At 71.1% G+C, this 225,006-nt stretch carries 204 protein-coding genes, 7 tRNA genes, 4 pseudogenes and 2 riboswitches (1 of these 217 cut by a window edge); of the genes and pseudogenes, 86 read left to right on the top strand and 129 right to left on the bottom strand.

Going from position 1 to position 225,006, the window contains the following annotated elements:
- Positions 1 to 12 precede the first annotated feature (12 nt).
- The 4 genes from ACIBG6_RS10520 to ACIBG6_RS10505 all read right to left on the bottom strand — a co-directional run bounded on the left by ACIBG6_RS10520 (position 13) and on the right by ACIBG6_RS10505 (position 6,399).
- Positions 13 to 1,461, bottom strand: a complete 1,449-nt coding sequence (locus tag ACIBG6_RS10520; protein ID WP_399222182.1) for an aminopeptidase — start codon at positions 1,459 to 1,461, stop codon at positions 13 to 15.
- A 141-nt stretch (positions 1,462 to 1,602) separates the two neighbouring features.
- The gene (locus tag ACIBG6_RS10515) at positions 1,603 to 2,022 is read right to left on the bottom strand and encodes a hypothetical protein (protein ID WP_399222181.1); all 420 of its coding nucleotides are present in this window, start codon (positions 2,020 to 2,022) and stop codon (positions 1,603 to 1,605) included.
- Between the two features lie 126 nt (positions 2,023 to 2,148).
- Positions 2,149 to 2,502 carry a hypothetical protein gene (locus ACIBG6_RS10510; protein ID WP_399222180.1) on the bottom strand — a complete coding sequence of 118 codons (354 nt, stop codon included), beginning with the start codon at positions 2,500 to 2,502 and terminating at the stop codon, positions 2,149 to 2,151.
- 156 nt (positions 2,503 to 2,658) lie between these two features.
- Positions 2,659 to 6,399, bottom strand: coding sequence for an ABC transporter ATP-binding protein (locus ACIBG6_RS10505; RefSeq protein ID WP_399222179.1), 3,741 nt, complete (start codon positions 6,397 to 6,399; stop codon positions 2,659 to 2,661).
- Between the two features lie 178 nt (positions 6,400 to 6,577).
- On the opposite strand from ACIBG6_RS10505, the gene ACIBG6_RS10500 reads away from it, so the two are divergent.
- Positions 6,578 to 6,949, top strand: coding sequence for a hypothetical protein (locus tag ACIBG6_RS10500; protein ID WP_399222178.1), 372 nt, complete (start codon positions 6,578 to 6,580; stop codon positions 6,947 to 6,949).
- Between the two features lie 55 nt (positions 6,950 to 7,004).
- On the opposite strand, the gene ACIBG6_RS10495 is transcribed toward ACIBG6_RS10500, so the two are convergent.
- The 3 genes from ACIBG6_RS10495 to ACIBG6_RS10485 form a co-directional block, all read right to left on the bottom strand.
- Positions 7,005 to 8,687, bottom strand: coding sequence for a thiamine pyrophosphate-binding protein (locus ACIBG6_RS10495; RefSeq protein ID WP_399222177.1), 1,683 nt, complete (start codon positions 8,685 to 8,687; stop codon positions 7,005 to 7,007).
- 100 nt (positions 8,688 to 8,787) lie between these two features.
- The gene (gene speB, locus ACIBG6_RS10490; protein ID WP_329623325.1) at positions 8,788 to 9,765 is read right to left on the bottom strand and encodes an agmatinase; all 978 of its coding nucleotides are present in this window, start codon (positions 9,763 to 9,765) and stop codon (positions 8,788 to 8,790) included.
- A gap of 65 nt (positions 9,766 to 9,830) precedes the next feature.
- Positions 9,831 to 11,324, bottom strand: a complete 1,494-nt coding sequence (locus ACIBG6_RS10485; RefSeq protein ID WP_399222176.1) for a sodium:solute symporter — start codon at positions 11,322 to 11,324, stop codon at positions 9,831 to 9,833.
- Positions 11,325 to 11,500: 176 nt separating this feature from the next.
- On the opposite strand from ACIBG6_RS10485, the gene ACIBG6_RS10480 reads away from it, so the two are divergent.
- On the top strand, positions 11,501 to 13,000 hold the full coding sequence (locus tag ACIBG6_RS10480; RefSeq protein WP_399222175.1) for a PucR family transcriptional regulator: 1,500 nt from the start codon (positions 11,501 to 11,503) through the stop codon (positions 12,998 to 13,000).
- Between the two features lie 86 nt (positions 13,001 to 13,086).
- Here the strand turns inward: ACIBG6_RS10480 and ACIBG6_RS10475 are convergent, their stop codons facing one another.
- Positions 13,087 to 14,127 (bottom strand): hypothetical protein, encoded by a 1,041-nt coding sequence (locus ACIBG6_RS10475; RefSeq protein WP_399222174.1) that lies wholly within the window; start codon positions 14,125 to 14,127, stop codon positions 13,087 to 13,089.
- A gap of 193 nt (positions 14,128 to 14,320) precedes the next feature.
- Positions 14,321 to 14,929 carry a hypothetical protein gene (locus ACIBG6_RS10470; protein WP_399222173.1) on the bottom strand — a complete coding sequence of 203 codons (609 nt, stop codon included), beginning with the start codon at positions 14,927 to 14,929 and terminating at the stop codon, positions 14,321 to 14,323.
- 163 nt (positions 14,930 to 15,092) lie between these two features.
- Between ACIBG6_RS10470 and ACIBG6_RS10465 the strand changes: the two genes are divergently transcribed.
- From ACIBG6_RS10465 to ACIBG6_RS10450, 4 genes are all read left to right on the top strand, one after another.
- Positions 15,093 to 16,331, top strand: coding sequence for a helix-turn-helix domain-containing protein (locus ACIBG6_RS10465; RefSeq protein ID WP_399222172.1), 1,239 nt, complete (start codon positions 15,093 to 15,095; stop codon positions 16,329 to 16,331).
- Positions 16,332 to 16,411: 80 nt separating this feature from the next.
- Positions 16,412 to 17,569, top strand: coding sequence for an acyl-CoA dehydrogenase family protein (locus tag ACIBG6_RS10460; protein ID WP_399222171.1), 1,158 nt, complete (start codon positions 16,412 to 16,414; stop codon positions 17,567 to 17,569).
- Positions 17,570 to 18,478: an acyl-CoA thioesterase gene (locus tag ACIBG6_RS10455; RefSeq protein ID WP_399222170.1), complete on the top strand. Its 909-nt coding sequence runs from the start codon at positions 17,570 to 17,572 to the stop codon at positions 18,476 to 18,478.
- Between the two features lie 22 nt (positions 18,479 to 18,500).
- Positions 18,501 to 19,505 (top strand): cation diffusion facilitator family transporter, encoded by a 1,005-nt coding sequence (locus tag ACIBG6_RS10450; RefSeq protein ID WP_399222169.1) that lies wholly within the window; start codon positions 18,501 to 18,503, stop codon positions 19,503 to 19,505.
- On the opposite strand, the gene ACIBG6_RS10445 is transcribed toward ACIBG6_RS10450, so the two are convergent.
- Entirely contained in the window at positions 19,491 to 20,264 is a 774-nt protein-coding gene (locus ACIBG6_RS10445) for a phosphatase (protein WP_399222168.1), read from the bottom strand. The genes ACIBG6_RS10450 and ACIBG6_RS10445 overlap by 15 nt on opposite strands.
- Positions 20,265 to 20,381: 117 nt before the next feature.
- On the bottom strand, positions 20,382 to 20,969 hold the full coding sequence (locus ACIBG6_RS10440; RefSeq protein ID WP_317595390.1) for a TetR/AcrR family transcriptional regulator: 588 nt from the start codon (positions 20,967 to 20,969) through the stop codon (positions 20,382 to 20,384).
- Between the two features lie 87 nt (positions 20,970 to 21,056).
- Between ACIBG6_RS10440 and ACIBG6_RS10435 the strand changes: the two genes are divergently transcribed.
- Genes ACIBG6_RS10435 through ACIBG6_RS10420 form a run of 4 tightly spaced genes read left to right on the top strand, consistent with a single transcriptional unit; the run spans position 21,057 to position 26,711 of the window.
- Entirely contained in the window at positions 21,057 to 22,664 is a 1,608-nt protein-coding gene (locus tag ACIBG6_RS10435; RefSeq protein ID WP_329623315.1) for a carboxyl transferase domain-containing protein, read from the top strand.
- A gap of 14 nt (positions 22,665 to 22,678) precedes the next feature.
- Positions 22,679 to 24,607: a biotin carboxylase N-terminal domain-containing protein gene (locus ACIBG6_RS10430; RefSeq protein ID WP_399222167.1), complete on the top strand. Its 1,929-nt coding sequence runs from the start codon at positions 22,679 to 22,681 to the stop codon at positions 24,605 to 24,607.
- A 17-nt stretch (positions 24,608 to 24,624) separates the two neighbouring features.
- Positions 24,625 to 25,542 (top strand): hydroxymethylglutaryl-CoA lyase, encoded by a 918-nt coding sequence (locus tag ACIBG6_RS10425; RefSeq protein WP_399222678.1) that lies wholly within the window; start codon positions 24,625 to 24,627, stop codon positions 25,540 to 25,542.
- A gap of 8 nt (positions 25,543 to 25,550) precedes the next feature.
- Positions 25,551 to 26,711 carry an acyl-CoA dehydrogenase family protein gene (locus ACIBG6_RS10420; RefSeq protein WP_399222166.1) on the top strand — a complete coding sequence of 387 codons (1,161 nt, stop codon included), beginning with the start codon at positions 25,551 to 25,553 and terminating at the stop codon, positions 26,709 to 26,711.
- 104 nt (positions 26,712 to 26,815) lie between these two features.
- Here ACIBG6_RS10420 and ACIBG6_RS10415 read toward each other — a convergent pair whose 3' ends face one another.
- Positions 26,816 to 28,372, bottom strand: coding sequence for a hypothetical protein (locus ACIBG6_RS10415; RefSeq protein ID WP_399222165.1), 1,557 nt, complete (start codon positions 28,370 to 28,372; stop codon positions 26,816 to 26,818).
- A 214-nt stretch (positions 28,373 to 28,586) separates the two neighbouring features.
- Here ACIBG6_RS10415 and ACIBG6_RS10410 point away from each other — a divergent pair, with 214 nt between their 5' ends.
- From ACIBG6_RS10410 to ACIBG6_RS10375, 8 genes are all read left to right on the top strand, one after another.
- A complete protein-coding gene (locus tag ACIBG6_RS10410) occupies positions 28,587 to 29,642 on the top strand; it encodes an ABC transporter substrate-binding protein (RefSeq protein ID WP_399222164.1) in 1,056 nt (351 codons plus the stop codon).
- A 3-nt stretch (positions 29,643 to 29,645) separates the two neighbouring features.
- Positions 29,646 to 30,518, top strand: coding sequence for a siderophore-interacting protein (locus tag ACIBG6_RS10405; protein ID WP_399222163.1), 873 nt, complete (start codon positions 29,646 to 29,648; stop codon positions 30,516 to 30,518).
- A 158-nt stretch (positions 30,519 to 30,676) separates the two neighbouring features.
- Complete coding sequence (locus ACIBG6_RS10400; RefSeq protein WP_399222162.1) at positions 30,677 to 32,116, top strand: pyridoxal phosphate-dependent decarboxylase family protein; 1,440 nt, start codon at positions 30,677 to 30,679, stop codon at positions 32,114 to 32,116.
- Positions 32,103 to 33,386, top strand: coding sequence for a lysine N(6)-hydroxylase/L-ornithine N(5)-oxygenase family protein (locus tag ACIBG6_RS10395; protein ID WP_399222161.1), 1,284 nt, complete (start codon positions 32,103 to 32,105; stop codon positions 33,384 to 33,386). Before ACIBG6_RS10400 ends, ACIBG6_RS10395 begins: the two co-directional genes overlap by 14 nt.
- Positions 33,383 to 33,913, top strand: a complete 531-nt coding sequence (locus ACIBG6_RS10390; RefSeq protein WP_399222160.1) for a GNAT family N-acetyltransferase — start codon at positions 33,383 to 33,385, stop codon at positions 33,911 to 33,913. Before ACIBG6_RS10395 ends, ACIBG6_RS10390 begins: the two co-directional genes overlap by 4 nt.
- On the top strand, positions 33,910 to 35,697 hold the full coding sequence (locus ACIBG6_RS10385; RefSeq protein WP_399222159.1) for an IucA/IucC family protein: 1,788 nt from the start codon (positions 33,910 to 33,912) through the stop codon (positions 35,695 to 35,697). The genes ACIBG6_RS10390 and ACIBG6_RS10385 overlap by 4 nt, the downstream gene beginning before the upstream one ends.
- Before the next feature lie 137 nt (positions 35,698 to 35,834).
- Positions 35,835 to 37,052 (top strand): FG-GAP-like repeat-containing protein, encoded by a 1,218-nt coding sequence (locus ACIBG6_RS10380; protein WP_399222158.1) that lies wholly within the window; start codon positions 35,835 to 35,837, stop codon positions 37,050 to 37,052.
- A 170-nt stretch (positions 37,053 to 37,222) separates the two neighbouring features.
- Positions 37,223 to 37,636, top strand: coding sequence for a cupin domain-containing protein (locus ACIBG6_RS10375; protein ID WP_399222157.1), 414 nt, complete (start codon positions 37,223 to 37,225; stop codon positions 37,634 to 37,636).
- Between the two features lie 161 nt (positions 37,637 to 37,797).
- Here the strand turns inward: ACIBG6_RS10375 and ACIBG6_RS10370 are convergent, their stop codons facing one another.
- From ACIBG6_RS10370 to ACIBG6_RS10350, 5 genes are all read right to left on the bottom strand, one after another.
- Positions 37,798 to 38,181 (bottom strand): hypothetical protein, encoded by a 384-nt coding sequence (locus ACIBG6_RS10370; protein ID WP_399222156.1) that lies wholly within the window; start codon positions 38,179 to 38,181, stop codon positions 37,798 to 37,800.
- A gap of 28 nt (positions 38,182 to 38,209) precedes the next feature.
- A complete protein-coding gene (locus ACIBG6_RS10365; protein ID WP_399222155.1) occupies positions 38,210 to 39,103 on the bottom strand; it encodes a JmjC domain-containing protein in 894 nt (297 codons plus the stop codon).
- 67 nt (positions 39,104 to 39,170) lie between these two features.
- The gene (locus ACIBG6_RS10360; protein ID WP_399222154.1) at positions 39,171 to 39,404 is read right to left on the bottom strand and encodes a DUF397 domain-containing protein; all 234 of its coding nucleotides are present in this window, start codon (positions 39,402 to 39,404) and stop codon (positions 39,171 to 39,173) included.
- Between the two features lie 159 nt (positions 39,405 to 39,563).
- The gene (locus ACIBG6_RS10355; RefSeq protein WP_399222153.1) at positions 39,564 to 39,794 is read right to left on the bottom strand and encodes a hypothetical protein; all 231 of its coding nucleotides are present in this window, start codon (positions 39,792 to 39,794) and stop codon (positions 39,564 to 39,566) included.
- The gene (locus tag ACIBG6_RS10350) at positions 39,791 to 40,204 is read right to left on the bottom strand and encodes a hypothetical protein (RefSeq protein ID WP_399222152.1); all 414 of its coding nucleotides are present in this window, start codon (positions 40,202 to 40,204) and stop codon (positions 39,791 to 39,793) included. The genes ACIBG6_RS10355 and ACIBG6_RS10350 overlap by 4 nt, the downstream gene beginning before the upstream one ends.
- A 100-nt stretch (positions 40,205 to 40,304) precedes the next feature.
- On the opposite strand from ACIBG6_RS10350, the gene ACIBG6_RS10345 reads away from it, so the two are divergent.
- Positions 40,305 to 41,144: a helix-turn-helix domain-containing protein gene (locus tag ACIBG6_RS10345; RefSeq protein WP_399222151.1), complete on the top strand. Its 840-nt coding sequence runs from the start codon at positions 40,305 to 40,307 to the stop codon at positions 41,142 to 41,144.
- Positions 41,141 to 41,350 (top strand): DUF397 domain-containing protein, encoded by a 210-nt coding sequence (locus ACIBG6_RS10340; RefSeq protein ID WP_399222150.1) that lies wholly within the window; start codon positions 41,141 to 41,143, stop codon positions 41,348 to 41,350. The genes ACIBG6_RS10345 and ACIBG6_RS10340 overlap by 4 nt, the downstream gene beginning before the upstream one ends.
- A 19-nt stretch (positions 41,351 to 41,369) precedes the next feature.
- Here ACIBG6_RS10340 and ACIBG6_RS10335 read toward each other — a convergent pair whose 3' ends face one another.
- Complete coding sequence (locus tag ACIBG6_RS10335) at positions 41,370 to 43,007, bottom strand: beta-N-acetylhexosaminidase (RefSeq protein ID WP_399222149.1); 1,638 nt, start codon at positions 43,005 to 43,007, stop codon at positions 41,370 to 41,372.
- 232 nt (positions 43,008 to 43,239) lie between these two features.
- Here ACIBG6_RS10335 and ACIBG6_RS10330 point away from each other — a divergent pair, with 232 nt between their 5' ends.
- Positions 43,240 to 43,515 (top strand): hypothetical protein, encoded by a 276-nt coding sequence (locus ACIBG6_RS10330; RefSeq protein ID WP_399222148.1) that lies wholly within the window; start codon positions 43,240 to 43,242, stop codon positions 43,513 to 43,515.
- Positions 43,516 to 43,571: 56 nt separating this feature from the next.
- Complete coding sequence (glmS, locus tag ACIBG6_RS10325) at positions 43,572 to 45,389, top strand: glutamine--fructose-6-phosphate transaminase (isomerizing) (RefSeq protein ID WP_399222147.1); 1,818 nt, start codon at positions 43,572 to 43,574, stop codon at positions 45,387 to 45,389.
- Positions 45,390 to 45,519: 130 nt separating this feature from the next.
- Here the strand turns inward: glmS and ACIBG6_RS10320 are convergent, their stop codons facing one another.
- Together ACIBG6_RS10320 and ACIBG6_RS10315 are read right to left on the bottom strand one after the other, a co-directional pair.
- Positions 45,520 to 46,086: a GPR1/FUN34/YaaH family transporter gene (locus ACIBG6_RS10320; RefSeq protein WP_329623300.1), complete on the bottom strand. Its 567-nt coding sequence runs from the start codon at positions 46,084 to 46,086 to the stop codon at positions 45,520 to 45,522.
- 164 nt (positions 46,087 to 46,250) lie between these two features.
- Positions 46,251 to 46,772 (bottom strand): universal stress protein, encoded by a 522-nt coding sequence (locus ACIBG6_RS10315; RefSeq protein ID WP_024758120.1) that lies wholly within the window; start codon positions 46,770 to 46,772, stop codon positions 46,251 to 46,253.
- 343 nt (positions 46,773 to 47,115) lie between these two features.
- Between ACIBG6_RS10315 and ACIBG6_RS10310 the strand changes: the two genes are divergently transcribed.
- From ACIBG6_RS10310 to ACIBG6_RS10295, 4 genes are all read left to right on the top strand, one after another.
- Positions 47,116 to 47,562 (top strand): hypothetical protein, encoded by a 447-nt coding sequence (locus ACIBG6_RS10310; RefSeq protein WP_399222146.1) that lies wholly within the window; start codon positions 47,116 to 47,118, stop codon positions 47,560 to 47,562.
- A 409-nt stretch (positions 47,563 to 47,971) separates the two neighbouring features.
- Entirely contained in the window at positions 47,972 to 49,141 is a 1,170-nt protein-coding gene (locus ACIBG6_RS10305) for a helix-turn-helix domain-containing protein (RefSeq protein ID WP_399222145.1), read from the top strand.
- A 124-nt stretch (positions 49,142 to 49,265) separates the two neighbouring features.
- Positions 49,266 to 49,868 (top strand): oligoribonuclease, encoded by a 603-nt coding sequence (orn, locus tag ACIBG6_RS10300; RefSeq protein ID WP_399222144.1) that lies wholly within the window; start codon positions 49,266 to 49,268, stop codon positions 49,866 to 49,868.
- Positions 49,869 to 49,984: 116 nt separating this feature from the next.
- Positions 49,985 to 50,057 (top strand) — tRNA-His (locus ACIBG6_RS10295).
- 69 nt (positions 50,058 to 50,126) lie between these two features.
- Here the strand turns inward: ACIBG6_RS10295 and ACIBG6_RS10290 are convergent.
- Both ACIBG6_RS10290 and ACIBG6_RS10285 read right to left on the bottom strand, forming a co-directional pair.
- Positions 50,127 to 51,467, bottom strand: a complete 1,341-nt coding sequence (locus ACIBG6_RS10290) for an endo-1,4-beta-xylanase (protein WP_399222143.1) — start codon at positions 51,465 to 51,467, stop codon at positions 50,127 to 50,129.
- Positions 51,452 to 54,100: a cellulose binding domain-containing protein gene (locus ACIBG6_RS10285; protein WP_399222142.1), complete on the bottom strand. Its 2,649-nt coding sequence runs from the start codon at positions 54,098 to 54,100 to the stop codon at positions 51,452 to 51,454. Before ACIBG6_RS10285 ends, ACIBG6_RS10290 begins: the two co-directional genes overlap by 16 nt.
- 190 nt (positions 54,101 to 54,290) lie before the next feature.
- Between ACIBG6_RS10285 and ACIBG6_RS10280 the strand changes: the two genes are divergently transcribed.
- Complete coding sequence (locus tag ACIBG6_RS10280) at positions 54,291 to 54,506, top strand: hypothetical protein (protein ID WP_399222141.1); 216 nt, start codon at positions 54,291 to 54,293, stop codon at positions 54,504 to 54,506.
- A gap of 74 nt (positions 54,507 to 54,580) precedes the next feature.
- Positions 54,581 to 55,057: a nuclear transport factor 2 family protein gene (locus tag ACIBG6_RS10275; protein WP_399222140.1), complete on the top strand. Its 477-nt coding sequence runs from the start codon at positions 54,581 to 54,583 to the stop codon at positions 55,055 to 55,057.
- Between the two features lie 71 nt (positions 55,058 to 55,128).
- Here ACIBG6_RS10275 and ACIBG6_RS10270 read toward each other — a convergent pair whose 3' ends face one another.
- The 3 genes from ACIBG6_RS10270 to ACIBG6_RS10260 all read right to left on the bottom strand — a co-directional run bounded on the left by ACIBG6_RS10270 (position 55,129) and on the right by ACIBG6_RS10260 (position 58,971).
- Positions 55,129 to 56,682, bottom strand: coding sequence for a cellulose binding domain-containing protein (locus tag ACIBG6_RS10270; protein ID WP_399222139.1), 1,554 nt, complete (start codon positions 56,680 to 56,682; stop codon positions 55,129 to 55,131).
- A 178-nt stretch (positions 56,683 to 56,860) separates the two neighbouring features.
- Positions 56,861 to 58,273 (bottom strand): ATP-binding protein, encoded by a 1,413-nt coding sequence (locus ACIBG6_RS10265; protein ID WP_399222138.1) that lies wholly within the window; start codon positions 58,271 to 58,273, stop codon positions 56,861 to 56,863.
- Entirely contained in the window at positions 58,270 to 58,971 is a 702-nt protein-coding gene (locus ACIBG6_RS10260) for a response regulator transcription factor (RefSeq protein WP_055643319.1), read from the bottom strand. The genes ACIBG6_RS10265 and ACIBG6_RS10260 overlap by 4 nt, the downstream gene beginning before the upstream one ends.
- An 87-nt stretch (positions 58,972 to 59,058) precedes the next feature.
- Here ACIBG6_RS10260 and ACIBG6_RS10255 point away from each other — a divergent pair, with 87 nt between their 5' ends.
- Positions 59,059 to 59,664 carry a hypothetical protein gene (locus tag ACIBG6_RS10255; RefSeq protein WP_399222137.1) on the top strand — a complete coding sequence of 202 codons (606 nt, stop codon included), beginning with the start codon at positions 59,059 to 59,061 and terminating at the stop codon, positions 59,662 to 59,664.
- A 15-nt stretch (positions 59,665 to 59,679) separates the two neighbouring features.
- On the opposite strand, the gene ACIBG6_RS10250 is transcribed toward ACIBG6_RS10255, so the two are convergent.
- Positions 59,680 to 60,555 carry a spermidine synthase gene (locus tag ACIBG6_RS10250; RefSeq protein WP_399222136.1) on the bottom strand — a complete coding sequence of 292 codons (876 nt, stop codon included), beginning with the start codon at positions 60,553 to 60,555 and terminating at the stop codon, positions 59,680 to 59,682.
- Between the two features lie 36 nt (positions 60,556 to 60,591).
- On the bottom strand, positions 60,592 to 61,038 hold the full coding sequence (locus tag ACIBG6_RS10245; protein ID WP_399222135.1) for a hypothetical protein: 447 nt from the start codon (positions 61,036 to 61,038) through the stop codon (positions 60,592 to 60,594).
- A 224-nt stretch (positions 61,039 to 61,262) separates the two neighbouring features.
- On the opposite strand from ACIBG6_RS10245, the gene ACIBG6_RS10240 reads away from it, so the two are divergent.
- Entirely contained in the window at positions 61,263 to 62,549 is a 1,287-nt protein-coding gene (locus ACIBG6_RS10240; protein WP_399222134.1) for a tetratricopeptide repeat protein, read from the top strand.
- A 13-nt stretch (positions 62,550 to 62,562) separates the two neighbouring features.
- On the opposite strand, the gene ACIBG6_RS10235 is transcribed toward ACIBG6_RS10240, so the two are convergent.
- Positions 62,563 to 63,156: a histidine phosphatase family protein gene (locus ACIBG6_RS10235; RefSeq protein ID WP_399222133.1), complete on the bottom strand. Its 594-nt coding sequence runs from the start codon at positions 63,154 to 63,156 to the stop codon at positions 62,563 to 62,565.
- Between the two features lie 124 nt (positions 63,157 to 63,280).
- Between ACIBG6_RS10235 and ACIBG6_RS10230 the strand changes: the two genes are divergently transcribed.
- Genes ACIBG6_RS10230 through ACIBG6_RS10220 form a run of 3 tightly spaced genes read left to right on the top strand, consistent with a single transcriptional unit; the run spans position 63,281 to position 67,367 of the window.
- Entirely contained in the window at positions 63,281 to 64,444 is a 1,164-nt protein-coding gene (locus ACIBG6_RS10230) for a hypothetical protein (protein WP_399222132.1), read from the top strand.
- Positions 64,435 to 66,027: a hypothetical protein gene (locus ACIBG6_RS10225; RefSeq protein ID WP_399222131.1), complete on the top strand. Its 1,593-nt coding sequence runs from the start codon at positions 64,435 to 64,437 to the stop codon at positions 66,025 to 66,027. The genes ACIBG6_RS10230 and ACIBG6_RS10225 overlap by 10 nt, the downstream gene beginning before the upstream one ends.
- Positions 66,024 to 67,367 (top strand): AAA family ATPase, encoded by a 1,344-nt coding sequence (locus ACIBG6_RS10220; RefSeq protein ID WP_399222130.1) that lies wholly within the window; start codon positions 66,024 to 66,026, stop codon positions 67,365 to 67,367. The genes ACIBG6_RS10225 and ACIBG6_RS10220 overlap by 4 nt, the downstream gene beginning before the upstream one ends.
- Before the next feature lie 21 nt (positions 67,368 to 67,388).
- Here ACIBG6_RS10220 and ACIBG6_RS10215 read toward each other — a convergent pair whose 3' ends face one another.
- Together ACIBG6_RS10215 and ACIBG6_RS10210 are read right to left on the bottom strand one after the other, a co-directional pair.
- Complete coding sequence (locus ACIBG6_RS10215; RefSeq protein WP_399222129.1) at positions 67,389 to 69,038, bottom strand: recombinase family protein; 1,650 nt, start codon at positions 69,036 to 69,038, stop codon at positions 67,389 to 67,391.
- On the bottom strand, positions 69,038 to 69,580 hold the full coding sequence (locus ACIBG6_RS10210; protein ID WP_399222128.1) for a peroxiredoxin-like family protein: 543 nt from the start codon (positions 69,578 to 69,580) through the stop codon (positions 69,038 to 69,040). The genes ACIBG6_RS10215 and ACIBG6_RS10210 overlap by 1 nt, the downstream gene beginning before the upstream one ends.
- 124 nt (positions 69,581 to 69,704) lie before the next feature.
- Here ACIBG6_RS10210 and ACIBG6_RS10205 point away from each other — a divergent pair, with 124 nt between their 5' ends.
- From ACIBG6_RS10205 to ACIBG6_RS10190, 4 genes are all read left to right on the top strand, one after another.
- The gene (locus tag ACIBG6_RS10205) at positions 69,705 to 70,319 is read left to right on the top strand and encodes a TetR/AcrR family transcriptional regulator (protein WP_399222127.1); all 615 of its coding nucleotides are present in this window, start codon (positions 69,705 to 69,707) and stop codon (positions 70,317 to 70,319) included.
- Positions 70,320 to 70,429: 110 nt separating this feature from the next.
- Positions 70,430 to 70,786 (top strand): hypothetical protein, encoded by a 357-nt coding sequence (locus ACIBG6_RS10200; RefSeq protein ID WP_399222126.1) that lies wholly within the window; start codon positions 70,430 to 70,432, stop codon positions 70,784 to 70,786.
- 181 nt (positions 70,787 to 70,967) lie between these two features.
- Positions 70,968 to 71,597: a hypothetical protein gene (locus ACIBG6_RS10195; RefSeq protein ID WP_399222125.1), complete on the top strand. Its 630-nt coding sequence runs from the start codon at positions 70,968 to 70,970 to the stop codon at positions 71,595 to 71,597.
- Positions 71,588 to 71,661: transfer RNA gene (locus tag ACIBG6_RS10190), tRNA-Lys, on the top strand. Before ACIBG6_RS10195 ends, ACIBG6_RS10190 begins: the two co-directional genes overlap by 10 nt.
- 60 nt (positions 71,662 to 71,721) lie before the next feature.
- On the opposite strand, the gene ACIBG6_RS10185 is transcribed toward ACIBG6_RS10190, so the two are convergent.
- Entirely contained in the window at positions 71,722 to 73,002 is a 1,281-nt protein-coding gene (locus ACIBG6_RS10185) for a M6 family metalloprotease domain-containing protein (protein ID WP_399222123.1), read from the bottom strand.
- A 326-nt stretch (positions 73,003 to 73,328) separates the two neighbouring features.
- Between ACIBG6_RS10185 and ACIBG6_RS10180 the strand changes: the two genes are divergently transcribed.
- On the top strand, positions 73,329 to 75,248 hold the full coding sequence (locus ACIBG6_RS10180) for a putative bifunctional diguanylate cyclase/phosphodiesterase (protein ID WP_399222122.1): 1,920 nt from the start codon (positions 73,329 to 73,331) through the stop codon (positions 75,246 to 75,248).
- A gap of 124 nt (positions 75,249 to 75,372) precedes the next feature.
- Here ACIBG6_RS10180 and ACIBG6_RS10175 read toward each other — a convergent pair whose 3' ends face one another.
- Together ACIBG6_RS10175 and ACIBG6_RS10170 are read right to left on the bottom strand one after the other, a co-directional pair.
- The gene (locus tag ACIBG6_RS10175) at positions 75,373 to 77,070 is read right to left on the bottom strand and encodes a glycosyl hydrolase family 18 protein (RefSeq protein WP_399222121.1); all 1,698 of its coding nucleotides are present in this window, start codon (positions 77,068 to 77,070) and stop codon (positions 75,373 to 75,375) included.
- A 257-nt stretch (positions 77,071 to 77,327) separates the two neighbouring features.
- On the bottom strand, positions 77,328 to 78,485 hold the full coding sequence (locus tag ACIBG6_RS10170; protein WP_399222120.1) for an LLM class flavin-dependent oxidoreductase: 1,158 nt from the start codon (positions 78,483 to 78,485) through the stop codon (positions 77,328 to 77,330).
- A 359-nt stretch (positions 78,486 to 78,844) separates the two neighbouring features.
- On the opposite strand from ACIBG6_RS10170, the gene ACIBG6_RS10165 reads away from it, so the two are divergent.
- Positions 78,845 to 79,603 (top strand): IclR family transcriptional regulator, encoded by a 759-nt coding sequence (locus ACIBG6_RS10165; RefSeq protein ID WP_024758909.1) that lies wholly within the window; start codon positions 78,845 to 78,847, stop codon positions 79,601 to 79,603.
- On the opposite strand, the gene ACIBG6_RS10160 is transcribed toward ACIBG6_RS10165, so the two are convergent.
- Positions 79,600 to 80,382, bottom strand: a complete 783-nt coding sequence (locus ACIBG6_RS10160; protein WP_399222119.1) for a hypothetical protein — start codon at positions 80,380 to 80,382, stop codon at positions 79,600 to 79,602. The genes ACIBG6_RS10165 and ACIBG6_RS10160 overlap by 4 nt on opposite strands.
- 54 nt (positions 80,383 to 80,436) lie before the next feature.
- Positions 80,437 to 81,630 carry a hypothetical protein gene (locus ACIBG6_RS10155; RefSeq protein ID WP_399222118.1) on the bottom strand — a complete coding sequence of 398 codons (1,194 nt, stop codon included), beginning with the start codon at positions 81,628 to 81,630 and terminating at the stop codon, positions 80,437 to 80,439.
- Positions 81,631 to 81,946: 316 nt separating this feature from the next.
- Here ACIBG6_RS10155 and ACIBG6_RS10150 point away from each other — a divergent pair.
- Positions 81,947 to 82,020: transfer RNA gene (locus ACIBG6_RS10150), tRNA-Lys, on the top strand.
- Positions 82,021 to 82,061: 41 nt separating this feature from the next.
- Here the strand turns inward: ACIBG6_RS10150 and ACIBG6_RS10145 are convergent.
- The 6 genes from ACIBG6_RS10145 to ACIBG6_RS10120 form a co-directional block, all read right to left on the bottom strand.
- The gene (locus ACIBG6_RS10145) at positions 82,062 to 82,733 is read right to left on the bottom strand and encodes a LuxR C-terminal-related transcriptional regulator (RefSeq protein ID WP_399222117.1); all 672 of its coding nucleotides are present in this window, start codon (positions 82,731 to 82,733) and stop codon (positions 82,062 to 82,064) included.
- Complete coding sequence (locus ACIBG6_RS10140) at positions 82,655 to 83,968, bottom strand: sensor histidine kinase (RefSeq protein WP_399222116.1); 1,314 nt, start codon at positions 83,966 to 83,968, stop codon at positions 82,655 to 82,657. Before ACIBG6_RS10140 ends, ACIBG6_RS10145 begins: the two co-directional genes overlap by 79 nt.
- A gap of 73 nt (positions 83,969 to 84,041) precedes the next feature.
- Entirely contained in the window at positions 84,042 to 85,724 is a 1,683-nt protein-coding gene (locus ACIBG6_RS10135; protein WP_399222115.1) for an AMP-binding protein, read from the bottom strand.
- Between the two features lie 40 nt (positions 85,725 to 85,764).
- A complete protein-coding gene (locus ACIBG6_RS10130) occupies positions 85,765 to 86,361 on the bottom strand; it encodes a lytic polysaccharide monooxygenase (protein ID WP_399222677.1) in 597 nt (198 codons plus the stop codon).
- A 153-nt stretch (positions 86,362 to 86,514) separates the two neighbouring features.
- Positions 86,515 to 88,476: an SPFH domain-containing protein gene (locus ACIBG6_RS10125; RefSeq protein WP_399222114.1), complete on the bottom strand. Its 1,962-nt coding sequence runs from the start codon at positions 88,474 to 88,476 to the stop codon at positions 86,515 to 86,517.
- A 25-nt stretch (positions 88,477 to 88,501) separates the two neighbouring features.
- A complete protein-coding gene (locus tag ACIBG6_RS10120) occupies positions 88,502 to 90,037 on the bottom strand; it encodes a peptidoglycan-binding protein (RefSeq protein ID WP_399222112.1) in 1,536 nt (511 codons plus the stop codon).
- 183 nt (positions 90,038 to 90,220) lie between these two features.
- Between ACIBG6_RS10120 and ACIBG6_RS10115 the strand changes: the two genes are divergently transcribed.
- Positions 90,221 to 90,294: transfer RNA gene (locus tag ACIBG6_RS10115), tRNA-Lys, on the top strand.
- An 82-nt stretch (positions 90,295 to 90,376) separates the two neighbouring features.
- On the opposite strand, the pseudogene ACIBG6_RS10110 reads toward ACIBG6_RS10115, so the two are convergent.
- From ACIBG6_RS10110 to ACIBG6_RS10045, 14 genes and pseudogenes are all read right to left on the bottom strand, one after another.
- Positions 90,377 to 91,244, bottom strand: a pseudogene (locus ACIBG6_RS10110) (glycoside hydrolase family 6 protein).
- A 216-nt stretch (positions 91,245 to 91,460) separates the two neighbouring features.
- Complete coding sequence (locus ACIBG6_RS10105; protein ID WP_399222111.1) at positions 91,461 to 92,135, bottom strand: class F sortase; 675 nt, start codon at positions 92,133 to 92,135, stop codon at positions 91,461 to 91,463.
- 2 nt (positions 92,136 to 92,137) lie between these two features.
- Positions 92,138 to 92,824 (bottom strand): PT domain-containing protein, encoded by a 687-nt coding sequence (locus ACIBG6_RS10100; protein ID WP_399222110.1) that lies wholly within the window; start codon positions 92,822 to 92,824, stop codon positions 92,138 to 92,140.
- Positions 92,825 to 92,896: 72 nt separating this feature from the next.
- Positions 92,897 to 93,676 carry an HAD-IIA family hydrolase gene (locus tag ACIBG6_RS10095; protein WP_317595635.1) on the bottom strand — a complete coding sequence of 260 codons (780 nt, stop codon included), beginning with the start codon at positions 93,674 to 93,676 and terminating at the stop codon, positions 92,897 to 92,899.
- A gap of 125 nt (positions 93,677 to 93,801) precedes the next feature.
- Complete coding sequence (locus ACIBG6_RS10090) at positions 93,802 to 95,346, bottom strand: alkaline phosphatase family protein (protein WP_399222109.1); 1,545 nt, start codon at positions 95,344 to 95,346, stop codon at positions 93,802 to 93,804.
- A gap of 131 nt (positions 95,347 to 95,477) precedes the next feature.
- Entirely contained in the window at positions 95,478 to 96,536 is a 1,059-nt protein-coding gene (locus ACIBG6_RS10085; RefSeq protein WP_399222108.1) for a 2-aminoethylphosphonate ABC transporter substrate-binding protein, read from the bottom strand.
- Between the two features lie 67 nt (positions 96,537 to 96,603).
- Entirely contained in the window at positions 96,604 to 97,401 is a 798-nt protein-coding gene (locus ACIBG6_RS10080; protein WP_399222107.1) for an ABC transporter permease, read from the bottom strand.
- Entirely contained in the window at positions 97,388 to 98,260 is an 873-nt protein-coding gene (locus ACIBG6_RS10075) for a 2-aminoethylphosphonate ABC transporter permease subunit (protein WP_399222106.1), read from the bottom strand. Before ACIBG6_RS10075 ends, ACIBG6_RS10080 begins: the two co-directional genes overlap by 14 nt.
- A complete protein-coding gene (locus ACIBG6_RS10070; RefSeq protein WP_399222105.1) occupies positions 98,253 to 99,305 on the bottom strand; it encodes an ABC transporter ATP-binding protein in 1,053 nt (350 codons plus the stop codon). Before ACIBG6_RS10070 ends, ACIBG6_RS10075 begins: the two co-directional genes overlap by 8 nt.
- Entirely contained in the window at positions 99,302 to 99,988 is a 687-nt protein-coding gene (locus ACIBG6_RS10065; RefSeq protein ID WP_399222104.1) for a phosphonatase-like hydrolase, read from the bottom strand. Before ACIBG6_RS10065 ends, ACIBG6_RS10070 begins: the two co-directional genes overlap by 4 nt.
- Before the next feature lie 5 nt (positions 99,989 to 99,993).
- Positions 99,994 to 101,115 carry a TIGR03364 family FAD-dependent oxidoreductase gene (locus tag ACIBG6_RS10060; RefSeq protein ID WP_399222103.1) on the bottom strand — a complete coding sequence of 374 codons (1,122 nt, stop codon included), beginning with the start codon at positions 101,113 to 101,115 and terminating at the stop codon, positions 99,994 to 99,996.
- Positions 101,116 to 101,250: 135 nt separating this feature from the next.
- Entirely contained in the window at positions 101,251 to 102,018 is a 768-nt protein-coding gene (locus tag ACIBG6_RS10055) for a GntR family transcriptional regulator (protein ID WP_399222102.1), read from the bottom strand.
- 94 nt (positions 102,019 to 102,112) lie between these two features.
- Entirely contained in the window at positions 102,113 to 103,330 is a 1,218-nt protein-coding gene (locus tag ACIBG6_RS10050; protein WP_399222101.1) for a hypothetical protein, read from the bottom strand.
- 125 nt (positions 103,331 to 103,455) lie between these two features.
- On the bottom strand, positions 103,456 to 104,574 hold the full coding sequence (locus tag ACIBG6_RS10045) for an ROK family protein (protein ID WP_399222100.1): 1,119 nt from the start codon (positions 104,572 to 104,574) through the stop codon (positions 103,456 to 103,458).
- A gap of 56 nt (positions 104,575 to 104,630) precedes the next feature.
- On the opposite strand from ACIBG6_RS10045, the gene ACIBG6_RS10040 reads away from it, so the two are divergent.
- Positions 104,631 to 105,731 (top strand): Gfo/Idh/MocA family oxidoreductase, encoded by a 1,101-nt coding sequence (locus ACIBG6_RS10040; protein WP_399222099.1) that lies wholly within the window; start codon positions 104,631 to 104,633, stop codon positions 105,729 to 105,731.
- Positions 105,728 to 106,204: a heme-degrading domain-containing protein gene (locus tag ACIBG6_RS10035; protein ID WP_399222098.1), complete on the top strand. Its 477-nt coding sequence runs from the start codon at positions 105,728 to 105,730 to the stop codon at positions 106,202 to 106,204. The genes ACIBG6_RS10040 and ACIBG6_RS10035 overlap by 4 nt, the downstream gene beginning before the upstream one ends.
- Here the strand turns inward: ACIBG6_RS10035 and ACIBG6_RS10030 are convergent.
- The 5 genes from ACIBG6_RS10030 to ACIBG6_RS10010 all read right to left on the bottom strand — a co-directional run bounded on the left by ACIBG6_RS10030 (position 106,176) and on the right by ACIBG6_RS10010 (position 110,638).
- Complete coding sequence (locus ACIBG6_RS10030) at positions 106,176 to 107,684, bottom strand: choice-of-anchor A family protein (protein WP_399222097.1); 1,509 nt, start codon at positions 107,682 to 107,684, stop codon at positions 106,176 to 106,178. The two genes, ACIBG6_RS10035 and ACIBG6_RS10030, sit on opposite strands and share 29 nt — an antisense overlap.
- A 184-nt stretch (positions 107,685 to 107,868) precedes the next feature.
- Positions 107,869 to 108,726: a fumarylacetoacetate hydrolase family protein gene (locus tag ACIBG6_RS10025; RefSeq protein ID WP_399222096.1), complete on the bottom strand. Its 858-nt coding sequence runs from the start codon at positions 108,724 to 108,726 to the stop codon at positions 107,869 to 107,871.
- A gap of 138 nt (positions 108,727 to 108,864) precedes the next feature.
- Positions 108,865 to 109,605: a YidC/Oxa1 family membrane protein insertase gene (locus ACIBG6_RS10020; protein ID WP_399222095.1), complete on the bottom strand. Its 741-nt coding sequence runs from the start codon at positions 109,603 to 109,605 to the stop codon at positions 108,865 to 108,867.
- A 119-nt stretch (positions 109,606 to 109,724) separates the two neighbouring features.
- Positions 109,725 to 110,018: a DUF6412 domain-containing protein gene (locus tag ACIBG6_RS10015; RefSeq protein WP_329623252.1), complete on the bottom strand. Its 294-nt coding sequence runs from the start codon at positions 110,016 to 110,018 to the stop codon at positions 109,725 to 109,727.
- Between the two features lie 71 nt (positions 110,019 to 110,089).
- Entirely contained in the window at positions 110,090 to 110,638 is a 549-nt protein-coding gene (locus ACIBG6_RS10010; RefSeq protein WP_399222094.1) for a winged helix-turn-helix transcriptional regulator, read from the bottom strand.
- Positions 110,639 to 110,761: 123 nt separating this feature from the next.
- Here ACIBG6_RS10010 and ACIBG6_RS10005 point away from each other — a divergent pair, with 123 nt between their 5' ends.
- Positions 110,762 to 112,141, top strand: coding sequence for an MFS transporter (locus tag ACIBG6_RS10005; protein WP_399222093.1), 1,380 nt, complete (start codon positions 110,762 to 110,764; stop codon positions 112,139 to 112,141).
- On the opposite strand, the gene ACIBG6_RS10000 is transcribed toward ACIBG6_RS10005, so the two are convergent.
- The 3 genes from ACIBG6_RS10000 to ACIBG6_RS09990 are packed head-to-tail and all read right to left on the bottom strand — an operon-like array spanning position 112,098 to position 114,645.
- Entirely contained in the window at positions 112,098 to 113,588 is a 1,491-nt protein-coding gene (locus ACIBG6_RS10000; protein WP_399222676.1) for a sodium:solute symporter, read from the bottom strand. The two genes, ACIBG6_RS10005 and ACIBG6_RS10000, sit on opposite strands and share 44 nt — an antisense overlap.
- A gap of 38 nt (positions 113,589 to 113,626) precedes the next feature.
- The gene (locus ACIBG6_RS09995) at positions 113,627 to 113,794 is read right to left on the bottom strand and encodes a hypothetical protein (protein ID WP_399222092.1); all 168 of its coding nucleotides are present in this window, start codon (positions 113,792 to 113,794) and stop codon (positions 113,627 to 113,629) included.
- A 14-nt stretch (positions 113,795 to 113,808) separates the two neighbouring features.
- Positions 113,809 to 114,645, bottom strand: a complete 837-nt coding sequence (locus tag ACIBG6_RS09990) for a class E sortase (RefSeq protein WP_399222091.1) — start codon at positions 114,643 to 114,645, stop codon at positions 113,809 to 113,811.
- Between the two features lie 62 nt (positions 114,646 to 114,707).
- On the opposite strand from ACIBG6_RS09990, the gene ACIBG6_RS09985 reads away from it, so the two are divergent.
- The 6 genes from ACIBG6_RS09985 to ACIBG6_RS09960 all read left to right on the top strand — a co-directional run bounded on the left by ACIBG6_RS09985 (position 114,708) and on the right by ACIBG6_RS09960 (position 122,180).
- Positions 114,708 to 115,706, top strand: a complete 999-nt coding sequence (locus ACIBG6_RS09985) for an SEC-C metal-binding domain-containing protein (RefSeq protein ID WP_399222090.1) — start codon at positions 114,708 to 114,710, stop codon at positions 115,704 to 115,706.
- A gap of 122 nt (positions 115,707 to 115,828) precedes the next feature.
- Complete coding sequence (locus ACIBG6_RS09980) at positions 115,829 to 117,370, top strand: ATP-binding protein (RefSeq protein WP_399222089.1); 1,542 nt, start codon at positions 115,829 to 115,831, stop codon at positions 117,368 to 117,370.
- Positions 117,367 to 120,315 carry a Z1 domain-containing protein gene (locus ACIBG6_RS09975; RefSeq protein ID WP_399222088.1) on the top strand — a complete coding sequence of 983 codons (2,949 nt, stop codon included), beginning with the start codon at positions 117,367 to 117,369 and terminating at the stop codon, positions 120,313 to 120,315. Before ACIBG6_RS09980 ends, ACIBG6_RS09975 begins: the two co-directional genes overlap by 4 nt.
- A 49-nt stretch (positions 120,316 to 120,364) precedes the next feature.
- Positions 120,365 to 120,553 (top strand): NaeI family type II restriction endonuclease, encoded by a 189-nt coding sequence (locus tag ACIBG6_RS09970; protein WP_399222087.1) that lies wholly within the window; start codon positions 120,365 to 120,367, stop codon positions 120,551 to 120,553.
- 37 nt (positions 120,554 to 120,590) lie between these two features.
- Positions 120,591 to 121,556 carry a NaeI family type II restriction endonuclease gene (locus ACIBG6_RS09965; protein WP_399222086.1) on the top strand — a complete coding sequence of 322 codons (966 nt, stop codon included), beginning with the start codon at positions 120,591 to 120,593 and terminating at the stop codon, positions 121,554 to 121,556.
- Positions 121,557 to 121,700: 144 nt separating this feature from the next.
- Positions 121,701 to 122,180, top strand: coding sequence for a very short patch repair endonuclease (locus ACIBG6_RS09960; protein ID WP_399222085.1), 480 nt, complete (start codon positions 121,701 to 121,703; stop codon positions 122,178 to 122,180).
- Here the strand turns inward: ACIBG6_RS09960 and ACIBG6_RS09955 are convergent, their stop codons facing one another.
- Positions 122,181 to 123,371, bottom strand: a complete 1,191-nt coding sequence (locus ACIBG6_RS09955) for a DNA cytosine methyltransferase (RefSeq protein WP_399222084.1) — start codon at positions 123,369 to 123,371, stop codon at positions 122,181 to 122,183. It abuts the gene before it with no gap.
- A gap of 154 nt (positions 123,372 to 123,525) precedes the next feature.
- Between ACIBG6_RS09955 and ACIBG6_RS09950 the strand changes: the two genes are divergently transcribed.
- Positions 123,526 to 124,284 carry an HNH endonuclease gene (locus ACIBG6_RS09950; RefSeq protein WP_399222083.1) on the top strand — a complete coding sequence of 253 codons (759 nt, stop codon included), beginning with the start codon at positions 123,526 to 123,528 and terminating at the stop codon, positions 124,282 to 124,284.
- On the opposite strand, the gene ACIBG6_RS09945 is transcribed toward ACIBG6_RS09950, so the two are convergent.
- On the bottom strand, positions 124,260 to 124,916 hold the full coding sequence (locus ACIBG6_RS09945) for an ATP-binding protein (RefSeq protein WP_399222082.1): 657 nt from the start codon (positions 124,914 to 124,916) through the stop codon (positions 124,260 to 124,262). The two genes, ACIBG6_RS09950 and ACIBG6_RS09945, sit on opposite strands and share 25 nt — an antisense overlap.
- 193 nt (positions 124,917 to 125,109) lie before the next feature.
- Between ACIBG6_RS09945 and ACIBG6_RS09940 the strand changes: the two genes are divergently transcribed.
- The 3 genes from ACIBG6_RS09940 to ACIBG6_RS09930 all read left to right on the top strand — a co-directional run bounded on the left by ACIBG6_RS09940 (position 125,110) and on the right by ACIBG6_RS09930 (position 126,995).
- Entirely contained in the window at positions 125,110 to 125,955 is an 846-nt protein-coding gene (locus ACIBG6_RS09940; RefSeq protein ID WP_399222081.1) for a helix-turn-helix domain-containing protein, read from the top strand.
- Positions 125,956 to 126,180, top strand: a complete 225-nt coding sequence (locus tag ACIBG6_RS09935; protein WP_399222080.1) for a DUF397 domain-containing protein — start codon at positions 125,956 to 125,958, stop codon at positions 126,178 to 126,180.
- Between the two features lie 155 nt (positions 126,181 to 126,335).
- The gene (locus ACIBG6_RS09930; protein ID WP_399222079.1) at positions 126,336 to 126,995 is read left to right on the top strand and encodes an HAD family hydrolase; all 660 of its coding nucleotides are present in this window, start codon (positions 126,336 to 126,338) and stop codon (positions 126,993 to 126,995) included.
- Here ACIBG6_RS09930 and ACIBG6_RS09925 read toward each other — a convergent pair.
- A complete protein-coding gene (locus tag ACIBG6_RS09925) occupies positions 126,976 to 128,250 on the bottom strand; it encodes a transcriptional regulator (RefSeq protein ID WP_399222078.1) in 1,275 nt (424 codons plus the stop codon). The two genes, ACIBG6_RS09930 and ACIBG6_RS09925, sit on opposite strands and share 20 nt — an antisense overlap.
- A gap of 215 nt (positions 128,251 to 128,465) precedes the next feature.
- Between ACIBG6_RS09925 and ACIBG6_RS09920 the strand changes: the two genes are divergently transcribed.
- The 7 genes from ACIBG6_RS09920 (at position 128,466) to ACIBG6_RS09890 (ending at position 136,015) form a co-directional block, all read left to right on the top strand.
- Complete coding sequence (locus ACIBG6_RS09920; protein ID WP_399222077.1) at positions 128,466 to 129,716, top strand: methionine adenosyltransferase; 1,251 nt, start codon at positions 128,466 to 128,468, stop codon at positions 129,714 to 129,716.
- Positions 129,716 to 130,642 (top strand): phosphotransferase, encoded by a 927-nt coding sequence (locus tag ACIBG6_RS09915; protein WP_399222076.1) that lies wholly within the window; start codon positions 129,716 to 129,718, stop codon positions 130,640 to 130,642. The genes ACIBG6_RS09920 and ACIBG6_RS09915 overlap by 1 nt, the downstream gene beginning before the upstream one ends.
- Positions 130,639 to 131,355, top strand: coding sequence for a histidine phosphatase family protein (locus ACIBG6_RS09910; RefSeq protein ID WP_399222075.1), 717 nt, complete (start codon positions 130,639 to 130,641; stop codon positions 131,353 to 131,355). The genes ACIBG6_RS09915 and ACIBG6_RS09910 overlap by 4 nt, the downstream gene beginning before the upstream one ends.
- Entirely contained in the window at positions 131,348 to 132,640 is a 1,293-nt protein-coding gene (serS, locus tag ACIBG6_RS09905) for a serine--tRNA ligase (RefSeq protein WP_399222074.1), read from the top strand. The genes ACIBG6_RS09910 and serS overlap by 8 nt, the downstream gene beginning before the upstream one ends.
- 1 nt (position 132,641) lies before the next feature.
- Positions 132,642 to 133,664: a glycosyltransferase gene (locus ACIBG6_RS09900; RefSeq protein WP_399222073.1), complete on the top strand. Its 1,023-nt coding sequence runs from the start codon at positions 132,642 to 132,644 to the stop codon at positions 133,662 to 133,664.
- On the top strand, positions 133,658 to 134,722 hold the full coding sequence (locus ACIBG6_RS09895) for a hypothetical protein (protein WP_399222072.1): 1,065 nt from the start codon (positions 133,658 to 133,660) through the stop codon (positions 134,720 to 134,722). The genes ACIBG6_RS09900 and ACIBG6_RS09895 overlap by 7 nt, the downstream gene beginning before the upstream one ends.
- A gap of 990 nt (positions 134,723 to 135,712) precedes the next feature.
- A complete protein-coding gene (locus tag ACIBG6_RS09890) occupies positions 135,713 to 136,015 on the top strand; it encodes a hypothetical protein (protein WP_399222071.1) in 303 nt (100 codons plus the stop codon).
- Between the two features lie 24 nt (positions 136,016 to 136,039).
- On the opposite strand, the pseudogene ACIBG6_RS09885 reads toward ACIBG6_RS09890, so the two are convergent.
- From ACIBG6_RS09885 to ACIBG6_RS09870, 4 genes and pseudogenes are all read right to left on the bottom strand, one after another.
- Positions 136,040 to 137,327: pseudogene (locus ACIBG6_RS09885) on the bottom strand (DUF445 domain-containing protein).
- 2 nt (positions 137,328 to 137,329) lie between these two features.
- On the bottom strand, positions 137,330 to 138,319 hold the full coding sequence (locus ACIBG6_RS09880; RefSeq protein WP_399222070.1) for an ATP-binding cassette domain-containing protein: 990 nt from the start codon (positions 138,317 to 138,319) through the stop codon (positions 137,330 to 137,332).
- A 9-nt stretch (positions 138,320 to 138,328) separates the two neighbouring features.
- Positions 138,329 to 139,105, bottom strand: a complete 777-nt coding sequence (locus ACIBG6_RS09875) for an ABC transporter permease (RefSeq protein ID WP_399222675.1) — start codon at positions 139,103 to 139,105, stop codon at positions 138,329 to 138,331.
- Between the two features lie 181 nt (positions 139,106 to 139,286).
- Positions 139,287 to 140,090, bottom strand: a complete 804-nt coding sequence (locus tag ACIBG6_RS09870; protein ID WP_399222674.1) for an ABC transporter permease — start codon at positions 140,088 to 140,090, stop codon at positions 139,287 to 139,289.
- Positions 140,091 to 140,255: 165 nt separating this feature from the next.
- On the opposite strand from ACIBG6_RS09870, the gene ACIBG6_RS09865 reads away from it, so the two are divergent.
- The gene (locus tag ACIBG6_RS09865; protein WP_399222069.1) at positions 140,256 to 142,412 is read left to right on the top strand and encodes a transglycosylase domain-containing protein; all 2,157 of its coding nucleotides are present in this window, start codon (positions 140,256 to 140,258) and stop codon (positions 142,410 to 142,412) included.
- Here the strand turns inward: ACIBG6_RS09865 and ACIBG6_RS09860 are convergent.
- From ACIBG6_RS09860 to ACIBG6_RS09850, 3 genes are all read right to left on the bottom strand, one after another.
- Positions 142,406 to 142,726, bottom strand: a complete 321-nt coding sequence (locus ACIBG6_RS09860) for a multidrug efflux SMR transporter (RefSeq protein WP_329623237.1) — start codon at positions 142,724 to 142,726, stop codon at positions 142,406 to 142,408. The genes ACIBG6_RS09865 and ACIBG6_RS09860 overlap by 7 nt on opposite strands.
- A gap of 32 nt (positions 142,727 to 142,758) precedes the next feature.
- Positions 142,759 to 142,827: riboswitch (guanidine-III (ykkC-III) riboswitch) on the bottom strand.
- Positions 142,828 to 142,877: 50 nt separating this feature from the next.
- Entirely contained in the window at positions 142,878 to 143,216 is a 339-nt protein-coding gene (locus ACIBG6_RS09855) for a co-chaperone GroES (protein WP_317595701.1), read from the bottom strand.
- A gap of 46 nt (positions 143,217 to 143,262) precedes the next feature.
- Entirely contained in the window at positions 143,263 to 143,583 is a 321-nt protein-coding gene (locus ACIBG6_RS09850; protein ID WP_399222068.1) for a DUF3618 domain-containing protein, read from the bottom strand.
- Positions 143,584 to 143,720: 137 nt separating this feature from the next.
- Between ACIBG6_RS09850 and bcp the strand changes: the two genes are divergently transcribed.
- From bcp to ACIBG6_RS09830, 4 genes are all read left to right on the top strand, one after another.
- Positions 143,721 to 144,188, top strand: a complete 468-nt coding sequence (gene bcp, locus ACIBG6_RS09845) for a thioredoxin-dependent thiol peroxidase (protein ID WP_399222067.1) — start codon at positions 143,721 to 143,723, stop codon at positions 144,186 to 144,188.
- Positions 144,189 to 144,329: 141 nt separating this feature from the next.
- Entirely contained in the window at positions 144,330 to 144,971 is a 642-nt protein-coding gene (locus ACIBG6_RS09840; protein WP_399222066.1) for an HNH endonuclease signature motif containing protein, read from the top strand.
- Positions 144,968 to 145,480: an HNH endonuclease gene (locus ACIBG6_RS09835; protein WP_399222065.1), complete on the top strand. Its 513-nt coding sequence runs from the start codon at positions 144,968 to 144,970 to the stop codon at positions 145,478 to 145,480. Before ACIBG6_RS09840 ends, ACIBG6_RS09835 begins: the two co-directional genes overlap by 4 nt.
- Before the next feature lie 20 nt (positions 145,481 to 145,500).
- Positions 145,501 to 145,585 (top strand) — tRNA-Leu (locus ACIBG6_RS09830).
- A gap of 57 nt (positions 145,586 to 145,642) precedes the next feature.
- Here the strand turns inward: ACIBG6_RS09830 and rdgB are convergent.
- From rdgB to ACIBG6_RS09810, 4 genes are all read right to left on the bottom strand, one after another.
- The gene (rdgB, locus tag ACIBG6_RS09825) at positions 145,643 to 146,245 is read right to left on the bottom strand and encodes an RdgB/HAM1 family non-canonical purine NTP pyrophosphatase (RefSeq protein ID WP_399222063.1); all 603 of its coding nucleotides are present in this window, start codon (positions 146,243 to 146,245) and stop codon (positions 145,643 to 145,645) included.
- A gap of 31 nt (positions 146,246 to 146,276) precedes the next feature.
- Positions 146,277 to 146,657: a hypothetical protein gene (locus tag ACIBG6_RS09820; protein WP_399222062.1), complete on the bottom strand. Its 381-nt coding sequence runs from the start codon at positions 146,655 to 146,657 to the stop codon at positions 146,277 to 146,279.
- 82 nt (positions 146,658 to 146,739) lie between these two features.
- A complete protein-coding gene (gene rph, locus ACIBG6_RS09815; RefSeq protein WP_267043843.1) occupies positions 146,740 to 147,471 on the bottom strand; it encodes a ribonuclease PH in 732 nt (243 codons plus the stop codon).
- Between the two features lie 173 nt (positions 147,472 to 147,644).
- A complete protein-coding gene (locus ACIBG6_RS09810; protein WP_267047988.1) occupies positions 147,645 to 147,917 on the bottom strand; it encodes a PTS glucose/sucrose transporter subunit IIB in 273 nt (90 codons plus the stop codon).
- A 196-nt stretch (positions 147,918 to 148,113) separates the two neighbouring features.
- On the opposite strand from ACIBG6_RS09810, the gene ACIBG6_RS09805 reads away from it, so the two are divergent.
- Positions 148,114 to 149,412 (top strand): PTS transporter subunit EIIC, encoded by a 1,299-nt coding sequence (locus ACIBG6_RS09805; protein ID WP_399222061.1) that lies wholly within the window; start codon positions 148,114 to 148,116, stop codon positions 149,410 to 149,412.
- A 288-nt stretch (positions 149,413 to 149,700) separates the two neighbouring features.
- Positions 149,701 to 150,966 carry a PTS transporter subunit EIIC gene (locus tag ACIBG6_RS09800; RefSeq protein WP_125752204.1) on the top strand — a complete coding sequence of 422 codons (1,266 nt, stop codon included), beginning with the start codon at positions 149,701 to 149,703 and terminating at the stop codon, positions 150,964 to 150,966.
- A gap of 92 nt (positions 150,967 to 151,058) precedes the next feature.
- Here ACIBG6_RS09800 and ACIBG6_RS09795 read toward each other — a convergent pair whose 3' ends face one another.
- Positions 151,059 to 151,811 (bottom strand): MBL fold metallo-hydrolase, encoded by a 753-nt coding sequence (locus tag ACIBG6_RS09795; protein WP_399222060.1) that lies wholly within the window; start codon positions 151,809 to 151,811, stop codon positions 151,059 to 151,061.
- A 203-nt stretch (positions 151,812 to 152,014) separates the two neighbouring features.
- Between ACIBG6_RS09795 and ACIBG6_RS09790 the strand changes: the two genes are divergently transcribed.
- Positions 152,015 to 152,506 (top strand): type II toxin-antitoxin system PemK/MazF family toxin, encoded by a 492-nt coding sequence (locus tag ACIBG6_RS09790; RefSeq protein WP_399222059.1) that lies wholly within the window; start codon positions 152,015 to 152,017, stop codon positions 152,504 to 152,506.
- Positions 152,507 to 152,516: 10 nt separating this feature from the next.
- On the opposite strand, the gene ACIBG6_RS09785 is transcribed toward ACIBG6_RS09790, so the two are convergent.
- From ACIBG6_RS09785 to ACIBG6_RS09755, 7 genes and pseudogenes are all read right to left on the bottom strand, one after another.
- Positions 152,517 to 153,467: a PLP-dependent cysteine synthase family protein gene (locus ACIBG6_RS09785; RefSeq protein ID WP_024756378.1), complete on the bottom strand. Its 951-nt coding sequence runs from the start codon at positions 153,465 to 153,467 to the stop codon at positions 152,517 to 152,519.
- A 5-nt stretch (positions 153,468 to 153,472) separates the two neighbouring features.
- Positions 153,473 to 153,751: a MoaD/ThiS family protein gene (locus tag ACIBG6_RS09780; RefSeq protein WP_329623225.1), complete on the bottom strand. Its 279-nt coding sequence runs from the start codon at positions 153,749 to 153,751 to the stop codon at positions 153,473 to 153,475.
- 99 nt (positions 153,752 to 153,850) lie between these two features.
- Positions 153,851 to 153,967: a putative leader peptide gene (locus tag ACIBG6_RS09775; protein WP_329623224.1), complete on the bottom strand. Its 117-nt coding sequence runs from the start codon at positions 153,965 to 153,967 to the stop codon at positions 153,851 to 153,853.
- Between the two features lie 44 nt (positions 153,968 to 154,011).
- Positions 154,012 to 154,797, bottom strand: coding sequence for an ABC transporter ATP-binding protein (locus ACIBG6_RS09770; protein ID WP_399222058.1), 786 nt, complete (start codon positions 154,795 to 154,797; stop codon positions 154,012 to 154,014).
- On the bottom strand, positions 154,794 to 155,867 hold the full coding sequence (locus ACIBG6_RS09765; protein WP_399222057.1) for a FecCD family ABC transporter permease: 1,074 nt from the start codon (positions 155,865 to 155,867) through the stop codon (positions 154,794 to 154,796). The genes ACIBG6_RS09770 and ACIBG6_RS09765 overlap by 4 nt, the downstream gene beginning before the upstream one ends.
- The gene (locus tag ACIBG6_RS09760) at positions 155,864 to 156,832 is read right to left on the bottom strand and encodes an ABC transporter substrate-binding protein (RefSeq protein ID WP_399222056.1); all 969 of its coding nucleotides are present in this window, start codon (positions 156,830 to 156,832) and stop codon (positions 155,864 to 155,866) included. Before ACIBG6_RS09760 ends, ACIBG6_RS09765 begins: the two co-directional genes overlap by 4 nt.
- A 231-nt stretch (positions 156,833 to 157,063) precedes the next feature.
- Positions 157,064 to 157,128: riboswitch (cobalamin riboswitch) on the bottom strand.
- 83 nt (positions 157,129 to 157,211) lie between these two features.
- A pseudogene (locus ACIBG6_RS09755) lies at positions 157,212 to 157,582 on the bottom strand (diguanylate cyclase); the annotation flags it as partial.
- A 121-nt stretch (positions 157,583 to 157,703) separates the two neighbouring features.
- Here ACIBG6_RS09755 and ACIBG6_RS09750 point away from each other — a divergent pair.
- Positions 157,704 to 158,009 carry a helix-turn-helix domain-containing protein gene (locus ACIBG6_RS09750; RefSeq protein WP_399222055.1) on the top strand — a complete coding sequence of 102 codons (306 nt, stop codon included), beginning with the start codon at positions 157,704 to 157,706 and terminating at the stop codon, positions 158,007 to 158,009.
- Between the two features lie 121 nt (positions 158,010 to 158,130).
- Here ACIBG6_RS09750 and ACIBG6_RS09745 read toward each other — a convergent pair whose 3' ends face one another.
- From ACIBG6_RS09745 to clpS, 4 genes are all read right to left on the bottom strand, one after another.
- Positions 158,131 to 158,559 (bottom strand): Mov34/MPN/PAD-1 family protein, encoded by a 429-nt coding sequence (locus tag ACIBG6_RS09745; RefSeq protein WP_399222054.1) that lies wholly within the window; start codon positions 158,557 to 158,559, stop codon positions 158,131 to 158,133.
- A 76-nt stretch (positions 158,560 to 158,635) separates the two neighbouring features.
- On the bottom strand, positions 158,636 to 160,072 hold the full coding sequence (locus ACIBG6_RS09740; RefSeq protein WP_399222053.1) for an amino acid permease: 1,437 nt from the start codon (positions 160,070 to 160,072) through the stop codon (positions 158,636 to 158,638).
- A 323-nt stretch (positions 160,073 to 160,395) separates the two neighbouring features.
- Positions 160,396 to 160,977 (bottom strand): DUF2017 domain-containing protein, encoded by a 582-nt coding sequence (locus ACIBG6_RS09735; RefSeq protein ID WP_329623218.1) that lies wholly within the window; start codon positions 160,975 to 160,977, stop codon positions 160,396 to 160,398.
- On the bottom strand, positions 160,977 to 161,282 hold the full coding sequence (gene clpS / locus ACIBG6_RS09730) for an ATP-dependent Clp protease adapter ClpS (RefSeq protein ID WP_024756388.1): 306 nt from the start codon (positions 161,280 to 161,282) through the stop codon (positions 160,977 to 160,979). The genes ACIBG6_RS09735 and clpS overlap by 1 nt, the downstream gene beginning before the upstream one ends.
- A gap of 100 nt (positions 161,283 to 161,382) precedes the next feature.
- Here clpS and ACIBG6_RS09725 point away from each other — a divergent pair, with 100 nt between their 5' ends.
- Both ACIBG6_RS09725 and ACIBG6_RS09720 read left to right on the top strand, forming a co-directional pair.
- Positions 161,383 to 162,711 carry a nicotinate phosphoribosyltransferase gene (locus tag ACIBG6_RS09725; protein WP_399222052.1) on the top strand — a complete coding sequence of 443 codons (1,329 nt, stop codon included), beginning with the start codon at positions 161,383 to 161,385 and terminating at the stop codon, positions 162,709 to 162,711.
- 89 nt (positions 162,712 to 162,800) lie between these two features.
- A complete protein-coding gene (locus tag ACIBG6_RS09720; protein ID WP_399222051.1) occupies positions 162,801 to 163,397 on the top strand; it encodes an isochorismatase family protein in 597 nt (198 codons plus the stop codon).
- Between the two features lie 83 nt (positions 163,398 to 163,480).
- Here the strand turns inward: ACIBG6_RS09720 and ACIBG6_RS09715 are convergent, their stop codons facing one another.
- Together ACIBG6_RS09715 and ACIBG6_RS09710 are read right to left on the bottom strand one after the other, a co-directional pair.
- Positions 163,481 to 163,792, bottom strand: coding sequence for a hypothetical protein (locus ACIBG6_RS09715; protein WP_024756391.1), 312 nt, complete (start codon positions 163,790 to 163,792; stop codon positions 163,481 to 163,483).
- A gap of 122 nt (positions 163,793 to 163,914) precedes the next feature.
- Entirely contained in the window at positions 163,915 to 166,350 is a 2,436-nt protein-coding gene (locus tag ACIBG6_RS09710) for an immune inhibitor A domain-containing protein (protein WP_399222050.1), read from the bottom strand.
- 327 nt (positions 166,351 to 166,677) lie between these two features.
- Here ACIBG6_RS09710 and ACIBG6_RS09705 point away from each other — a divergent pair, with 327 nt between their 5' ends.
- Entirely contained in the window at positions 166,678 to 167,028 is a 351-nt protein-coding gene (locus ACIBG6_RS09705) for a hypothetical protein (RefSeq protein ID WP_399222049.1), read from the top strand.
- A gap of 4 nt (positions 167,029 to 167,032) precedes the next feature.
- Here the strand turns inward: ACIBG6_RS09705 and ACIBG6_RS09700 are convergent, their stop codons facing one another.
- Positions 167,033 to 167,770 carry an RDD family protein gene (locus tag ACIBG6_RS09700; RefSeq protein WP_399222048.1) on the bottom strand — a complete coding sequence of 246 codons (738 nt, stop codon included), beginning with the start codon at positions 167,768 to 167,770 and terminating at the stop codon, positions 167,033 to 167,035.
- 116 nt (positions 167,771 to 167,886) lie between these two features.
- Positions 167,887 to 169,419, bottom strand: coding sequence for an RDD family protein (locus ACIBG6_RS09695; protein WP_399222047.1), 1,533 nt, complete (start codon positions 169,417 to 169,419; stop codon positions 167,887 to 167,889).
- A gap of 348 nt (positions 169,420 to 169,767) precedes the next feature.
- Here ACIBG6_RS09695 and ACIBG6_RS09690 point away from each other — a divergent pair, with 348 nt between their 5' ends.
- Positions 169,768 to 170,259: an SsgA family sporulation/cell division regulator gene (locus tag ACIBG6_RS09690; protein ID WP_399222046.1), complete on the top strand. Its 492-nt coding sequence runs from the start codon at positions 169,768 to 169,770 to the stop codon at positions 170,257 to 170,259.
- Between the two features lie 29 nt (positions 170,260 to 170,288).
- On the opposite strand, the gene ACIBG6_RS09685 is transcribed toward ACIBG6_RS09690, so the two are convergent.
- Complete coding sequence (locus ACIBG6_RS09685; protein ID WP_399222045.1) at positions 170,289 to 171,656, bottom strand: FAD-binding oxidoreductase; 1,368 nt, start codon at positions 171,654 to 171,656, stop codon at positions 170,289 to 170,291.
- Between the two features lie 98 nt (positions 171,657 to 171,754).
- Between ACIBG6_RS09685 and ACIBG6_RS09680 the strand changes: the two genes are divergently transcribed.
- Positions 171,755 to 173,302, top strand: coding sequence for a hypothetical protein (locus ACIBG6_RS09680; protein WP_399222044.1), 1,548 nt, complete (start codon positions 171,755 to 171,757; stop codon positions 173,300 to 173,302).
- A 115-nt stretch (positions 173,303 to 173,417) separates the two neighbouring features.
- On the opposite strand, the gene hppD is transcribed toward ACIBG6_RS09680, so the two are convergent.
- Complete coding sequence (hppD, locus tag ACIBG6_RS09675) at positions 173,418 to 174,563, bottom strand: 4-hydroxyphenylpyruvate dioxygenase (protein ID WP_399222043.1); 1,146 nt, start codon at positions 174,561 to 174,563, stop codon at positions 173,418 to 173,420.
- A gap of 121 nt (positions 174,564 to 174,684) precedes the next feature.
- On the opposite strand from hppD, the gene ACIBG6_RS09670 reads away from it, so the two are divergent.
- The 3 genes from ACIBG6_RS09670 to ACIBG6_RS09660 all read left to right on the top strand — a co-directional run bounded on the left by ACIBG6_RS09670 (position 174,685) and on the right by ACIBG6_RS09660 (position 177,529).
- Positions 174,685 to 175,152, top strand: a complete 468-nt coding sequence (locus tag ACIBG6_RS09670) for an Lrp/AsnC family transcriptional regulator (protein WP_399222042.1) — start codon at positions 174,685 to 174,687, stop codon at positions 175,150 to 175,152.
- A gap of 118 nt (positions 175,153 to 175,270) precedes the next feature.
- On the top strand, positions 175,271 to 175,846 hold the full coding sequence (locus ACIBG6_RS09665; protein ID WP_399222041.1) for an ArsR/SmtB family transcription factor: 576 nt from the start codon (positions 175,271 to 175,273) through the stop codon (positions 175,844 to 175,846).
- Positions 175,847 to 176,062: 216 nt separating this feature from the next.
- Entirely contained in the window at positions 176,063 to 177,529 is a 1,467-nt protein-coding gene (locus ACIBG6_RS09660) for an MFS transporter (RefSeq protein WP_399222040.1), read from the top strand.
- Here ACIBG6_RS09660 and ACIBG6_RS09655 read toward each other — a convergent pair.
- Complete coding sequence (locus ACIBG6_RS09655) at positions 177,462 to 178,256, bottom strand: S16 family serine protease (protein WP_399222039.1); 795 nt, start codon at positions 178,254 to 178,256, stop codon at positions 177,462 to 177,464. The two genes, ACIBG6_RS09660 and ACIBG6_RS09655, sit on opposite strands and share 68 nt — an antisense overlap.
- A 9-nt stretch (positions 178,257 to 178,265) precedes the next feature.
- Positions 178,266 to 179,420: an acetylhydrolase gene (locus tag ACIBG6_RS09650; protein WP_399222038.1), complete on the bottom strand. Its 1,155-nt coding sequence runs from the start codon at positions 179,418 to 179,420 to the stop codon at positions 178,266 to 178,268.
- A gap of 86 nt (positions 179,421 to 179,506) precedes the next feature.
- On the opposite strand from ACIBG6_RS09650, the gene ACIBG6_RS09645 reads away from it, so the two are divergent.
- Positions 179,507 to 180,670, top strand: coding sequence for an ArsR/SmtB family transcription factor (locus ACIBG6_RS09645; protein ID WP_399222037.1), 1,164 nt, complete (start codon positions 179,507 to 179,509; stop codon positions 180,668 to 180,670).
- Here ACIBG6_RS09645 and ACIBG6_RS09640 read toward each other — a convergent pair.
- The 8 genes from ACIBG6_RS09640 to ACIBG6_RS09605 all read right to left on the bottom strand — a co-directional run bounded on the left by ACIBG6_RS09640 (position 180,667) and on the right by ACIBG6_RS09605 (position 188,377).
- On the bottom strand, positions 180,667 to 181,308 hold the full coding sequence (locus ACIBG6_RS09640) for an IclR family transcriptional regulator (RefSeq protein ID WP_017237054.1): 642 nt from the start codon (positions 181,306 to 181,308) through the stop codon (positions 180,667 to 180,669). The two genes, ACIBG6_RS09645 and ACIBG6_RS09640, sit on opposite strands and share 4 nt — an antisense overlap.
- 426 nt (positions 181,309 to 181,734) lie before the next feature.
- Positions 181,735 to 183,528, bottom strand: a complete 1,794-nt coding sequence (locus ACIBG6_RS09635) for a DEAD/DEAH box helicase (protein ID WP_399222673.1) — start codon at positions 183,526 to 183,528, stop codon at positions 181,735 to 181,737.
- A gap of 101 nt (positions 183,529 to 183,629) precedes the next feature.
- Positions 183,630 to 184,019, bottom strand: coding sequence for a type II toxin-antitoxin system death-on-curing family toxin (locus tag ACIBG6_RS09630; protein ID WP_399222036.1), 390 nt, complete (start codon positions 184,017 to 184,019; stop codon positions 183,630 to 183,632).
- Complete coding sequence (locus ACIBG6_RS09625) at positions 184,016 to 184,216, bottom strand: CopG family transcriptional regulator (protein ID WP_399222035.1); 201 nt, start codon at positions 184,214 to 184,216, stop codon at positions 184,016 to 184,018. The genes ACIBG6_RS09630 and ACIBG6_RS09625 overlap by 4 nt, the downstream gene beginning before the upstream one ends.
- A 43-nt stretch (positions 184,217 to 184,259) precedes the next feature.
- Positions 184,260 to 185,747: an MFS transporter gene (locus ACIBG6_RS09620; RefSeq protein WP_399222034.1), complete on the bottom strand. Its 1,488-nt coding sequence runs from the start codon at positions 185,745 to 185,747 to the stop codon at positions 184,260 to 184,262.
- Between the two features lie 172 nt (positions 185,748 to 185,919).
- On the bottom strand, positions 185,920 to 186,705 hold the full coding sequence (locus ACIBG6_RS09615; protein ID WP_399222033.1) for an ABC transporter permease: 786 nt from the start codon (positions 186,703 to 186,705) through the stop codon (positions 185,920 to 185,922).
- Complete coding sequence (locus ACIBG6_RS09610; RefSeq protein ID WP_399222032.1) at positions 186,702 to 187,664, bottom strand: ATP-binding cassette domain-containing protein; 963 nt, start codon at positions 187,662 to 187,664, stop codon at positions 186,702 to 186,704. The genes ACIBG6_RS09615 and ACIBG6_RS09610 overlap by 4 nt, the downstream gene beginning before the upstream one ends.
- A gap of 35 nt (positions 187,665 to 187,699) precedes the next feature.
- A complete protein-coding gene (locus tag ACIBG6_RS09605) occupies positions 187,700 to 188,377 on the bottom strand; it encodes a DUF4097 family beta strand repeat-containing protein (RefSeq protein ID WP_399222031.1) in 678 nt (225 codons plus the stop codon).
- Between the two features lie 247 nt (positions 188,378 to 188,624).
- Here ACIBG6_RS09605 and ACIBG6_RS09600 point away from each other — a divergent pair, with 247 nt between their 5' ends.
- Positions 188,625 to 189,434, top strand: coding sequence for a helix-turn-helix domain-containing protein (locus tag ACIBG6_RS09600; protein WP_399222029.1), 810 nt, complete (start codon positions 188,625 to 188,627; stop codon positions 189,432 to 189,434).
- A 130-nt stretch (positions 189,435 to 189,564) separates the two neighbouring features.
- Positions 189,565 to 189,636 (top strand) — tRNA-Cys (locus ACIBG6_RS09595).
- 224 nt (positions 189,637 to 189,860) lie between these two features.
- Here ACIBG6_RS09595 and ACIBG6_RS09590 read toward each other — a convergent pair.
- The 3 genes and pseudogenes from ACIBG6_RS09590 to ACIBG6_RS09580 all read right to left on the bottom strand — a co-directional run bounded on the left by ACIBG6_RS09590 (position 189,861) and on the right by ACIBG6_RS09580 (position 192,978).
- A pseudogene (locus ACIBG6_RS09590) lies at positions 189,861 to 190,659 on the bottom strand (IS5 family transposase).
- 18 nt (positions 190,660 to 190,677) lie between these two features.
- Positions 190,678 to 191,145: a hypothetical protein gene (locus ACIBG6_RS09585; protein ID WP_399222028.1), complete on the bottom strand. Its 468-nt coding sequence runs from the start codon at positions 191,143 to 191,145 to the stop codon at positions 190,678 to 190,680.
- Between the two features lie 285 nt (positions 191,146 to 191,430).
- Positions 191,431 to 192,978 (bottom strand): hypothetical protein, encoded by a 1,548-nt coding sequence (locus tag ACIBG6_RS09580; RefSeq protein ID WP_399222027.1) that lies wholly within the window; start codon positions 192,976 to 192,978, stop codon positions 191,431 to 191,433.
- Between the two features lie 233 nt (positions 192,979 to 193,211).
- Here ACIBG6_RS09580 and ACIBG6_RS09575 point away from each other — a divergent pair.
- Positions 193,212 to 193,300: transfer RNA gene (locus ACIBG6_RS09575), tRNA-Cys, on the top strand.
- Between the two features lie 9 nt (positions 193,301 to 193,309).
- On the opposite strand, the gene ACIBG6_RS09570 is transcribed toward ACIBG6_RS09575, so the two are convergent.
- The 3 genes from ACIBG6_RS09570 to ACIBG6_RS09560 all read right to left on the bottom strand — a co-directional run bounded on the left by ACIBG6_RS09570 (position 193,310) and on the right by ACIBG6_RS09560 (position 196,834).
- Positions 193,310 to 193,987, bottom strand: coding sequence for a hypothetical protein (locus ACIBG6_RS09570; protein ID WP_399222026.1), 678 nt, complete (start codon positions 193,985 to 193,987; stop codon positions 193,310 to 193,312).
- 70 nt (positions 193,988 to 194,057) lie between these two features.
- Positions 194,058 to 196,391: a hypothetical protein gene (locus tag ACIBG6_RS09565; RefSeq protein ID WP_399222025.1), complete on the bottom strand. Its 2,334-nt coding sequence runs from the start codon at positions 196,389 to 196,391 to the stop codon at positions 194,058 to 194,060.
- 14 nt (positions 196,392 to 196,405) lie between these two features.
- A complete protein-coding gene (locus tag ACIBG6_RS09560) occupies positions 196,406 to 196,834 on the bottom strand; it encodes a hypothetical protein (RefSeq protein ID WP_399222024.1) in 429 nt (142 codons plus the stop codon).
- A 622-nt stretch (positions 196,835 to 197,456) separates the two neighbouring features.
- On the opposite strand from ACIBG6_RS09560, the gene ACIBG6_RS09555 reads away from it, so the two are divergent.
- The 3 genes from ACIBG6_RS09555 (at position 197,457) to ACIBG6_RS09545 (ending at position 202,828) form a co-directional block, all read left to right on the top strand.
- Entirely contained in the window at positions 197,457 to 198,386 is a 930-nt protein-coding gene (locus tag ACIBG6_RS09555) for a serine/threonine protein kinase (protein ID WP_399222672.1), read from the top strand.
- A 75-nt stretch (positions 198,387 to 198,461) separates the two neighbouring features.
- Positions 198,462 to 200,663 carry a protein kinase gene (locus tag ACIBG6_RS09550; protein ID WP_399222023.1) on the top strand — a complete coding sequence of 734 codons (2,202 nt, stop codon included), beginning with the start codon at positions 198,462 to 198,464 and terminating at the stop codon, positions 200,661 to 200,663.
- A gap of 62 nt (positions 200,664 to 200,725) precedes the next feature.
- Entirely contained in the window at positions 200,726 to 202,828 is a 2,103-nt protein-coding gene (locus tag ACIBG6_RS09545; protein ID WP_399222022.1) for a protein kinase, read from the top strand.
- A 27-nt stretch (positions 202,829 to 202,855) separates the two neighbouring features.
- Here ACIBG6_RS09545 and ACIBG6_RS09540 read toward each other — a convergent pair whose 3' ends face one another.
- From ACIBG6_RS09540 to ACIBG6_RS09470, 15 genes are all read right to left on the bottom strand, one after another.
- The gene (locus tag ACIBG6_RS09540; RefSeq protein ID WP_399222021.1) at positions 202,856 to 203,518 is read right to left on the bottom strand and encodes a hypothetical protein; all 663 of its coding nucleotides are present in this window, start codon (positions 203,516 to 203,518) and stop codon (positions 202,856 to 202,858) included.
- 5 nt (positions 203,519 to 203,523) lie between these two features.
- Entirely contained in the window at positions 203,524 to 205,845 is a 2,322-nt protein-coding gene (locus ACIBG6_RS09535) for a hypothetical protein (protein WP_399222020.1), read from the bottom strand.
- A 56-nt stretch (positions 205,846 to 205,901) separates the two neighbouring features.
- Complete coding sequence (locus ACIBG6_RS09530) at positions 205,902 to 206,321, bottom strand: hypothetical protein (protein WP_399222019.1); 420 nt, start codon at positions 206,319 to 206,321, stop codon at positions 205,902 to 205,904.
- 45 nt (positions 206,322 to 206,366) lie between these two features.
- Entirely contained in the window at positions 206,367 to 207,545 is a 1,179-nt protein-coding gene (gene mycP, locus ACIBG6_RS09525) for a type VII secretion-associated serine protease mycosin (protein WP_399222671.1), read from the bottom strand.
- A 77-nt stretch (positions 207,546 to 207,622) separates the two neighbouring features.
- Positions 207,623 to 209,185 carry a hypothetical protein gene (locus tag ACIBG6_RS09520; RefSeq protein ID WP_399222018.1) on the bottom strand — a complete coding sequence of 521 codons (1,563 nt, stop codon included), beginning with the start codon at positions 209,183 to 209,185 and terminating at the stop codon, positions 207,623 to 207,625.
- Between the two features lie 44 nt (positions 209,186 to 209,229).
- A complete protein-coding gene (locus ACIBG6_RS09515; RefSeq protein WP_399222017.1) occupies positions 209,230 to 209,700 on the bottom strand; it encodes a hypothetical protein in 471 nt (156 codons plus the stop codon).
- Positions 209,701 to 209,819: 119 nt separating this feature from the next.
- A complete protein-coding gene (locus tag ACIBG6_RS09510) occupies positions 209,820 to 212,147 on the bottom strand; it encodes a xanthine dehydrogenase family protein molybdopterin-binding subunit (protein ID WP_399222016.1) in 2,328 nt (775 codons plus the stop codon).
- On the bottom strand, positions 212,144 to 213,511 hold the full coding sequence (locus ACIBG6_RS09505; RefSeq protein ID WP_399222015.1) for a 2Fe-2S iron-sulfur cluster-binding protein: 1,368 nt from the start codon (positions 213,509 to 213,511) through the stop codon (positions 212,144 to 212,146). The genes ACIBG6_RS09510 and ACIBG6_RS09505 overlap by 4 nt, the downstream gene beginning before the upstream one ends.
- A complete protein-coding gene (locus tag ACIBG6_RS09500; protein WP_399222014.1) occupies positions 213,508 to 214,383 on the bottom strand; it encodes an FAD binding domain-containing protein in 876 nt (291 codons plus the stop codon). Before ACIBG6_RS09500 ends, ACIBG6_RS09505 begins: the two co-directional genes overlap by 4 nt.
- A gap of 225 nt (positions 214,384 to 214,608) precedes the next feature.
- Complete coding sequence (locus tag ACIBG6_RS09495) at positions 214,609 to 216,279, bottom strand: beta-N-acetylhexosaminidase (RefSeq protein ID WP_399222013.1); 1,671 nt, start codon at positions 216,277 to 216,279, stop codon at positions 214,609 to 214,611.
- A gap of 4 nt (positions 216,280 to 216,283) precedes the next feature.
- Complete coding sequence (locus ACIBG6_RS09490) at positions 216,284 to 217,144, bottom strand: carbohydrate ABC transporter permease (protein ID WP_399222012.1); 861 nt, start codon at positions 217,142 to 217,144, stop codon at positions 216,284 to 216,286.
- The gene (locus ACIBG6_RS09485) at positions 217,141 to 218,109 is read right to left on the bottom strand and encodes a carbohydrate ABC transporter permease (protein WP_399222011.1); all 969 of its coding nucleotides are present in this window, start codon (positions 218,107 to 218,109) and stop codon (positions 217,141 to 217,143) included. Before ACIBG6_RS09485 ends, ACIBG6_RS09490 begins: the two co-directional genes overlap by 4 nt.
- Before the next feature lie 5 nt (positions 218,110 to 218,114).
- Positions 218,115 to 219,458 carry an extracellular solute-binding protein gene (locus ACIBG6_RS09480; RefSeq protein ID WP_399222010.1) on the bottom strand — a complete coding sequence of 448 codons (1,344 nt, stop codon included), beginning with the start codon at positions 219,456 to 219,458 and terminating at the stop codon, positions 218,115 to 218,117.
- A 270-nt stretch (positions 219,459 to 219,728) separates the two neighbouring features.
- Positions 219,729 to 220,016, bottom strand: coding sequence for a DUF3039 domain-containing protein (locus tag ACIBG6_RS09475; protein WP_024761666.1), 288 nt, complete (start codon positions 220,014 to 220,016; stop codon positions 219,729 to 219,731).
- A 30-nt stretch (positions 220,017 to 220,046) separates the two neighbouring features.
- Positions 220,047 to 220,607, bottom strand: a complete 561-nt coding sequence (locus ACIBG6_RS09470) for a YqgE/AlgH family protein (protein WP_329623175.1) — start codon at positions 220,605 to 220,607, stop codon at positions 220,047 to 220,049.
- A 286-nt stretch (positions 220,608 to 220,893) separates the two neighbouring features.
- Here ACIBG6_RS09470 and murA point away from each other — a divergent pair, with 286 nt between their 5' ends.
- On the top strand, positions 220,894 to 222,234 hold the full coding sequence (gene murA, locus ACIBG6_RS09465) for a UDP-N-acetylglucosamine 1-carboxyvinyltransferase (RefSeq protein WP_056641222.1): 1,341 nt from the start codon (positions 220,894 to 220,896) through the stop codon (positions 222,232 to 222,234).
- Between the two features lie 127 nt (positions 222,235 to 222,361).
- On the opposite strand, the gene ACIBG6_RS09460 is transcribed toward murA, so the two are convergent.
- The 3 genes from ACIBG6_RS09460 to ACIBG6_RS09450 all read right to left on the bottom strand — a co-directional run.
- Positions 222,362 to 222,643, bottom strand: a complete 282-nt coding sequence (locus tag ACIBG6_RS09460) for an HU family DNA-binding protein (protein ID WP_017237029.1) — start codon at positions 222,641 to 222,643, stop codon at positions 222,362 to 222,364.
- Between the two features lie 360 nt (positions 222,644 to 223,003).
- Positions 223,004 to 224,428 carry an NAD-dependent malic enzyme gene (locus tag ACIBG6_RS09455; protein WP_399222009.1) on the bottom strand — a complete coding sequence of 475 codons (1,425 nt, stop codon included), beginning with the start codon at positions 224,426 to 224,428 and terminating at the stop codon, positions 223,004 to 223,006.
- 389 nt (positions 224,429 to 224,817) lie between these two features.
- On the bottom strand, positions 224,818 to 225,006 hold the 3' portion of the coding sequence (locus tag ACIBG6_RS09450) for a HelD family protein (protein WP_399222008.1). 2,160 nt of this gene lie beyond the right edge of the window; 189 of the gene's 2,349 nt are visible here — the last part of the coding sequence; the start codon falls outside the window, past its right edge — the gene reads right to left on this strand; it ends in the stop codon at positions 224,818 to 224,820.

Raw genomic sequence — 225,006 nt, 5'->3', positions numbered from 1 at the left:
CGTACGGGAGGGTTACGGGCGCAGCCCGTGCTCCCGCGTCACGTCCTCGTCGACCGTCTTGTCGAGGCGGGCGTCGAAGCGCGCCAGCGGCTGCGCCGCGTCGACGGCCGGGGCGGGGACGCCGGCCCAGGCCAGGATGCGGGCGGTGGCGTTCTCCCGCTCGGCGTCGACGAGCCCGGCGACGTTCGCGCCGTGGTTCGCGCCCGGCGCGGTGTAGACGTAGCTGTCGCGCGCGCCCTTGCCGAGGTGGAACGGCTCGGCGCCCCACGGGTCGTTGCCGCCGTAGACGAAGAGCATCCGGTTCGCGTTCTTGCGGACCCAGTTGTCGACGTCCCGCATGGCCTGCGGCTGGAACTTCATCGGGATCGACTTCGGCACGAAGCTGCTGGCCGGCTGGTAGCCGTAGCGGCTGAGGCCCGCGAGGTGCGGCTGCTTGATGCTGGGCGAGCCGAGCTGGGTGGCCGCCTGGTAGTAGTACGGCGTGTAGTAGTCCAGGCCCTGGTCGGCGTAGGCGGCCCAGCCGGAGTAGGCGTCGATCGTCTCGTAGACGGTGTCGTCGCTCGCGGTCGCCGCGTCCGGGATCTGGTCGCAGACGTCCTGGCCGTAGTACTGCCAGAAGCCCCAGACGAAGTCGAGGACGACGGCTTCCCAGGCCTTGTCGAGGCTGCCGACCGTGTTGAAGGTGGCGCCCTCGGCCTCGGCCCACTCCTTGTACTTCTTCTGCAGCGGCTCGCGGCGGACGAGGGCCTCGCGCTGCATGTTGTTCAGGCGGTCGCGGCAGTCCTTCGTACCGACGTTCTCGAAGAACCGGTCGTAGGCCGAGTCCTCCTTGTTCACCACGTCGTTCGGGGCGACGTACGCGACGACGCCGTCCATGTCACGCGGGTAGAAGCGCTCGTAGTAGGTGGCGGTCATGCCGCCCTTCGAGCCGCCGGTGGAGAGCCAGTTCTCCTCGTAGATCTTCTTCAGCGCGGTGTAGATCCGGTGCTGGTCCGTGGCGGCCTGCCAGATGTCCAGCTTGGACCAGTCGGCCGGCTGCGGGCGGGACGGCGTGAAGAAGCGGTACTCCATCGAGATCTGGTTGCCGTCGATGATCCGGGTCGGCTCCGCCCGGCTGGGGGTGGTGCTCAGCCCGTAGCCGCTGGTGCGGAAGACGGTGGGGCGGCTCGTGTCCTTGTGGAGGACCGAGAGCCGCTGCTTGAACGTGCCCGCCCACGGGCGCTTGTGGTCGATCGGCTGGACGTAGTCCAGGACGAAGTAGCGGTAGCCGGCGTAGGGCTTCTCCTCGATCAGGCTCATCCCGGGGATCGCCAGGATGCGGTCCTTGATGTCCGTGCTCTGCGAGTCGGCGACGGCGGTGGGGCTGTTGGCCTCCGTGTCCGCCGCGGTGGCCACGCCCGCGGTGCCGACGGTGCCTATGAGCACCGCGAGCGACACCAGCCCTCTGAGCGACTTGCGCATTCGTCCTCCCCTTGGTTCACAACGGTGTCGCGAACCTAGCGGGGGCAACGTGTGGACCGCCAGACCCAGTTGGTCCTTACCCTTGGACTTTCCTGTGCATCAGCAGAGGAACCGGGACGACGTCGGCACGGAAACCGGGCGTCAGCACAGGATCCAGCCCGTGGACCTGCCCTGCCCGGACACCGATCCGTAGGCGCGGACGCAGCGGTTGAGGGCGTGGACGGTGACCGGGCCGGTCTGCCGGCCGAACCGGCCGGCCTTGACGGCGGGGCGGCCGCCGCGCGGCTGGAGGGAGACGGTCATCGGGCGGGCGGCGCCGGGGCGCTTGGCGACGGTGACGGCGCAGGCGTAGTGGCGGGTGCGGTAGAGGCGCAGCTCGCCGGTGGCGAAGTGGTAGGTCTTGGTCGGGCGGCCCTGGCAGACGGAGGCGGCGTCGGCGGTGGAGCCGCCGGGGCCGGGCCCGGGAAGCACGAGCAGCGTGAGGGCGGCGAGGAGCGGGACGAGGACGCGGGCGAGCAGCCGCCGGCGGCAGCGTGGTCCGTGCGTCGTGTCCGTGGGCATGCGGTCCCCTCCCGAGCGAGTCAGCGAGTCTCCGTACGGACGTACGGAGACTCGGACGTACGGGCGTACGACGCACCAACCACCGGAATGGTTGCCTCCGGGTGCCGGGGGGCGACCTCGGCCGCCCTACGCGAACGTCGTGGCGACGAACAGCAGGAACACGGCCTCCGCGCCGAGCTGGGTCCACAGCGCCGCCCGGCGGACGTCGGCACGGGAGGTGCTCTGCACGGCCACGAAGGCCGCGCCGGCGATCACCAGGCTCGCGACGTACAGGAAACCGGGGGCGCCGCCGCAGCCGGTCCCCTTGGCGATGCAGCCGGAGGCGGCCTCGGTGGTGAGAGCGAGGAAGCCGACGAGCAGGGTCGCGGGCAGCAGCAGCCCGGCCCAGATCAGCGACCGCTTCCGCAGCCGCGCGCCTTCGACGTCCGGCGGGGTGATCGGGACGGGCGAGGCGGCGCGGCGGCGGAGGTCGGGGCTCATGCCCTCATCCAATCCCGCGGGGGTGGTGGCCGGGAATCCGCTCGGATACTCATCCGGACGGATCGCCCGTACTCACCCGCGTGAACACCCCGGGAAACCCGCCCGTGCTCACCCGCGTGAACACCCCGGGAAACCCGCCCGTGCTCACCCGCGTCCTCACACCCGCTCGGGCTCCGCCTCCTCCTCGGCCTCGCCGATGAACGTGCTCCACAGCGACGCGTACCGGCCGCCCAGGGCGAGCAGTTCGTCGTGGGTGCCGTCCTCCGCGACCCGTCCGCGGTCCATCACGACCACCCGGTCGGCGCGCGCCGCCGTGGTCAGGCGGTGGGCGACGACGAGCGTGGTCCGGCGGCCCGCGAGCCGGTCGGTGGCCTGGTTGACCTGGGCCTCGGTGGCGAGGTCGAGGGCCGCCGTGGCCTCGTCGAGGAGCAGGACGTCCGGGTCGACGAGCTCGGCGCGGGCCAGGGCGATGAGCTGGCGCTGACCCGCCGACAGGTTCCGGCCGCGCTCGGCGACCTCGTGGAGGTAGCCGCCGTCGAGCGTAGCGATCATGTCGTGCGCGCCGACCGCGCGGGCCGCCGCCTCGACCTCGGCGTCGGTCGCCTCGGGGCGGCCGTAGGCGATGGCGTCACGGACCGTCCCGGCGAAGAGGTACGCCTCCTGGGGGACGACCCCGAGCCGGTGGCGGTACGCGGTGAGGTCGAGGTCCCGCAGGTCGGTGCCGTCGGCGGTGACCCGGCCTTCCGTCGGGTCGTAGAACCGCGCGACCAGCTTGACCAGGGTCGACTTGCCCGCGCCGGTCTCGCCGACGAAGGCGACGGTCTGCCCGGCGGGGATGCGCAGGTCGATGCCGGTGAGAGCCGCCTCCTTGGTGTCGTACGCGAACGACACGTCCTCGAAGGCGATGTCGCCGCGCAGCGTCTTCACGTCCCGGGGCGCGTCGGCGGCGGCCGTCGACGTCGGCTCCTGGAGCAGCTCCTGCATCCGCTTCAGGGAGACCGCGGCCTGCTGGTAGCCGTCGAAGACCTGCGAGAGCTGCTGCACGGGGGCGAAGAAGAGGTCGATGTAGAGGAGGTAGGCGACGAGCGCGCCGGTGGTGAGGGTGCCGCCGTCGATGCGGTTCGCGCCGACGATCATGACGGCCGCGGCGGCCACCGAGGACAGCAGGGTCACGAAGGGGAAGTAGATCGAGATCAGCCACTGACCGCGGACGCGCGCCTCGCGGTAGTCGTCGCTGCGGGCGGCGAACCGGTCGGCGCTCGCGCGCTCACGCCCGAAGGCCTGGACGATCCGCAGCCCGGTGACGGACTCCTGGAGGTCGGCGTTGACCCCGCTGATCCGCTCGCGCGCCAGCTCGTACGCCTTCACGCTCGACCGGCGGAAGAAGTACGTGGCGACGGCGAGGACCGGCAGGGTCGCGAAGACGACCAGGGCGAGCTGGAGGTCGAGCACGAGCAGCGCGACCATGATTCCGAAGAACGTCACGACCGAGACGAAGGCGGTGACCAGGCCCGTCTGGAGGAACGTGGACAGGGCGTCCACGTCCGTGGTCATGCGGGTCATGATCCGGCCGGTGAGCTCGCGCTCGTAGTAGTCCAGGCCGAGCCGCTGGAGCTGGGCGAAGATCTTCAGGCGCAGACCGTAGAGAACCCGCTCGCCGGTGCGGCCCGTCATCCGGATCTCGGCGGTCTGCGCGACCCACTGCACGAGCACGGTGACCAGGGCGAGCGCGGAGGCCGCCCAGACGGCGCCGACCGCGAGCCGGTTCACGCCCTCGTCGATGCCGTGTCGGATCAGGACGGGAAGCAGGAGGCCGGCGCCCGCGTCGAGGGCGACCAGGCCGAGGCTGATGAGGAGCGGGACGCCGAAGCCGCGGAGCAGGCGGCGCAGGCCGTAGCTGGCCTCGGGTGAGACGGCGCGGGACTCGTCGATCCCGGGAGTGTCGTCCGCGGGCGGCAGGGCCTCGACGGCGGCGAGCAGCTCGGGGGTGGCCCCGGGCGCGGGGCTCTCCTCGGCGGCGCCCGCGTCCCGTACCCACAGGGTGGGGGTGATGCCCCGCTCGGCGTCGAACTCGGCGTCGAGTTCGGCCCGCAGCGTGGCGTCCTCGGGGACCTCGGCCGGGGTGACGTGGCCGGGCGAGACGGCGCCGAGCTCGTCGGGGTCGGTGAGGAGGCGGCGGTAGAGCGCGGAGCGCTCCTCCAGCTCCTCGTGGGTGCCGATGTCGGAGAGCCGCCCGTCGTCGAGGACGGCGATGCGGTCGGCGAGGCCGAGGGTGGAGCGGCGGTGGGCGATGAGGAGGGTCGTACGGCCCGCCATGACCGACTTCAGGGCTTCGTGGATCTCGTGCTCGACCTTGGCGTCGACGGCGGAGGTGGCGTCGTCGAGGAGGAGGAGCCGGGGGTCGGTGAGGATCGCGCGGGCGAGTGCGACGCGCTGGCGCTGACCGCCGGAGAGGGTGAGGCCGTGCTCGCCGACCTTGGTGTCGTACCCCTCGGGCAGCTCGGCGATGAACCGGTCGGCCTGGGCGGCGCGGGCGGCGGTCTCGATCTGCTCCTGGGTGGCGTCGGGGGCGCCGTACGCGATGTTGGCGCGGACCGTGTCGGAGAAGAGGAACGAGTCCTCGGGGACGAGCCCGATCGCGGCGCGCAGGGAGTCGAGGGTGAGCTCGCGGACGTCGTGGCCGCCGACGAGGACGGCGCCGTGGGTGACGTCGTAGAAGCGGGGCAGGAGGAGCGAGACGGTGGACTTGCCGGAGCCGGAGGCGCCGACGACGGCGACGGTCTCGCCGGAGCGGATGTCCAGGGAGAAGCCGTCGAGGACGGGCCGCCCGTCCTGGTACGCGAAGGAGACGTCGTCGAACTCGACCGTCGCGGGGGCGTCGGCCGGGAGGTCCTTCGTCCCGTCCTGGATCACCGGCTCGGTGTCGACGAGGTCGAGGACCCGATCGACGCCCGCGCGGGCCTGCTGTCCGACGGTGAGGACCATGGCGAGCATCCGGACCGGGCCGACGAGGGAGGCCAGGTAGGCGGAGAAGGCAACGAAGGTGCCGAGGGTGATCTCGCCCTTGTAGGCGAGCCAGCCGCCGAGGGCGAGGATGGCGACCTGCCCGAGGGCGGGCACGGCCTGGAGCGCGGGGGTGTACTTCGAGTTCAGCCGGATCGTCCGCAGCCGGCCGGCGAAGAGCTTGCGTCCGGCCTCCCGGATCTTGCCGGTCTCCTGGTCCTCCTGGCCGAAGCCCTTGACGACCCGGACGCCGGTCACGGCCCCGTCGACGACCCCGGCGACCACCGCGGCCTGCTGCTGCGCGTGCCAGGTGGCCGGGTGGAGGCGGGTGCGGCTGCGCTTGGCGATGAACCAGAGGGCGGGGGCGACGGCGAGCGCGACGAGCGTGAGGGGGAGGGAGAGCCAGGCCATGACGGCCAGCGAGATGACGAAGAGCAGGATGTTCCCGATCGTCATCGGGAGCATGAAGAGAAGGCCCTGGATGAGCTGGAGGTCGCTGGTGGCACGCCCGACGACCTGCCCGGTGGACAGCTCGTCCTGCCGCCGCCCGTCGAGCCGGGTGATGGTGCCGTACATGTCGGTACGGAGGTCGTGCTGCACGTCGAGGGCGAGGCGGCCGCCGTAGTAGCGGCGTACGTAGGTGAGGACGTACACGAGGACGGCGGCGCCGATGAGGAGGCCGGTCCAGGTGGAGAGGTCCCGGGTCTTCGTCCCGATGACGTCGTCGATGATCACCTTGGTGACGAGCGGTACGAGGGCGAGGACGGCCATGCCGACGAGCGACGACCCGAGCGCGAGCACCACGTTGGCCTTGTAGTGCCACGCGTACCCGGCGAGCCTGCGCGCCCACCCCTGCTGCCGCTCGCCCGTCTGTTTCTGCCCGACCGCCGCCACGAGTGGCCTCCCGTCCGTCCTGCTCTACCGGAAGGCCCAACGCACCTGGGCTGCGATTTCATCCCGCCGCAACAAACCGAGCGACCACTCGGCCACAGGGTCGCCGGGCGCCGGGCGGGGTAGGGAGCTTGGGGGCCGCCGTGCGGGCGGCGCCGGGGTCGGACCGGAAGGGGAGATCATGGCGCGGGTCGAGGAAGGGAAGCCGTACGGGTGGGGGCGGCTGTACGCGGCGTTCCAGGTCCTTGAGGGGCTCGCCGAGGGGAGATCGGAGCTGGGACGGCCGGCGAGGCTGAAAGTGACGGTCGGCAAGCCCCGGACCACGTTCGAGGAGCTCCTGGGCAAGGCGGGGCCGCAGCTGCTCGCCGCCCGGGAGAAGGGCGGCGACCGGGCCAAGGCCGTCGAGGTGGTCTTCGCGGACGTGGCGAAGCTGATACCTCCGGGACCGATGAGCAGGGCCGGGCTGACCCAGGCGGAGGGGGAGGCGTTCCGTCAGGGGTACGAGCACCAGATGGCCCTGTACCGCAAGGAGTGGGAGGCACTCGTCGTCTGAGTCCGGCGCCCCGCCGCCCGCCGGGATCGACGGGCGGCGGTCCGGGGAGCGTGGCTCAGAGGTGGGTCGGTTCGAACATCCTCAGGAGGGCCGGGAGGACGACCACCGACGGGCCGGGCGTCGCCAGGGCCTTCGCCAGGTCGGCCGCGAGCGTCTCCGGGGTCGTCGTCACCGCCGGCACGCCGAAGGACTCGGCGAGCGCGACGAAGTCCGGGCGGGTGAGCTCGGTGCCCGTGGCCTCGCCGAACGCGCCCGTCATGTACTCGCGCAGGATGCCGTAGCCGCCGTCGTCGACGATCAGCCAGGTCACGTCGAGGTCGTACTGCCTCGCCGTGGCCAGCTCCGCGATCGAGTACATCGCGCCGCCGTCGCCGGAGACCGCGAGGACCGGCTGCGACGGGTCCGCGGCGGCCGCGCCGAGGGCGGCGGGGAAGCCGTAGCCGAGGCCGCCGGCGCCCTGGGCGGAGTGCATGGTGTTCGGGTGCCGGGCGTCGAAGGCGGACCAGGCCCAGTACGCGAGGATCGTCATGTCCCAGAAGCTCGGGGCCCGGTCCGGGAGCGCCTCGCGCACCGCGGCGACGATCCGCTGCTCCGGGCCGAGGTCCTGGGCGGCGATCCGCTCCCGCACCTTGGCCAGGACGGCCGAGACCCGCTCGGGGGCGGTCGGGTCCGTGCGCTCGCCGGCCGTCTCCAGGAGGGCCTGGAGGGCGAGCCGGGCGTCCGCGTGGATGCCGAGCGCCGGGTGGTTGGACTCCAGCTTGCCCGCGTCGGCCTCGATCTGGATCACCCGGCCGCGCGGGGCGAACGTGTGGTAGTTCGAGGACAGCTCGCCGATGCCCGAGCCGACGACGAGGAGGACGTCGGCGTCCTCCAGGAAGTCGGTGGTGTGCCGGTCCTCCAGCCACGACTGGAGCGAGAGCGGGTGCTCCCAGGGGAAGGCGCCCTTGCCGCCGAAGGTGGTGACGACGGGCGCGTCGATCCGCTCCGCGAGCGCGAGGAGCTTGCCGGAGGCGTCGGAGCGTACGACTCCGCCGCCCGCGATGATCACGGGCCGGGCGGCCTTCGACAGCAGGTCGGCCGCGACGGCCGTGAGCTCGGGGCGCGGGACGACGTCCTCGGGCGTCGCGTCCATGGCGGTGACCACCGGCAGGGTCGTCTCGGCGAGGAGCACGTCCTGCGGGATCTCGACCCAGACGGGCCCGTGCGGGGCGGTGAGCGCCGACTCCCAGGCCGCCGCGATCGCGGACGGGATCTGGGACTGCGTACGGACCGTGTGGACGGACTTCACGACGTCCCGGAAGGAGGCCTGCTGGTCGCGCAGCTCGTGGAGGTAGCCGTGCCTGCCGCCGCCGAGCCCGGCGACGGGGATCTGGCTGCCGATCGCGAGGACGGGCGCGGACGCGGCGGCCGCCTCCTGGAGCGCGGCGAGCGACATGAGCGCGCCGGGCCCGGTGGAGAGCAGCAGCGGGGCGGCCTCGCCGGTGATCCGGCCGTACGCGTCGGCGGCGAAGCCCGCGTTGTTCTCGACGCGGAGACCGACGTACCGCAGGGCGGAGCGGCGCAGGGCGTCGAACATGCCGAGCGCGTGCTGGCCGGGCAGGCCGAAGACGGTGGTCGCGCCGAGGCCGGTGAGGGTCTCGACGACGAGGTCGCCGCCGTTGCGCCCGGGGGGCGGGTTCAGTGCGGCCTCGGTCTGCGCCGGCGTGGGGCGCAGCACCAGGTCGTGGTCGTGGGTCATGAACGGTCCCCTCGGGGCGTGGCGTGGTCGGTACGGTGCGGCCCGGCGGCCGGGTGCGGCGCGCTGCTCGCGGCGAGCGTGCCACACCCGGCGGGAACGCCTACTGCGCGGTGCGGCTCGCGGCGATCTGGCGGGACATGATCGTCGTCAGCTCGTACGCCGTGTGGGAGGCGGCGACCGCGGTGATCTCGGCGTGGTCGTACGCCGGGGCGACCTCGACGACGTCGGCGGAGACCAGGTTGCAGGAGGAGAGGCCGCGGAGGATCTCCAGGAGCTCGCGGGACGTCATGCCGCCGGCCTCGGGGGTGCCGGTGCCGGGCGCGTGGGCCGGGTCGAGGCAGTCGATGTCGATGGAGATGTACAGCGGGCGGTCGCCGATGCGCTGGCGGAGCTGGTCGGCGACCTCGTCGGCGCCGCGGCGGTAGATGTCGGCCGAGGTGACGATGCCGAAGCCCATCTTCTCGTCGTCGGTGAGGTCCTGCTTGCCGTAGAGCGGGCCGCGGGTGCCGACGTGGGAGAGCGCCTCGGTGTCGAGGATGCCCTCCTCGACGGCCCGGCGGAACGGGGTGCCGTGGGTGTACTCGGCGCCGAAGTACGTGTCCCAGGTGTCGAGGTGCGCGTCGAAGTGGAGCAGGGCGACGGGGCCGTGCTTCTTGGCGACGGAGCGCAGCAGCGGCAGCGCGATGGTGTGGTCGCCGCCGAGGGTCATCATGCGGGCGCCGGAGCCGAGGAGCTCGTCCGCGGCGGCCTCGATGGTCTCGACGGCCTCGTTGATGTTGAACGGGTTGGCGGCGATGTCACCGGCGTCCGCGACCTGGGCGAGGGCGAACGGGGAGGCGTCCTGCGCCGGGTTGTAGGGGCGCAGGAGGCGCGACGCCTCGCGGATGGCGTTGCCGCCGAAGCGGGCGCCGGGGCGGTACGAGACGCCGCTGTCGAAGGGGACGCCGACCACGGCGATGTCGGTGGTGCCGACCTCGTCGAGTCGCGGCAGCCGGGCGAACGTCGCGGGACCGGCGTACCGCGGGGTGCGGGACGAGTCGATCGGGCCGCGCGGGGTGTTCTGGTCGCTGCTGCTCATGGTCGGGTCCTCCTGGGTGTGGCGGGGTGTCGTCCGGACTGGTCTGGTCCGGTGGTGCGGGTGGGTCAGCCGGTCGCGGCGACCGGGACGGCCCCGGCCTCCGGCTCCGGTGCTCCGGTGGTGTCCTGGCCGGTGGTGTCCTGGCCCGCGAGCCGGGCCCGCCAGTGCGCGAGCACGGCGGCGTCCGTCGGGCGGGTCGCCAGGGAAACGATCACATACGCGGCGAGCGAGGCCAACAAACCATAGTAAACAGGCTCATTTGCAAGGATTCCGTAAGTCCACATCAGGCCGATCACGGCGAGACCGCCGACGGTGACCGCGGCGAGCGCGCCCTGGACGGTGCCGCGGCGCCAGAGCAGGCCGCCGAGGATCGGCACGAGGAGCCCGGCCACCAGCAGGTTGTAGGCGACGGTGAGGGCCTGCACGACGTCGTTGAGGGCGATGGCGATGACGATGACCGCGACGCCCATGATCAGGATGAAGAGGCGGTTGCCCTTCACCTCGTCGTGGTCGTCCTCGGCCTCCGACGCGGTTCCGCGCAGCCGCGACCAGATGTCGTTGTTGGCGACGGTGGCGCAGGCGATGAGCGCGCCGGAGGAGGTGGACATGACGGCGGCGAGCGCGGCGGCGAGGACCAGGCCCCGGACGCCCATCGGCAGCTCGTCCTTGACGATGGTGGCGAAGGCGTCGTCGGCGCTCGGCAGGTTCGGGTAGAGCACCTTGGCGGCGGTGCCGATGACGGCTCCGGCCAGCGCGTACGCCAGACAGTAGGTGCCGGCGACGGTGCCGCCCCACTTCGCGACCTTGTCGGTGCGGGCGGTGAAGACCCGCTGCCAGATGTCCTGGCCGATGAGCATCCCGAAGGTGTAGATCAGCACGTAGGTGAAGATCGTCTCGCCGCCGATGCCGAGGGGCTCGAAGTACGAGGTGGGCAGCGCGGCCTTCATCTCGGCGAAGCCGCCGGCCTTGACGACGGCGATCGGCAGGAGCAGGAGCAGCACGCCGATGGTCTTCACCACGAACTGGACCATGTCGGTGATGGTGATCGACCACATGCCGCCGAGGGTCGAGTAGGCGACGACGATGGTGCCGCCGAGGACGATCGCGACGGTCCGGGGCAGGTCGAAGAGGACGTCGAAGATCGTGGCGTAGGCGATGGTCGAGGTGACCGCGAGCATCAGCGTGTACGCCCACATGACGACGCCCGAGATGACGCCGGCCCGGCCGCCGTAGCGCAGGTCGAGCATCTCGGAGACGGTGTAGACCTTCAGCCGCGCGATCCGGGCGGAGAAGAAGACGGAGAGGGCGAGCAGGCCGAGGCCGATGGCGAAGACCATCCAGGCGCCGGAGAGGCCGTACTTGTAGCCGAGGCCGACACCGCCGATGGTGGAGGCGCCGCCGAGGACGATGGCGGCCATGGTCCCGGAGTACATCCAGGGCCCGAGGCGGCGGCCGGCGACCAGGAACTCGCTCTTGGACTTGGCACGGCGCATGCCCCACCAGCCCATCGCCAGCATGCCGGCCAGATACAGGGCGATCACTGCGTAGTCGACGGCCATGGGGCCTCCTTCGCGAACCTCGGTGGCGTGTCGTGCGGGGGAATGACCCAGGTGTCGATCGCGGGGACATCCGCCCGTACCCGCGGTTCTGGGATGTCACGACAGTAGGTGGCCGGAAAGCGGCGAAGAAGTGTACGTTTCCTCCATCGTCCGGGCGGGGGATGTACGAAAGGCCCATGACCTCCGTGACCCCCATGACGCCCGCACCCCCCTGGGAGCCGGCCTCCACTCCCCCGGCGCCACCGGTCCCGCTCTCCGCGCTGCTCGCCCGCCGGGACCTCGGACTCCGGCTGCTCGCCGGGTCCGGGGACGTCCCGCTCCACTGGGTGCACACCTCGGAGATGGCCGACCCGTATCCGTACCTCCTCGGCGGCGAGCTGCTCATGACGGCGGGCGTCCTGCTCACCGACCCGGCGCACTACGTCGCGCGGGTGGTGGAGGCGGGGGCGGCGGCGCTCGGCTTCGGGGTGACGCCCGTCTACGACACGGTCCCGGCGGAGCTCGTCGAGGCCTGCGCCCGGCACGGTCTCCCTCTGGTCGAGGTGCCGCCGAAGACCCCCTTCACGGCGGTGGCGCGGGCGCTGTGGCGGCTGATGGCGGAGGCCCGGCTGCACGAGCTGCGCCGGGTGACGGAGGCGCAGCAGTCCCTGGCGACGGCCGCGGCCCGGCCCGCCCCGGTCCCTGCGGTGCTCGGCGCGCTGGCGTCCCGGCTGGGCGGGCGGGCGGTGCTGTTCGGGGCGGACGGTACGGAGTCGGCGGCGGCCGGCCGCGAGATCCCGGCGGAGGCGGCGGGGGCCCTGCGCGAGCTGGTGGGGGTGCTCCCCCCTAGAGGCCCGGCGTCGGCGAGCGGGGACGGGGGCGGGCGGCGGCTCGCGGCGTACGCGCTGGGCGGCGGGGACGGTCTGACGCTCGGCGTGGCGACGGAGCGGCGCGATCCCGGCGACCACACGATCGCGGGCGTCGCGGTGGTGCTGCTCTCGCTCCTGACGGCCCCGCACCGGGGCGCGGACGCGACGGTACGGGACGGGGCCCTGGTCCGGCTGCTCCTGGGCGCGGCCCCGGCGGAGATCGCGGACACGCTGGGCCCGGGCCCGTGGACGGTGGTCCACGCCTCGGGCGGCGACGGCACCCCGTTCGCGGCGGCCTCGCTGGCTGCGGCGCTGGGGACGCCACTGGTGGACGCGGGCGGTACGGCTCCGGGGGCGGCAGGCCCGGGCGGTACGGCTCCGGAGGCCGCGCTCGGAGCCGTACGCCTACTCCTGCCGGCCTCCTCCCCCGTCACCGCCCAGACCGGCTGGACGCTGGGGGTGAGCGCCCCCGTCGAGGCGTGCGAGCTCGCGGCGGCCGACGCGCAGGCGGCGCGAGCCCTGAGGCGGGCGGAGGCGACCGGGGCGGATCTGGTCCGGCACCGCCCGGGCGGGATCGCCGCCCTGGTGGACCCTGACGAGGCCACCGCCCACGCGCGCGCCCTCCTCTCCCCGCTGACCGAACCACTCGCCGAGACCCTGCGCGTGTGGCTCTCGCTGCACGGCGGCTGGGACCGGACGGCCGTCGCGATGGACATCCACCGCAACACCGTCCGCCAGCGGATCACCCGCTGCGCCGCACTCCTGGGCCGGGACCTGGACGACCCGGACGTCCGTATGGAGCTGTGGTTCGCGCTCAAGTCCCGGTGAGAGGCGGGGCCCAGGACGCCCTCACCGGAATCACCGCTCCGGTGTCGCGGCGGCCGTTCGGGCGTCGCCCCTGTTTCGGAGAAGTGTCAGTGGACGCCCGCGGCATGGGCGGCGGCCAGCTCCGCGACCCGGCTGCGGTACGCCTCGGCCAGGTCGCCGCCGTTCGCACCGGGAACCCCCTCAGGACCGGCCCCGAGCGACTCCAGGACCGCGTCGACACGGGCCTGACGGTCCGCCAGCGCGCCCATGGTGTGCGGGTACAGCAGGTCGAGCCCGCGCTTGTCGCCGTCGGACAGGTTCTGCCCGTTACCGGCCGGCGCGCAGCTGCTGGGGGTGGACTTGTAGAAGAACTCCGGGAACCGGTACAGCATCACGGACTTCGCGTCGAAGGGCCCGGCGACGAGATCCGGGGCGTCCACGGTGCGCAGGTTGTGATCCACCTTCGCGCGCGGCCATCGGTTCGGCGCACCCGCGAGGAACGTGTAGATGCCGGGCTGCCGACCCTGGGCGTCCGCCACGAAGGCACCGGTCGGGTCCTGCGTGGGGACGTACCCGGCCGGGTCCTCCCAGCGGAACTCGCCCTCGCAGGTGCCGCGCATGTTCTGGTGGGAGTGGTGGAACCCCAGTGCGTGCAGGAACTCGTGCCGCACGGTGCCCTCCCACTGGGCCGGCCTGTTCGACGCGAACCGCCCGAGGTTCAGGCTGCGCTGGCCGGGGTTGCCCCCGACCGGGCCTCCTCCCGCACCGATGGCACTGTCCGTGCTGTCGGTGCCCACCAGGGAGAAGAAGCCCGGCTGGTCGAAGCTGACCCGGATCTCGGCGGCCAGGACGGTATCGGACGTGGTCCATCGCCGGAACGTTCCGGCCCCGCCGTTCTGTCCGAAGTCGAGTGTCAGGTTGCAGGCGTCGGTGATCTGCTTCGTCGCACCCGCGATGTCCGCGTGCAACTGGTCGTCCCCGTCGAGGAACGCGACCCGCACCGTCTTGCCCAGTGGCCACCGCCCGATGTCGGTGACGAGGAATTCCATGCCGTCGGCGGCCGTTGCGCGCCTCCAGCGGTCCCGTACCTCGATCTCCGCGACGACCTCGTCAGGGAGGGATTCGAGAGGGAGGGATTCGAGTTCCATGACGCGTCCTTTCGCATCACATTCGAAAAACGGTCCCCCCGACCGGTACCGGTCTGATGACGGATGGGCTGCTCGGCTCGTCGCGCGAGCGTGCCGACGTCGGAAACACCCGTCCCAGTATCCCCCGAATGGCGGTACTCTGCGACTCCACTGTCACTCTGAGTAGTTCAGCACGCGTCAGGATGACACCGCGTCAGGACCAGAGCTTGTTCACGGCAGTACGGGTCGTCGCCTTGAAGGCGGTCAGCGGGGCGTCCTTGAAGTCGCCCATCTGGCCCCAGCGGACGAGGGTGACGGTCCGGCCGTCGCGGCCGACGGAGAAGAGGTGGATGTCGGTGTTGCCGATCTGCGGGTCGGCGGTGTCCAGGCTGTAGACCCAGGCGCCCTCCTCGACGGCGAGCTTGCCGTGGGAGGCGCTGACGGCGTGCAGGCCCGGGTTCTGCCGCTCCAACAGGGGCCCGCAGCCGGCGAGGGCCTTGCGGAGGGTGTCGACCAGCTTCACGGCGTCGGCCTCGGTGCGGGCGACGGTGGTGATCTGGACGCCGTTGGTGTCGAGCTCGGTGCTGAACTCGCGGTAACGGGTGTTCTGCGCCGGGATCTTGTACGGGGCGCAGAGGGCGCCGCCGTTCTCCGGGATGCCGGTGAAGACCTGGGTGGCGGTCCACGGCGTCGACGACGGCGGCATCTGGGAGGCGGCGAGGAAGGCGGGCTGGGCAGCGGCCTGCGCCGGGGCCGTGGCGAGGGCCGCGAGGCCCAGGGCGGCAGCGGCGGCGGTGGCGAGTGCGGTACGGAGCTTGTTCATGGTGGTGGATCCCCCGTCGGGTCGTTCGGTCAGTGCTCCACCAGCGTCGGGCCGGCGCCCGCCGCCTGCAACGGTGACGCGCCCACCATCCGTCCCGGAACCATTCCACCCCCGCTGACGTGCAAGGACGTGAAGGGTGGGACGCAGGGTCGAGGGGGATGGAATGCCGAAGGACGCCGCCGTCGAGGAGTTCGCGTGGCTCGTACGCGCGCTGAAGGCGCGGGACGGGCGCAGTTACGCGGCGCTGGGCCGGCGCCTGAGCGTCAGCGCGTCCACCCTCCACCGCTACTGCTCGGGCGCGACCGTCCCGGAGGAGTTCGCCGTGGTCGACCGCCTCGCCCTGCTGTGCGGGGCGGACGAGGAGGAGCGGCGGGCCCTGGAGGTGGCCTGGAACCGCGCGGACCGCACCCGTCGCCCTCCGGTGCCGGAGCCCGACGCGGAGCCCGACGCGGAGCCCGACGCGGAGCCCGAGCCCGGCCCGGAACCGAAGCCCGCTCCGGAGCCCGCGCCGACCCCGGAGCCAGCGTCCGAGCCCGAGCCGGCCCCGGAGCCTGCGTCCGAGCCCGAGCCGGTCCCGGAGCCAGCGTCCGAGCCCGAGCTGGCACCCGTGCACGCGCGCGTGCCGGGCCTCCCGTCCGAGCGGCGGAGGCGCCGGTGGGGGTGGGCGGGCGTGGTCGGCGGGGCGCTGGCGGTCGTGGGGACGGTGACGCTCGGAGCCGTACTCCTGCCCGGGAAGGCCCGGGAGCGGGCCGCCGAACCACCGGCGCCGCTGACGTGGACGGCCGCCTCGCACATCTGGAAGAACGGGTGCGGGCACACCTACCTCGTGGAGCGGACGCCCCCTCCCCCGCCGGAGTCGGCCGACGCGCGGAGTTGGGCGACGGCGCAGGGGGCCGTGCACGGCGGGGAGACGCTGGTGCGGGTGTCGGTGCAGGGGAAGGGCGCGGCAGCGGTGGTGCTCCAGGCGCTGCACGTGCGGGTGGTGCAGCGGGGCGCGCCGCTGCCGTGGGCGGCGTACCGGATGGACGACGGGTGCGGCGGGGCGGTGACGCCGCGCCGTTTCGAGGTGGACCTGGACCGGCCGCGGCCGGTGGCGCGGGCGCTGGACGGGTACGACGCCTCCGGGGAGGAGGGCCGGACGCTGCCGGCGGTCTCCTTCCCGTACACGGTCAGCGCCGCCGAGCCGGAGGAGCTGCTGGTCTCGGCGGGGGCGGCGGGGTGCGACTGCCGCTGGTACCTGGAGCTGGAGTGGAGCTCGGAGGGGCGCCGGGGCACGGTCCGGATCGGGGACGAGGACGGCACGCCCTTCCGGACGAGCGGGGCGAAGGGGCGGCCCGTGTACGGGTACGACTCCGTGGGGCGGGCCTGGATCACAGGCGAGGAGTCTGGACAGGGTGGGTGACCGATGGGTAACTTCGTTGACGACAGACTGAGCAAGCGCTTAGACAACTGGGCCCGCCCGCACACCGGAGGAGACGCACCGTGCGCCGTACCGTATTCAACGAGGACCACGAGGCGTTCCGGGAGACCATCCGCGCCTTCATCGAGGCCGAGGTCGTCCCCGTCTACGACGACTGGTTCGCGGCGGGCCAGGCGCCCCGCGAGTTCTACGACAAGCTCGGCGAGCTGGGCATCTTCGGCATCAACGTGCCCGAGGAGTTCGGCGGCGCGGGCCTGGACACCCACAAGTTCGAGGCCGTCCTGTACGAGGAGACCTCGCGCGCGGGCGTCCAGTTCGGCGGCTCCGGCGTGCACGTGCTGCTCGCCCTCCCCTACATCAAGATGCTCTCCACCGACGAGCAGAAGAAGCGCTACCTGCCGAAGTTCGTCACCGGCGAGGAGATGTGGGCGCTGGCGATGACCGAGCCGGGCACCGGCTCCGACGTCGCGGGCATGAAGACCACCGCCAAGCTCTCCGAGGACGGCACGCACTACGTCCTCAACGGCTCGAAGACCTTCATCACCGGCGGCGTCCACGCCGACCGCGTGATCGTCTGCGCCCGGACGTCCGCCCCGTCGGCCGACGACCGCCGCTTCGGCATCTCGCTCTTCGCCGTGGACACCAAGTCCGAGGGCTACTCCATCGGCCGCAAGCTGGACAAGCTGGGCCTGCGCACCTCCGACACGGCCGAGCTGGCCTTCGTCGACGTCAAGGTCCCGGTCGAGGACCTGATGGGCGAGGAGGGCAAGGGCTTCTCCTACCTCGGCCACAACCTGGCCTCCGAGCGCTGGGGCATCGCCTTCGGCGCCTACGCCCAGGCCAAGGCCGCCGTCCGCTTCGCCCAGCAGTACGTCACGGACCGCACGGTCTTCGGCAAGCCGGTCGCCTCCTTCCAGAACACCAAGTTCGAGCTGGCCGCCTGCCAGGCCGAGGTGGACGCGGCCGAGGCCGTCGCCGACCGCGCCCTGGAGGCCCTGGACGCCGGCGAGCTGTCCCCGGCCGAGGCCGCGAGCGCCAAGCTCTTCTGCACCGAGGTCGCGCACCGCGTCATCGACCGCTGCCTCCAGCTGCACGGCGGCTACGGCTACATGAACGAGTACCCGATCGCCCGCCTCTACGCCGACAACCGCGTCAACCGCATCTACGGCGGCACCAGCGAGATCATGAAGTCGATCATCGCGAAGTCGATGGGCCTGTAAGTGCCCCACCCGCACGACGCACTGGATGCCCTGCTCGATCTGCTCGACCTGGAGCGGATCGAGCGGGACATCTTCCGGGGGCAGTCCCGCTCCGCCGTCGTCCCCCGCGTCTTCGGCGGCCAGGTGGCCGCCCAGGCGCTGGTGGCGGCGGGCAGGACGTTGCCCGAGGTTCCCCAAGCTCTCGGCTCCGCTCGAGCAGGGGAGGCCCCAAGTCTCGCGCACTCCCTGCACGCGTACTTCCTTCGCCCCGGGGACCCGGGCGCGCCGATCGTCTACACGGTCGACCGCATCCGCGACGGCCGTTCCTTCACCACCCGCCGGGTCGTCGCCGTCCAGCACGGGCAGCCGATCTTCCACCTCTCCGCCTCCTTCCAGGCGTACGAGGAGGGGCTCGACCACCAGTCGGAGATGCCGGCCGCGCCGGACCCGGAGTCGCTGCCGACGGCCGCCGAGATGCTGCCCCGGCACCTGCCGGCGGACGTCGCGAACCGGCTGGTCGAGGCGCGGGCCGCGGTGGACCTGCGGTACGCCGACACCCCGCCCTGGGGTTCCGTCGGGGAGCCGCGCGAACCGCGCTCGCAGGTGTGGTTCCGTACGAACGGCAAGCTGGCGGACGACCACCTGCTGCACGTCTGCCTGGCGACGTACGTCTCCGACATGACGCTGCTCGACTCCGTCCTGCTCGCGCACGGGCGGGGCGGCTGGGCCGTCGGGGACGTCGTCGGGGCCTCCCTCGACCACGCGATGTGGTTCCACCGGCCCTTCCGGGCCGACGAATGGCTCCTCTACGACCAGGAGTCCCCCTCCGCCTCCGGCGGGCGCGGACTCGGCCAGGCCCGGATCTGGACCCAGGACGGGAAGCTGGCGATCTCCGTGATCCAGGAGGGTGTCGTTCGCGTTCCGCGCTGATGATCGGACATACCGTCCGGTCATGGCGGATAACGGCGAAAACCCGGGAACCGGCGCGAGCGCGGGGAACAGCGCAGGCACCGGGAACGGCGAGAGCACCTTCACCGTGATCGTGGCGGCGGCGGCGAACCTCGGGATCGCCGTCGCCAAGGCCGTCGCGGGTGTCATCAGCGGGTCGAGCGCGATGCTGTCGGAGGCCGCGCACTCGGTCGCCGACACCGTCACCGAGGGCATGCTGCTCACCGCGCTCAAGCGGAGCGAGAAGCCCGCCGACGAGGACCATCCCGTCGGGTACGCGGGCGAGCGGTACGTGTGGGCGATGCTGGCGGCCGTCGCGACCTTCGTCGGCGGCGCGGTCTTCTCGGTCTACGACGGCATCCACACCCTCGTCCACGGCGAGGAGCTCGGCGATCCGCTCGTCTCGTACATCGTCCTCGGCGTCGCGTTCGTCCTGGAGGGCTTCTCCCTGCGGACCGGGATCAAGCAGGTCCAGGCCGAGGCGGAGCGGATGAAAGCCCCGCTCAGCCGCTATCTGCGGTTCACCGCCGACACCACCGTCAAGGCGGTGGTCATGGAGGACTCGGCCGCCCTGGCCGGCCTCATGCTGGCGGCGGGCGGCCTGCTCGGCGGCCAGATCACCGGCTCCGGCGTCTGGGACGGCGTCGCCTCGATCCTCATCGGCCTCCTGCTCGTGTACGTGGCCTGGGTCCTCGGCCGCTCCAACGCCGAACTGCTCATCGGCCGGCCGCTGCCCCGGTACATGCGGGACGCGGTCCGCGAGGAGCTGCTCACCGTCCCGCACATCGTGGACGTCGTCGAGCTGACGACTCTCATCCAGGGGCCCTCCGAGGTCCTGGTCGCCGCGAAGATCGACTTCCGGGACGTCGCCTCGGCGGAGCAGATCGAATGGGCCTGCGAGGACGCCGAGGCCCAGCTCCACGAGCGGTTCCCGGCGATCATCCGCGTGTACCTGGACCCGACGCCGGGCCTGGGCCGGCGCCGGGCCAGGCCCTCAGAGGAGGCCTGAGGCATCCAGCGTGTACGCCGTCATCGGCTCGTAGGAGCGGGGGTCGATCACGTGGTCGTCGAGCGGGATCGTCACCTGCATCGTGCCCTCGGCCTCCCCGATGAACAGGGCGGGGTCGTTGCAGTCCGCGTAACCGACGGAGTCGATGCCGCGCTGGCCCGCGCGCCCGGCCCAGCCGTGGTCCGCGACGACCAGGTCGGGGCGGCCCTCCTCGCCGAGCGCGTCGAGGATCGCGTTCATCGGCTCCGGGGAGTGGGTGTGCCAGAGCGTGGCGCCGCGCTCGAAGACGGCGACGTCGGCGAACTGCACGACGTACCCCTCGTCGGCGATCAGCCCGCCGGGGATGCGGACGATGTCGCAGCCCTGGGCGCGCAGCGCGGCGGCGACCCGGCTGTGGACGTCGATGAGCGCGCCCGGGTGGCCGGTCGCGAAGAGGACCCGCTCCTTGCCGGCGGCGGCCTTGCGGAGCCGGGCGGCCATCCGGTCGAGGCCGTCGACGGTCAGCTCGGGGTCGATGGTGTCCTGGCCGGTCCGGTGGGCCGGATCGTCGACGACACCGCACCGCTCGGCCATCACGGCGAGCACGTCCTGCTCGTCGGTCCAGCGGTCACCCAGCTCCAGACCGAGCCAGTAGTGCCGGTCGCCGTTGGCGAGCTTTCTGTAGTGGGAGAGGTTGTTGTCGCGCGGCGTGGCGACGTCTCCGGCGATCCGAGTACGGACGAGGTGCTCGACAAGGGCGGGGCGGCTGAGTATCGGCATGGGGTTCATTCTGTCCGAGTGCGCTGCGTGACGAGCAGCCCGTCCCGGTTCCCGGACCCGGGACGCTGCGTGACGAGCGGCCCGTCCCGGTTCCCGGACCCGGGCCCCTCCCGCCCCCTACTCGGCCGCCAGCGCTCCGAACGCCCCGTGCGCCAGCCGGCGCAGCAGCGCCTCCATGGGTTCGCGCCCCAGCGCGGCCAGGTGCGGGGTCGAGTTCAGGAGGCCGAAGACGGCGTGGACGGTGGTCCGGACCTCGGCCTCGCCCACGGCCGGGTACAGCTCCCGCACCACCGGCACCCACAGCTCCACGTACTGCCGCTGGAGCTGCCGCACCCGCTTGCGGTCCTCGTCCTTGAGCCGGTCGAGCTCCCGGTCGTGCAGCGTGATCAGCGGCCGGTCGTCGAGGGCGAAGTCGATGTGGCCGTCGACGAGGGAGGCGAGCACGGCCTCGGGGTCGCCGGTGGTCTCGCCGACCCGGATGCGGCCGCCCGTGAGGAGCCGCTCGCTGATGCCGACGAGCAGCTCGGCGAGCATCGCGTCCTTGCCCGGGAAGTGGCGGTAGAGCCCGGGTCCGCTGATGCCGACGGCCGCCCCTATCTCGTCCACGCCCACCCCGTGGAAGCCGCGCTCGGCGAACAGGCGGGCGGCCTCTTTGAGGATCTGCTCGCGTCGCGTCGGTGCGGTGGTCCTGGCGGTCGTGGTCATGCGATCGATTCTAGACAACCCGGTTAGCGGTCGTTAACCTGAGCGACATACGTTAACGCTCATTAACCGAGCAAGGGAGCTCGAGGGATGCAGCAGGCACCTGTGCTGACGAGCGCGGCGGACCCCGCGTCCGCGGCCTGGCAGGCCAACGAGGCAGCGCACCACGAGCTGGCCGCGACCCTGCGCGCCAAGCTCGCCGCCGCCGCGCTGGGGGGCGGTGAGAAGTCCCGCGCCCGGCACACGGCGCGCGGGAAGCTGCTGCCGCGGGACCGCGTGGACACCCTCCTGGACCCGGGCTCGCCCTTCCTGGAGCTGGCCCCGCTGGCGGCGAACGGGATGTACGGCGACCAGGCGCCCGCCGCCGGGGTCATCGCCGGCATCGGCCGGGTCTCGGGCCGCGAGTGCGTGATCGTCGCCAACGACGCCACGGTCAAGGGCGGCACGTACTACCCGATGACGGTGAAGAAGCACCTGCGCGCCCAGGAGGTGGCGCTGGAGAATCGTCTCCCCTGCCTCTACCTGGTCGACTCGGGCGGCGCGTTCCTGCCGATGCAGGACGAGGTCTTCCCGGACCGGGAGCACTTCGGCCGGATCTTCTACAACCAGGCCCGGATGTCCGGCGCGGGCATCCCGCAGATCGCGGCCGTCCTCGGCTCGTGCACGGCGGGCGGCGCGTACGTCCCGGCGATGAGCGACGAGGCCGTGATCGTCCGGAACCAGGGCACGATCTTCCTGGGCGGTCCGCCGCTCGTGAAGGCGGCGACCGGCGAGGTCGTCACCGCGGAGGAGCTGGGCGGCGGCGAGGTCCACTCCCGGATCTCCGGCGTCACCGACCACCTCGCGGAGGACGACGCCCACGCCCTGCGGATCGTGCGGAACATCGTCGCCACGCTCCCCGAGCGCGGCCCGCTCCCCTGGTCGGTCGAGCAGGCCGAGGAGCCGAAGGTGGACCCGGCCGGGCTCTACGGCGCGGTGCCGGTGGACTCCCGTACCCCGTACGACGTGCGCGAGGTGATCGCCCGGGTCGTGGACGGCTCCCGCTTCCAGGAGTTCAAGTCCGAGTACGGGCAGACGCTGATCACCGGCTTCGCCCGCATCCACGGCCACCCGGTCGGGATCGTCGCCAACAACGGCATCCTGTTCGCCGAGTCGGCCCAGAAGGGCGCGCACTTCATCGAGCTGTGCGACCAGCGCGGGATCCCGCTCGTCTTCCTCCAGAACATCACCGGCTTCATGGTCGGCAAGGCGTACGAGCACGGCGGCATCGCCAAGCACGGCGCCAAGATGGTCACGGCCGTGGCCACCACGCGGGTCCCGAAGCTGACGGTCGTCGTCGGCGGTTCGTACGGCGCGGGCAACTACTCGATGTGCGGCCGGGCGTACTCCCCCCGCTTCCTGTGGATGTGGCCCAACGCCAAGATCTCCGTCATGGGCGGCGAGCAGGCCGCGTCCGTCCTCGCGACGGTGAAGCGGGACCAGCTCGGCGACGAGTGGAGCGCGGACGACGAGGAGGCCTTCAAGGCGCCGATCCGCGAGCAGTACGAGACCCAGGGCAGCGCCTACTACGCGAGCGCCCGGCTGTGGGACGACGGGGTCATCGACCCGATGGAGACCCGGCAGGTCCTCGGCCTCGCCCTGACCGCCTGTGCCAACGCGCCCCTGGGTGACCCCCAGTTCGGCGTCTTCCGGATGTGAAGGGCCCCCAGGAGATGCACAGCATGTTCGACACCGTCCTCGTGGCCAACCGAGGCGAGATCGCCGTCCGCGTCATCCGCACCCTGCGGGAGATGGGCGTGCGCTCGGTGGCCGTGTACAGCGACGCGGACGCCGACGCCCGGCACGTACGGGAGGCGGACACGGCGGTACGGATCGGTCCGCCGCCGGCCGCCGAGTCGTACCTGTCCGTCCCGGCGCTCCTCGACGCGGCCGCCCGCACCGGGGCGCAGGCCGTGCACCCGGGGTACGGGTTCCTCGCGGAGAACGCCGCGTTCGCGCGGGCGTGCGCGGACGCGGGTCTGGTCTTCATCGGCCCGACCGCCGAGGCGATCTCCCTCATGGGCGACAAGATCCGGGCGAAGGAGACCGTGAAGGCGGCGGGCGTGCCCGTCGTGCCCGGTGCCGCCGACCCCGATCTGGTCGAGGCGGCCCGCGAGCTGGGCGCGCCCGTCCTGCTCAAGCCGTCCGCCGGCGGCGGCGGAAAGGGCATGCGGCTCGTCCGGGACCTGGCGGTCCTGGAGGACGAGATCGCGGCGGCGCGGCGGGAGGCGCGCTCCTCCTTCGGCGACGACACGCTGCTCGTGGAGCGGTGGATCGACCGGCCCCGGCACATCGAGATCCAGGTCCTGGCGGACACCCACGGGAACGTGATCCACCTGGGCGAGCGCGAGTGCTCGCTCCAGCGCCGCCACCAGAAGATCATCGAGGAGGCGCCCTCCGTCCTCCTCACGCCGGAGATCCGGGCGTCGATGGGCGCGGCGGCGGTGGAGGCGGCGCGCTCCTGCGGCTATGTGGGCGCGGGCACGGTCGAGTTCATCGTGCCGGGCGTCGACCCGTCGGCGTACTACTTCATGGAGATGAACACCCGCCTCCAGGTCGAGCACCCGGTGACGGAGCTGGTCACGGGCATCGACCTGGTGGAGTGGCAGCTGCGGGTCGCCTCCGGCGAAGCGCTCCCCTTCACCCAGGACGACATCCACCTGACCGGCTGGGCGATCGAGGCCCGCATCTGCGCGGAGGACCCCGCGCGGGGCTTCCTCCCCTCGGGCGGCACGGTCCTCTCGCTGAACGAGCCGCAGGGCGCGGGGGTCCGTACGGACTCGGGCCTGTCGCAGGGCACGGAGGTGTCCTCGCTCTACGACCCGATGCTGTCGAAGGTCATCGTCCACGCGAAGGACCGCCCCACGGCCCTCCGCAAGCTGCGCGCGGCCCTCGCCGACACGGTCACCCTCGGCGTCCCCACGAACGCGGGCTTCCTGCGGAGGCTGCTGGCCCACGAGGACGTCGTCGCGGGCGACCTGGACACGGGCCTGGTGGAACGGGACGCGGAGAGCCTGATCCCGGAGGGCGTCCCGACCGAGGTGTACGCGGCCGCGGCGGCCGTACGGCTCGCCGGGCTGGCCCCGGCGCCCCGGGAGGGCTGGACGGACCCGTTCTCGGTGCCGAACGGCTTCCGGCTCGGCGGTCGCCCGGCGCCGCTGCCCTTCCCCGTACGCGTACCGGGAAGCGAACCGGTGGTGGTCGAGGCATCGGGCGGTGCCCGGGTCACGGACTCCTCGGTGATGGTCACGGTGGACGGGGTCACCCATCACTTCCACCGCAGCGGCAACTGGCTGGGCCGGGACGGCGATTCCTGGCACGTGCTCGACCACGATCCCGTCGAGGCCGCGCTCAGCGGGGCCAAGCACGGCGGGGCCGACACGCTCGCCGCGCCGATGCCCGGCACCGTCACCGTCGTCAAGGTGGCCGTCGGGGACGAGGTCGAGGCCGGGCAGAGTCTGCTCGTCGTCGAGGCGATGAAGATGGAGCACGTCATCTCCGCCCCGCACGCCGGCACCGTCACCGAGCTCGACGTCACGCCCGGCTCCACCGTCGCCATGGACCAGATCCTGGCCGTCGTCGCCCCCCGGGAGGAATCGTGACCGCCACCGGACTGCCCATGACCGTCCCCGATCCCGGGCTCCCGGCCCGGGTCCGGATCCACGAGGTCGGCGCGCGCGACGGGCTGCAGAACGAGAAGTCGGCCGTCCCGACGGACGTGAAGGCCGAGTTCATCCGGCGGCTCGCCGCCGCCGGTCTGGACACGGTCGAGGCGACCAGCTTCGTGCACCCGAAGTGGGTGCCCCAGCTGGCCGACGCCGAGGAGCTGTTCCCGCTCGTCCGCGACCTGCCCGTCCGCCTCCCGGTCCTCGTGCCGAACGAGCGCGGCCTCGACCGGGCGCTCGCGCTCGGGGCGCGGGAGATCGCGGTCTTCGCCTCCGCGACCGAGTCCTTCGCGAAGGCCAACCTCAACCGGACCGTCGACGAGGCGCTCGCGCTCTTCGCGCCGACGGTCACCCGCGCCATAGAGGCGGGGCTGAAGGTCCGCGGCTATCTGTCGATGTGCTTCGGCGACCCCTGGGAGGGCGCCGTCCCCGTCGAGCAGGTCGTCCGCGTCACGAAGGCGCTCGCCGAGATGGGCTGCGACGAGCTGAGCCTCGGCGACACGATCGGCGTCGCCACCCCGGGCCACGTCCAGGCGCTCCTGACGGCGCTGAACGAGGCCGGGGTCCCCACGTCCCGTATCGCCGTGCACTTCCACGACACCTACGGGCAGGCCCTGTCCAACACCCTCGCCGCGCTGCGGCACGGGGTGACGACGGTCGACGCCTCCGCCGGCGGCCTCGGCGGCTGCCCGTACGCGAAGAGCGCGACCGGCAATCTCGCCACCGAGGATCTCGTGTGGATGCTCGACGGTCTCGGCATCGAGACCGGGGTCGATCTGGCCGCCCTCACCGCCACGAGCGGGTGGATGGCCGAGCAGTTGGGCCGGCCCAGCCCTTCCCGTACCGTCCGCGCCCTCTCCCACAAGGAGTGACCACCGCCATGTCCCTCGACCACCGGCTCTCCGAAGAGCACCAGGAACTCCGCCGCACCGTCGAGGCCTTCGCGCACGACGTCGTCGCCCCGAAGATCGGCGACTACTACGAGCGGCACGAGTTCCCGTACGAGATCGTCGCCGAGATGGGCCGCATGGGCCTGTTCGGTCTGCCGTTCCCCGAGGAGTACGGCGGTATGGGCGGTGACTACCTCGCGCTCGGCATCGCCCTGGAGGAGCTCGCCCGCGTCGACTCCTCCGTCGCCATCACCCTGGAGGCGGGCGTCTCCCTCGGCGCCATGCCGGTCTTCCGTTTCGGCACGGAGGAGCAGAAGCGGGAGTGGCTGCCGAAGCTGACCAGCGGCGAGATGCTCGGCGCGTTCGGTCTGACGGAGCCGGGCGCGGGCAGCGACGCCGGCGGCACCCGCACCACCGCCGTCCGCGACGGCGACGAGTGGGTCATCAACGGCTCGAAGTGCTTCATCACCAACTCCGGTACGGACATCACGGGTCTGGTGACGGTCACGGCGGTCACCGGCCGCAAGCCCGACGGCCGCCCGCTGATCTCCTCGATCATCGTCCCGTCCGGCACGCCGGGCTTCACGGTCGCCGCCCCGTACTCCAAGGTCGGCTGGAACGCCTCGGACACCCGCGAGCTCTCCTTCTCCGACGTCCGCGTCCCGGTGGAGAACCTCCTGGGCGAGGAGGGCCGCGGCTACGCGCAGTTCCTGCGGATCCTGGACGAGGGCCGGGTCGCGATCGCGGCGCTGGGGACCGGGCTCGCGCAGGGCTGTGTGGACGAGTCGGTGAAGTACGCGCACGAGCGCCACGCCTTCGGCCGTCCGATCGCCGACAACCAGGCCATCCAGTTCATGATCGCCGACATGGAGACGAAGGCGCACATGTCCCGGATCGGCTGGCGGGACGCGGCCTCGCGGCTGGTCATGGGCGAGCCGTTCAAGAAGGAGGCGGCGATCGCGAAGCTGTACTCCTCCACGGTGGCGGTGGACAACGCCCGTGACGCGACCCAGATCCACGGCGGCTACGGCTTCATGAACGAGTATCCGGTGGCCCGCATGTGGCGCGACTCGAAGATCCTGGAGATCGGCGAGGGCACGAGCGAGGTCCAGCGGATGCTGATCGCCCGGGAGTTGGGCCTCCCGGCCTGATCCTCGACGCGTGTACGGAACCGTGCCCGCCGCTCCTCCCCGGGGCGGCGGGCACGGCCGTGTCGGCAGCCCCGTACGGAGCGGCGGCAACGCCACCGTGTCGGTCACCGCCGCGTACGGGGCGAGACGTACGCGTCGTAGTCCTCCCAGCCATCGGCCGACGGGAGCCGCACGGAGCGCCAGGCGTGGGCGTAGCCGGGCGGTGCGGCGCCGGCGGGCACGATGACCGCCACCGGCATCCGACGGGCGGCCGCGGCGATACCGGCCGGGGTGATGCTCTCGTCGTGCCCGCGCGGCTGACGGGAGGAACAGCCCGCGTAGTAGCCGATCAGCACGTACTCGCGGCCGGTGACCAGGCAGGGCGGCCGGACGCCGAGACCGTGCAGCGCGGTCGCGACGGTGGTGAATCGGGCCCGTACGGCACGGCTGTTGCTGACGGCCCGGTCGAGCACGGCGTACTGCACCGCGAGGTGTCCGAGCAGGGCGACGGCGAGCAGAGCGGCGGCCGTCCGGCGCCGCGCGGGGCGCACCCCGGCGAGCAGGGACACGGCGCACTCGCCGACGGGCACGGCCAGCAGGGCGTACGCGGGGAGCAGGAAGCGGGGGGCCGCGTAGCCGACGGTGAAGAGGTACGGAGCGGCCAGCGCGGCCGCGGTCAGGGCGGCGAGCAGGGCCGGGGCTCCCCGGCCGGCGCGGAAGGCGGCGACCGTTCCGGCGGCGACGGCCGCCGGCAGCAGGAACCACCACACCGCGGTGAACGGGTGCTCCCAGGGCACGTCGCAGGGCCGGCACAGGGTGCGGCCGGCGAGAGCGCGCGCGTGGTCGTCCACGGACAGGTACCAGCCCAGCGAGCCCTGGATCTCCCCGGCGCGCCGCAGTCGCGCGGCGAGGCCGCCGTAGTGCGCGTACGCCTCGGCGATCCACGGCAGCGCTCCGAGCGCTAGCCCTCCCGCGAGCACGGCGGTGAGCACGGCGGCGCGGCGCCGCCAGGCGGGCACCAGCAGCGCCGCGGCGCCGAGCGGCAGAACGAGCCAGAGTCCGTCGCCGGGCCGGAACAGGGTGACCCCGGCCACGGTGAGCCCGAGCCCCCCGAGCGCCGCACGACCGGCCACACCCCCGCGGCCGCCGTCGGCGAACCGCAGGAAGAAGCCCACCGCGGCCAGCGCGCCGAACGCGCACCAGAGGTTGGGCATGACCCGCGGGCCGTAGAACAGCGTGACCCACAGCCCGGCGAACAGCGCGCCTCCCGCCGTCAGCACCGACGAGGGCAGGATTCCGCGCCAGGCCCGAAGTGCTCCCCAGAGGGCGGCCCCGGACAGCACGGCGAGGTAGACACGGATCGCGGCCGTGGAGTCGGTGACCGCGGCCACCGGGGCGACGAGGTACGAGACGCCCCGGGCGCGGGGGGCGCTGAAGAAGGCGGCCGGGGCGTTGCCGCCGACCTGGCTGACGTACACCGCCTCGTCCCAGCCGAGGCCCGACCCCGGGACGACCAGGGCCAGTTGGGCGAGGGTGAAGAGCACCGCGAGCCCGGCCGGCCAGAGCGGCGATCCGGGTGGTGGCCCGGCGGAGGTGGACGTGGACGGAGACGTCGTCGTAGTCGTGGACGTGCGGGGGTCCGGCGGATCCGAGGCGTTCGCGGTCGTGTCGACGTTGGCCATCCCGCCCATGGTCCGGCTGGCGCCCCGCCCGCCCCTTGCGGCGCGCCGCGCGGGGCGCGTCCTTCGCCTCGTCAGGAGTAGTGAGCGTCACAGCCGTCGGGGGAAGTTCCACCCTGTCGACGAAACGTGAGGTTAGGCTAACCTATCTTCGACTTGCCCCGGCCGACACTGGCTCGCACCTCGTCTCGTACCTCGTACCGAAAGCGACTCCGCCATGCCCAGCACCGCCCGCGCCACCCATCTCACCCGTCGCGGCCTGCTGGCCGCGGGCGGCGCTCTCGGGCTCGGCGCCGCGCTCGCCGCCTGCGGCGGCGAGACGAAGAAGGACGGCGGCTCCACCGCCCCCTCCGCCTCGGCGAAGTCCGGCCCCTGGGAGTTCAAGGACGACCGCGGCCTGACCGTGAAGGCGAAGTCCACCCCGAAGCGGATCGTCGCCTTCACCGGTACGGCCGCCGCCCTGCACGACTTCGGCATCGAGACCGTCGGCGTCTTCGGCCCGACCTACGTCGAGGACCCGAAGACCAAGGAGCGGAAGCCGGACGTCCAGGCGGGCGACCTCGACATCAACAAGGTCGCGGTCATCGGCAACGTCTGGGGCGAGTTCAAGATCGAGGAGTACCTCAAGCTCAACCCCGAGGTCCTCATCACGGACATGTGGGAGAAGAACGACCTCTGGTACGTCCCGGCGGAGCAGAAGGACAAGATCCTCAAGATCGCCCCGAGCGTCGCCCTGTGGGCCTCGGACCTGTCGATGCCGGCCGTCCTCCAGCGCCACGCCGACCTGGCCGCCTCGCTCGGCGCCGACGTGCAGACCGCGCAGATCAAGGCCGACAAGGCCCGCTTCGAGGCCGCCGCCGAGCGCGTCCGCAAGGCCGCCAAGGCCAAGAAGGACATCAAGGTCCTCATCGGCTCCGGCTCCCCCGACCTGTTCTACGTCTCCACCCCGGTCCGCCCGACCGACACGCTCTTCTTCAAGGAGCTGGGCGTCAACCTGGTCGTCCCGACCAAGCTGGACCAGGGCGGCTGGTTCGAGGGCCTCAGCTGGGAGAACGTCGACAAGTACCAGGCCGACGTCATCATGCTCGACAACCGCACCGGCACCCTCCAGCCGGAGCAGCTGAAGGCCAAGCCGACCTGGGGCGCGCTGGCCGCCGTCAAGGCCGGCCAGGTCATCCCGCGCGTGACCGAGCCCGTCTACTCCTACGCCAAGTGCGCCCCGCTCCTCGAGGACCTGGCGAAGGCCCTGGAGAACGCGAAGAAGGTGTCCTGACCCGTGACGACCGCCGAGACCGCCCCGTTCCAGTTCTTCTCCCTCCAGGTCGACCGGACCCGGCGGCTCGGCCCGTCGCTGGTCCGCGTCACCTTCACCGGCGAGGACCTGAAGAGGTTCGCCGCCGGGGGCCGCGACCAGTCGCTCTCGCTCTTCCTGCCGCACCCCGGCCAGGAGGCGCCCGTCCTGCCGCCGCTGGACGACCCGGACATGTACGCGATCCTGGGCGCCTGGCGGGCCATGCCGGACGACGAGCGGGCCGTGATGCGCTCGTACACCGTCCGCGAGCAGCGCACGGATCCGAACGAGATCGACATCGACTTCGCCATCCACGCTGAGACATCGGCCGCCGGCGCGGCGGGCGTCGGACCCGCCTGCCGCTGGGCCGGCCGTGCCACACCGGGCGACCGCGTGGTCGTCCTCGGTCCGGCGGTCGCCGCGAACACGGGTGTCCGCTTCCAGCTCCCCGCGGACGCCGACTCCGTGCTGATCTGGGCGGACGAGACGGCCCTGCCGGCCGCCTCGGCGATCCTGGAGTGGCTGCCGGCCGAGACCCGGGCGCAGGTGTTCCTCGAAGTGCCGTACTCCGGCGACCGCATGGACCTCGCGACCGAGGCGGACGCCACGGTCACCTGGCTCGTACGGGAGGAGGGGGCGCCCTCCGCCGTGGACGCGGTCCGCGGCGCCGAGCTGCCCGGCGAGGCTCCGTACGTCTGGATCGCGGGCGAGTCCGGCGCGGTGAAGGCGCTGCGCCGCCACTTCGTGCGCGAGCGCGAACTCGACCGCAGGCGGGTGACGTTCGTCGGCTACTGGCGCAAGGGGCTGTCCGAGGACGCCCTGCGCGAGGTGCCGGACGAGACGCAGGAAGACGCGTAGCCGACCAAGGGCCCTCCTCTTCCCTCCCTTCCCCAATGACCCCCCGACCCTGACGGGTTGGGGGGTCATTGCGTTCTAAAATTAGGTTAGGCTAACCTTACTTTCACACCGCTTCCCTCGGCGGCATCCCTCAGCGTTTCTCCCGAAAGGGCCCCCACATGCGCTCCCACCTGCTCAACGACGCCACGGCGGAGAGCTACCGGCGCTCCGTCACCGAAGGAGTCGAGCGGGTGGCGAACAAACTCGCCACGACGCGCCGCCCGTTCAGCGGCGTGACGCCCGCCGAACTGGCCCCCGTCATCGACGCCGTCGACCTCGACCGGCCGCTCGGCGACTCCTCCGCCGCCCTCGACGAGCTGGAGAGCGTCTACCTCCGCGACGCCGTCTACTTCCACCACCCGCGCTACCTGGGCCACCTCAACTGCCCGGTGGTCATCCCCGCCGTCCTCGGCGAGGCCGTCCTCTCGGCCGTCAACTCCTCGCTCGACACCTGGGACCAGAGCGCCGGCGGCACCCTCATCGAGCGGAAGCTGATCGACTGGACGACCGGCCGGGTCGGCTTCGGCCCCGCCGCGGACGGCGTGTTCACCAGCGGCGGCACGCAGTCCAACCTCCAGGCCATGCTGCTGGCCCGCGAGGAGGCCAAGACGGACGACCTGTCCAGGCTCCGCGTCTTCTCCTCCGAGTGCAGCCACTTCAGCGTCCAGAAGTCGGCCACCCTCCTCGGCCTCGGCGCCGACGCCGTCATCTCCATCCCGGTCGACCGCGACAAGCGCATGCAGTCCGTCGTCCTCGCCGCCGAGCTGGAGGCCTGCCGCGCCGAGGGCCTGACCCCGATGGCGATCGTCGCCACCGCCGGCACCACCGACTTCGGCTCCATCGACCCGCTGCCCGAGGTCGCCGCCCTCGCCGACGAGTACGGCGCCTGGATGCACGTCGACGCGGCCTACGGCTGCGGACTGCTCGCCTCGCTCACCCGCCGCCACCTCCTGGACGGCATCGAGCGGGCCGACTCGGTCACGGTCGACTACCACAAGTCCTTCTTCCAGCCGGTCAGTTCCTCCGCGCTGCTGGTCCGCGACGGCGCCACCCTGCGCCACGCGACGTACCACGCGGACTACCTCAACCCGCGCCGCACGATCGCCGAGCAAATCCCGAACCAGGTCGACAAGTCGCTCCAGACGACCCGCCGGTTCGACGCGCTCAAGCTCTGGATGACGCTGCGCGTGATGGGCGCCGACGGCGTCGGCGAGCTCTTCGACGAGGTCTGCGACCTGGCCCGGGAGGGCTTCGCGCTGCTCGCCGCCGACCCGCGCTACGACGTCGTCGTCGAGCCGCAGCTCTCCACCCTCGTCTACCGCTACATCCCCGAGGCCGTCACCTCGCCCGCCGAGATCGACCGGGCCAACCTCTACGCCCGCAAGGCGCTCTTCGCCTCCGGCGAGGCCGTCGTCGCCGGCACCAAGGTCGACGGCCGCCAGTACCTCAAGTTCACCCTGCTCAACCCCGAGACGACCGCGGCCGACATCGCCGCCGTCCTCGACCTGATCGCCGGCCACGCCGAGCAGTACCTGGGAGAGACCCTTGTCCACGCCTGAGACGACCGAGACGCACGACTTCATCGGCATCGGGCTCGGCCCGTTCAACCTCGGACTCGCCTGCCTGGCGGAGCCCATCGACCACCTGAACGGTCTCTTCCTGGAGTCCAAGCCGGACTTCGAGTGGCACTCGGGGATGTTCCTCGAAGGCGCCCACCTCCAGACGCCGTTCATGTCGGACCTGGTCACCATGGCCGACCCGACGTCCCCGTACTCCTTCCTCAACTACCTGAAGGAGAAGGGCCGGCTGTACTCGTTCTACATCCGGGAGAACTTCTACCCGCTGCGGACCGAGTACAACGACTACTGCCGCTGGGCCGCCGGAAAGCTGACCTCGGTCCGCTGGAGGACGACCGTCGCCTCCGTCGCCTTCGACGAGACCGCGCAGGTGTACGTCGTCACCACCGAGGCCGGGGAGACCTTCCGCGCCCGCCGGATCGTCCTCGGCACCGGCACCCCGCCGTACGTCCCCGAGACCTGCGCGAACCTCGGCGGCGACCTGATCCACAACTCGCGCTACCTCCCGAACAAGGAGGCGCTCCAGAAGAAGAAGTCGATCACCCTGGTCGGCAGCGGCCAGAGCGCGGCGGAGATCTACTACGACCTCCTGTCGGAGATCGACGTCCACGGCTACAAGCTCAACTGGGTGACCCGCTCCGCCCGCTTCTTCCCCCTCGAATACACCAAGCTCACCCTGGAGATGACCTCCCCGGAGTACGTGGACTACTTCCACGCGCTCCCCGAGCAGACCCGCTACCGCCTGGAGACCCAGCAGAAGGGCCTTTTCAAGGGCATCGACGGCGAGCTCATCGACGCCATCTTCGACCTGCTCTACCAGAAGAACCTCGACGGGCCCGTCCCCACCCGCCTCCTGACCAACTCCGCGCTGCACGCAGCCGCGTACGACGACACCAGCGGCACGTACACGCTCGGCTTCCGCCAGGAGGAGCAGGAGAAGGACTTCACCCTGGACACCGAGGGCCTGATCCTCGCCACCGGGTACAAGTACGCCGCCCCCGCCTTCCTGGAGCCGGTCCACGACCGCATCCGCTGGGACGGCCAGGGCCGCTTCGACGTGGCCCGTAACTACTCGATCGACACGACCGGCCGCGGCATCTTCCTCCAGAACGCCGCCGTGCACACCCACTCGATCACCGCGCCCGACCTGGGCATGGGGGCGTATCGCAACGCGTACATCATCGGGGAGATGCTGGGCTCCGAGTACTACCCCGTCGAGAAGACCATCGCTTTCCAGGAGTTCGCCGCATGACCATCCGCTTCCGCCCGCTCGATCCCCTCAAGGACGCGGAGCTGATCCACGCCTGGGTGACCCACCCCAAGGCCGCCTTCTGGATGATGCAGGACGCGAGACTGGAGGACGTCGAGCGCGAGTACATGGCGTTCGCCGCCCACCCGCACCACCAGGCCTTCATCGGTCTGGTCGACGAGGTCCCCGCCATCCTCATGGAGCGCTACGACCCCACCCATCTGGAGCTGGTCGGCCTCTACGACCCGCTCCCCGGCGACGTCGGCATGCACTTCCTCGTGGCCCCCACCGACACCCCGGTGCACGGCTTCACCCGCAGGGTGATCACCGCCGTGATGGCGGAGCTGTTCGCCGACCCGGCGACCGCCCGTGTGGTCGTCGAGCCGGACGTGTCCAACAAGGCGGTCCACGCGCTCAACGAGGCCGTGGGCTTCGTCCCCGAGCGCGAGATCCAGAAGCCCGAGAAGAAGGCACTCCTCAGCTTCTGCACCCGAGAGCAGTTCGAGGCGGCCGTGGCGGTGTCGATATGAGCACGACCAACCGGCTCGACCCCGTGGCCCACCTCACCCCCGACCGCTGGGCGACCGCCAACCGCGCGCTGATCCGCAAGGGCATCGCCGAGTTCGCCCACGAGCGCCTCCTCGACCCGCAGGAGCTGGGCGAGAGCCGCTACAAGGTCCTCAGCGACGACGGCGCGACCGAGTACCGCTTCACCGCCGACCGGTTTGCGCTCGACCACTGGCAGGTCTATCCCGACTCGATCAGCCGCCACCGCGGCGACGAGCAGCTCCCCCTGGACGCGCTCCAGTTCATCACCGAGCTGCGCGGCGCCCTCGGCCTCAGCGACGAGATCCTGCCGGTCTACCTGGAGGAGATCTCCTCCACCCTGGCCGGCACGGCCTACAAGTCGACGAAGCCCCCGGTCACCTCCGCCGAGCTGGCGCACGCCGGCTTCCAGGCGATCGAGACCGGGATGACCGAGGGCCACCCCTGCTTCGTCGCCAACAACGGCCGGCTCGGCTTCGGCGTCGACGAGTTCCGGGCGTACGCCCCGGAGGCCGCGAGCGACATCCACCTGATCTGGCTGGCGGCACGGCGCGACCGCACCACCTTCACCGCCGGCGCGGGCATCGACTACGAGACGTTCGTACGCACCGAACTCGGCGACGCGACGGTGGACGCCTTCGCCGCGACCCTCGCGGCCCGCGGCCTGGACCTGGCGGACTACCTCCTGATGCCGGTCCACCCCTGGCAGTGGTGGAACAAGCTGTCCGTCACCTTCGCGGCCGAGGTCGCGCAGCAGCGCCTCGTCTACCTGGGCGAGGGCGACGACACCTACCTGGCGCAGCAGTCGATCCGTACGTTCTTCAACGCCTCGGACCCGGCCAAGCACTACGTCAAGACGGCGCTCTCGGTCCTCAACATGGGCTTCATGCGAGGCCTGTCGGCCGCGTACATGGAGGCCACGCCGGCGATCAACGACTGGCTGCACACCCTGATCGAGTCGGACGCGACCTTCCGGTCGGCCCGCTTCTCGATCATCCGCGAGCGGGCGGCCGTCGGCTACCGGCACATGGAGTACGAGGCCGCGACCGACCGCTACTCCCCGTACCGCAAGATGCTGGCCGCGCTGTGGCGCGAGTCCCCGGTGCCGTCGCTCGCCGAGGGCGAGCGCCTGGCGACGATGGCCTCCCTCCTCCACGTGGACCACACGGGCGCGTCCTTCGCGGGCGCGCTGATCAAGGATTCGGGCGTCGCGCCGACGGACTGGCTCCGCCAGTACCTGGACGCCTACCTCCTCCCGATCCTGCACAGCTTCTACGCCTACGACCTGGCGTTCATGCCGCACGGCGAGAACGTGATCCTCGTCCTCGACGAGCAGGGCGCGGTCTCCCGCGCGATCTTCAAGGACATCGCCGAGGAGATCGTCGTCATGGACCCGACGGCGGTCCTGCCGCCGGCGGTGGAGCGCGTCCGCGCCGAGATCCCGGAGGACATGAAGCTCCTCTCGGTCTTCACGGACGTCTTCGACTGCTTCTTCCGCTTCCTGGCGGCGACGCTGGCGACGGAGGGCGTCCTCGCGGAGGAGGACTTCTGGCGGACGGTGGCGGAGTGCGTACGCGGCTACGAGCACGCGAAGCCGGAGCTGGCGGACAAGTTCGCCCAGTACGACATGTTCGAGGAGACCTTCGCCCTGTCGGCCCTCAACCGCCTCCAGCTGCGCAACAACAAGCAGATGGTCGACCTCTCGGACCCGTCGGCGGCCCTCCAGCTCGTCGGCGACCTGGTCAACCCGATCGCCCGCTTCGCCTGACCCTGACCCGCCCCCCAGACCGATGCGAGCCCCGCCGGAGTACGGTCCTCCGGCGGGGCTCGCATCTGTTCGGCACAAGGCCTGACCCGTACAACCATTCGGGCGGTCGCTGGTCTCACCCGGCGAAAGGAGAACACATGCGCATGATCATGAAGCGGGGGCTGGCGTCTCTGCTGGGCCTCGCGACGCTGGGCACCGTCGCCGTCACCACGGCCGCGCCCGCCCAGGCGGCCGTGAGCGACTGCCCGGCGGGCTACTTCTGTGCCTGGACGCAGGAGGACGCGAAGGGGTCGATGCTCAAGACGAAGACGAACATGGCCACGATGGGTTCGTGGGGCACCCGGTTCGGCTCGTACATCAACCGGACGTCCGTGTACGCCTGCATGTACGAGTCCCCGGACTACAAGGCGTACGACGGTTACTGGTCGGAAGCTCCGTCCAACGGCTCCTGGACCACCGGTCCGATGACCACCATCGCCTCCGTGAAGTTCGTCCGGACGCAGCGTGAGTGCTCCCAGCCCGCGTACCCCTGGTGGTACACGGAGACGTCCCCCAAGGCGGCCGGCTTCGGTGACCTGAACGGCGACCGCAAGGCCGACGCCCTCGTACGGGACCTGGTGGGGCGGCTGTGGTTCCTGCCCGGCGACAGTTCGGGCCGACTGGTCGGCGCCGGCGGCTGGAACGCGATGGACGCCCTCGTGCGCCACGGGGACTTCACCGGTGACGCCCGCGAGGACGTCGTCGCCCGCGAGCGTTCGACCGGCAGGCTGTGGCTGTACCCCGGTACGGGGACGGGCGGGTTCGGGACGCGCGAGCTCATCGGGTCGGGCGGCTGGAACGGTATGGACCGGATCGCCGGTGTCGGCGACCTGTCCCGGGACGGCCGCGCCGACCTGCTGACCGTCGAGAAGTCCACGGGCAAGCTCTGGCTCTACCCCGGCACGGCTTCCGGCGCCCTCGGGGCCCGCAAGCTGATCGGCTCCGGCGGCTGGAGCGCCATGAACGCCCTCGTCGGCCCCGGCGACACGAACGGCGACGGCCGCGTCGACGTGATCGCCCGGGAGAAGTCCACGGGCAAGCTCTGGTTCTACCCGGGGAACGCCACCGGTGGCCTCGGGGCCCGCAAGCTGATCGGCTCCGGCGGCTGGAACGCGATGGACACCTTCCTCGCGGTCGGCGACACCACCGGCGACGGCCGCCCCGATCTCGCGACCGTCACCAACAGCGACTACGTCATCGACGGTCAGCGGGGGAACCCGGGATGGCTGGTCGGCTACCGCGGTCTCGGCACCGGCGGCTTCGCGGCCGGCGAGCGGACCAACGGCGACTGGTGGCGCCTCAACGGCGCCTTCTGACCCACCGGCGCGTGCGACGCCGCGAGCCCCGCCGGAGTACGTTCCTCCGGCGGGGCTCGCGGCCGTGAGGTGGGGACGGGCCTTGCCAGAACGGCAAGAACAATTGCCCCCGCCAGTACGGCAGTCGCAGCCTGGTTCCGGTCAGGACGATCGAACCGAGAGGCTGCGCAATGACTGTCAACAACCGCGTCCACCACGTCCGTTCCGGCGAGCTGGACGGTTACGCCGCCCTCAGTGGAGGCACGGTCGGCTCGAAGAAGCTCTGGATGGGCCGGGTGGAGAACCCGCCGCTGAGCTCGACGGACAACCATCATCACGGCGACTCGGAGGCCGGGATCTACGTGGTCAGCGGTCACCCCGTGTTCGTCTTCCACGACGGCACACAGGAGGTACGCATCGCCGCCGACCCGGGAGACTTCTTCCTCGTCCCCCCGTTCGTCCCGCACCGGGAAGAGAACCCCGACCCGAACGAGCCCGCGGTCGTCGTGATCGCCCGGACCACCCAGGAGCCGATCAAGGTCTCCGTGCCCGAGCTGTACCGGCTTGAGGAGACGGACACGCGGTCGAGCGGTTCGATGCCGTAGGGCTCGAACCGCGAACCCACTCGCCGGTCGCCGGCGAAGCCCACCGCCGGCACATAGAGGAGCGGGACGTTCACCGCCATTCTCGATGGTCCCGTAATCGACGGGACCATCGCCACCGCCGCGTCCACGGTGCTCAGGCACGCGCTCACCACACGCCCTTGTTACGTCACTCCATAAGGGCAGTGCTGCCCTCTCTCACGCGGGCAGGCGATGAGCGCTCGCGAAACATACTGCTGCGCTTTGGAGTAGTAGCCGAGGACGACATCGTTCCCCGCCACCAGCCCCAGCGTCTCGCGGGTGCGTTGCAGCCGGTCCCAGACCGGGAAGTGCTCCTGGTCCACAGGAGGGTTCTGCGTCAGCTCCCCCTCGATCCAGGCGACCGCCGCGTCCACATCGGAGTACGTGGCCACCACCTGCTCGCCGGCGCGCCTCAGCCAGTCCTTGATCTCGATCGGCGGATGGTCCGCCGGTACCTCCCTTCGCCGGATCGCCGAATCCGGATACGACCGACCGGTGTACGCGTACGCGTGCCAGTGCTGTGTCACGGGCGCAACGTAGCCGCGCCCGAGGTCTTCACCGCGTGACACGGACGGCAGCCCTCCGTGCGAGTTCGGCCACTTCCGCGGACTCCAGGAGCAGGAGTGCACCGATCAGGTACTCACGCGTCCACCGGATCACCGTGTCGGGCGCGTCCAGCAGGGCAGCGGGTGCGATCTCGGCCCGCAACGCGGGGTCCACCAGCGCCTGGGAAAGGACCTCGCGCGTCATCTCCGAGGCCAGCCAATGGAACGTACGCTCCTTGAGCGCGAACGTCAGGTGCAACGAGGGCTCGTCCCCCACCGTGTACGGCGAATGGACATAGCCACGTGGCAGCCAGAACACGTCACCGGGTTCCAGCGTGAAGGACTGAGCCGGAGGCGTGTTGGCCAGATAGTGCCGCTCCTCCGGAGTGAATCCCCTCTCCAGGAAGTTGCCGTGGTCCGTCGTCGGGTTCGCGACGAAGGGCGGGTGCAGCGGCCACGCCTTCCGCCCGGAGAGCTGGACGATCAGTGTCACGTACGGGTCGTAGTGGTACTTGAGCCCTTGCGCTCCCGGCGGAGTCAGGTACGCGTTCACGTGCACCAGGCAACCCGTCTCGTCCTGGATCTCGCGTCGCAGAACGCTCAGGGCCGGCTTGACCGTCTGGAGCTGCCGGACCGAGACCGTGCCTCCGTCGTCGAGGTGGTCGCGGATCGCGCCGGGCCGGGGCATGTCGCCGTCGATGTACGCGTACCGCTCCAGGACCCTGCCGTCCTTGACCAGGACGACGTTACGGGCGGGAACACATTCGGCGTCCACGAGAGCGTTGAGTTCGTCGATAGACCACAGGTGCGCCAGGGCGCCGGGGTCGCGGCGGAAGAGCCTCGGCAGGGTGGGCCAGTTCTTGAGGATCTCCGGGACGCTGTCCGCGAGTTCAGCGAGCGGCAATGCTCACTCCTTGGGGTGTTGAGAGCCGAACGGGGCCCATCGCCTGTGGCGTGGGCCCCGTCATGTGTCACTTGGCGGCGTCGACCCTGGTGATCCATCCCCGCGCGAACGCGGTGATCTCGTCCGCGCTCATCCGCAGCTCGCGACCGGCCCCCTCGGGCTTGTTGTCACCGAGCGCGTACCCGCCACCGTGCAGCTCCGCGAGGGTGATGCAGCTCTCCATGTTCCCGGTGTTGTCCGTTCCGCCCCCGCAGAGTGCGGCGAAGGGACCGGCCACCTCCCGCTCGTACAGATCGCTCATTACTGTTGATCTCCTGTTCTCAGTCTTCGATGGGGACTGGATCCCGCCCTCGGACGGTCTTGCCGGACATCACCGAGGGCGGGGCCTGCCCGGTCCCCCGCGTGGAGGGACCGGAGTCTTTGCTCGCGGACTACCGCGTAACGGCCACCGCGTGGAGCCTCACCGGGTGCCGTCCGTCACCAGGGCGACGTACTCGACCGTCACAGCGAAGGTGTCGTGCCCGGTCGTGATGGTGTGCGCCAGGCATTCGGCGTTCACGCCGGGAGGCTCGGCGGTGAGCTGCGTCTCCCAGATGCACTCGCCGTCCATGCGGTACGCCGTGGCGACGGTCTCTCCCTGCGGGCGCGGGCCGATCCGGTGCGTGACGAGCACGTCCACCGGCGCCGTCACGGCGCCTCGATCCGCATCTTCGGCGGGTCGTGCGGGTGGTTTCGGATCTCCACCACGCAGTCCACGGCGGCGGATTCGTCATGCTGCGGCCCCCCGCGCATGTGCTGGTCGAACCGTCGCGCCAGATACGCGCACGGGGTGCAGTCCGGAACCGGCTCGGGCCGGGGCCGGAGCTCGTGGTCGGCGGAGAGGACGAACGTGGGGCGTACGGGGGTGGTGAGGGTACGGATGGTCGACCACTCGCCCTCGGTCGGAGCGCGCAGGTCGTCGGGCGACGCGGCCCACTCGGCACCGCCGCCCGGCGGACGCAGGTAGATCCGCCCGGCCTGACTGCGCGACACCCGGCCGAGCCGGGTCGTTCCGTTGCCGGTGTCGGCGACGAAGGCGCCGGCGGCGGGTTGACTGTGCACGGGCACGGTCACTCCTCTCCGTAGCGAATCCACTACCAGGGGTCGCCAGCGTGGCGTAGGGTCGAGAACCCTTCAACTGGGCACTTTCGAAGGAAGAGTTGTGGTCAATCGCAAGGAGTTACGACCGGAGGACAGTCCGCACGCGGCCTACGGCGCACATCTGCGCAGGCTGCGGGAGCGTCAAGGCTGGACCCAGGACGACCTGGCGGCGCAGACAAGCTATTCCAGTCAGCACATCTCGGCGGTGGAAACTGCTCGGAAACCGCCGACCCTTCCCTTCTCGCGGGAGGCCGATCAGGCTCTGGGCACGGCCGGGGCGGCCGACTCGCTCGAACGCCTGTGGAACGAGATGCGATACGGCAGCCTGCGGGAGGGCTTCCCGGAGTACGTCGGGTACGAAGGGCGCGCCGTCGAGATCCGGTCATTCCACATCGGGATCGTTCCAGGGCTGTTGCAAACACCGGAGTACGCGCAGGCGCTCGCCAACGGCGATGTGCGGCGCGGTTCCATCACGCAACAACAGGCGGACGAACGCGTCGCGTTCCTCATGGGACGGCAGGCGGCGCTGGTGAGGGACCGCCCACCCATGCTGCTCGTGGTGATGGACGAGAGCTGTATCCGCCGCCCGGTCGGCGGATCCGCGGTCATGGGGGCACAGTTGGAGCGGCTGGTCGAGTTCGCCGAGCTGCCGAACAGCGTGCTTCAGGTGACACCGTACGAGAAAGGCGAGCGCCGCCCATTCGACCTTCCGGTCAATCTGCTCACGCTGGCCGACCGTTCGATGGTCGCATACGCGGAGACGCATACACGGGGGTATGTGGACCGTGAGCGCACCGCCGCAGTGTCCATCCTGACGGCCTACCATCAACTCCAGGCCGAATGCCTCTCTCAGGCAGATTCCGTGGCCTTGATCGTGCAGGCACGAAAGGGCATGTCGTGACGACCACTTCCCCCCGTTGGTACAAGTCCTCCTACAGCTCCGGCGGCGGTGAGTGCGTCGAGGTCGCCACCAACCTCGCCACCCCCCACGGCACCGTCCCCGTCCGGGACTCCAAGCGCCCCACCGGCCCCGTCCTCCACCTCCCCGCCACCGCGTTCGCCGTCTTCGTGGACGGCGTCAAGGGTGGCGGGTTCGGCAACATCTGACCCGGTCAGGTCTCCCCGGCTACTCCCCCGGCCAGGGCACCTGCGGCGAGCGGTAGTAGTCGATGCCCAGCGCGTCGAAGCGCGGGGCCTGTTCCGCGAGGCGGACCTTGTACGTGTCCCAGTCGTGGGTCTCCGCCGGGGACCAGCCCAGTTCCGCGAGGCCCGGGAGGCGCGGGAAGGCCATCACGTCGAGGTCGTCCGTCGTGGCGAGGGTCTCCGTCCACAGCGGGGCCTCGACGCCCCGGACCGCGCTCTCCGGGGCGCCGGGCAGGTACGTCGCCGGGTCCCAGTCGTACGAGCGCCGGACCTCGACCGTGCCGGCCCAGGCGAGGCCGAGCGGGGTGTCCTTCGTGTACTTCATGTCGAGGTAGGAGCGGTCGGCGGGCGAGAGGATCAGGCCCGCGCCGTCCCGGGCGGCCGCCGCGACCCGCTCCTTCTCGGCGGCCGGGGTGCGGTCGAGGCCCCAGTACTGGACGAGCGCGCCCTCGACGGGCTTCGTGCCGGTCAGCTGGTGCCAGCCGACGACCGTCTTGCCGTACTTGGCGACGAGCGGCTGCACCTTGTCCATGAAGGTCACGTAGTCGGCGTGGCTGGTGGAGTGGGCCTCGTCGCCGCCGATGTGGACGTAGCGGCCGGGGGTGAGGGCGGCGATCTCGCGGATCACGTCGTCGACGAAGTCGTACGTGACGTCCTTGGGCACGCAGAGGGAGCTGAGGCCGACCTTGATGCCGGTGTAGAGGGGCGGGGCGACGCCGTCGCAGTTGAGTTCGGCGTACGAGGAGAGGGCCGCGAAGGTGTGGCCCGGCACGTCGATCTCGGGGATGACCTCCTGGTAGCGGGAGGCCGCGTACCGGACGATCTCCTTGTACTGCTCCTTCGTGTAGAAGCCGCCGGGGCCGCCGCCGACCTCGGTGGAGCCGCCGTGGGTGGTGAGGCGCGGCCAGGAGTCGACGGCGATGCGCCAGCCCTGGTCGTCGGAGAGGTGCAGGTGCAGGGTGTTGATCTTGTAGAGGGCGAGCTGGTCGATGAACCGCTTGACCTCGTCGACGGTGAAGAAGTGGCGGGCGACGTCGAGCATCGCGCCCCGGTAGGCGTAGCGCGGGGTGTCGGTGATCGTGCCGCCGGCGATCTTCCAGGGGCCCGGCTGGACGGAGCGGCGCTCGACGGCGGAGGGCAGCTGCTGGCGCAGGGTCTGGACGCCGCGGAAGAGGCCGGCGGGTTCGCGGGCGGTGAGGGTGACGCCGTCGGGTCCGGAGCGGAGGCGGTAGCCCTCGTCGCCGAGCTCGCCGGCGCCGGGGTCGAGCCGGAGGCGGATGCCGTCGCGGGCCGCGGCCTCGTCGACGATGTGCAGCGGGAAGCCGGTGGCGGGGCGGAGCAGCCCGGCGAGGTAGCGGCCGACGGCCCGGGACTCGCGGGAGCTCTCGTCGATGCCGATGCGGGTGGCGCGGGTGAGGGTGTACGGCTCGCCCTCGGGGGTGACGGAGGCGGGTACGGGCACGATGCGGCCGAGCGGGCGGACCTCGGGTTCGGCGGCGGCGGCCTTGCCGTCGGCGCTTCCGGTGTCGGCGGTGGCCTCGCCGCAGCCGGCACCGGCGGTGGCGACCAGGAGGAGTGATCCGATGAGGCGAGGGATCCTTCGGCGCTGACTCACGGGCATGGTCCCCTTCGGGTGATCGACACGTCTTCGGGTGATCGGCACGTCCGACGTCCTGCTGTTCTTCTCTTCGGTTCTGTTCTGTATATCCAGTCGGCAACCATGCGTACCGCCGCCCGTACTCCGGGTCAAGGTCTGGACCAATATCCTCGTTTTTGACGGCGATCATGCGCCGCCTGCCCGATTTCGGGCAGGATTCTTGCAAAGGGCGACGGGTACCCCTCAGTATTCACGGGTGCTCGAACGCCGCCCGTCGCATGACGACCTCGTCGACCATCTGGTCCGCAGCACCGCGCTCCAGCGCGGTGAGGCCGCCCGGGTGGTACTCGACGTGCTGGCGTACTTCGACGAGACGACCGAGGAGTTCGTCCGCCGCCGCCACCGCGAACTGCAGTCCGGCGGGTCCGTGAACGCCGAGATCTTCGAACGGATCTCGGCGGAACTGCCCCACCGGGCAGTGGCGCCACCGGAGCTCTCGCTCCGGCAGCTGCGCCGCATCGTCTACGGCTGAGCACGGCCGAGCGCGGCCGAGCAGCACCATCGTCTACCTGGAGGGGTTTCACCTTTATGTGCGGAATTGTCGGTTACATCGGAAAGCGCGACGTCGCCCCGCTGCTCCTCGAGGGCCTGGCGCGTCTGGAGTACCGGGGATACGACTCCGCCGGCATGGTCATCACCAGCCCGAAGGCCACCGGCCTGAAGATGGTGAAGGCCAAGGGCCGCGTCCGGGACCTCGAAGCCCGCGTCCCCAAGCGCTTCTCCGGCACCACCGGCATCGCCCACACCCGCTGGGCCACCCACGGTGCCCCCAGCGACGTGAACTCGCACCCGCACCTGGACCCCGAGAACAAGGTCGCGGTCGTCCACAACGGCATCGTGGACAACGCCCAGGAGCTGCGCGCGAAGCTGGAGGCCGACGGCGTCGTCTTCGCCTCCGAGACGGACACCGAGGTCATCACCCACCTCATCGCCCGCTCCCAGGCCGACACCCTCGAGGAGAAGGTCCGCGAGGCGCTCAAGGTCATCGAGGGCACCTACGGCATCGCCGTGATGCACGCCGACTTCAATGACCGCATCGTGGTGGCCCGCAACGGCTCCCCGGTCATCCTCGGCATCGGCGAGAAGGAGATGCTCGTCGCCTCCGACGTCGCCGCCCTGATCGCCCACACCCGCCAGGTCGTCACCCTCGACGACGGCGAGATGGCCACCCTCAAGGCCGACGACTTCCGCACCTACACGACCTCGGGCGCGTCCACCACCGCCACCCCGGAGACCGTCGAGTGGGAGGCCGCCTCCTACGACATGGGCGGCCACGACACGTTCATGCACAAGGAGATCTCCGAGCAGCCCGACGCGGTCGACCGCGTGCTGCGCGGCCGGATCGACGACCGCTTCTCCACCGTGCACCTGGGCGGCCTGAACCTCGACGCCCGCGAGGCCCGCACCATCCGCCGCATCAAGATCCTCGGCTGCGGCACCTCGTACCACGCCGGCCTCATCGGCGCGGGGCTCATCGAGTCCCTGGCCCGCATCCCCGCCGACGCCGAGCCGGCCTCGGAGTTCCGCTACCGCAACCCGGTCGTGGACCCCGACACCCTCTACATCGCCGTCTCCCAGTCCGGTGAGACCTACGACGTGCTCGCCGCCGTCCAGGAGCTCAAGCGCAAGGGCGCCCGCGTCCTCGGCGTCGTGAACGTCGTCGGCTCCGCCATCGCCCGCGAGGCCGACGGCGGCGTGTACGTCCACGCCGGCCCCGAGGTCTGCGTCGTCTCCACCAAGTGCTTCACCAACACGGTCACCGCCTTCGCGCTGCTCGCCCTGCACCTGGGCCGCATCCGCGACCTGTCCGTCACCGACGGCAAGCGGATCATCGAGGGCCTGCGCAAGCTGCCCGCGCAGATCAGCGAGATCCTCGAGACCGAGGACGAGATCAAGAAGATCGCCGCGGAGTACGCGGGCGCCCAGTCGATGATGTTCATCGGCCGCGTCCGGGGCTACCCGGTGGCCCTGGAGGCCTCCCTCAAGCTGAAGGAGATCTCCTACATCCACGCCGAGGCGTACCCGGCCTCCGAGCTGAAGCACGGCCCGCTCGCCCTCATCGAGCCGGCCCTGCCGACGGTCGCGATCGTCCCCGACGACGACCTGCTGGAGAAGAACCGCGCCGCCCTGGAGGAGATCAAGGCCCGCAGCGGCCGCATCCTCGCGGTCGCGCACCAGCCGCAGGCGAAGGCCGACCACACCATCGTCGTGCCGAAGAACGAGGACGAGCTGGACCCGATCCTCATGGGCATCCCGCTCCAGCTCCTCGCCTACCACACGGCGCTCGCCATGGGCCGCGACATCGACAAGCCGCGCAACCTGGCCAAGTCCGTCACGGTCGAGTAGCAGCCGGTCGGGGCCTGTCCCCCCGACCCGCACCGCACCGCCGGGCCTGTCCCCCGGCGGTTCGACCGGACACGAAAGAGGTCCCTGTCGCACACCCAGGTGCGACAGGGACCTCTCTCCTTCTCGTGAGTTACCCCGCGGCCGGGGCGCTCGTGCCCGCCGAGCGCCGGAGGGCCGTCGGCCAGCCCGCCACCGCGGCCGTGGCGCCGTACCAGGCGACGAGACCCCCGACGGCCGCGACCCAGCCGCCCGCCTTCGCCAGACCGCCGTTGTCGGCCAGCGCGCCGATGCCGATCAGCAGCAGCGCGACGAACAGCAGCCCGTACACGCCCTGTCCGAACAGCCCGCTCCCCGACGCGGCCATGGTCAGCGTGAGCGCGAGGAGCGCCCACAGGAGCATGAAGAGCCCGACGGCGTCCGCCGAGGCCCCGCCCCCGACGGCGGTCCCCCAGGTGAACCAGAAGGCGCCGAGTGCGGTGTACGCCGTGCCCTCGCCGGTGCTGCCGCCGCGCAGGGCGATCAGTCCGACGAGGAAGAGCGCCACCCCGCCGACCCAGGTGGCGAGGCCCGCGGCATCCGCTGCCGCGACGTTGTCGATGACACCCGTCCCGCCCAGCCCGAAGGCCAGCAGGGTCAGTCCGAGTGCGAGGTTGCCGAGAGTGGAAGTGCTGTTCCCCGCGGCGACTTCGTTGTCCACGGCGGGCTCCCTTCAGGAGTGCAGTCGTGCTGCGTGAGCTGCTGTGATCCGGTGAACCTTATCTACCCTTCACAAGCGCACAATTCACCTGAGGAAGGCCGAATTTATGGCCGGTTGGCGCCAGTTGGGGACTGGATCACAGGAGCGAGCCGCCGCGAAGGGGCCTACGGGATGACGATCACGGGCCGCTGGGCGCGGCGCGCGAGGCGGCCGGCCACCGAGCCGAAGATCCGGCCGACGATCCCGTGCGTGGAGCCGACCACGATCGCGTCGGCCGAGTACTCGCGGCCGACCTCCTCCAGCTCGTGGCAGATGTCGCCGCCGCGCTCGACGAGGATCCACGGCACCTCGGAGAGGTGCTCGGCGCAGGCCAGCTCGAGACCGAGGACCTCGGTGCGGTGATCCGGTACGTCGACGAAGACCGGCGGCTCGCAGCCGGCCCACACCGTCGTCGGCAGCCGGTTGGCCACGTGCACGATGATCAGGCCGGAGCCGGAGCGGCGGGCCATGCCGATGGCGTACGCGAGGGCTCGCTCACTGGACGTGGAGCCGTCGAAACCGACGACCACCCCGTGCCGGAAGGCCGGGTCGCAGGAGTGGCGTGGCTGTTCTACCGCGAGGGGGTCGACCGTGGAGTCGGCGACGCGCTTGCGGTCCGCGGGTTCGGGGAATTCGTGACCGGCCATCGGTGTCTCGGCGAAGGGAGTCCTCGTGGGAAGGGACGGGGAAAGGAGGGGACGGAACAACGGGTGGCGGCGGAGCTGTGTCCGGGAATCATCTTCCCAAGCCCATACCCCCAAGGGTACGGCGACACTCCTCTCCTGCCCAGAGCCCGCCGTGCCACTCCCCGGCGTTCGCCCCGCTCTCGCGTGGCGTCCCAGGGAGCATGCCCGAGGGGTTCGCGATCTGGCAATGCCGGTTGTGCCCTACAGGCGTCGGTACGGGGGCCAAACGGACGTCGCGCACAGTGACCGGAACGTTCCGCTCCTCGTTGCCACAGGTCCAGCCCCCGTCGCAGGGAGACCGCCCGTGCCCGCACCATCGACCGCCGCCGGCCAGACCCCCACCGGCTCCACCCCCGCACCCGCGCTCGGCTCGCCCCGCGGCCGTCGCCGGGCGCCCGCCGCCCCGGCGGGCCCCTCCCCGACCGCCTCCGCGACCGCAACCGCGATCACCACCCCGATCACCACGGCGACCGCCTCGGCGGACCCGGGCCGGGAGAACCGGGAAAGAGGAGCGGGCTCCGGGGCGGGCTCCTGGGCGGGAACCGCCGATCCCGCCGGTGACGTCGTCCGATGGGCGGTCTTCTGCTGCGTCCTCGTACCCGTGGTGCTCGTCGTCTTCGGCACCTCGCTCGGCGGGGCCGCCGGGACCGCGCTGGGACTCGTCTCGGTGACGGCGGCGTGCCGGGTGCTGCTGCGCCGCGCGGAGCGCGGACTCCAGGCCGAAACGGCACGAACCGGGCGCCGGAACTGACCCGAGGACCGGCCCGACCCCCTTCGAGTTGACAGGTTCGTACACCCGAACCCATATGTTTTCAGCCAACTTCCATTCGTCGGCGAGTCCTTGGCGGAACGGTTGGCCAACCCCGGCGCCGACAGCCCCCGAAGCCCCGAATCACGGCCCCGCACCCTACGCTCACGGGGTGTTCGCGGCGCTGCCCCTTCCCTTGACGGCCGTCAGGTGGAACGCTTCGCGATCGATCGCTTCGCGCCAAGTGGCCTTGTCGACAATCCACCGGATGGAGAACTTGTCACGCCGGCGCCACGGGACGCAGTAGATTCGATCATGGGTACCGAAGACTGGGGTCTCGTGCAAAACCGAGGGGAAACGTGCAGGAGCGACACGACCAGGGAGACGCGAACACCGAGGGGGGCTTAGCGTCATGAGCCAGGACTCCGCCGTAACGGAGGTCGCACGGAAGCTGTCCGGACGCCGCCGCCGTGAAGTCGTCGCAGTGCTTTTGTTCAGCGGCGGCCCCATCTTCGAGAGCTCCATCCCGCTCTCCGTTTTCGGCATCGACCGGCAGGACGCGGGCGTGCCCCGCTACCGGCTGCTCGTCTGCGCCGGCGAGGACGGCCCGCTGCGCACCACCGGCGGTCTCGAACTCACCGCGCCATACGGCCTGGAGGCCATCGGCCGCGCCGGGACGGTCGTCGTGCCGGCCTGGCGGTCGATCACGTCGCCGCCACCGCCGGAGGCGCTCGAAGCGCTGCGCCGTGCCCACGAGGAGGGCGCGCGGATCGTCGGCCTCTGCACCGGGGCCTTCGTCCTCGCCGCCGCGGGCCTGCTCGACGGCCGGCCGGCGACGACGCACTGGATGTACGCGCCGACGCTCGCCAAGCGCTACCCGTCGGTCCACGTGGACCCGCGGGAGCTCTTCGTCGACGACGGCGACGTCCTCACCTCCGCCGGCACGGCGGCCGGAATCGATCTGTGTCTGCACATCGTGCGGACCGACCACGGCACCGAGGCCGCTGGCGCGCTGGCGCGCCGGCTGGTCGTCCCGCCGCGGCGCAGCGGCGGTCAGGAGCGCTACCTCGACAGGTCTTTACCAGAAGAGATCGGCGCCGACCCGCTGGCCGAGGTCGTCGCCTGGGCGCTGGAGCACCTCCACGAGCAGTTCGACGTGGAGACCCTGGCCGCGCGCGCGTACATGTCACGGCGGACCTTCGACCGCCGGTTCCGCTCGCTGACGGGCTCCGCCCCGCTCCAGTGGCTGATCACGCAGCGGGTGCTCCAGGCACAGCGGCTGCTCGAGACCTCCGACTACTCGGTCGACGAGGTCGCGGGCAGGTGCGGCTTCCGTTCGCCGGTGGCGCTGCGCGGCCACTTCCGGCGCCAGCTCGGCTCGTCGCCGGCGGCCTACCGGGCGGCGTACCGGGCCAGGCGGCCGCAGGGCGAGGTCGGCACCGCGGTGCTCGACCCGGTCATGCCCGTCCAGGTCGCCGCCGGCATGCGGCGCCCGGCCTCCTCGCTGGAGCCGGGGAAGGCGCACGCGGACGCCTACGCTCCCGGCCGCCCCTCACTGCCGGGCCAGCGCAGCGCGCCGTGACGCCGTAACACCGACCCGCGCGGCCACAAGCGGCGCACCGCAGGACCGACGGGCGTCCGGGGACACCTCCCCCGGGCGCCCGTCGGCCGCTTCCCCCGGGAAGAACAGCACCTAAGGTGGACGCATGAACGATCGCATGGTGTGGATCGACTGCGAGATGACCGGGCTCTCGCTGACGGACGACGCACTCATCGAGGTGGCCGCACTGGTCACCGACTCGGAACTGAACGTGCTCGGCGACGGGGTGGACATCGTGATCCGCCCGCCGGACGCGGCCCTGGAGACCATGCCCGAGATCGTGCGCCAGATGCACACGGCCTCGGGGCTCCTCGACGAGCTCGCCGGCGGCACCACGCTCGCCGACGCGGAGGCCCAGGTCCTCGCGTACATCCGCGAGCACGTCAAGGAGCCCGGCAAGGCGCCGCTGTGCGGGAACTCGGTCTCCACGGACCGCGGCTTCCTCGCCCGGGACATGCCCGCCCTGGAGAGCCACCTGCACTACCGGATCGTCGATGTCTCCTCGGTCAAGGAGCTGGCCCGCCGCTGGTACCCGAGGGCGTACTTCAACAGTCCGGAGAAGAACGGCAACCACCGGGCACTCGCCGACATCCGCGACTCCATCACGGAGCTGCGCTACTACCGCGAGGCGGTCTTCGTCCCGCAGCCCGGGCCTGACTCGGAGACCGCGAAGCGGATCGCCGCGCGCCACTCCGCGCCCGCGGAGTAGACCCCGCCCGAACGGGGTCGCTCGCGTCCGGAATCAATGCGGGCGCGAGCACCCCCCAGGACCCTGTAGACTTCTTCTCGGCCGGTCGGGGAAACCCGAGAAAAACGCCGGTCATGGTGGGTATAGCTCAGACGGTAGAGCACCTGGTTGTGGTCCAGGATGTCGCGGGTTCGAGTCCCGTTACTCACCCTGAAGGCCGAGGCCCCGGTTCGGAAGAACCGGGGCCTCGGTCGTTTTCGTATGTCGCCGGAGTCGCCCCTAGGAGCAGCTGAAGGCCGTCGGGGGCGGGTTGGTGCCCGACCACGTGCCGTTGAAGCCGAAGGCCGTCGAGCCGCCCGGCGGGACCGTCGCGTTGTACGCGAGGTGCGTCGCCGTCACCTCCGTCCCGGTCTGCGTCGCCGTGGTGTTCCAGGCCTGGGTGAGCCGCTGGCCGGCCGGATAGGACCAGCGGACGGTCCAGCCGTCCAGCGGGGTCGTACCCGTGTTCCGGACGGTGACCTGCGCCGTGAAGCCGCCCGTCCACTGGCTCGTGACCGCGTACGTGACGGAGCACACACCCGGGGCGGGCGGGGTGACCGGGGCGAGCGCCTCGGCGATCCCGGCGCGGGCGGGCTTCGGGGCGAGGCCCTCGTCGTACGGGGTGGCCGCGCCCTGACCGGGGAAGAAGTCCGGGATCCAGGAGTCGGCGTCGGTGAAGCCCCAGACGGTGACGCCCGCGCAGCGGGTGACGGCCAGGCAGGCGCGCAGGACGGAGGCGTAGTCGGCCTTCTGCCGCGCGAGCTTCGCGTCGGTCGCGGGCAGGGTCATGCGGATGTCGAGCTCGGTGATCGCCACGTCCACGCCGAGCTCGGCGAAGCGGCGCAGGTTGGCCTCCAGGGAGGCGGGGACCTGGCCGAGGACGAGATGGGCCTGGAAGCCGACGCCGTCGACCGGGACGCCCTGGGCGAGGAGCCGCTTCACCAGGGCGTACATGCCGTCGCTCTTCGCGCCGATCCCGTCGGTCGAGTAGTCGTTGAGGTAGAGCTTCGCGGCCGGGTCGGCGGCCCGGGCGGCGCGGAAGGCGTCGGCGAGGTACGACTCGCCGAGCGTCGCGCCGAAGACGGACTGCCGGAGGGTGCCGTCCTCGTTCAGGGGCTCGTTGACGACGTCCCAGTGGTCGATCCGGCCCTTGTAGCGGCCGGCCTCGGCGGCGATGTGGTCGGTCATCAGGGTGCGGAGCTCGTCGGCGGTCCAGGTGCCGCCCGTCACCCAGGACGGCAGCTGGCTGTGCCAGACGAGGGTGTGGCCGCGGACGCGCTGGCCGTGGGCCTCGGCGAAGTCGACGACCCGGTCGGCGCCGGTCCAGTCGTACGTGCCTCGGGTGCGTTCGACGGAGCCCCACTTCATCTCGTTGCCGGGGGTGACCGAGTCGAACTGGGCGGCGGCGACGTCCGCGTACCCGCCGGTGAGTCTCCCGCCGGTGACGGCGGTGCCGAGGTAGACGCCCCGGGCCTGGGCGAGGTCCCGGAGCGGGGCGTCGGCGGCGGCTGCCGGAGCGGCGGGGGTGAGGGTGAGGGCGGCGGCGAGGAGGGCCGTCGTGGCGATCAGGCGACGGAGCACGTCGCACCTCCGAGGGTGAAGGCGGCCGGTACGGGGTTGGTGCCGGTCCAGGTGCCGGTGAAGCCGAAGGAGGCGGAGGCTCCGGCGGCGACGGGGCCGTTCCAGCCGACGTTCTGCGCGGTGACGGCGGTCCCCGTCTGGGCCGGGCCGGCGTTCCACATCTGGCCGATCCGCTGCCCGGCGGGGAACTCCCAGCCGAGCTTCCAGCCGGTCCAGGCGGTGGCGGAGGTGTTGGTCAGGGTGACGTCGGCCTGGAAGCCGCCCTGCCACTGGTTGGTGACCTTGTAGGCGACCTTGCAGGTGCCGGAGGGCGCGGGCGGGTCTGTGGGGTCGGTGCCGCCGCCGGTCTCCGTCGTGTCGCCGTAGATGATGCCGCGGCCGTTGGTGGAGACATACACGCGGCCGTAGACCCGGGGGTCGCCGGTGATCGCGCCGCCGGTCCAGCCCCATTGACGGGCGTCGTCGTTGATCCGGACCCAGCTCGCGCCCGCGTCGGTGGAGCGGAAGACGCCCCGTACGCCGCCGATCTTCGCGCTCGTGTAGAGCGCGGGGTACGCGGCGCCGGGTGCGGCCTTGCCGAAGCCGATCGTGTCGGCCTGCTCGACGCCGGAGACCCGGGCGAAGGTCGCGCCGCCGTCGGTGGAGTGCCAGAGGCCGTACGTGGAGTCGGGGGCGCCGCCGGCGAACCAGAGGTCGCCCTTCGTGCCGGGGACGGCCTTGAAGCGGGCGTTGCCCTTGGCCGGGAGGCCGGTGGCGCGGGCGGTGAAGGTCGCGCCGCCGTCCGTGCTGGCGTAGAAGGTGCCGTCCTTGAAGCCGTAGAAGGCCTTCGGGTCGACGCGGTCGGACTCGACGGTCGCGCCGGCGGGGATGCCGGTGGAGGCGGTCCAGGCTCCTCCGGTGCCGGTGTGGACTCCGGTGCCGTCCGGGCTCCACACGTAACGGCTGCCGTCGGCGGACGCGGCGACCGTGCCGCCGCCGGTGACGCCCGAAGGCTCCTGCCCTGCGGACCAGTTGGCGCCGTTGTCGGTGGAGAACGCGACGTGCGGTCCGCCGTCGAGGTGGCCGGCGCGGACGACGACGTCCGGGTTCGTCTCGGCGTAGTCGAGGCTGGTCGTGGAGGTGAAGTTCGGGGAGGTGAACATCATCGACGGGACAGCGGTGAGGTCCGTGTGGCGGAAGCCGCCGATGTCGCCGAGGGCGCTGATCAGCGGGGCTCCGGAGGGCGGGGAGGCCAGGTCGAGGACGGCGGTCTCCTCGAGTCCCTTCACCATGGGCCTGATCGTGAAGTTCGTGCCGGTGTCCCACTTGGTGAGTTCCTGGGTGCCGTAGATCGTGGCGCCGGTGCCGTACATCATGCGGTTCGAGTCGAAGGGGTCGATCTCCAGGGCCTCGGTCATCCAGCCGAGCTTCGGGGTCTGTTCGGGCGGGGCCGGGTCGGCGCCCCAGGTGAGCCAGGGGACGGAGGAGACGTCCATCGTGTAGCGGTTGGCGCGGGTGGGGTACGAGGTGTAGTCCCAGGCCTTGCTCCAGGTGGAGCCGGAGTCGGTGGAGCGGAAGATCTGGGTGTCCGGCCACCAGGAGCTGTAGGCGGAGACCATGACCGTGCCGGGCCGCTGCCGGTCGACGGTGAGGCCGCTGAAGCCGTGGAAGGTGTCGGCCTCGGCGACGGGGCTGATGTTCGTCCACGCGCCGGTGGCGGTGGCGTACCGCCAGACCTGGCCCTTGCCGCCGTCGTACGGTCCCGCCGTGTCGCTGTACGCGAGGTAGAGGTAGCCGTTCTCCGCGTCGAGGACGCCCTTGTGGGCGAGGTACCCGGTGGGCTGGCCGGGCAGCCGGGTCCAGGTGGCGCCGGCGTCGGTGGAGCGGTAGACGGCGTTCTCCTTGTCGCCCACGCCGACGTAGATCGTGCCGGTCGCGGTCCCGGGGGTGCCCGTGGACTCGTCGAAGGTGACCCAGACGATGCCCTGCTCGTCGGAGTTGTAGCCGCTGGTGTCGGTCGGGTCCTGCTGGTAGGCGCCGGGGTTGGTGAAGGTGGTGACCTTCGACCAGGTGACGCCGGAGTCGGTGGAGCGCCACAGGCCGTTGCCGCTCGGCGCGCCGAGGTAGAGGACGCTGTTCTCGTGGGGGTCGACGGCGAGGCGTTCGCCCATGCCGCGGCCGGGCATGTTGCCGCCGAGCTTGAAGGGGAGGTCGGTGCGCTGCCAGGTGGCGCCGCGGTCGGCGGAGCGGAGGACGGCGCCGTTGCCGGGGTCCCAGTCGTTCGTGTACGTGCCGACCGCCGCGTACAGCCGGTCGGGGTCGACGGTGTCGGAGGCGAGGCCGACGACTCCGGTGTGGCCCCAGTGGTCCCAGTCGACGGAGTCGAGGAGCGGGGTCCAGGAGGAGGCGGCCTGGTTCCAGCGGTAGACGCCGCCGATGTCGGTGCGGGCGTAGACGAGGTCCTTCTCGGTCCGGTTGAAGACGATGCCGGGGACGAAGCCGCCGCCGTCGATCCGGACGTTCTTCCAGGTGTACGAAGATGCCGCCGCGGCCGTGGGCACGGGCGTCTCCGGGGCCGCGGTCGCGGGGACCGCTCCCGCGAGGAGGCCCGCCGTCAGGGCGAGCCCCGCGAGGAGGTGGCGTGTTCTGCGCATGGGTATCCCGTCGACGATTGAATGGGAGCGCTCCCACTATTGAGTCGGGGTCAGAACACGGTCAAGGTCCGGGAGTCGTCGAAGACGTTCGACGACGCGGGGATGGGGGCGTGGTGCGTGCGGGTGACTTCCGCCCGGCCCGACGAACTGCCCCCCGCTGCCCGGGGCGGGCGTCCCCGCGCGGGAGCCGGTGGACGGGAGCGGACGGCGGATCACGCTCACGGTCGGGGTGTTCGGCACGTTCGGCCTCCAGGAGGCCGGGCTCTACGACACGTACATGCGGATCCACCCGGACATCGCGGTCCGGCAGACCTCCCTCACCCGCAACGACGTCTACCACCCGCAGCTGCTCACCCACCTCACCACCGGCTCCTACACGGAGGAGTGGAAGGCCTCGCGGGCGTAGGGCGCAGGTCGGCGAGCGAGGTCGACGTCCGACAGCCGCCAGCGTGATCCGCCTTGGGCGATCACGCTGGCGGCATGACGACTCCCTCCACCCCAGAGATCACGAACGCCGCCGCCACGGACTCGGCGGCCGTCCTGACCGGTATGTACGCGGCGGAGGCCGCCTATCTGGCGGCCGGAGGCCCCGGCAGGGCCTCCTTCGCACCGCTCGCCCCCTACTTCGCGCCCGACGTCGTCCTCCACCAGGCCGCCGCCCTGCCGTACGGCGGGACCTGGCGCGGGCACGCGGGCGTGGAGCGCTTCTTCCTCACGATGAGCCGGGTGTGGGAGTCCTTCGACATGACGGAGCAGGAGTTCCTCGCCACGGGCCCGACCGCGGTGGTCCTCACGCGCGTGCGTGCCCGCGCCCGTGCCACCGGCCGCGAGCTGACCTTCCCGATCCTGCAGACGATCACCGTGCGGGACGGCCGGATCGCCGAGGTCAGGCCCTTCTACTGGGACACCGCGGCGATCGCCGACGCCTGCGCGCCGCGGCCGGCGCCGGCCGGGTAGGGGTGCGCGCCCCGGCCGGCGGTGGGGTGGTTCCGGCCGGGGCGCGCGGTGTGGGGGGCCTGAGGGCCTGCCTACTTGTAGGCGGCGAAGGCCTTCGTGAAGGCCAGGGGCTGCTGGAGGATCGAGGAGCAGGTGGCGTCGGCGTGGTTCACGGCGCCGGCGGCGCACTGCTTGTCACGGGTCGAGGACCACATCGAGAGCCAGCCGAGTCCCTTCGACTTCGCGAAGTCGACGAGCTGTGTGGCGTCGTCGACCCGGAAGATCTCGGTGGTGACGTCGTTGACGCCGATCATCGGGGTGACGGCGACGGCCTTCCAGGCGGCCGCGTCGGAGAGCCCGAGGACTCCCTTGACCTGGGCCTGGGTCGCGGTCGCGGCCTGGATCGCGTACGTGCCCATGTCCGCGCTGTACGCCGGGCCGTAGTCCATCGCCATGATGTTGACGGCGTCGACGCGGACGCCGTTCTTCTTCGCGTCGACGAGCAGGGCCACGCCCGGCTGCGTCAGGCCCTCGGGCATGACCGGCAGGGTGAAGGAGACGTTCAGGCCGGGGTGGGTCTGCTGGAGCTGGGCGATCGCCTGGGAGCGGCGGGTGTTGGCGGCCGTGTCCGGCAGGGCGGCGCCCTCGACGTCGAAGTCGACCTTGGTCAGTTTGTACTGGTCGATGACCTTGCCGTACGCGGCGGCGAGTGCCGAGGACGACGAGCAGTTCAGGGCCAGCTCGTGGCCGGCGGCGCCGCCGAAGGAGACGCGGACGTCACCGCCCTTGGCGCGCAGGGCGCCGATCTGGGCCGCGACCTTGTCGTTCGCGAGGTCGGTGACCCCGCCCCAGAGCGGGGCGCAGGAGCCGCCGGAGGTGATGAAGGCGAGGTTGAACTCCTTCACGCCGGTGGCGTCGGCGGTCGCGAGCAGGTCGTACGTCGGGTAGAGCGAGGTGTCGACGTACGGGGCGTACTTGGCGGCGGTGCCGGGCGCGCCGGTCGCGGTCGGCGTCGGGGTGGGCGCCGTGGTGGGGGGCGTGGTGGCGGTCGCCGTGGGGGTCGGCTTCACGGTGGCCGTCGCGGTGGCGGTGGCCGTGGCCGTCGGAGTCGGCTTCACGGTGGCCGTGGCCGTGGCTGTCGCCGTCGGCTTCGGGGAGGCGGTCGCGGTCGGCTGGTCGGTGGGGCGGCCGCTGGGGGTGGGGGCGGGGCCTCCGGCGGAGCAGGCGGCCTTGTTGATGAGGCAGCCGGTCGGGTCGCCCGCCGCGCCCGCGGCGGAGGTCACGAAGCCGACGGTGACGGACTGGCCGGGGCCGAGCTGCTTGTTCCAGCTCGCGGGCTTCACGGTGACGTGGCCGCCGGAGACGGTGTGCTCGCCGTTCCAGAGGGAGCCGATGGTCGTCCCGGCCGGGAGGTCGAACTCCAGGGTCCAGTCGGACTGGGCGGTGGTCGTCTCGTTGGTGACGACGTACTGGCCGGTGTAGCCGCCGGTCCAGGCGCTGGTCCGGGTGTACGCGGCGCCGACGGCGGCGGCCTGCGCGGTCCCGCCGAGCGCGAAGGCGGCGCCGCCGGCGATCGCCGCAGCGACGACCGCTCCGACGACCTTGGTCCTGGTGCTCGCCCTGCGCCGGTGCGAACTGGTGCCCATCGGTGCCTGCCTCTGTGTGCCGGGGTGTGGGGGTGGTGGGGTGCGGCAGCACGCTAGCGACTGGGAAACGGACAAATGGCCGCGATCGGGCCGGGGTTGGGATTCTTAGGCTCCGCTTAAGGAAGGCATCGGAAACACGAAAGGTTCGACCCCGACGGGGCTCAGGCGTCGGGAGGATTCAGGCGTCGGCTGCGCGCCGGGTGCCCGTGCCGCCACCGCGACGGCGGCGGGCCGGGCGGTGGCCGCGGCGGCCCGTCGTGGTGCCCGAGCGGCGCCCGTCGAGCCCGATCCAGACGCGGACCTCGGTGCCCCCGAGGACGGAGTGCCCGATGGCGACGTCTCCCCCGGTCGCCTCCGCCATCCGCCGCACGATGTCCAGGCCGAGGCCCGTCGAGCCGGGCCTGCCGCCGCTGTTGCCGCGGGCCAGGGCGGCGGCGGGGTCGGCGATGCCGGCGCCCGCGTCGGAGACCAGGACGATGACGGCGTCGTCGCCGTTGTGGACGTCGATGGAGAAGGCGGTGCCCTCGGGGGTGTGCCGGAAGACGTTGCCGAGCAGGGCGTCGAGGGCGGCGACGAGTTCGGGGCGGGCCACCGGGATGCGTACCGGACGTTCGACGCCCGCGACCCGTACCCGCCGGCCCTCGTCCTCGGCGAGCGCCGACCAGAAGTCCATCCGCGCACGGACCACCTCGGCGGCGTCGCAGCCGGCGCCGGGGCCGGTCGCCTGGGTCTGCGGCTTCGCCTCCCGGGCCGTACGGATGATGATGTCGACCTCGCGCTCCAGCTGTTCGACGGCCGCGCGGGTCTGCTCGGCGGCGGGTCCCGAGCCGAGCGAGGCCGTGTTGAGCCGCAGCACGGTCAGCGGGGTGCGGAGCCGGTGGGAGAGGTCGGCGGCGAGCTCGCGTTCGTTGGCGAGGAGCTGGACGACCTGGTCGGCCATCGAGTTGAAGGCGACGGCCGCCGACTTGAGCTCCGGCGGGCCTTCCTCGGGGACCCGCGCGCCGAGCCGGCCCTCGCCGAGGTCGTGGGCGGCGCCCGCGAGCCGCTGGGCGGGCCGGACCATGCGGACGCCGAGCCGGTCGGCGACGGCGACGGAGCCGACGATCAGGGCGATGCCGACCCCCGCGAGGACGAGCCAGGCGGTGGCGACGCCGTTGGTGACCTCGCCCTCGGGGACGAAGAGTTCGACGACGGCGACCTGACCGCTGCTGATCGCGGTGGGCTGGAGCAGCGCGAAGCCGCCCGGCACCTCGGCGATGGAGGCGCGGCCGAGCCGGCGGGTGGCGGCGAGCTCCTCGGCGTCGGCCCTGCGGGTGCCGATCTCCAGCGCGGTCCCGCCCGGCTCCGCGGCGGGCACGTGGACGGCGAGCCGTCCGGCGGCCCCGTCCTCGGTGGTGGCGACGGCCTTGTCCAGCTCCTCGCGGTCGGTGGTGATCGCGAGGACGGGGGCGAGCCCGGCGGCCCGCCGTTCGGCGTTGGAGAAGGCCCGGTCGCGGGCCATCTCCTTGACGACGAGCCCGAGGGGTACGGCGAAGGCGACGACGACCATGACGGTGACGGCCAGCGACACCTTGACGAGCGCCCACCTCACGGCTGCGGCTCCCGGGGCGGCTCCAGCTTCACGCCCACCCCGCGCAGGGTGTGCAAGTAGCGGGGCCGCGCGGCCGTTTCGCCCAGTTTCCGCCGCAGCCATGACAAATGCACGTCGATGGTCTGGTCGTCCCCGTAGGACTGCTGCCACACCTCGGCGAGCAGCTCCTTGCGCGGGACGACCACGCCGGGCCGCCCGGCGAGGAACGCCAGCAGGTCGAACTCGCGCCGGGTGAGGTCCAACGGCGCCCCGTCCAGCTCCGCCTGACGGCGCAGCGGATCGACGGTCAGGCCACCGACCCGGATGACCCGCGGCGGCGGCGCCTCGCCCGCGGCGGACCGCGCCCGGCGCAGGACGGCGGCCATGCGGGCCGAGAGGTGGTCCACCGAGAAGGGCTTCACGAGGTAGTCGTCCGCGCCGGCGTGCAGGAGCCGTACGATCTCGGCCTCGTCGTCCCGGGCGGTCGCGATGATCACCGGTACGTCGGTGATCCCGCGCAGCATCTTGAGCGCCTCGGACCCGTCCAGGTCGGGCAGTCCGAGGTCGAGGATGACCACGTCGAAACGGAAATGGGCGACCTCGCGCAACGCCTCCAGAGCCGTCCCGACGCTCCGTACCGTGTGGGAGGCCTCGGAGAGCTGGCGGATGAGGGCGGAGCGCACGAACTGGTCGTCCTCGACCACGAGCACACTTGCCATGGGCCGCACCGTACGCCATTCGGGGGAACGGGTGAGCAATCCACACCCTCCCGTACTCCCCCTCACAGGGTGGTGCACTATGGGCCGGTGCGAAGAGGACTCGTTCACGCCCTGGCCTGGTCGCTCGCCACCGGCGCGGCGGTCACCCTGTCCTGGTGGGGAGTGCACACGGTGCTGTCCGGCACGGTCTACGACCCTCCGCGCGCGCTGCCGCTCCCGGTCGGCGCCACCGAGGTCGCACCGGGCACCTCCGGCAGCGATCCGCTGGCCTCCTCGACGCACCGGGCCGAGCCCCCGGCGACCTCGCCGCCGTCCCGCAAGCCCACGCCGAGCGAGGACCGCACGACGTCCGCCGCCCCGCCGTCGACACCCGCTTCGCCGCCCTCCGACGGGCCGGAGTCCACGCCGGCGACACCCCCCGCCACCACGGCCGCGCCCGCCACGAGCCCCGCGCCCACCACCGCGTCCTCGGTGAAGAGCTACCCGGTCGACGGCGGCCGGGTCACCTTCGACCTCGGCGAGACGTCGGCCGAGCTGGTCTCGGCGACGCCCGCGTCGGGCTGGCAGATGCAGGTGTGGAAGCAGCCGACCTGGATCCGGGTCACCTTCACCAAGGACGGCCGCGAGCTCTCGGTCTTCTGCCTGTGGCACGACAGCGCGCCCCGCGTGGAGATCGAGGACCGCACGGCCTGAGAGGCCTCGGCGGCCTCAGCGGAAGACGGACGCGGGCGGTACGGGCGAGGGCTTGGCGCTCGCGTCGGTGACCGGGGCCGCCCCGCCGGCGAAGTCGGCGAGCTCCCGTCCGTGCTCCACCCGGCCCGGGTGCGGATCGGTGGCGACCCGGCGGGTCAGCTCGGCCACCGGCAGCTCTCGGTCGGAGGCGAGCAGCACGGCGTTGCCGAAGCGGCGGCCGCGCAGCACCGTGGGGTCGGCGGTCAGCGCCAGTTCGGGGAAGACGGCGGCGGCCGTGGCGATCTGGCCGCGCAGATGGGTCAGGGGCGGGCCGTCGGCGAGGTTCGCCGCGTAGAAGCCGCCGGGGCGCAGGACCCGCCGCACCTCGCCGAGGAACTCGGTGCTGGTCAGATGGGCCGGGGTGCGGGCCCCGCTGAACACGTCGGCGATGACGAGGTCCGCCCAGCCGTCCTGCACCTTGGCGAGTCCGGCGCGGGCGTCGGTGGAACGTACACGGATGCGGGCCCCGGCGTCGAGGGGTAGTTCACGGCGGACGAACTGGACCAGGGGCCCGTCGAGTTCGACGATCTGCTGGGTGGAGCGGGGGCGGGTGGCGGCGACGTAGCGGGCGAGGGTGAAGGCGCCGCCGCCGAGGTGCACGACCTGGAGCGGCCGGTTCGGCGGGGCGGCGAGGTCGGCGATGTGGCCGAGGCGCCGCTGGTACTCGAAGGAGAGGTGGGCCGGGTCGTCGAGGTCGACGTGCGACTGCGGGGCGCCGTCGATGAGGAGCGTCCAGGCGCGCGGGCGCTCCCGGTCGGGTATGAGTTCGGCGAGCCCGCCGTCGACGGTCTCGACGACGGAGGCGGCGGACGCCGCCCGGTCGCGCTGTTTGTTCCTGGCCACGTGCCCCATTATCCGGGCATGCCCGGCTGGGCACCGCCCCGTGGCTCAGTGGCAGCCGTCGGCCGCCTCGATCAGCCGGGCCGCCTCGCCGAGCGCCTCGCGCAGGACGACGGGGTCGGTGACGGGGTCGGTGTCCTTCGGCGGCAGCAGCCAGCCGGCGGGGCGGGGGGTGTCGCCCGTCGGTTCGGGGAGTTCCGGCAGCTCGGGGAGGCGGAGGCCGCGCCCCGAGGTCCGCGTACACGCGCTGCCCGGCATGTCCCAAGCGGCGGCCGTGCCCGGCGGGACCAGGAAGCCGAGGGTGTCGCAGGCCCCGTCGTGCACGACCGGGCCGACCGCGGGGGTGCTGCCGCGGCGCAGGATGTCGACGGCCTCCAGGCCCTGCCGGACCGGCACGGTCACCAGGTCCCAGGGCTCCGCGGGGGGCTGGGGGGTGGTGCCGGCGTCCGGGGCGGGCGCGTGCCACGTGGCCGACTGCGAACCGATCTCCGACATGGGACGCCTCCTCGCTCCAGAGGAGACACGTTCCGTCTCTCCCTTACGGTTCAACGCCCGTGCGCGTCAACGGCTACGGCGCCATGCCGCTGCAAAGGATGGCAGTTCATGGCAGATCGCAGGCGAGATATCCGATTTGTAGCCAAACTCAGCGTACGCATCCGGTCACAGCAGGTACGTTCTTGCCGCCGGACCACCCGGCAGCACCAGGAGAGGGCTCGGCCATGGCGATGTCACGGGCAGTTCCCAACCTCGCCTTCCGCCGGCTCCGCGGACAGCACTCGCCGGCGGAGTTCGCCGCGGCTGTCCGCCGGGCGGCGCGGGAGATCGGCGAACAGGTCGCGTGCGACGCCCGCTACATCGGGCGCGTGGAAGCGGGCGAGATCCGCTGCCCCAACTACGCGTACGAGCGGGTCTTCCTGCACATGTTCCCCGGACTCGGCCTCTCCGACCTGGGCTTCTCCGCGCGGGAGACGGTACGCGGCCGGCGGCAGCCGGTCGCGGCCGGGGCTCCGCCTCCCGTCGCGATCTCGACCCGGAACGATGAGGAGAGCGACGTGCTGCGTCGCGCATTCATGACGAGCGGCTCCGCCACCCTGGCGGCCGCCTCGCTGGGACTCGGCGGCCCCGCCGTCGCGATCCCCGCCCCCCGCGGCAGCCACCGAATCGGCGAGACCGAGGTCCGGGCCGTGGAGGAGGCCGTACGGCAGATCCGTCTGCTCGACGACCGGCACGGCGCCGACGGGCTCTACAAGGTGGCCGCGCAGCCCCTCCGTACCGCGTACGCGCTGCTCGACACGGGAACCATGACCCGTCGCTCCACCGAGGACCGGCTGCACGCGGGCGCCGGCGAGCTGTCCCTCTCCGTCGGCTGGCTCGCCCACGACTCGGGCCGCCACGAGGACGCGCGCTCGCACTACGCCGAGGCCCTCGCCACCGCGCGGTTCTCCGGGAACGCGGCCCTGGAGGCGCACGCCTTCTGCAACACGTCGTTCCTGGCCCGGGACACCGGCCGGTACCGCGAGGCGGTCCGGGCGGCCCAGGCGGGGCTGCGGGCCGCGCAGCCCCTCGACTCGGCCCGGCTGCTGTCGCTGCTGTCGCTGCGGGAGGCGGCCGCGTGGGCGGGGCTCGGCGACCGGTCCGCCTGCGAGCAGGCCCTCGGCCGCGCCCACGGGCACTTCGACCGGGGGCCCGCCGACGGCGACCCGGAGTGGATGTCGTTCTTCGGCGAGCCGGAGCGGGAGGCCCTGGAGGCCCAGTGCTGGGCGGCCCTCGGCGACTGGGGGCGCGCCGCCCGCCACGCCCACCGGGCGACGGTCCTGCAGAATCCGTACTTCGCCCGGAACCTCGCGCTCTACCGCGCCCACCTGGCCAAGGACCTGGCGCACGCCGGGCGCCCGGACGAGGCGGCGGCGGAGGCGAAGCGCGTCATGGACTCCCTCGACGGCATCGCCTCGGCCCGGATCCGCGGGATGCTCGCCGAGACGAGCCGGGTCCTCGCCGCGTACTGAGGGGCCCGGTGTCCTACTCCAGGTGCCCGGTGTCGTTCCAGCGCTCGATCGCCGGTGCGCCGTACGCCCAGCCCAGGACCGAGAGGCTCGTCGGGTCGAGGCGGATGCGGGACGCGAACGAGACGTCCTCGCCGAGCCAGCGCGCGCCGATCGAGCGCAGGATGTGGCCGTGGGCGAAGACCAGCACGTCACGGTCCGTGGAGCGGGCCCACTCCACGATCTCGTCGGCGCGGTCCGAGAGCTGTGCGAGCGACTCTCCCTCCGGGACGCCGTCGCGCCAGATCAGCCAGCCGGGGCGGATCGCCTGGATCTGGGCCGGGGTCATTCCCTCGTACGACCCGTAGTCCCACTCCATCAGCGCGTCCCACGGCTCGGCGCGGTCGCCGAATCCCGCGATGGCGCAGGTCTCGCTCGCGCGGACCAGCGGGCTGGTGCGCACCTCCACGTCGGGCAGTCCCTGCCAGGGTCCGCGGTGCAGCCGCTCGCCGAGCAGCTTCGCGCCGCGCCGGCCTTCGTCGAGCAGGGGGATGTCGGTCCTGCCGGTGTGCCGGCCGAGAAGCGACCACTCGGTCTGGCCGTGCCGGGCGAGCAGGATGCGCGGTGCCATGGGAAGGCTCTCCATTGGTTCACGGTGTGCGGACGTGCCTCTCCCATCATCGCCCACGCGAATTCGGGGTGACGTCCGGGCGACCTCCGGACGGTTGTCAGTGGTGGATGCGAGACTTCCGCGGGTGAGCGCATCCCTGGACACCGGTCTGCCCCGACCCGCGCAGACGACACTCCGACAGGCTCTGGCCGAGCTGCGCGGACCGGGCACGCCGCCGCGCGCTCTGGACGCGCGGGCGCTCGCCGCGCTCGCCGCCAATCCGGGCTGCCGACGGCGGGCGCTGCTCGACGGCGCCGGGGTCGACAAGGCGGCGCTCGCGTCGAAGCTGGGCTCCCCCGCGCCGTTCGGCCAGTCGCAGTTCGCGATCATGCGGGGCAACTCGTTCGAGGCGAAGGTCAAGGCGGACGGCGGCCGTGAGCTGCTGCGCCTGCTCGGCGTCGAGGAGCCCGGCGCGGTCTCCGTGCCCGATCTGGCGGCGGCCGGACCCCAGGGGCGGACGGCCCGGACGGCGCTCGCGCTGCGGGAGGCGACCGGGGCCGGGGCGTGGGCGCTGCTCGACCATCCGCTGCTCGCCCTGGAGGTGGCCGGCTCCCCGGTCTATCTGGAGCCGGACGCGGTGGTGGTCGCTCCCGACGGGCGGTGGACGGTCGTCGAGATCAAGTCCTTCCCGATGATCGACGGCGCGGCCGACGCGTCGAAGGTGGGCGCGGCGGCCCGGCAGTCCGCCGTGTACGTGCTCGCGCTCGAACGGATGGCGGCGCTGACCGAGGGCGCGCGGGTCGCGCACTCGGTGCTCCTCGTCTGCCCGAAGGACTTCTCGAACGTGCCGACGGCCTCGGTCGTGGACGTGCGCAAGCAGCGGTCGGTGACCCGGCGGCAGCTGGCCCGGCTGACCCGGATCGAGGAGATCGCGGACGCCCTGCCGGAGGGCACCACCTTCGATGTGGCGGGGTGCTCGCCGGCGGAGCTGACGGAGGCCGTGGAGTCCGTGCCCCACGCGTACGCGCCGGAGTGCCTGGCCGCCTGCGAGCTGGCCTTCCACTGCCGGGCGCGGGCCCGGGAGGCGGGCGCGGTGGAGACCCTGGGCCGTGCGGTACGGGGTGAGCTGGGCGGCCTCACGACGGTCGACGCGGTCCTGGCGGCGGCGCGCGGCGAGGCGGGCGACCCGGACGATCCGGCGGTGGCGGCCCTGCGCCGGGCGCGGGCGCTGCGCCAGGAGGCGCTGGACCGGGTGGCGGCGCCGAACCGGTCGCAGGGGCCGTACGAGGAGGACCCCGCATGTCGCTGATCTCCGCGCTCGCCCGGATGGAGGCCGTCGAGTCGGGCCGTGCCCAGCCGCTGGCCACCGTCCGCCACCGGCACGTGTCCGCGCGGCCGCTCGTCCTCGTCCCCCTGACGACGGCCGGTGAGGCGGGGGCGCCGCTCGGCGCGCTCGTCGGCACCGACCGCGACGAGCCGCGGCTCCTGGTGGTGGCGCAGCCCCGGGACCGGGACCTGCGGTTCGCGTTCCTCGCCGACCTGGCGGAGGAGGTCCTGCCGTACGTCGACTCGTTCACGGACGTCGTCGAGGCGGCGGAGCGGAGCGAGGTCGATGCCGAGACCGGCAAGAAGGTGAAGGTCGAGGTCGAGCTGTGCGCGGACGCGCCGCAGCTGATCGTGCCGAGCCGGGCGGGCATCGAGTACGTACGGCTGCTCGGGCGGTCGACGCGGTTCCGGCGGACGGCCGAACAGGATCCGGAGACGCCGTTCCCCGCGCCGCCGCGCGTGCCGCTGCTCGGGCGCTGGCTGACGCACTTCGGCGAGCGGGCGCGGGTGCCCGGTTCCTCGCTGCTGCTCGCCGCGACCGACCTGCTCAACCGGCACTGGGCGACCGGCCAGTCCTCCCTGGAGGACCAGCACCTGGGCGCGCTGCTCGCCTGGATCGACCCGCGGGACGGGGAGTCGGGGCCCGAGGGAGCGCTGCGGGCCGAGGCCGGCCGGGACGAGCGGGGGCAGCTGCTGTGCCCGCCCGCCGGGCCCGCCACCGATCCGGCCTTCGACAACCGGCTCCTGGCGCCCGCGATCGAGCGGTACGACCGGGCCCGGCAGGCGCTGGGCGCGGCCGAGGACGGTGAGGCGGCCGACACGGGCCTCGGCGAGCTGCACCGGGCCGAGCGGGAGATCCGGCGGGTCGTCGCGTCGCAGCTGAAGCCGACCTGGGACCTCGTCTGGCAGGCCCTCGACCTGCTGCGGGAGCTGCCGGAGGGGGCCAGGGTCGAGGACCGCTGGACCCGCGACCGCTGGTCGTTCACCGGTCACCGGGACCGGATCACGGCCGGCGAGCCGCCGCAGCCGCGCCGGGACGACGCCGTGGGGGCGGCCTCGAAGCTCGCGGCCCGCGAGCAGGCGCAGGGCCAGCTGGAGGCGCACGAGGCGCTCGACGACCCGCTGGTCCTGGCGGGACGGCGGCTCGCGGGCGAGGCGTTCGCGGCGGAGGTGGTCGAGGTGACGATGGCCTGGACGGAGTCGAAGCGGCCCGCGCCGCGCCCGCTCCTCACGGTCCGCACGGAGGACCGGCCGCACCTCGCGGAGAAGGCGAAGGTGTTCCGCTCGCTCGACGGGAAGCCGCAGGCGGCGGAGTTCGTGCGGCACGAGGAGGACGGCTCGCTGGTGCTGCGGCTCCTGGACAAGATGGGGCGGTCGAAGGAGCCCGCGGAGGGCTCGGTGCCGGAGAAGGGCGAGCGGATCGCCTGGACGCTGTTCGAGCACGAGCAGCGGGTCGGGCCGAAGCTGCCGGACCCGGAGGAGACGCCCTGGACGCACGGCGGACCGCCGCGCCAGGCCGACCTCCCCGAACCGCCCGACGCCGTGACCCCCGAGGACGTGCTGTGACGACCGTTGAACCGCGTTTCGATCCGTCCGCCGAGGCCGGGCGGGCGACGGACGGCATCCTCGCCGACACCCTGCACGGCACCTCCCGGGGTGTCGTCGTGGACTCGCCTCCGGGGGCCGGGAAGTCGACCCTGGTGGTGCGGGCGGCGCTCGAACTGGCCGCCGCCGGGCGTTCCCTGATGGTCGTCGCGCAGACGAACGCGCAGGTGGACGACCTGGTGCTGCGGCTCGCCGAGAAGGAGCCCGGCCTGGAGGTGGGCCGGCTGCACTCGAACGACAGCGACCCGTACGACAAGGCGCTCGACGACCTGGCCACCGTACGGAAGTCGGCGAAGCCCGGAGAGCTGGCGGGGCTGCCGGTCGTCCTGTCGACCTCCGCCAAGTGGGCGCACGTGAAGAACGTCGAGCCGTGGGCGCACGCGATCGTCGACGAGGCGTACCAGATGCGCTCCGACGCGCTGCTCGCCGTGGCGGGGCTCTTCGAGCGGGCGCTGTTCGTGGGCGACCCCGGGCAGCTCGACCCGTTCTCGGTGGTGGGCGCGGAGCAGTGGGCGGGCCTCTCGTACGACCCGTCCGCCTCGGCCGTCTCCACCCTGCTCGCGCACAATCCGGAGCTTCCGCAGCACCGGCTGCCGGTCTCCTGGCGGCTGCCCGCCTCGGCGGCGCCACTGGTGTCGGACGCCTTCTACCCGTACACGCCGTTCCGCAGCGGTACCGGGCCCGGGGACCGGAAGCTCTCCTTCGGGGTGGCGTCGGACGGTTCGGGTCCCGACCGGGTCCTCGACGAGGCGGCGGAGTCGGGCTGGGGGCTGCTCGAACTGCCGGCCCGCACCACCCCGCGCACCGACCCCGAGGCGGTCGGCGCGGTCGCCCTGGTCGTCCGGCGGCTCCTGGACCGGGGCGGCGCGGCGGTCTCGGAGCGGTCCGAGCGTCCGGTGCCCCTGACGCCCGACCGGGTCGCGGTCGGCACCGCCCACCGCGACCAGGCGGCGGCGGTCCGGGCGGCGCTCGCGGGGCTCGGGGTGACGGGCGTGACGGTGGACACCGCGAACCGGCTCCAGGGGCGCGAGTACGACGTCACGGTCGTCCTCCATCCGCTGTCCGGGCGCCCGGACGCGACCGCGTTCCACCTGGAGACGGGCCGCCTGTGCGTACTGGCCTCCCGGCACCGGCACGCCTGCGTCGTGGTGTGCCGCGCGGGCGTCGCGGAGCTCCTCGACGAGCACCCGTCGACGGAGCCGGTGCGGCTCGGCGCGGCGGTGTCGTTCCCCGACGGCTGGGAGGCGATGATGTCCACGTACGAATTCTTGTCGAGCCACCGCGTCTCATGGCGGCCGTAGATTCCGCCCCAAGAGGCTTGATCAGATCTCGGAAGGCAGATCTCGCCCCTCCCACGTTTCCTTGAAGACCGTGAAGGCATCGAGGTTCCACTGTTCCTCGTCGTGCGGCTCGACCGATCCTGCCGGCGCAGAGCCAGTTCTCTCGGCAACATCGATCGGCGCAATAACACACATGGCCACACCTCGACTTTTCTTGGCAGGGTCACCCCAGACAAAGAGGCGAAATCCGGCCTCACGAAGGAAAGACCCTCGCTCCTTCCACCCCCTCAGCGCAGACCACTGCTCGGCGTAGGTACGGCCGGTGCCGGTGACCTCCCACCGGCCTGGCGTGCAGCGCTCGGCGAAGAGCTCTTCGAGGGTGGCCGCGTGCCGCTCCATCGCACCGGTCAATGAAGCGATCACCGCAGGAGAAGCGGCCAAGGCAACTGATTGCGACAGATTGTCGATGGCCCGTTCAAGTTCCTTGATCCGTTTCCTGTTGCCCCTGCCCGGGATGTATCGACGCTCGGTGATCTCCCTGTCGCCCATCCTTGCCAGGAAGGTGCGCTCGACAGTCGCGTATACCTGCGCTTGGGGCCAAGAGACCGAGAACGCGCAAGCTTCGCCGTTGGACCATGAGGAGCACCGGAAGTACTCATGCCTCCGGATTTCTCCCGTGCTCAGCTTTCCCGCCGAGCGGTTCTCGTACATCTTCTTCCCGCACGGGCAGTAGAGAACGCCCGTCATGGGAGACGCGCCAGGCTTGATTCCGGCCCGGTGCAACCCGAGGGCCGTCACCACCGCTTGTAACTTCTCGAACTCCTCGTCACTAAGGATCGGAGCCGCCCATCGCACGGGAACTCCGTCCCGAAGCAAGGGCGCTCCCCTGTGCATGGCGATTCCCTTGAGGGTCGGCTTCTTCAGCATCTTTCCGAGAGTGGACGTGGTCCACCTGACACCCTTGACCTCGGTCTTGACCCCGCCCTTCCCCTCAGCCTCGTTGGCGCTCCTCTGGTAGTCCTGCGAGGTGAGAACACGCCGATCGTTCCAGTCCCGACACAGGCGGCTCATGCTCCACCCCTGCTCAGCGATGCGCTCGTACGCCTCACGGATCAAGGGGCCCGTCACCGGGTCGATGGCCAGCTTGTAGCGACGCCGACTCTGATGGTCGGTGAGAACCGGCCGGTAGCCGAAGGGCCAAGTGCCTCCACCCCACAGCGATTCATCGCGGTAGTAACGAGTCTGACTGCGCCGCTTCTGCACGATGGTTTCCCGGTACGCCTGCGCATGCGTCGCCTTGATGTATGCGAGCATCCGACCGTTGCCGGGAGCGATGTCCAGTTCGGGGTCGTCCAGGCAGATGACGTCCTTCCCGGCCTGGTAGCACTTATCCGCGAACATCTCCCAGTGCGTCTGGTTCCGCGTGATGCGGTCGAGGGACGTGACCATGATCGCGTCCCACTCGTACCAGAGCGGCTCACGCATCCACCTGCCGAGGCCGGGTCGCTCCTCAGGCCTCACCGCGCCCGAGACGAACGAGTCCTCCACATCCCCGACCTCATCGAACCGCCCCTCAGCAGCCGCGCCGTCCAAAGCGTCGGCTTGACGCGCCAAAGCTGTGCTGTCCTCGGAGTCTCGGCTGATCCGCCGCATCTTCAGGACACGAGTGCCCGGTGACAGCCGGAACGGCATCACTCGGCCGCCTTCAGGGTCGACGCAAGGCTGAGCAGTTCATCGATCGACCACTGGTCGTAGACGTGCTCCCCGTACTTCACGGCGGCGACACGACCGTCGGAAGCAATCAGGAAGTCGGCCGGCAGGCCCAGACGGCCGGCCGGCTGGGAGGCAGCGGGCAGGTGGCCGCGGCCACGGAGCAGCTCCCAGGCGCCGCGCACGACGGCTCGGGCGATAGCCGGCCAGGCACGGGGGTCGAGCAGGGCCCTTCGGCGGGCCTCCACGCCGAACTCGGCGTACAGGAGTCGGTCGGGATCCGCGACGACGGCGAAGGGCAGATGGGCCACGTGCTGACGGAGTTCGTCCGCCGGCGAGTGAAAGAGCACGACCTCCCGGATTCCGGCCCGTTCGATCTCCTCGTGCCTCAGAACCGCCGACCGCAGGTGAAGGTTGCAGACCGGGCAGCCCGCGAAGCGCCGGAACTGCACATGGGTGTGGCGTCCAGGATCCGGGAGCGTGACCGGGGGACCGAGGACCGGGGTGAGCGTGCGGGCTGACACGGAGTGGCCAGGTTCTAGCCGTAAGCGGGACGTGGGCGTGCGCATGGGACACCTTCCTCGCGGAAACCGTAGGCGTACGTCGTACTCTTAAATCGTAGGCGTATGACGTACGCTGTCAACTGCCATGCCTCGACCCCGCTCCCTCACCCAGGACCAGCTGGCCGCCACGGCCCTCGCCGTCATCGACCGCGACGGGCTCGCCGCCCTCACCATGCGCACCGTCGCCAAGGAACTCGACATGAGCCCCATGGGGCTCTATCGCTATGTGACCGACCGCGACGAACTGGAAGGACTCGTGGCCGAGCGCGTCCTCGACACCGTCGATGCCACCCCACCGTCTGCGGCCACGCCTTGGCGAGAGCGGATCGAGATCATGGTCGGGCGCCTGCGCGACGGCATGGCCGCCCACCCCGGGGCAGTCTCGCTGACCGTCGCCCACCGGCACCGTTCGCTCGGGGGGCTGCGCTGGTCGGAGACCGTACTCGGCATCCTGGCCGAGGCGGGGATCGACGGCGGTCGGCGAGTCGTCGCCCTGCGCGCCCTCCACGGGTACGTCACCGGGGCGATTCAGCTCGAACACCTGGGACCGCTCGCCGGCGAGGGCACGGCGACCATCGCCACGCTGCCCAAGGACCGCTTCCCCCACCTGGCGGAGACCGCACGGAGCGCGGGCGGGATCAGCCCGGACGAGGAGTTCTTCGGCGGCTTGCGCCTGATCCTGCGCGGCCTGGACGACTAACCGGCGCGCGGCCGGGGCGCGCGGCCGGAGCCTCGCGCTCTTGCGCGGCGCGAGACAATGGAAAGCGGCCCGGGATCCCGGGCCGTGCCTGTGCGAGGAGGAGAAGAACGATGGCGGAACCCGCGGAGCGGAGCGGACAGCGACGGCTTCGGCCGGCACCGCTGGTCTTCGAGCCTGCCGAGGCGACCGCCGATCCGGAGCACTTCTTCGACCTGGAGTCGATAGAGGACCCGCGCGAGCTGCTGGCGCGGGCGACGGAGCTGACGCTGGCGTTCCGCGCGGCGACGGACCGCGCGACGGAGTTCCAGGCGATCGCGGCGGCGCAGCTGGCGGACCCGCGCCGGTTCGACCGGCTGACGGCGGCCGCCGTCGCCGAGCGGGCGGAGTGGACCGAGGACTACGCCCTGAAGATGATCGAGTTCGGCCGCGATCTGATCCGGGCGAACGGGCGTCCGCCGGAGGAGTAGACGGCGGGGGTCGGGCTCCGGGGACGGGCGGGAGTGGACGCCCCGAGCAGACGCCGGAGTAGGCCGGACGGGGGCGTCCCGTGGCATATGCGGGGCGCACGATACTCCTCGGCCACCCCTCTTGTTCGGGATTCCGGCAACTCTCGGAAACCGGGTCGTCACGGCCGGTAGATCTGGTCGCATGACGACCTGGTTGCGCGACGAGACCCCGTACGACATCTTCCGTTTCCTGCGGGAGGGCGACGAGGGGCGGCACCAGACCGCCCACGTGACCGCCGACGGTGCGGCCTGGCTCGCCTCGGCCGCCGGGGGTCGCCCCGGGGCCGCGCTCACGCGCTGGGAGGCCAGCCCCGCCTCGCCCGCGGCGCTGCCCTGCGGGACGGTCTTCGACGTCGTCAACGTGGACCCGGTCTTCGGGCGCCGGATGCTCGACCGGCTGTGGGCGGACGGCCCCGGTTCCGGGCCGGTCGCCGTGCACCGGGGCCGGATGATGCTGTTCGCCGCGCCCGGGACGGCCCAGCGTTTACCGGCGCTGCTCGACTGGGAGGAGTGGGGCGAAGCCGTCCCCCGGCCGCTCTGTCACGGCGTCGGGGACGCGGTGACCGTGCCCCCGCTCACCCCGGCCGACTCCGCCGGGCCCCGCTGGCTGGTGGCCCCCGACACGCGGAACCCGTGGCTGCCCGGACCCGAGGTGGTGCTCTGGGCCTGCGTGCGGGCCGTGCGGGCGGCCGCCACCCCCGACGTGCGGGTATCGATTTTTCCTCCCGCCGATCCGGATGCTAATGTCTACGACGTCAGCAGGCGCCGCTAGCTCAGTTGGTTAGAGCAGCTGACTCTTAATCAGCGGGTCCGGGGTTCGAGTCCCTGGCGGCGCACAGACGGAAGAAGCCCCTCGCGGAAGCGGGGGGCTTCTTCGTGCTCCCGTGATCTCCGGGTCAGCCCACGACGGGCGGGGTGACCTTCACCGTCCAGGCGCCCGTCTCGGTACGGTCCGCCACCTCGACGCGGACGCCCGTCCCGGGCACGGTGAAGGTCTCGCCCTCCTCCAGCGGCGCGTCCGCGAGCGGCGGGTAGACCGAGCGGTCCCAGCACGCCTCGGTGCGCGGGTGGGCGTCGACGACCTGGACCGGTCCGTCGCCGGATGCCGCGCCGCTGCGCACCCGGTAGACGAGGACGCCCTCGGTGCAGGTGCCGGCGTCGTTGCCGGTGGCGCTCCGGGCCTCGATCGCCACGACGCTGTCCTGGCCGGTCCTGACGACGGCGAGCCGGGTGCCGAGGGTGCCGCTCTCCGTGGGCGGGGCCTCGGTCGGCTCCAGGCTGACCAGCTGGGGGCCGACCCCCTGGACGCACGTCACCTGGGCCCGCGAGAGCCAGCCGAGCTTCCACTTGTGCCAGCCGAAGAGGTCGGGCGCGAGCCCGAACTGACTGCCCATGACGTCCCAGTCGCCCACGTGGGTGTCCCAGTCGCCCTTGCCGTCCGCCGGGCGGTGGTAGAGGTCGGGCAGGTCGAAGACGTGGCCTGTCTCGTGGGCGAGGACGTTCCGGTCGGGCGGGTGCCGCTCGAAGACCGTGACGACCCGCTTGATCTCGGCGCCGTCCACCTCCAGCGGGCGTTCGAGGTTGACGACCTTCGTCGCGTCGGAGTCCACGCCGGGCGCGTCCGGGTCGGCGACCAGGTAGACGACGTCGTACCGCGAGAAGTCGACGTCCGCGTCGGCGGCGGCGACCGCGTCGCGCAGGTAGGCCGCGCGCTTCCCGGAGTCCCAGTCGCGCCGTATGTCGTACGCGCTCGACGCCTGCGGCATCCGGGTCCACTCGGACCGGGGGTGCGCGCGCAGGTCGAAGCGGCCGTAGGAGGCGCGGTCGAAGTACTCGCTGGTGGCCGGGAAGTGGTCGGCGGCGAGCTCGGCCGGGGTGGTGAGCGGCGTGGCGTCCGGGAACGACAGGAAGATCATGACCGCGTCGAGGGTGCGGGTGGGGCGCGGATAGGAGCCGTTCCAGGTGTCGAGGCCGAGCGAGTGATGGGCCGCGGTGCGGGGCAGGGCGCAGGGATCGGCCGCGGGCGCGCCGACGGCGGGGCCCGCGACGAGCCCCGTGGCGGCGAGCGCGGCGAGCGCGGTGAAGGCCGCCGCGCCGGCACGCAGCCTCGGCCGCTCCACTCCACCGGGTGGCTGCTGACCCCTCACGTGGACCTCCGGATCGGTAGGACGGGACACCCACCACCACCTTGTGATGATTTGTGGCGTTTCGCATGTTTCCGCTGCCCCGGTCGAGTGAGGGAGCGCCGCCGGGTCGACGCGACACGAGCGGGCAACAGCTCACGGAAAGTCACATTCGGTCACGTCGCCACCGGCCCGTGTCAGACCCGTGCAGAAACGATCGGGCGGCGGGTCCCGGTGGGGAGCCTCACAGCGTCCGGTGACCCCCGGAGCGGCCTCGGAGCTGGAACGGCCCCCCGACCTGGCTCTATGATCGGCACACTTTCCTTGGCCGACCATCCCGACCACATGTGAACGGCCCGACTGCACTACGGGAGCGAGCGGTGAGCGAAACCCCCGAAGGACCGGTGCACCCAGAACCGCCGGAGACGCCCCCGACCGACCTCGCCGTCACGGAGCGTCACGCCGACCCCTGCGCCGCGCGTCAGACCGACCTCGTCCGCGACGCCGACCGCCGGGCGGCCGAACTCCGGGACTACCGCGCCGCCTTCCGGGCCGCGCAGCTCGCCATGGCCGTCGTCGACCAGGACGGCATCGTCGTCACGGCCAACGACTCCTTCGGCGCCCTCCTCGGCACCGAGGCCGGGGCGCTCCGCGAGCAGGCCGCCGCCGATCTCGTCGACCTCGCCTCCGACGGCCGCACCTGGCACGCGTACCGCGAGGTGCTCCGCGGCCGCCGCTCCCGCTTCCGCTGCACGCGCCGGCTCAAGCACCCCGACGGGCGCTCGCTCTGGGCCGAGGTCACCGTCTCCCCCGTACCGGACAGCCGGCGCGTCCTGCTGTCGATCGCGGACATCAGCGACCGGCGCGAACTCCAGGCGCGGCTGCGCCACCTCCAGATGCACGACCCCGTGACCCGACTGCCCAACCGGGCCCTGTTCTTCGAGCGGCTCTCGTCGGCCCTGGAAGCCGCCGCCCAGGACGCCCCGGCGGACACCGCACCGGCCGACTCGTCCTACGAGTCACATGAGTCACATGAGTCGTACGGGTATGGCAGAACAGGGCGGATCGGTCTCTGCTACCTCGATCTCGACGGCTTCAAGGCCGTCAACGACACCCTCGGCCACCGGGTCGGCGACCGGCTCCTCGCCGCCGTCGCCGCCCGCCTGACCGAGTGCGCGGACAGCGACGGCTACACCCGCAGCGGCGGCCACCTCGTGGCGCGGCTCGGCGGCGACGAGTTCGCGATCCTCGTCGAGGACTCCACCGGTACGGAACAACTGGCCGACCTGGCCCGCTCGGTGCTGCGCGCGCTCCAGCTCCCCTTCGACCTGGGCGGTCAGCGGCTCGCCGTCTCCGCCTCCATCGGCGTCATCGAGCGCAACGCGCACGGGACGACGGCGACCGCCCTCATGCAGGCCGCCGACACCACGCTGTACTGGGCGAAGGCGGACGGCAAGGCCCGCTGGACCCTCTTCGACCCGGAGCGCAACGCGCACCGGATGACCCGGCAGGCGCTCTCCTCCACGCTCCGCCCCGCCGTGGAGCGCGAGGAGTTCGGCCTCGAGTACCAGCCGCTCGTGGACCTGACGGACGGGGCGGTGCGCGGGGTGGAGGCGCTGGTGCGCTGGAACCACCCGCAGTTCGGCTCGCTCCCGCCGAATCGGTTCATCGCCATCGCCGAGGAGGACGGCTCCATCGTCGAGCTCGGGCGGTGGGTGCTGCGGACCGCCTGCCGCCAGGCCCGGCAGTGGCAGAAGGACCATCCGCGCGAGCGCCCGATCTTCGTCAGCGTCAACGTGGCGGTCCGGCAGGTCTGGGACTCCGACCTGGTCGCGGACGTCGCCGGGATCCTCGCGGAGACCGGGCTCGCCCCGCACCTGCTCCAGCTCGAACTGACCGAGTCCGCCGTGATGGGCTCGGCCGGACGGCCGCTCCAGGCACTCCAGGCGCTGAGCGACATGGGCGTGCGGATCGCGATCGACGACTTCGGCACCGGCTACTCGAACCTGGCCTACCTGAGCCGGCTTCCGGTCTCCGTCCTCAAGCTGGACGGCTCCTTCGTCCGCGGCTTCCAGGACGAGGAGCACGCCAACCCGGCCGACGAGCTGATCGTCGAGGCGCTCGTCCAGCTCGCGCACCGGCTCGGGCTCACGGTCACCGCCGAGTGCGTCGAGACCTCGGGGCAGGCCGCCCGGCTGCGCCGGATCGGCTGCGACACGGGGCAGGGCTGGCTGTACTCGCGGGCGGTGGCCCCGGACCGCATCGCCGAACTGATCGGCACGGAGCCGCTGCGGGTCTGAGCCGCGCCCGCCCTCGTACACCGGGCATGGAACTGCCCCCGGCCGGAGGGACATTCCGGGCGGGGGCAGTGGTTCATGAGGTGGTGCGGGGTGTCAGGAGGTCAGGGGTCAGGAGGTCAGGGCCTCAGCAGGCGCCCAGGTCCTTCCAGACGCCCCACTCGCCGGTCGTGCCCGGCGTCTCGTTCTGCGTCCACCACTGGGCCTTGTACTTGCGGCCGTTGTGGGAGACCTCGTTGCCCGCGTTGTAGACCGTGCCGGCCACGTAGGCCGGGACCGAGCCGCAGCCCGTGGGCGGCGTCGTCGGGGGCGTGGTGGGCGGGGTGGTGGGCGGCGTCGTCGGCGGGGTGGTCGGCGGCGTCGTGGTCGGCGGCGTGGTGGTGGCGCCGAGCGCGGTGTTGATCTGGCCCAGCAGGGTGGCGTTCTCGTCCAGGCCGAGGAGCGAGTACATCATCGCGCCGGCCAGGCCGCGCTGCTTGCCGTAGTCCACCCGGGCCTGGACGGACTTCTGGTTGAGGCCGGTGAAGAACTCGCCGTCCTTGTAGAAGTACGAGGACTTCGACTGGTCGTCCCAGAAGGTCGTCGACGCGTTGTCGACGATGCCGCCGAGCTCCTTGTAGTGCGCGATGCCGGCCTGCTGGCTGAGCGGGCGGGCGCCCGAGCCGCCGGTGGCGGTCTGCGCGAGGCCGTTGGTGGTGCCGGCCGGCACGCCCTTCCAGCCGCGGTAGTAGAACTCGTAGCCCAGGGTCAGCTTGTTGGCGGGGAAGCCGCCCGCGATGCCGTAGGCCGGGTTGCCGTCGATCCAGGAGTCGATGGCGGAGTCGATGCTGTACTTCTCGGTGCCCGGCGCGATCACGTCGGTCGGGTCGTTCGTCGAGGGGTACAGCGGGGACTGGTGGTACGTCGGCCCGTCACCGTCCCAGGCGCCGTGCATGTCGTACGTCATGATGTTGGCGTAGTCCAAGTACTGGCCGATCTTGTCGGTCTCGATGTACTTGATCTTGTCCTGGCCGGCCGGGAGGGCCGAGGTCAGCAGGTACTTCTTGCCGCCGTTGGCCGCGCCGTACTCGTCGAGCTGCTTGCGGAACTCGGCGAGGAGGAGGGTGAAGTTCTGCTTGTCCTCGGGGCCGTAGTGGTTGCCCAGGTGGCCGCCGGAGGAGCCCGGGTACTCCCAGTCGATGTCGATGCCGTCGAAGATGCCGGCCGCCGTGCCCGCGCCGCCGAAGCCGCCCTCCACGGGCAGGTTGCCCTTGAGGTACTGGTCGATGCAGGAGGAGACGAGCTTCTTGCGGCTCGCGTCCGTCTTCGCCGCGTCGTGGAAGTACTTGGAGTAAGTCCAGCCGCCCAGCGAGATGTTGATCTTCAGGTGGGGGTACTTCGCCTTCAGTTCCTTGAACTGGTTGAAGACGCCCACGATCGGCTGGTCCCACTTGTCGGCGACGCCGTCGACGCTGTCCGCCGCACTGAAGGACTTCTGGTAGTCGGCGTACGAGTCGCCCGCACCGTCACCCGCGTTGGGGTTGTTGTCGTCACCCGCGGCCTTGTTGGCCATGAAACAGGTGAGGTTGGTGGGGTGGATGTTGCCGAACGAGTAGTTGATGACGTCCAGCTTGCTCGCGATGCCCCGGGTGTCGAGGTGCTTGGGGTAGAACGCGTTGCCGTAGACGCTCCACTGGTCGTAGTACGCGATGCGCACATTGCCCGCAGAGGCAGTGGTCGACGTGTCGGCCGCCTGGGCGGAGCCGAGGCCGACGGTCGCGGCGAGCGCGCCGGCGGCGAGGGCCGAGCTGAGGAGCGCGGCGATCAATGGCTTACGGGGGTGCACGTGCGGCCTCCGAAGGGGGGTGAACTGGGTGGTGCCGTACAGGAGCTGAGGAAGTGATAACCGGCACATGAACAGCGCGTCAATGGTCTGAACCAGATTGAGGACTAGACCAATTCGGCGAGGAAAGCCCTTGTCAGAGAGGTGCAGCACAAAACGGAACCGCCCGCCACCATGGGTGACGAGCGGTTTAAGGTTCACTTAGGGGTGCCGCCGAGGTGGTTCGGGAACGAACCAACCTGACGAGGAAACCAGGGTTTTTACCCGGCCGTCCCCTCGCCGGAATCCGTCCCCGCCTCGGAGTCCGACGCCTCCGGCAGGTGCGGGAGCTCGTACGCGTCGGCGATCAGCTCGTAGCTCCGGAGCCGGGCCTCCCCGCCGTGCGCGTTGGCCGTGATCATCAGTTCGTCCGCGCCCGTGCGCTTCCGGAGGTCGTCGAGGCCCGTGCGGACCTCGCCTGGGGTGCCGTACACGATGTTCGCCAGCCATCCGTCGACGAACTCCCGCTCGGCGGGGCTGAAGTCGTACGCCTCCGCCTCCTCGGGCGTCGGCACCAGGCCGGGCCGGCCGGTGCGCAGCCGCAGCATCGCGAGCGCGCCGGTGAGGACCTGGCGGCGGGCCTGCTCCGCCTCGTCGGCGGCGAGCGCCGCGACGCCGATCATCGCGTACGGGGCGTCGAGGACCCCCGAGGGCCGGAAGGATTCCCGGTAGAGGTCGAGCGCCGGGATCGTGTTCCGGGCGGAGAAGTGGTGGGCGAAGGCGAAGGGCAGTCCGAGCAGACCGGCGAGGCGGGCGCTGAAGCCGGAGGAGCCGAGCAGCCAGACCGGCGGCCGCCCCTTCGGGCCCTGCACCGGGCCGGGCACGGCGTGGATCCGGGCGTACGGGTGCCCGTCGGGGAAGTCGTCGTCCAGGAAGCGCGTCAGCTCGGCGAGCTGCTCGGGGAAGTCTTCCCCAAGCTCTCGGCTTCGCTCGAGCAGGGGAGACCCCAATGCCCCCTCGTTCAGCCGGTCCGTGCGCCGCAGGGCGGCGGCCGTGGCGCCGTCGGTGCCGGGCGCGCGGCCGAGGCCGAGGTCGATCCGGCCCGGGGCGAAGGCCTCCAGGGTGCCGAACTGCTCGGCGATGACGAGCGGGGCGTGGTTGGGCAGCATCACGCCGCCGGAGCCGAGGCGGATGCGACGGGTGTGGGCGGCGAGGTGGGCGAGGATCACCGCCGGGGAGGAGGAGGCGACGCCGGGCATGGAGTGGTGCTCGGCCACCCAGTGCCGGTGGAAGCCGCGCCGCTCGGCGAGCCGGCTCAGCTCGACGCTGGTGGCCAGCGCCTGCGTCGCGGTCCGCCCGCTGCCGACGGTCACCAGGTCCAGTACGGACAGCGGTACGGGCGCGGCTCCCCGCGCCTCTCCTCGAATAGCGTCGGTCACCGTAGGGACCCTCCTCGGCACACGTGCGGATGGTGCGGACACTGCATCCGATCCACAACAGGAGGGGGTCTCCGCTTATTCCGTATGTTCTCGGCCACCGGCGGAGCCCTGAGCGGGTCCGCTTCCCCGTAAAAAATCTCCCGGGCGTCACCACCCGAACGCGCGCGCGAACCCGGCCCCGCACGGCCCTGACCTGAGACTCTCTGAAGGAGTCATGACATAGGCATATGCCAGGGTGGTGCACCGCAGGCTACGACGGGGATCCTCCGCATCATTCTCGCCAACAGCCGCCCCTGAAAGGGTGCTTGGCGGCTATCGTGGTACGAAAGCTTGCGGTCACAACCTGGTAGGGGGAAACCGTGGCGCTGAAGCCCGAGCCCACCGCGCCGTTCCACTCGGTGCAATACGCCTTGCGCGTCCTCGAGACGGTCTCACGGCACGGTGGCGGAGTGACGGACGTCCAGATCGCCCGCGAGACGGGCCTGCCCGTCGCTCATCTCTCGTCGCTGCTCCTCATGCTCCGCCGCGAGGGGTACGTCGAGCAGGTCGCCGACGGCGCGTACGTCATCGGGGACTCCCTCGTCCTCCTGGGTTCCGGCCTGACCCGCCGCGAAGCCCTGGAGGCCAAGCTCCAGGAGACCCTGACCGAGCTGCGCGACTCCGTCGGCGCGGCCGTCTACATCAGCCGGTACATCGACGGCGAAGTGAAGATCACCCAGTTCGCCGACGGGCCGCGCACCCCGAAGGTCAACGAATGGGTGGACTTCCGCTCGGCGGCGCACGCCAGCGCCGTCGGCAAGTGCCTGCTCACCCAGCTCGACCAGAACGGGCGCCGGGACCACCTCGCCCGCCACAAGATCGCCAGGCTGACCTCCCGGACGATCACCAACGAGCGGATCCTCTTCTCGAAGCTCGACAGCCAGCCGGCGACGGTCCCCGTGCTCGACCTCCAGGAGTACGCGGTCGGCACGGTCTGCGCCGCCGTCCCGCTGACGGCGGGCTCGGCGGTGGGCTGCCTGGCACTCTCCCTGCCGATCGAGCACGCCCACCGGCTGCGCGCCGCGGCGGACACGCTCAACCGGCGGGCCGCGCCGGTGGTGCTCTCGCTGGCGATCTAAGACGTGATCCGCAGCTCACCAGAGGGTGAGCTGCGGTCGCAACCGGGGCGGGGGCCGGGCGCTCCAGCGTGGTCACCTTGCGGTGGCTCATCTGGGGTTGCTCGGTCCCGCACTCCGGCGGTTCGGGGAGCAGAGGTCCCAGGGCGTTGCCGTGGGACTGCCACGCGACCAGCACCCGCAGGGGCGTTCTGGCACGGTGTGGTTGACTCCCGCAGGGCTTCTTCCAGCCCTTCGGAGAAGATGATCTGTGCGTGCCGGGACGCGGTGGTGTCCAGGTACGCGGTCTTGGGGTCGTCCACGTCGGTGAAGCGGACGAAGACGGCCAGCGCGGCGGATACAAGATCGCGCTTCCCGGCCAGGCCGCAGACAATGCACTTGTGCTCACGGTCACGGAGGGTCTTCCGTGCGCGCTCGCCGCACAGGCAGTGCTGTGACAGCGCGGTGGACCAGGTGGAGGCCGGGACGAATCGGCCGCCCGCAGCCTGGCACTCACGCTCAAGGGCGGCGATGAGCAGACCGGGTGCGGTCTGGGAAAGACGCTTGCCCCATAGCCGGTACCAGGTGCGGATGTCGCAGTCCTCGACCACGAGGACGGGGCCGTGGGCGGCGATGATCTGACGGGCGAGGGCGCGTGCGCGGTGGCGTCGGTGCTCCGCGCTGCTGGCGGCTGCTTCGGTCTGGCGGGCGCGATACTGCCGGTAGTTGACCGACAGCAGGTCGCGGCGGAACGCCTGCTTCGGCACCCCATCGACACGGGCTGCACGGGCACCGCCGGGCACGCTGACGGTCCTGGGCTCCAGTCCCTTGCAGGCCCGCTGCTCAGCGCGTCGGGTCTACTTCCTCGACAGACCGTACTGCGCAGCGTTCGTGGCCCGGCGGGAGCGCTCCAGTGCCCGCCCACGGCCGCGCCGCTTCTTCGCCTCCCGCTCCAGGAGCACGCGTTCCTGCGGGCTGAGGGTGATCTCGGTGGAGGCCGGGGCCCCCTCGGCGGGGTCGAGGCTTGCGGGGAAGGAGACGATGGAGATGTTTGAGACATTGCCGTCCACCCCGCCGATCCGGTCCATGGCGGCTGCCTGCTCGCGCATGGCGCACACAGAGGGAGCGGTGTATCCGGGGCCGAGGATCATCAAGTGCGCCTCGTACACCCAGCCGCCCCCCGGCGCGGATGCCTTACGCCGTCGTACAAGATCGACCTTGTGCCAGCGACCCGGATCGATGAGGAAGTGCTCGACACGCGCCCACTGGCCCGGCTGCTGCGGGATGCGTACCGGGAGTACGAGGTCACCGCGGCCGGAGTCGGGGCCGCCCGCGAACACGACGGCGAGCGGGCCGGTGTGGTCCCACCATGTCGCCTTCCGAGTCCCCGGCTTCCCCGACGTGGTGGTCTTGCCCGTGGCCACGGCGCCGGACGGCGCCACCAGCACTGGCATCCGGCGCGGCTGCTGCACGGGGTGCCGGCCACCGTCGCTGTAGGCCCTAGCGTGGCCGTGCAAAGAGCCGACCAGGCGGAAGGTCTCCCACTTCCGTTCGGTGGTGTGGGAACGGGCGCGGCCGGGGATGCGGGTGAAGTCGTACCACCGTCCGAGCTTCGGCTTCCCGAAGCGGTTGCCGGTGGCGTCCGGGAACAGGTGCCTCTGTACGCCGTTCCACACCTCATCAGCCATGTGCATGGCCAGGGCCTTCGAGACGTGGTGCTTGAGGTGCCCGGAGGCTTCGAGGTGCTTGTACGCGCACCGCTCCAGAGCTTCACGGGAGAGGCCGAGGTGCTGGCGTACGGCCTTCGCCCCGTCCCGGTCGCGCTCGTGGAACGCGGCCCAGTAGGCGTCGACCCTGGCGCGGGCGTCCCGCTGGACTGCCCGCTTGATGTTCCACATCGCACCGAACAGCTTGCTCAGCCGAGCGAGGTCGGCGGGATCGGTGACGGCCAGCGGCAGGACCATCACCGCCACCTGCCCGTCGCCGGGCTTCTTCCATTTCGGGGCCTTGTTCTTGCCCCGGAACGTCCGCTGCGTCCGGGCAGCCCCCATGACCGTCACCCCCTCGGCGTCACCCCGACTCCACACCCAACCTAGAGACCATCCCGCACGCACAAGCGAATCACGCACGCATTCACCAGCACCGGCGACACATCGCAAGCGCGTACGACCGAAAGGTGGCGGCACGGCTCAAGGTCACCAGCGAGAACAAGAACAAGCCATTCGCCAAGCGCAAGGCGCGGGCCGAACACGACATCGCCCGCCACGCCGCTCAGCAATCCGCGGGGCGTCGCGCCCCGCCGGAGGTGCTCCGGCGGGGCTGTCACGAGCATCCCGGAACACCAGGTAGTATTTTCTCTGTCAGCAGGCGCCGCTAGCTCAGTTGGTTAGAGCAGCTGACTCTTAATCAGCGGGTCCGGGGTTCGAGTCCCTGGCGGCGCACAGACAGGGAAAGCCCCTCGCTTCGGCGGGGGGCTTTCTTGTCATGCTCGGAGGTAGGTGAGGACGGCGAGGACGCGCCGGTGGGTGTCCTCGGCCTGCGGCAGGTCGAGCTTGGCCAGGATGTTCCCGATGTGCTTGCCGACGGCGGCCTCGGACACCACAAGACGGCGGGCGATCTCCGCATTGGAGTGCCCCTCCGCGACCAGGCCGAGGACCTCGCGCTCGCGCGGGGTCAGCGCCTCCAGCGGGTCCCGGTGGCGGCGCAGCAGCTGCCGTACGACCTCGGGGTCGACGACCGTGCCCCCGTCGGCGACCTGGGTGAGGGCCTCGACGAACTCCTCGACCTGCCCCACCCGGTCCTTCAGGAGGTAGCCGACGCCGGTGCCGTCGCCCGAGTCGAGGAGGTCGGCGGCGTAGCTGCGCTGCACGTACTGGCTGAGGACGAGGACCGGCAGGGCGGGCCGGTCGGCGCGGAGCGCGACGGCGGCGCGCAGACCCTCGTCCTGGAAGCCGGGCGGCATCCGGACGTCGGTGACGACGATGTCCGGCTCGTGGACGGCGACCGCCTCGCGCAGGCCGTCGGCGTCACCGACGGCGGCGACGACCTCGTGGCCGAAACGGGTCAGGAACCCGATCAGTCCCTCGCGGAGGAGGACGCTGTCCTCGGCGAGGACGACGCGGAGCTTTCTCGGATCGCGGGGAGCGATCGGCACGGGATCTCCAATCGGAGGACGGTCGGCCCGCCGGGCGGGCTCATGATCGTCAGTGTGCCATCGAGGACGGCGATCCTGTCGGCGAGTCCGGTGAGCCCGGTGCCCCGGGCCGGGTCGGCGGCGCCCCGCCCGTCGTCCTCGACGTCGAGCCGCAGGACGCCGTCCGCGTACCGGGCGGTGATCCTCGCCTGGGCGGCGCCGCTGTGCTTGCCGATGTTGGCGAGCGCCTCGCAGGCCGCGAAGTAGCCGGCGCTCTCGACGGGGACGGGCAGCCGGGGCAGGTCGATGTCGGTGTCCACGGGGACGGCCGAGCGGTCGGCGGCGTCCGCGAGGGCCGCGCCGAGGCCGTAGTCGGCCAGGACCTGCGGATGGATGCCGTGGATCAGCTCCCGCAGCTCGGTCAGGACCTGCCCGGCCTCCGCGTGGGCCTTGGCCAGCTGGTCGGCGAGTGGTCCCGGCGGGGCGTCGAGGCGGGCGAGGCCGAGGGTCATGGTGAGGGCGACGAGCCGCTGCTGGGCCCCGTCGTGGAGGTCGCGCTCGATGCGGCGGCGCTCGGCCTCGAAGGCGTCGACGAGCCGGGCGCGGGAGGCGATCACCTCACCGATCCTGCCGTCCCCCGCGTCGGTCTCGCGCGGGGCGAGCAGGGCCCGGGCGAGGGCGGCGCGGGCCCCGGCGACGGCGGCCAACGGGTAGGCGAGGGCGACGAGGAGGACGGCGCCGATGAGGGCGGCGGCGAAGGCCTCGGGGTAGGAGGTGACCAGGTACGCCTTGACGACCTTCGCCTCCTGACCGTCCGCCGCCAGCTGGAGCGGGGTGCTGAGCAGGGCGAGGGGGAGGCCGACGCCGACGGCGAGCGCGATGAGGTCGAGCGGCCACAGGACGGTGGCGAGCAGGAGGCCGTACCCGAGCTCGCGCCAGGTCGCCTGCTCCCCGGCCCGGAGCCGGAGCCAGGCGGTCAGGCCGGGTGCGGCGGGGACGCGGTGCGGGTCGGGGGCCGGGTCCAGGTCGACGAGGCGGAGCCGGAGCCGCTCGACGGAGCCGAGGGCGAGCCCGGAGAGGAGGAGCAGCGGCAGCCCCACGACGAACAGCGAGAACACCCCGAGGACGATGAGCACGAGACAGGCGAGCGCCCCGACGATCCCCCCGCCGGCGAGGTACCCGGCGGCCCGCCAGGGCCAGGAGCCGAGCGGGAAGCGTGACCGGGTGAGCGCCTGCCAGGGGTTACGGGGTTCCATGAGCGCCCACGGTAGGCGCGGGTCCCTGGGCGGGGCCATGGGGTTGGGGGGTGTGGCGGGGGTGGGGCTGGGTCTACCCCCGGGCCTCCTGGGTCGGGGTGCGGCCGTGGCGGGCGTACTCCGCCTGGAGTGCGGCGGTCGCCTCCGGGGTCAGGGGCTCGTACGGGGCGTCCGGGGTCGGGCGCCACCAGACCGGGTCCTCGCAGAGGAAGGACGCGCGGCGCAGGCCCACGCGGTGGATCTTGTTGGTGGCCGTCAGGGGCAGCTCGCGCATCACGCGGACGAAGCGCGGCGGCATCTTCGTGCCCAGGTCCGGCTGCGCGGCGAGGAAGGCCGCGAAGTCCGCCGGGTCGAAGTCGGCCGCCTCGCGCAGGGCCAGCGCCGCCATGACCTGGTCGCCGGCCACCGGGTCCGGTATCGCGTACACCGCCACTCCGGCGGCCCGGTCCCAGCGGGCGAGGATGTTCTCGATCATCGCCGCCGCCAGGTTCTCGCTGTCGACCCGCAGCCGGTCGTCCGTGCGGCCCGCGAAGTAGAGGAAGCCGGCCTCGTCCCGGTAGAAGAGGTCGCCCGTCCAGTACCAGCCGCCGCGCAGCCGGACCGCCTCCGCCTCGGGGTTGCGCCAGTAGCCCTCGAAGGGGTTGCGGCCCCGGTTGACGAGCTCGCCGACCGCCTCGTCCGCGTTGAGGAGCCGTCCCGTGGGCGAGAAGCGGGCCGGTGCGCACTCCTTGCCGGTCTCCGCGTCCAGTACGGCCAGGTCGTCGCCCGGCGCGGCCCGCCCGATCGCCCCGGTCGGGGTGTCGGGGGTCCGCTGGATCGCCGCGCCGCCCTCGGAGGAGCCGTACCCCTCGACGAGCGGGACCCCGAACCGCTCCCGGAAGCGGGCGGCGTCCACCGCCCCGGCCTCCGTGCCGAAGCCGAGGCGCAGCGGGTGCGCGCGGTCGTCCGGGCCGGGCGGGGTGGCGAGCAGGTACTGCACGGCGCGGCCGACGTAGGTGAAGTAGGTGGCGCCGAAGCGGCGGACGTCGGGGAGGAAGCCGGACGCGGAGAAGCGGGCCCGGAGCGCCACTCCCGCGCCGGCGGAGAGCGCGGGTGCCCAGTCCGCGATCACCGCATTGCCGTGGAACATCGGCATGCAGACGTAGTGGACGTCCTCGCGGCGTACGCCGAAGTGGGCGACGAGCGACGCGCCGGCGGCCGCGAGGCGCCCCTGGCTGCAGAGCGCGGCCTTGGGCGCGCCCGTCGAACCGGAGGTGAAGGAGAGCAGGAAGCGGCTGTCGGGGCGTACGGGACCGAGGGTGGCGTCTCCCGGGCGGGCGTCCCCGTAGGGGGCGAGGAGCTCCCGGTAGGCGTCGGTGTCGGTGACGAGGATGCGCAGCCCCGGCAGCGGGAGGCCGTCGAGGAGCGGCAGGTGGGCGCGCTGGGTGACCAGGATCCGGCAGTCGGTGTGGCGGATGTCCCGGGCGAGTTCGGCGCCGCGCCGGGTCGGGTTGATCCCGGCGACGGCGGCCCCCGCGAGGGCCGCCGCGCTGAGCCAGAGCGGGTACTCCGGCGTGTTGTCGAGCAGGATGCCGAGGTGCGGCTCGCGCCCCGGCAGGGGTGGCATCAGGTCCACGAGCAGTGCGGCCCGCGCGGCGGCGCCCGCGGCGACCTCGTGGTGGCTGAGGGTGTGGTGCTCGTCCCTCAGGCCGATCCGGTGGTCGCCCCATTGGCGCCGTACGAGCTCCGCGACGGTGTCCGCACCACTCCCACTCATGGACCGGACTGTAACTGACGTACCGTCAGAACTGAATGCCTCAGAACTTGACGTCCGAGCAGGCGTAGAAGGCGTTCGTGGTGTCCGCGATCGTCCACACCGCCAGGATCAGGTGACGGCCCGTCTTGCCCGCCGGGAGGGTCCCGGAGTGCGAGAGGGTCGCCGGCGGCTGCTGGTTGTTGTAGGGGACGGTGAGGAACGGCTGGGGGTCGAGCGCGGCCCGGGTCAGCTTCTGACTCGGGTTCCAGCCGTTCTTGGTGATGTAGTACTTGAAGTCGGTGGTGCGGTGCCGGGCCGTGAACTGCCAGCGGAAGCTGTGGCTCTGCCCCGCCGTGAGGCTCGTCGTCGGCCAGGCGCCACCCCGGGGGTCGTCGAGCTGGGCGAACTGTCCGAGCCCGCCGGCGCAGATCGTGCCGTCGGCGGGACCGGCGGCGGGGAAGCCCTTGGGACCCTCGACCGACTGCGGCTCCCACTGGATGTTGCCGCAGTTGGTCACGGTGCCGTTGGCGCAGAGCTTCTGCCGGCTGATCGGCGAGTCGGTGTAGCCGTGACTGCCCGCGCTGCCGGTGGCGAGGAGGGAGGCGCCGGCGACGCCGAGCGCCACCACCGCCGCCCCGACTGATTTCTTGTTGCGCATGTGCATGCTGTCGCTCCAGGAGAACGTGGGGGAGTTCCGTTGGGCCGTGCGCACGCGTGCGGTAGTGCGGTCTTACTCGGTGTGGTGCGGGTGACTCATTTTGGTCTGGACCAAGTACCAAGGTATGGACGGAAGTTGAACATGTCCATCCCCTCAGACCCCCTCGGCGGGCGCCGTCCTGCCCGTGTAGAACGCCACCGTCAGGTCCTTGACCAGCGCCTTGCGCTCGTAGTCGTCCAGTTCCACCAGACCACGACTGGTCAGCCGGTGGACCACGTCGTCCACCGCGTCCACCACCGACGTCAGGACACTGTCCCGGTGCTTCGCGTCGATCGCCGCGATCCGGCGCCGCTGCATCGCCGCCGCGACCTCGGGGGCGTACTCGATGCGCGTCGGCTGCGCCGAGAAGACGTCGACCCCGACCGGGGCGCACTCCGCCGACAGCATCCGCGTCAGGGCCTCGCCGACCGCCTCGGCGTCCCGGAGCGTCGGGGCGTCCTCGTGGAAGGCGTCGGCCGGAAGCTGCGACAGCACCCGGGCCATCGCCGCCTCCACCTGCTCCCGCAGGTACTCCTCGTGGCCGTCGACCCCCAGCGCCGCACGGACGGTGTCCCGGACCCGCCAGACGACGAGGACGACGACGTCCAGGGCCGTCCCCTTCGCGTCGACCGCGGGCAGCGGCTCACTGCGCCAGTGCCGGAGCCGGACGTCGACGCGACGGCGGAGCAGGAGCGGGCTGACCCAGACCAGACCCGTACGGCGGACGGTGCCGCGGTAGTCGCCGAACAGGGTCAGGACCCAGGCGTAACCGACCCTGCCGCGGCCGAGACCGCCGACCGCGAAGAGGGTGGCGACGACGCCGAGCGCGAGCAGTGCCCACTGGCCGAGGTGGATGCCGTGGTACGGGCGGGCCGGCAGCCGCAGCATCCGCGCCGCCTCCTCGGGCACGGCTCCGGTCCACCACACGACCGCCGCGCAGCCGGCGAGCGCGAGCGTTCCGCCGGCCACGCCGACCCAGCCCGGCAGCACCGGGCCGGGCCGCTCGACGAGATCGGGATCGGCGGTGGGAGCGGGGCGGGCCTTGGCCCGGGACTGCTTCTGGTTCCGGTTCTGCTTCTCGGTACGGGGGTGGGGTCGGTCCTTGGGGCCTGACCGGTTCGATGACTTCGCCTGTGTCTGCGTCTTCGCGGGTGCCGGGATGGCCGCCTTGCCGTTCTTCACCGGGGCGACGGTCGCGGCCATCGCGACCGTGTCGGGTCCTTCGTCGTCCCCCTGCGATCCGGGGGAGGTGGCGCGGCCCTCCGGCTCGTCCCGGAAGAGCAGGTGCACGGGGATGGAGCCGGTGGTCTCGGCCCCGATCACGTTCTTCCGCCGCGCGACCCGTACGACACCGGCGACGGGCACGGCGAGCGCGGCGACCCGCGCCTCGGTGATCCGGGCGAAGTCGGGCACGTCGACGCGCTTCTTGACCACGGAGACCTTGGCGGCGACCGGGGGCACGGGCGCCACGGCGGGTGCGGGTGCCTTCGGGGAGGAGTCCGGGAGCGGGTCGGCGGGGGGCGCCTCGCCCTCGGGGGTCACCTCGCCCTTGAGGGCTGTCTCCTCCTTGAGTGCTGCCTCCTCCTCGGGGGTCACCTCCTCCTTGGGGGTCACCTCTTCCTTGGGGGTCGCCTCTTCCTTGGAGGCCGGCGTACGCGCAACCGTCGGCGTGCCGATGACCGAGCCCGTCACCGAGCCGAGCGGAGCCGTCCTCGCGCCCGTGGCCGGACCCGAGGAGGCGGGCGCGGGCGGCGGCGTGACGAACACCGGGCCCACGTGGGTGGGTGCGTCCGTCGGCGGGGCGGGCGGCCTCGTGTTCTCGTCGGGAGCCGGGACCGGCGCGGCCGGGTCACCCGTCGGCTTCTCGGCCACCGGCTCCGCCGGGGCGGGCGCGGCGGGCGCGGTCGGCGGCGGGCCGGCGGCCACGGGGTCCGCCGGGGCGGGCGGTACCGGTTCCCCGCCCGGCTGTGGTGACGTGCGGGGAAGGGTGCCGTCCGTCAGGCGTCTGGCCGTGCGGGCCGCGTCACGCGAGGCCGCCGCGCCGGAGTCCGCAGGGGTCGGGGTCGATGCGGTCATTCGGGTCCACCTCATGCTCTCGGGGTCATCGGAACAAGCGCCGCCAGGTCTCCGGGCCCGGGTAGCCGTCGGCCGCTCCGCCGCGCCAGCCCTGAGCCCGCTGGAACGCCTCGACGTTGCGGCGGTCCGCCTCCGTCCAGCGCGGACCGGGTCCCGACAGGTAGTGCTTGCCGAAGCCCCGCTTCACCAGTTGTTTGCCCAGCTTCTCCACATATGCGTTGGATTGGCCCGGACGGAAGTAGCCACGCCCGGGGAACCCCGTCGCATTCGCGCTCGAACCGCCCGAACCACCCGATCCGCCGATGTCCTTGCCCTTGCCGGTGACGAGGAGCTTCCACGTATCCGGCCCGGGCAGGCCGTCCGCTTCCCTGCCCTTCCAGCCCTGCGCGAGCTGGAACGCCTGGGTCGCGCGCCGGTCCGCCTCGCCCCACTTCGGACCCGGTCCCCTGCTGTAGTACTTCTTGCCGCCGCGCTCGACGAGGAGCTTGCCGAGCTGGGTGACGTGGGAGTTGTTCGCGCCCGGGCCGAACATCCCCGCGCCCGGGTACGGGGTCGCCGGGGTCGTCGGCGTCGTCGGCTTCGACCCGCCGCCGGTCGTGCCGCCCCCGCTGCCGCCGCTCACCACGCCCTTGTAGCGGTAGCCCACGTACCGGTCGGAGTTCTCCCAGTACGCCATCGGCGTCGCCTGCTTGCGCGTGCGCGGCTTGGTCTGCTCGTACGCGATGTACGAGGTGTGGGTGTAGTCGGTCCAGCCGCCGAAGATCGTGACGTGCGAGCCGCGCGTCGGGTTGGCCGGGTTGTGGAACAGCAGGATGTCGCCGGGCTGGAGCTCGGTGCGGTCGATCCGCTCGGCGAAGCGGTCGAGGCTCCCGGTCCACTCGTTGCTGCGCAGGTTCCAGGCCATGGAGATGTAGCCGGAGCAGTCCTGGCGGTACCCGTCCGACCAGTACTTCTCCATGGAGTACGGGACCTGTGCGGTCACCCACAGCTTGGCGCGGTTGATGATCTCGGCCCGGGTCGTCTGCCGCAGCGTGCCCGTCGAGATCTGACTGGTCGCCGGGGGCGTGGCCGTACCCGTACCCGTACCCGTGCCGGGGGGCGGGGTCGGCGCCGGGAAGGGCTGGGAGCCGGGGCCCGGCGCTCCGTGCAGCGGCTCCCGCCCGCCCTGCGGGGTGTCCGGCCCGGGCCAGGCGCTCACGTGGTCGGAAGCGTTCGCGGCCGACCGCTCCCGCAGATCCGCCGCGCCCATCCCCGTACCCGTGCCCGCGCCTACACCCGTGCCCGCCCCCGGGCCCGCGTCCACGTCCGCCGGGGTGAACGGGCCCATCGGGCCGACCGGCTCCGCCGGGTGGGAGAGGGCCGTCGCCACTCCCGCCCCTCCCCCGCCGAGGACCACTCCCGCCGCCGTCACCATGACCAGCGCGCGGCGCGCGCCGTGTGCCGCCGGGTGGCCGCCCGCCCGCACGGGCAGGCCAAGCGCGAGGCCACGGCGCTGCTGGGCACAGCCCGGGCAGCCGCAGTCGGCCGCGGGTTCGAACTCCTCGAAGACCGGCACACTCATGCGATTCCCCTCCACACTCGTCAAGATCTTTTGACCCTCGGTTCGGGCGTCAGTGTCTCAACTGTCTGGACAAATCGCATTTTGACGGATCGAAGGCCCAGTACGACCATCCGACAGGCCGGACGCGACCGATATTGGTCAGGAGCACGCCTCCAGGTCCGGTAGAGTTCTCTCTGTCAGCAGGCGCCGCTAGCTCAGTTGGTTAGAGCAGCTGACTCTTAATCAGCGGGTCCGGGGTTCGAGTCCCTGGCGGCGCACGCAGAGTCAAGACCCCCTCACCATCGGTGAGGGGGTCTTGGTCGTTTCCCAGAGGCTCTCGGGGTCTCTCCCCGCCTCGAACTACCGGGCGTTGCGGGCCAGTTCCAGCGCGTACGCGTCGAACCACTCCCCCGCCCTCGGGCCGCCCCGGCACTCCCCGTCCGACTCGCCCGGCCGCTTGATCCACAGGTACGCCGCGACCAGCGGGTCTCCGGTGTCGCGGGTCGGCGGCGCGCCGAGCGCGCGGCCCGGCGGGTTGCACCAGCTCTGGGCCGGGTCGCCCTCCGCATAGGGGCCGTTCCCGTTCCTGCTGGTGTCGATCACGAAGGGCTTGTCGCCGAGCAGCGACGACAGCTGCCGGCCGTAGGCGGTGCTCGCCGCGGTCGTCCGGAAGTTCGAGACGTTCACCGCGAAGCCGTCGGCCTCGGCGATCCCCGCCTCCTGGAGCGGACCGGGCAGCTCCGTCGGAGCGACCCAGCCCGCGTTGCCCGCGTCCAGGTAGACGGTGGTGGCCGACTGCTGCTTCAGCCGCAGGACGGCCGCCTTGAGCGGCTCGTACCGCTCTCCCCGCGGTGCTGTACTGACCGGAGTCGCGGTGCGGGATGTCGTAGAGGACGAGGAGCGCCTCGCGCCCGGCGCGGGTGGCGGCCTCGGTGACGGCGCGGGTCTCGGCCTCGGGCCGGTCGGAGCCGATCCACTCGGCCACCGGCCGGGAGGCGATCCGCCGCAGCAGCCCGGCCTCGGCGGTACGGCCCGCGGCGAGGTGCGCGGCCATCTGCCGGGCGGCCTTGCCGTCGGGGTTCACCCAGTAGGGGGTGGAGGCGGACGGGGTCGGGGCGGGGGCGGGCGGTGCGGTCACGGCGGGCGGGCCGGTCGGGCTCGTACAACCGGCGGCGAGAAGGAGTGCGAGGGCGAGTACGGCCCCACGTGCGGGCTGACGTGCGGACACGCGGGGCCCCTCGGCACGTACGGAGCGGTCGTCGTCATCGTGACACGACAGCCCTCTGGGCCGGGCGGGGCAGGGCCTCTACAGTTTGCGGAACCCCGACCTCCCGCGGTCGGCACCGGGCTCCCTCCCGCCGCCCGTGAGCCCCGCGGTCGAGGACCGGACCGGCCGGTGGCGCCGCGGGACGCGACCCACCGGCCGGGGCCCGGTCACCGGCACTCAGGTCCCGGCCGCTCCCGTGCCCGTGAGGTACGCCGAGACGACCACGTTCGCCGAGTACGTGCGGGCCGTGCGGTCGAAGGTGCCGCCGCAGGTGATCAGGCGGAGTTCGGCGCGGCCGGGTTCGCGCCGGCCGTAGACCTTGGTCGCGTCGAAGTGCTCGCGCGGGAAGACCTGGACGTCGTCGACCGTGAATTCGGCGACCGTGCCGTCCGTCCGGGTGACGCGGACCTTCGCGCCGGGGCGGGCGGCGCTCAGGCCGTAGAAGACCGCCGGGCGGGTGTCGGTGTCGACGTGGCCGACGAGGAGGGCGGCCCCGGCCGCACCCGGAGGGGTGCCGGCGCCGAACCAGCCCACCGTGTGCGGCATCGCGAAGGGCGGCGGGTCGATCGCGCCCGTACCGTCCAGGCCGCGCGCCACGACCGGCGCGGCGATGCCGAGGGACGGGACCTCCACCCGCCGGGGCTCGGCGGGCGCGAGCGGCTCGTGGGCCGCGGGCAGCGCCACGCCGAGCGGCCGGCCGACGGCGGCGATGTCGCCGTGGGTGGGCGCGGAGCTGCCCCCGGGGCCCTCGGTGACCTCGCGGCCCCAGAGCCAGAGCCCGAGGAGCAGCAGCGCCCAGGCGACACCGGTGACGAGTCGCCCGGTGCCCGCCGGGCGGGTTCCGGACGGCATCCTCAGTCCGAACCCGTGCCCGTACCGGAGCCGGAGTCGGGGCCGGCGGTGCGGCGGCGGGAGGTGCGGAAGGCGACCGCCACGGCCGCGATCGCGGCCATGCCGAGGCCGAGCAGGGTGTACGGGGTGCCGAGGCCGCTCTCGGTCGTGGTCTGGGCGACTCCGGGGGCGGCCGGGGCGGCGAAGGCGGCGGTGCCGCCGCCGCCCGCGCGGACCGGGGCGACCGGGCTCGCGTGGTGCGTCGGCTGGTGCGTGGGCTTCTCGGTCGGCCGGTGCGTCGGCTGGTGCGTCGGCTTCTCGGTCGGCCGGTGCGTCGGCTTCTCGGTCGGCTTGTGGTGCTTGACCTGCACCGTGCCGACGTCCCGGTGGTCGTGGCCGTCACAGGTCACGGTGACCTTGTACGTACCGTCCTCGAGCCCGGACTTGATCGTGGTGTCCCCGAACAGCGGGTAGCCCCCGCCGTCCCGGCCGGTGAGCTCCACGTCGGCGACGAACGCCTCGGACTTCGCGGCACCGGTCGTGCCCTTGCAGCCCTTGACGCGGACGTCGACGTCGGCGCCGGGCGAGGCGGTGGACGGGGTGACGGTGGCCTTCACCCCGTCGTGGGCGTACGCGCTACCGGCCGTGGGTGCCAGTACGAGTACGACGGCCGCCCCCGCGGCACGGAGAGCAATGGGACCTGAACGCATCGTGACCTCCTGGTACTGGCAGGGTCACCCGGATCGGCGCTCTTCGCATCCGCAGGGGGGCCGGGCGGGGCCTCAGACGCGGTCGACGATGTCCGCGATCGAGTTCACGATCTTGGACGGGCGGAACGGGAAGCGGTCGATCTCGGCCTGGCTGGTCAGGCCGGTCAGGACCAGGAAGGTCTGCATGCCCGCCTCCAGACCGGCCAGGATGTCGGTGTCCATCCGGTCGCCGATCATCGCGCTGGACTCGGAGTGGGCGCCGATGGCGTTGAGGCCGGTGCGCATCATGAGCGGGTTCGGCTTGCCCGCGAAGTACGGCTCCTTGCCGGTGGCCTTCGTGATGAGCGCGGCGACGGAGCCGGTGGCCGGGAGCGGGCCCTCCAGGGAGGGGCCGGTCTCGTCGGGGTTGGTGCAGATGAAGCGGGCGCCGGCGTTGATGAGCCGTACGGCCTTGGTCATCGCCTCGAAGGAGTACGTCCGGGTCTCGCCGAGGACCACGTAGTCCGGGTCGTGGTCGGTGAGGACGTAGCCGATGTCGTGCAGCGCGGTGGTGAGGCCGGCCTCGCCGATGACGTACGCCGTGCCGCCGGGGCGCTGGTCGTCGAGGAACTTGGCGGTCGCGAGGGCCGAGGTCCAGATGTTCTCGACGGGGACTTCGAGGCCCATGCGGGCGAGGCGGGCGTGCAGGTCGCGGGCCGTGTAGATCGAGTTGTTCGTGAGCACCAGGAAGGGCTTCCCGGTCTCCCGCAGCTTCTTGATGAACGCGTCGGCGCCGGGGATCGGGACGCCCTCGTGGATGAGGACGCCGTCCATGTCGGTCAGCCAGGATTCGATCGGCTTGCGCTCTGCCATGGGTGCGGGACTCCTGCCGTACAGACGTGCGGTGTGCTGGGGGCGCCGCGACAGCGCTGTGGCGACGCCCCCAGGGTAGTCAGGAAGCCGTGACCTTGACCCCGTCGGTGATCAGGAAGCCGTGATCAGGAAGCCGTGACCTTGACGCCGTCGATCGTCCAGTACCAGTTGTTGGCGCCGGTGTAGCGGAAGCGGAAGCTCACGCTGGACGTCCCGGCGGGGACGTTCACGGTGAGCGACTGGGGCTGGGAGATCACGTCGGAGGTGTAGCTCTTGACGACGGTCGGGGTGCCGCCGTTGAAGCTCGCCAGGACCTGGGCGGTCTGGCTGCCCTCCTGACGGTAGAAGGTCGTGAAGTCGAGGGTGGCCCGGGTCGCCCCGGAGACGCTGTACGCGGGGGTCACGAGGGTCGAGTCGTACGGACCCGAGAAGGACTTGTCGGCCCACTCGTCGGAGTCGGCGACGGCGAAGACGCCCCGGGCGCGGACGTTGAGCTCGCGGGACTGGTCGCGCTGGGACCGGGACCAGAACTCGTCGGTGGCGAACGACCAGCCGCGCCACTCGGTCATGCCGCCGGTGCCCATGGCGTTGTTGATGACGGACCAGCCGCTGGGCGCGGTGTGGGTGAAGCCGAGGATCCCGACGGGGATGCCGGTCTCGTCGACGCGGCCGGTGAGGGAGCCGTACAGGCTGTCGAACGGGTCGGTCGAGCGCTGCTGGATCGGCTTGCCGTCGAGGCCCCAGGACGCGGCGGGGACGATGCCGAGCTGGTGGAAGACGGTGGCGGCGACGTCGACGAGGCGGGTGTCGATCGGGCGGGCGCCGGCGGCGATGCCGGGCCCCTGGGCGAGGACGAAGGTGCGGCGCTCCTCGATGGCGGAGCCGCCGTGGCCGCCGCCGTCGGTGTGGCCGTGGTCGGTGGTGACGATGACCGTCCAGCGTTCCGTGGCGTACGCGGGGCGGGCCTTGATCGCGGTGAGGAGGCGGCCGAGGTAGGCGTCCTGGACGTCGATGGCGTTTAGGTACTTGCTGTGCGCGGCGCCGTAGTTGTGGCCGATCTCGTCGGTCTCGCCGAAGTAGACGAAGAGGACGTCGGGGTTCTGGTTGCGGAGGATGTCCTCCGTCGCGTCGGTGATCACCAGGTCGTTGACCACGTAGTTGTTGTTGTAGACGAGCTTGGCGTCGGCGCCGGGGGTGACCGTGCCGTGGGTGTCCAGCTCGGGCCAGTCGACCGCGGCGAAGAGCGAGAGCTCGGGGCGGATCTGGTGCAGCCGGGCGAGGAAGCCGGGGTACTGGCCGTAGTTCTTTCCGGTGAAGGTGTTGTCCTTCACGCCGTGCTTGTCGGGCCAGACGCCGGTGGAGATGGTGGACCAGCCGGGGCCGGAGGAGGTCGCGGCCATCGGGTTCGCGTAGAGCAGGGAGCGGCCGAACGTGCCGTTCGTCATCAGGGACTTGAGGTGCGGGGCCTTGGCGGCGTCGATCCTGTCGTACCGCAGGCCGTCCATGCCGACGACGAGCACCTTGTCCTTGCTGGTGCCATTGGGGAGCGTGGGGGCGGCGGTGGTGGCCGCGTGGGCGGCGGGGGCGGTGAGCGCGCCGGTGGCGGCGACGGCCGCGCCGGCGCCTGCGGCGGCGAGCACGGTGCGGCGGGGGATGCCGGTGATCGGCATGTCGGAGTCCTCCGTCAGAGGTCGATAGGGGGCGAACGTGCGCCAACACCCCTGATTTCTCAGGGGCGTTGGTTCGTACCCGTTATCTTTCCGCGATCTACGGAGGCTTTCCAGAGTCGTACGGTGAACTCTTAGCTTCCGGTCGCGGACTTCCACCCGTCGACGTACGTCTTCAGGTTCTTGTCGATGTCGGCCCAGTCCGGCTCGAAGATCTCGACGCCTTCGAGGAGCTTGGCGAGTTCGATCGCGTTGGCGTCGGTGGGCTTGACGTCCTTGCGGGCCGGGAAGCCGCCGCCGATCGCGCTGACCTCGCGCTGGGCCTGCTCGCTCAGCATGAAGTCGAGGAGCTTCTTGCCGTTGTCGGCGTGCGGGGCCTTGTCGACCAGGCCCGCCGCGTACGGCAGGGCGAAGGTGGTCGGCTTGCCGGCGCCCTTCGCCGGGAACCAGATGCCGAGGTTCGGCATGGACCGGGCCTGGGCGAAGTTCATCTGGACGTCGCCGTTGGCGACGAGCAGCTCGCCCTTGTCGACCTTCGGGGCGAGCTTGGAGGTGGAGGAGGACGGGCCGACGTTGTTGGCCTGGAGCTTCTTCAGGTACTCCAGGGCCGGCTCCTGGCCGCCGAAGTCGTGCATGGCCTTGATGAGGACGGCGGTGCCGTCGCCCGCGACGCCGGGGGTCGAGTACTGGAGCTTGTTCTTGTACTTCGCGTCGAGCAGCTCCTCCCAGCTCTTGGGGGCGGCCGGCAGCTCCTTCTTGTTGTGGATGAAGCCGAAGTAGTTGTTGACGACCGAGGTCCACTTGCCGTCGCCGGACTTGTCGCCACCGCCGACCTGGTCGGCGCCCTTGGTCTCGTACGCCTGGAGCAGGCCCTTGGAGTCGGCCTGCTGGATGAAGGGCGGCAGGGTCACGATGACGTCGGCCTGGGTGTTGCTCTTCTCGCGGAGGGCGCGCTGCACCATCTCGCCGGAGCCGCCCTCGACGTACTTGACCGTGATGCCGGTCTGCTTCTCGAAGTCCTTGAAGACCTTGTCGTACCAGCCGTCGCCCGCCTCGCCCTTGAGGCCGTCGGCGCTGTAGACGGTGACGATCTTCTCGTCGGAGGCGGCGGAGGAGCCGCCGCAGGCGGTGAGCGTGGAGGCGAGGGCGAGAGCGCCGGTGACGGCGGCGATCGGCTTGGCGTACGTACGCATAACGTCGTTTTCTCCTAGCGGAATGCGGACTGGCGGACTGCGGACTGGCGGACTGGCGGACTGCGGACTAGCGGAAGGAAGCTCTGGTACGGATCCGGGAGACGGCGAGCAGGGCCAGCAGGGTCGCGGCCATGAGGACCACGGCGAGGGCCGAACCGGTGAAGAGCGAACCCCGGTCGGTGGCCGTGAAGATGAGCACCGGAAGCGGCAGCCAGTCCGGCGGGTAGAGCATCATCGTGGCGCTCAGCTCGCCCATGGACAGGGCGAAGCAGAGCCCGGCCGCCGCGTTCAGGGACGGCAGCAGGAGCGGGAGCCGCACGCGGAGCAGGACGTACGCGGGGCGGGCGCCGAGGCTGGCCGCCGCCTGCTCGTACATCGGGTCGAGGCGGCGGATGGCCGCCGAGACCGACTGGTGGGCGAAGGCCGTGACGAGCACGGTGTGGGCGAGGATCACGATCCAGCGCGTGCCGTTGAGGAGCACCGGCGGCTGCGAGAAGGCCACGAGGACGGCGAGTCCGACGACGACGGACGGCACGGCGACCGGCAGCATGAACAGGGCGTCGAGGATCCTGCGGCCCCGCTTGCCCATCGCCGCCGAGGCGAGCGCCGCCCAGGTGCCGACGGTCAGGGCGATCAGGCTCGCGGTGACGGCGGTGACCAGGCTGGTGGTGAGCGCCTGGAGGGATTCCCCGCGCACGGCCGCCGTGTAGTGGGCGGTGGTGGGGCCGGAGGGGAAGGCGCCGGACCAGTGGGTGGAGAACGAGGCGGCGACGATGACGAGCAGGGGCAGGGCGAAGAGGGGGACGAAGAGGACCGCGAACAGCGCCCAGGCCGTCCACTTGCCCGTACGGCTATGCACCAGCACGGCGGCTCACCCCCCGGTAGAGGACGTAGAGGCCCACGGAGAGCGCGACGTTGACGACGGCGACGACGCAGGCGGCGGCGTAGTCGGATTCGAGGATCGCCTTGCTGTAGACGAGCATCGGGAGGGTCGTGACGCCCTTGGCTCCGGTGAAGAGGACGATCCCGAACTCGTTGAGACACATGACGAGGACGAGGCTGCCGCCCGCGGCGAGCGCGGGGAGCGCCTCGGGCAGGATCACCTGCCGGATGATGCGGAGCGGCCTCGCGCCGAGGGAGGACGCCACCTCCAGCTGGGCGGTCTCCAGTTGCGAGAACGCGGCGAGGAGCGGGCGCATCACGAAGGGCGTGAAGTACGTGATCTCGGCGAGGAGGACGCCCCAGGGGGTGGTGAGGAACTGGAAGGGGCCGGTCGTGTCGCCGGTGACGTCCGTCCAGACGCCGTTGGCCATGCCGACCGTGCCGTAGAGGAACAGCAGGGCGAGCGTGATCAGGAACGACGGGAAGGAGAGGAAGACGTCGATGAACTTCGCGACCGCCTTCCCGCCGGGGAAGGGCACGAAGGCGATCACGAGCGCGAGCGCGAAGCCGAGGACGAGGCAGCCGATCGTGGAGGCGACGGCGAGCCACACGGTGGTGACGAGGGCCTCTCGGAAGGACTCGGAGGCGAAGACGTCGGCGTACGCGCCGGGCGCCAGGGACTCCTGGACGACCAGTGCGAGGGGGTAGAGGAAGACGAGCGCGAGGACGGCGACGGGGGGCAGGGCCCAGACCCAGGCGGGGAGGGAGCGGGGCGTCCTCGTGGACCGGCCGGGCCCCTGGTCCGTCGCCGCCGGGGCGGCGATCCGCACGGCGCTAGCCATCCGTCACCCCCGCGCCGAGCAGCACCGCGTCGTGCGGGGCGAAGTGGAGCGCGACCTCGGTGCCGAGCGCCGGGGTCTCCCGGAGTTCGCGCACGTCCGCCTTCACGCGGTGGCCGCCGACCTCGACGTACAGCCGGTGGGTGGAGCCGCGCCACTGGACCTCGGTGATGCGGCCCCGGAGCGCGTTCGGTCCTTCGCCGAGGCCGACCAGGTGCGGGCGGACGCAGAGGGTGGCGCTCGCGCCGGCGGCCACCCCGTCGGTGGGGACCTTCAGCTCGGTGCCCGCGAAGGCCACCCCGTCCGCGCCGACCGTCACCGGCAGCAGGTTGGCGTTGCCGACGAACGACGCCGTGAACTCCGTACGCGGGCGGCGGTACAGGTCCTGCGGGGTGCCGCAGTCCTGGAGCCGGGCCTTGTCCATGACGGCGATCCGGTCGGCGAGGGTGAGCGCCTCGACCTGGTCGTGGGTGACGTACAGGATCGACACGTCGGGCAACTCGCGGTGCAGTCTGGCCAGTTCGGCGAGCATGCCGGAGCGGAGCTGGGCGTCGAGGGCGGAGAGCGGTTCGTCGAGGAGGAGGACGCGCGGCCGGATCGCGAGGGCGCGGGCGATGGCGACGCGCTGCTGCTGCCCGCCGGAGAGCTCGCGGGGGTAGCGGCGCGCGTACGCCGCCATGCCCGTCATCTCCAGGGCCTCGGCGACCCGGGCGGGGATCTCGGCCTTGGGCGCCTTCCGGGCCTTGAGGCCGAAGGCGACGTTGGCGTCGACGCGCAGGTGCGGGAAGAGGGCGTACTGCTGGACGACCATGCCGATGCCCCGCTTGTACGGCGGGAGGGCGGTGACGTCCTGGCCGCCGATGAACACCCGCCCGGAGGCCGGCCGCACGAACCCGGCGACGGCCCGCAGCGCGGTCGTCTTGCCGGATCCCGAGGGCCCGAGGAGGGCCATGACCTCGCCGGGTTCGACGGTCAGGTCGAGGCTGTCCAGGACGGTGGTGCCGCCGTACGCGACGGAGACGCCCTCGAAGCGGATACCGCTGTTCATGCCTCCAGCTCCCGGAGGAGTGCGGGGAGTTCGGCGATCGAGGCGAGGACGTGGGTGGCGCCGTGCTCCTCGAGGGCGGCCTCGTCGTGGGCGCCGGTGAGGACGCCCGCCACGATCCCGGCGCCCGCGCGGGAGCCGCTGAGCATGTCGTACGAGGTGTCGCCCGCGACCGCGATCCGCCGGACGTCGTCCACCGCGCCCGTACGGAGGAGGGCCGCGAGGACCATGTCCGGGTAGGGGCGGCCCCGGCCGCCGGCGTCGGCCGGACAGAGGGTCAGCTCGACGAGGTCGCGCCAGCCGAGGGCGTCGAGGATGGCGTCCTGGGTGACCCGGGCGAAGCCGGTGGTGAGGACGACGCTCCTGCCCTGCTCCTTCAGCGTGGCGACGGCCTCGGCCGCGCCGGGGATCGGTGCGATCAGGCCGCCGGAGACGAGCTCTCCGTAGGCCTCCTCGAAGGCGAGGTTGGCCTGCTTGGCGCGGTTCTCGTCGCCGCCGAAGAGGTGGCGGAAGACGGAGATCTTCGACTCGCCCATGGTGGCGCGGACGTAGTCGATCATCGTGGCGGGGTCCTCGCCGAGGCGCTCGGCGGCGGCGGAGAAGGCCCGCTCGACGAGGCCGCCGTCGGCGACGGTCGTGCCGGCCATGTCGAGGACGACGAGGTTCATCGGGTCGTTCTTGGTCATCGGTGTCACCAGCCCAGTTCGTTCGCGGTCGTCTCGGCGATGGCGGGCGAGCAGGTCATGCCGCGCCCGCCGGGCCCGGTCACCAGCCACACCCCGTCGCCGACCTGCTGGCGGTGCACGACCCGGCTGGTGTCGACGCACTGCGCGTACACCCCGGCCCAGCGGCGCCTGATCTTCGGCAGCGGGCGGCCGAGGAACGACTCGACGACGCGGGTGAGGTGCTCGTAGGGGTCTTCGAGGGTGTCGAAGGCGAAGGGGTGCTCGTACTCGTGGGTGTCGCCGATGGTCAGTCCGCCGTCGAGCCGCTGCACCATGAGGAGCTGCATCTTGTGGGCGGCGGCGGTCGGGTCCTGCGGCTGACCGGCGTTGAGGTCGTCGAGCGCCTCGGAGGCGTACGCCGGGTAGTAGCGGAAGGAGTCGGCGTCGGCGACGGAGGTGGTGAGCGGCTCGCCGAGGGGCTCGGTCTGCATCATCTGGAGGCGGACCCGGCGGACGGGTATCTCGCCGGCGACCTCGCGGACGAGGCCGGAGAGCCAGGCGCCGGTGCACAGGACGACGGCGTCGCCGGTGTGCGTCTCGCCCCGGTCGTCACGGACGGCGCCCCTGCCGACGACGTCCCGGACCTCGCGGTTCGGCAGGAAGGTGTACTTCCCGGTGGCCAGCAGCGCCTCACGGAGGGCGAGTTGGGCGAGGCGTGGCTCGACGGCCGCGTCCCGCTCGCACCAGAGGGCGGCCTCGAACTCCCCTCGCAGGGCGGGGTTGACCGCGCGGGCCTCGTCCGCCGTCAGCAGCTTGTAGCCGCGGGCGGCGGCGTCGGGCCGTGCGAGGGCGGCTTCGGCGACGGCCAGTTCCAGGTCGTTGCGTACGGGGGTGAGGGAGCCGATGGCCCGGAAGCCGAGCCCGGGGACGCGGGCCCCGATGCCCTCCCACAGTTCGCGGGCGCGCAGGGCGGTGTCGAGCTCCTCCCCGCCCGCGCGTCCGCTCACCCAGATCTGGCCGAAGTTGCGGAGGGACGCTCCGCGCGCCTCCGCCTCGCGCTCGATGTGTACGACCTCATGGCCGCGTTCCACTGCGTGCCAGGCGTGCATGGTTCCCACCACGCCGGCTCCTACGACGATCACCTTCATGGCCGAAACGGTCGTGGCGGCGGGTGGCCCGGACGGATCCGGTGGGCAACGGGACGGTGAACGGCCCGACAAGCTTGGACCAGACCCGTTACCGTTCTGTGATGTTCGAGCGGGCGTGGGCGCCTGTGGTCGGGGTCAGTCCTGGCGGCCCAGGTGCGCCGTGAAGCTGAACCGGTCACCGCGGTAGAGGGTGCGGACCCGCTCCAGGGGACGCCCGGAGGTGTCCCGGGAGACGCGGTGGAGCAGCAGCATCGGCAGCGCGGGCGGGGTCCCGATGAGCAGGGCCTCGCGCGGGGTCGCGAGCACGGTCTCGATCCGCTCGTCGGCGTCGCCGAAGGTCACGCCGAGGTGGTCGTGGAGGTAGGCGTAGAAGGAGGAGTCCGGGTCGAAGTCGACGTCCAGGCGCGGGGCGCGGGCCACGGTGACGTACGTGCTCTCCAGGCCGACCCGCTCGTCGTCGGCGAGCAGCACGCGCTCCATGTGCCAGACGGGCTCGCCGCGTTCGGCGCCGATCTCCGGCGCGAGCGCCTCCGGGCAAGGGAAGCGGTCGAGGGAGATCAGGCTGCGGCCGGGGCGGCGGCCCTGCCGGCGGACGCCCTCCGTGTAGCTGGCGAGCGAGAGGGGCTGTTCGAGCTTGGGACCCGCGACGACCGTGCCCCGGCCCTGGCGGCGCACCCGGCCCTCCAGGAGCAGTTCGCGCAGCGCCTGCCGGACGGTCTCGCGGGACACCTCGTACCGGACGGCGAGGTCGCGCTCGGTGGGCAGCAGCCCGCCCTCCCCCAACTCGTCGACGAGCAGGGCGAGTTTCGCCTTCACGGCGTAGTACTTGGGAACCCTGCCGTGCTCGGGAACGCCGGAACGGACGGGGGCGCCGGGGTCGGCGGGGGCGGTCTGGTAGTTCACGGAGGGATCGTCGCAGACGGTGATGAACGGGGAGGTGTACGGAACGTGGCTCAGGGGTGCCGGGGGTGACGGGGGGCGCGACGGGGGCGGGCGGTTAGGGAGCGGTACCGGGGACGGCGTTGCGGGCGGTCCGGCGGACCGTGCGCCGGGCGGTACGGACGAGGCCGGCGCCGAGCAGGACGAGCGCGGCGGCGAACGGGGCGAGGACGAGGGCCTGCTCGCCGGACTCCCGTCCGGTGCGGGCGAGTTCAGGCCTCGGAGCGCCGGTGTCCGCGCCCTTCGGATTCGGGACCTTCGGCTCCGCAGGGGTCCGGCCCGGCGGCTCGGCCGCTTCGGCGGTCGGCTCGGGCGTACCGGACGCGTCGGGTGCGACAGGGCCGACGGTCAGGCGGTAGTCGCCGGAGGCGCCGACCCAGTCGCCGTCGGCGCCTCGGCGCTGGACGACCGCCGCGCTCACGACGACCTCGTCGGGGGCGGTGTCCTCGCGGAACGCGAGCCGTACGGGGACGGTGAGGGTCCGGCCCGCGGGGACCGCGAAGCCGCCGAAGTCGGCGAACACGCCCACGTTCTCGGCCGCCTCGGTCGTCTCGAAGACCACGGGCCACCAGCGGGCCGACCCCTCGTCGTAGAACTCGAAGCGGATCTGGGCGGGCCGGAGGGCGCGGTCCCGGTCGCTGTCGGCGAGGACGAGGACGGGGTGGACGCCGGTGCAGGACGTGTCGGTGGTGTTCGTGAGGTCGAGCTTCCAGGCCCGGAGGGGGCCGCCGGCGGCGTAGTCGTCCGGGCCGCCGTGGATCCGGGTCGCGAGCGGGAACCCGCCGTCGGCGGCCGTACCGCAGGAGGGGGCCGGCGGGTCGGGCGGGGGCGCGACGGGGGCGGGGTCGACGGGGGCCGGGGCGTCGGGCGCGGGGGCGTTGAACGCGGGGGGCGCGGAGGCGCTGGGTGCGGGGGGCGCGGGGGCGCCGGGCGGTCGGGTGCCGGGGACTGCGCCGGGGGGCGGGGCGCCGGGGACGAAGGCGGCTGCGCCGGGGGGCGGGGCGCCGGGGACGAAGGCGGCTGCGCCGGGGGGCGGGGCGCCGGGGACGAAGGCGGCTGCGCCGGGGGCCTGGGCGTCGAGGGCCGGGGGCGCTGCGGCGAGCGCCGCCGGGGCCGGGGTCGCGAGGGCGGGGGCCGTGAGGGCGAGGGCAGCGGTCGCGGTGACCGCCGAAACAGCCGCCGAGACGGCCGCCGTCTTCGCGGTCGCTCTGGCCGACGCGGCCAGGGTCGCGGTCACGGCGAGGGCGGTGCGCTGGCGCAGGGGGGCGGGTCCCATGGGGTGGCTGCCTTTGCTGCTCGCGGGCGTACGGGTCGGCCGCGACGCTGCCACGCACGGGCGGGCGGGCCGGGCAGCGACACCGCTCGCACCCCCGGACAGCCCGAGCAATCCGCCCGATCAGCCTATTGTCCGAAGATCGGACCGAGAACGAGCCACGCCGCGCCCACCGCCACCGCCTGGGGGGCCGCGGCCACGGCGACCGGCGTCGGGAGCCCGAGCCCGGCGAGGACCTCCCGGACCCCGTCGGCGAACACCTCCGGCGCGCCGAGCACCACCCGCCCGCCCAGCAGGACCTGATCGATGTCGAGGAGCCGTACGAGGTTGGCCGCGCCCGCGCCGAGGATCCGCGCGGCCTCGGCGAGTTCGCCGCGCGCGACCGCCGCGAGGCAGAGGACCTCCAGGCAGCCGCGCCCGCCGCAATCGCACGGGGGCCCGTCGAGCTGGACGGTCTGGTGCCCGAGCTCGCCCGCCCCGGTCCTGTCCCCGCGCAGCGGCACGCCGCCGAGGACGAGCCCGGCGCCCAGCCCCGTACCGAGGTGGACGTAGGCGAAGGAACCGGGGGCGGCGGGCCGCAGGGCGAGGCCGAGGGCGGCGGCGTTCGTGTCCTTGTCGAGGACGACGGGCAGCCCGAGGCGCCGGGCCAGTTCGTCCCGTACCGGATGCCCGTCCCAGGCGGGGAAGCCGGTCACGCGGCCGGGCACCCCGGCGCGATGATCCAGGGGCCCGGGCATGGCGACGCCGACCCCGAGGACGGGACCGACGGGCTCGCCCTCCCCGGCGGGCTCGCCCTCCCCGGTGGGCTCACCGGCCCCTTCCGCGAGCAGCGCCCGCACCTCCCCCGTCACCGCGTCCAGGACCCGCCCCGCCCCCTCCCCCAGGTCGACCGGGTGCCGGCGGAGGGTCACGACCGTGCCCGCGAGGTCCGTCAGGAGGGTCGTCAGCTCGTCGCGGTCGAGGTGGACGCCGACCGCGTACCCGGCGGAGGGTGCCAGGCGCAGGACCGTGCGGGGTTTGCCGCCCGTCGAGGCACGGTGGCCCGCCTCCGCCGCGAGGCCCTCGGCCCGGAGCCTGGCGGTGATCTTGCTGACAGCCTGCGGGGTGAGACCGGTCCGCTCGGCCAGCTCCAGACGGCTGATCCCCGCCTCCCCCGCCGTGCGCAGGAGGTCGAGCACGAGCGCCGCGTTGTGGCTGCGCAGCGCCGGTACGTTCACGCCGCCCTGGTCCCTCTGCTCCCTCTTCACGCCCCCATTGTCGCGGTCGCTTGCACTTTGGCAACAGCGTTGCTTAAGTGACTCACATGACTGGCACCGACCCCCGTACCCCGCGCACCCCCCTCCGCGTCGGACTCGTCGGCTACGGCCTCGCGGGCTCCGTCTTCCACGCCCCGCTGATCGCCGCCTCCGAGGACCTCGTCCTCGCCGCCGTCACCACCGGCAATCCGGAGCGGGCCGCCGAGGCCCGCGCCGCCCACCCCGGCGTACGGGTCGTGACCTCCCCGGAGGAGCTGTGGGAGCGGGGGGCGGCGGACGAGCTCGACCTGGTCGTCGTCGCCTCCCCCAACAAGACGCACGTCGCGGTCGCGACCGCCGCCCTGGAGGCCGGCATCCCGGTCGTCGTCGACAAGCCGCTCGCCGGGACCGCCGCCGAGGCGCGCGGCCTCGCCGCCCTCGCCGAGGAGCGGGGCCTGCTGCTCTCGGTCTTCCAGAACCGCCGCTGGGACAACGACTTCCTGACCCTCCGCCGCCTCCTCGACGAGGACGCGCTCGGCGAGGTCCAGCGCTTCGAGTCCCGCTTCGAGCGCTGGCGCCCGCAGCCCAAGGGCGGCTGGCGGGAGTCGGGCGCGCCCGAGGAGATCGGCGGGCTGCTGTACGACCTGGGCAGCCACGTCGTCGACCAGGCCCTCGTGCTCTTCGGCCCGGCGGTCTCGGTGTACGCCGAGTCGGACGTACGCCGCCCGGGCGCCGCCGCCGACGACGACACCTTCCTCGCCGTCACGCACGCCAACGGGGTCCGCTCCCATCTCTACGTGAGCGCCACCACCGCCCAGCTCGGCCCCCGTTTCCGGGTGCTCGGGCAGCGCGCGGGCTTCGTGAAGTACGGGCTCGACCCGCAGGAGGCGGCCCTGCGCGAGGGCCTGCGGCCCGTGCCGGGCACGGTCTGGGGCATGGAGCCGGAGGAGCTGTGGGGGCGGCTCGGCTCCGGGGAGTCCCCGCTGACCGGCGGCGGCACCCCGGTCCCGTCGCTGCCCGGCGCCTACCCGGCCTACTACGCGGCCGTCGCCGCCGCCCTCCGCGGCACCGGGGAGAACCCGGTCACCGCGCACGAGGCCGCCGCCGCGCTCGACGTCCTGGAGGCGGCGAAGCGGTCGGCCCGCGAGGGAATCACGGTGGCCCTGTGAGCGAGATCCCCGAACTGGAGGCCCAGGAGGCCCGCCTGGTCCTCCCCCGCTTCACGTACGAGGACGCCTGGACGCTCGGCAGCCTCCTCGTCGGCCTGGCCAGGGAGCGGCGGGCGCCCGTCGCGATCGACATCCGGCGGGGCGCGCAGCAGCTGTTCCACTGTGCGCTGCCGGGGTCCAGCGCGGACAACGACGCCTGGATCGACCGGAAGCGCCGGGTCGTCGAGCGGTACGGCGCGAGCTCGTTCCTGGTCGGCGCCCGGTTCCGCGCCAAGGGGACGACCTTCGAGGCGTCCTCGCGCCTCGACCCCGACCGGTACGCCGCCCATGGCGGTGCGTTCCCGGTCGCGGTCGAGGGCGCGGGGGTGATCGGTTCGGTCACGGTCTCGGGCCTGCCGCAGGCCGAGGACCACGCGCTGGTCGTCGAGGCGCTGGAGCGGCTGCTCAGTTCGTACGCCTCCGGCGACGGCTGACGGCCACGAGGATGCCGCCGCCGAGGGCGAGGCCCGCCGCGGTGGCGCCCATGACGATCTTCCCGGTGCCCGCGCCGGTCTCGGGCAGCTGTCCGCCGCCGTGCGGGCCGTGGTTGCCGCCGGAGTCGCCGTATCCGCCGGAGTCACCGCCGCCCGTGTGGCCGCCCGACGTGTGACCGCCGGTCGTGGGGTCGGTGGGCGTCGGGGTGGGGTCGGTCGGGGTCGGCGTCGGGTCCGTAGGTGTCGGCGTGGGGTCCGTGGGGGTGGGCGTCGGGTCCGTCGGCGTGGGGGTCGGGTCGGTCGGGGTCGGCGTGGGATCCGTCGGCGTCGGGGTCGGGTCGGTCGGGGTCGGCGTCGGGTCGGTAGGTGTCGGCGTCGGGTCGGTCGGGGTGGGCGTCGGCGTGGGATCCGTACAGGACGGGAGGTCGCCGTTGAACGGGTAGGCGTGCATCTCCTGGCCGCCGCCGCCGTCGACCTCCGAGGCGTGCGTCAGGTTCCCGGTGGTGAAGAACCGGCCGTTCGTGCCGGGCATCGTGACCGTCGCCGTACTGGCCTGGTTGCCGATGAGCACGCTGCCCGCGAACTGGGCCGTGCCCTCGAACTTGACCGTCGTCGCGTCCGGGAAGTTCCACAGGACACGGTCGCGCAGTCCGTCCGGCAGCCCGGCGATGAACGTGTCGACGGTGCGGTCGGCGCCGAGGACGTTGACGAGGACGGTCGCGTCGGCGGGGATGTTCGCGAAGCGGATGCCCTGTTGCGCGCCGCTCGCCGACTCCAGGTCGAAGTCGGCGTTGAAGACCTGGAGATCCGAGGTGCCGTCACCGGTGAAGAGGGTCTCGTAGTCGTTGTTGGAGGCGGTTCCGGTGGCGGTGCGGGAGGCACCGTTCACGTAGGCGTAGCACTGGCTGGCGTCGGTGAGCTGCCCGCGGAGGGCGGTGTACGGGTCGGCGGCCCCGGCGTCGTGGACCGGGGTGGGGTTCACCGTCCCGGAGAGCAGGCCCCCGTACCGTACGACGCCCTTGACGTCGCCCTCCTCGGCGAGGAGGGACTGGCCGGAGGCCACCGTCAGGTCCTTGCCGACGGTGAGGAAGTCGGTGTCGTCGTCGGGCGGGATGCGCGAGCCGGCTCCGACAATGCCGACGTTGTAGACGCTCGAGACGCCGGCGCGCTTGTTCTGGTCGAAGCCGCCGAGGACGACGACCTTGCCCTCGGCCTCGGCCGCGGCCTCGCGGACGAGGAAGTCGCCCCCCACGAAGATGTTGATGTTGTTGTCGCGGAAGACGACGCCACCGCTGTTGATGGGCGGGTAGCCGTCGGGCGGGCAGTTGCCCGGCAGACAGGGGCCGAGGCCACCGGGGAGCGGATCGGCGAAGCCGTTGACGGCCAGCGCGCCGACCAGGGCGGTGGCCCCGACCGTGGCCGCGGCGATGACGGCGAGGCGGCGCCGGGCGGGCCGCCGGTCGTGCGTGTCTTGTTCCATACCGGGCAATATGCAAAAACCACACGAAAATGGCGACGCCCCACGCGGGACGCCGCCGTTTTCACGCCAGAGTGTTCAAGCCACCGTCAGGCGACCTCAGGCGGCCTGCGCGCCGCCGTCAGGCGATCCGCGCACAGCCGTCAGACGATCCGCGCGCCAACCTCAGGCGGCCCGCACTCCGGCCTCAGGCGCTTTTGAGCTCCTGCCGCTGCCGGCCGAGGCCCTCGACCTCCAGCTCGACGACGTCACCGGCGCGCAGGTACGGCTTGGGCTCCGGCTGCCCCATGGCGACGCCGGCGGGCGTGCCGGTGTTGATGATGTCGCCCGGGTAGAGGGTCATGAACCGGCTGACGTACCGGACGACCTCCGCGACCGGGAAGATCTGGTCGGAGGTGTGACCGTCCTGCTTGAGCTCGCCGTTGACCCAGAGGCGGAGGGAGAGGGCCTGCGGGTCGGGCACCTCGTCGGCGGTGACGAGCCAGGGGCCGAGCGGGTTGAACGTCTCGGCGTTCTTGCCCTTGTCCCAGGTGCCGCCGCGCTCGATCTGCCACTCGCGCTCGGAGACGTCGTGGGCGACCGCGTAGCCGGCGACGTGCGCGAGGGCCTCCTCGTCGGTCTCCAGGTAGCGGGCGGTGCGGCCGATGACGATCGCGAGCTCCACCTCCCAGTCCGTCTTCACCGAGCCGCGCGGCACGAGCACGGTGTCGTCCGGGCCGACGACGGTGTCGACGGCTTTGAGGAAGACGACGGGCTCGGCCGGGGTGGCCTGGCCGGTCTCGGCGGCGTGGCCGTGGTAGTTCAGCCCGATGCACACGACCTTGCCGATCCGGCCGACCGGCGGGCCGACGCGCAGCCCGGTCGCGTCGAGCTCGGGCAGCACACCGGCCCCGGCCGCGCCGCGGATCCGGTCGAGCGTGGAGGCGTCGGCGAGCAGATTGCCGTCGATGTCGTCGACGAGCGCGGACAGGTCGCGAAGGGTGCCGTCCTCGTCGAGCAGGGCGGGACGCTCGGCTCCCGGCGGGCCTACACGCAGCAGCTTCATGGTCTTCTCCCGGTGGTCGAGGTGGGCCCGGGAAGGGCCCTGAGGGTGCCCCGGCCGATGGAGTGCGGCCATCGGAGGATTGGTCGATCCTCCAAGACATCGGGTCACTCTGCAAGACCCCGTTCACGCACTGGACCCTTACGCGCGAGTAGCAACGGCGCCGGAGGGCTCCTTCCCGGCGGCCGGCTCCTTCTCCTCCCGGAAGAGGAAGGCCCGCTCGACGGCGCTCCAGGTGGTGCTGGTGACGACGTAGAGGGCGGCGGCGAGGGGGACGACGGCGACGGTGATCAGGGTGGCGAAGGAGAGCAGCGGCATCACCTTGGCGATCGCGCCCGCGCCGGGCGTGGGCTGTCCCAGGTCGAGGGGCTGGGCGGCGAGCTGCCGCTTCGTGCGGCGGTAGCTGAAGACGGCCACGGCGGTGACGACCGCGAAGAGGACGAGGTAGACCCGGCCCGCCGGACCGAACACGCCGCCGTGGGAGAGGGCGTCGGCCCAGTGGTCGCCGAGCGGGGCGGCGAAGAGTGTGTGCCCGGCCATCCGGTCACCGGAGAACAGGTGGTACATCAGGAGGAACGCGGGCGCCTGGAGGAGGCTGGGCAGGATCCCGGCGAAGGGCGAGACCTTCTCCTCGGCGTGCAGCTCCAGCATCGCCTTCTTGAGGCGCTCGGGGTTCTTGGCGTGCTTCTTGCGGAGGGCGGCGAGCTGCGGGGCGATGCGGGTGCGGGCCTTCTGACCGCGGGCCGCCGCCCGGGACAGCGGGTGGACCGCGAGGCGTACGAGCATCGTGAAGAGGATGATCGCGGCGGCCGTGGCGGTGGTGGCGAAGAGCGGCTGGAGCAGGTCGGCGAGCCGCTCGACCAGGGAAGCGAAAACGGACAAGGGAGCCCTCCGTGGGGTCTCGTCGTGCCGGGAGAGATTCGGGTCTCGGCATGACGGATCCGCGTGAGGACCTTCCGGTGTGCGGGCGCCCCCTCGTGCGGGGCTCCGGCGTGGGCTCCCTACGCGGCCGTCGGGAGGGGACGGCCGGGAGCTCGGGGTCTGCGGCGCCCGGCGGCGTCGGGATCGCGCTGGGGCAGGAAGGCGGTACGCCGCTCACGGTCACGTATCGCCGTACGGACACGGGTGGCCGGGACGGCGGGAGCCGTCGGGGCGCCGATCAGGGCGCAGACGACGCTGGTCGCGGCGAGGACGACGGCGGCGAGGCCCGCGCCGTCGGAGAGGAGGAGGCCGGCGAGGGCGAGGAGGGAGAAAAGCGGCGCGAGCACGCGCAGGAGCAGGCTCCTGACAGTCATCCCTCGCCCCCCTCTCGCACGTCTCTCGATCGCCTCTCGATCTTTCCCACCCAGAAGACGCACGGGCTCGATCAGGAGTTCCCGCGCCCGGCGGAATCGAGCGGAGCGACGGGATCGAGCAGCCGGCGGGGCCGGAGCAGGGCGCGGCCGACCGGGTCGCCCGGGTCCGGGTCGAGCCCGGCGCCGGGCCGCATCTCGACGTCGGCGGGCGGCACGGGGACGCGGCAGGCGGGGCATTCGCCGTACGGGCCGAGCTCGGTGCCGCAGACGGCGTGGTGGAAGTGGCGCACCGGTACGGCTCCGGGGACCTCGACCCGCCCCCAGGCGCCGAGGGAGCGCAGGACGGGCCAGAGGGCGAGGCCGCGCTCGGTGAGCACGTACTCGTCGCGCGGCGGCGACTCCTGGTAGCGCCGCCTGTCGAGGACGCCGGCCTCGACGAGGGCCTGGAGGCGGGCGGCGAGGACGGCGCGGGGGACGCCGAGGTGAACGAGGAAGTCGTTGTAGCGGCGGACGCCGTAGAAGGCGTCGCGGACGACGAGGAGGGTCCAGCGCTCGCCGACGACCTCGAGGGCGCGGGCGATGGAGCACTGCTGGTGGGCGTAGTCCTTGCCGAGAGCCATGGCTCCATGGTACCCGTTCAAGGTTCAGTGAACGAACTGAGCTGATAGCTTGGGTTCATTCACCGAACCGACGGTGTCGTATCGACTGACCGTCGTATCGACTGACGGGCGGAGGTCCCTGCCATGCCCCAGCTCGCCACCACTCCCGGCGCCCCTGCGCGCACACGGCCGGCCCGCCCTTCCACCACGCTCGCCGTCACCGGCGCCGCCACGGCCGTCGCGCTGATGAACTACACGGCCCCGATGCTCACGCTCCCCGACACGGCCGCCGCCTTCGGGACCCCGCACTCGGCCCGCGCCTGGCTGCTCAACGGCACGCCGCTCGGCCTCGCGGTCCTCCTCCTGGTGGCCGGCAGCCTCGCCGACGCGCACGGACGGCGCCGGGTCTTCCTCCTCGGCACCCTCGCCCTCGGCGTCACCACCGGCCTCGGCGCCTTCGCGGGCTCCACCCTCGTCTTCACCCTGGCGCGGATCGCGCAGGGCGCGGCGAGCGCGGCGGTCCTCGCGGGCAGCCTGGGCCTGCTGGCCGACGCGTACCCCTCGGGCCGCGACCGGATCAGGGCGACCGGCGTCTGGGGGGCGTCGGTGAGCGGCGGCATCGCGCTCGGCCCGCTGCTCGCGGGCGCGCTGAGCCTGGTGGACTGGCGCCTGGCGTACGCGATGCTGGGCCTCGGCGCGCTGGTGATCGCGGCGACGGGCGCACGCACACTCGCCCCCGACACGGCGAAGCCGGAACAGCGAACCCGCCCCGACATCCCCGGCGCCCTCGCACTCGGCCTCGCCCTGGCGGCACTGCTCACCGCGCTCACACTGGGCAGGGACGGCTGGCTGCGGGCGCCGGTGGCCCTCCTGTTCCTGGCGGCGATCATGCTGACCGCGACCTTCGTGGCGGTCGAACACCGGAGCCGTACGCCCATGGTCGACCTGGCGCTCCTGCGCCGGCCGGCGTTCCTGGCGTCGACGCTGGGGGCGCTGTTCACGGGTCTGGCGGTGATCGGCCTGTTCAGCGTGGTGCCCGCGCTGCTCCAGAGCGGGGCGGGGATGTCGCCGCTGGGGGCGGCCTGGCTGTTCGTGCTCTGGTCGGGCACCGCGTTCGTGGCGGCCCTCCAGGCGCGCCGCCTGGCGGGCCGACTGTCGGCCACGTACCAACTGACCCTGGGTTTCGCCTTGTCGGCGGCGGGAGTCCTGGCCCTCCTCGGAAGCCTGGAAGGCCCCTGGCCGCGCCTCCTCCCCGGCCTCCTCGTGGCGGGGGCGGGCAGCGGCCTCCTGAACGCGGCGCTGCCCCGGCTCGCCGTCGACTCCGTACCGCCGGAGCGGGCGGCGATGGGCTCGGGGGCCAACAACACCGCCCGCTACATCGGTTCCGCGGCGGGCGTGGCCCTGACCCTCGCACTGACGACGGCGGGCCCGGACACGGCGCTCCTGGCCTCGGCGGGCCTGGCCCTGACGGGCGCCGCGATCACCCTCGTACTGGGGAGCCGGCCGGGGAGGCGGCGGGGCTGACGGCCGCGTCGGTGAACTCCTCCAGGGCGAGGACGTCCTCGTCGCCCCGGTCGTCACCGACCTCGGGCGGCCCGAGGAGGCTGACGGAGACGGCCACGGCGAGATTGACGACGAGGGCGAGCAGCCCGGCGTTGACGCCCCACAGCGGATCGTTCCCGGAGAAGACGAGCGCGCAGACGACCGCGACGCCGACCCCGAGCCCGCACACCCCACCCCGCACAGTCATCCGACGCCACACGAGCCCCAGCAGCACCAGTGGCAGGAGCTGGGCCATGCCTTCGTAGGAGATGAGGGAGAGGCGGACGAGGGTGTTGGGCGCGGTGTACGTCATGACGAGGGCGAGGGTCCCCGTGACGACGACCACGAGCTGGGCGGCGCCCTTCTCGCGGTGGCGCAGGCGGGGCGCGAGCGAGAGCACGCTCCGCCCCCACATGGTGCCGATGACGAGCATGAACACGGCCATGGGCACGATCGAGGAGAGCGCGGCCGCCACGCCGACGAGGCCGACGGCCCAGGCGGGGAGCGAGTCGGTGACGAGCTTGAAGAGGGCGAGGTTCGACTCGGCGCCGACGAGCCCGGGGACGACGAAGAGGGCGGCGGTGCCGAGGAGCATGGGAACGAACAGAAGGACGTTGTAGGCGGGGAGCCAGACGGCGTTGCGCCGGAGGGTGTCGGCGTCACGGGCACCGAGATACCCGGCGACGGTGGTCGGGAAGATCACCACGGTGAGGGAGTTGAGGACGGTGGTGGAGGCGAACCAGCCGACGCCGTACCCGCTCTGCTCGCCGCCGTGCCCGGGAAGGGAGAGCCACTCGCTCTTCTCGTCGACGAGCCGCCCGAAGAACTCCCCGAACCCGCCGAAGTAGTGCAGCGGCACGTACACGACGAGAAACCCCAGCGTGAGAATCACGAGCGCGTCCTTGAGGACGGAGACCCAGGCGCTGCCGCGGAGCCCGCTGACCACGACGAAGCCGGTGGTGACGGCGAAGGCGAGGAAGTAGGCGGGGCCGAGGCCGATGGTGCCGTACGAGATCGTGGACACGACCACGCCCATGCCGGTGATCTGGAGCTGGATGTACGGCAGGAGGAAGACGGTCGCGAGGACGGCGACGGCCGCGCCGAGCCAGGGGCTGCGGTAGCGGTGGGCGGTGATGTCGCTGAGAGAGACGAGCCCGTGCTTGCGGGCGTACCCCCAGAGCATGGGCCCGACGACGTACCCCACCGCGTACCCACAGGACATGTAGGCGACGACGTACAGCACGGGGGCGCCGTAGTTGTAGCCCCAGCCGGCGGCGCCGAGATAACTGAAGCTGGTGTACCCCTCCCCCGCCATCAGCACCCAGATGAACACAGGCCCGAGCGACCGCCCGCCGACGGACCACCCGTCGAGCCCACCACTGGCTTCCCTCCTCACGGCGAGAAGTCCGAGAAGAACGGTGAGCACCATGAAGACGCCGAAGACGGACACGGCGACGAGGGCGGGGCTCACCGCCGGTCCCCCCGCCGCGCGAGGCCGACGGCGCACGGGGTGAGGACGGTGGCCCCGAAGAGCCACAGGACGAGCAGAGGAACGGAGTTCACCAGCGGCAGGGCGGCGACGAACAACAGATACGGGAGGAGAAGCCAGAGCAACTGGGGCCTACGTCTGATCACCCGGTCGACCCTAACTAGGAGACCAGCTTCGCCCAGACGACGAGCCGATAGGCGCTGCTGAACTCGGGGGTGCAGGTGGTGAGGGTGAGATAGGACCCGGCGGTGGAATACCCGTAGGACGGCTTGACGAGCGACCGCGGAACGGCCCGGATGACCCCGACGTCACGGGGAGCGGTCTGCGGCAGGACCTGGTCGACGCGGTAGGTGTAGGTCCGCTCACGGGTCCGCACGGTGATGCGGTCCCCTTCGCGGAGCCGATTGACGTACCGGAAGGGCTCGCCGTGGGTGTTGCGATGCCCGGCGAGGGCGAAGTTCCCGGGAAGCCCGGGCCCGGCGGTGCCGGGGTAGTGCCCGACGTACCCCTTGTCGAGGATGGAACGCTTGGAGATGCCGCGGGCGACGGGGGCGGTGAGGCCGAGGCGGGGGATACGGAGGATGGCGAAGGCGCGGGAGTCGGGGGCGGGCGGGGCGGGGGCCGAGGAGGAGCCGGAAGGACCGCGGGAGGCGACAGGCTCAGGAGAAACCTCACCCCCACCAAGATCCCCACCCACATCTCCAGGCTCGCCCGTCACATCACCAACACCGACGGGATCACCCTCACCACCCCCACCACCCCCACCACTCACTGAGGGAGAGATCTCCCACTCCCGCTCCAGAACGCTCACCTGCTCGCGGGCCTCGGCGCGGGCCTGTTGGTTGGTCCACCAGAGCTGGTGCACGACAAGAAGGAGCACGAGAACGCCGCAGGTGACGATGGTCTCGGCACACACCCACAGCGCGCGGGCACCCCTACGGCGCCGCCCGCTCGCCTGGACGACGACCGGCACTCGCTCCCGCACCCTGTCCCGCACGCGGGGCACGATAAGCGCTGAGGCGCCAACTCTCCAGGCCCGTACAGCAGTACGGTGAAGACATGCGCCCCGACACTCCTGCCGCCCACATCACCGAAGCCGAGCGCCTGCTGCGCACGGCAGCGCAGTACCCGGGAGACCGGGAACCGCTGTACCTCCAGGCCGCGGCCCACCGGGAACTGGCGGGCGACCGCCCGGGGGCGACGGCCCTCTACGACGAGCTCCTCTCCAGTGAGCCGGCGAACCCGCACCTGATCAGGGCGCTGAAGGCAGCGAACCTCTGGGAGTACGGCCACGAGGCGGAGGCGCGGGCGATCATCGACGGCGTCCGGCGCGCCAGGCCGGCGGACGCGGCCCCGTGGGAGATCACGGCGGAGACGCTGGAGGCCCACGACGAGCTGGAGGCGGCGGAGTCGACGCTGTCGGAAGCGGCGGAACTCCTGACCAAGGGACCGACCCCACTCCCCCACCCCACCCAGTCCCTCCTCATCACCAGGCACAGAATCCGCAGGATGCTGGCGCTGCCCCACGACGACTGGGACACCCTGGCGGACCGGCTCCACACGGCGGCGGTCCCCCTGGACGAGCTCCACGACCCGAAGCGCCTCTGGTCGCTGGGCTCCTCGGACCCGGCGGAACTCCAGGCCGAGATCACCCGCCTCCGCTCGGAACTGGGCACCTACCGCACGGCCCTTTCCCGCCCCTTCCCGGTGGCGGTCCTGCACTGGCCGGAAGCGGAACTCGACGAACTCCTGGCGGCGTACCCGGAACTGGAAGCCGAGTACCCCACGTACAGAGCGCACCTGACGGACATCGAGGCGTCCCTCCGAGAACTGTCCCAGGCGGGCACGCCAAACCTGGGCATCGTCCGCGCGACGGTCCCCTCCTACGAAGCCTTCGCAGCCTCGGAATCCACACCCCCGTCCAACGCGGACCTCCTCCCCCAATACGCGACGACCTTGGCGGCCCGCGCCAGGGCGACGGCTTGGCCGCCGACGCGGTCGGCGGAGTGCTGGTGTGGGTCGGGGCGGACTTACGGGGAGTGCCACGGGGAAGACTGACCTACGTCTCCTCGGGCTGCTCCTCGCGCCGCGTCAGCCGGTTGGAGTAACGTCACGGTTGTCACATTGCTGTCCGACTGGCCCCCTCACGCCCAGGTCAGTCCTGTGTGCGAGGAAGACGATTGCCCTACAAGTCCGGTCCTGACTGGCAGTTCGACGTGCCCACGAGCGGAAGCAAGCGCCTTCCGCCCTCCGCCCGCTATGTGGAGTCGCTGACCCACCAGGGCTACGGCTTCGAAGCAGCCATCGCAGACCTCATCGACAACTCGATCGACGCCGGCGGTCAGAACGTTGTGGTGAGCTTCCTGCGCGATGACGACCGGCTCGTGAGCCTGCTGATCGTCGACGACGGCCACGGCATGAACGACGAGGCGCTCGACGTTGCCATGACTGTCGGCGGACAACAGGAGTACTCCGCCGACGCATTGGGCCACTTCGGCGCCGGGCTCAAGGCGGCGTCGTTGTCGCATGCAGATGCGCTGACCGTCATCAGTCGCACCCAGCGGAGCCCGTCGACAGGCCGACGGTGGCTCACCTCCCAGGCACAGAATGACTTCACGTGCGACATCGTCGAGGCCAGGTACTGCCAGGATCTCATCGATCGCTACGACGGGGTGATCGGCTGGCACGGCACCATCGTCCGGTGGGACGGGGTCCGCGCTTTCGGGACCATCACGGCCGGGCAGACAGATCGCTTCCTCAACGAAACGATTGAGCGGCTGGAGACGCACCTCGGCCTGTATCTCCACCGATTCCTCGACCGGGGCGACTTTCACATCGACATCGTCGTCGAGGACGTACGGACCCGCGAAGAACTCGATCACCGGGGCGTCGAGGGGATCAACCCCTTCGGATACCGCATCCCGGGCCGTGCAGGTTTTCCGCGTACGTACAGGGCGCCGATCGAAGGCCTTGGTGAACTGGAGATGGAGGCCCACATCTGGCCGCCCAAATCTCCCCTCGTGGCGTTTCGTGGGATCGGGCCACTCGCCGAGCGTCAAGGGTTCTACGTCTACCGGAATGACCGACTGGTACAGGCAGGCGGCTGGAACGGAACCCGCAGTGGCGAGGCGCACCACAACCTCGCCCGGATTACCATCAACCTGCCACCGCAGCAGAACCAGGTTTTCTCCCTGACGGTGAAGAAGGACGGAGTCAACGTCACCCCCGCCTTTACCCGTGGCCTGGAACAGGCCAGGGACAGGAACGGGGGCACTTTCGTGCAGTACCTGGGCGAAGCCGAGAAGGTCTACCGAGACGCCGCCCGCCGGTCGACCGAGGTCCAGCGCAAGGAAGTCATTCCGCCCGGCAAGGGGGTTGACCCGAAGCTAAAGCGGACGCTCCGCGACGAGCTCCCCGCACTTGAAGGTGAGGATCCGATCACCTTCCGCTGGGAAGCAATGCCGACCGATGTCTTCTTCGACATCGACCGCGAAGATCATGTCGTACGCCTCAACAAGGAATACCGCCAAGCATTCAACTCCGGCCGCCGGGCCGGGTCGAATGATGCACCGGTCCTCAAAGGCATCCTGTATCTGATTCTGGAGAAAAACTTCCGTATGGGCCGCTCCAGTGCACAGCGAGATGACGAGATGGCTCTCTGGAACAGCGTTCTGCTCTCCGCTGCCCGCTGCGAGATGACGCGCGGAGAGGAATCCCAGTGAACGACCACCTGCTGAATCTGCACATCGATGTCTTGGGGGCGATGAGCCGTGGCCCCAAGAACTTTGCCAAGATCGCCTTCGCAGTGTCCGACGCGGAAGAGCCCGCAGACGAAGACCTGCAGGGGTTCCGTGAGCTTCTCCTGGACAGACAGTCCGATCTGACAGCTCTCTGGAACCAGAAACTGACGTCCTGGGACACGGCCGAGACCGCTCCCTGGTCCAACGCGCCGGCACGCAGCGAACAGCGCCGAGCGGACACCTACGCACATCTCGGCTTCGATGACGACGTGCGCAAGGCACTCGACGCCGCGGTGCCTCTCGTCACCGGTCCTCAGCCCGTCGTCATCAGCGGAGACTTCCAGCGGTGGTACTCCAAGGAGAAGGCAGCCGCACACACCTTCTATTGGTCGGCGTATGAGCGAGTACTCCGCAAGAAGGGCTGGAGCGAGACCGCCATCGCCAGTCTCGACCAAGCCTCGCACAGCGTCGTAGAGCGCTTGTCTGACCCCACCCGCACCGAGGCGTACAGCGCCCGCGGTTTGGTAGTCGGCTACGTCCAGTCGGGCAAGACAGCGAACTTCACAGGTGTCATCGCCAAGGCCATCGATGCCGGATACCGGCTCGTCATTGTCCTGGGCGGCACTCTGAACCTGCTGCGCGGCCAGACTCAGCGCCGGCTGGACATGGAGCTGATCGGCAGGGAGAACATCCTCCGCGGCATCAGCCCTGACGACACCGACGCCTTGATCGGCATCGACTACCAGGACGACGAGGACTGGCCGCACAAGTTCGTCTCCCATGACGGTCGGCCATCAGGACAGGGCGCTTTCAACATCGAGCGGCTCACCACGCGCGACGAGGACTACAAGGGACTCGGCCAGGGGATCAGCACCCTGGACATCCCGAAGCTCGACCGCGCCCGGCCCTTGCACGACCCCGTGAATCTGTACCCCGCGGCAGCCCGCGTCATGATCGTAAAGAAGAACAAGGCCGTCCTCAGCAAGCTCGTCATGGACCTCAAGCGGGTGGGCGACATCCTGCACGAGCTCCCCGTTCTGATCATCGATGACGAATCAGACCAGGCGTCCGTAAACACCATCGATCCGGCCAAGCAGACAGAGGGCAAGGAGAGCCGCACCGCCATCAACGGCCTGATCTCGCAGCTGCTCCAGCGGCTTCCCCGCGCACAGTACGTCGGCTACACGGCGACCCCGTTCGCCAATGTCTTCGTCGACCCGGACGACAGCCAGGACATCTTCCCCAGGGACTTCCTGATCTCCCTGCCCCGCCCGGTGGGCTACATGGGTGTCCAGGACTTCCACGACCTGGACGGGACAGCCCCCGCTGCCGATCGCACAGTCGCCAACTCCCAAGAGGAGGCGCATGTCCGGGGTGTGTTCGACGGTCCGGACGACCGGCTGCTCGAAGCCTTGGACGCATTCATCCTCTCCGGCGCCGTCAAGCTCTACCGCATCAGTCAGGGCATCCCCGAAGCCAAGTACCGTCACCACACCATGCTCGTCCACGACTCGGTCCGCATGGCAGATCACTCGGCTCTGGCCTCTCGGCTGAACGCGATGTGGCACGAGCACTACGGCAGCAGTTCGGCCCACGAACGACTGGCGAGACTGTTCACCGAGGACTTCATACCCGTCTCCGACGCGCACGCCCAAGGCGCACCGGTTCCAGGGTCGTACGACGTGCTCAAGCCCTACGTCAGCAGAGCACGTCAGCTCATGAGCGCGGGTGGTAACCCGGTCACCATCGTCAATGGCGACAAGGAGCGCGACTACGAGCAGGCAGCTCTCGACTTCGACCGCACCAAGAACGTCTGGAAGATCCTTGTCGGCGGCACGAAGCTCTCCCGCGGTTTCACCGTCGAAGGCCTGACCGTCACGTATTACCGCCGCAAGACGCAGCAGGCCGACACCCTGATGCAGATGGGCAGGTGGTTCGGCTTCCGTGACGGCTACCGGGATCTGGTACGCCTCTACATCGGCCGCGAGGAGCCATATGGCAAGGACAAGACCCTTGATCTCTACGAAGCCTTCGAGGCCATCTGCCAGGATGAAGAGGCGTTCCGCGCCCAGCTCGCGCAGTACGCAACCATGATCGATGGCGAGCCGCAGCTGACGCCCGAGCGCGTACTGCCTCTCGTCTCCCAACACCTGGCGTTGATCAAGCCGTCGGCGCGGAACAAGATGTTCAATTCCGAGCTGGTCGAGATCCGGTCGCCGGGCAAGGCGATCGAGCCGGCCGCCTACCCGATGAGCGCCGAGCAGACCGCACGCAATACGGACCGCTGGCGCCCGTTGCTGCCCGTGTTCGATGTTCCAGCAGTCACACTGACCCTGCCTCCCGACAGCGGTAGTCCACTCACGCGCACCTTCCAGGCGACGGCCACTGTCGTCCCTCACGCGTCACTGATCGGCGTACTGAGCCAACTGGAGTGGGAGGGGCACAACCACTTCGCTCCCCACCTCAACTACCTTGCCCAGCTGGATGGTTCACTCGCCACTGTCGACGACTGGCTCCTCGTCGCCCCGCAGACCACGCCCGCTCGGCGCGTTGAGGCGAGCATCCTGGGACACGGCCCCGCCTCCCTCGTCCGGCGTAATCGCCAGCTAGGAAAGGTGTCGTTCGGACGTATCTCCGGCCTTGAGCACCGTCGATGGGCTCAGCGCCTCATCGAGGAGGCACAGCCTGGCGCACTGCCTCCGAGTCCCCATGCGCTAGGGAGCCGCACGGGCGTTGTGCTGCTCTACGCGGCGGTCGAGAAAGCGGCGGACGACGCAGGACTCCGCGCGGCCGCCCCGCACGGGATAGCTGACCCGTCCCGGGTGTTTCTCGCCTTCACAGTTATCCCGCCGACAACGGCGAACGACGCCTCCCTCCGCATGCTCCGCTACCAGGCCAAACGGTCGGGAACACGCGAGTTGTCGTAACCGGACGGCACGGCTTGGCATTCAACCGATCGAACAGGAGCCCTCCCCCTTGGCCTCCTGGACATCACCACCTTCAGCCAACATCCATGCCGATTTCCTCCGCCGCGAGGACCCGGGCCTGGCCACCGTATATGGGAAGCCCCACCAGCTCGACCCCGCAGGGCTACGTTTCGCCGCTGTCCTGCGTGACACGATCGACCATTTACTTAACGGCGAGATCACCGAACGTTACGACTAGAAGACCATTTTCGAGACAGATCGGAATAGATACCCACATGGCCGATCAACTGAACACTGCTAACGATGTCGAGTTGAACCTGGTAGCCGCAGAACTCCAGGCAATCGATCCAGATGGCGACATCGTAGCGCGTTTTATTCGCGAGGCCTTTGATCAGCTACTGGACGGGCGCCGTGACGGCCGATTCAAGTATACCGATCTCAATAAAGTGGAAAAGACGTTCATGGGAACGCTAGTCGAGATCAAGCTCCAAAGAGGACTCGGGCTGGAATCCGGAAGTGTAACCGACTATCGGATTGCCGGAATTGAAGTTGACTGCAAATTTTCCCAAAAGCTTAACGGATGGGAAATCGGCCCTGAGATTGTTGGGCACATCTGCCTGGTCGTGACAGCTAACGATGCGGAGAGCACCTGGAAGGTGGGGTTGATCAGAGCGGATGAGTCCCGCCTGGGCGCAGAGAATCGCGACAAGAAGCGGAAGCTAAATCCAATGGGGCAGGCGTCCGTTAAATGGCTGTGGGGCGATCACGGCCGACTTGCAGAAAATCAGCTTCTACAGATCAGCAAATCAGATCCAGATAGATGCGATCGCATCATGCACGCCACTGGTCACTACGGCAGGGCATCTGGGCAGGCCCGCCTTCTTCAACTAGTTCAAGAAGTTCAGGGCGTCGCACTTCGCAGGATTACTATCGAAACAGTGGGTCACGGACTCGACGATCCGATGAAGCGCCTACGAGGAAACGGCGGCGCCCGCGAAAAGCTGAAGCAGAAGGGGTTCCTGATCCTCGGCCACCAGGAAAACGATCCGCTCGTAGCCCGCGCACTCAATCTACCGATTCCCAAAAAGGGCGAAGCCGTATCCGTACGTGTTGTCCCAGCTCCCGAACCCGACGACGGGCGCCCGGTGGCCGAGATTGAGGAAGGCAGATGGGTCATTGCAAGACATGATGAGGTGGAGGTAGTGGCCCCCACTATCCCGCGCGGGAAGAACGCACTGTAGACCTCTCGCGCCGCAGTGCGCACGAGTTCCATCTGAAGCCGCTCCAGAGACTCACGCCCTGTGGGGCGATGGGCCCCTACCATCTCGCCTCGCGCAGGGGGCCGGCCGAGGGTCTGGCACTCTGATACTGGAGGAGGGCAACGAATGATCCGAGAAGCTCCGGATTCAGAATGGTCGCCGCCAGAAGGCTCCTGGGCATCTTCGGCCGCCCGTCGCCGGAACATGCAGGCGATCCGTAGTCGGGACACGAAGCCAGAGCAACTGGTCAGACGCCTCCTCCACGCCCAAGGTTTGCGCTACCGAGTGGCCGCCAAGCCTTTGGCTGACCTGCGTAGGACGGCAGATATCGTCTTCCGCCCGGTAAAGGTGGCCATCTTTATCGATGGCTGCTACTGGCATGGCTGCCCTGAGCATTACGTGGCGCCGAAGACAAATCCCGGCTACTGGTCGGACAAAGTAGCCAGGAACATGGCACGTGACCGCGACACCGACCAGAAGCTTCAGGAAGCCGGGTGGACCGTGCTTCGATTCTGGGAGCATGAGCCCTCAACGGAGTGCGCGGCGCGGATCGCAGCCGAGGTAGGGAAGCGTCGTGCCCGTGCCCAGGGCACGGGCACGACGTGATCAGGAGTTCTGAGCGTCCCGCTCGCGGGCGGCCTTCAGAACATCCATGATCGACCGTCCAACAGCCTCGGCGACCGGCGGCGGGAAAGCGTTTCCGACCTGCCGGTACTGAGCCGTCTTACCGCCGTCGAAGATCCAGTCCTTCGGGAATCCCTGGATGATCGCTGCTTGCTCAACAGTCAGCATCGGCCCGTCGACGCCGAAGAGGTCACGGTCCTCAGACCCCTTCTTCTCGCACGTCTCGATGTCGTTGGCCACACCCAGCCCCGAGACACCCAGCTGCTTCCATGCAGCCTTGGCCCTGCTCGGACCGAGGTCAGCCCCGCCGTGCTTCTTCGAGCCCCCGACGAGCGTGGGTGCGATGCCGGCACTGTCCTTGGCCTTCAGCTCCGCGTGGCGCTCTGCGGCCTTCCTTTGCCACCGCGTATAGGCAGCACGCGCTTCTCGGTCACGCGGCCCGTCGTAGTACGCCTCATACCGCGCCTGCATCGACTTCGAGAGGGCCTCGGCGACGCTCACGGCCTTCTCGTGCGTGGGCGTCGGCCACTCGTACTTCAGATCCCTGAGGACGTCCTTGCGGATCGCCACAAGAATCGCCCGGGGCCGAAGCTGTGGAACGCCAAACTTACTGGCCTCCAGGATGCCCCAGTGGCAAACCTCGTAGCCGAGCCCCTTTACGTCAACGACGGAGCCGTCCTCCTCGCGGTACGTGCCGCCCTCCAGCGTGGCCGTGATGTAGTCCCGGTAGCCGGAGAACTTCGGGTCCAAGATCCCCCGCACGTTCTCGATCATTACCGCGCGAGGATTCAGCTTGCCGACAAGGTCCAGCATGCGCGGAAAGAGGTCCCGCTCGTCGTCCTTGCCAAGCTGCTTGCCTGCGTGCGAGAAGGGCGGACACGGCACGCCACCCGCGAGGAGATCGAGGTCCCCTCGCTCCAGGGTGCGACCCCACTTCTTCACATCGCTTCGGTGGTCGAAGTCATTGACGTCCTTGTGCAGGAGGTCACAGTGCTGCTTCTCCCAGACCCAGTCCTTCCGGGAGTCGATGTTGCGCTGCAGCGTTGCCGCCGCATGCTTGTCGATTTCCACGAGCGCGAGATGCCTGAACCCGGCCGCATGCAGCCCAATGGCCTGCCCGCCAGCTCCAGCACAGATCTCGATAGAACTGAACTCCGCCTCAGTGCTGGTCATGCACCCTCCTTCAACCACGAACCTCGCTGGCGCCTTGTCCGCCAGTCATTACAGAGAGTGACAGGCCGCACTGACAGCGCCGTCCCAGTGTGCGCCATCCCAGAGCCTCCTCAGACACTCCCCACACAGGGGGAACACTTGTACGATCAACCGCATGGCGCAAATTTCGTGGGTGAGGGACGAACTGCTGCTTGCATGCGCGCTCGTCATGGAGAACGGCTGGCGTGAACTGCGGCAGAACGACATGCGCGTCCTGGAGTTGTCCGAGCTGCTCCGCTCGCTCCCTCTGCACGGAGACATCACCATCGATCACCGCTTCCGGTCGCCGAACAGCGTGAGCCGCAAGACCACCGACATCGCCACCGCGCACCCCGACCACACGGGAAGTGCGACCAAGGGCGGGCGCCCCACGCGGGAGATTGTCGCGGACTTCGTGGCACGCCCCTCGGAGATGCTGTCTGCCGCTCACGCCCTGCGCGCAGGAATCGCCAGTGGCGAGCTGCACCGCGCCCCCGTCCAGCCGGACGAGGTGGACGAGGATGGAGAGTCGAGCTCACGCGAGGGGCGCCTGCTGGTTCGCCTGGCCCTCCACCGCGAGCGCGACCGGGGTCTCCGCAACCGCAAGATCCAGCAGGTCCGGAAGCTGAACCAGCCCATTCGGTGCGAGGCGTGCACGTTCGACTTCGGTGCCACCTACGGACCGCTCGGCGCCGACTACATCGAAGTGCATCACGTCCTACCTCTTCACGTCTCCGGTCCCAGCGAGACCCGGCTGGAGGACCTCGCGCTCCTGTGCGCGAACTGCCATCGCATGTGCCACAGGAATTACGCGGGGGAAGCCTGGCGGACGCCCAGCGCCCTTCGCGAAGAAATGCGCGCGGTCACCCGTCACGCGGCTTCGTCGGCCTCATAGAGCTGCTGTGCACGGCAGAGCGCCTCGTCGGGGTCACTGCCCTGGAGCGCGAGCCAGACGAGAAGGTCGGCGATAAGCGTGACGGCAGTTTCCTGGTTCACCCGGGAGCGCGAGGGCTGGAGCGGCACCCTCATCCCGAGAAGCTCCCGGTAGCTGCCGAGGACCGTGTGCGCGCGCTGAGCACGCGCACACACGGCGTCAGCGTCAAGCGAGAGCTCGCACCACACGGCCTTGCCCGTCCCCGTGAGCAGCGTGCCCCAGTCAGCTGACATCGACGCCAGGAGATGCAGCCCTCGGCCGCACTCCTCTTCACAGCCGGCCACACCGCCTGGCTTCGGCAGCACCGGACTCTTGTCGTGGAGCTCGACCCTGAGCCGACCTCCACGCGGTTCGAGTACGAGGGTCGCCGGCGCACCCTGACCCACGTGCTTCATGACGTTCGTCGCGAGCTCCGTCACCACCAGCTCGACCTCGTCAGTTGCATTCAGCGCACCCCACTGCCCCAGCGTCGAGCGGACAGCCCTGCGCAACAGCCTGAATTCACCAGGCGCCGCCTCGAACGGCAGGACGCAACGAAGCGCCACCCCGCTATCTCCCCTGAAAACCAAAGCGAGACTCCCTTCTCCAGCCACGACAGCAGCAAACCCACCGCATCCATACGGAGACGCTGCGTGACGCCGATGAAGGGAGTATGTCAGCGAGAACTCTCACTGTGTAACTTCTCACCAGACTCGATCGGGTGAATCGGCTGGCACCAACACCCTGGACACATAGCCTGATTGGACCTGGAAGATGGGCAATGAATCACTACGAAGGGCAGCTCCCTTGCCATCGAGGACGACGACCCGGCGTCGCCAGCTCGGCTCGACCATGCGCAAGCTGCGAGCACGTTCGGGCATGACCTTGGAGGAAGCCGGCCGCCGTGTCGGCGTATCCAAGGCGACTGTGAGCCGGTACGAAACCCAGTCCGGCCCCGTGAAATGGCCCATCGTGGATGCCCTATGCCGCGAGTACGGCGCGAGCGACGCCGAGCGGACAGCGGTGGTCGCTTTGGCCAAGGACGCCAAGCAGCAAGGCTGGTGGAGCACCTTCGCCGATTCCATCCCAGAGAGCATGAACTTGCTGCTCACCCTGGAAGACGAGGCTGTCCGCGAAAATCACTTCTGCTGCGTCTACATCCCTGGCCTGCTCCAGACACGGGACTACAGCACCGCCTTGCAGCAGGCGAACGAACTGCGCCTGAAGCAACCGGAAATCGATCGGCTGGTCGACATCCGCATGAAGCGACAGGAGATCCTGAGCCGGCCCAAGCCGCCCCATCTCTGGGCCATCCTTGACGAGTCTGTCCTGCGTCGGGTCGTCGGCTCTCCAGAGGTGATGCGGGCGCAGCTCGACCGCTTGCTCGAAGCGAACGAGGCCACCCAGATCACACTGCAGGTGCTGCCCTTCTCCAAGGGCGCACACGCTGCGGCACTGGGGAGCTTCGTCATCCTTGGAGCTGCCGAGCCCGCCCTCGATGTCGTCTACGTGGACCTGCACACCGGCTCGCTCTTCATGGAGACAGACGACGAACTGGATCGATACAGACTTGCGTTCGAGTACCTGCGGGCACAAGCGTTGGACATGGAAGCTTCGTCATCCCTCATCCATCGCATCCGCAAGGAGCTCTAGGTGCCCTCTCTTCAGCATTCAGATTCGGCCCTGGTCTGGTTCAAGTCGTCCTACAGCGGAGGCAATACAACCGAGTGCGTAGAGTGCGCCCACACGCCCACGGGCACGCTCGTGCGGGACTCCAAGCGTCCGGAGGCCGCGCTCGCCTTCAGAACCAATGCCTGGCAAGACTTTGTTGGCGGCGCCTTCGTCGGCCGGCTCACACCTCTTCCCCCAGCGCCCTGAGATGCTGGATAACACTCTGCTGAAGGCCTTCAAGGACCGCGTTCCCCTTAACAGCCGTTGCGTCTCGCGTGATCAGGTCAGGGAAGGGGTGGGGATTCAGCCGCAATCCGGCGGGACTGGGCCCTCTCCGCGCCGCACCGTCTAACCTGCGGAGCATGATTCGTGCGGTGGTGTTCGACGTGGGTGAGTGTCTTGTCGACGAGACCCGGGAGTACGGGACCTGGGCGGACTGGCTGGGGGTGCCGCGGCATACGTTCGCGGCGATGTTCGGGGCGGTCATCGCGCAGGGGCGCGACTACCGCGAGACGTTTCAGGAGTTCCGGCCGGGGTTCGATCTGACCGAGGAGCGCGAGAAGCGCGCGGCGGCCGGGAAGCCGGAATGGTTCGGCGAGGATGACCTCTACTCCGACGTGCGCCCTGCGCTGACCGCGCTGCGGGAGGCCGGCCTGTGGGTGGGCATCGCGGGGAACCAGACCGTGCGGGCCGGTGGCCTACTGCGTGGGCTGGACCTTCCGTCCGACCTGATCGCCACCAGCGATGACTGGGGGGCGTCGAAACCGGACGTGAAGTTCTTCGAGCACGTCATCGAGGTGACGCCTGCCGAGCCGGGCGAGATCCTGTACGTCGGGGACCGGCTGGACAACGACATTCGCCCGGCCGTGCAGGCCGGGCTTCTGACGGCTCTGATTCGGCGTGGGCCGTGGGGCACGATTCAGCAGCGTGACCCGGAGGCGGACTCGATCACCACGATGCGCATCGACTCGCTCGCGGAGCTGCCTGAGAGGATCGCCAAGTTCAACGCTGGAGAGCGCTGACCGTTGTGCCCCAGTCGTAGAGACGATCGTCGAGGTCTTGGACGCACTGCTCGTTCTGCCATGGGGCGAGCGTGCGTCGGACTTCGCGGATGCGCTCCATGCCCGTCGCGTACCAGGTGATGGCGAGCTGGTCGAGGGCTTGGACGGCGTACTGGCATGCCGCCTCCGGGTGGCTGTCCGCGGCTTCGACCGCGGCGAGATCACCGAGGACGACCGTGCGCTGCTTGTCCGACTCGGGTGGCAGGTCGTCGAGAACCTCCTGAAGGGTCTGGCGGGCTTGCGGCAGGTGGCCGGCCTTCAGTTGCGTGTTCCCCTTGAACGCGGACAGGCGTACTCGGCTGAACCAGTCCAGCCAGTCGGGAGTGGGGTGCTCTGAGCCCGAGGAAAGGGCGTCCTCGGCGTGGTGGATCAGGCGGAGCGCCGTACGAGGGTCGCCGCATCGGGTCTCGCATTCCGCCTCGACTGCATCTAGCCATGCCCAGAGCTCCGCAGAAGCGTCTCCGCGTCGAGCGTAGGTACGGGCCGCCATCATGCGCTCGATCGCCGTTTCACGGTCATCGGCCCAGCCGGGGGCGAAGGCCATGTGCGCGAGGATGGCCGATCCGAGAAGCGGGTCGTCCGCTTCCCCTGCCGCCTGCAGGGCACGCAAGAGGGTTTCCGAGGACTGCTCGGGCTGGCGTAGGTCGAAGAACTCGATGCGGCCGGCCAGGAGATAGGACTCGGCGAGTGCGCCGGCGAGGGTCCGGCGAGCGGGGTTCGCCGTCTCGGGCAGGAGAGCGCATCCCAGACGAGCGTGTTCCAGGACTGCGGGGTGAAGTACGGCCGGCGCCACGGACCAGTAGAGGTGCCGATGGGAACGGGTGACGGTCTCGAAGTCCTTGCCCACCGTGACCGGCTGCCTTGTGACGCCTGCCTGCACCGGGACGCTGGCTAGCCGCGCACCCGTCAGGAGAGTACGAGGGGTGCTGCGGACCGTCGAGCCGGCAGGGCGGCTCTCAGTTCCCCAAGGCGGGGTGAATCCCAGGTCCTCCATGCTCTGACCCAGGAGGTGGGTCAGGACGCGGTGGACGTCAGGCTGTGGCCAGGGTGGTGTGGCGGACTCCCAGCGCCGGATCTGGCGGACACCGACAGCGAGCCCCCTGATGCCCAGCTTGGGTGCTGTCTTGGTGATGGCGTCGGCCAGGGCCTGTTGTGAGTTGTATCCGGCAGCCAGGCGAGCGGACTTGAGTCGGGTGTTGCCTGCGGGACGGGACATGAATCTCCTCCGGGACGAACTCTCGTCCGAGAGTGACATGCGATGTCCCTGCCGCGGCGCGAAATCATCCATGAGAGCCCAACAAAGCCCTCTGGAAGTCCTCTTGATGACCTGTCAGGGCCCTCGAATAGGACCTGCGGGGCCCGGATAGTTGGCATCTCCGCAAGACCAGTAGCACTCGTCTCCGCGCTGTCCCCCGTGAACGGGAGTTCGTGATGCCTCGTACGAGCACGACCATCAATCAGAGCCACCTCGTCATCGACACCGGCATGGCCAAGCCCGACTCGACGACCATCGTCGAGCGCAAGGGCCTCGGCCACCCCGACACCCTCGCCGACCACCTCGCCGAGCGGCTGTCCCGCGCGTACAGCCGCTACACCGTCGAGCGCTTCGGCGCGGTGCTGCACCACAACTTCGACAAGCTCGCCCTCCTCGGCGGCGCGAGCGAGGTCCGCTACGGCGCCGGCCGGATGGCCGCCCCGGTCAGGGTCCTCGTCAACGGGCGTGCCGCGCCCATGTGCGGCGGCGAGCGGATCCCCGTGGAGGAGATCGTGGAGGCCGAGGTGCGGGCGTTCTTCACCCGTCGGCTTCCCGAAGTCTCGGACCACCTGGACATCACCTTCAACATCACCAGTAACTCCAGCCCCGGCGCCGTCCTCACGGGCGACGAGGTGCCCGACCGGACGCGGTGGTTCAACCCGCGGTCGATCGAGGACCTGCGGGAGCGGCGGGTGCGACTGTCCAACGACACGTCCCTGGGAACGGGCTGGGCGCCGGAGAACGTCTTCGAGTCGTTCGTGCGCGAGCTGGTCGACCACTTCTCCGGCGAGAGCGACTTCACCCTCTCGCACGCGTGGTGCGGATCGGACGTGAAGCTCATGGGCTACTGGGACGGCGAGCAGGCGGACGTCGTCCTCTGCGTCCCGCAGAAGTCGCGGCTCGTCGCCAGCCGCGCGGAGTACGTGCGCAACACCGAGAGCGTCCTCGCCGAGTGCCACCGGCTGGCCGGCCTCCGGCTGCCGGGCGCCGAGGCGCGCTTCCGCCTCAACGCTCGCGATGTGCCGGAGAAGGACGAGCTGTACCTCACCTACACCGGCAGCTCGATCGAGTCGGGCGACGAGGGTGTCGTCGGCCGCGGCAACCGCGTCAACGGCCTCATCACGCCCCTGCGGCCGATGAACCTGGAGGGTGCCAACGGCAAGAACCCCGTCTACCACGTGGGCAAGCTCTACAACATCGCCGCCCGCCGGCTCGCCGAGCGGCTTCACGAGGCGACGGACGGCCACGCCGAGGTCCACCTGGTGAGCACGACCGGGCAGCGCCTCGACCAGCCGTGGCGCGTCCTCGTCCGTCTGTCGTCCCCGGACGCCGAGGTGGACAAGGTACAGGCGATGGTGGCGGAGGCCATGGCCGAGTTCCCGGCGCTGACCGATGAGCTGGTCTCTGACGGGATCGTGCTGAGCTGATGGAGAGGCGGACGCTCGGCGAGGTCTCCGCGGAATGCCGGCGGCGCCTGGTCACGCACTATGGCCCGGGAGTCTCCGGCTGGCTCGACGTCGTGCCCACGCTGATGGAGCGCGCGGCGGAGCGCTGGAAGCTCACGCTCGGGGCGTACCACGACGCCGGACACGCCTCGGTGGTCGTCACGGCCGGAACCTTCGACGGACGTCCGCTGCTCCTCAAGGCGTGGGCCGATCCCACCCGTTTCCGCAACGAGGTCACCGCCTTACGCCTGTGGGCGGGTGGGCCGACGGCGGGCGTCGTCGAGGCGGCGGACGACCTGGCCGTGGCGGCCCTGGAGATGGTCGGAGGCCAGCCTGGTGGTGGTGAGCGACCGCCTCGCGAGCTTCCTACTGTGGCCGCCGCCCTCCAGGGGCTCCACACCTTCGGCCGCCGTCGGCGCCGGCTGCGTGAGCTTCCTTCCCTGACCGCGTACCTCCACCAGGAGGTACGCCCTCGGGTGCGGCGCCGACTGGAATCGGTCGACGTCGGCCCGTGGCAGGGGCATGTGGACGCGGCCCTCCCGTCCCTCGTGGCCCTGGAGGAGGACTCCGCTCGGTCCACCGTCCTGCACGCGGATCTCTACCGAGAGAACGTGCTCTTCGACTGGCTGGGCCACCCCCGCCTGATCGATCCCCTCCCGATGGTGGGCGACGCGGCCTTCGACTGGGCCTTCTGGGCCGTGTACTACGACCTCGGACACGGCACAGACGCTCGCTTGGCCGCAGCGGCCCGGGTCTCCCGTATCCCCGTGCCCTTCCTGGCGCCATGGTGCAGGGCCCTGGCCCTGGACGGCCTGCTCTTCTACCTCGACACCGGTGATCCGCGCGCGCCGAGGATGGCCGACGTCCTCGCACAGCTGTCGGCGATGACCCCAAGGAACCGATCATGACGACGTACGTCCTCCGCCACGGACAGACGAACTACAGCCGGCGCTATCTCGTCAACGGCGATCCGACCAAGCCCATCCGCCTGAGCGATGAAGGCCGTCGGTCGCTGAACAAGGGATGGGGCAGCGTGCCCCTCCACAGCGTGAAAACGTGGCTGGCCAGCGAATTCCCCCGCGCCCAGCAGACTGCCAACCTGCTGATGGGGGTCCCCGGGCCGGAACTGATCATCGATCCTCGGCTGAACGAACTCGACTACGGGGAATTCGAGGGAAAACCGTTTCTGGAGTACGCCGTCTGGCTCGACGGCCACGGCACCCGTGAGTGCCCGCCCGGCGGGAGCGAGTCGCAGCGTGAGGGCATCCGCAGGATGCTCACCGGGGTGCTCGCGGCCCTGGAGCATCCCGGTCCACGCGTCCTGGTGGCCCATGGGCTGCTGGTCTCGGTGCTCCTGTGGCACCGTGACCGGGCTCCCGGCGAGGCCATGCCTCTGTTCTTTCCGGAGGCGCCGTACGTCGAGCCCTTCACGATCCCGGACATGGAGCTGCCGGAATTCATCGCAACGCTGATGAACGATCTTGAAACTGGCGTTCAGGACCGCACCGGCGGCATCGGCGGCTGGGGGATATTCCGGAACGGGGACGGCTCGGCGGTTGCTACCGTCGATTCCGTATCCCCATCCCACTCGCAGGATCAGAAGGATCTTCCTCATGCATGATGCCCGCGCCCTGATCGACATGGGTGCCGACGCGGTTCGTCGGCTCGCTCGTCGCGGTTACTCCCTGGACCTGTCCGAGCTGGAGTCCCTCCAGTCTCGTCGGAACCAGAACATCCGCTCGGCCGACGAGCTGCGGGCAGAGTCCAAGCGAGTGGCGAGCGAGGTCCAGCAGACGGCCAAGCAGGGCGGCGACATCAGCAAGCTCAAGGAGCGCGCCCGCGAGCTGAAGGACCAGATCCGCGAGATCGAGGCCGGCCAGGAAGGGATCGAGAGCCAGCTGCGGGACCTGCTCCTGAGCATTCCGAACCTGCCGGACGACTCGGCCCCCGACGGTGACTCCGAGGAGTTCGCTGTCGAGATGCGGCGCGTCGGCACTCCTCCCGCTTTCGCGTTCGAGCCGAAGGATCACGTCGATCTCGGCGAGGCCACCGGCCTCCTCGACTTCGGTAGGGCGACCAAGCTGTCCGGGCCGCGCTTCGCGGTCTCGCGTGGCGCCGGCGCCGCTCTGGAGCGGGCGCTGGCCACGCTCTTCCTCGACATCCACACCCGCCGCCACGGGTACACCGAGTACGCGGTCCCCTACCTGGTCACCCGCAAGACCATGACCGGTACCGGCCAGCTGCCGAAGTTCGAGGAGGATCTGTTCAAGACCGGCGTCGCCGACCGTGAGCTCTTCCTCATCCCGACGGCCGAGGTCCCGCTGACCAACCTCTACGCCGACGAGATCATCCCGCCGGCCGAGCTGCCGCTGGCCATGACCGCCCACACCCCGTGCTTCCGCTCCGAGGCCGGCTCGTACGGCCGAGACACCCGCGGCCTGATCCGCCAGCACCAGTTCGCCAAGGTCGAGATGGTCAAGATCGTCGACCCGGAGACGGCGGACGCCGAACTGGAGACGATGGTCGGCCACGCCGAGGCGTGCCTGAAGGAACTCGGCCTCGCCTACCGGGTCATCAAGCTGCCCGCCGGCGACACAGGCTTCTCCGCCCAACTCACGTACGACATCGAGGTCTGGATCCCGAGCCAGAACACGTACCGGGAGATCTCCTCGGTCTCCAACTTCGGCACCTTCCAGGCCCGCCGCGCCAACATCCGGACCCGAGGCGAGGACGGCAAGCCCAAGCTCGTCGCCACCCTCAACGGCTCCGGCCTGCCCGTCGGCCGCACCCTGGCCGCGCTCCTCGAACAGTGCCAGCGGGAGGACGGCTCGCTCGTCCTGCCCGAATCCCTCTTCCCGTACCTCGGCTTCCGCCGGATCAAGGCGGACGGAACACCGGAGGCATAACGTGCTCGTCGGCGTCTGCGATTTCCCTGGTAGCTACGCCTTTCCGCCCGCCGGCTACGGCGGGATCGAACGATGGCTGTGGGCGGTCGCCGTAGGCGCCCGGGCCGCAGGCGCCGACGTACACCTCCTCGGGCCGGGCTGGCTCGCGGACCTGGAGAACGACTGGGTCCGCAAGCCGGTCCGCCTGGAGGACATCACCCCCGGATCGCTCGCCGAGCGCGAGCTGCGCGACACCAAGTACGACCTTCTGGTCGTCGGCCACGAGTACCCGTCGCTTCCCGCCTGGACGCGGACCTGGAGCGAGCTGGACTGCGACGTCGCCACCTTCCAGCACTCGCCGGTCTTCCAGCACAGCCCCACCGCCTTCGACGCCCAGCGGTCGCGGCTCTACTGCTATTCGCCCGAGATAATGGAGCGGTACGCGGAGCACCAGCCGATCCCCGAACTCGCCGTCCACCTCGGCCTCGACGAGGAGGAGCCTCCGGCCGTCGCCGGCACCGATCTCGTCTGGCTCGGCCGGATCGACGAGGACAAGGCGCCCCACATCGCCGCCCGCGCCGCGCAGATCCTCGGCCGACGCATCCGGATCGTCGGCCCCGTCTTCGACGAGACGTACGTCCGTCGCCACGAGCGCCTCCTCACCGCCGACCACGTGAAGTGGGTCGGCGAACTCGGCGGCCCCGCCAAGACCGCCGCCATCGCCGAGGCATCAGTCTTCGTCTACACGTACGCCCGGCCGTACGTGGAAGCCGGCGCCGCCGTCTTCGGAGAATCCCTCCGCGCCGGCACGCCAATGGCCGCCCTGACCTGGCGGGAAGGAACCTGCGCTCACACCGCCCTGTGCGAAGAGACTGGCGCGGTCGCCGTCGTCAACCCGGAGGAGGACGACGAGACCGCGGCGCAGAGACTCGCCGACGCCATCGAGCAGGCGGAAAACCTCGACCACCGCCGCGTCCAGACTGTGGGGATGCAGCGCTTCGACCCGGTGCGCCACTTCCAGGCGATGGCGACCCGGGCGTGCTGACCCGCGCGACCAGCTCAGTCGGAGACGAGCTGGCCCAGCACATACCTGACGTACTGCGCGCCGCGTTAGGCCCTCACTGGGAGTTCACCGTCGATGGCCATCACATCGAGATCACTCACCCGCATCGCGGAACTCCCTACCGACCGCCTCGCAGACCGCCCACGTGGCGGGAGCTGCTCGATTCCCTGGAGCTCGGCTTCGCACAGGACGGCGCCCCTCGTGACGTCTGCCTCCCCCTGCGGTGGGGGCGCGAGACCGAACTGACCGTCTCCGCCGTCCAGGCGCTCGACCCGCTCCTCAAAGATGGCCGACCCCTTACTCACCGAAGCGGATTCATCCCACAGCCGGTCGTCCGCTTCACAGGCCAACGGGACGCCGCAGGTGAGTTGAAGGACGGCTTTCTGACCTCCTTCGTCAACATCTCCCGGGTCCAGCCCATACAGAGCATGGAAGAGTACGGCGCCATCCTCGACGGCTGGCTCACCGTCCTCTCCCAACTCGGCTTCCACGCCCGCCACCTGAGCATCTACGGCACGCTCACCCCATGGCGCCGACGGCAGGTCGAAGGCATAACCCTGCGATTCCGACACCTCGACCTCACGCTCGGCGACATAGTCCTGCTGTGGAACACCGCCCACCCACACCGTCTGGCCGTCGACCTCGGCACCGGACTGGAGCGCCTTGCGTGGGCTCGCACACGCGCCGACTGGAACCCGCTCGTCTACGGCCCGTTCAGCGAAGGAGTACCCCCTAGAACATTGGATGCGGTCCGCACGGCCACCCTCCTCGTCGGGAACGGAATTCTCCCGGCCTCACGCGGAGCTGGATGGGCAACCCGCAAGGTGATCGGAGCGATCGATGCCCAGGCGGCACGCCTGGGCGTGAGCGCCCTGGCACGATTCGCGTATCCCTTCTGGAGTCTCTTCAGCCCGTTGAACCTGCCGTGGCCGCAAGTCGTCCTAGCGATCGACGGCGAGCTTGCCAGGCTGAAAGCGCAGCAAGTCCGTCGAGAACTTCCCACTCATCAGCACGATCTCTACGCCTGCATGGCCCGTTAAGGGCCGGGGCAACAGCCTCCAGCACGACATCTGACTTCGGGTTGGGGCAGGCCCCTTCGAGTGGGCCGGCTTCGTGGGCTTCTGGTGGGACCGCCCCCTTTCCGAGAGTCGCACCTTCCACCACCGCGTCAAGGGCGCCTACGGCGTCGCTTCGCGATGGGCTGCGCCCACCCTTGACCCGGCAGCTCCAGGAGCGAAAGACCTCTCGGAGGGCGGTCCGGGGGCCGGGGTCGCCGGGGCTTCGGGCAGTATCCGGGGCCGGTGGGCGCCCGTCGGGCCGGTGGGTGGGGGCTTGGTTCGTAGCTGGGGTGGGTGGGCAGCTTCCGTCGGTTCGGGGTGCGCGGTCGTTGAATGAGGCAGCCGGACTTGGCTTAGCGAGTCACGGCCGTCGCCTGGCCGGGATTCAGGCCCCGCTGATCACTCTGGGTGGGTGGAGAGGCCCGGCGAGGCGAGGCGGGCGGGACATTGGTGCAGATCGATCAGCGAAACGCGGGTCATATGCCCGACTTGCCACATTCACGCCTCAAACTACCCGGAGTAACTGCAGGTAGGGCCGTCTCCACCCACCGGGAATGACCAGCGGGGCCTGAAGCCCCGCTAATCAACCGGCCGTCCGACGCTAAGCGCCGCCGGGCCGCCCCATTCAACAACCGCGCACCCCGGACCGACCGAAGATGCCCACCCGGCCCGACCGCTAGCCAAGCCCCCACCCACCGGGCCGGGAGCCGCTCACGCAGCCGGAGCGATGCCCGGGCACCCGCGTGGCCACGCCCCCGGCCGCCCTCCGAGTGTGAACAGGCGGCCTCCGGCGCCGGGTCAAGGGTGGCCGCAGGCCATCGGCGGAGCCGACTTGCCCTTGACGCGGTGGTGGAGGACGCCACACTCGGAAAGAGGGCGGCCCCACCAGAAGCAGGCCTGTTCCCCAGCCCCGCGCGACCCCTCGTTAGGCTCGTATGCGCCGATACCTCACCGACCGAAAGGCCCCCCACCATGCCCCGCATCCCCTCCCCCGCCATAGCCGCCGCCGGGCTCGTCGGTGGTTATGCCGTTGCCCGGTGGACCAAGAAGCGGCCGCTCGGTGGGGTCGTGCTCGCCGGGGCCGGGGCTCTTGCCGCTCGGGAGTGGCAGCAGGTCGGTGGGGCGAAGGTGGCCGCCGGGCTCACCACCGCCTACGTGGCCGCGTTCGCCGGGTCCCATCCGCTCGCGAAGAAGATCGGGGCCTGGCCCGCCGTGTTCTCCGTCGCCGGGGGCATGGCCGCCGCTTCCTGGGCCGTCACCCGTGTGAAGGGCTGACACCTCAGGTCCGGCCTCGTGCCCTCAGCCGCCCAGTGCGTGGCTGAAGGTGTAGATCAGGAGGCCCGCCAGGGCGCCCACCACCGTGCCGTTGATGCGGATGAACTGGAGGTCGCGGCCGATGTTGGCCTCGATCTTCTTCGACGTCTGGGTCGCGTCCCAGCCGGCGACCGTGTCCGTGATCAGGGACGTGATCTCGTACCGGTACGTCGTGACCACGTACGCCGCCGCGTCCTCCGCCCAGCCCTCGACCTTCGACTGGAGGCGGGCGTCCGTCGCCAGGCGGTTGCCCAGGGAGATCAGCGAGGCGCGGGCGCGCAGCCGCAGTTGGCTGCGGTCGTCTTCGGCCGCCGCGATGATCAGGGTCCGGATCGAGGACCAGGCCGAGGCGATGATGTCCTGGATCTCCGGCCGGGCCAGGAGGTCCGCCTTCAGGCGTTCCACGCGGGCCCTCGTGTCCGTGTCCGCCTGGAGGTCGGCCGCGAAGTCCGTGAGGAAGCGGTCGATCGCGCCGCGCGCCGGGTGCGCCGGCATGTCACGCATCTCCGTCACGAAGCGCAGCAGTTCCTTGTAGACGCGCTCGCCGATGCGCTTGTCGACGAAACGAGGCGTCCAGCCCGGCGCGCCGCCCTGCACCGCGTCCATGACCGAGTCGCCGTGCGTCACCAGCCAGTCGTGCGCGCGCGTGCAGACCAGGTCCACCGCGCGGTGGTGCGCGCCGTCCGTGACGATCTTCTCCAGCGTCTTGCCCAGGCCCGGGGCGATCTCCACCGACTCCGCCCGGCGCGTGATCGCCTCGCCCACGACCGCCTGCACGTCCGAGTCGCGGAGCACCGTCAGCGCGCCCCGCAGCGCCGTCGACGCCTCCGCCGTCACCCGGTCCGCGTGCGCCGGGTCCGCCAGCCACGTCCCCAGCCGCCGGCCGATGCCGAAGGCCTGGAGCCTGCCCCGTACGACGTCCGCGGAGAGGAAGTTCTCGCCGACGAACGAGCCCAGCGAGGCGCCCAGCTGGTCCTTCTTCGTCGGGATGATCGCCGTGTGCGGGATCGGCAGACCCAGCGGGCGCTTGAAGAGGGCCGTCACCGCGAACCAGTCGGCCAGCGCGCCGACCATGCCCGCCTCCGCCGCCGCGGCCACGTAACCCGCCCAGGGTCCTGCCCCCGAGCTCCGCGCCCACGTAGCCAGCGCGTAGATCACCGCCACCGCCACCAGCAGCGACGTCGCCAGCGTTTTCATCCGCCGGACGCCTCTGCTCTTCTCCTCGTCAGCCGCCGTGTACGAGAAACTCACCAATGGACTCGACCTCCTACATCCCTACATCAGGGACTCCCGGCGCTCCTCGCGAGTTCCCCCGTACATCTTCGCGATCACCGCCTCGATGTCGGGCTCCCGCACCGAGAGGTCGAGAAGCGGGTACCTCGCCGCCACCGCCGCCACCAGTGGCGCCGCCGAGGACGCGGCCGGGAAGGCCAGCCACTGGCGGGGGCCTTCCCTCCGTACGAAGCGGGCTCCCGGCACCTCGATCGGGGGCAGTTCCCGCTCCAGGTCCACCACCAGGAGCCGCTCGCTCTCGCCGACCGCGTGAAGCCCGGCCAGTTCCCCGTCGTACATCAGCTTCCCGTGGTCGATCACCATCACCCGCGAGCACAGCTGCTCGATGTCGGTCAGGTCGTGGGTGGTGAGCAGGACGGTCGTGCCCTGTGTCGTGTTCAGTTCCTTCAGGAACTCCCTCACCCTCGCCTTCGACACGACGTCCAGGCCGATCGTCGGCTCGTCCAGGTACAGCACCTCCGGATCGTGGAGCAGGGCGGCCGCGATGTCGCCGCGCATCCGCTGGCCGAGGGAGAGCTGCCGGACGGGTACGTCGAGGAGGTCGCCCAGCTCCAGGAGCTCCACGCAGCGGTCGAGGTTCTCCCGGAAGCGGGCGTCGGGAATCCGGTACATGCGGTGCATCAGCCGGTACGAGTCCTTCAGCGGCAGGTCCCACCAGAGCGTCGTCCGCTGGCCGAATACCACTCCTATCCGTTGCGCCAGGCGGGTGCGCTCGCGCGCCGGGTCGATGCCCGCGACCCGCAACCGGCCCCCGCTGGGCGTCAGGATGCCGGTCAGCATCTTGATCGTGGTCGACTTCCCCGCCCCGTTCGGGCCGATGTAGCCGACCATCTCCCCGCGCTCCACGCCGAAGCTGATGCCGTCGACCGCCCGGACCTCGCGCTTCGACCGCCGCAGCAGACCCTCCTTGCGGCGGACCGTGAAGGTCTTCTCCAGGGAGTCGAGTTCGATGAACGGCCTGACGTCGGACATGTACGAGCCTCAGCTTCCTGTCGATCGGTACGAACGGATTCCCGCCCGCCACGCGAGCCCCGCCACCCCGCAGCAGACCGCCGCCACCAGCGGCGACGCGAACACCACCCAGCCCGGCACGCCCGCCGGGGCCGGCCGGCCGAGGACGTACAGCGCGGGCAGCCAGTTCACGAACGCCAGCGGGACGACGTACACGACCCCCCGCACCAGCTCCTGCGCGAAGATCGTCGGCGGGTACTGGAGCAGCGTGTTCCCGCCGTACGTGAACGAGTTCGTGACCTCGGTCGCGTCCTGCACCCAGAACAGGACGGACGCGCCCAGCACCATCAGCGCCGAGAAGATCACCGCCCCGGAGAGCAGCATCACCGGCAGGAGCAGCACCTTCACCGGCGTCCAGGTCACGTCCAGCAGGACCAGGGCCCAGACCAGGACCAGCAGTCCCTGCAACACCCGCCCGAACCGGCGCAGCGCGAACTTGTCGGCCGCGACCTGCGCGAGCAGCGGCGCCGGGCGCATCAGGAACGTGTCGAGCGAGCCGTCCCTGACCCGCTTCCCCATCCGCTGGAGCGACCCCATCGTCAGGTCCGCGAGCCCGAACGACGTGCCCGTCGTCCCGTACAGCAGCGCGACCTCCGCGAAGGAGAAGCCGCCCAGGCCCTTCACCTGACCGAACATCAGCAGGATGACGACGAAGTCGAAAAAGGTGACGCAGAAGCTGGTGGCCAGGGTCAGGGCGAAGGAGGAGCGGTACGTCATCGTCGACCGGATCCACATCCCGGCCACCATCCGGTACGTACGCCAGGAGTCGGCCAAGGGCCCGGTGCGGGGCCGCGACTCCCCACCGGTACGGAGTACGTCGTCAGCCCCACCCGTACGGAGTACGTCCTCAGCCCCACCCGTACGGAGTACGTCCTCAGCCCCACCCGTACGGAGTAGGTCCTCAGCCCCACCCGTACGGAGTACGTCCTCAGCCACCCTGCACCACGACCTTCCGCGTCGCCGCCGCCTGCGCCGCGCGCCCCGCCCCGAACAGCACCAGCGCCCAGCACCCCTGGAAGGCGTACGCCCCCGCCAGCTCGCGCCCGCCCTCGTACTTCCCCAGGTACACGTCGGCCGGCACCTGGAGCATCGACGCCCACGGCAGCACCCGCGCCACCTCGCCCAGCGCGCCCGGGAAGACGTTCAGCGGGAGCAGCATCCCCGAGAAGAACAGGCCGCCCAGCCAGGCCACCTGCACCACGCCCTGGCCGTCGAGCAGCCAGAACGCGCTCATCGCCACGAGGTACCAGATCGCGAAACTGACGGTCGCGCCGAGCGCCACCGCCACCAGGAACGCGAGCCATGTCCCGGGGCCCTGCGGCAGCGTGAAGTCGAAGACGAGCGCGCCGACCGCCATCGGGACGACCCCGCGGCCGAGCAGCTGATAGGCCGACCGGCCGAGGTTCGCGGAGAACCACCAGGTCTGGAGGTCGGCGGGGCGGTAGAGGTCGACCGCGATGTCCCCGGTCCTGATCCGCTCGATCAGCTCTTCCTCGAAACCTCCGCCCATCAGCCCGCAGACGGTGATCAGCGCCTGTCCGATCCACACATAGGCGAGGGCGTCGTCCACGGAGTAGCCGCCGAGCTGCGGGCGTTCGTCCCAGAGGGCGATGTAGGTGTACGACAGGATGAGGCCGAAGACGGTGTTGGTGAACACCCCCGCCGCCGTCGCCACCCGGTACGTCGCATGGCGCCGGAAGCCACCCGCGGCCACCGTCGCGTACAGCCGCAGCATGCCTCTCCTCCTCGCAAACGTGCGCAATGCGCCGAAAAACGCCGAAGCGCACGACCCTAGCGAGGCACGACTCCCCACCGCGAGCGGTTTTCGCGCCGCCTTGGTGTCACTTTCGGGTCGCGTTACCGACTTTCGTCACCTTCCGGGGCAATATGGGGTGCCATGCCCCCTTCCTCCGGTACGAGCGACACGCCCCGGCCATCCCGTCCGGGCTGGGAGCCGAGGGACCCCACCCTCTCCGCTCCGCCACCTCCCGCGCGAAAGCGTCCCCCGCGCGCCGGACGCCTCCGACGCGTCCTGCGGACCCTGTTCGGCCTCGCCCTGCTCGGTGCGCTGCTCCTCGCCGGAGCCTTCGTCACCGGCTACCTCCTGGTGGACATCCCGCCCGCCAACGCCGCCGCCCTGGCCCAGTCCAACGTCTACCTCTACCGCGACGGCAGCCCCATCGCCCGCGACGGCGAGGTCAACCGCGAGAACGTCCGGCTCGACCAGGTCCCCCTCGGCGTCCGCCAGGCCGTCCTCGCCGCCGAGGACCGCGACTTCCACACCTCACGCGCCATCGACCCCAAGGCCATGGTCCGCGCCGCCTGGAACACCGTCACCGGCAAGGGCCGCCAGTCCGGCTCCACCATCACCCAGCAGTACGTCAAGAACTACTACCTCGGCCAGGAGCAGACCCTCACCCGCAAGGCCAAGGAGTTCTTCATCGCGATCAAACTGGGCCGCGAGAAGCCCGCGGAGGACATCCTCCAGGGCTACCTGAACACCAGCTACTTCGGCCGGAACGCCTACGGGATCCAGGCCGCCGCCCGCGCCTACTACGGCAAGGACGTCGAACAGCTCGACACCGCCGAAGGCGCGTACCTCGCCTCCCTCCTCAAGGCCCCCAGCGCCTACGACGTCACCACCCACCCCGAGAACCACGGCAAGGCCGTCGCCCGCTGGAACTACGTCCTCGACGGCATGGTCACCGAGGGCTGGCTCGGCCGCGCCGACCGCGCCGCCGCCCGCTTCCCCCTCCCCCAGACCGCCCGCCCCGCCACCGGCCTCTCCGGACAGCGCGGCTACCTCGTCCAGGCCGTCGAGGAGTACCTGACCGGCCGCGGCGTCATCGACGAGAAGACCCTCGCCGGCGGCGGCTTCCGCATCACCACCACCCTGGAGCGCGCCAAGCAGGAGACGCTCGTCCAGGCCGTCGAGGACCGGGTCATCTCCCTGCTCGCCCCGCACCGCGCCCCCGCCGACCGCTACGTACGCGTCGGGGCGGCGGCCGTCGACCCGGCGACCGGCAAGGTCCTCGCGATGTACGGCGGCATCGACTACACCCAGCAGTACGTCAACAACGCCACCCGCCGCGACTACCAGGTCGGCTCCACCTTCAAGCCCTTCGTCTTCACCGCCGCCGTACAGAGCGGGGCACAGACCCAGTACGGGATGCCCATCACCCCGTACACCCTGTACGACGGGACCAACCGGCGCCCGGTCGAGGGCTGGAGCGGCAGCCCCTACGACCCCGCCAACGAGGACGACGCCAGCTACGGCGAGATCGCCGTCGGCGAGGCCACCGACCTGTCGGTGAACGCCGTGTACGCCCAGATGGCCGTCGACGTCGGCCCCGCGCACGTACGGCGGACCGCCATCGCCCTCGGCCTGCCCGGCTCCACCCCCGACCTCACCGCCTCCCCCTCCATCGCCCTCGGCCCGGCCACCGCCAGCGTCCTCGACATGGCCTCGGCGTACGCGACGCTCGCCGCGCACGGCCGGCACGGCACGTACACCCTCGTCGAGGCCGTCACCAGGGGCGGCGAGACCATCGACCTGCCCTCCCGCCCGGCCCGGCAAGCGGTCAGCCGGGAGGCCGCCGACACGACCACGTCGATCCTGCGGAGCGTCGTCGAGACGGGCACCGGCACGGCGGCGCAGGTCGCGGGGCGGCCGGCGGCGGGCAAGACGGGCACGGCGGAGGACGACAAGGCCGCCTGGTTCGCCGGCTACACCCCGGAACTCGCGACGGTCGTCGCACTGATGGGCCAGGACCCCGAATCGGGACGCCAGGAACCGCTGTACGGAGCGCTCGGACAGCCCCGGATCAACGGCGGCGGCGCACCGGCCGAGATCTGGGCCCAGTTCACCCGGGATGCGCTGACGGGAACGCCACCGCGCGACTTCGACCTCCGGCTGATGCCGGGGGCGGAGGAGATGCCACCGGAACCGCCCGTGCCGGACGGCGAGGAGGAGTCGTACCTGACGGGCGAGGCGGGCCCCGGGGCCGCGGTCTCCCGCAGCCCCCTACCCACTCCCGGCACCCCTCGTCAGTGACCGGAGGTCGCCTTCAGACCCACCACGGCGACCAGGAGCAGACAGACGAAGAAGATCCGGGCGGCGGTCGCCGGCTCACCGAGCACCACCATGCCGAGCACCGCCGCACCGGCCGCACCGATACCGACCCACACGCCGTACGCCGTACCGATGGGCAGCGTCTTGGCGGCGTGCGAGAGCAGCAGCATGGAGGCGACGATCCCGGCGCCGGTGAACACGCTGGGCCAGAGCCGCGTGAAGCCGTCGGTGTACTTCATCCCGATCGACCAGCCGACTTCGAGCAGACCAGCGATGACGAGAAGAACCCAGGCCATGACGACGACACCTCCGCGAGACGGACAACAGGAGTGCGTCGTCTTGTCGTCATCCCGGTACGGCGCGTCTCGTCGGGTGTCCCCAGACTAGCAAAGAACACGCAAAGGCCCTGGTGACGGCGGTCACCAGGGCCTTCACGAAGCCGTGGGCCTACAGGTACAGGCCGGTCGAATCCGTCGCACCCTGGAAACGATCCGCGGCCACCGCGTGCAGGTCGCGCTCCCGCATCAGTACGTACGCGGTGCCCCGCACCTCGACCTCGGCGCGGTCCTCGGGGTCGTACAGCACCCGGTCGCCGATCTCGACGGTCCGGACGTTCTGACCGACCGCGACCACCTCGGCCCAGGACAGACGACGGCCGACGGCGGCGGTCGCCGGGATCAGGATGCCGCCCCCGGAGCGCCGCTCCCCCTCGGGGGAGTCGGTGCGGACCAGGACCCGGTCGTGGAGCATCCGGATGGGCAGCTTGTCGTGCGTGTTCTCGCTCACGGTCCGAACCTACCTGCCCGGGCGTGTCGCCCGCGGCCGGGAGGGGTCATCCCTTGCTTCTGCGGGAGGACGCGGCGATCAGCCCGACCACCGCGACGGCGACGAGCGCCGCCGGCACGATCCGCTCCAGGCGGGGGGCGCCGTCCTCGTGGGTGAAACGGGCCTTCACGTCCGAGACGACCCGGTTGACGGCGACGAAGGCGCGGCCGGCGGTCTGGTCGACCGTCGAGGCGACCTTGGCCTTGGCGTCCCCGATGATCGTCTTCGGGTGCACCCGAATGCCGATCTCGTCGAGAGTGACGGCGAGCTGCTCGCGCCGGCGGACGATGTCCGCCTCGATCTGCGCAGGGGTCCTGGCGTCCGACACCGCGCTGCCTCCGTAGTCGTGTATCCGGTCGTTGACGGACAGTCTGTCAGCTCCACCGCCGATGAGCCGCGCCCGACCCCCATTAGCCGACCGCCATTAGGCTCTGGAGGCGTACGCGAACACCCCCGAGGAGAGCCATGAGCGAGCGACTGCAGCCCGGCGACACCGCCCCCGCCTTCACCCTGCCCGACGCGGACGGCAACGAGGTCTCCCTCGCGGACCACAAGGGCCGCAAGGTCATCGTCTACTTCTACCCGGCGGCCCTCACCCCCGGCTGCACGAAGCAGGCCTGCGACTTCACCGACAACCTGGACCTGCTGACGGGCGCGGGCTACGACGTCATCGGCGTCTCCCCCGACAAGCCGGAGAAGCTGGCGAAGTTCCGCGAGAAGGAGAACCTGAAGGTCACGCTGGTCGGCGACCCGGAGAAGACGACCCTGGAGGCGTACGGCGCCTTCGGCGAGAAGAAGCTCTACGGCAAGACGGTGACGGGCGTCATCCGCTCGACGATCGTCGTCGACGAGAACGGCGACGTCGAGCACGCCTTCTACAACGTGAAGGCGACGGGCCACGTGGCCAAGATCATCAGGGACCTGGGCATCTGAGCCCAGCCCTCCGCCGAGAACGGCCCGCACCGCTGACTGAAGCGGCGCGGGCCGTTCCGCATTTCGGGTGTGACCGTCCGATATTCGACTCGTTAGCCCGTACGAGGCCACGAACGGGTGGCCGGATCGGAGGGGGGCTCGATGGGAACGAGCGCGTACACACAGGAACGACTCGAAGCGGCGGCACGCGGAGCACGGACGCTGACTGAGGCGCTGGAGCGGCTGAGGGTGGACCCGAAGAGCTCGACGCGACGGTACGTGCGGGAGCGGATGCGGAAGCTGGGGGTGGACATCTCGCACTTCGAGCAGGAGGGGACACGGTGGACACGTGACGTCCTGGCCGAGGCCGTAGCAGCCTCAACGAACATGTGCGAGGTGCTGCGGCGGCTCGGGGTGGACGTCGTCGGCGGGCAGCACACCCATATCAGCCGACGGATCAAGGCGTACGGGATCGACACCTCGCACTTCCACGCACCGTCCCGGCGGGGAAAGCCCTGGCGCCCCCGAACACCCGAGGGCCTGCTCACCGAGCAGACTGGCCCGCAGACCCGACGCGTCCCGAGCGACCGGCTCGCCTGGGCGATGACGGAGTCCGGAGTAGGGAAGCAGTGCGCGATGTGCGGCGCCGAGGCCGTATGGCGCGGCCGGCCGCTCCCGCTGGAGGTCGACCACGTCGACGGCGACTGGCGCAACAACCGAATCGAGAACCTGAGGTTCCTCTGCCCCAACTGCCACTCGACAACGGCCAACTACCGGGGACGCAGCAAGGGGCGTACGGCATGACGTGCGGCGTTCGCTCCTCACGGGAGCGCCCTGCACCCGAGGCGCTGCGCAGTGCTGTGACGGCATCGATCTCCCACGCCGAGGTGCTGCGTCGGATCGGGCGTCCGGACACGGGCGCCCAGCGCGGCCGACTGCGGCAGTGGATCTCCGATGACAACCTCTCGACCGCCCATTTCCTGGGGCAGGCCCACCAGCGCGGGAAGCGGGGACCGACTCCGGTCAAACGGCCCGACGAGATCCTGGTCCGGCACGAGGGAAAACGCCGAACAAGAACCCATCTGCTCCGGAGGGCGCTCCGCGAGGTGGGTGCACCCGAAGAGTGCACCGAATGCGGACTAGGACCCGAGTGGCTCGGCAAGCCGATGACGCTGGAGATCGACCACATCAACGGGGACTGGAGCGACGACCGACGCGAGAACCTGCGGCTCCTGTGCCCCAACTGTCATGCGGTCACGGACACCTGGTGCCGTGGCGGACGACGACGCTCCTCTCAACCGAGTGGAGAGTGACCGCTACCATGGCTGTGCACGCGGCCGTGGCGAAATAGGCGATACGCGCGGGCCTTAGGAGCCCGTGGGAGAAATCCCGTGAGGGTTCGAGTCCCTCCGGCCGCACCCCGAAACGGCCTGCGAATCGAAGGATCGATGCGCAGGCCGTTTGCGTGCCGGCCCTCAGCCCAGCAGCTCCCGGACCACCGGCACCAGGGCCCTGAAGGCCTTGCCTCGGTGGCTGATGGCGTTCTTCTCCGCCGGGGAGAGCTGCGCGCAGGTGACCTCGTGGCCCTCCGGCTGGAGGATCGGGTCGTAGCCGAAGCCGTTCGTGCCGACCGGGGCGTGGCGGAGGGTGCCGCGCATCTGGCCCTCGACCACGCGTTCCGTGCCGTCCGGGAGGGCCAGGGCCGCCGCGCAGGCGAAGTGGGCCCCTCGGTGCTCCTCCGCGATGTCGGACAGTTGGGCGAGCAGCAGGTCCAGGTTCGCGCGGTCGTTGCCGTGGGTGCCGGACCAGCGGGCCGAGAAGATGCCGGGCGCGCCGTTCAGGACGTCGACGCACAGGCCCGAGTCGTCGGCGACCGCCGGGAGGCCGGTGGCCTGGGCCAGGGCGTGGGCCTTGAGGAGCGCGTTCTCGGCGAAGGTGACGCCGGTTTCCTTGACGTCGGGCACGTCGGGGTACGCGTCCGCGCCGACGAGTTCGAGGTCGAGGCCCGCGTCGGCGAGGATCGCGTGGAGTTCGGTGATCTTGCCCGCGTTGCGGGTGGCGAGGATCAGACGGGTCATGCCCCTGATTATCCGGGGTCGGCGCGACCGTTTAGCCCGGGGTGCAGACCTTCGCCACTTCGGCGGCCCCGTCCGTGATCGGCTGGATGTCCGGCGTCGTGTCGCCGTTCTTCACCGCCGTACGGACGGTCTCGACGCCCTTCGTGAGGTCGTCCACCGCCTTCGCCAGGTCGGCGTTGTCCGTCGTGTCCTTGAGGTTGCCGAGCTCGGTGTTGATCGAGTTCAGGGACTCCTCGATCTGCGTCGGGTCGTTCGAGGCGTTGGAGACGGCCTGCTGGAGTTTGTCGACCGACGTGGCTATCGCGTCGGCGGTCTTGACGCAGTCCATGGCGGTGTCGAGGGCTCCGCAGCCGCTCAGGACGGTGGTGAGCGCGGCGGCCGTGGCCACGGCGAGTGCGAGTCGACGCTTCAAGGCATCCCCTAAATACGAACAGACGGACGGGCGGGCGCACGGAGCTTATCCGTGTGCCCGCCCGTCATGACGCAGTCGGGTGTCAGAGGGTTCCTTCGAGCGCCTTGCGCTGGATCTCGGCCAGTTCGGCGCAGCCGCCGGAGGCGAGGTCGAGGAGCGCGTTGAGCTCCTTGCGGTCGAAGGGCTCGGCCTCGGCGGTGCCTTGGACCTCGACGAAGCGGCCGTCGCCGGTGCAGACGACGTTCATGTCGGTGTCGGCGCGGACGTCCTCCTCGTAGCAGAGGTCGAGGAGGGGGACGCCGTCGACGATGCCGACGGAGACGGCTCCGACGGTGCCGACGAGGGGCTGGCGGCCGGCCTTGACGAGCTTCTTGCCCTGGGCCCAGGCGACGGCGTCGGCGAGGGCGACGTACGCGCCGGTGATGGCGGCGGTGCGGGTGCCGCCGTCGGCCTGGAGGACGTCGCAGTCGAGGACGACGGTGTTCTCGCCGAGGGCCTTGTAGTCGATGACGGCGCGCAGCGAGCGGCCGATGAGGCGGGAGATCTCGTGCGTGCGGCCGCCGATCTTGCCCCGGACGGACTCGCGGTCGCCGCGGGTGTTGGTGGCCCGGGGCAGCATCGAGTACTCGCCGGTGACCCAGCCTTCGCCGCTGCCCTTGCGCCAGCGCGGGACGCCTTCGGTGACGGAGGCGGTGCAGAAGACCTTGGTGTCGCCGAAGGAGATGAGGACGGAGCCCTCGGCGTGCTTGCTCCATCCACGTTCGATGGTGACGGGGCGGAGCTGTTCGGGGGTACGGCCGTCGATACGAGACATGGGTCGAGGGTAGCGGGAGAGGAGGGGGTGCCTGTTCTCCCGTGAGGGAGTGCCTGCTCTCCCGTGAGGGGGTGCCTGTTCCCCGTGAGGGAGCGCCTGTCCTCATGACTAAGGGCCCGTTCCCCTGCCGGAACGGGCCCTTGTCGGTGCGAGTCGGTCGCTCGCACCAGGTCTCACATCAGGTCTTCGATCTCCGCGGCGATCGGGTCCGCGTCGGTGCCGATGACGACCTGGATGGCGGTGCCCATCTTCACGACGCCGTGGGCGCCGGCGGCCTTGAGCGCGGCCTCGTCGACGAGCGCGGGGTTGACGACCTCGGTGCGCAGCCGGGTGATGCAGCCCTCGACCTCTTCGATGTTGTCGATGCCGCCGAGCCCGGCGACGATCTTCTCAGCCTTGGTGGCCATGTGTTTCTCCCTGTCCGTTCCGTTCGCGCGAGCGCGAATCTCGGCGCACCTGCGGTCCGCTTTGTCACGGTAACCCACGGTTGGCCCAACTTCGCGAGCGAGTGCCGCCGTTCTGCCGAATGATGACGATCACCGGCGGCCTGCCCTCAGCGGGCTCCCGGGAGCCTATCGCAACTGGTCTACACCAGTGTGCACGAGACGCGGACCCGGCTTGTTCCGGGCAGGGAGGACGCCGATGAGTACGGACAGCGCCGCGGCGCGGCCGCAGAAGTCCCTATGGGGCGGGCTCTTCCAGGGGCTTCAGAAGATGGGGCGCAGCCTTCAGCTCCCCATCGCGGTGCTGCCGGCGGCGGGCATCATCAACCGGCTCGGCCAGCCGGACGTCTTCGGCGCGGACGGTCTCGGCTGGGACAAGGTCGCCGCGGTGATGGCGGGCGCGGGCGGCGCCCTGCTCGACGGCAACCTCGGTCTGCCGCTGCTGTTCTGCGTCGGTGTCGCCATCGGCATGGCGAAGAAGTCGGACGGCTCGACCGCGCTCGCGGCCGTCGTCGGCTTCCTCGTCTACTACACGGTCCTGCGTCAGTTCCCGAAGGACTGCCCCACGGGTACGAGGGACATCGGTGGCGGCTGCCTGGCGCCCGGGGAGGCCTTCGCCGCCTACACGTACCAGAATCCCGGTGTCTTCGGCGGCATCGTCGTGGGTCTGCTCACCGCGTACCTGTGGCAGCGGTACCACCGGACGAAGCTGGTCGACTGGCTGGGCTTCTTCAACGGCCGCCGTCTCGTGCCGATCATCATGACGTTCGTGGCGATCGCGTTCGCCGCGCTCTGCCTGTGGGTCTGGCCGCCGATCGGTGACGCCTTGGAGAGCTTCAGCGACTGGCTGGTCGGCCTCGGTGCCTGGGGCTCGGGCATCTTCGGTGTGGCGAACCGTGCGCTGCTCGTCATCGGCCTGCACCAGTTCCTGAACGTGCCCATCTGGTTCCAGTTCGGCACGTACGAGAAGCCGGACGGCACGGTGGTCCACGGCGACATCCCCATGTTCCTGGCGGGCGATCCGAACGCCGGCCAGTTCCTGACGGGCTTCTTCCCGATCATGATGTTCGCGCTGCCGGCGGCGGCGCTCGCGATCACCCACTGCGCGAAGCCGCACCGCCGCAAGGAGGTCGGTGGCCTGATGCTCTCGGTGGCGCTGACGTCGTTCGTCACGGGCATCACGGAGCCGCTCGAGTACTCGTTCCTCTTCATCGCGCCGGTGTTGTACGCGATCCACGCGGTGCTGACGGGTGTCTCGATGGCGGTGACGTGGGCGTTCGGCGTGAAGGACGGCTTCAGCTTCTCGGCGGGTCTGATCGACTACGTGATCAACTGGGGCCTCGCGACGAAGCCGTGGCTGATCATTCCGATCGGTCTCGCCTTCGCGGTCGTGTACTACGCGATCTTCCGGTTCGCGATCACCAAGTTCAACCTCCAGACGCCCGGCCGTGAGCCGGACGAGGTCGGGGACGAGATGGAGCGGGAGAACGTCAAGTAGCGGTGCGGTCACCCTGCAGAGGTGACCGATTCGGGGCTTTCGCCCCCCCCTCGTAAGCCCCGCGCAAGGCCCCTGGACCTGACGGTTCGGGGGCCTTATGTCGTGCATTTCCGGCTATGGCTGAGCACACAAAATTCGCAGGTTCCTTATCTAAGTCTCACGTGCTAAAACTGGTCTACACCACTGATTGGTGTAGACCACGCGGTCCAGACCACCGCGTTCCACGAGACGTCGCCTCCCCCCGTGTTCACTACCCCTGGCGGCGCCTTGCCTTACTGGAGGAAGTTGATGAGTACGGCCACCGCCCAGGCCGCCGCTCCCGCGAAGAAGCGCGGATCCGGCCTGTTCCAGGGCCTGCAGAAGGTCGGTCGCAGCCTGCAGCTGCCGATCGCCGTTCTGCCGGCCGCGGGTATCTTGCTCCGTCTCGGCCAGCCCGACGTCTTCGGCGCCGACGGCCTCGGCTGGGACAAGGTCGCCTCTGTCTTCGCCACCGCAGGCGGCGCGGTCTTCGACAACCTGCCCCTGCTGTTCTGCATCGGCGTCGCCATCGGCTTCGCCAAGAAGGCGGACGGCTCCACGGCTCTGGCCGCGCTCGTCGGCTTCCTGGTCTACAGCAACGTGCTGAAGGCCTTCCCCGTCGCCGAGGCCGTCATCAACACGACCGCCAACAAGGGCGTGGACGTCGCCGCGAAGTACAACAACCCGGGTGTCCTCGGCGGCATCCTGATGGGTCTCATCGCGGCCGTCCTGTGGCAGAAGTTCCACCGGACCAAGCTCGTCGACTGGCTCGGCTTCTTCAACGGCCGCCGTCTCGTCCCGATCATCATGGCCTTCGTCGGCACCCTCGTCGGTGTCGTGTTCGGCCTGGTCTGGGAGCCCATCGGTGAGGGCATCTCCAACTTCGGCGAGTGGATGACCGGCCTCGGTGCCGGTGGCGCCGGCCTCTTCGGCCTCATCAACCGCGCGCTGATCCCGGTCGGCATGCACCAGTTCGTGAACACCGTCTCCTGGTTCCAGATCGGTGACTTCACCAACGCGGCCGGCGAGGTCGTCCACGGTGACCTGAACCGCTTCTTCGCCGGTGACCCGAGCGCCGGAATCTTCATGTCCGGCTTCTTCCCGATCATGATGTTCGGCCTCCCGGCCGCCGCGATCGCCATCGCCCACGCCGCTCGCCCCGAGCGCCGCAAGGCCGTCATGGGCATGATGGTGTCCCTCGCGCTGACCTCCTTCGTCACCGGTATCACCGAGCCGATCGAGTTCACCTTCATGTTCATCGCGCCGGTCCTCTACGCGATCCACGCGGTCCTGACCGCCGTCTCGATGGCCGTCACCTGGGCGTTCGGTGTCCACGCGGGCTTCACCTTCTCCGCCGGCGGCATCGACTACCTGCTCAACTGGAACCTCGCGACCAAGCCCTGGCTGATCATCCCGATCGGTCTCGTCTTCGCGGCGATCTACTACGTGGTCTTCCGCTTCGCGATCACCAAGTTCAACCTCCCCACCCCGGGCCGCGAGTCCGACGAGGAGCTCGAGGACCTCACCAAGGCGTGATCCTCACCCGCACGAAACCCGTACGAACCCGTACGAAAGGGAAGGCCCCGGAACCGATCGGTTCCGGGGCCTTCCCCGTATGTACAGAGGTGTCAGATCTCGTAGACCGCGCCCGGGCGTGCCAGCTCCGACGGTCCCTTGTAGACCTCGCGCGCGTCTTCCAGGTTCTGCTCGCCGTCCGTCCACGGGGGGATGTGGGTGAGGACCAGTCGGCCGACACCGGCGCGGGTCGCCTGCGCCCCGGCCTCGCGGCCGTTGAGGTGGAGGGCCGGGATGTCCTCCTTGCCGTGGGTGAAGGAGGCCTCGCAGAGGAAGAGGTCGGTGCCCTCGGCGAGCTTGTGCAGCGCGTCGCAGACCCCGGTGTCGCCGGAGTACGTGAGCGAACGGCCGCCGTGCTCGATGCGGATGCCGTACGCCTCGACCGGGTGGCACACCTTCTCCGTGCGGACGGTGAACGGGCCGATCTCGAAGGCGGCCGACTTCAGCGTGCGGAAGTCGAAGACCTCGCTCATCGCGGTGGGCGAGGGGGTGTCGTCGTACGCCGTGGTCAGCCGCTGCTCGGCGCCCTCCGGCGCGTAGACGGGGATCGCGTCGCAGCGCCCGCCCTCGTGCCGGTAGTAGCGGGCGACGAAGTACCCGCACATGTCGATGCAGTGGTCCGCGTGCAGATGGCTGAGGAAGATCGCGTCGAGGTCGTACAGACCGATGTGTCGTTGCAGCTCGCCGAGGGCGCCGTTGCCCATGTCGAGGAGCAACCGGAAGCCGTCGGCCTCGACGAGGTAGCTCGAACAGGCCGAATCCGCGGACGGGAACGACCCGGAGCAACCGACGACGGTGAGCTTCATGGAGCGTGAACCTCCGTGGACGGGTGCGGAAAGCGCGCTGAGGGAGGGGGAGGCTGTGCGGTCTGTCGAGCGTAAGGCGCACCTGGGCCTGTCGCTCCTTCGTGGCGGCCCGTTGTGGGCGAACTCACGGGCTCTGTCACCGGTTCGGATGGATGGCGGGGCGCCACGGCGGAGTGGGGCGCGCGCCGGTACCGTCTTGAGGTATGGACACGTCATGGTGGCCCGCGCTGGCCGCGGTCGTGGTGATCGCGCTGGTCGTGGTGGTCGCCGGTGGGCGGAAGGGTTCGTCGGGTGGGCCCTCGGGGCGTAGGCCTTCGGGCCGGAGGCCTGCGGAGCGGACCCGGCCGCCCGGTCGGCCGGCGGGGCCGCGGAAGGCTCCGGCGCGGCTGCCGCGGGCCGGTGAGATCTGGTGGGCCGACGTGCCCTTCGAGGACGGGCCCGGTTCGAAGGACCGGCCGTGTCTGGTGCTCTCGCTCCGGGGTGACAGCGCGCTCGTCGCCAAGATCACCAGCAAGTACCACGACGAGCGGCCGGGCGTGATCGCGCTGCCGCCGGGGGCGGTGGGCGACGCTCAGGGGCGGCCGAGCTTCCTGGAGACGGACGAGCTGCGGGACGTTCCGATGGCGGACTTCCGCCGGAGAGCGGGAACGGCGGACCCGGTCGTGTGGGACCAGGTCCGCCATCTCGCGCGGTGAGGGACGGTACTTACGCCCAGAGCTGGCCCTGGACCGTCTCGATCGCCTCTTCCGTCGTCGCGGCCGTGTAGAGGCCGGTCGACAGGTACTTCCAGCCGCCGTCGGCGACGACGAAGGCGATGTCGGCGCTCTCGCCGGCCTTGACCGCCTTGTTGCCGACGCCGATGGCCGCGTGCAGGGCGGCTCCCGTGGAGACGCCCGCGAAGATGCCCTCCTGCTGGAGGAGTTCGCGGGTCCGGGTGACCGCGTCGGCGGAGCCGACGGAGAAGCGGGTGGTGAGGACCGAGGCGTCGTACAGCTCGGGTACGAAGCCCTCGTCGAGGTTGCGCAGGCCGTAGACGAGGTCGTCGTAGCGCGGTTCGGCGGCGACGATCTTGACGTCGGGCTTGTGCTCGCGCAGGTAGCGGCCGACGCCCATGAGCGTCCCCGTCGTGCCGAGGCCGGCGACGAAGTGGGTGATCGAGGGGAGGTCGGCGAGGATCTCGGGGCCCGTGGTGGCGTAGTGGGCGCCCGCGTTGTCCGGGTTGCCGTACTGGTACAGCATCACCCAGGACGGGTTCTCGGCGGCGATCTCCTTGGCGACGCGTACGGCCGTGTTCGATCCGCCCGCCGCGGGGGACGAGACGATCTCCGCGCCCCACATGGCGAGCAGCTGGCGCCGCTCCTCGCTGGTGTTCTCGGGCATGACGCAGACGATGCGGTAGCCCTTGAGCTTGGCGGCCATGGCGAGCGAGATGCCGGTGTTGCCGCTGGTCGGCTCCAGGATGGTGCAGCCGGGCGTGAGCCGGCCGTCCTTCTCCGCCTGCTCGATCATGTGGAGCGCGGGGCGGTCCTTGACCGAGCCGGTCGGGTTGCGGTCCTCCAGCTTCGCCCAGATGCGGACGGAGTCCGAGGGCGAGAGCCGGGGGAGGCGGACGAGCGGCGTGTTGCCGACCGCCGCCAGCGAGGAGTCGTAGCGCATGTGGATCAGACCATGCCGCCGGCGACGGCCGGCAGGATCGTGACGCTGTCGCCGTCGGTGAGCTTGGTGTCGATGCCGTCGAGGAAGCGGACGTCCTCGTCGTTCAGGTAGACGTTGACGAAGCGGCGGAGCTTGTCGCCGTCGACGATGCGCGCCTCGATGCCGGTATGGCGGGACTCCAGGTCGGCGAAGAGGTGGGCGAGGGTGTCGCCGCTGCCCTGGACGGCCTTCTCGCCGTCGGTGTAGGTGCGGAGGATGGTCGGGATGCGGACCTCGATGGCCATGGCGTGGGCTCCTGTCGGAAGTGGCGTGATCGGCGCGTGGCGGGGGCCCCCGCGCGGAGGGGGGTCGTACGGGAGTGCGCTCGATGTCGCGTGGGTCGCTCAGAGCGCAGCGCGGGACGTACACATCGCGCTGGAGAGGCGGCACAGGTCGACGTGCAGGCGTGCCACGAGCAGGGGTGTGCCCGGAGTCTCTTCGCTCACGTCGTGGGAAACCATGGGCTCATCGTATCGATTCCCGGTCCGGGTTCCGGAATGTGATCTCACATGGTGGTCATTTTCTGACCGCCTACCGGACTGTGCAGGTAGAGGACGGTCGGGCTGCCGGTCCTCGGGTGCGGGATGACCTCGGCGTCCACGCCGTAGACGGCGGCGAGGAGCGCGGGGGTGAGGATCTCTTCGGGGGTGCCTCCGGTGACGACCCGGCCCTCCACCATGACGTACAGACGGTCGCAGTACGCCCCCGCGAGGTTGAGGTCGTGCAGGGCGAGCAGGTTGGTGGTGCCCAGGGTGCGGACGAGGCGCAGGATGTCGAGCTGGTGGCGGATGTCCAGGTGGTTGGTGGGCTCGTCGAGGACCAGGAGCGCCGGGTCCTGGACGAGGGCGCGGGCGACGAGGGCGCGCTGGCGTTCGCCGCCGGAGAGCGTGGGGAACGCGCGGTCGGCGAGCTCGATGAGGCCGACGCGGGCGAGGGCGGCATCGGCGCTCTCGCGGTCGGCGCCGGTGTCGCCTTCCCAGAATCGTTTGTGCGGGGAGCGGCCGAGGGCGACCAGTTCGCGGACGGTGAGTTCGAACTCGGTGCCGCTGTCCTGCGGGACGGTGGCGACGCGGCGGGCGCGGGCCTTGGGGCCGAGGGCGTGGAGGTCGTCGTCGTCGAGCGTGGCGCGTCCGGCGGTGGGGAGGAGGGTCCCGTAGACGCAGCGTAGGAGGGTGGTCTTGCCGCTGCCGTTGGGGCCGATGAGGCCGACGGTCTCGCCGGGGCGGACGGTGAGGTCGGCGGAGCGGAGGCGCTGCCCGTACGAGAGTCCGTGGAGCCGCAGCTCGGTCACAGGGGGGCTCCTTCGGGGCGGCGGCGCATGAGCCAGAGGAAGAACGGGCCGCCGATGAGCGCGGTGAGGACGCCGACGGGGATGTCCTGGGGCGCCGCGACGGTCCGGGCGGCGAGGTCGGCGAGGACGAGGGCGAGCGCCCCGCCGAGCGCGGCGACCGGGAGGAGCCGGCGGTGCGGGGCGCCGACGGCGAGCCGGGCGGCGTGCGGGGCCATGAGTCCGACGAAGCCGACGGCTCCGCTGGCCGCGACCATGACGGCGGTGACGAGGGAGGCGAGGACGAAGACGCCGGCGCGGAAGCGGGCGGTGTCGAGGCCGAGGACGGTGGCGCCCTCCTCGCCGACGAGGAGCAGGTCGAGCGGGCGGGCGAGGGTGAGGAGGGCGCCGACGCCGAGGGCGAGGACGGCGGCGGGCAGGGCGAGGGTGTCCCAGCGGGCGCTGCCGAGGCCGCCGAGGGACCAGTACAGCGCCTCCTGGAACTGTTCGGGCCGGCCGGCGACGACCAGGAGCAGGGTGGCGAGGGCGGAGAGGACGTACGAGACGGCGACTCCGGCGAGGACGAGCCGGGCGCCGGTCATGGTCCCGCCGCGGCGCGCGAGCCCGTAGACGAGGACGAGGGCGAGGAGGGCGCCGGCGAAGGCCCCGCCGGGCAGGGCGATGGTGGTGGTCACCCCTCCCACGACGCCGAGTCCGCCGCCGAGCACGAGGACGAGGACGGCGCCGGCGGAGGCGCCGGAGGAGATCCCGAGGAGGAAGGGGTCGGCGAGCCGGTTGTTGACGAGGGCCTGGAGGACGGCGCCGACGACGGCGAGCCCGGCGCCGACGACGACGCCGAGCAGGACCCGGGGCAGCCGGACGTCGAGCACGATCGTGCGGTACGGGGACGGGCCCGCCCGCCCGGTCAGGGCGTCGAGCACCTGGCCGGGCGGGATGCGGACGGAGCCGAGGGCGAGGGAGGCGATCCCGGCGAGGGCCAGGGCGAGGACGAGTCCGGCGACGACGAGGACGTACCGCGACGTCCCGGAGGCCGGTGCGGCCGTCGCCTCGGCCCTGTCGAGGACCGTGGTCACCGGGCCGGGTGGAGCTGGGCGGCGAGCTTGTCGACGGCGGCGGGGACCCGGACGCCGAGGACGGTGTCGGAGAGCGGCATGACGGCGAACCGGCGGTTCTTGACCGCGGGGACGTCCTTGAGCGCGGGGTCGTCGAGGAGCCGCTTCTTCTTCTGCTCGACGGTGGTGGAGCCGTAGTCGTAGATGACGATGACGTCGGGCTTGCGGTCGACGACCTGTTCCCAGGTGGCGTCGCCGAAGGCCTTGTCGAGGTCGGCGAAGACGTTCCGGCCGCCGGCCCGGGTGATGAGCTCGTTGCCGATGCCCTTGCCGCCCGCCGTGAACGCGGTCTTGTCGCCGCTGTCGTAGACGAAGACGGAGACCGGCGGGGTGCCCTTGAGCCGCTTCTCGGTGGCGGTGACGGTCGCGCGTGCCTCGCGGGTCCAGGTCTCGGCCCGGTCGGGGACGCCGAAGGTCCGGCCGATCTCGCGGACTTCGCGGTAGAGGTCGTCGACCGAGGGCGAACCGGACGGGCAGTACTCGATGTTGAGGCGGGTGGCGATGCCGGAGCGCTTGAGGTCGTCGCGGCCGCGGCCGTCCTTGGCGTCGAAGGCGGAGGCGTAACCGCCGTACACGAAGTCGGGGTTCGCGGCGAGCAGGGCCTCCTTGGAGGGGTACTCCTTGGCGATGACGGGGACGGTGCCGTAGGCCTTCTTGTACGCGGGGAGGATCGCGTCGTCGAGGTAGGCGGTGCCGACGAGCGACTTCTCCAGGCCGAGGGCGAGCATCACCTCGGTGACGTGCTGGTTCATGGTGACGACGCGCTTCGGCGGGGCCTGGTAGGTGGCCTTCGCGCCGCAGTTGTCGACGGTGTACGGGAATCCGGGTGCGGGCTTCGCCGAGGAGGACCGCTCCGCGGGGGCCGAGCAGGCGGCGAGGAGCGGGACGAGGACGAGCGCGGGCAGCAGCGGGCGGCGCCAGGACATGACGGTCTTGCCTCCTCCGGGGATTTCCACGTCCCCGATCGGTGGTGAGAGGCGGCAGGTCAGTTCCTGGCTCCCGGCGCCCGAGGGCCTGTCCGGCGGATCAGGGTCGGATAGGCCGCGGCGTCTGGTGCGGTGCATCGCAAGGCGCCGGAGCGTCCTCATAGCGGAGCTATGCGGGCGTTTCGGCAACGCGGCGAGGTGCCGTGCCAGACGCCGCGGCCCCGGCCATGATCTGCCGGACAGGGCCTAAGGCGCCGGTCACAGTGGCGGGACCGTGCCGGATTCACACCGGCTTCCTGGGTCCTGCCGCCCGTTGGTCCGGGCCAGTGTCTCACCCGGGCCGTTCGCTTCTCGGGTGGTCCCTCACTCCGGTGGTCCCTCACTCCGGCCAGGCGGAGTTCCGGATGGTCTCCACGAAGTCGCCGGGCGGGAAGCCGGGGAGGTAGTGGCGCAGGACGTCGGCCTTGACGTTGCCGAAGGCGGTGTCCGGCTTGGGGGCGATGCCCTCGGCGAAGGCCTCCAGGATCCGCCGCTTGAAGCCGGGGCGGGGGTGGGCGGCGACGATCGCGGCCCGGTCCTCGGGGGTGAGGGCGGCGGGGTCGTCGTAGCCGATGCCGAGGACGTCGTACTCGACGCCGGCCGTGACGAGCGCGACTCGGGTTCCATGAACTCCGGGATCCCGGGGGTGGCGTGGAGGAACGCGGCGGCCTCCGCAGCGCCGTCGATGGATCGGCGCCGATCTCGCCGCCGAGGACCTGTCCGGCGCCGACACGCTGATCGTGCCGGGGGCCGTGGACGTGGAGCTCTGTACGGCTCTGGCGCCGACGGTGGCGGCGCTGCGGGCTCCAGGGGGCCGGAGGCGGCCCGCGCGGTGGCGCGGGACCTGGTGGTCTTCCTCCAGCGGCCGGGCGGGCAGTCGCAGTTCTCGGCGGCCTCGCGTACTCCCCCGACCGGTCATCCGGTGGCCCGTCCGCTGCTCGACGCGGTGGCGGCGGATCCGGCGGCCGATCACAGCGCGTCGGCGCTCGCGCGCCGGGCGGGGGTCAGTGCCCGGCACCTGGCCCGGCTGTTCCGGGAGCGGATCGGGGCGACCCCGGCGGCGTACGTGGAGCGCGTACGGGTGGAGGCGGCGCGGATGCCGCTGGAGGGCGGGGCGAGCGTGACGGGGCGAGTGTGACGGGGGCGGCGGCGCGGAGCGGGCTCGGCAGCGACGAGAGCCTGCGGAGGGCGTTCGCCCGGCACTTCGGGGTGACGCCCTCCGCCCACCTGGCCCGTTTCCGTACGGTGTCGGGCGTGCCCTACGCGTCGTAGGCCTCGACGACCTTGACCTCTTCCTCGGTCACGACGCCCTCGACGATGGTGAAGGAGCGGAACTGGAAGGGGCCGGCGCCGTCGGTGTCGGCGGTGGAGACGAGGACGTAGTGGGCCTGCGGCTCGTTCGCGTACGAGATGTCCGTGCGGGACGGGTAGGCCTCGGTGGCGGTGTGCGAGTGGTAGACGACGACGGGCTCCTCGTCCCGGTCGTCCATGTCGCGGTAGAGCTTGAGCAGGTCCGCGGAGTCGAACTCGTAGAAGGTGGGCGAGCGGGCGGCGTTCAGCATGGGGATGAAGCGCTCGGGGCGGCCGCTGCCCTCCGGGCCCGCGACCACGCCGCAGGCCTCGTCGGGGTGGTCCGCGCGGGAGTGTTCCACGATCTGGTCGTACAGGGCCCGGGTGATGGTCAGCATGCCGACAGGATAAGCAGACGGGCCGTCCCGTACCGAGGAGTGGTACGGGACGGCCCGGATGCTGGACAGAAGCCTGTCAGGAGCGCTTGGCGAAGGCCGCGCCCTCGGGGTTGCGGGACTTCAGGACCAGGTACGAGACGGCGAGGATCAGGCCCCACACCGGCGCGCCGTAGAGCGCGACCCGGTTGCCCGCGTCCATGGCCATGGTCACGACGACCATGGCGATGAAGGCGAGCGAGAAGACGCTGAGCCAGATGCCACCGGGCGCCTTGAACGACGACTGCGGCACCTCACCCCGGTCGGCCTTGAGGCGGTAGCGGATCTGGCAGATCAGGATGACGATCCAGGCCCACATGCCGGAGATGGTGGCGAAGGAGACGACGTAGTTGAACGCCTCGCCGGGCCACTGGTAGTTGATCCAGACGCCGACCATCATCAGCGCGGCCGAGACCGTGGTGCCGATCAGCGGAGTGCCGGACTTGGTCAGCTTGGTGAAGGCCTTCGGGCCCTGGCCGTTGAGCGCGAGGTCGCGCAGCATGCGGCCGGTGGAGTACATGCCCGAGTTGCAGGAGGAGAGGGCCGCGGTCAGCACGACGAAGTTGACGATGGCGGCACCGACGCCGAGGCCCATCTTCTCGAAGGCGGCGACGAACGGGCTGACGCCCGGCTGGAACTCGGTCCACGGGACGACCGACAGGATCATGATCAGCGCGCCGACGTAGAAGACCGCGATGCGCCACGGGACGGTGTTGATCGCCTTGGGCAGGACCGTCTTCGGGTCCTTGGACTCGCCGGCGGTGACGCCGACCAGCTCGACCGCGAGGAACGCGAACATGACCATCTGGAGGGTCATCAGGGTCGAGAAGATGCCGTCCTTGCCGGCGAAGAAGCCGCCGAGGTCCCACAGGTGGGTGACGGAGGCGGTGTCGCCGGCGTCGGAGAAGCCGAGGGTGAGGATGCCGGCGCAGATCAGGATCATGCCGATGATCGCGGTGACCTTGACCATGGAGAACCAGAACTCCAGCTCACCGAAGAGCTTCACGGAGATCAGGTTGGCGCCGTAGAGGATGACGGTGAAGACGAGCGCCGAGATCCACTGCGGGATGTCCCACCAGTACGTCATGTAGGTGGCGGCGGCGGTGACCTCGGTGATGCCGGTGACGACCCAGAAGAGCCAGTACGTCCAGCCGGTCGCGAAGCCCGCGAACGGGCCGATGAACTCGCGGGCGTACTCGGAGAAGGAGCCCGACACCGGGCGGTACATGAGGAGCTCGCCGAGCGCCCGCATGATGAAGAAGATGACGAGGCCCGCGACGGCGTACGCGAGGATCAGGCTCGGTCCCGCGATGGAGATGCCCTTGCCCGCGCCGAGGAACAGACCGGTGCCGATGGCGCCGCCGATCGCGATCATCTGGATCTGGCGGGCGCCGAGTGCCCGGTGGTAACCCTCGCCCGATGCGGAGTCCTCGGCCTCATTGCCGTCGTGCTGCTTGTCGACCTGCACTGAGGTCATGGTGGTGCGCCTTTCTCCATGCTGATCCGCGCGACTGCGAGTGAGTCTGCTGCGGATCAGGTCCTGATCCCCCCGGATGTGGAATGGAGTGCCACCGGCGGTCAGCCGGCCGAAGCGCCCTCGGGAACATGGGTGGCGTCCCCGAGCGGTCGTGAAGATTTATCACGCGGCGGGGGGTGATCGACGAGGGCGCGTGTGGCACAGGCCACACGAAAAGGCGGACAAAAGGGACTCAAGAGAGCAAGGGCGGACGCTCTGATAACGCATTCGTTATCCGGATTTGAGCGTCCGCTGAGCGAACACCGCGTACTGCCGCGGTGTCGCTACGGCATCAGGGTCTCGACGAGGGACTCCTGGAGCGCGCCCAGCCAGAGGTACGCCATCACCATCGGCTTGCGCGGGTCGGAGTCCGGCAGCCGGTACAGCTGCTCGCTCTCCTCGTCCTTGACCTCCAGGCGGGTCCCGATGGTCAGCCGGAGGTCGTTGAGCGCGCCGAGCCAGGCCCGGGACTCGTCCTGGGTCAGCTTCAGGACGGCCCCGCCCTCGCCCGCCGATTCGCCGGCGAGGGAGTCCAGCGCGCGCACGACGACGAGGGCGTCCTCGCGCTTGCGGGCCCGCAGGTCGTTCTCGGTGTAGCGGCGGAAGTCGGCGGCGGACGCCCGCAGGTCCTCGCTCTCGTCCCCGTACGCGTCGGGGAAGAGGCGCCGGAGCGCGGGGTCGGACGGGGGCTCGCTCGGGCCCTCGGCGAAGAGCGCCGCCAGTGGGTCGGCGTCGGCCGCGGGCTCGTCACCGGGGCCGATCAACTCCATCAGCTGGACGGCGAGGGAGCGGAGGATGGAGATCTCGACGTCGTCGAGCGCGACGGCCGCGCCGCCGCCGGGCAGGTTCTCGAAACGCCCGGCCATCAGAAGCGGTCCTGGGAGAGGGTCGCCCAGAGGCCGTAGCCGTGCATCGCCTGCACGTCCCGCTCCATCTCCTCGCGGGTGCCGGCGGAGACGACCGCCTTCCCCTTCTCGTGCACGTCGAGCATCAGCTTGTGCGCCTTGCCTTTGGAGTAACCGAAGTACGACTGGAAGACGTAGGTCACATAGCTCATCAGGTTGACCGGATCGTTGTGCACGAGGGTCACCCAGGGCACGTCCGGTTCGACGACCGCGGAGACCTCCTCGGCCGATTCCGTACGTTCGATCTCAATAGGCGCGACGCTCACTCACCCCATGCTGCCACTCCGAGGGGTCCGTCGCACAAACGGGTCACCCGTACCGCCCCCTATTCGTCACTCTGACGATTTCTGCGCTAGCATCGCTGACATGAACGCTGCGGACCTTGGGCTGCCGGTGGACGTGCCGTCGACCGCGCTCTTCACCGATCAGTACGAACTGACCATGCTCCAGGCGGCCCTGCGGGGCGGCACCGCCGACCGGCACTCGGTCTTCGAGGTCTTCACCCGGCGGCTGCCCGAGGGGCGCCGCTACGGCGTCCTCGCGGGTGTCGGCCGGGTCCTTGACGCCGTCGAGAACTTCCGCTTCGACCCCGCCGTCCTGGGCTTCCTGCGCGAGCACGGCATCGTCGACGAGCCGACCCTGGAGTGGCTGGCCGGATACCGCTTCTCCGGCGACATCTGGGGGTATCCGGAGGGCGAGGTGTACTTCCCCGGCTCGCCCGTCCTGCGGGTCGAGGGCTCCTTCGCCGAGTGCGTGCTCCTGGAGACCGTGATCCTCTCGATCCTCAACCACGACTCGGCGATCGCGGCCGCCGCCTCCCGCATGTCGGCCGCGGCCGGCGGGCGCCGCCTGATCGAGATGGGCGCCCGGCGCACCCACGAGCTGGCGGCCGTCGCCGCCTCCCGCGCCGCGTACGTCGGCGGCTTCGACTCCACCTCGGACCTCGCCGCCGGCTTCCGCTACGGCATCCCGACCGTCGGCACCTCCGCCCACGCCTTCACCCTGCTCCACGACAGCGAGCGCGACGCCTTCCAGGCCCAGGTCGAGACCCTCGGACGGGGTACGACCCTGCTCGTCGACACGTACGACGTGACCGAGGCCGTCCGTACCGCCGTCGAGGTGGCGGGGCCCGAGCTCGGCGCCGTCCGCATCGACTCGGGCGACCTGCTGCTCGTCGCGCACCGGGTGCGTGCGCAGCTCGACGAGCTGGGCGCGCGGGACACGAAGATCGTCGTCACCTCGGACCTCGACGAGTACGCCATCGCCTCGCTCGCGGCGGCGCCGGTGGACGCGTACGGGGTGGGCACACAGCTGGTCACCGGCAGCGGCCACCCGACCTGCTCCATGGTCTACAAGCTGGTCGCCCGGGCCGGCTCGGCCGACCCCAAGGCGCCCCTGGTGCCGGTCGCGAAGAAGTCCCTGGGCGGCAAGGCCTCGGTCGGCGGGCGCAAGTGGGCCGCCCGGCGGCCCGACGCGACCGGTGTCGCCGAGACGGAGGTCGTGGGCACGGGACCGGTCCCGCCGGAGCTCGTCGACCACCAGCTCCTGGTCGAGCTGGTCAAGGGCGGCGTGGTGGTGGCCCGGGAGCCGCTGGAGGCCGCCAGGTCCCGGCACATCGAGGCCCGCTCCGGCCTGCCGATGTCGGCGATCCAGCTCTCGCGCGGCGAGCCGGTGCTGCCGACGGAGTACGTCTAGGAACGCCTGAAGGCTTGCCCCCTCCCCTGGGGAGGGGGAAGTCTCTAGGCTCGATCCCACCCCTATCCGACGCGCTAAGGACACCCGCCATGCACCGCGCATTGATCGTTGTGGACGTTCAGAACGACTTCTGCGAGGGCGGCAGCCTCGCGGTGACGGGCGGCGCGGACGTCGCCGCGGCCATCACCGACCTGGTCGGCCAGACGGCGGGCTCGTCCTACCGGTACGTCGTCGCCACCCGCGACCACCACGTCGACCCGGGCGCGCACTTCGCACCGGAGGGCGAGCAGCCGGACTACGTCACCTCCTGGCCGGTGCACTGCGTGGCCGGCACGGAGGGCGTCGGCTTCCACCCGAACTTCGCGCCCGCCGTCGCCAGCGGGGCGATCGACTCGGTCTTCGACAAGGGCGCCTACGACGCGGCGTACAGCGGCTTCGAGGGGCTGGACGAGAACGGGCGGACGCTCGCGGAGTGGCTGCGGGAGCGGGACGTCACCGAGGTCGACGTGGTGGGCATCGCCACCGACCACTGCGTCCGGGCGACGGCCCTGGACGCGGCGCGGGAGGGTTTCCGGACCCATGTGCTGCTGGAGCTGACGGCCGGGGTCGCGAAGGCGACGACGGCGAAGGCCCTGGAGGAGCTGCGGACGGCCGGGGTCGAGCTGACGGGCGAGCCGGTGGTGTGAGACGCGTGCACCCGGCGGTGTGAGACGCGTGCACCCGGCGGCGTGGGACCCGTGCACCGGCGGCGTGGGACCCGTGCGGTGCTCTACGCCGCGGGCTCCTTCGGGAGCGTGCGGACCGGGTGCCAGAGTTCCTGGGCTGCGCCGGGCGCGGATCTCCAGAGGAGGCCGTCCGGGTGGTGCAGGACGGCCGTGATCTCGTCCGGCGTGGGCGGCTCGCTGTTGCCGCGGAGGTAGACCGCGCGCAGGCCGAGGTTCCGCAGCCGGGTCAGGGCGCGGGCACGGTTGGCGGCGTGGACCAGGAAGCGGACCGAGGCCCCGTCGCGGGCCGGGCTGGGCAGCCCTATCGCGACGACCACACTGCCTCCCGGCAACTTGCAGAACCCTCCGTTGGGCATGCGGAACCACTCCCCCGTGGGTCAGATGTCAATAAGAATTGCGTCAGACGCACCTAAACACGATCGGCCGCCGCCCGCTAGGGGGCGACGGCCGATCATGGTTTGACCTGCAGTTTTACCGATTACTTGGTGGACGGACCCACCTGGACCGTGATCGTCTGGCCGTTCTTCGGCTCCTTGACGACCTGGATCTTGGTGTTGGTGTCAGTTACCTGCACACCGGCCCGCTCGGTCTCCTGGTACCAGTAGGTGCCCTTGCGGTCGTCGAAGACCGGGTTGCCCGGCTGCGACTTGATCCACACCGGGACGTCCGCCTTGTGGAGCTTGAGGGCGTCGGTCCGGTAGGTGCCGAAGGTGGAGTCGTACGCCTGGACGCGGTTGCGCATCAGGGTGCCGTCGGTCCACTTCAGCGGGGTGGCGTGGGCGTCGACCGGAAGGATCAGGCCCTTGCCCGGGTGGACGGCCGTGTTGTTGTCCTTCTGGGAGAGGTCCCACTTCCAGACGAGCAGGCCGTTCTGGTACGGGTAGTGCTCGACCCAGCTGGACTTCTCACCCGCGAAACCGAAGTTGTACGGGCCGACCTTGAGGGTCTGGTCGTACGAGACGTACTGGCGGTTCTCCGCGATGTAGTACTGCTCGTACTCCTTCGTGAAGCCCTTGCCGACGCGCGAGAAGCCCTTCGCCACCCAGCCGTTGTCACCGTTCTCGGCGTTGTCCGAGAAGAGGGTGGCACCGTCCGCGGTCAGCGTGATGGCGTCGGCGGTGAAGCCCTTGCCGCCCGCGCCGCCGTCCGTCTGGTAGCGGAAGCGGAGGTCGACCTTCTTGCCCGCGTAGGCGTCGAGGCCGTAGACGAGCTTCTTGTGCTTCTCCGAGACGTCGGTCAGCGCCGGGGCGCCGCTCGCGTCGCGCGGGAGGGCCACGCCGTCGGCGGTGCCGTCCAGGGCCGTCCAGTTGGCGCCGCCGTCGGTCGACACCTCGGTGTAGAGGTAGTCGTAGTCGAGCTCGATGTCGTACCAGCCCTGGAGCTCCAGGGAGGCGGACGTCTTGCCCGTGAGGTCGACGGAGCGGGTCAGGGTGTTCTTGAGGTCGTCACCCATGTTGCTCCACCACTGCGTGGCACCCTCGGCGGGCGCGACGACATCGGTGGTGACCTGCTTCTTCGGCAGCTCGACGACGAGCGCCTGCGGGTTCTTGGTGTTGTACTCGGCCACACCCAGCTTGTGGGTGGACTTCGTCCCGCGCTGCTCGTTGCTCACCTTGGTGTAGTTGAGCCAGCCGAGCTGGAGCTTGTCCCAGGAGTTCATGTCGCCGGGCAGGTCGCCGATGGCGTCCTTGCCGCGGCCGAGCCAGGAACCGGACGACATGAGCGACCAGAAACCGGTCGAGTTCTCGGCGCCCTTGAGGCCCGAGGTGTCGTACAGGTCCGGCAGGCCGAGGTCGTGGCCGTACTCGTGCGCGAAGACGCCGAGGCCGCCGTTCTCGGGCTGCATCGTGTAGTCGCCGACCCAGATGCCGGAGTCGCCGATCTGCGTGCCGCCGGCCTTGTTGTTCGACGGGCCGGTCTTGCCCGCGTTGGTGCCGTAGGCGTACCAGCGGTGGGCCCACAGGGCGTCGCCGCCCTGGGCGCCGCCGCCCGCCGACTCGTCCTCGCCCGCGTGGACGATCTGGAAGTGGTCGATGTAGCCGTCGGGCTCGTTGAAGTTGCCGTCGGCGTCGAAGTCGTACCGGTCCCACTTGTCGTACTCGGCCATGTCGGCCTTGATCTGGGCGTCGGTACGGCCCTTGGCCTTCTGGTCGGCGACGAAGGCGGTGACGCCGTCGCGGACCGCGTCCCAGACGTTGGAGCAGTTGCTGTTGCCGCAGTAGTTCGAGCCGTAACGGGCCTCGTTGTACTCGACCTTGACCCAGTCGGAGACGCCGCCCTCGACCGAGTAACGGCCGGACGAGGTCTTCTCCATGTAGGTCTTCAGCGACTGCTTGGGCTGTCCCTTGGCGTCCTTGCCGGTGCCGAAGTACAGGTCCTGGAAGTGCTGCTGGTTGTAATCCGCCTGCCAGGCCGTGGAGTTGTCGTTCGCACGGTCCGGCTCGGCTATCTGGTTGTGCAGCGGGCCGGGCTCGCCGCCGAACTTCGGCTTCGGCTCGGTCGTGTCGTCGTCGGCGCGGTCGACCAGGGTGGTGGTGTCCACCTTGTCGCCGAACTCGACGAGGATCGTGAAGATCTTGTCGGTCTTCTCGCGGCCGAGCTCGACGTACTTCTTGCTGTCGAGCTTGACCACCTGGGAGCCGCCACGGCGCTCGACCTGGGCCTCGCCGCTCAGCACCTGCTCCAGGGCGGCCTTGCGCTGCTGCGCCTGCTGCTCGCTGAACGGCCCCTCGAGGTCGTGGTCGACGGCCGTCTTGTCGATCCCGGCGCCGGGCGCCGGGTCGTGGCGGACGTCGACGGACGTCACGCCGTTGCTGTCGGCCCAAGCGGTGGAGAAGGTCGAGGCGGTGGCGGCGGTGGCCGCGAGCGCCACGACGACTGCGGACGCTCTGATCGCCCGTCGTCTGTTGGTCACTTGATGTAGTCCTCCCCGGCGCCCACGCATCCGGACTGAGGTGGGGAGTCCGTCCAGCGGGGTCGCGCGTCACAAGTGACGACATTTGACCGGAGTGGCGCAAGAAAAGACAGATCTTGACTTGCACAGACCAACTGCACTATGTGGGATCGGATTTCCGATAATCGGGCGTCCAGCAGGCGCATCCCCGCCGGTGGTTGGGGGTCGCGTGACTCCGTGCGCCCCCTGTGCATCGGCACGGTGGGTTAGGTCACGCTTACCACTGGTTCCCTCCGGGCATCCACCGTCATAGAGTCGAACCGATGTCCTGAGGGGGCGGTACCTGTCATGCAGCGACCGAACGCCGCACAACTCGCCTACGGTTCGGCCACCGTCGCCCTCGCGACCGTCGCCCTGCTGTTGCTCTCCCGTACGACGACGACCCTCGGGATCGCGGCGATCTGCGCCGCGGGCCTGCTGCTCGGCATTCTCGTGGCGGTGACGATGCCGGTGCGGGCGAGGTCCGTCAAGACCTCCGCGCCGCCGGTTCCGGCGACGCCTCCGCCGGCTTCCCCCGCTCTCGCCACCCCCTCCGCCCCTTCCGCCCCTTCCGCCCCTTCCGCCCCCGGGAACGAAGAGATCCGGATACCGGCCGCGCGTCGCGTGGGCGCGGGCGCCGATACCCGGATCGGTTCGTAGGTCCTCAGACGGCGGTGACGACCACCGTCTTCGCCGCCTTGTCGTGCAGGCCCTGCTTGTAGGGCTTGTCGACCAGGATGAGGATCAGCAGGAGCAGCGGCCACAGGCAGGCGCAGCAGATCAGCGCGGGCAGCCACAGCACGATGGCCCTCAGCAGCGACTGGCTCATCGGGGGCGTCGTGCCGTCGTTGAGCATCGCCACCCGGAGCTTCAGCAGCTTCTTGCCGAGCGTCTGGCCGTTCTTGGCCACCATCACCGTGTCGTAGGCGACGTACGCGACGATCGTGATGAGCTGGAAGATCAGCTGACTGCCGCCGTTGAGGCTGTTGACCGTGTCGCCGAAGTCGTTGCCGTCCTCGGTCGCCCGGCTGTAGATGTCGAACGGGATGCCGATGATCGCCAGCGGCACCGCGACGATGAACCAGTCGATCACGCGGGCCAGGATGCGCCGGCCGGACTCGGCGAGCGGCGGCATCCCGGAGAGCGGATCGGTCCCTCCGTAGCCACCGCCGTATCCGCTCCCGTACGGGGGCGGCGGGGGCGGGGGCATGTTGTCGTACGGGGAACCGGGCGGGGGCCCGTAGGGGTTCTCGGGCGGCGGCCCGCCCGGAGGCGGCGGCTCCGGCGGGGGCGTTCCGTCGGGCGGCGGCTGGCCGGCGGAGGGCGGTGTGGGCTCCTGCGGCCTCTTGAGGAACGGGTCCTCCTCGGGCGGCTGGCCGGGCGGCGGCTGGTCGGTGCTCATGGGGGCAGTGCATCCCGGGGGCGACCACCCCGCAAGGAATCATCGCCCGTTCGGGGGACCGCCCCCGAACGGGCGTCAGCCGTCCTGCCCATCGCGGTCCGTGGACCGCGTCCTGCCTAGCGTGCGACGAAGGTGCGGGCCGCCTTGTCGTGCCAGCACTGACGCCAGGGGCGGTCGAAGAGGCACCACAGGACGTTGAAAACGCCGATGACGAGGAGCCCGAGGACGCTGTAGACGAGCCAGCGCCGCAGGGCCGCGCCGAATCGCGGCGGCTGGTGCGACTCGATGTCCCGCACCTCGAGCCCGCACAGCTTCTTGCCCAGGGTCCGCCCCCACTTGGCGGTGGGCAGCGCCTCGTACAGGATGCCGATCACGAACAGCGAGGCGAGCACGATGCCGAACTGCACGGACGTCGTCGAGTCCAGGAGCCAGACCTGGACGGTGGTGCCGGACTGCTTGGCCGCCTCGATCTTGCCGTCGATGTGGTCGAGGGCGGCGGTGACGAAGGGGACGGCCGCGGCGCCGACGAGCGCGCCCAGGACGGCGGTGTCGATCAGCCGGGCCAGCAGGCGCCTGCCGAGCCCCGCGGGGCGCGCGGAGGCCTGGGCGCGGGCCGCCTGCTGGAACACGTCCTCGACCGGCGGCTTCCACGGCAGAACCGGCTGCTGCTGCTCTTGCTGCTGCTGTTCCTGGGGCTGGGGCTGGGGCTGAGGTCGGGGCTGCGCTTGGACCTGCGGCTGCGGCTGCTGTGCCCAGGAAGGCGCGGCGGGGGCGGGTGCCTGGGCCGCGGGCTCGGGGGCCGGCTGCGGCGCCGGGGCAGGCGTGGGCGCGGGCGCCGGAGAGGGCGCGGGCGTGGGTACGGGGGTGGGCACGGGGGTGACGGGCATTCCGCCGAGGCGTGCGGCTCCCCCGGTCGACCGGGGGTCCGCCGCCGGGGCAGAAGCCGGGGCGGCCGCGCGGGGCTCGACCGGCTCGCTCGCGCCCGCGACGGGCCACTCGGCCGGGGTGCGCGGGTCGGGGACGACGGGGGCCCGCCGCTGGGGCTGAGGCTGAGCGGGGGCCTGGGCGGGGGCCTGGGCCTCCGGCTGGTCCTGGGGCGCGCCCCAGGCGACCCTCTGGTCGCGTTCGCCACCGAAGCCGGTCTGCCGGGCGGTGTTCGCCTGCCAGGCCGAGGAGGGCTCCGGGGTGGCCGGCTCCTGGTCGAAGTCGTCGAAGAAGACGGGTCCCGTCTCCTCGACCGCCGGTACGGGGGCCGCGGGAAGGGCGGCCGGGACGGGCGCCGCGGCAAGTGCCGGGCTGTGGCCCTGGTTCTGTGCCGCGTGCCGGGCCGCGCCCGGTGCCGCGCTCTGGGCGGGGCTCTGGGCGGGGTTCGGTGCGGGAGCCTGGCTCTGCGCCGGCGCGAGGTTCTCCGCCGCCGCCGGGTAGTGGGCGACCACCGGCGCGGGCGCCGGGCCGGAGGCCAGGATCGGACCCGCGGGGATCGCCCCGGCCGGCGGGTTCGGTGCGCCCTCGCCGTCCTTGGGCGCCGGCCGGCTCGTACCGGGCACCCAGGCGCCCCCGTTCCAGTACCGGATGTACCCGGGAATGGACGGGTCCGGGTAGTACCCCGCCTGCGGTACCTCTCCGCCGCCTCCAGGAGGAGTAGCCACTGCCCCGACTCCGTTCAGTCACAACGCCTTTGATCCCACGGCCGCACCCCCGGGCATGCCGCGCCCAAGGAGGACAGTAACGAAGAACGTCCCCGAGGGAAGAAAGAGCCCACGAGAAAGACCGCCTTCGGGCGACAGAGACCGGAATCGGTCACTCATGGTGATGTTCGGGCCGACGCCTCCGGGGTCTTCGGTGTCCGTGGGTCTGCGGGGCCGGCTGCGGCGGCCTGCGGGGAGCACTCAAAAACTTTCCGAGAAACTTCCCGAAGTCGCGTAATGAGCGGTGTGGACCGCGCTCTCTCCTGGTGAAGGCCCGTCCGGGGCCCCGCCGCGAGAGGACGTACGACCATGCAGAACACCGACAACACCACCGTTGAGCGCGAGCTGGAGCTGAAGCTGGTGCTCTCCCCCGAGCGCGCCGTCCCCGTCCCCGCCCGGCTCGCCTACCGCACCGACGACCCGTACGCCGTCCACATCACCTTCCACGTCGGCTCGGACCACCCGGTCAACTGGACCTTCGCGCGCGAGCTGCTCGTCGAGGGCGTCTTCCGGGCGTGCGGCCACGGCGACGTCCGGATCTGGCCGACGAAGGTGGAGGGCCGCAGCGTCGTCCTGATGGCGCTCTCCTCCCCCGACGGCGACGCCCTGCTCGAAGCGCCCTCCGCGCAGGTGTCCGCCTGGCTGGAGCGGACCCTGCGCGCGGTGCCGCCGGGCACCGAGTCCGAGCGGCTCGGCATGGACGAGGGGCTCGCCGAGATCCTGGCGACCACCGTGATCACCGACGAGCTGTGGCTGCGCGACCCGTGGCCGTCGGACGAGTCGCAGGACGGCGAGCTGTGAGCCGCCGCCTGACGCTCGTACCGGACGTCTCAGAACAGCTTTCCGGGGTTGAGCAGCCCCAGCGGGTCGAAGGTGTGCTTGATCCCGCGCTGGAGTTCGAGGCCGACCGGACCCAACTCCCTGGCCAGCCATTCCTTCTTGAGGACGCCCACGCCGTGCTCGCCGGTGATCGTGCCGCCGAGGGCGAGCCCGAGCGCCATGATCTCGTCGAAGGACTCCCGCGCCCTCCGCGACTCGTCCTCGTCGGCGTGGTCGAAGCAGACGACGGGATGGGTGTTGCCGTCCCCCGCGTGCGCGCAGACGCCGATGGTCAGGTCATATTTCTCCGCGATCGCCGACGTGCCGTCGAGCATCGCGGCCAGCTTCGTCCGCGGCACGCACACGTCGTCGATCATCGTCGCGGACTTGATCGTCTCCAGGGCCGTGAGGGAGAGCCGGCGCGCCTGGAGGAGGAGTTCGGACTCGGCGGTGTCCGCGGCCGGGACGACGTCGGTGGCGCCCGCCGCCGCGCACAGCTCGCCGACGGCGGCCAGATCGGCCGCCGGATCCGGGCTGTCGAAGGCACACAGGAGGAGCGCCTCCGTGGTGTCGGGCAGACCCATGCGCGCCAGCTTGTTGACGGCCTGGACGGTGGTGCGGTCCATGAGTTCGAGCAGCGACGGGGTGTGGCCGCGCTCCATGATCGCGCAGACGGCCTCGCAGGCGGCGGACGCGGAGGGGAACTCGGCGGCGAGCGCGAGCTGGGCCGGGGGCTGCGGCCTGAGCGAGAGCACCGCCCCGACGACGATGCCGAGGCTGCCCTCGGAGCCGACGAAGAGCCTGGTCAGGTCATATCCGGCGACGCCCTTGGCGGTGCGGCGGCCGGTGGTCAGGAGCCGGCCGTCGGCGAGGACGACGTCGAGGCCGAGGACGTACTCGGCGGTGACGCCGTACTTGACGCAGCACAGACCTCCGGAGGCGGTGCCGATGTTCCCGCCGATGGTGCACGTCTCCCAGCTGGAGGGGTCCGGCGGGTAGTACAGGCCGTGTTCGGCGACGGCCCGTGAGAGCACGGCGTTGACGACGCCCGGTTCGACGACGGCGATCCGGTCGACCGGGTTGATCTCCAGGATGCGGTCCATCTTGACCAGGGAGAGCACGATGCAGCCCTCGGAGGCGTTGGCGCCGCCGGACAGGCCCGTGCGGGCTCCCTGGGGGACGACGGGGACGCGGAGTTCGGTCGCCGTCCGCATGACGTGCCGGACCTGTTCGACGGTGCGCGGGAGCACCACGACCGCGGGGGTGCCCGCCGCGCAGAAGCTCGCCATGTCGCGGGAGTAGGAGGCCGTCACGTCCGGGTCGGTGAGGAGCGCCTCGGCGGGTAGCCCGGCGCGCAGCCGCGTCAGAAGATCGTCCATGGGTCCAGCGTGGCACCCGGGGCCATCGGTGTGAACCCGCCGGAGCGGGCGCTTCGTGTGCTCTTCGTACAGGCGCGTACGGGCGCACAGTGAGCGCCATGAAGACCCAGAACGTGTCGAGGGCGGTCCTGGCGGCGGGAGTGGGCGCGGTCCTCGCGGCGACGGCCCTGCTGTACGTCCCCGAGCTCGCCGGCCAGGGGCCGCCTCGCCCGCCCGGCCCGGCGGAGCGGGCGACGATCGCGGCGCACGCCGGCGCGCAGGCCGCGCTGCCGGACCTGGCCGCGCTGATCACCGACCGGGAGAAGTGGCTGCGGGCCCATCCGGACGACGACGCGTCCTGGGCGGTGCTCGGCGCGGCGTACACGGAGCGCGGGACGCGGATCGGTGACGTACGGGACTACCCGAGGGCGGAGCGGGCGCTGAAGCGCTCCCTGGCCGAACGGCCGGCCGCCCGGGGCAACGTGGACGCGCAGCTGGCTCTCGGGGCGCTCGCGGGGGCGCGCGGCGACTGGCGGTCCGCGAAGGAGTGGGGCGAGCGGGTACGGAAGGCGGCGCCGGCGCGCTGGCCCGCGTACCCGGTCCTGATCGACGCGTACAACGGCCTCGGCGACTACGAGGCGGCCGGGAAGGCGGCGGAGAAGCTGGAGGAGCTGCACGCGGGCGCGGTCGTGCGCGCGCGGGCGTCGCTGATGTACCGGAACCGCGGCTGGCGCGAGGACGCCGACGCGGCGGCCCTGGACGCGGCGGCGCTGGCGGAGACGGACGCGGACAAGGCGGCGGCGCTCGCGCGGCTCGGGGACCTGGCGTGGGAGCGGGGCGAGGCGGAGGAGGCCCTCGTCCGGTTCGGGTCGGCGCTGCGGCTCGTACGGGACCACGGGCCGTCGCTCGCGGGGCGTGCGCGGGCGCTCGCGGGCCTGGGCCGTACGGACGAGGCGCTGCGCGACTGGCGGGCGGCGCTGGCCCGGCTGCCGCTGCCGGAGTACGTCCTGGAGGCGGGCGAGCTGTACGAGGCGGTGGGCCTGGAGGGGGACGCGCGGGCGCTGTACGAGCGGTTGCGGACGGGTGCGTGGGTGCGGGCGGAGGTGGCTCTGGGGCTGCTCGACGCGGACCACGGCGCTCCGGCGGCGGCGGTCACGCGGCTGCGGGCGGAGTGGGCGCGCGGGCATCGCTCGGTGGCGGTGGCGGACGCGCTGGGGTGGGCGCTCTACCGGGCCGGGCAGCCGAAGGAGGCACTGGAGTACGCGAAGCGGGCCACGGACGAGGGACTGCGGAGCGCGCTCTTCGCGTACCACCGGGGCGAGATCGAGCGGGCTCTGGAGCTGCCCGGACCGGCCCGCCGCCATCTGGCGGAGGCGCTGCGGACCAACCCGGAGTTCTCCCCGCTGCACGCCCGGCGGGCGGAGCAGGCCCTGACGGCCCTGGGCGAACTGCCCGACGAGCTCCCGAAGGAACTCCGCCCGGAGCCGGCCGCGGAAGCCGCGAAGGCGGCAGGGCCGAGGGAGGCGGCGGGGCCGAAAGAGGCGGCAGGGCCGAAGGAGGAGGCGGGGCCGAAGGACGCGGAGGGCGCGGCGGCGCCCGACGGCGGCGACGCGAAGGCTCCGGGGACCGCGGGGACGGCGGGCTCGGGCGGCGCGGCGCGCGAGTAGTGAGGGCGCCGTCGGAAGCGCTCCCGGCCCACCCCCCGTATGGGCCGGGAGCACATGCGGGAGGGTCCCGGAGCCGGAGCCCCGGAACCCTCCCGCACGGCGATGGTGGCGACGCCTAGAGGTTGCCGCGCTTCTCCTGCTCGCGCTCGATCGCCTCGAACAGGGCCTTGAAGTTGCCCTTGCCGAAGCCCATGGAGCCGTGGCGCTCGATCATCTCGAAGAAGACGGTCGGGCGGTCCTGCACCGGCTTGGTGAAGATCTGCAGCAGGTAGCCGTCCTCGTCGCGGTCGACGAGGATCTTCAGCTCGCGCAGGGTCTCGACGGGCACGCGGGTCTCGCCCGCCCACTCGCCGAGGGTGTCGTAGTACGAGTCGGGGGTGTCGAGGAAGGAGACGCCCGCCGCGCGCATCGCGCGGACCGTGGCGACGATGTCATTGGTGGCGAGGGCGATGTGCTGGACGCCGGCGCCGCCGTAGAACTCCAGGTACTCGTCGATCTGCGACTTCTTCTTCGCGATCGCCGGCTCGTTGATCGGGAACTTCACCTTGAGGGTGCCGTCCGCGACGACCTTCGACATCAGCGCCGAGTACTCGGTCGCGATGTCGTCGCCCACGAACTCCTTCATGTTCGTGAAGCCCATGACCTTGTTGTAGAAGCCGACCCAGTCGTTCATCTTGCCGAGCTCGACGTTGCCGACGCAGTGGTCGATGGCCTGGAAGGTGCGCTTGGCCGGCGGCTCGACGATCGGCTTCGCGGAGACGAAGCCGGGCAGGTACGGGCCGTCGTAGCCGGAGCGCTCGACGAGGGTGTGGCGGGTCTTGCCGTAGGTGGCGATCGCGGCGAGGACGACGGTGCCGTTCTCGTCCTTCAGCTCGTACGGCTCGGTGATGCCGGTGGCGCCGTGCTCGACGGCGTAGGCGTACGCGGCACGGGCGTCCGGCACCTCGATGGCCAGGTCGACGACGCCGTCACCGTGCTCGGCGACGTGGTCGGCGAGGAAGCGGCCCCGGTCGGTCGAGACCTTGATGACGGAGGTGAACACGAAACGGGCGGCGCCGTTGGTGAGCACGTAACTGGCGGTCTCGCGGCTGCCGTTCTCCGGTCCGGAGTAGGCGACGAGCTTCATGCCGAAGGCCGTGGAGTAGTAGTGCGCGGCCTGCTTGGCGTTGCCGACGGCGAAGACGACCGCGTCCATTCCCTTGACCGGGAAGGGATCGGCCTTACGCGCGGTGGAAGGGGTGTGATCGAGGGTCTCAGTCATGGCAGCAATGTCCCGCCGTTCGGCAAGCTGCGCAAGAGTTTGCTGATCTGCTGGTCAATCTGTACAGCGACAGGCGAGTATGGCCGTGCGACTTGTACATCCTGACCATGAGGAGACCGCCGTGGCGATCGATCATTTGGACGGCCGGCTGATCACGCTTCTCGCACGTGAGCCGCGCATAGGGGTCCTGGAGGCCTCCCGGCGCCTCGGAGTGGCGCGCGGGACGGTCCAGGCGCGCCTGGACCGCCTCCAGGAGAGCGGGGTGATCCGCGGTTTCGGGCCGCAGGTGGACCCGGCGGCGCTGGGCTATCCGGTGACGGCCTTCGCGACGCTGGAGATCAAGCAGGGCCAGGGGGCGGACGTGCGGGAGCACCTGGCGACGGTGCCGGAGGTGCTCGAACTGCACACGACGACGGGCCACGGCGACATGCTCTGCCGACTGGTCGCCCGCTCCAACGCCGACCTCCAGCGGGTGATCGACAAGGTGGTCGGCTTCGAGGGGATCATGCGGGCGTCGACGGCGATCGTGATGGAGAACCCGGTGCCGCTGCAGATCATCCCGCTGGTGGAGCAGGCGGCGCAGGAGTAGGGCGGGAGAAAGACGGGAGGAGGGCGAACGCAAAGAAGTTTCTGCAAAAAGGTCCCTGCAAAGAAGAGGATGCAAAGAACCCCTTGCAACCTCTTCTTTGCGACTCTAGGCTTGAGCCATGTCCGAGCCCGAGAAGCATCTGAGCCGCGCCCTGGACCCCCGCTCCCTGCGCGGGCTCGCCCACCCTCTCCGCATCCAGCTGCTGCGCGCCCTGCGCCGCTACGGACCCGCCACCGCCTCCCAACTGGCCGAGCGGCTCGGCGAGTCCAGCGGCGCGACCAGCTATCACCTGCGCCAACTCGCGGCTGTCGGCTTCGTCGAGGACGACCCGACGCTCGGCAAGGGTCGGGAGCGCTGGTGGAGGTCGGCCCAGCAGGGGACGTCCCTGGACGAGACGCTCCACAAGAACCCCGACCCCGAGGTCCAGGGCGCCATCGAGGTCTACCTGTACGAGGTGGCGACCATCCACACGCAAGAGATGAACACGTACATCGGCACCCGGCACGACTGGGACGAGGAGTGGCACGGCGCCTCGGACATGAGTGACTTCACGCTGCGGCTGCCGGCCGAGAAGCTGCGCGAACTGAACGAGAAGGTCCACGAGCTGATCGACACCTACCGCGACACCGCGGACGCGCCGGGCGCCGAGCGCGTACGGGTGCACCTGCACGCGTTCCCCCAGCAAGAGGACTGACGGAAGGAACCACGGAGCCATGCACGCCGACATCCACCTCCAGCTCCACCGGCTACAGGCCGCCGAACTCCACCACGAGGCCGCCGCCTCGGCCCGCGGGCATGCCACCCCGCACACACCCGCCCCCACCCTCCGCGTCCAACTGGGGTGGACGCTCGTCGAGTTAGGGCTCCGCCTGGTCACGCCGGCAGACCGCCGCCCGGCCCCCTTGACCGCATGACCGCTCCGGGGGGACACGAAGCGGGTGCGACGAAGGGCGGCGCGCGCGGCCCGCTGACCACCGTCCTGAGCGCCAACGCCGTCTCGATCACCGGCAATTCACTCACCCTGATCGGCGTCCCGTGGTTCGCGCTCGACACCACGGGCAGCCCCGGCAAAGCGGGGTTCGTCGCCTTCTGCGCGGCCCTCCCCGTCCTCCTCTCCGCGCTCGCCGGCGGCCCGGTCATCGACCGCCTGGGCCGGCGCCGGGTCAGCATCGCCTCCGACCTGGTCTGCGGGCTCGCGCTCGCCACGATCCCGCTGCTGCACCACCTCGGCGTCCTGGAGTTCTGGATGCTGTGCGCGCTGATGGCGGTCAACGGCCTGTGCCACGCGCCCGGCGAGATGGCCCGGCACGTCCTCGTCCCCGACCTCGCGAAGCGCGCCGGGACCCCACTCCCCCGGGCCGCGAGCCTGTACGACGCCGTGGCGCGCGGTGCGCGGATGACGGGCGCCGCGATCGCCGGACTGCTCGTCGCGTTCCTGGGCGCCGACACGGTCCTGCTCCTCGACGCGGCCACCTTCGGCCTCTCCGCGCTGCTGGTCACCGCGGGCCTGCGCGGGGTGCCCTCGGCGGAGCCGATGCGCGACGGACCCCGGCTCTCCCCCGCCCGCTACCGGGCCGACCTGCGCGAGGGGTACGCCTACCTGTTCAGGTCCCGGCTCCTCCTCGGCATCATGATCATGGTGATGGTCACCAACGGCCTGAGCCAGAGCTGGAGTTCCGTCCTCCTGCCGGTCCACGCGCGGGAGGAGCTGAGCGGGCCGGCCGCCCAGGGCCTGCTGGTGGCGGTCTTCGGCGGCTGCGCGCTCGCCGGGGCGCTGCTGTACGGGGCGGTCGGGGCGCGCTTCCCGCGCCGGACCGTGTTCGCGGCGGGGTTCCTCGTCGGCGGCGCCCCGCCGTACGTGGTGGCCGCGCTGACCGACACCACGGCACCGCTGCTCGTGACGATGGCGGCGGCGGGATTCGGCGTCGGCGTCCTCAACCCGATCCTGACGACGGTCATGTACGAGCAGGTCCCGGAGTCGCTGCGCAGCCGGGTCGTGGGCGCGAGTACGGCCGGGGTGCTGCTCACGACCCCGCTCGGGGGTCTGGCGGCCGGGTTCCTGGTCGAGCGGGCGGGGTTGGCGTCGACGCTGCTCGGCATCGGCGCGCTCTACTTCCTCACGACGCTCGCCCCGATGGTGTTCCCGGCCTGGCGGGGGATGGACGTCCAGCCTTCGGGGTCCATACCCGGCGGCGGCGCTCCGACCGCCGACGAGCCGACCGGCTCGGGACCGACGGGCTCAGGACCGACCGGCTCGGGACCGACGGGCACAGGACCGACCGGCTCCGGACCGATCGGCTCCGGACCCGTCAGCAGCTCGGGATCTTCGACTCCTGTCCCTGTTCCAGGGCCCGGAGGGACGCCACGGCGTCGCTGAGTGCCGTGACGGGGACGAGCCGCAGGCCCTTCGGCTGCTCGGCCTCGGCGTCGGAGCACTCCGCCTTCGGTACGAGGAAGACGGTGGCCCCGTCCCGCGCGGCAGCCTGGGTCTTGAGGGACACGCCGCCGACGGCGCCGACCGTGCCGTCCGCCTCGATCGTTCCCGTACCGGCGACGATCCGGCCGCCGGTGAGGTCGCCGCCGTCCCCGTCGCCGTCGAGCTTGTCGACGATGCCGAGGGAGAAGAGCAGCCCGGCGCTGGGCCCGCCGATGTCGGCGAGGTGCAGGGTCACCCTCACCTCCTCGGGGTTCAGCTTGAGGTAGTCGAGGGCGGCGAGGGTCGCCGAGTCCTGGGACTGCTTCATCTGGCCGAGGTTGTGCTTCTCGATCTCGGCGTCGGACTTCCCCGACGGGTAGACGGAGTCGTGCGGCAGGACGGCCCGGTCGGTGCGGAACCAGGCGTCGGCCACGTCCCCGAGGTCGACCTCGGTGGACGGCCCGGTCGCGACGATGGTCGTCATCCGCAGCTGCCCCTCGGTCGGCCGGACCGGGGCGCCGGTGATGGTGATGACCTCACGCCCCTTGTCCTTGCCGAGCACGTCGGCGGTCGTGCCGGGCTGCGCGATCGCGTACGGCAGCGGCGCGAGCCCGACGACGGCGAAGAGCGCGGCGACGGGCAGGGCGCAGAGTGCGAGGGCGCGGGGACGAGAGAGGCTGGAGAGCACGCCCCCAATCTACTGGGACGCGCCCCTCCCCCGGGCCGGGGGCACGGGCGCCGACAGTCGGCGGGCGAAGAAGGACCGCGTCCCGCGCCGCAGGGCGTCGACCGCCGCCGCCGGGTCGGCGGTCCCGATGAGCGCGGCCCTCGCCTCCGCGGTGACGAGCCCGGCGGCCTGGAGCTGGGGGACGAGGAAGGCGTGGTCGGTGAACACCCAGTGGTCGCTGCCGGTCAGCAGGACGCGCCGGGCGGGCAGCCGCTCCCAGGAGCGTTCGAGGCGCTCGACGCCGTCGAAACCGTCCGTGCGGACCATGAGGAGGGGGCGGTCGAAACCGTTCAGCGGGTCCAGGTCGAGGTACCCCTCCAGGTTCGCTCCGGCGGCGAGCCGGTCGTCGGCGGCCAGCGCGTGCACGGCCGCGGTGCCGCCCGCCGAGTGCCCGTAGACACCGACCCTGTCGAGGTCCATGACGGAGGCGAGGGGCAGGCTGCCGAGCCGGTCGAGGACGAAGCGGATGTCCGCGACCCGTGTGTCGATCATGGTGCGGAAGGTCGCCGGGTCCGGGTCCCCGCGCAGGACGGTGACGCGCACGCCGCCAGGGAGCTCCACCTGGCTCGCGTCACCGGGGTGGTCGATCAGGACGACGGTCCGGCCGTGGCTCGCCAGGTCCTCGGCGAGGGTCGTACCGAGGGTGCGGGAGTCGCCGCCGCCGGGGCTGTACAGGAGCACCGGGCGGCGCCCCGGGAGGGCGGGCGCGTCGATGTGCCCGTGGGTGAGGGTCGCGCCCCAGTCGACGGTGCCCGCGGCCGGAAGCCCGGGGCGGACCAGGGGCGCGAGCTCGGCGAAGTACGGGGCCTCGGCCGGGGTGAGCTGCGGGGCGCGCGGGCGGCCGCGGACGGTGCGGGCCGGGTACAGGACGGTGATCTTGACCTCCCGTACGCCGGTCCCGGGCACCCAGGGGTCGTCGCGGGAGGTGTCGGTCAGGACGAAGGTGCGCAGGCCCACGGGGTGGGGGCCGGTCGGCGCGGGCAGGCGGAGGACGGCCGGCTCGCCGGCGCGCGCGGCGGGCCGGGCGGTCGCGCGGGCGGCGGCGGGGCCGAGCAGGATGGCGGCGGCCGCGAGGAGGGCGCCCTTGGCGGCGGTGCGGCGGCCGGGTGCGGGGTGCTGGGTCATGCACGGCATCCTTGGGTGGGACGGGGCCGCGCGCGAAGGTTCAGGCCAGGCCCGAAAGGCTGGCGGACGGCGAGGAGTTCGGACAGGTGCTGCGTATCCACTTCACCGCGAACGACCTCGCCGGAGTGAAGTTCGCGGCCCGCCCTTCGCCCGTGCCGGAACTGCACGCGGCCCTCATGATGCTGGGCACACCGCATGAGGGGCTGCTCTTCGGGCGCTGGCGGGGCAGGGTGGCGCGCGCCCTGCCGACGGCGGCCGAGCCGTTCGCGGACCTGGTGCCGGGCGGGGTGGCCCCGTACTTCCTCGACGTCCTCGGCGGGACGCGGGAGGAGGGTTTCGGGCTGATCCGCGCGAGCCGCCCGGAGTTCGTCCGGTCGGAGCTGGAGCGGGTGTACGCGGGCGGGGGCCCGGTGCCGCCGTGGATCCGCGCCCTGCACGGTGGGGACGCCGGGGCGTGGCGCACGCTGGACCGCGCGCAGGCGGCGGCGTACGAGACGGTCCTGGCCCCGGTGTGGCCGCTGGTCCAGGACCTGCACCGGGCGGAGTTCACCCGGCACGCGCTGACGGTCGCGGAGCAGGGCCTCGGCGCGGCCCTGACGGCGGCGGCCCCGGGCTCGGGGCTGCGGGACGGGGTGTGGGAGGTGCCGGGGGGAGACGGCACGGAGGGAGAGGCAGCGGACCAGGCCGAGGCCCCGGGTGCCGCGAGCGGGCCGCGTGGGGCGGATGTGACGGGAACGGCGACGGGGACGGGGACGGCGAGGGGGACGGCGAGGGGGACGGCGAGGGAAACGGCGAGGGAAACGGGTGACCGGGACGTACGGTTCCGCGACGTACGGCTCCGCGGCCGGGGGCTCGTGCTGCTGCCGACCTTCCACTGGCGGGGCGGGCCGCTCGTGCAGGACGTGCCGGGGCGTCCCGTGGTCCTGGCCTACCCGGCGGGCCGGGGGCTGCCGCTCGCCCCTGACGGCGGTGGCACGCCCGAGGAGGCCCTCACGGGGGTCCTCGGCAGGACCCGGGCCGAGCTGCTCCGTGCTCTGGACGAGGCCAGGACGACGACGGGTCTGGCCCGCCGCCTCGGCGTCAGCAACGCGACGGCCTCGGCGCACGCCCAGGCACTCCGCGCCGCCGGCCTGATCACGACGACCAGGACGGGCAGGTCGGTCCGGCACGCCCGCACACCGCTGGGTGCGCTGCTGGCAGCCCCCGTCGCGGGCGGCCCACGTCCCGCCGGGGGCAGCCGCGCGTTCTAGCGCAGGGCGTCGGCGACCTCGCGGGCCGCGTCCACGACGCGGGGGCCGACGCGCTCGGGGACCGCGTCCGCGAGCATCACGACACCGACGCTGCCCTCGACGCCCGTGACGCCGACGAGCGGAGCGGCGGCGCCGCTCGCACCGGCCTCCAGCTCACCGTGGGTGAGGGTGAAGCCGGGTTCGATCAGGGAGCCCTGACGGGCGGCGAGGATCGCGCGGCCGGCCGCGCCCCGGTCGAGCGGGTGGCGGAAGCCGGCCCGGTAGGCGACGTGGTAGTCGGTCCAGGTCGGTTCGACGACCGCGACGGCGAGCGCCTCCGCCCCGTCGACGAGAGTCAGGTGGGCCGTGGCCCCGATGTCCTCGGCGAGCGAGCGCAGCGCGGGCAGGGCGGCCTCGCGCACCAGGGGGTGCACCTGGCGGCCGAGCCGGAGCACGCCGAGGCCGACGCGGGCGCGGCCGCCGAGGTCGCGGCGGACGAGGGCGTGCTGTTCGAGCGTGGCCAGCAGACGGTAGACCACCGTCCGGTTGACACCGAGTTTGTTGGACAACTCGGTGACCGTCAGGCCGTGGTCGGTGTCGGCGAGCAGTTTGAGGACTCTGAGTCCCCGGTCGAGCGTCTGGGAGGTCTCCGCGGTCACGACGCCCTCTCCTTCGGAGTGAGTGGCGGCGGGCTCTCACGGGATTGCGACGCCGGTCCCGTCGGCGACGCACGTCAGAGGCCGCCGGCAGGAAGGGGTACACCGGCTGCGCTCCGCGGCGGCGCTGCCACGGGGCGATTGCTTTTGAGCCGGGACAGTAGCGACCCGCTCCGCTCAGCGGAAGACCTCGTCCAGAATCCGGGCGCCGGGGACCGGATAGAGACGGTTCGGGACCTTCGTCGGCCGGACGAAGGACTTTGGCTGACAAGATCGGCTATGTCGTGCGTCTAGCGTGGAAGGTGCCCGGAGGCCGACCGTGGGGGCCTGCCTCCGGGCCGTGTCCCGTCTCGGCGGGACGCGTGAGGCCCGTACGCGCAGACTCGTACGGGCCTCACTGACATCTCCGGGACATCTCCGGAAGGGTCCTCACTTCATGCGGGTGGCCCACTCCTGGACCTTCTTGATCCGCTCGCGGATCTGGCCGGCGGTGGCCTCGGCGCTCGGCGGCCCGCCGCACACCCGCCGCAGCTCGGTGTGGATCACACCGTGGGGCTTGCCGGTCTGGTGGACGTAGGCGCCGACCATCGTATTGAGCGACTTGCGCAGCTCCAGGAGCTCCTTGTGGGAAACGACAGGGCGCCGCTCGGCCGGGAGCTCCAGCAGGTCCGCCTCGTCGTCCGGCTTCTTGCGGCTGTGCGCGATCTGCCGGGCCTGCCGCTTCTGCAGGAGCAGCTGGACCTGGTCGGGTTCGAGGAGGCCGGGGATACCGAGGTAGTCCTGCTCCTCCGCGCTGCCGGGGTGGGCCTGCATGCCGAACTCGGCGCTGTTGTAGAGGACGCGGTCGAAGACGGCGTCGGACTCCAGGGCCTCGAACGGCAGCATGTCCTGCTCGCCGGTGTCCTCGTCCTGCTGGCGCTCGGCCTCGGCGAGCTCCTTCTCGGACTCGGCGTACGGGTCCTCCTCGCCCTGCTTCTTGGGCTTGTCGAGGACGTGGTCGCGCTCGACCTCCATCTCGTTGGCGAAGCCGAGGAGGCTGGGGATCGTCGGAAGGAACACGGAGGCGGTCTCGCCGCGCCTGCGCGAACGCACGAAACGGCCGACGGCCTGCGCGAAGAAGAGCGGGGTCGAGATGGTCGTCGCGTACACGCCGACCGAGAGGCGCGGGACGTCGACGCCCTCGGACACCATGCGGACGGCGACCATCCAGCGGTCGGTGCTCTCGCTGAACTCGTCGATGCGGTTCGAGGCGCCGGTGTCGTCGGAGAGGACGACGGTGGCCTTGGTGCCGGTGATCTCGCGGATGAGCTTGGCGTACGAGCGGGCCGAGTCCTGGTCGGAGGCGATGACGAGCCCGCCCGCGTCGGGGATGGACTTCCGGACCTCGGTGAGCCGCTGGTCGGCGGCCCGGAGCACGTTCGGCATCCAGTCGCCCTTGGCGTCGAGCGCGGTCCGCCAGGCCTGCGAGACGGCGTCCTTGGTCATCGGCTCGCCCAGGCGCGCGGCGATCTCGTCGCCCGCCTTGGTGCGCCAGCGCATGTTGCCGCTGTAGGAGAGGAAGATGACCGGCCGGACGACGCCGTCGCCGAGGGCGTTGCCGTAGCCGTAGGTGTAGTCCGCCGAGGACCTGCGGATCCCGTCGTTCCCCTCCTCGTACGTGACGAAGGGGATGGGGTTGGTGTCGGAACGGAACGGGGTGCCGGTGAGGGCGAGTCGCCGCGTGGCGGGCTCGAAGGCCTCCAGACAGGCCTCGCCCCAGGACTTGGAGTCTCCGGCGTGGTGGATCTCGTCGAGGATGACGAGGGTCTTGCGCTGCTCGCAGCGGTTGCGGTGGAGCATGGGCCGGACTCCGACGCCGGCGTAGGTGATGGCGACCCCGTCGTACTCCTTGCTGAGCGGCCCGGCGCTGTAGTCCGGGTCCAGCTTGATCCCTATCCGCGCGGCGGCGGCGGCCCACTGCTTCTTGAGGTGCTCGGTGGGCGCGACGACGGTGATCTGCTGCACGACGTGGTGGTGCAGCAGCCAGGACGCGAGGGTCAGGGCGAAGGTCGTCTTGCCGGCGCCGGGGGTGGCGACGGCGAGGAAGTCTCGGGGCTGCTCCTGGAGGTACCTGTCCATGGCGCCCTGCTGCCAGGCTCGCAGCTTGCCGGCGGTACCCCAAGGGGCCCGTCCGGGGAAGGCGGGAGAGAGGTGATGGGAGGAGGTGGTGGTAGTAGTCACGATCTCCGGGTTCGACGCTCGTCCAGATATGACAACCGGGCCACCTTACCGGCGGCCCGGTCGGAACCTCGTACGAAACGGGGTGGGGATGCCTCGGTTGCGATTCAGCTCACGTCGGCGAGGACCAACTCGCGGAGCCCACACGCGATGTCCTCGACCTCGTCGGTCTCACCCGTCGCCACGGCGATGACCAGGCGTTCCGCAGCATCGATGTCCGGTCGCAGCTGGACACCGTTCATGGCGAGGAAGGTCACGCAGGACAGCCAGGCCGTGCTGTTGTTCCGGCCGACGAAAGGGCTACGGAAGGCCAGCGACTGGAGGAGGGCCGCGGCCTTGTCCACGGTACCCGGATAGACGTCCTTGCCGCCGTGAACCGACGTCGGCCTGAAGGCGGCCTCCGCGACGAGCCCCAGGTCACGCACGAGCGGTGTGTCTCCGCAAGCGTTCTCGGCGATCCCGACGACGTCCTCGGCGGAGAGGTAGACGCACGTCACGCGAGACGCTCCAGGAGTTCGCTCCACTTGGCCGCCTGCTCGCGAGAGGTCTGCCTCACCCTCGCCTCGTGTGCGCTCCGTACGAGGTAGTCGTCCACTGCCCGGAGTACGAGCGCGTGCATGCTGACGCCCTCCTCCTGGGCGCGCCGCCTCAGCGCCTCGGTCTGGTCGTCACGAAGACGCAGGTTCATGGCCATATCGGAACGATACCGCCATGGGGTCATTCTGGTACTGGCTACCTCACGCCGGCACCGGCTCCGTCCGCAGCCGCGTAGCCACCCACGCCCCCACCGCCGCCACCCCCGCCATAGGCAGGAAGACCGCCGCGAAGGCCGTCGGGTGGGAGCCCGTCGCCGCGTGGGAGCTCACCGCGTGGCCGACCGCGCCGCCGCCCAGGGCCGCGAAGGCGGCGCCCCCGGTGGCGAGGAGCAGGACGTTCGAGAGGCCGTCCGAGATCTGGAGGGCCGCCGAGTTCGCGCCCGCCTCCTCCGGGGGCGACAGCTTCATGAGCAGCACGCTCGTCGAGGCGATCACCGCGCCCATGCCGAGGCAGCCGACGGCCCAGGCCGCCGCGACCACCCAGACCGGCACCGCCGTGATCAGCACGCTCGGCGCGGCCGCGATCGCGAGCGCGACGAGGACCATCCCGAGGACGACCAGGCGTTCGCGGTACGGCTCCGTCCACGGCCGGGACTGGATCCAGGAGCCGAGCGCCCAGGTGAGGCCGCCGACGGCGAGCGAGAGCCCGGCCAGCGTCACGCTCAGGCCGCGCTGGGTGACCAGCATCAGCGGCACGAAGGACTCGGCCGCGATGAAGGACCCGGCGGCGATGCCGCGCAGCAGGACGACCGAGGGCAGGCCGCGCGCGGCGCGGACGGTGCCGCGCGGCAGCAGCCCGCGGATGGCGGGCACGAGGAGCGCGACGCCCGCGGCGGCCGGCAGCAGGGAGAGCCAGCGCAGCTCCTGCCCCGCGTACTGGAGCAGCCCGGCGCCGGCCGAGATCGCGAGCGCGAGTCCGATCTGCCGCCGGTCCCAGGGGGCGACGGGCGTCGCCGGGTCGGCGGGGCCGGAGGCGGTCCGGCGTATCGCGGGGAGGGCGAGGGCGAGCGGGAAGACGACGAGCGCGGGGATGCCGACGAAGACCCAGCGCCAGCCGAGGTGCTCGGTGATCGTTCCGGCGGCGAGCGGTCCGACGACGGAGGGGACGACCCAGCTCGCGGCGAACGCGGCCATGATCGCGGGCCGGAGGTGTTCCGCGTACGCCCGGCTGACCACCACGTACAGCGCGACGATCACGAGGCCGCCGCCCAGTCCCTGCACGGCCCGGCCGAGGATGAACAGCCACATGCTCCCGGCGGTCCCGGAGAGGAGCAGGCCGACGGCGAAGGCGCTGATGCCGGCGGTGAGGGACGCGAGCGGGCCGCGCCGGTCCGACCACTGGCCGGCCAGGACCATGGCGAAGAGGCTGGTGGTGAAGTACGCGGAGAAGGCGAAGGCGTAGACGGAGACGCCGTTCAGCTCGCGGGCGGCGACGGGCATCGCCGTGCCGACGGCGGTCGCCTCGAAGGCGATGAGCAGGACGACGGAGACGATGCCGATGCTGAGCGCCCGGTGGTCGCCGTCGAGGACGGATCCCCTGGTGTCGTCGTGTGCGGCACGGGGTCCGGGTCTGTGGGTGGTGGCGACGTCGGCGTCGGTATCGGCGTCGCGGGGGTCGAGGGCGCTCATCCCCCCAGAGTAAGAGGTCAATCGCCGAATGACCCCTGTCAGGGTTCCCGTCCTTTGGTCCTCGGTCTCCGGTCCCGGTCGCGCCGGGACCGGCCGGGAACGCCGACGGGGCGGCGTACTCCGACGTGGTCGTCGGTGTACGCCGCCCTCGGGTGGATCGGGTGCGGGTCGGTCACTGCGCGTCGCTGTTGAACTTGGAGGTCGACCAGAAGTAGCCGAGGACGGTGAGGCCGATGCACCAGGCGATGGCGAGCCAGCCGTTGTGGCCGATCTCGGTGCCGAGGAGGAGGCCGCGGAGGGTTTCGATGGCGGGGGTGAAGGGCTGGTACGCGGCGATGGGCTGGAACCAGCCGGGCATGGAGGCGATGGGGACGAAGGTGCTGGAGATGAGGGGGAGGAAGATCAGGGGCATCGCGTTGTTGCTGGCGGCTTCGGCGTTGGGGCTGATGAGGCCCATGCCGACGGCGATCCAGGTGAGGGCGGTGGCGAACAGGACGAGGAGTCCGAAGGCGGCCAGCCATTCCAGGGCGGTGGCGTCGGTGGAGCGGAAGCCGATGGCGAGGGCGACGGCGCCGACGAGGACGACGCTCATCACGCACTGCAGGACGCTGCCGACGACGTGTCCGACGAGGACGGACGGACGGTGGATGGCCATGGTGCGGAAGCGGGCGATGATGCCCTCGGTCATGTCGTTGGAGACGGAGACGGCGGTGCCGATGGTGGTGCTGCCGATGGTCATCAGAAGCAGGCCGGGGACGAGGTAGGCGATGTAGTCGGAGCGGTCGCCGCCGCCGATTCCGGCGCTCATGGTGTCGCCGAAGATGTAGACGAAGAGCAGCAGGAGCATGACCGGCGTCAGCAGCAGGTTCAGGGTGAGGGACGGGTAGCGGCGGGCGTGCAGGAGGTTGCGGCGGAGCATCGTGGACGAGTCGCGGACGGCGAGGGAGAGAGAGCTCATCGGACGTTCTCCTTGGTCTGGTGGGGGATGGCGGTGCCGCCGGTGAGGGCGAAGAAGACGTCGTCGAGGTCGGGGGTGTGGACGGTCAGTTCGTCCGCCTGGACGCCGGCGGCGGCGAGCCGGTCCAGGAGGGTGTGCAGGTCGCGCTGGCTGCCGTCGCTGGGGATCTGCAGGGTCTGCGACTCGTCGTCCCGGGTGGCTTCGCCGACGGCGTGGGTGGCCTGCTGGTAGGTCGCGGGGTCGGTGAAGCGGAGGCGGACGTGGCCGCCGGGGATGAGGCGCTTGAGTTCGTCGGCGGTGCCTTGGGCGGCGATCCTGCCGTCGTCGAGGACGGCGATGCGGTCGGCGAGTTGGTCGGCTTCCTCGAGGTACTGGGTGGTGAGGAAGACGGTGACGCCGCCGGTGACGAGCTGCCGGATGATCTGCCACATGGTGTGGCGGGAGCGCGGGTCGAGGCCGGTGGTGGGCTCGTCGAGGAAGATGATCCGCGGGTCGCCGACCAGGGTCATGGCGATGTCGAGGCGCCGCTTCATGCCGCCGGAGTAGGTGGAGGCGGGCTTCTTCGCGGCGTCGACGAGGTCGAAGCGTTCGAGGAGTTCGGCGGTGACCCGGCGCCCCTCGCGCTTGGAGAGGTGGTGCAGGTCGGCCATCAGGAGCATGTTCTCCTCGCCGGTGATCAGGCCGTCGACGGCGGAGAACTGGCCGGTGACGCCGATCGCGGCCCTGATGGCCTGCGGGGCGGTGGCCAGGTCGTGACCCGCGATGCGGATCTCGCCCGAGCCGGGGCCCGCGGCGACGAGCGTGGAGAGGATCTTGACGGCGGTGGTCTTGCCGGCGCCGTTCGGGCCGAGCAGGGAGAACACCGTTCCCTCGGGGACGGCCAGATCGATGCCGTCGAGGACGACCTTGTCACCGTAGGACTTACGCAGCCCGTTCGCCGCGATCGCCAAGCTGGTCATGAGGGGGGCTCCTTCGGAGGCTGAGGGGGTGGGGGTCAGAGGCTGCGGGCGGTGATGTCGCCGTAGGCGGTGGTGGCGTGGATGTTCAGACCGGCGGCGGAACCCTCGCTGTTGCGCAGGGTGTTGGTGACGCGGCCGTGGGTGGCGCCGGCGTCGAGGGTCGCGGAGACACCGTGGGCGGCGCCGATCTCCAGGTGACCGGACTCGGTGCGCAGCACGACCGTGCCGCCGAGGGCCTCGGTGATACGGATGTCGCCCTTCTGCGTACGGAGTTCGGCGGGGCCGCCGAGGCGGCCGACGGTGATGTCCCCGGCCTGCAGGGTGAGATGGGCGCTCGCGGTCTCGTCGAGGTTGAGCGTGCCCTGCGCGCTGTCGACGGTCACGTCACCCAGGCGCCCGACGCCGTGGAAGTCGGCGGCGGCCGTCTTCGCCTCGACACGGGAGCCGGCCGGGAGGTGGACGGTGACCTCGACCGACCCGGAGTTGCCGAGGATCCGGCTCTTCGGCTCGGCGGCCTCGATCCGCAGCACACCGTCGGCGTAGGCGACGGTGACCTGCTCGGCGGCCTTCACGTCGTTGCTCTTCGCGGCGTTCGCGGGGAGGACCTCGACCGTGGTGCCGGCGGTCCGGTCGGCGGCGGCGATGAAGCGGATGGTGCCGGCCGGGATGTCGAGGAGGGCGGAGACGGGGGCGGTGGTGGCGAACTTCTGCATGATGCGCTCCTTGTGTTTTCCGGCCCCGGACTCTTTGCCCGCGCCGTTTCTGACAAGAGAAACGCTACGTTGCGTTCAAGGATCGAGCAACAGTCACGTTGCATCAAATCCCCATCACCGCAGGTGAATGCCGGGATTTCATTGCAACCATCCTGAGAGCTAACGCAACAAGCATCAGCCTGGCGTTGCAATGAAATGAGCGTGAACGCTATAGTGGGGGCACCCGAGGAGCACGAAGGAGACAGCGATGCCAGGTGGCAGGCTCACCCAGCAGGAACGTCAGCAGATCGCGCTGGGACTGGCCGACGGCCTCGCCTACGCCGAGATCGCCCGACGGCTCGACCGTCCGACCTCGACCGTCACGCGTGAGGTGATGCGGAACGGCGGCCCCACCGGCTACCGCGCCGACCTGGCCCACCGCGCCACCGAACGCCGTGCCCACCGCAGCAGGCAGGCAACACCCCGGAGCCCGGAGGCGCTTCCGCAGGCCCATGGACGCGACCCCGAGGCCGTGCGCGAGTACGAGGAAGTCCTCACCACCGTCTTCATGCAGTCGGGCATGCCCAAGATGATGTCCGGGGTGATGGCGTGCCTCTGCATCAGCGACACGGGCAGCCTCACCGCGGCCGAACTCGTCCAGCGCCTCAGCGTCAGCCCGGCGACCGTCTCCAAGGCGATCGCCTTCCTGGAGGGCCAGGCCTTCGTCCGCCGGGAACGCGACGAAGGCCGACGCGAGCGCTACACCGTCGACGCCGACGTCTGGTACCAGTCGATGATGGCCAGCGCCCGGGCCACCGCCCAGATCGTCGAGACCGCCCGGCAGGGCGTCGGCGTCCTCGGTCCCGACACCCCGGCCGGCACGCGCCTCGAAAACATCGCCCGCTTCCTCGACTTCGTCGGCGAGAGCACCTCGCGCGCCGCGGAACAGGCCCGGGCGATTCTCCACACGGGCTCGGAAACACCCCCGCGAACACCCTCGGACGCAGCCCCGGAAACAGCCTCGCAAGCACCCCTGGACGCAGCCCCGGAAACAGCCCTGGACGACACGTCCGCCTGACCCGGCGCCCTCGGGCGCCGGGCCCGACTGTGAACGGGGTGTGGCAGCCCCGTTGCAGTCGTATGGCACGGCCCCCGGAACCCTTGAGCCCCTCCCGCCCCCGCCCTACGGTCGTACCAGTGCACAACACGACCGTGTGCCCGAGTGGTTCAGGGACTCGCCTGCAAAGCGAGTTACGTCGGTTCGATTCCGATCACGGTCTCTACCTGCCTGACCAGGCAAAACGACAGGGCGGCACCCTTGCGGGGGGTCGCCTTCTTCGTCGTCCGTCTCAGTTCCCGTCTCAGTTGTGCTAGCGAGCACACGCACAAGTCGCCCCGGGCGCCTACGGTTCGACACCCCGACGGGTCCGCAAGGCGAAACACAACCCGACGGCTTTCACTGGGCCCCTGGCCCGACACGAGGTGCGACGACTAAGACGTCATCTCATTTGGTGAGTCTGCGGTAGCAGATGAGGGTGCAGGCGATGCTGGTGAAGGCGAGGAAATGGTCTGCCTTGCGTTCGTAGCGACGGTGGAGGCGGCGGCAGCCGGCAAGCCAGGACATGGTTCGCTCGATGGTCCAACGGTGTCGGCCCAGCCGCTGTGAGGACTCGATCCCCTTGCGGGCGATGCGGTGGGTGATGCCGCGTCCACGTAGCCATCGCCGCAGGTGGGGGTAGTCGTAGCCCTTGTCCGCGTGAAGCTTTCCCGGCTTGCGCCGCCTGCGTCCACGGCGGGAGCGGATCGGCGGGATGCCCTTCACCAGCGGGATCAGGGCTTGGCTGTCGTGCAGGTTCGCGCCCGAGATTCCGACGGAAATGGGCAGACCGGTCCGCTCGGTGATCAAGTGGATCTTCGATCCGCACTTGCCCCGGTCCACAGGATTCGGACCTGTCAGGTCCCCCTTTTCAGGGCCCGCATGTTCACCGAGTCGATCGCGCAGCGGGACCAGTCCAGCCTGCCGCGGGCACCGAGCTCGTCGAGCACCACGCGGTGGAGCTTGGCCCACACCCTAGCCTTCGACCACTCGCTGACCGCCGATGGGCGGTTGCCCCTGACAGCCCGAAGGACGCTGTCGGCAGTTGCTGCCACGTGCAGCCCGACGTGGCCACGAACACGATCGCCGCCAGCACCTCCCGGTCGCCATGTCGACGCCGACCGCCGCCCTGAGGTCGCGAAGGAGCCTCCGGCACCACCCTCTGGAACAGCTCCCACAGCTCATGCGGCACCAGCCGCTCAACAATCCCCACGACCTGTCGCGCCTACGACTTGCTGGAGCAGACGGCCCCAGTCCAGGTCGCCTGGAGCTCACGGCAGACAATGGTGAGCGTGCCGTCCCAGCAGGCGATCTCGTGGCTGCAGCCGACCCTGTGCGGCAGGATCTCGTCGAGAATCACCGTCCCGAGGTCCGTTCCTCGGTCCTCGTCGGCGGGATCGATGACGAAGCTGGACACCCCTGCATAGTGGATCAGCAGGTCCTGGTCGTGCTTCCAGCAGTTGTGCCGGAACTCGACCTCCATCTCCTCACCGCCGGCGCCCCGGACGGCCCGAAGCGTCAGGTCCTTCACGCATCGACTGCTGCGAAAGTCGTAGTGGTCCGCGTCAGTGGCGAAAGCCCGGGCGCCCGGCGGCAGGTCACCGGAGATCGAGGGTAGATGGCTCAGGTAGCGAGCCGGATCCAAGACCCCTGACAGCTCGCCAACCTGCGCATCAAGATTGACGTACTCCATCGACCTTCGCCCCCGCTCATGGCTTCCCACTGGCTGACGAATCGTCGCACAGGCTCACCAAATGAGATGACGTCTAATCACGAGCGCGGCGGCGGGTGGCAGTGAGCGCAACCGCGTAAATTGCCGAGCCCACTCACCCAATCCCCGCTTCCTGTCAATCAAAGTGTTGTCGAGATCAAAAAGTGCGAACACATAGCGACCATACGCTGGGACGTGGCTCTCGCGGCCGCCTGTCTCACAGGCTGTCCTGTCGACGCGCCACGGCACCAGTGGCGATGTCCGCGTTCAGCCCGCATCACCAAATGCAACGACCAGTGCAACAATCGCCACCAATACCGAAACGACCGTAAGCCAGAGAACTACCGCTTGCAGTCGGATTCCGTACGCGGCGTTAGTCAGTCCAGCGGCAGCCGACACCAAATCCCGGATTTCCTTTTCCGACTCAGAAATTCGCAACGATTCACGCGCAATAGACCTCGCGAGCACGGAGTGGAATGAGGTCGGAGACCTGCCTAGATCCGAAAGCGCTTGGGGCAGAATCTCGTTCAATCGACCTCCCCCGTCCCACCTATCACCCGCAGAGAAGGTGACAATCTCTTTTGCCACAAGTTGACTTTCAATTCCGCTTACCAGTAGGCGATTCCGAAGAGCTACGAACGACCCATGGGTCGCATCGTTCGCGATCAAAGTAGCCTTATCTCGCACGTCCGCGATCTGATCACTCAAATTGGCGACATAGGAGTACAGACCCCACCTAACGGCAATTTCAGTGAGGCTTTCATCGAGCCCTTGCATGGCATGACTGACACTAGAAGAGCAGAGGGACCCCACTCCAATAGGTTCTGCGGACAGCAAATCCGACTCACGCGCGGCGCATGCAAGCGCCTCGTCCCGTTGGTACCAGTACTCCGTGCGCTCAGTCGCCCGTCGAAACCTTAGGGACGTTGGATAGGATGACTCCCAGTGCGATGTGAAGTCTGACCTCAGATCGAGCACACCATAGCCATCGGACATGCTGCCTGAGGACTGCTCTAGCCACGGATCCAGGTTCTTCGTCGTAACGAATTGGATGGCAGGATGCGCTTCCGCCTGTCGAGTGAAGTGCCCGGGAAAGTGGACAGATACCCACGAGCTGGCCTGCTCAATCCGCCGCCGTCGCCACTCCCTGACTCTTCGCGACTTCATGAACATAGGAGACACAATGGAATACCCATTACCAATGCGCTCCAATCTCTTACCCTGATCGTCGCAAAGGAGTTCCCCGTATTCCCTTGCGAAATCCTCGTCGTATTCAAACCTAAGGACGAGTGCACTAATCCCATGCGTCACAGCCATCAGGCCGACCCAAACGTGACCGACACCCTCAGGTAGCTTTGCGGAGATCTGCTCCCCCCACCCCAACGACGATTGCCCAGACGCGGCAAAAGTGGGTAGCCTGATCCAAGCTCCCCCATCAGCCGTTCGGGCACCCTTGAACCATTCCGCATAACCTTGCGGAGCTGCCGCAGGGGTAACCCCATCGAGCTGCTGGAGCCTCCTGTACATGTCACCCGCATCCGGTGGCGTGTAGAACTCAACCATCCAGATCGCACGGAACGAAACTTCCTCCCCTTGCGGAAGGCGCGCATTGGCGTTCTCTTCGATATCCCGCTGGGAAAATCGACGGATACGCCTAACTCCATTTAGCCGAAATTGCCACCCTCTCGCTCGCGAATTAATGGAAGTCGGAAGTTCGCTACGGCCAGCGATCCATTCAAGGGCAGCCTCCATGCGTCCTTTTGGTTCATCGGTGGGGCTTGAGGAGGGCGGAATGAGGTACGTGCGACGAAGCATGATTTCTTCCTTACCGTTCGTGCCGCCTGTCCTCGTGAAGCCGCTCGGGGGCACCAGTCGCTGCGGGCTCCGTTCATGGTCGCACCCTGGCCCTACCGACCCCCGTGAACGGCTGGGTGTGCTGGTCGCAGTTCACAAGGCCGTCTCAGTTTCCGTCTCGTTCATGGCCGCACGTCGTCGTTCACCGACGTACGCGGGCCCGGCCGGAGTAGGCCAGATGGACACTCATGAACGGCCGTGAACCGCCCCGATCTCCGACCCGGCCAGCGGGGACAGTCCTGCAAAGCGAGTTACGTCGGTTCGATTCCGATCACGGTCTCCACGATCAGCGTCACGGCTTCTGCTCCCCGCGCCACTTCTTCTCCTGGAAGACCGGCTTCTCGCCGAGCCCGGCGTCGTTCTCGCAGCCCAGTTCCTTGACGACCGCCAGCGTGACGGAGTGCAGGACGGTGAGGTACGCCTCCCGGGTGGCGGGCGTGTTGTCGGGGTAGGCCCCCTTCGCCGGCTTCTCGAAAGTGAGCATGCCTTCGAGGGGAGCCGGATCGGTCTCCGACCCCTTCAGCCGAGGGCTGGAGCACGCCAGGAAGACGCGTGCGGTCTTGTTGTCGGTGCTCGTCTCCCGGCCCATCGCGTAGAGGTACCGGCCTGCGCCCGTCCGCTGGGTGCCGTCGTCGTGCAGGTCGGCGTCCTCGTACAACCGGAAACCGATCGTGACACCGAGCCGCGAGTCGGCGTCAGTGCCGACCTCGCACATGGCGGGATGCCCCGGCGGCCTGCCTTCCCGCGCCTGGTCCTCGATCAGCACCTTCACGGTCGGCTCGAGACCCGTACCGGCCGAGCGGAACTCCTTCGTGCCCAGTACCGACTCGAGCGCCCCGACCGCCGCCGGCGAAAGCGTCCCGTCGCACCGCTGCGCGGCCTGAGCCGGCTCCTCCCCACCGCTGCCACAGCCGGTGAGGAGCAGGCCCAAGGCCAGCACGGTCGATACGGATGCGCATGCTCTTCTCATCAGGATTCCTCGCGGAGTCGGCGGCGGAGGTACGGCGGAGGTACGGCACAGGGGCGGTGGTGACTTCGGCTCAGCCGGTCTCCGGGCTGTTGCCCGTCTGGTTCGCGTGGTCGTTGCCCTTCGCGTAGCCACCGTCCACGGATTCGATCATGTCCTGCTTGAACTCGCTGCTCACCTGACCGCTGTGCTGCGCGAGGAACCGCTCCATCGGCGACTCGGCGCTGTAACGGCCCGCCGTGTACAGCTCCTTCTTGTCGTCGTGGATCTGCTCCTCGGTCTTGTCCTTGTGGTCGTCCACGGACTTGTCCGACCAGTCGCCGATGACCTGTCCGGCCAGCTGCTCCATGACGCCGGAGCCGGTGTCGACCGCGAGCGGTACGAGGACGGCGGCCGCGCCGACAGCGGCGGTGGCGGGCAGGAAGGCGACACCGGCCGCGATGCCGACCGTGGCGCCGAGCTCCACCCAGCCGGCCTTCGCCGCCTGCGCCTTCTCGTACTCCTCGTGCTTCTTCATGCCTTCGGCCTCGACCTGGTTGGCACGCGACTCGTCGAGGACGCCCTGGAGCGTGGCCCCCGTGTACACGGTGGCGCGCGCGCCGCCCTCGTCGATCTTCCCGTCGGGGCCGACCTGCGACTCCAGCACGCTGGTGGTGTAGAGACGTTCGGCGGTGGAGACCGTGGCGTAGGCGTCCGGGTGCTGGCCGAGCGTGGTCAGGAAGTCGATCGCGCCCTCCCGCCCGAACTCCGGGTGGGCCCCGGGCATCTTCGACGGCGCGAAGACGCTCTCGGGGTCGTTCTTGGTGAGAGCCCAGTTGAGGTCGTCGATGTATCCGGCGCCCATGTTGCCGAGGCTGTCCGCCATCGAGGACTGGTACTTCTTCAGAAGCTCCGGGTCGCTGCCGTACTTCTCGACGACCTGCGACATGATCTCCGCGCTGGTCTCGTCGCGCTTCAGCTCCGGCTTCGGGTCGTCCCAGCCGTGGCCGAGCGTCGCCGCCTCCAGGGCGTGGCCGAACGCGTCGGGCATGTAGTCCGCGGACTTCTTGGCGTCGTCGGGGTGGTGGCCGTCGATGTCGGGGAAGAAGTCGTACTTGTCGTTGGCGAAGTAGTCCAGGTAACTGGCCTGCTTCCCGTCCTGCTTCCCGTTCAGGTCGACGGACCCGCCGAGGCTGCCGTCCTTGTTGTACGACGTGGGGTCCTTGGAGAAGTACTCCTTGGCCGCCTCCGGGCTGTGGCCCAGCGCCTCCAGCATCGACACCATCGGGTCGTAGCCGGCGCCGTTGACGCCCGAGGGGTTGTACTGGTTCTTCAGCCCGCCGTTGATCATCGACTTGCTGTCGGCGAAGAGGTACGGGTCCTTGGCGTGGAGCTGGGTGACGTGCTCCGCGATGGGGACCAGGAACTTCGGGTCGTAGTTGCCGTAGCGCATGATGCCGCCGAGCAACTGGTAGCCGAAGGCCGGGTTGTTGTCGTACTTGACGAGCGGGATGCGCTCCGTGCCGAGCTTGCGCATGTCCGTGGACCACTTGTCGGTCCAGGCGTCGCCGCCCTGCGTGGCCGTCGCCAGGTTGAGGCCCAGGTTCTTCTGGAGCTCCTGGACGTCCGCGAGGCGCTCCTTGTCGACCTTCGTGTAGTCGTACGTGTCCGTGGACAGCTGCCCGAAGAACTCCAGGGAGCCCTTGGGCCCGAGACCGTCGTAGAAGGTCCTGGAGAACTCCTTCGAGCCGCTGTTGTCCTTCAGCAGCTCGTTGAGGCGCATCAGCTCCTCGTGCGAGATGTCCCGGCCCTTCTTGGCCAGGTCGACGGCGCGCTGCGCCTCCTCGGCGTCGAGGCTCGCGTACTTCGGGGCGCTGAAGTTGTGCTTGTCGCCGGTGATGTTGGCCTTGAGCGCGTTGGAGCAGGCCACGTCGGCCTCGCTGCAGACCTCCAGGATGGCCTTGATCCGCTCCTCCATCGCATGGATGTCGGCGCGCTCCTTGCGCACGAGGTCCTGGAAGTCGGGGTCGTGCCGCATGCCCTGGTCCTTGGTGGAGGACAGCGGCTCCCTGGCCTCGACGGTGCCGTCGGGCTTCACCCGGAAGCCCTTGGCGGGGGCGTCGGTCTCGGCGATCGTCCTGAGGTCGTCCTTCGCCTTCTTGAAGGCGTTGTAGCCGTCCTCCAGGACCTTGTGGATGCCGTCGGCGGCCTTCGCGGCGTCCTCGAACTCCTTGGCGGTCTTGTCCACGAACGGCTTCGTGACCTCGGCGTTCACACCGCGCCAGTAGTCGTCCTTGGCCTTCGCGGCCATCGTCGTACGGGCGTCGTCGGCGAGCTTGTCCAGCTTGCCCTTCATCGCGGACCAGTCGTCCGCCGCCGCCTTCATCTTGTCGAGCGGCGCGTGGTGCACGTTGTCGTAGGTCAACACAGGAGGGCCCCCGCCTACTTGAAGTACTCGTTGATCTTGGAGGCCGCCATGGCCGCCCTGATGTCTTCCTCTTCCTTGGCGTGGGAGGCCGCGCTGTAGTCGAGGTGGTTGGAGATGTTGGCGCAGGCGTCGAGCAGCGTGTTCAGCTGCGAGCTCCACGTCTCCTGCACGGTCGACATGGCGGAGCCCGTGAGGAAGCCGTTGCTCGACATGCCCGTCGCCGCCTCCGTGGTGTTCGTACGCGCGTGGTTCCCGTCCTTGACGAGCCGGCCGTGCAGCGCGTAGGCGGCGCTGCCGATGGCCCCGAGCTTGTCCTGGTCGACGCTGAGGTCGGCGTTGCCGCCGCCGCCCCTGCCGGGCTCCGGAGCGACCTGGTTGAGCCTCATGCTCACGCTGGCCGTGGAGGTGGACCGGACCGACGCCCACTCCTCGTCAAACGACATGTTCTCCCCCGCGCGGTGATCGTGCCGGCGATCGCGTGGTGATCGTTCCGGCTTCGCCTCAGCAAGTTCCGTGCCCACGGAATCACGGCGATCGTAGTACCGCAGTCATGCGTTCGAGCACTCCCCACCCGGAATTCCTTGGCGGAACGACATCTTCCCGACGCTTCACCGCGCGCACAGGCCCACTTCACCTTCGCAACCCGGACAGCCTCGGACGTTCCGGGCTCACCCGTCCCCCGGCCCGTACCGCACGGGCGCGGGGGCCGGGCCCCGCCCCGGCGCCACGCCCCGTCGCCTCGGTAGGCTCGACCCGCCCCGGGTCGCCCCGGGAGCGTCGCCACGCCAGTCGCAGCAACAGGGGGAACCACCGGTGGAACGGTCGCGCACGCAAGGGGACTCCGCGCCATCCGGGGCGGCGGCGCGGACGGCGCAGGAACAACGAGCAGCGCAGGAACACCGAGCGGCGCAGGAACAACGAGCAGCGCAGGAACACCGAGCGGCGCAGGAACAACGGGCGGCACAGGAACACCGAGCGGCGCAGGAACAACGAGCAGCGCAGGAGCACCGGACGCCCCAGGAGCAGCGGGCACCCCAGAAGCAGCAGGCGACACCGGACCGCCGGATCGGCCCGTACCGGCTGATCACCCGCCTCGACCCACCCACCTCCGCCGTCCCCTGCCGCCGGTTCGTCGCCCGCACCCCGGACGGCGGCCGTACGGTCCTGTTGAGCGCCCCGCTGCCCGGCACCGACCCGGCCCGCTTCACCGCCGAGGCCGGCGCGGCCCGCCACCTCCTCGGCCCGTGGATCGCCCCGGTGACGGACGTGGCCGAACCGACCGAACCGGCCGCCCCCGCCTGGTCAGGCCCCGCCTGGTACGCGAGTCCGTACGTGCCCGCCCTCCCGCTCCCCGTGGCCCTCACCGTCCACGGCGGCCCGCTGCCCGAGACCACCGTCCGGGCCGTCGGCGCCGCCCTCGCCGAGGCGCTCGCCGCCGCGCACTCCCAGGGCCTCACGCACGCCGGGGTCTCCCCCGCCGCCGTCCTCCTCACGTCCGACGGCCCCCGGCTGACGTGCTTCGGCGCGGTACGGGCCGCCGCGGCCGACGGCGAGCCGCGCACCGGCCTGCCGGGCCTCGACCCGGGGTCGCTCGCCCCCGAACAGGCCTCGGGCGGCCGGCCGCGACCGCCGGGCGACGTCTTCGCGCTCGGCGCCGTCCTCGCGTACGCCGCCACCGGCCACACCGTCCCCGAACGCGAGGAACTCCCGCCCGCCCTGCGCCAGGTGGTCTCCTCCTGTCTGGCCCGCGACCCCGCCGACCGCCCCACCGCGGCCGCCGTGATGTCCGCGCTGGCGCCGCCGACGGCGCACCAGACGGTGCTGAACTCGGCCGGCGCCCTGCTCACCCCCGGCTGGCTGCCGGGCCGGGTGGTCGCCGCACTCGCACGCCAGTCGGCGGAGCTACTGGCCGCGGAACTGCCCGTGGTACCCGAGCAGGCGGGCCCCGCGGGCCACGCGGACCACGCAGAGCCCGTCACGCCCGTACGCACGTGACGCGCCCTCCCGCTCCCCTCCCCCTGCCCCTCCCCGTCCCCCTGCCCCCGCTCTCGATCCGACGGACCTGACCTCATGCTGTCGCCCCTGACCCACGACGACCCGGCCGCGGTCGCCACGTACCGCCTGCTCGCCCGCCTCGGCTCCGGCGGCATGGGCACGGTCTACCTGGCGCGCACGCCCGGCGGCCGCACGGTCGCTCTCAAGACCGTGCACGCCCGGCTCGCCACCGACCCCGCCTTCCGCGCCCGCTTCCGGCTGGAGACGGACGCGGCGCGGATCATCGGCGCGCGCCACGGCGCGGCCGTCGTCGACGCCGACCCGCTGGCCGAGACCCCGTGGCTGGCCACCGAGTACGTCCTCGGGCCGCCGCTCGACGACGCCGTCGCGCTCGGCGGCCCGCTCCCCGAGCCGACCGTCCGCGCCCTCGGCGCCGCGCTCGCCGGAGCCCTCGCCCAGCTGCACTCCTCGGACGTGGTCCACCGCGACCTGAAGCCGTCGAACGTCCTCGTCACCGCCTACGGCCCGAAGATCATCGACTTCGGCATCGCCCGCGCGGCCGGCGACGACCACCTGACCCGTACGGGAGCGGCGGCCGGCACCCCCGCCTTCATGTCCCCGGAACAGGCGAGCGGCCAGGAACACCCCCCGGCCGGCGACGTGTTCGCGCTCGCGGGCGTGCTGGTCTTCGCCGCCACCGGCCACGGCCCCTTCGGTACGGGCTCCCCCGCCGACCTCCTGTACCGCGTGCGCTACGCCGAGCCCGACCTCACCGGCGTACCGGAGGCGCTGCTGCCGCTCCTGACGGCCTGCCTCGCCAAGGACCCGACGGCCCGCCCCACCACCGCCGACATCACCGCCCATCTCCACGACGGCCACGGCGAGTTCGCCGACCACCTCCCGCCGCTGCTCCTCGCCGACATCGCCCGCCGGGCGACGGACGTCTGGCTCCACGCACCGCACCGCCTCCCGGCCCCGGCGGGAGCCGCGTTCGCGGAGACCGCCCCGGACACCCCGCTCTCCCGCCGCCGCGCCCTCACCCTGGGCGGAGGCTCCCTGCTGGGCCTCGCGGGAGCGGGCGCGGGGGTGTGGGCGTGGCTGAACTCCCGTGACACCGAGGGCGGTACGGCCACGGGTGGCGCCCCGACCCCGACCGGCCCCACCGCCGTCCCCGCCCCGACGGCCGCCGACGGCGCACCCGCGCCGCTGTGGCAGGACGACGACGTCCTCGACCGCGAGGAGCGCATCACCCCGCTGCTCGCCGGTGACGACGTCGTGGGCTTCGCCGAGACGGTGGCCTTCCGCGCCGTCGACACGAAGAACGGCAGCGAGCTCTGGACCGAGTCCGCGGTCATGGAACCCCACCAGGTCACCACCGACGGCACGAACTACTACCTGTCCGACGGCCCCTACGAGGGCCCAGGCGCCCTGAAGATCCGTACGCTCGCGCCGCGCACCGGCAAGGAGACGGCCCGGACGATCGAACTGAAGGGCATCGACGGAACGACCACACAGCTCCTCACCGCGGCCGGCGGCATCCTCTTCACCGCCTCACGCCTGGGCAAGAGGGAGCTCGACTCCGACCTGGACAAGGTCGGCTGGCACCTGCTCGCCGTCGACCTGAGGACGGGCAAGGAGGCGTGGCGGCAGCCGTACGAGTGGGACGGCGTCCGCCCCTGGCTCGCCCAGGTCGTCGGCGACCGCCTGATCCTGGGCAAGAACAGCGGCGACCTCGACACCTTCCTCGTCCAGGCGAGGGACGTGCGCAACGGGCGGCAGCTGTGGACGCGACGGCTCCCGCTGAAGGACTCCGCGGCGTTCATCCCCGGCCACCTCGCGACCGACGACCGGCACGTCTACCTTGGCGGCGACCGGCTCCGGGCGCTGCGGCTCACCGACGGCGGGATCGCCTGGGAGTACGGCTCCGGCACCGGCAGCACCAACTACGGCGTACCAGCTGTCTCGCGTGGGTTCGTCTACGCGCACGAGGCCAGGGACAAGCCGGGGCTCGCGGTCGTCAATGCCGTGAGCGGTACCCGACGCTGGAACGAGTCGCCCTCGCCCCGCTCCCTGGCTCCTGAATTCTTCGCCGCCCCTGTGGTCGGCGACAGGTACGTGTACGCCCCCGTGCGGGGCGGTCTGAGCGCGGTCGAGCTGGACAGCGGCCTCTCCGCCTGGGTGTTCCAGACGGACGCCACCCGCTACGTCGTCGACAAGGACCGGGCCCGGATCATCGGCGCCGGGAAGTCGTCCGTCGTCGCCATCCCCTTCGCCTGACAGCCCGCCGCTCGCCCTCTATCTCTCCCCTCACCACCCCCACCCCACCGGAAAGAACCCTCGTGACCACGCAGCCCCTCGCCACCGGCGACCCGCTCCGGCTCGGCCCGTACCGCCTCCTCGGCGTCCTCGGCGAGGGCGGCATGGGCAAGGTGTACGTCGGCCGTGACGCCTCGGGCGCCCCCGCGGCCGTCAAGGTCCTCCGCCCCGAGCTCGCCCACGACCAGCACCTCGCCCAGCGCTTCGTCCGCGAGGCCGACATGGCGCGGGCCGTCACGAGCCCCGGCGTGGCCCGGGTCCTCGACGCGCAGACCGAGGGCGGGCGGCCGTGGATCGCCGCCGAGTTCCTCGCCGGCCCGACGCTGGACGTCGCCGTCCGCGCGTACGGTCCGATGGACGTGCCGACGGTCCGCGCCCTCGCCGCCCAGCTCGCGCGCACGCTGCACGACATCCACGCCGCCGGACTCGTCCACCGCGACCTGAAGCCCGCGAACATCGTGCTCACGTCGACCGGTCCGCGGATCATCGACTTCGGCATCGCCCGCCCCGAGCACGGCCTGACCCTCACGACGACCGGCCAGATCCCGGTCACCCCGGGGTACGGGGCGCCGGAGCAGGTCCTCGGGCAGCGCGTCGGCCCGGCCTCGGACGTCTTCTCGCTGGGCGCGGTCCTCGCGTACGCGGCGAGCGGCCGGCGCACCTTCGACGCGGCCCATGTCGCGGCGGTGCAGTACGAGGTCGTCCACGGCGCCCCGGACCTGAGCCTGGTGCCGCCGGAGCTCCAGGAGCTGATCGGCCCGTGCCTGGCGAAGGACCCGGCGTACCGCCCGGCTCCGCCGCAGGTGGCCCAGGCCTTCGCCCCGCCGAAGGGCGCAGACCGCGCCTGGCGCAAGGGCCCGCTGGCCGACGACATCAAGCGGCGCGAGACCGCGACGAAGCGCCTGGCGGCCCCCGAGGAGACCGCCGTCCCCGGAGCAAAGCCGACCCGCCGCCGCTTCCTCACCGGCGCGGCCGTGGGCGTGGCGGTCCTGGGCGCGGGTGGCGGGGCGGGCGCCTGGTGGCTGAACCGCGGCGAGGAGAAGTCCCCGACCGCCGACGTGCCGCCCGCCGTGGCGACCCCCGAGGCGGCGTTCATCTCGATCATCGACAACGCGTACGGCGAGACCCCCAAGCCCCTGTGGGGACCCCAGGACGTCACGGCAGCCGGCGGGCAACTCCCCCTGCCTGTACGGGACGTGGTGATCGTGCAGGCGAGGACGGGCGGCCTGCTCGCGCTCTCCGTCAAGAACGGCAAGGAGCGGTGGCGGGCCAAGGAGATCGACGCCGACGCCGGGTACGTCTCCGTCGCCGACCGGCTCGTCGTGGGCGTCGACAAGAACGGCGTCGCGCACGCCTTCGTCGCCTCCACCGGCAAGCCCGTCTGGCAGACGCAGAACGACGTCGACGACCTCCTCGCCGCCGACGACACCCACGTCTACCTGGTGTCGAAGGACAACGAGCTCCGCGCGATCAACGCCTGGACCCTCGCCACCACCTGGACGCGCCCGATGACGTCGCCCCGCTCGCACAACGGCCCCGCGAAGGCCGCCGTGGGCAGGAAGCGGCTCGTGATCCACGGGAGGGACGGCTACGTCGCCGGGCTCTACACCGAGACGGGCGAGACGGACTGGGAGGTCAAGAACATGGGCACCGACGGCCAGCCCCCGGTGCTCGGCGACAACATCGCCTACCTCGTCGGCCGCACGTTCATGGCCCGCCGGCTCGACCGCGGCGACTTCCTCTGGGAGGAAGAGCCCCTCACTGAGACATACGGCTGGGGCACCCCGGCCGTGGACGGCGATTACGTCATGGCCAGCCGCGGTTACAGCATCTATCGCCTCAGCACCATGCTGGACGTCCGCCACCCGGTCTCGGACTGGTACGACGCCCTGGACGGCCTGGGCTCGGGCGCCGGCACCCTCAACCCCTCTGTTGTGGCGGGCTCGACGGTCTGGTTCCACTCGCCCGACAACAGCGTGGTCCACGTCCTCCACAAGACCACCCACGAGAAGCTCTTCGTCGCGAAGATGAAACGCGAGGGCGCCTACCAGCTGGCGAGCGACGGCAACCGCGTCTTCATCGCCCGCGGCGGCCGGATCTACGCCATGCCGGTCTACGGCCGGTGAGCCGGCGCCCCTCCCCGCCCTCCCGCCTTACGACGTCGCGTTCGCGGTGGGCGAGGGCACGCCCGCAGCGAGCCCGTCGTCCTCGCAACCCAGCTCCCCGGAAACCTGCCGGGCCGCCGCGTTGGCGAGGGTGATGAGGCGGGTCCGCTGCTCCAGGTCCGTCTCGGCGATGCCGGCCGGGCCCCAGATGGTCGTCTCGACGACGATCTCGTGGGCGGGCGCCTTGAGGCGGCAGGAGAAGTAGAGATGGCCGACGCCGGAGGAAGTGAACGCCTCGAGTCCTGACGCGTAGGAGGTCACCGACTTGGCGAGCCTCGCGTCCAGGTAAGGCCCCTTCCCCACCGCGCCCACCTCGATCTTGAGGTCCTTCTGACCGCCTTCGGCGGGCCGGAGGCCGCAGTACCGCACCGCCTGCGGCCGGTAGGAGTCGGCCCACGGCTCGGCGGCGTCGTCACTCAGCCTGGCGAGCGCCTTGTCCGGCTTCGACAGGTCGTCCTCGAAACGCTCGCTGCCCAGGACGGCCTTGAGCGCCGCGGCAGCGGGCGCGTCCTGGGCGAAGCCCCCGCAGACCTCGGCCGCCGCCAGGCCCTCCGGTTCCTTCGGGGCTTCCCCGCCGTCGCCGCCGGAGCAGCCCGTGAGGAGGGCGGCCACGGCCGCAGCCGCCCCAAGTCGCGTCAACGCAGACCGCATGTCCGTCACTTCTTCTGCTCGTACGGGTCGGGGAGCGAGTTGTCGCGGGAGTGCATGCGCGAGTCCCGGACGTACTTGACCAGTTCCTCGTCGAGGTAGTTCCGGTCCCGCTCGCTCCAACCGGGGGCGTTCGCGTAGGCGATGCCCGGCCTGAGCGAGTTCTCCTTGCCCATGGCCAGTGCCTCGTCCTTCAGGTCGTCCGACTTCTTCTTGAGCAGCTCGTCCTTCTCGTACTTCTCGGCCATGTCGGTGGCTTCCATGCCGATGAAGGTCACCACGGCGCCGCCCACCGTCTCGGCGGCCAGTGGTACGAGTACGCCACCGGCGCCGCCGGTCAGGGCGACGACACCGCCCGCCGCGACCGCGCCGACCCCGAACTTGACCCACTCGGTCGTCTTGCCGACGGCCTTCTTGTGTTCCTCGGAGTCCTTCTCGTAGTCCTTGTCGATCTGCGCCATGCGGGACTCGTCCATGATTCCCTGCGCCTCCGACCCGATGCGCAGGGTCGTCCGGGCGTCGGTGAGGTCCCGGTCCTCGAAGGTGGATCCGGGCTTGGGGCCCACCTCGTCGAGGACGCTCGTCGTGTACAGCATCTCGGCCGCCGAGAGCGTGGAGTGGCCGGTCTCGCTCTGCGACACGATGCCCATGAAGTTGACGGCGTCGCCGCGGTTCCAGAGCAGCCCGGTGTCGAACTCCTCGCCGAACCGGGACTTGCCCTTGTCGTCGTTGTACCCGAAGGGGGAGTTCGACTTCTCCTCCATCGTCGTGTCGCTGTCCGTCTCCAGGGAGCGGTTCAGCTCGTCGATGTAGGCGGCGCCCATCTTGCCGAGGCTGTCGTCGATGCCCTTCTGCTCATGCATGTACTTGGGGTCGTCGCCGTACCGCTCGACGACCTTCTGCATGACCTCCGCGTTCTCCTTGGTCCGCACGTCCTTGAGGCCCTCGACCTCGGCGTCGTACGGATGGCCGGTGGTCGCGGACTCCAGGGCGTGGCCCAGCGCGTTGTAGCCGGGCTCCTTGGTCCTGTCGCCCTTGTCGTTCAGCTCCTCGGGCCACTGGCGGTCCTTGGAGAAGTAGTCGAAGGGGTCGAGCTTCTTGTTGTCCTTGGTGTTCTCGGGCGTGACGTCGATGCTGCTGTTGAAGAACTCCGTCGACGCCTTGGGGTTGTGCCCGAGCGCCTCCATGAAGCCGATCATGGGATCGTTGCCCAGGTCGCCGCCCTGCCAGTTCAGGTGGCTCGGCATGCCGCCCATCTGCTGCCAGGCGCGATCGGCGGGCAGCCGTCCGTCGTGCGTCATCTTCCGCTCGGTGACCACGAGACCGTTGCCGTAGTCCTTCAGGAACTTGTCGTCGTAGTCGCCGACCCGCATCAGGTTGCTCATGACCTGGAAGCCGTACGGGCTGGTGCCGCGCGTCTGGATGGGCTCGCTGCCGGCCTTGATGACGTCGGACTTCCACTGCTCCATCTCGGGGCTCGTGGAGTGGGTGGCAGTGGCGAGCGTCATGCTCCAGTTCGTCTGGAGCTCCTTCAGCTTGTCGCGGTGGTCGACACCGAGGCGCGAGCCGTCGCTCGGGTCGCCCATGTCGGCCCAGTACTCCATGCTGCCCTTCGGCCCGACCTCCAGGGCGAACTTCTCGGCGAAGTACGGGTCCTTCTGGTTGGCCTTGAAGAGGGCGTTGAGCTTGTCGATCTCCGCCGGGGTGGCCTCGTCGCCCTTCTTGTACAGCTCGTAGGCGGCGTGCGCGTCCTCGGCGTCCTGCACCTTGGAGGCGGCGGCGAGCGAGTCGTAGCTCGTACCGGAGAAGTTGTTCCTGTCCGAGCCGACGAGGCCGCGCAGCGCCCGCGACGCCACGTCGTCGGCGTTGTTCGCCCGGTCGACCGCGGCCTTGATCGCCGAGCGCATCGCTTCGAACTCGGCCTGCTCGGGCTTGGGCCCGTCGTAGTCCTTGCCGCGGCGGTCGGGGTGGACCAGGTGGCTGACGGCGCCGTCCTGGTCGATGCGGATGCCCTTGCCCGGGGCCTCCGCGACCAGCTTCTCCAGCTCGCTCTTCGCGGCCTGGAACTCGCTCTCCGCGTCCCGCAGGATGTTGCGGATGCTGGTCGCCCCGATGAGGGCGTCGCCGAACTCCTTGGCGGTCTTCCGGACGAACTCCTGGGTGATCCCGGCGTTCTCGCCCTTCCAGTCGGCCTTGTCTGCCTTGCCCTTGAGCCCGGTTTCGGCCTTTTCCTTGGACTTCTCCAGCTTGGAAACCGCCTCCGACCAGCCCGTCACAGCCTCCTTGAGGCTGCCGAGCCGGGCGTGGAGAACCTGGTCGAACTTCAGCATCTAACGTCCCTCGTCAGCCGTTGCCGCGCCGTGCTGTGCCGTGCCCTGCCGGCGGCTTACTTGAAGTGCTCGTTGATCGTGGACATGGAGAAGTTCGTGACCAGCACTTCTTCATGGTTGGCGTGGCTGATGACCGTGTCCTCAAGGTGGTTGTGGATGTGCGCGCAGGCGCTGAGGAGCGTCTCGGCCTGGTCGCGCCAGGTACTCCACATGGCCCACAGCGCCGATCCGGTCAGGAACCCGTCGCCGTCCAGGCTCTTGCCCGCCGCGTCGGTCTGGGCACCCGCGTGGAAGGCGTCCCGCTCGAACCAGTGGAAGAGCTCCTGGGCCTCGTTGCCGATGGCCTTGAGGTCGGCGGACGTCACCTTGTAGTCGCTGGGGCCACCACTGCCCCCACCGGATTCGGCGGGCACACCGTTGAGCCTCATGGCAGCGTTCTCGCTGCGGAGTTGGCCCCACTCCTCGTCGAACGACATCTACTTCCCCACGTGAGTCACGGACGTTCGGCGGTACGGGCTGGTTCAGCCTCGCCGCGAACGGAGTACAGGTACGGCGACGCCGACCCCGAGCAGCACAGCCGCACCGATCCCGAGCCCGATCCAGAGCCCGGTGTTGCCACCCTCGGCGGCTGCGGCCTGCGGGGCCGGCGCGGGGGCCACGGTGGTCTCCACCGGACCGGGGTCGGAGGGCCGGGTTTCGGCTGCGGAAGGCGTGGCGGTCGCGACCTCGGTGAGGTCGTCGATGGGCCGGACGTCGGCCGGGCCGGGGTCGCCGGGCGTCTTCAGCGTACGGAGCGGGCGGATGGCGCCGTACCCGAGGAAGTCGCTGCGCTTGTCGCCGACGGGCTTGGAGATGGTGTTGAGCATGACCTTCAGGACCTGGTTGTTGGTCCAGTCGGGGTGCTTCGACCACAGGAGCGCGGCGGCGGCGGAGGCCAGGGCGGTGGCGTCACTGGTACCGATGGACTTGCACATGCCCGTGCCACCACCGCAGGCGTGCACGATGTCCTTGCCGGGCGCGACGATGTCGACCTGGTCGCCATGCTGGGAATTGAAGACTCGCGTCCCCTTGTTGTCGACGCCGCCCACCCCGACGACACCGGGAGTCGCACCCGGGAACTCCAAGGGGTTGCCCTTGTCGCCGCTGTTACCGACGGCGGCGAAGACGAGCGATCCCTTGTCGAGGGCGTACTTCACCGCTTCGGTGAGCTGCTGCGAGCCCGCCCCCGTGCCCAGGGAGATGTTGATGACCTTGGCGCCGGCGTCAGCCGCATACCTGATCGCTGGAGGAACGACGCGGTTGAAGTTCTCCTCACCCTGGACCATGCTGACGTTGCCGCCTTCCAGTCCGGGAACGCGGACCGGAAGGATCTTGGCGCCGGGGGCCAGTCCGAATGCCCCGTTGCCACCATCACGTTCACCGGTGCCCGCGATGACGCCTGCCATGCCCGTGCCGTGCCCGGTGTAGTCGGTGAACTGGTCGCCGGGCTGGACGGAGGCCGCGAAGTCCTTGCCCTCCAACACCTGACCCCGAAGATCCGGATTCTGCTTGTCCACACCGCCGTCGATCACCGCGACGGTGACTCCCTTGCCCGTGCTGAGCTGCCAGATCTCCTCGGCGCCGAAAGCATCCAGGTGCCACTGCTGGGCGCGGAAGTCCTCCGCGTGGGCGGGGACGGAAGCGATGCCCACCAACAGCATCCCCAAGGCGGCCGAGGCGGTGACTCGGGCACGGCTCCGACGAATACTGCTGGTAGACATCTGCTTCCTCGCGCTGATCAGTCGATGACGGGCGGCGCCACGCGGCGGCCCTGCTGCCAGGTCTCCTCGTCCTCGACGAGGTAGTCGGGACGCTCTCCGTTCGTGTCCTCGCGCTCGCGACCGGCCGGTGTGGTGGCTCCGCGCACGAGGCCGGAGCCGCCGGGCGTGAAGGGACGCGCGCCGCCCGCGGCGCCGACGGCGCCGGGGCGCTGTGCCTTGCCGCCGACGACTCCGCCGGTCTCACCGGCGAGGCGGCGACCGCCGCTGATGCCGTTCTGGCCGGCGCCCGCGCCACCTCCCATGGAGGTGCCCATGCCTCCACCCATCGGGCCGCGGCCCATGCCCGTGCTGTTACGCCCGCCCTGCTCCGTGCCGATGACGGTGCTGCGCGGAAGGCCGGTCGGGGGACGCCCCTGCGTGCTCTGCACCTGGCGTCCGCCACTGATGCCCTCGCGGGGAACGTTGAGCCCGCTGCGCTGGCCGCCGGGCATCGGACCGCGAGGGTTGCCGTTGCCTCCGGTGACGGGCTGGGTAGGGGCCAGAGGGCCCGGTCCGCCCTTCGTGACCACAGGAGGCATGCCGGTGGTCACGAACGGAGGCGTACCGCCGTCCTTCGTGATCGGCGGCGGTGTGCCCTGCGTCGTCGGCCCCGGACCGGTGGTGGTCGGGGTCTGCTGCGGAAGGGTGTCCACGTTGTCGATGCCCAGGTCCACGGGAACGTCGGGCCGGACGTCAGGCCGGACGTCCGGCGGGACCACGGTCGTGTCCTCGGGCCTGATCACCTGAGTCGGCCCGTCCGTGTCACCCTTCGGCGGGATCACGGTCGTGTCGGGCGTGGACCGGGAGTCATCCGGCTGGGTGCCTGTCCGCTGTCTCCCCGTGGTCGTGTCCGTACCGACGGACCTGTCGCCCTGCGGAGTGGAGCCGATGTAGGAAGTGTCGTACCGCTGGTCCGGGTTCTGCGGGACGAACGTCCCCGGCGGCGGCGGGAACGTCGGCGGTTCCGTGGTCCCCATGTGGAAGCTCGACCACTGGTACGCCTGCGACAGGCGGATCATCTCGTCCGCCGCCGCCTGCCGGTTCGCCTCCTCCTTGGCCTCGATGGCCGCGAGCTCTTCGCTGGCCGCCATGGCGTTCCGGGAGTTGCGGGCGACGGTCGCCGAGTCGGGGTCGTTGCGGTACTTCATCGCGGCTTCCAGGTTCGCCTTGGCGGACTCGTGGGAGGCGTACCGGGGCATGGCGCTCTGCGCGAAGGAGATCGCGGCGGCGTTCTCCGTCATCCAGATGGCCCCGCGCTCGCTGTAGTCCGCGAGACCCTTCGTCGAATTGGCCACGTTGTTGGCCCACTCGACGAAGGCCTTCTCGGCCTCGCCCTCCCAGTCCATGCGCCCCATGCTGGCTTGCAACTGACCGGCGATGGTCTCCAACTGCTGCGAGACGGCCTTCAGCCGATCCGCCGCGCTGCCGACGTTGTAGCTGCTGGCTTCGTCGAGCCACGCCAGCATCTGCTCGTGCTTCATGCCGCGGAAGTTCGTTCCGCCGACGCCGCTGCCGACGCCGCCGCCCTCTGCAGGCCTCATCTCTCGCCTCTTCCCCGTGTCCCCGAAATTCCGTCCGCACCCGCCTACTGGAAGTTGCCGCCACCCTCGGTGGCCTGGCCGCCTTCGCTCGCGGGCGCTCCGCGGCCCGCTTCCTTGTCCGCCTTCTCCTTGGCGTCGAAGGTCCGCTGGTGGATCCCGATCATCTTGCGCTTGATGTCGTCGTCCATCTCCTCGAAGCCGTTCTTCGAGGCGACGACCGCGATCCCCAGGCCTTCCAGGCAGTCGTTGAGCAGCCCGGAGAGCTCCACCAGGCGCGAGAGGGTCCCGTCGTACGCCGCATAGGCGCTCTGGGCCTCGCCCCAGGCTGCCCCGCCGCCACCGAATTGGGTGCGCGTCACCGGGTCGGCCTTCAGCTTCCCGGTTCCGGCCTGCGAGCCCTGAAGGTCCTCGATGAGGCCCTCGACCTGCTTCCTGAACGTCTCCATGGAGTCGGCGCTGTACTTGACGGCCTGCGCCCGCATCCCGGACGCCATCCCACCCAACGAGGCTTGCATGCCCGCTCCTCCCCCGTGTGAACTACCGTGCCGCGTCAATCCAAGTCTAGGAGTTCACTGTAGTCAGGAACGACGACAGTGCGCACCTCCGGGTTGCACAAGCAACGGACATCACATGGTTACGAATTGGGCACGGCGACCGCCGCCTGCGGGCGGATCGGGAGCCGGTTGACGGGTCGTCCGGTCGCCGCGCGCACCGCTGAGGCCACTGCGGCGGGTGAGGTGACGACCGGGACCGCGCTCGCCGCCTTCGCGCCGAACGGGGCCACGACATCGCGCTCTTCGATGAGTTTCACGATGCGAATGTCCGGGGCATCCAGGGATGTCGGAAGTGTGTAGCCCGTGAAGTCGGGGTGGCGGACCAGACCTCTGGCGGTGCGGAGGTTCTCCGTGAGGGCCGCGCCGACGCCCTGGGTGACGCCCGCCTCGATACGGGTGGTGAGCTGGGCCGGGTTGAGGATGCGGCCGACGTCCTGGGCCACGGCCATCTCCACGACCCGTACGGCGCCGAGTTCGATGTCCACGTCCACCACCGCGCGGATCGCGCAGAAGGCGAGGCCGACGAAGGCGTCGCCCTGGCCGTCCTCGTCGAGGGGCTCGGTCGGGTGGGGGCGGCACTGGGCGGTGGCCCAGAGTTCCTTGCCGTCCATCGCCTCCGTGACCGTCGTCGACAGGACGCCGTCGTACGAGGTGATCTTGCCGTCGGTGATCTGGAGCAGCTCGGTCGACATGCCGAACTTGTGGGCCAGCGGCTGGAGAAGCTGCGTGCGGACCATCTTGGCCGCGCGCTCCACCGCCCCGCCCGAGACCCACGTGTGCCGGCCGTGCGCCGACGGGCCCGCCGGCGGCTGGTCGGTGTCGACGGGAGCGACCTGGACCTCGTCGATGCCGAGGGTCTCCTGCACGATCTGGCGGGCGAGCGTGGAGAAGCCCGAACCGGTGTCCACGGCCGAGCAGATGACCGTGGCGACCCCGTCCATGACCCGTACGGTCGCCGTCGAGACCTCGTCCATGCCTTCCGCGCCCAGCATGTGCACCATGCCGAGGGCGTAGCCCACGCCCCGCCGCACCGCGCCGGGTTCGCCCGCGCCCTCGGGGCCGCCGGGCAGCAGCCAGTCGTCCTCCGAGGTGTCCTTGGGGAGCGGCGGGAGCGGGAAGTCCCGTACCGCGGAGAGGAGTTCGGCTACCGGGGCCGGGCAGGTGACCGTCTGGCCGGTCGGCAGGATGTCGCCGGTCGCCATCACGTTCCGCATGCGCAACTCGGCCGGGTCCACGCCCAGTTTGGCCGCGAGCTTGTCCATCTGCGCCTCGTAGGCGGCGCACACCTGCATCGCGCCCTCGCCCCGCACATGGCCGGACGGCGGGTTGTTCGTGCGGACCGCCCAGCCTTCGACGAAGGCGTGGGGGACGACGTACGGGCCGCAGGCGAAGGCCACGGCCGCCGCGAGCGACTCGGACGAGGAGTCGGCGTACGCGCCCGCGTCGAGCAGGATCTGCGCCTCCACCTTCACCAGGTGTCCTTCCGCGTCAGCGTGGTGGCGGTAGCGCAGCAGGGTGGGGTGGCGGTGGGCGTGGCCGAGGAAGGACTCCTCGCGGGTGGCGGTGAGCTTCACGGGGCAGCCGGTACGGAGCGCGAGCAGGCCCAGCGGGATCTGGAAGCCGGGGTCCTCCCGGTCTCCGGTGGCGCCGGGGACGCCGGTCACGACCACCTTGACCTGCTCGGGCTGGAGGCCGAAGCAGGCGGCGGCCAGGTCCCGGTCGGTGTGCGGGTCCGTGGACGCGGTGTAGAGCTCGACGCCTCCGTCGGGGCGCGGCACGGCGAGCCCGGCCTCGGCGCCGATCGGCGCCGGGTCCTGGCGGCCGATCCGGTAGAGGCCCTCGACGATGACCTCGCCGGTGGCCTCGGGGTCGCCGAAGCGCAGCGGGATGTGCCGGATGAGATTGCCGTCGGGGTGCAGCGCCTCGGCGGCGAAGGCCTTCTCGGGGTCGGTCACCGGGTCGAGGATCTCGTACTCGACGCTGATCGCGGCCGCGGCGAGCCGGGCCGTGTCGGGGTGGTCGGCGGCGACGGCCGCGAGGGCCTCGCCGTGGTGCCGGACCAGGTCGGCGGCGAAGACGGGCCGGTCGGCGACGCGGCGGCCGTACGTGGCCGCGCCCGGCACGTCGGCGGCCGTCACCACGGCCCGTACGCCCGGCATGGCCGTCGCGGCCGACGTGTCGACGGAGACGATCCGGGCGTGCGGGTGCGGCGAGCGCAGGATCGCGGCCCAGAGCAGGCCCTCCGCCCACAGGTCGGCGGCGTACGGGAAGGTGCCTTCGGTCTTCGCCCGTGCGTCGGTCTGCGGGAGCGAGGTGCCGAGGCCGTGCGCGGCCGGCTCCTGGTCCGATGCCCCGGGGGTGTCCAGGAGCAGGGGAACGGGAACGGCGGTGGTCGCGTCGCTGCTCACGCCATGCCTCCGTCGTGCGGGTGGGGAATCTGGTGCGGGACGCGGGCCTCGGCCGCCGCGGCGTCGGGCGCCGTGTGTGCCGCGGCGCTCGCCTCGCGCTCGGCGACGACGTCCCGTACGGCTTCGAGGACGCCCCGGTAGCCGGAGCAGCGGCAGAGGTTGCCGGCGAGGGCCTGGCGGGTCTCCAGCTCGGTGGGGGCGTGGTTGCCCTCCAGGAGGTCATGCACGGTCATGCACATGCCCGGGATGCAGAAGCCGCACTGGACGGTGCCGCACTTGGACATCGCCCGCTGCACGTCGGACGGCTCGCCGTCGGTGGCGAGCCCCTCGACCGTCCGCACCTCGGAGCCGGCGGCGGTCGCCGCCGGGACCAGGCAGGACGCGACGAGCCGGCCGTCGACCTTCACATTGCACGCGCCGCACTCGCCCTGGGAGCAGCCGTCCTTGGCCCCGGCGAGGCCGAGGCGCTCGCGCAGGACGTAGAGCAGGGACTCACCGATCCAGGAACCGGTGACGGGCCGGTCGGTGCCGTTGACCCGCAGGGTGTACGAGGTGTGGGGGTGCTCGTCGCTGTCCGTGGAGGCGAAGGCGCCGGGCTCGGGGGCGGGAGCGGGGGCGGGCGTGTCGAGCCCCTCGGCCGGGGTCTCGGCCGGTACGTCCGCCGGTACGTCCGACGGGCCGTCCTCCGCGAAGTCCTCCGGACTCGCGTCGGGCTCGGTCTCTTCCTCCGCCTCGCCCTCGTCAGCGGCTGCACCGGTCTCCGTGACCGGCTCCTCCGCGACCGGCTCCTCCGGCAGCGCCCAGGGCGCGGGCGCGCCGCCCGGCAGGGTCGCCGGGGCCTGGTCGTACGAGGTGGGGAGCGGGCGCTCGGCCGCCTCCGGGGCGACGGCTTCCGGTACGGGGACCTCCGCCGCGACCGGGATCTCCCACTGGCCCGTGGAGCCCGCCGTGCCCGTGAAGTTCCACTCCGCCGTCGCGTGCGGGTCCTGGCCGAACCCCTCGACGGGCTGCTCGACGTGCTGGACGTACTCGCCCTGCTCGAAGTACTCGGCGCCCCGGCCCTGGCCGAATTCGTGGTCCACGTACTCGACCTGGTCGAAATGCTGGACCTGCTCCGCCTCCGTCGGCAGGTGCACGTTCCACTGGCCCGTCGCCGACGGATCGGTCGCGGCCGCCGGGGTGAGCGGCTGCAGCGGCATGATCATCGGCGGTACGTAGCCGTGGCCCGGCGCCTCCAGGGGCACGCCGTCCAGCATGAAGTCGGGCGGCAGCTGGACGAAGGCGGTCGCGTCGCCGTCGTAGCCCTCGCTCTGCGGGATCGGCTCCCAGCCGCCCGGGTTCCCGTGCTGTTCGTCGTTGCTCATGCCAGTGCCCTCCCCAGTGCCCGTCGGGCGAGTGCGGCGACCGTGCGCCGCAGGTGCAGTACGGCGGGCGGCAGCTGTTCGTCGCCCGGCGGGTCCGGAATGCAGGCGGCGGCGACGTACTCGCCGAACGCCGCGAGCGCCTCCGGGGCCAGGCCCCGGTCGTTGTCCCAGTCCACCAGCGAGGCGATCCAGCGCTCCGCCTCCAGCGGGCGCAGCGGCATCGGGGCGACGGCGCCGACCGCGCAGCGCACCCCGCGCCGGGCCGGGTCGAGGACGACGGCGACGGAGGCGGTGGCGCGGGCCGGGCCGGTGCGGCCGGTGGCCTTGACGAAGACCTGGGGGGCGTGGAGCAGCGGGACGCGGACGAAGCCGACCAGCTCGCCGGGGGCCAGCAGGTCGCGGCCCGCGAGCAGGTGGGAGACGGGGATCTCGCGGGTGCCGAGCGGGCCCACGACGACGAGGTCGGCCTCCAGGGCGGCGAGCACGGGCAGCGAGTCGCCGGTCGGTGCGGCGGTGACCACGTTGCCGCCGAGGGTGCCGGCGTTGCGGATCTGGGGCGGCCCGGCGGCGCGGGCCGCGGCGGCGAGGGCCGGGATGAGCGCGGCGAAGTCGGGGCGGCCCATCCGGGCGTGGGTGAGGCCCGCGCCGAGGAGGGCGTGGCCGTCCTGGTACTGCCAGCCGCGGATCTCGTTGATGCGGCTCAGGCCGACGAGTCCGGCGGGGCGGAGCTGACCTCTGTTGACGGCGGCCATCAGGTCGGTACCGCCGGCTACGGGCACGGCGGCCGGCATGGCGGTCAGCGCCGCCACGGCCTCGTCGAGCGAGGCGGGCAGCGTCACGGACTGCGCCGTCTGTGGTGCGTGCGTGGTCAACCCGCTGCCCCTTCCCGGTGTCCCGGTGGTCCCCGACTGTGCCCGGCGGTCGCGCCTGCGTGTGGGCGTACCGTACGTGCTCACAGGCCGGACGTGGCAACTCTGGCACATCTTCCGAGCCGTCCGGCGCGAGGGTCCGCGAAGGACTGTTCCGTCCGGGACGCCCCAGGAGCGACGGTAACTTCCGTTTCGCCGCTCTTGGGTGAACCGGGGGCGCGACCTCCCTCACACGATCGGGGGCGTCCCCTCCAGAGGCCGTCCGACCACTCCCGGGCGTCGCTGCCAGGGGTGCGGTCCGGCGGCCGGGCGGTAGTCGACGCCGAGGGCTTCGAGGCGCCGGTAGTGGGTGTCCATCCGGCGCTCGAAGCCCGCGTAGTCGCGGTCGTCGGGGGTGGGCAGCGCGGACCAGGCGACCTCGGCGAAGGCGGCGAGGCGCGGGAAGACCTGGTAGTCGACGCGGGCCCGGTTCTCCATGACCTCGGTCCAGACGTTGGCCTGGGTTCCCAGGATGTGGGCGGCGGCCTCCGGCGAGAGCCCCGGCGGGACGGGCTCGAAGCGGTAGACGTCCTCCAGGGTGCGGACGTACCCGATGGGCATCGGCTCGTCGTCGCCCGGCGCCTGACGGTGGTCCAGGTAGACCTGCTGCTCGGGGCACATGACGACGTCGTGGCCGGCCTCGGCGGCGGTGATCCCGCCCGCGTACCCCCGCCAGGACGACACGGCCGCGCCCTCGGCGAGGCCGCCCTCCAGGATCTCGTCCCAGCCGATCAGGCGGCGTCCGCGTGCGGCGAGCCAGCGGTCGAAGTGGCGGATGAACCAGGACTGGATCCCGTCCTCGTCGGCGAGCCCGAGCTCCTTGATGCGGGCCTGGGCGGCCGGGGAGGCCTTCCACTGGTCCTTGGGGCACTCGTCGCCGCCGACGTGGACGAAGGTGGAGGGAAAGAGGCCGAGGACCTCCTCGAAGACGCCCTCGTAGAAGCGGAGGACGGCCTCGGTCGGGGCGAGGACGTTCGGGTTGACGCCCCAGGTGTCCCAGACGGTGAGGGCGGCGGTGTCGACGACGTCGGTGTTGCCGAGTTCGGGGTACGCGGCGATCGCGGCCTGCGCGTGGCCCGGGAGGTCGATCTCGGGGACGACGGTGATGTGCCGTTCGGCGGCGTAGGCGACGATCTCGCGGATGTCGTCCTGGGTGTAGAAACCGCCGTGCGGGGCCTCGGTCCAGAGGGGCGAGGCCCGGTGTCCCCACTTGGTACGGGACCGCCACGCGCCGACCTCGGTCAGCCTGGGGTGGCGCTTGATCTCGATGCGCCAGCCCTGGTCGTCGGTGAGGTGGAAGTGGAAGACGTTCAGCTTGTGGGCGGCGAGCAGATCGAGTTGGCGCAGGACGTCGTCCTTGGGCAGGAAGTGCCGGGAGACGTCGAGGAGGAGCCCGCGCCAGCCGAAGCGGGGCGCGTCCCGGACGGTGACCCGGGGCAGGCTCCACTCCCCCGCCGTCACGGGCGCCTTGCGGTACGCGTCCGGGCCGAGGAGCTGCCGGAGGGTCTGGGCTCCCCAGAACACCCCGGCGGGGCCGCCGCCCTCGATGAGGACGGCCGAGCCGGCGGCCTCGTCGGCGAACGAGCCGGCGAACGAGCCGTCGGTGGAGAGGCGGTAGCCCTCGGGGCCGTGCTCCCGTGCCACGTCCTCGCTGATCCGCAGGCGGACGGCGTGCGGTCCGGCGCCGTCGGCGAACGGCAGTCCGGTGGCGGCGCCCAGGGTGGCGCGCAGCCAGCGCGCGGTGCTCTCGGTGCCCGCGCCGGCGTCGAGGGTCGTCCGCTCGTCGAGCGAGGCGTACTCCGGGGCGCTCTTCCGGCGCTCGACCGACAGGGGTGCGGGGATCAGATCCGTATCTGCCATCACGTCAGTCCTTCACCGCCCCGCCGAGTCCCGAGACCAGGCGGCGCTGTACGAGTACGAAGAAGACGAGCACCGGGATCGTCATCACGGTCGACCCGGCCATGATTCCTCCCCAGTCGTTCTCGTCGGGCTTGAAGAAGACGAGCAGCGCCATCGGCAGGGTCGACTGCGAGGTGTCGCTGATGAGGAAGGACTTCGCGAAGAGGAAGTCGTTCCAGGTCGAGATGAACGAGAAGACGCTCGTCGCCACCAGACCGGGGAAGACCAGCGGGAAGAGGATCTGCCACAGGAAGCGGGTGCGGCTCGCGCCGTCGATCTGGGCCTGTTCCTCCAGGGCCTCCGGGACCGCCTTGACGAAGCCCCGGAGCATCCAGATCGCGAAGGGGAGCGAGAAGGCCAGGTGCGGCAGGATCAGCGAGCCGAGGGTGTTGAGCTGCCCGAAGTCCCGCATGAGGAAGAACAGCGGGATCGTGAGCGCCTCGACCGGCACCATCTGGGCGACCAGGAACATGACGAGGAGCGTCGTCCGGAACCGGAAGCGGAACCGGGTGACCGCCGTCGCCGCCAGGAAGGCGATGAGCGCGGACGCGAGGACGACCGTGCCCGCCACCAGGAGCGAGTTGAGGAAGTAGCGACCGAAGTCCTGCTGGTCGAAGACGCGCCGGAAGGAGTCGAGGGACGGGGAGAGGGTCCACGGCCTGGGGTCGGTCGACTGGATCTCGCCCGCCGGTTTGAGGGCCGAGAGGACCATCCAGTACAGGGGGAAGGCGACGGCCGCCGCGACGAGGAGCGTGGCCGCCTCGGCGGCGAGGCGCCCGGGCCGCCGTATCCGGGTACGGATGCGGAAGGAGGTCGGGGCACTCAAAGTTCTTCTCCCTGGCGTCGCAGGAGCCGCAGGTAGACCAGGGTCACGGCCAGCAGGATCAGCAGCATGACCACGCCGATCGCCGAGCCCAGGCTGTACTGGGACGAGGCGAAGGCCTTCTGGTACGCGTACACGTTGAGGACGAGGTTCTGGCCGGCGATGCCGCCGCCGTTGGTCATCACGTAGATCTGGGTGAAGAGCTTGAAGTCCCAGATGATCGACTGGATGGTGACGACGACCAGGATCGGCCGGAGCATCGGCGCCGTGACCGAGCGCCAGATCCGCCACTGCGAGGCGCCGTCGAGGGCGGCGGCCTCCAGGACCTCGGACGGGACGGCCTTGATGCCGGCGTAGACGGTGACCATCACGAACGGGAAGGAACACCAGACGACTTCGAGGAGGACGAGGGCGAACGCGCTGTACCGCCCGTACGTCCAGGAGAAGTCGCCCAGGCCGAGGAGCCGGTTCACGGGCCCGAAGTCGGGGTCGAAGAGGAAGACCCAGACGGTGGAGCCGGTGACGGCGGGCGTGGCCCAGGCGCCGAGCGCTGCCACCATCAGGGCGAGCCGGGGCAGGGCCCGGACCCGGGTCAGGAGGACCGCGAGGGCGCAGCCGACGGCGAGCGTGGTGACGACGCAGGCGGCGGCGAAGAGGACGGTGGCGAGGAGGACGTGCCAGAACTGGGGGTCCGCGAAGAGGGTCGTGTAGTTGCCGAACCCCTTGAAGGACGTGGGTTCGCCGCCGCTGACCTGGGCCTGGGTGTACTCCAGGAAGGAGATGAGGCCCAGTTGGTAGACGGGGTAGACGAGGAGTCCGCCGATGACGGCGAGGGCGGGCAGGAGGTACAGCCAGGGGGTCCAGGCGCTGGTGCGCCGGGCGGGGCGGGGGGTCCGCGCGCGGCCCCGGGGGGCCGGGCGCGGAGTCGTGCCGGTCCGCTTCCCGGTGAGGTCGAGCTGGGTCGTCATGCGTGTCAGCTCGCCGGCGCGAAGGCCGCGTCCATCTTCTTCGCGGCGTCGTCGGCCGCCGCCTTGACGTCCTTACGGCCGCTCACGACCTCCTGGAACAGCGTCGGCAGGACGAGGGAGGAGTCGATCTGGCCCCAGCCGGGGGACGCGGGGACGAACTTGGTCCCGGCGTCGAGGGTGTCGATGAAGGGCTTCACGAAGGGCTGACGCTGTGCTGCGGCGGCCCGTACGTCGGTGTAGGTGGGGAGGAAGCCCATCGCGTCGAAGAGCTTGCCCTGGGTGTCCTTGCCGGTGAGGGACTTCAGGAGGTCGACGGCGAGGGTGCGGTGCGAGGTGCTCTTGAGGACGCCGATGTTGTTGCCGCCGGCGAAGGCCGGGGCGATCGAGCCGGGGGCCGTGCCGGGCAGCGGGACGACCGCGTACTTCCCCTTGACCGTGCCGGCCTCGACGGCCGCGTGGCTGAAGTCGCCGCCGATGGCCATGGCGGCCTTGCCGGAGGCGAAGGCGGTGACGGTCGCGTTGCCGCCCATCTGGGCGCACTTGGCGGCCGGGCAGTTGTCGTCGCCGAAGAGCGAGGTGTAGGTGGCGATGCCCTTGCGCGCGGCCTCGCTGTTGACTGCTGCTTTGTAAGAGCCGTTGTTCTCCGTCGCGAGTTCGCCGCCCGCGGCCCAGACGAAGGGCATGGCGCCGTAGGTGTAGGCGCCGCCGACGGCGATGCCGTACAGGTCGGGCTTCGCCTTGCGGATCTTCTTGGCGGTGGTGATCAGTTCGGCCTGGCTCTTGGGGGCGGTGAGGCCGAGTTCCTTGAAGACGTCGGTGCGGTAGTAGAGCGCGCGGAGGCCGACGAAGAGCGGGGCGCCGTAGACCTTGCCGCCGACGGTGACGGACTGCTTCGCCGTCGGGTCGGTGTCCTTGGCCTCGTCCCAGGCCGCGAACTCGGCGCTGATGTCGGCGAGTCCGCCGTCCTTGACGTATCCGGCGGTGTCGGTGTTGCCGTACTCGATGAGGTCGGGCGCCGACTCGGGGTCGTTGAAGGCGGCCTTGACGCGCTGGGCGCGGGTCTCGACGGGGATGTACTCGATCTCGACCTTCGCGCCCTGGTTCCGCTTCTCGAAGGCGGCGACGGCCTGGTCGACGACCTGCTCCTTGGGCTTGTTGCTCACCTCCTGGAAGAGCCAGACGCGCAGGGTGCCGCTCTTCTCGTCCGCCGCGGCCTTGCCGTCCGATGTCTGGGGCGCGCAGGCGGTGGCGGCGAGGCCTGTCAGCAGGAGTACGGCGGCGGTGGCGGTGATGGGGGTCCCCCCTGCTCGAGCGAAGCCGAGAGCTCGGGGGAGGGCAGGAAGCTTCATGGCGGATCCCCTCCGGATGCGTGCGTTGCAACATGCGCAATGCGCGTTTCGTTCTGCACAACACGCGTGAGGTTAGGCGGGCTTCCGGCGAGCCGACAAGAGGTCTCGACCACCTCAACCACTCCGTGACCGGCGAAAGCACCCTGTGCAACGGCGAGGCGGCCGGGAAAGGGCGGAAGCCCCCCGGGAACGCGAAACGGCCCCCGCCGCGCGTGCCGAAGCACGCGCGACGGGGGCCGTCCCCGACGTCAGGACCTGAAGGATCCCCGCTTACTTGTCCTTGCCGCCCTTGTCCTTGTCGCCACCACCGGCGCCCATGGACTCGTAGATCTCCTTGCACATGGGACAGACCGGGTACTTCTTGGGGTCGCGCCCCGGCACCCAGACCTTCCCGCACAGCGCCACGACGGGAGTCCCGTCGAGGGCGCTCGCCATGATCTTGTCCTTCTGGACGTAGTGGGCGTAGCGCTCGTGGTCGCCGTCACCGTGGGACACCTGCGGAGTCGGCTCCACGAGGGTTCCCGTACCTGCCCCGCGCTCGGGCTCGAGAGTGCTCATAACCGCCAAGGGTACTGAAAGCCGTGGGGGTCAGTTGAGGGACGGGTCGTCGGGGTACGTCGCGATCATGGCGAGCTCGCCGCGCTGGCGGCGCAGGACCTGCCGCCAGAGGGTCTCGGGGTGCGGCGCGGAGACGTCGCCGGGCTCCGACTCGACCACGTACCAGGCTCCGTCGCCCAGCTCGGACTCCAGCTGGCCGGGGCCCCAGCCGGCGTAACCGGCGAAGATCCGCAGGGAGCCGAGGGCCGGTCCGAGCAGCTCGGGCGGGGCTTCCAGGTCGACGAGGCCGATCGCCCCGAACACCCGCCGCCAGCCGAGGGGGCCCTCGTCGCCGGGGATCACGGCGACGCCGAGCGCCGCGTCGAGCGAGACGGGGCCGCCCTGGAAGACGACGCCGGGCTCGCCGGCGAGTCCGGCCCAGGGCGCGAGGATGTCGCCGACGGTCACCGGCGTCGGCCGGTTGAGGACCACGCCGAGCGAGCCCTCGTCGTCGTGGTCGAGCAGCAGGACGACCGCGCGGTCGAAATTCGGGTCCGCCAGCGCGGGGGTGGCCACGAGCAGCCGTCCTGTGAGCGAGGACACCTCGGTCATGCGACACATGATCCCGCATCTTCGGCGTTCGCGGGCACTGTCGGGGGCGATCGGGGCGCGGTGGCGGGAAGTCGACGGCCTTCGCAGTTCAGAAGGGCGCGGGAGGTCCTCCCGCACGGACGAACCGGCACAAGCGGACGGTGACGCTCCGCAAGATCACGAGAACAGAGGGTGTTGTGCCGAATTCATTACATCTGCCAGACCCCCCGACACACCCGAAAGGGGTCTCATGGCCCCTTACCCTTTTCTCTGGCCACCCGACCGACCCCACCGGAACGCGAGATTCATGACCGGCAAAGACGATGTCCTGCTTGTCCACGGCGGAACCCCGCTGGAGGGCGAGATCCGCGTCCGCGGCGCGAAGAACCTCGTGCCCAAGGCGATGGTCGCCGCCCTGCTCGGCAGCGGTCCCAGCCGACTGCGCAACGTTCCCGACATCCGTGACGTCCGCGTGGTCCGCGGACTGCTCCAGCTGCACGGGGTGACGGTCCGTCCGGGCGAGGAGCCCGGCGAGCTCGTCCTCGACCCGACGCACGTGGAGTCCGCGAACGTCGCCGACATCGACGCGCACGCCGGCTCGTCCCGCATCCCGATCCTGTTCTGCGGCCCGCTGCTGCACCGCCTGGGCCACGCCTTCATCCCGGGCCTCGGCGGCTGCGACATCGGCGGCCGGCCGATCGACTTCCACTTCGACGTGCTCCGCCAGTTCGGCGCCACGATCGAGAAGCGGGACGACGGTCAGTACCTGGAGGCCCCCCAGCGTCTTCGCGGTTGCAAGATCCGCCTCCCGTACCCCTCGGTCGGCTCGACCGAGCAGGTGCTGTTGACGGCGGTGCTCGCCGAGGGCGTCACCGAGCTGTCGAACGCGGCCGTGGAGCCCGAGATCGAGGACCTCATCTGCGTACTGCAGAAGATGGGCGCGATCATCTCCATGGACACCGACCGGACCATCCGGATCACCGGTGTCGACCGCCTCGACGGCTACACCCACCGGGCGCTCCCGGACCGCCTGGAGGCGGCCTCCTGGGCGTCGGCAGCGCTGGCGACCGAGGGCAACATCTACGTGCGCGGCGCCCAGCAGCGCTCGATGATGACCTTCCTCAACACGTACCGGAAGGTGGGTGGCGCCTTCGAGATCGACGACGAGGGCATCCGCTTCTGGCACCCGGGCGGCTCGCTCAACGCGATCGCCCTGGAGACGGACGTGCACCCCGGCTTCCAGACGGACTGGCAGCAGCCGCTGGTCGTGGCCCTGACGCAGGCCTCGGGCCTCTCCATCGTCCACGAGACGGTGTACGAGTCGCGTCTCGGCTTCACCTCCGCGCTGAACCAGATGGGCGCGCACATCCAGCTGTACCCCGAGTGCCTGGGCGGCTCCGACTGCCGCTTCGGCCAGCGCAACTTCCTGCACTCGGCGGTCGTGAGCGGCCCGACGAAGCTCCAGGGCGCCGACCTGGTCATCCCCGACCTGCGCGGCGGTTTCTCGTACCTGATCGCGGCCCTGGCGGCCCAGGGCACGTCCCGGGTCCACGGCATCGAGCTGATCAACCGCGGCTACGAGAACTTCATGGAGAAGCTCGTCGAGCTCGGCGCGAAGGTCGAGCTTCCCGGCAGCGCGCTGGTCTAGCGGGGCTGTACGGCGCCTCCCGAGGCCCGTACAGCGCCTTCTGAGGCGCAAACGAAAGGGCGGCCACCCCCTGACAGGGTGGCCGCCCTTTCTGCGCCTCCAGGCTGCTTACGCGGCCTTGGGGGCCTTACTTGCCCTTGGCGGCTTCCTTGAGCTTCGAGCCCGCGGAGACCTTCACGCTGTAGCCGGCCGGGATGTTGATCGGGTCGCCGGTCTGCGGGTTACGAGCGGTGCGAGCGGCACGGTGGGTGCGCTCGAAGGTCAGGAAGCCGGGGATGGTGACCTTCTCGTCGCCCTTGGCGACGACCTCACCGACGGTCTCGGCGAGAGCGGCCAGCACGGCGTCGGCGTCCTTGCGGGTCACCTCGGCGCGGTCGGCCAGGGCGGCCACCAGCTCACTGCGGTTCATGTTGTTACTCCCGTGTTCTTCTTGCCTGTGAGGCGTGCCACGCGGCGGAAGCCGCGTGATTGGGTACAGCGAAGCCGATGCTGCCAGGGCCTTCGGACAGTCCCCGGACCCGGGTCTAATGACAGACCCTCGCGCCCAAACACGCATCCTGCCCCCACCAGCGGCGGGAACGCCAATCCGGCACCCCCTGGGGTCACACGAAATGCGCCGGAGCCCCGTGGTGGTGACGTTCCGTCGACTCCACGATTTCCGTGCGGAGCCGAAAAGCCACCCTAAAGGCGGGTTTGCGGCATCGCGAATCGCGACGCGCCGTCAGCGCGCGCTCGACACGTACGGTCGGCGCGCGCCCGGCACACGCCGTCAGCGCCCGTTCGAGCCCGCGCCCGCGGCCTTGGCCGCGGTGCGCACGGCTCCGGCGACCGCTCCGGCGACCTTGTCGTTGAAGACCGACGGGATGATGTAGTTCGGGTTGAGCTCGTCCTCGGTGACCACGTCGGCCAGGGCCGAGGCCGCCGCCAGCATCATCTCCGTGTTGACGGTACGGGACTGGGCGTCGAGCAGACCGCGGAAGACACCCGGGAAGACCAGCACGTTGTTGATCTGGTTCGGGAAGTCCGAGCGGCCCGTGGCGACGACGGCGGCCGTCTGACGCGCGGCGGCCGGGTCGACCTCCGGGTCGGGGTTCGCGAGCGCGAACACGATGGCGCCCTCCGCCATGGCGGCGACGTCCTCGGCGCCCAGCAGGTTCGGGGCCGAGACGCCGATGAAGACGTCCGCGCCGACGACGGCCTGCTTGAGGGTGCCGGTGACGCCCTCGGGGTTGGTGTTGTCGGCGATCCAGCGCAGCGGCGAGTCGGCAGAGGCGTCCACGAGGTCCGCGCGGTCCGCGTGCACGACGCCCTGGATGTCGGCGACGACGGCGTGCTTGACGCCCGCCGCGATGAGCAGCTTGAGGATGGCCGTACCGGCCGCGCCGGCACCGGACATGACGACCCGTACGTCACCGATGCCCTTGCTCACCACGCGCAGCGCGTTGGTGAGGGCGGCGAGGACGACGATGGCCGTACCGTGCTGGTCGTCGTGGAAGACGGGGATGTCGAGGGCCTCGCGCAGCCGGGCCTCGATCTCGAAGCAGCGCGGCGCGGAGATGTCCTCCAGGTTGATGCCCGCGAAGCCGGGGGCGATCGCCTTGACGATCGCGACGATCTCGTCGGTGTCCTGGGTGTCGAGGCAGAGCGGCCAGGCGTCGATGTCGGCGAAGCGCTTGAAGAGGGCGGCCTTGCCCTCCATGACCGGCATGGCGGCCATGGGGCCGATGTTGCCGAGGCCGAGGACGGCGGAGCCGTCGGTCACGACCGCGACGGTGTTGCGCTTGATGGTGAGGCGGCGGGCGTCCTCGGGGTTCTCGGCGATCGCCATGCACACCCGGGCGACGCCCGGGGTGTAGATCATGGAGAGGTCGTCACGGTTCCGGATGGGGTGCTTGGACGCCATCTCGATCTTGCCGCCGAGGTGCATCAGGAACGTACGGTCGGAGACCTTGCCGAGGACGACACCCTCGATGGTGCGGAGCTGCTCGACGATCTCGTCGGCGTGCGCCGTGGAGGTCGCGGCGATGGTGACGTCGATCCGCAGCTTCTCGTGGCCGGAGGCGGTCACGTCGAGGCCGGTGACGGATCCGCCGTGGGACTCCACCGCCGTGGTGAGCTGGGAGACCGCGGTTCCGCTCGCGGGAACCTCCAGCCGGACCGTCATCGAATACGAGACGCTGGGCGCCGTTGCCATGGCCGAGTTCCTCTGCTTTCCCTGAGCTTCGTTGCTACGCCGCCCCGGCTGGTTGCCTGGCGGCGCCCTCCGATGGTCGCACCTACCTGCCGGTAGCAGGTAATGCGGTCATTTTGTTTTCGGAAAGTAGTTTCCACCATACGAGAAGTCTCAGGGGAACAGAAGAGGCTCCAGTCACCGGAGGTGACTGGAGCCTCATTTTTGTACGTATGTCTAAATGGCACCGACCCGCCATGCTCGCCTCGCGGCAAGTGGTCCCTCTAAGGGACGAAGGTTGGGCCCGGGGGCTTGGATCGAGCCGGTGCCACGACAAGGCTAACAAACCACCCTGGATAGTGATTCCGGCGCCACAGGTTGACTGGAAATCAACCCCGGGACGGCGCGGGAGGTCAGTCCCGCAGCAGGTCCGGCACCCCCGCCTCGTCCGGCATGTCCCCCGCCCCCGCGACCACCGTGAGCTGTTGCGTCGCACGCGTCAGCGCCACGTAGAGCACCCGCAGGCCGGCCGGCGACTCGTCCGCGATCTCCGCGGGCGAGACGACCACCGTCGCGTCGTACTCCAGGCCCTTCGCCTCCAG

Source organism: Streptomyces sp. NPDC050842, assembly GCF_044456565.1.
In the GTDB taxonomy this organism is placed as follows: domain Bacteria; phylum Actinomycetota; class Actinomycetes; order Streptomycetales; family Streptomycetaceae; genus Streptomyces.
The sequence above is the reverse complement of the archived record's forward strand: the minus strand, read 5'-3'. Positions and strand labels throughout refer to the sequence as shown.

Bases quoted from the DNA above. Each gene is read 5' to 3' on its own strand.
- ACIBG6_RS10520 (WP_399222182.1), bottom strand. From the start codon at position 1,461: ATGCGCAAGTCGCTCAGAGGGCTGGTGTCGCTCGCGGTGCTCATAGGC.
- ACIBG6_RS10515 (WP_399222181.1), bottom strand. From the start codon at position 2,022: ATGCCCACGGACACGACGCACGGACCACGCTGCCGCCGGCGGCTGCTC.
- ACIBG6_RS10510 (WP_399222180.1), bottom strand. From the start codon at position 2,502: ATGAGCCCCGACCTCCGCCGCCGCGCCGCCTCGCCCGTCCCGATCACC.
- ACIBG6_RS10500 (WP_399222178.1), top strand. From the start codon at position 6,578: ATGGCGCGGGTCGAGGAAGGGAAGCCGTACGGGTGGGGGCGGCTGTAC.
- ACIBG6_RS10495 (WP_399222177.1), bottom strand. From the start codon at position 8,687: ATGACCCACGACCACGACCTGGTGCTGCGCCCCACGCCGGCGCAGACC.
- speB (WP_329623325.1), bottom strand. From the start codon at position 9,765: ATGAGCAGCAGCGACCAGAACACCCCGCGCGGCCCGATCGACTCGTCC.
- ACIBG6_RS10485 (WP_399222176.1), bottom strand. From the start codon at position 11,324: ATGGCCGTCGACTACGCAGTGATCGCCCTGTATCTGGCCGGCATGCTG.
- ACIBG6_RS10480 (WP_399222175.1), top strand. From the start codon at position 11,501: ATGACCTCCGTGACCCCCATGACGCCCGCACCCCCCTGGGAGCCGGCC.
- ACIBG6_RS10475 (WP_399222174.1), bottom strand. From the start codon at position 14,127: ATGGAACTCGAATCCCTCCCTCTCGAATCCCTCCCTGACGAGGTCGTC.
- ACIBG6_RS10470 (WP_399222173.1), bottom strand. From the start codon at position 14,929: ATGAACAAGCTCCGTACCGCACTCGCCACCGCCGCCGCTGCCGCCCTG.
- ACIBG6_RS10465 (WP_399222172.1), top strand. From the start codon at position 15,093: ATGCCGAAGGACGCCGCCGTCGAGGAGTTCGCGTGGCTCGTACGCGCG.
- ACIBG6_RS10450 (WP_399222169.1), top strand. From the start codon at position 18,501: ATGGCGGATAACGGCGAAAACCCGGGAACCGGCGCGAGCGCGGGGAAC.
- ACIBG6_RS10445 (WP_399222168.1), bottom strand. From the start codon at position 20,264: ATGCCGATACTCAGCCGCCCCGCCCTTGTCGAGCACCTCGTCCGTACT.
- ACIBG6_RS10440 (WP_317595390.1), bottom strand. From the start codon at position 20,969: ATGACCACGACCGCCAGGACCACCGCACCGACGCGACGCGAGCAGATC.
- ACIBG6_RS10435 (WP_329623315.1), top strand. From the start codon at position 21,057: ATGCAGCAGGCACCTGTGCTGACGAGCGCGGCGGACCCCGCGTCCGCG.
- ACIBG6_RS10430 (WP_399222167.1), top strand. From the start codon at position 22,679: ATGCACAGCATGTTCGACACCGTCCTCGTGGCCAACCGAGGCGAGATC.
- ACIBG6_RS10425 (WP_399222678.1), top strand. From the start codon at position 24,625: ATGACCGTCCCCGATCCCGGGCTCCCGGCCCGGGTCCGGATCCACGAG.
- ACIBG6_RS10420 (WP_399222166.1), top strand. From the start codon at position 25,551: ATGTCCCTCGACCACCGGCTCTCCGAAGAGCACCAGGAACTCCGCCGC.
- ACIBG6_RS10415 (WP_399222165.1), bottom strand. From the start codon at position 28,372: ATGGCCAACGTCGACACGACCGCGAACGCCTCGGATCCGCCGGACCCC.
- ACIBG6_RS10410 (WP_399222164.1), top strand. From the start codon at position 28,587: ATGCCCAGCACCGCCCGCGCCACCCATCTCACCCGTCGCGGCCTGCTG.
- ACIBG6_RS10400 (WP_399222162.1), top strand. From the start codon at position 30,677: ATGCGCTCCCACCTGCTCAACGACGCCACGGCGGAGAGCTACCGGCGC.
- ACIBG6_RS10390 (WP_399222160.1), top strand. From the start codon at position 33,383: ATGACCATCCGCTTCCGCCCGCTCGATCCCCTCAAGGACGCGGAGCTG.
- ACIBG6_RS10385 (WP_399222159.1), top strand. From the start codon at position 33,910: ATGAGCACGACCAACCGGCTCGACCCCGTGGCCCACCTCACCCCCGAC.
- ACIBG6_RS10380 (WP_399222158.1), top strand. From the start codon at position 35,835: ATGCGCATGATCATGAAGCGGGGGCTGGCGTCTCTGCTGGGCCTCGCG.
- ACIBG6_RS10375 (WP_399222157.1), top strand. From the start codon at position 37,223: ATGACTGTCAACAACCGCGTCCACCACGTCCGTTCCGGCGAGCTGGAC.
- ACIBG6_RS10360 (WP_399222154.1), bottom strand. From the start codon at position 39,404: ATGAGCGATCTGTACGAGCGGGAGGTGGCCGGTCCCTTCGCCGCACTC.
- ACIBG6_RS10335 (WP_399222149.1), bottom strand. From the start codon at position 43,007: ATGCCCGTGAGTCAGCGCCGAAGGATCCCTCGCCTCATCGGATCACTC.
- glmS (WP_399222147.1), top strand. From the start codon at position 43,572: ATGTGCGGAATTGTCGGTTACATCGGAAAGCGCGACGTCGCCCCGCTG.
- ACIBG6_RS10315 (WP_024758120.1), bottom strand. From the start codon at position 46,772: ATGGCCGGTCACGAATTCCCCGAACCCGCGGACCGCAAGCGCGTCGCC.
- ACIBG6_RS10305 (WP_399222145.1), top strand. From the start codon at position 47,972: ATGAGCCAGGACTCCGCCGTAACGGAGGTCGCACGGAAGCTGTCCGGA.
- orn (WP_399222144.1), top strand. From the start codon at position 49,266: ATGAACGATCGCATGGTGTGGATCGACTGCGAGATGACCGGGCTCTCG.
- ACIBG6_RS10285 (WP_399222142.1), bottom strand. From the start codon at position 54,100: ATGCGCAGAACACGCCACCTCCTCGCGGGGCTCGCCCTGACGGCGGGC.
- ACIBG6_RS10275 (WP_399222140.1), top strand. From the start codon at position 54,581: ATGACGACTCCCTCCACCCCAGAGATCACGAACGCCGCCGCCACGGAC.
- ACIBG6_RS10270 (WP_399222139.1), bottom strand. From the start codon at position 56,682: ATGGGCACCAGTTCGCACCGGCGCAGGGCGAGCACCAGGACCAAGGTC.
- ACIBG6_RS10260 (WP_055643319.1), bottom strand. From the start codon at position 58,971: ATGGCAAGTGTGCTCGTGGTCGAGGACGACCAGTTCGTGCGCTCCGCC.
- ACIBG6_RS10250 (WP_399222136.1), bottom strand. From the start codon at position 60,555: ATGGGGCACGTGGCCAGGAACAAACAGCGCGACCGGGCGGCGTCCGCC.
- ACIBG6_RS10245 (WP_399222135.1), bottom strand. From the start codon at position 61,038: ATGTCGGAGATCGGTTCGCAGTCGGCCACGTGGCACGCGCCCGCCCCG.
- ACIBG6_RS10240 (WP_399222134.1), top strand. From the start codon at position 61,263: ATGGCGATGTCACGGGCAGTTCCCAACCTCGCCTTCCGCCGGCTCCGC.
- ACIBG6_RS10235 (WP_399222133.1), bottom strand. From the start codon at position 63,156: ATGGCACCGCGCATCCTGCTCGCCCGGCACGGCCAGACCGAGTGGTCG.
- ACIBG6_RS10225 (WP_399222131.1), top strand. From the start codon at position 64,435: ATGTCGCTGATCTCCGCGCTCGCCCGGATGGAGGCCGTCGAGTCGGGC.
- ACIBG6_RS10215 (WP_399222129.1), bottom strand. From the start codon at position 69,038: ATGCCGTTCCGGCTGTCACCGGGCACTCGTGTCCTGAAGATGCGGCGG.
- ACIBG6_RS10205 (WP_399222127.1), top strand. From the start codon at position 69,705: ATGCCTCGACCCCGCTCCCTCACCCAGGACCAGCTGGCCGCCACGGCC.
- ACIBG6_RS10200 (WP_399222126.1), top strand. From the start codon at position 70,430: ATGGCGGAACCCGCGGAGCGGAGCGGACAGCGACGGCTTCGGCCGGCA.
- ACIBG6_RS10195 (WP_399222125.1), top strand. From the start codon at position 70,968: ATGACGACCTGGTTGCGCGACGAGACCCCGTACGACATCTTCCGTTTC.
- ACIBG6_RS10155 (WP_399222118.1), bottom strand. From the start codon at position 81,630: ATGGGGGCTGCCCGGACGCAGCGGACGTTCCGGGGCAAGAACAAGGCC.
- ACIBG6_RS10140 (WP_399222116.1), bottom strand. From the start codon at position 83,968: ATGGAACCCCGTAACCCCTGGCAGGCGCTCACCCGGTCACGCTTCCCG.
- ACIBG6_RS10135 (WP_399222115.1), bottom strand. From the start codon at position 85,724: ATGAGTGGGAGTGGTGCGGACACCGTCGCGGAGCTCGTACGGCGCCAA.
- ACIBG6_RS10130 (WP_399222677.1), bottom strand. From the start codon at position 86,361: ATGCGCAACAAGAAATCAGTCGGGGCGGCGGTGGTGGCGCTCGGCGTC.
- ACIBG6_RS10125 (WP_399222114.1), bottom strand. From the start codon at position 88,476: ATGACCGCATCGACCCCGACCCCTGCGGACTCCGGCGCGGCGGCCTCG.
- ACIBG6_RS10120 (WP_399222112.1), bottom strand. From the start codon at position 90,037: ATGAGTGTGCCGGTCTTCGAGGAGTTCGAACCCGCGGCCGACTGCGGC.
- ACIBG6_RS10105 (WP_399222111.1), bottom strand. From the start codon at position 92,135: ATGCCGTCCGGAACCCGCCCGGCGGGCACCGGGCGACTCGTCACCGGT.
- ACIBG6_RS10100 (WP_399222110.1), bottom strand. From the start codon at position 92,824: ATGCGTTCAGGTCCCATTGCTCTCCGTGCCGCGGGGGCGGCCGTCGTA.
- ACIBG6_RS10095 (WP_317595635.1), bottom strand. From the start codon at position 93,676: ATGGCAGAGCGCAAGCCGATCGAATCCTGGCTGACCGACATGGACGGC.
- ACIBG6_RS10090 (WP_399222109.1), bottom strand. From the start codon at position 95,346: ATGCCGATCACCGGCATCCCCCGCCGCACCGTGCTCGCCGCCGCAGGC.
- ACIBG6_RS10085 (WP_399222108.1), bottom strand. From the start codon at position 96,536: ATGCGTACGTACGCCAAGCCGATCGCCGCCGTCACCGGCGCTCTCGCC.
- ACIBG6_RS10075 (WP_399222106.1), bottom strand. From the start codon at position 98,260: ATGGCTAGCGCCGTGCGGATCGCCGCCCCGGCGGCGACGGACCAGGGG.
- ACIBG6_RS10070 (WP_399222105.1), bottom strand. From the start codon at position 99,305: ATGAACAGCGGTATCCGCTTCGAGGGCGTCTCCGTCGCGTACGGCGGC.
- ACIBG6_RS10065 (WP_399222104.1), bottom strand. From the start codon at position 99,988: ATGACCAAGAACGACCCGATGAACCTCGTCGTCCTCGACATGGCCGGC.
- ACIBG6_RS10060 (WP_399222103.1), bottom strand. From the start codon at position 101,115: ATGAAGGTGATCGTCGTAGGAGCCGGCGTGGTGGGAACCATGCACGCC.
- ACIBG6_RS10050 (WP_399222101.1), bottom strand. From the start codon at position 103,330: ATGGGACCCGCCCCCCTGCGCCAGCGCACCGCCCTCGCCGTGACCGCG.
- ACIBG6_RS10040 (WP_399222099.1), top strand. From the start codon at position 104,631: ATGACTGGCACCGACCCCCGTACCCCGCGCACCCCCCTCCGCGTCGGA.
- ACIBG6_RS10030 (WP_399222097.1), bottom strand. From the start codon at position 107,684: ATGGAACAAGACACGCACGACCGGCGGCCCGCCCGGCGCCGCCTCGCC.
- ACIBG6_RS10025 (WP_399222096.1), bottom strand. From the start codon at position 108,726: ATGAAGCTGCTGCGTGTAGGCCCGCCGGGAGCCGAGCGTCCCGCCCTG.
- ACIBG6_RS10015 (WP_329623252.1), bottom strand. From the start codon at position 110,018: ATGACTGTCAGGAGCCTGCTCCTGCGCGTGCTCGCGCCGCTTTTCTCC.
- ACIBG6_RS10010 (WP_399222094.1), bottom strand. From the start codon at position 110,638: ATGGCTCTCGGCAAGGACTACGCCCACCAGCAGTGCTCCATCGCCCGC.
- ACIBG6_RS10005 (WP_399222093.1), top strand. From the start codon at position 110,762: ATGCCCCAGCTCGCCACCACTCCCGGCGCCCCTGCGCGCACACGGCCG.
- ACIBG6_RS10000 (WP_399222676.1), bottom strand. From the start codon at position 113,588: ATGGTGCTCACCGTTCTTCTCGGACTTCTCGCCGTGAGGAGGGAAGCC.
- ACIBG6_RS09985 (WP_399222090.1), top strand. From the start codon at position 114,708: ATGCGCCCCGACACTCCTGCCGCCCACATCACCGAAGCCGAGCGCCTG.
- ACIBG6_RS09965 (WP_399222086.1), top strand. From the start codon at position 120,591: ATGGCCGATCAACTGAACACTGCTAACGATGTCGAGTTGAACCTGGTA.
- ACIBG6_RS09960 (WP_399222085.1), top strand. From the start codon at position 121,701: ATGATCCGAGAAGCTCCGGATTCAGAATGGTCGCCGCCAGAAGGCTCC.
- ACIBG6_RS09955 (WP_399222084.1), bottom strand. From the start codon at position 123,371: ATGACCAGCACTGAGGCGGAGTTCAGTTCTATCGAGATCTGTGCTGGA.
- ACIBG6_RS09950 (WP_399222083.1), top strand. From the start codon at position 123,526: ATGGCGCAAATTTCGTGGGTGAGGGACGAACTGCTGCTTGCATGCGCG.
- ACIBG6_RS09930 (WP_399222079.1), top strand. From the start codon at position 126,336: ATGATTCGTGCGGTGGTGTTCGACGTGGGTGAGTGTCTTGTCGACGAG.
- ACIBG6_RS09925 (WP_399222078.1), bottom strand. From the start codon at position 128,250: ATGTCCCGTCCCGCAGGCAACACCCGACTCAAGTCCGCTCGCCTGGCT.
- ACIBG6_RS09920 (WP_399222077.1), top strand. From the start codon at position 128,466: ATGCCTCGTACGAGCACGACCATCAATCAGAGCCACCTCGTCATCGAC.
- ACIBG6_RS09915 (WP_399222076.1), top strand. From the start codon at position 129,716: ATGGAGAGGCGGACGCTCGGCGAGGTCTCCGCGGAATGCCGGCGGCGC.
- ACIBG6_RS09910 (WP_399222075.1), top strand. From the start codon at position 130,639: ATGACGACGTACGTCCTCCGCCACGGACAGACGAACTACAGCCGGCGC.
- serS (WP_399222074.1), top strand. From the start codon at position 131,348: ATGCATGATGCCCGCGCCCTGATCGACATGGGTGCCGACGCGGTTCGT.
- ACIBG6_RS09890 (WP_399222071.1), top strand. From the start codon at position 135,713: ATGCCCCGCATCCCCTCCCCCGCCATAGCCGCCGCCGGGCTCGTCGGT.
- ACIBG6_RS09880 (WP_399222070.1), bottom strand. From the start codon at position 138,319: ATGTCCGACGTCAGGCCGTTCATCGAACTCGACTCCCTGGAGAAGACC.
- ACIBG6_RS09875 (WP_399222675.1), bottom strand. From the start codon at position 139,105: ATGGTGGCCGGGATGTGGATCCGGTCGACGATGACGTACCGCTCCTCC.
- ACIBG6_RS09865 (WP_399222069.1), top strand. From the start codon at position 140,256: ATGCCCCCTTCCTCCGGTACGAGCGACACGCCCCGGCCATCCCGTCCG.
- ACIBG6_RS09860 (WP_329623237.1), bottom strand. From the start codon at position 142,726: ATGGCCTGGGTTCTTCTCGTCATCGCTGGTCTGCTCGAAGTCGGCTGG.
- bcp (WP_399222067.1), top strand. From the start codon at position 143,721: ATGAGCGAGCGACTGCAGCCCGGCGACACCGCCCCCGCCTTCACCCTG.
- ACIBG6_RS09840 (WP_399222066.1), top strand. From the start codon at position 144,330: ATGGGAACGAGCGCGTACACACAGGAACGACTCGAAGCGGCGGCACGC.
- ACIBG6_RS09835 (WP_399222065.1), top strand. From the start codon at position 144,968: ATGACGTGCGGCGTTCGCTCCTCACGGGAGCGCCCTGCACCCGAGGCG.
- rdgB (WP_399222063.1), bottom strand. From the start codon at position 146,245: ATGACCCGTCTGATCCTCGCCACCCGCAACGCGGGCAAGATCACCGAA.
- rph (WP_267043843.1), bottom strand. From the start codon at position 147,471: ATGTCTCGTATCGACGGCCGTACCCCCGAACAGCTCCGCCCCGTCACC.
- ACIBG6_RS09805 (WP_399222061.1), top strand. From the start codon at position 148,114: ATGAGTACGGACAGCGCCGCGGCGCGGCCGCAGAAGTCCCTATGGGGC.
- ACIBG6_RS09800 (WP_125752204.1), top strand. From the start codon at position 149,701: ATGAGTACGGCCACCGCCCAGGCCGCCGCTCCCGCGAAGAAGCGCGGA.
- ACIBG6_RS09795 (WP_399222060.1), bottom strand. From the start codon at position 151,811: ATGAAGCTCACCGTCGTCGGTTGCTCCGGGTCGTTCCCGTCCGCGGAT.
- ACIBG6_RS09790 (WP_399222059.1), top strand. From the start codon at position 152,015: ATGGACACGTCATGGTGGCCCGCGCTGGCCGCGGTCGTGGTGATCGCG.
- ACIBG6_RS09785 (WP_024756378.1), bottom strand. From the start codon at position 153,467: ATGCGCTACGACTCCTCGCTGGCGGCGGTCGGCAACACGCCGCTCGTC.
- ACIBG6_RS09780 (WP_329623225.1), bottom strand. From the start codon at position 153,751: ATGGCCATCGAGGTCCGCATCCCGACCATCCTCCGCACCTACACCGAC.
- ACIBG6_RS09775 (WP_329623224.1), bottom strand. From the start codon at position 153,967: ATGGTTTCCCACGACGTGAGCGAAGAGACTCCGGGCACACCCCTGCTC.
- ACIBG6_RS09760 (WP_399222056.1), bottom strand. From the start codon at position 156,832: ATGTCCTGGCGCCGCCCGCTGCTGCCCGCGCTCGTCCTCGTCCCGCTC.
- ACIBG6_RS09745 (WP_399222054.1), bottom strand. From the start codon at position 158,559: ATGCTGACCATCACCCGGGCCCTGTACGACCAGATCGTGGAACACTCC.
- ACIBG6_RS09740 (WP_399222053.1), bottom strand. From the start codon at position 160,072: ATGACCTCAGTGCAGGTCGACAAGCAGCACGACGGCAATGAGGCCGAG.
- ACIBG6_RS09735 (WP_329623218.1), bottom strand. From the start codon at position 160,977: ATGGCCGGGCGTTTCGAGAACCTGCCCGGCGGCGGCGCGGCCGTCGCG.
- ACIBG6_RS09725 (WP_399222052.1), top strand. From the start codon at position 161,383: ATGAACGCTGCGGACCTTGGGCTGCCGGTGGACGTGCCGTCGACCGCG.
- ACIBG6_RS09720 (WP_399222051.1), top strand. From the start codon at position 162,801: ATGCACCGCGCATTGATCGTTGTGGACGTTCAGAACGACTTCTGCGAG.
- ACIBG6_RS09715 (WP_024756391.1), bottom strand. From the start codon at position 163,792: ATGCCCAACGGAGGGTTCTGCAAGTTGCCGGGAGGCAGTGTGGTCGTC.
- ACIBG6_RS09705 (WP_399222049.1), top strand. From the start codon at position 166,678: ATGCAGCGACCGAACGCCGCACAACTCGCCTACGGTTCGGCCACCGTC.
- ACIBG6_RS09700 (WP_399222048.1), bottom strand. From the start codon at position 167,770: ATGAGCACCGACCAGCCGCCGCCCGGCCAGCCGCCCGAGGAGGACCCG.
- ACIBG6_RS09690 (WP_399222046.1), top strand. From the start codon at position 169,768: ATGCAGAACACCGACAACACCACCGTTGAGCGCGAGCTGGAGCTGAAG.
- ACIBG6_RS09685 (WP_399222045.1), bottom strand. From the start codon at position 171,656: ATGGACGATCTTCTGACGCGGCTGCGCGCCGGGCTACCCGCCGAGGCG.
- ACIBG6_RS09680 (WP_399222044.1), top strand. From the start codon at position 171,755: ATGAAGACCCAGAACGTGTCGAGGGCGGTCCTGGCGGCGGGAGTGGGC.
- hppD (WP_399222043.1), bottom strand. From the start codon at position 174,563: ATGACTGAGACCCTCGATCACACCCCTTCCACCGCGCGTAAGGCCGAT.
- ACIBG6_RS09665 (WP_399222041.1), top strand. From the start codon at position 175,271: ATGTCCGAGCCCGAGAAGCATCTGAGCCGCGCCCTGGACCCCCGCTCC.
- ACIBG6_RS09660 (WP_399222040.1), top strand. From the start codon at position 176,063: ATGACCGCTCCGGGGGGACACGAAGCGGGTGCGACGAAGGGCGGCGCG.
- ACIBG6_RS09650 (WP_399222038.1), bottom strand. From the start codon at position 179,420: ATGACCCAGCACCCCGCACCCGGCCGCCGCACCGCCGCCAAGGGCGCC.
- ACIBG6_RS09625 (WP_399222035.1), bottom strand. From the start codon at position 184,216: ATGGCCATGAACCTGCGTCTTCGTGACGACCAGACCGAGGCGCTGAGG.
- ACIBG6_RS09620 (WP_399222034.1), bottom strand. From the start codon at position 185,747: ATGAGCGCCCTCGACCCCCGCGACGCCGATACCGACGCCGACGTCGCC.
- ACIBG6_RS09615 (WP_399222033.1), bottom strand. From the start codon at position 186,705: ATGAGCTCTCTCTCCCTCGCCGTCCGCGACTCGTCCACGATGCTCCGC.
- ACIBG6_RS09610 (WP_399222032.1), bottom strand. From the start codon at position 187,664: ATGACCAGCTTGGCGATCGCGGCGAACGGGCTGCGTAAGTCCTACGGT.
- ACIBG6_RS09605 (WP_399222031.1), bottom strand. From the start codon at position 188,377: ATGCAGAAGTTCGCCACCACCGCCCCCGTCTCCGCCCTCCTCGACATC.
- ACIBG6_RS09600 (WP_399222029.1), top strand. From the start codon at position 188,625: ATGCCAGGTGGCAGGCTCACCCAGCAGGAACGTCAGCAGATCGCGCTG.
- ACIBG6_RS09585 (WP_399222028.1), bottom strand. From the start codon at position 191,145: ATGGAGTACGTCAATCTTGATGCGCAGGTTGGCGAGCTGTCAGGGGTC.
- ACIBG6_RS09580 (WP_399222027.1), bottom strand. From the start codon at position 192,978: ATGCTTCGTCGCACGTACCTCATTCCGCCCTCCTCAAGCCCCACCGAT.
- ACIBG6_RS09570 (WP_399222026.1), bottom strand. From the start codon at position 193,987: ATGAGAAGAGCATGCGCATCCGTATCGACCGTGCTGGCCTTGGGCCTG.
- ACIBG6_RS09560 (WP_399222024.1), bottom strand. From the start codon at position 196,834: ATGTCGTTTGACGAGGAGTGGGCGTCGGTCCGGTCCACCTCCACGGCC.
- ACIBG6_RS09550 (WP_399222023.1), top strand. From the start codon at position 198,462: ATGCTGTCGCCCCTGACCCACGACGACCCGGCCGCGGTCGCCACGTAC.
- ACIBG6_RS09540 (WP_399222021.1), bottom strand. From the start codon at position 203,518: ATGCGGTCTGCGTTGACGCGACTTGGGGCGGCTGCGGCCGTGGCCGCC.
- ACIBG6_RS09535 (WP_399222020.1), bottom strand. From the start codon at position 205,845: ATGCTGAAGTTCGACCAGGTTCTCCACGCCCGGCTCGGCAGCCTCAAG.
- ACIBG6_RS09530 (WP_399222019.1), bottom strand. From the start codon at position 206,321: ATGTCGTTCGACGAGGAGTGGGGCCAACTCCGCAGCGAGAACGCTGCC.
- mycP (WP_399222671.1), bottom strand. From the start codon at position 207,545: ATGCTGTTGGTGGGCATCGCTTCCGTCCCCGCCCACGCGGAGGACTTC.
- ACIBG6_RS09520 (WP_399222018.1), bottom strand. From the start codon at position 209,185: ATGAGGCCTGCAGAGGGCGGCGGCGTCGGCAGCGGCGTCGGCGGAACG.
- ACIBG6_RS09515 (WP_399222017.1), bottom strand. From the start codon at position 209,700: ATGCAAGCCTCGTTGGGTGGGATGGCGTCCGGGATGCGGGCGCAGGCC.
- ACIBG6_RS09505 (WP_399222015.1), bottom strand. From the start codon at position 213,511: ATGAGCAACGACGAACAGCACGGGAACCCGGGCGGCTGGGAGCCGATC.
- ACIBG6_RS09495 (WP_399222013.1), bottom strand. From the start codon at position 216,279: ATGGCAGATACGGATCTGATCCCCGCACCCCTGTCGGTCGAGCGCCGG.
- ACIBG6_RS09485 (WP_399222011.1), bottom strand. From the start codon at position 218,109: ATGACGACCCAGCTCGACCTCACCGGGAAGCGGACCGGCACGACTCCG.
- ACIBG6_RS09480 (WP_399222010.1), bottom strand. From the start codon at position 219,458: ATGAAGCTTCCTGCCCTCCCCCGAGCTCTCGGCTTCGCTCGAGCAGGG.
- ACIBG6_RS09475 (WP_024761666.1), bottom strand. From the start codon at position 220,016: ATGAGCACTCTCGAGCCCGAGCGCGGGGCAGGTACGGGAACCCTCGTG.
- ACIBG6_RS09470 (WP_329623175.1), bottom strand. From the start codon at position 220,607: ATGACCGAGGTGTCCTCGCTCACAGGACGGCTGCTCGTGGCCACCCCC.
- murA (WP_056641222.1), top strand. From the start codon at position 220,894: ATGACCGGCAAAGACGATGTCCTGCTTGTCCACGGCGGAACCCCGCTG.
- ACIBG6_RS09460 (WP_017237029.1), bottom strand. From the start codon at position 222,643: ATGAACCGCAGTGAGCTGGTGGCCGCCCTGGCCGACCGCGCCGAGGTG.
- ACIBG6_RS09455 (WP_399222009.1), bottom strand. From the start codon at position 224,428: ATGGCAACGGCGCCCAGCGTCTCGTATTCGATGACGGTCCGGCTGGAG.